Origin of the sequence: Stenotrophomonas sp. JAI102 (genome assembly GCF_013409105.1) — a bacterium.
In the GTDB taxonomy this organism is placed as follows: domain Bacteria; phylum Pseudomonadota; class Gammaproteobacteria; order Xanthomonadales; family Xanthomonadaceae; genus Stenotrophomonas; species Stenotrophomonas maltophilia_AA.
The window spans coordinates 396,613-622,111 of record NZ_JACCCI010000002.1 but is presented as its reverse complement, the minus strand read 5'-3'; the positions used below and the strand labels follow the sequence as shown (position 1 = coordinate 622,111).

Below are 225,499 nucleotides of genomic sequence, written 5' to 3'. Positions count from 1 at the left end.
CAACTCCAGCTGGCCGGCCGGCTCCAGGGTCACCGAGGCGTTGTCGCGCAGCAGCGCGATGGTGCGTCCGTCTTCCTGCACCGGAGCCCAGCCGAAGCGGGTCAGGCCGTTGAGCAGCGCTTCGATGCCGCGGTCGCCGTCGAAGGTGGGCGGGCGCAGGTCATCCAGGCGGAAGCCGAACTTCTCGTGCTCGGTGCCGATGCGCCACTGCGCCTGGGGCTTTTCGCCGGAGGCCAACGTGGCGACCAGTTCATTACGGTCGGTGATCGGCGTCTCGGCGACGTGGCTGGGGCTCGACAAGGGGAGGCTCGCAGAATTCTGGTCAGGGCGGGGATGTGGGGTTCGCGCCCCTGCATCGCAAGGGCGCACTATATCGTGGCGTCCCCTGCCGTCGCGTCACCGTGACGGTTTTCAGCATCCTACTGGCATGGGCTTGACGCTGCCCTGGCCCTAAACTGAGCCCATGAGCAGATTCCGACATCCGGACGTCCACCGCTCCGACCGTGTCGGCTGGCTGCGTGCCGGCGTGCTCGGCGCCAATGACGGCATCGACTCGGTGGCCGGCCGGGTGGTCGGCATCGCCGCCAGTGGCGCCTCGGCGGCGGCGATTCTGGCCACCGGCATCGCCGGGACCGTGGCCGGCGCGGTGTCGATGGCGGCGGCCGCCTTGGTCGGCCAACTGTTCAACGTGGCAGGCTGAGCGATGTCCGTGCCGATCGATACCACCACCTCCCTGCTGGCGACCCTGGCCAGCCTGGTGGACTGCCAGCGCGCGGACGGCTACGCCTGCATCACCGCGCGCCGCGAGCACGGTGCCTCGTCGGTGGAGATTCCACAGCCGCAGTTCGCGATCCTGCTGCAGGGACGCAAACAGGTGCGCACCGCGCAGCAGTCCCTGGAATTCGCGCCGGGCGATCTGTTCCTGATCAGCCGCCGTTGCCGCATCGATGTGGTCAATATTCCCGATCCGCACAGCGGCCTGTACCTCAGTGCGATCGTGCCGATGTGCGCCGAAGCGCTGACGGCCGCGCGGGCACTGTGGAACGAGCCATTGCCCGAGGCCGGCGATGCGCTGGCCAGGCTGCCGCTCGCCGAGCATGGCGCGACCCTGCTGCAGTGGCGGCAGGCGCTGGAACACGGCCAGTACACCGAAGCACGGCTGGCCCTGGCGTCGCTTGCCGTGGCGTTCTGCCGGCGCGGGCACGGCAGCCTGCTGGTTCCCCCCGAGCCCAGCCTGGGTGAGCGCATCCGCGATCTGATCGCCGCCCAGCCCGAGCGCGACTGGTAGTCGCGCGATTTCGAAGCGCAGCTCGGCCTCAGCGGTGCGACGCTGCGCCGGCGGCTGGCCAGCGAGCAGTCCAGCGTGCGCGAACTGATCACCGATGCACGGCTGGCACATGCCATGGGCCTGCTCTACACCACCCGCCTGCCGTTGAAGACGGTGGCCGCGCGCGTCGGCTACCGCTCGCTGGGCAGCTTCAGCAAGCGCTTCGTCGAGCGCTACGGGTTGGAGCCGGCGGCGATCGGCAACAGCTGAGCGCGAGCGGATCGCGCGGCATTCTGAGCGGAACGCAGTCCGCAGGACGCGCAGCATGGGGACACCGCGGCGCTGCCGCCCTGTACGGAATCCGCCATGTCCTTCCCCCGCGTCCGCACGCTCGCCACCGCCCTGCTGCTGGCCGCTGTCGCCGGCCCCGCACTGGCCACCACCCCGCACGCCCCGCGCGAGCAGGTGCCTGGCGTGTATCACCAGCAGATCGGCACACTGCAGGTCACGGCGTTGTTCGATGGCACCGTCGCCCTGGGCCGGCAGGCGCTGGTCGGGATCGCGCCCAGCGCGGTCACCCGGCTGCTCGATCACCGCTACGTGCCCGAAGATGGCAAGGGCCTGCAGACCGCCGTCAACGCCTACCTGGTGCAGCAGGGGGATCACCTGACCCTGGTCGATGCCGGCACCGCGCGATGCTTCGGGCCCGGGCTGGGCCAGGTGCTGGGCAACCTGCGCAAGGCCGGCTACGACCCGGCCGAGGTGGATGATGTCGTCCTGACCCACGCCCATCCCGACCACCTGTGTGGCCTGCTCGATGCGCAGGACAGGCTCGCCTACCCGAATGCCACGGTGTGGCTCTCGGCCGCCGATGCCGCGTATTGGCTCGACCCGGCCAGCGAAGCGACCGCGCCGCAGGGCGTGCGCTTTGCCTTCGCGTTGGCGCGCAAGGCAGTGGCGCCGTATGCGGCGAGCGGCAGACTGAAGCGTTTTGCGCCTGGCGACCGCTTGCCGGCCGGCATCACCGCAGTGGACAGCCATGGGCATACGGTCGGCCACGTGTCCTATCGCATCGATGGCGGCGCCGGCCAGCAACTGCTGGTCTGGGGCGACCTCGTGCATTTCCACGCGGTGCAGTTCGCGCAGCCGCAGGCGTCGTTTGAAGCGGACAGCGACCGCGTGGCCGCGATCGCCAGCCGGCGCCGGATGATGGCGCAGGCGGCGGATCAGGGCTGGTGGGTGGCGGGCGCGCACCTGCCGTTCCCGGGGCTGGGGCACGTGCGTCGCGAAGGTGAGGCGTTTGCGTGGGTGCCGGGCGAATTCGCGCCGTTGCCGGCGGACTGAGGGGACACGACCGCGTCGTACAACGGGCGGCAGGCGCAGTCCGGTAGTGCCGGCCGCTGGCCGGCTCCCGATACATCTGATGGAAAGAGCAGCCGGCCAGCGGCCGGCACTACCGGCGCGGTGCGGCCCATTGGACCGCAGCAACGCCCGGGGTCAGGTGGCTTCCGGCGCCGGCTTGTTCAGGCCCAGCCAGCCGCCGATGATCCCGCGGGCCTCATCCACGCCCTGGCGGGCGGGACCGGAGAAGGTCTGCACGCTGACGGTATCGCCGAAGGAGGACTGCAGTTCCTTGCGCACCTTCTGCAGGGCGATGCCCTGCTGGCCACGGCCGAGCTTGTCGGCCTTGGTCAGCAGCGCGTGCGCCGGCAGGCCGCGCTGCACCGCATAGGCGAGCATCTGGCGGTCGTAGTCCCTCAGCGGGTGACGGATGTCCATCACCACCACCAGGCCACGCAGGGCCTCACGGGTACGGAAGTACTGGTCGATGAAGGCCTGCCAGTGCGCCTGCAGGTCCAGCGGGACCTTGGCGTAGCCGTACCCGGGCAGATCGACCAGCTTGGCCTCCGGGGTGACCTCGAAGAACACCAGCTGCTGGGTGCGGCCGGGGGTCTTGGAGACCCGGGCCAGGCTGTTCTGGCGGGTCAGGGCGTTGAGGGCACTGGACTTGCCGGCGTTTGAGCGACCGGCAAAGGCGACTTCCGCGCCCACGTCATCCGGCAATTGCCGGGTGTTGTGGGCCGAAAGCAGGTATTGGGCGCGTTCGAGGAGCAATGACATGGGTATAGGATCGCATGTCCGGGCCCGATCCGCGCTGCCCGCGCTCGCTTTTGCTGCACCCTGCGTTGACCGTGGCGTGAAACGGCGTTGATAATCGGGCGATCCCCGTGGTTGCGGTCCCGCAACCGCCAGGCCGGTCCACACGGAGCTTCCGCATGCGCCATGCTCGCGTTCTTGCCGTTTCCGCACTTGCTGTCTCGCTGCTCGCCGCCGTTGCCGTTGCCCAGACCTCGATCACCCCGTTGCCGGACAACGGGCCGATCAAGACCGCCTCGCTGGAGGTCGATTTCAGCAAAACCACCTGGGGCGACCCCAAGGCCGGGCAGACCAAGGCCGCGGCCTGCGCGGCCTGCCATTCGGCCGATGGCAACTCCACCGTGGAGATGTACCCGAGCATCGCCGGCCAGAGCGAGCGCTACAGCGCCCAGCAGATGGCCCTGATCGCCAATGGCCAGCGCACCTCCGGGGCCTCGGCGGCGATGGTGCCGTTCGTGCAGGACCTCACCCCGCAGGACATGCGCGACATCGGCGCCTACTTCGCCACGCAGAAGGCCACCGCCGGCATCGCCGACGATGGCGCCGTGACCGAAGGCCCGTACGCCGGCAAGAAGTTCTTCGAGATCGGCCAGCAGCTGTACCGCGGCGGCGATGCCGAGCGCGGCATCCCGGCCTGCATGGCCTGTCACGGCCCGACCGGCGCCGGCAATCCCGGCCCGGCCTACCCGCACATCAGCGGCCAGCACTCGGCCTACGTTGCCCGTCGGCTGCAGGAGTACCAGGCCGGGACCACCCAGGAAACCGACAAGGCCCACTTCCAGATCATGGCCACGATCGCCAAGTCGCTGACCGAGCAGGAGATCCAGGCGCTGGCCAGCTATCTGCAGGGCCTGCACAACCGGGCCGATGATGTCGCCGCTGCGGCCACCGTTGCCGGGGGCACGCAGGCACCGTAACCACCGCCCGCACCGCAGCGCATCCCCTTGGTCGGATGACAGATGCGACCGCCGTGGCTGGCGGGGTATGTTCACTGCCACGCCGGCGACTGGGCCGGCGTCGTTTTTTCTGTATGGAGATGGATGTAGATGACGTTGATGCCCCGCCTGATGTTGTTGCTGCTGGCCCTGAGCCCGTTGAGCACCCTCGCCGCCACCCCGACGCCACTGGTGGAGGGCAAGGATTACGAACGCATCGCCGATGCCGGTCCGTTCGCGCCGCTGGCCGGCAAGGTCGAAGTCGTGGAGATGTTCGGCTACACCTGCCCGCACTGCGCGCACTTCGAGCCGCAGCTGGAAGCCTGGGCCGCCAAGCTGCCCAAGGACGTCCGCTTCACCCCGGTGCCGGCCGCTTTCGGGGGCGTATGGGATTCGTTTGCCCGCGCCTACTACGCGGCGGACCAGCTGGGCGTCGCCAAGCGCAGCCACCGCGCCATGTTCGATGCCCTGCATGAGAAGGGCTCGCTGCCGATGCAGAACGTCTCGCCGGATGAACTGGCTGCCTTCTACCAGGGCTTCGGCGTGGCGCCGCCGCAGTACATCGCCGCGCTCAAGAGCGATGCGGTGGACGCCAAGGTCAAGGCGGCCCGTGCCTTCGCCCTGCGCACCAAGGTGCCGGGCACGCCGACGCTGATCATCAATGGCGTGTACCTGGTCAAGGGCGACTCGTTCGAGTCCATGCTGCGCAACGCAGATGCCCTGATCGCCCGTGCGCGCAGCGGCAAGGCGCTCTGACAGCGCTCGCTGAACCATCACGCACCGTGCACGCGGGACGCTCGTTTCCGCGTGTCATCATGCTTCCCTGGCCGGTGCTCCCAGCATCGGCCCCACCATGCTCATCCGCTGGAGATGCTTCGATGAAGACCCGTTTCGCCATTACGCTCATGGCCCTGCTGCCGATCCTGGCCGCCTGCAAGGCCCAGGACGGTACCGCCAACACCACCGCCCCGGCCGAACCGGCCGCGCCGAGCAGCACCCCGGCCACCGAAACGGCCACCCCGACCGGGCAGGCCCCGGCCGCCAGCGGTGAAACCGCCGCCGCCGAGACCGCCGCTGCCGAAGCCACCACCCCGGCGCCGGCCCCGGCCTCTTCGCGCCCGACCGGCCCGGAGCCGGTTGCCGGCACCGACTATGTGGTGATCGAAAACGGCCAGCCGTTCCAGCCGGCCACCGGCAAGATCGAAGTCGCCGAGATCTTCGGTTACGTGTGCCCGGCCTGCGCCGCGTTCCAGCCGCTGATCGGGCCGTGGAAGGCCGGCCTGCCGAGCGACGTCAACTTCGTCTACGTGCCGGCCATGTTCGGCGGCACCTGGGATGACTACGGCCGTGCGTTCTACGCCGCGCAGGCGATGGGCCTGCAGGAAAAGACCCACGAAGCCATGTACGCCGCGATCCACGCCGAGCAGAGCCTGAAGGGCGAGCGCGGCCGTGATTCGGTCGAAGACATCGCCAACTTCTACGGCAAGCACGGCGCCGACCCGAAGCAGTTCGCCGCGATGATGGGCAGCTTCGCCGTCAACGCAAAGACCAACTCGGCCAAGCAGTTCGCCCAGCGCAGCAAGATCTCCGGCACCCCGTCGGTGATCGTCAACGGCAAGTACCTGGTCAAGGGCAAGGGCTTCCCGGACATGCTGCGCATCGCCGATCACCTGATCGCGCGCGAACGCGCCGGCAAGGCCAACTGATCCAGCGCCAGCGAACCGTCGTGAATTCCCCCCACACGCGGACCCTGCGCCTGCTGACGGCCAACATCCAGGCCGGTTCGAGCACCCGCCGCTACAGTGACTATGTGACCCGCAGCTGGTCGCATGCACTGCCGGCCGGGCGCAAGCGGACCAGCCTGGATGCCATCGCGCAGATGGCCCGTGAGCACGACATCGTCGGCCTGCAGGAGGCCGACCCCGGCAGCCTGCGCTCGGGCTTCACCAACCAGACCCACTATCTGGCCGAGCGCGCCGGCTTCAATTACTGGAGCCACCAGCCCAACCGCCGCATGGGCGGGGTGGCCTCCAGCGCCAACGGCCTGCTCAGCAAGCTCGAGCCGGTCGAGGTCCAGGACCACGCCCTGCCCGGCCGGATCGGCGGGCGCGGCGTGCTGCTGGCCAAGTTCGGTGAAGGCAGCCAGGGCCTGGCCGTCGCGGTGGCACATCTGTCGCTGGGGACCAATTCGCGCATGTCGCAGTTGGCCTTCATCGCCGATCTGCTCTCCGACCATCCCAACGCGGTGCTGATGGGCGATTTCAACTGCCTGGCCGAACGTCCGGAAATGCAGGTGCTGTACCAGAAGACGACGCTGCAGCCGCCGGGCTGCGTGGTGCCGACCTTCCCCAGCTGGCGCCCGGACCGGGCGATCGACCACATCCTGCTCAGCAACGGCCTGCAGCAACGCAGTGCCGAAGCGGTGCCGGCCGCGTTCTCCGATCACCTCGCCCTGGCGATGTCGATCGACGTGCCGAGCAGCGCGCTGCGCTGACCCCTGTGCACCCGCCGCCCTTGCGCGGCGGGCCTCGTGGCGGCGTAAACAGGCTGTCCACAGCGCCTGTGCGATACATCCCGCCGTCTGCCGCTCCGGCACCGGGAGTATCCCCCACCCCATGAGTACCGTGGAGCCGCCCCTGTCCGAGGTGCGCACGCTTCGACCCGTGTTCCTGCTTGCCGCCACGATCGTGGCGGCATTCGCCATTCTGGTCACCGTGTTTCCGATCGATGCCGGCGTGATGCTGCTCGATGCCCAGACCTGGGCCTCGCGCAATGTCGGCTGGTATTACCTGCTGGCGATGACCGTGTACCTGGTGTTCGTGGTCGGCGTGGCGCTGTCCGGCTATGGCAACGTCAAGCTGGGCGCGGACCATGACGAACCGGAGTTCAGCTATCTGTCCTGGGCCGGCATGCTGTTCGCCGCGGGCATCAGCATCACGCTGTTCTTCTTCTGCGTCTCCGAGCCGCTGACCCACTACCTGCTGCCGCCGCAGGGCGGCACCGGCAGCGGCGAGGCCAGCGCGCGCCAGGCGATGCAGCTGCTGTTCCTGCACTGGGGCCTGCATGGCTGGGGCGTGTTCGCGCTGGCGGCGATGGCGCTGGCCTACTTCGCGTACCGCCACAACCTGCCGCTGGCGCTGCGCTCGGCGCTGTATCCGCTGATCGGCAAACGCATCAACGGGCCGATCGGCTACACCGTGGATGCGCTGGGCATCGTGGCCACCGTGTTCGGCCTCGGCGCGGACATGGGCTTTGGCGTGCTGCATCTCAACGCCGGCCTGAACACCCTGTTCCCGGTGCCGCACGCGGCCTGGGTGCAGGTCGGGCTGATCGTGCTGATGATGGGTGCGGCGATCACCGTGGCCGTCTCCGGCGTCGAGAAGGGCGTGCGCTGGATGTCCAACATCAACATGCTGCTGGCGATCTCGCTGCTGCTGTTCATGCTGTTCGCCGGGCCCACCCAGTACCTGCTCAATGCCTTCATGCAGAACATGGGCGACTACCTGGGCAACGTGGTCGGCAAGAGTTTCGATGTGTACGCCTACGGCGGGCGCCCGGACTGGCTGGGCAACTGGACGGTGTTCTACTGGGCCTGGTGGATCGGCTGGGCGCCGTTCGTGGGCCTGTTCATCGCGCGCATCTCACGCGGCCGCACCATCCGCGAGTTCGTGCTCGGCGTGCTGCTGATTCCGCTGGGTTTCACCCTGGCGTGGCTGTCGATCTTCGGCAACAGCGCGCTGGACCAGATCCTGCACCACGACCAGGTCCACCTGGCGCAGATGGCGGTGGAGAACCCGCCGACCGTGCTGTACGCGCTGCTGGAAAGCTACCCGTGGAGCCGCACCGTCATCGCGGTCACGGTGATCGTCAGCTTCATCTTCTTCGTCACCTCGGCCGACTCGGGCACGGTGGTGCTGTCCACGCTGTCCTCGCAGGGCGGCAACCCGGAAGACGACGGCCCGCGCTGGCTGCGCGTGTTCTGGGGCGTGATGACCGGCCTGGTCACCGCCGGGCTGCTGCTGGCCGGCAGCATGGACGCGCTCAAATCCGCCGTGGTGCTCGCCTCGTTGCCGTTCTCGGTGGTGCTGCTGCTGATGCTGTGGGGGCTGACCCGTGCGCTGGGCGAAGAGTCGCAGCGCAAGAAGGCCTCGCAGTACTCGCCGATCCCGTTGATCGGGCAATCGCGGCATCAGCGCGGCTGGCGCCAGCGCATCACCCAGGCGGTGCATTTCCCGGTACGCGACGAGGTGTACCGGTTCATGGACACCGATGTGAAGCCGGCGATCGAAGCCGTCGCCGCGCAGCTGCTCGAACAGGGACTGGACGTGCAGACGAAGTTCGAGCCGGGTCACATGGAGCTGCTGGTGGACCATGGCGAACAACAGGTCTTCACCTACCAGGTGATCATGCGCGGCTACCTCACGCCTTCGTTCGCCGCGCAGCGCTTCCGCAACCAGCGTTACTACCGCGCCGAAGTGCACCTCTATGAAGGTGGACAGGACTACGAGCTGTTCGGCTACAGCCGCCAGCAGATCATCAACGACATCATCGATCAGTACGAGCGTCACCTGCAGTTCCTGCATCTCACGCGTTGACGCACTGATCTCCCGCTGCAAAGGAGTCATCGACATGCCTACCCTCCCCGACCAGCTGCTGTACATCGGCGGCCGCTACGTTCCTTCCCAGGGCGGAAAGACCTTCGAGGTCATCAACCCGGCCAACGGCGAGCTGCTCGCCAACGTCCACAGCGCCAACAGCGACGATCTCGACGCTGCGGTGGAGAGCGCCCAGGCCGGCCAGAAAGTGTGGGCCGCGCTGACCACGGTGGAGCGCTCGCGCATCCTGCTGCGCGCGGTCGAACTGCTGCGCGAGCGCAACGACGCGCTGGCCGAACTGGAGTCGCGCAACACCGGCAAGGCGTTGAGTGAAACGCTGAGCGTCGACGTAGTCACCGGCGCGGACGTGCTGGAGTACTACGCCGGTGTCATGCATGGGCTGGAAGGCAGCCAGGTGCCGCTGCGCGAGAACAGCTTCTTCTACACCCGGCAGGAACCGCTGGGCGTGGTCGGCGCGATCGGCGCGTGGAACTACCCGATCCAGATCGCGCTGTGGAAGGCTGCCCCGGCGCTGGCCGCCGGCAACGCGATGATCTTCAAGCCCAGCGAGGTCACCCCGCTGACCGCGCTGAAGCTGGCGGAAATCTTCACCGAGGCGGGCCTGCCTGATGGCGTGTTCAACGTGCTGCCCGGCGATGGCGCCGGCGTCGGCTCGGCGCTGACCGAGCACCCGCTGATCGAGAAGATCTCCTTCACCGGCGGCACCGCCACCGGCCGCAAGGTGATGGCCAGCGCCTCCAGCTCCACGCTCAAGGACGTCACCATGGAGCTGGGTGGCAAGTCGCCGCTGATCATCTGCGACGACGCCGATCTGGACCTGGCCGCCGACGTGGCGATGATGGCCAACTTCTACAGCTCCGGCCAGGTCTGCACCAACGGCACCCGCGTGTTCGTGCCGCGCGGCAGGCTGGCAGCGTTCGAAGCCAAACTGCTTGAGCGGGTCAAGCGCATCCGCATCGGCGATCCGCTGGCCAAGGACACCAACTTCGGCCCACTGGTCAGCGCCGCGCACATGCAGCGCGTGCTCGAGCACATCGCCAGCGGCAAGGCCGACGGCGCGCGCCTGGTCTGCGGTGGCGAACGGCTGACCGAGGGTGCGCTGGGCAAGGGCTGCTATGTGGCACCGACCATCTTCAGCGATTGCCGCGATGACATGCGCATCGTGCGCGAGGAAATCTTCGGGCCGGTGATGAGCCTGCTGGCCTATGACGACGAAGACGAGGCGGTGCGCCGCGCCAACGACACCGATTACGGCCTGGCCGCCGGTGTGGTGACGCCGGATCTGGCCCGCGCGCATCGGGTGATCCACCAGCTCGAGGCCGGCATCTGCTGGGTCAACAGCTGGGGCGAGTCGCCGGCACAGATGCCGGTGGGTGGCTACAAGCAGTCCGGCGTCGGCCGCGAAAACGGGCTGGCCACGCTGCGCGCCTACACCCGCACCAAATCCATCCAGATCGAGCTGGACCGCTACGCGTCGGTGTTCTGAACCGGCCTTACCCAGGAGACACCGCGATGAAGCGCGAATACGACTACATCATCATCGGCGCCGGTTCGGCCGGCAACACGCTGGCCGCGCGACTCACCGAAGACGCCGGCGTCAGCGTACTGCTGCTGGAAGCCGGCGGCCCGGACTACCGGCTGGACTTCCGCACCCAGATGCCGGCCGCGCTGGCCTATCCGCTGCAGGGCCGCCGCTACAACTGGGCGTATGAGACCGAACCGGAACCGTACATGGACAACCGGCGCATGGAGTGCGGCCGCGGCAAGGGCCTGGGGGGGTCTTCGCTGATCAACGGCATGTGCTACATCCGCGGCAACGCGATGGACTTCGACCAGTGGGCCAGCTTCGACGGCCTGGAAGACTGGAGCTACCACGACGTGCTGCCCTACTTCCGCAAGGCGGAAACCCGCGACATCGGTGCCAACGATTACCACGGTGGCGACGGCCCGGTCAGCGTGGCCACGCCGAAGAACGGCAACAACGTGCTGTTCCACGCGATGGTCGAGGCCGGCGTGCAGGCGGGCTACCCGCGCACCGACGACCTCAACGGCTACCAACAGGAAGGCTTCGGCCCGATGGACCGTACCGTGACCCCGCGCGGGCGACGCTCCAGCACCGCGCGCGGTTACCTGGACATGGCCAAGGACCGCGAGGGGCTGGAGATCGTGGTGCATGCCACCACCGACCGCATCCTGTTCGCCGGCAAGCGCGCCGTGGGCGTGCGCTACCTGGCCGGCAACAGCGCCGAGCCGATCGATGCCACCGCGCGCCGCGAAGTGCTGCTGTGCGCCGGTGCGATCGCCTCGCCGCAGATCCTGCAGCGCTCCGGCGTGGGCGCGCCGGCGCTGCTGGCCGCACTCGGCGTCCCGCTGGTGCACGACCTGCCCGGCGTCGGCGAGAACCTGCAGGATCACCTGGAGGTGTACATGCAGTACGCCTGCAAGAAGCCGGTATCGCTGTACCCGGCGCTGCAGTGGTGGAACCAGCCGGCGATCGGCGCGGAGTGGCTGTTCAACGGGACCGGCATCGGTGCCAGCAACCAGTTCGAAGCCGGTGGTTTCATCCGTACCCGCGAGGAGTTCGACTGGCCGAACATCCAGTATCACTTCCTGCCGGTGGCGATCAATTACAACGGCACCAACGCGGTCAAGGAACACGGTTTCCAGGCACACGTCGGCTCGATGCGCACGCCGAGCCGCGGCCGCGTGCACGCGAAGTCGCTGGACCCGCGCGAGCATCCTTCCATCCTGTTCAATTACCAGTCCACCGACCAGGACTGGCAGGAATTCCGCGATGCGATCCGCATCACCCGCGAGATCATCGCCCAGCCCGCGCTGGACGCGTACCGCGGGCGCGAGATCAGCCCGAGTGCCGAGTGCCAGACCGATGCGGAACTGGATGCGTTCGTGCGCGCGCATGCCGAGACGGCGTATCACCCGTCGTGCTCGTGCGCGATGGGCACCGATGCGATGAGCGTGGTCGACGGCCAGGGCCGCGTGCATGGCATGGAAAGTCTGCGCGTGGTCGATGCCTCGATCATGCCGCGGATCATCACCGGCAACCTCAACGCCACCACGATCATGATCGCCGAGAAGATCGCCGACCGGATCCGCGGGCGTGCGCCGCTGCCGCGCAGCACCGCGGCGTACTACGTGGCCGGGGACGCCCCGGCACGGCGCTGAGGGCGCAGCGAGCCACGGGTAGGTGCCGACCGTTGGTCGGCGCGCGAATCCGGGTACTGCCGGCCGCTGGCCGGCATCGCGCATCCCGGTAGTGCCGGCCGCTGGCCGGCATCGCGCATCCCGGTAGTGCCGGCCGCTGGCCGGCTCCTCATGATCCACCGGTACTGCGGAGCCGGCCAGCGGCCGGCACTACCGATACCAACGCGCGCGATTACGCCGGCGCACCCGGCAACGGCACCACAGCCCGTTTCGCGGTCACCGTACTGCCGACCGAGGCCACCACCGTGCAGCCGATCGCCGCCCACTGCAGCGGGGTCAGGTGTTCGGCCAGCAACCCCATCGCCAGCAGCGCCGCGACCGCCGGCTCCATGCTGATCAGGATGCCGAAGGTCTCTTTCGGCAACCGCTTGAGGGCCATCATCTCCAGTGACATCGGGATCGCGCTGGACACGATCGCCACGCCGAGGCCGAACAACAGGATCTTCGGATCCAGCAGCGCCATGCCCGCGTGCGCCACGCCCACCGGCACCACCACCAATGCCGCCGCGCACAGACCCAGCGACACGGTATGCCCGGCCGGCAGATGTCCGGCGCGCTTGCCGAAGATGATGTACATCGCCCAGCACACGGCCGCGCCGAGGGCGAACATCACCCCGGCCGGATCCAGCGGCTCGCCATGGCCCAACGGCAGCAGCAGCAACAGCCCGACCAGCGCACAGCCGACCCACACAAAGTCGACCGGCCGCCGCGAGGACCACATCGCCACCGCCAACGGCCCGCAGAATTCGATCGCCACCGCGATGCCGAACGGGATCGTGCGCAGGGCCATGTAGAACAGCAGGTTCATCACCCCGAGCGTGATGCCGTAGCGGATGATCGCCCCGGCATCGGCACGCGAGGTGGTCCAGCGCCACGGCCGGAACACCATCAGCAACACAAGCGCCGAGAACCCCACGCGCAGTGCGCTGGTGCCCTGCGCGCCGATCAACGGGAACAGCTGCTTGGCATACGAGGTGCCCACGGCCAGCGAGGTGACCGAGCCGAGCACGGCCAGGGCGGGGAAGAAGGAGGAGAGGCGGGAGGTCGACATCGGCACAGGATATGGCGGATCGCCGGCCGACGCTGCTCTCCCGCTGATCCTGAGGGCTGCCTGGACGGGGCACGCCCCCGCGTCAGCGCGTCGCCGACAACGCCGCGTCGAACAAGGCCGTCGCTTCCGTGATCGCGGCCGCGTGCGTGGCCTGCCTGTCGGCCGCGACCTGGCAGAGCGCGCCGACGCGTGTCTGGCCCAAGGCGGTACAGCTGGACAGAAAGTCGTAGTGCCCGACGGCTGGCAAGGTGGTCAGCGTCGCCTTCGGGAGTGCCGCGGCCGCGATGTCGCTGTTGGTCGCAGGCGACGCCACCGCATCGGCCGCACCGACGACGATCGACACCGGCTGCGTTACCTTCTCCAGTTCTTCAGGCGCGAAGGCCTGCACCATCGCCGGCGCGATGAGGAACACGGCGCCCACGCCTGCGATGGCGTGATCGTCCCCGGCCCGGGCAACCCACGGCGCCAGTTCCGGCGTCGCTGCGGCGGTCAACCGGCGCGCCAGCGTCAGCGTCGGGTTCTCCGCCTGGGGCGCGCAGACCCCGTCGGCGGGATGTGCGCGGCAGAACGCCAGCAGCCGCTGCACGTCCGGGCGTGCACCTGCGGCGACCAGAGCGGTGAAGCCGCCGGCCGAATAGCCCGCGATGCCCAGCCGCGTGCTGTCGATGTCCGTCGCCAGCGCAGGGTCGGCCTGCACGGCGGCCAGTGCGGCAGCAAGATCATCCACGCGGTTCCACATCAGGATGCTGCCCGCTTCGGTCATCGGGTCCACGCCGTTGTTGCCGGGATGATCCACCGCGATCACCACATACCCTGCGCGCGCCATCGCGGTGCCAAACCAGCCCATCATCCGTGCGCTGCCGCCATTGCCGTGCGAGAGCAGCAGGACCGGCCAGCGTCCTTTTGCCATGGCGGCATCGGCGGCGGCCGTGCCCACCTCGAACAGCGGCTCACCCGGCGGGCCGATCGTCAGCGCGGTTTCCTGCGCACCGGACCGGGCCGGGTACCACACGGTATAGCGCACGCTGTCGCGGTGGTCGGCATCGCGCACGGCCGCACTCGGCGTATGCGTGATGCCGTGGCGCTCTCCGACCGGCGGCGCGGCGGCCACGGCCAACATGGGCAGGCAGAGCCACAACAGCGCGGCGCAGCAACGGGCGGTCATTCGCATGGGTCGATCTCCTTGGGGGGCAGCGTGTCGGCCAGGGGCAGCCAGATCTCCACCCCGCCGTGGCCGCTGCGGTCATCGAAGCGCGCGTCATAGCGCTCCAGGTCCGGTGCATCGGCGAGGGTCAGGCCGGAGCCCGGCAGATAGTCGTTCAACAACCAGAACCAGGTGGAACGGATCGCCGAGATGTGCCCGGCGTGCCAGGCGATGAGGTACTCGCGGGGCGCGATCGAGATCGCCTGCCAGCCTGCGGGCACGGGCGCGGCGGCACCGATCTCCACCCCGGCGATGTAGTCGAAGCCGCCATCGGCATCATTGTTGCCGCACACCCCATAGGCGATCTCCGCGCCCAGGCCATGCGCTTGTTCCAGGCGCTGCCACTGCGAGGGAATCGATGCGACGGTCGCGGACGTATGGCGTGCACCGATACCGGCGACGCGCAGGGCACCGCGGTACGCGCGATGCGGCTCGATCATGCAGGGGGTGGCGGCGTCGTCCAGCTTCAAGGCCTCCACCAGCGTCAGACCCCGCAGCCCCTGCTCGCGGACCTGCTCGGGCGAGCGCCCGAACTGCTCGGAGAACGCGCGGGTGAATGCCGCATGCGAGCCGTACCCGGCGGCCATCGCGACACCGAGGATGTCACCGGCGCCGGCCGCCAGCTGGCGTGCGGCCTCGGTCAGTCGGCGCCCACGCAGATAGCGCACCACCGAGGTGCCGGTGCCGAGCTGGAACAGGCGTGAGAGATGGAACGGGGACAGCCCGACCACGCCGGCGATATCGGCCAGCGACGGGTTTTCAGCGAAGTGGCTTTCGATGTACCACAGGGCCCTGCGTGCCGCACCCATGCCGCCAGATCCATGCCGATGAACGGGTCCGCAGCGTAACCCAGCGCGCGGCGTGTCATTTGATCGTTCTTGCTGTCCGCTGCCGCTCGCCGCGCAGGCCGCCTCAGCCCTTCACTGCCGCCTCGATGGCCGCCACGTCGATCCTGCGCATCGTCATCATCGCCTCGAACGCGCGCCGGGCCACGGCGGGGTCCTTGCTGGTCACCGCATCGGACAGTACCCGCGGAGTGATCTGCCAGGACAGGCCCCACTTGTCGCGGCACCAGCCGCAGGCGCTTTCCTCGCCGCCGTTGCCGACGATCGCGTTCCAGAGCCGGTCGGTCTCGGCCTGGTCATCGGTCGCGATCTGGAAGGAGAAGGCTTCGCTGTGCTTGAACGCCGGTCCGCCGTTGAGCCCGAGGCAGGGAATGCCGGCGACGGTGAAATCGACGGTGAGTACGTCCCCCTGCTTGCCGGAGGGGAAGTCGCCCGGTGCGTGATGCACTGCGTGCACCGCACTGTCCGGGAAGGTGGCGGCGTAGAACGTGGCGGCCTCCAGAGCGGTGCCGTCGAACCAGAGGCAGATCGTGTTCTTGCTGACCATGGGCATCTCCTGCAGCGTAGGAAGGCGGCCTGGCATGCGCGGGGCCGCCGGATCGCGGAGGCTCAGGTTGTGCACCCAGCGCAGGCCCAGGGTAGCGGCGCAGCTGTTAACCCAGCGCGCGGGTAGCTCCGGCGACCCACGAGGCGCGCCTGCGCCGCGGAGGCTCGGCAGCGGGAAGTATGAATACGAGTGCGCTTGGAGTCGCCGGCCCTGCGCTGCGGTGCCGAGGCCCGATGCGGTTGATGATGCGAATCATTGCTATTACCATAGTGTGATCCGGGTCGCGTAAGGGATGCGCGCCTGCGAACAGTTATCGAGCCCGCGTCGGGTCCACGCCCCCCGCCAGCCGCTGCCTGCCCCCACTCCGCTCCGCCGCAGGCCACCCAGGACGCCGGCCATGCGCGTTGCCGACTTTCTGGAAACGCCGATGACCCGCTCCGCCCACGTGCTGTCCCGCCCGTCGATGCACCGCCGCCCGCTGCCGCAGGCCTTGATGGTGGCCCTGTGCACCCTCGCCATTGCGCCTGCGTTCGCGCAGGACGCTGCCGCCGATGCCACCACCCTGGACGGGATCGTGGTCAAGGGCGAGCGCGCCGAGGGCTATTCGGTCCGCAGGACCTCGGCCGGCACCCGCTTCGATCTGGCCCCGCGCGAGATCCCGCAGTCGGTCAGCATCATCAGCCACCAGCGCATCGAGGACCAGAACCTCGATGACATCATCGACGTGCTGGCCAACACCACCGGCGTCAGCAGCACCCAGTCCGATACCGAGCGCACCGAGTTCTACGCGCGCGGCTTCTACATCGACAGCTACCAGTTCGACGGCCTGCCGACGCAGATGGTGCAGAACTGGAGCTACGGCGATTCCGGCCTGGACCTGGCCCTGTACGACCGCGTGGAAGTGGTGCGTGGCGCCACCGGCCTGCTGTCCGGCGCCGGCAACCCGTCCGCCTCGGTGAACCTGATCCGCAAGCATGCCGACAGCGCCGAGCTGACCGGCAATGTGTCGGTCAACGTCGGCAGCTGGGGCCGCACCCGCAGCACGGTGGACGTGACCACCCCGCTGAATGCCAGCGGCTCGGTGCGCGCGCGCGTGATCGGCAGCTACCTGGACACCGAATCGCAGATGGACCGCTACGACCAGCACAAGACGCTGGGCTATGCGGTCATCGACGCCGACCTGACCCCGGACACCCAGCTGAGCGTGGGCTACGACTACCAGCAGAAGCGGGCCAACGGCGCGACCTGGGGTGGCTTCCCGATGTGGTACTCCGACGGCACGCCCACGCCGTACGACGAGTCCTTCAGCGCCAACCCGGGCTGGACCTACTGGGACACCACCAGCAAGCGCCTGTTCGCCACGCTGGAACACGCCTTCGCCAATGACTGGAAGATCAAGGTCGGCGCGACCCACGACAAGACCAACGCCAACGACAAGCTGTTCTACCCTTCGTACACCGCGTTCGACAAAGTGACCGGCAGCGGCATCACGCCGATGGCCGGTTTGTACAACACCGAGCGCAAAGTCGACAGCGTGGACGGCTTCGTGGAAGGTCCGTTCCAGCTGTTCGGCCGCGAGCACCAGTTCATGGCTGGCCTGAGCTACAACAAGCGCGAGTACGCCAACTACGGTGACTTCCAGATCGGCGGCGCCGGCTCCGCGTGGGGCCCGATCGACAACTATCTCAACTGGACCGGCAACTTCCCGGAACCGAACTGGAATCCGCTGAGCCTGGCCAGCCAGGGCACCATCACCCAGAAGGCCGGCTACGCGGCGACCCGCCTCTCGCTGGCCGATCCGTTGAAGCTGATCCTTGGTGCCCGTTACACCGACTGGAAGAGCGAAGGCGAAGGCGCCGACCGTTCGCACAAGGTCACCACCCCGTATGCGGGTCTGGTCTACGACCTCAACGGCACATACTCCACCTACGCCAGCTACACTGAGATCTTCCAGCCGCAGACGCTGCGCACCAAGTCGGGCAGCTACCTGGATCCGGTCGATGGCAAGAGCTATGAAGTGGGCGTCAAGGGGGCGTGGTTCGATAACCGCCTTAACGCATCGCTAGCTGTGTTCCGCATCGAGCAGGACAATGTGGGCCAGCCCACGATGGACAAGGTAGACGGCAATGAACTCGAAACGGCCTACATCGCCGCGCGCGGCACCGTAAGCCGAGGCGTTGAGTTCGAACTCAACGGCGAGCTCGCTCCGGGCTGGAACGCCACCTTCGGTGCGTCACGGTACGTGGCGAAGGACATAGACGGCGCGGACATCAACACGAACCTGCCGCAGACCACGATCAAGCTTTTCACCAGCTACACCCCGCAGTCGCTCACCGCACTGACGGTCGGTGGCGGCGCCAACTGGCAGAATCGGATCTACTATCCGATCCCAGACCTTGGCCGCTTCGAACAGGAAGGCTACGCGCTGGTGAGTGCCTTCGTGCGCTACCGCATCTCCCCGGAGTTCAGCGTGCAGGCCAACCTCAACAACCTGCTCGACAAGAAGTACCTCTCGCAGATCACCGGCTATGGCGCCTACGGCGATGGCCGGAACGGGTCGATCACATTCAACTGGTCGTTCTGACGTTCGGAACAGCCATGAAATGAGAAACAAAAGGCCGGGAGTTTCCCGGCCTTTTGCATTTTCATCGTTCATCCGCGCGTCCCGCAGCCTCCTCCACTCACGCGGCCCGCGTGCGTAGATGGAGACCTAGGGCCATCAGCAGGATCGCGGTCATGGCTGCACACGGCATCGCCACGCCGTTCCAGATATCCATGCACCCGTAGACTGTTTGCCCCAGCGCTGCGGCCTGCAGCGATGCAGAGAGAGTCTTCTTCATTGCGTCCTCCTAAAGGTTTGCCGAGTTGGCAATCAGAAGACTAGATGCGCCGGAGTGCAGCGATGCCTCGAAATGAAGGTTGTTTTCTGCGTTGATGCCGCCCACTAGCGCGCCATTGACGTCTCTGCTGTCCGGGCTGTCACATCAGCCCGACTACGGCCGCGCGCGCAGCAGCGCCAATCCAAACCCGATGAAGATCGTGCCGACCACGCGGTCGAACACCTTGCGCAGCCCCGGCTTGGCCAGATGACCGGCCAGGCCGCGACCGCCGGCGGCGTACACCGCGTACCAGAACATCTCCATCACCGCGAAGGTGCCCACCAGGATCACGAACTGCGGCAGCTGCGGCTGGGTGAGATCGACGAACTGCGGCAGGAACGCGGAAGCGAACAGCAGCAGCTTCGGGTTGCTGATGCCGATGATGAAGCCGTCGCGGAACAGCACGGTGCGCGAACTGGGCACCAGCGCCGTGGTGCTGCCCACGTCGATCGGCGCATCACCGCCACGCCAGGCCTTGATGCCCAGGTAGACCAGATACGCCACGCCGGCATAGCGCAGCACGTCGAACACCATCGGCGACGCCTTGAGTACCGCGCCCAGCCCGGCGGCGGAGATCGCCAAGGCCAGCACCAGCGCGGTCAGGCAGCCGGCCATCGCAGCGATGCTGCGGCGGAAGCCGACCCGCACGCTGCGGGTCATCACGTGCAGCATGTTCGGGCCGGGCGTGCCGCACAGGACGAACACGGTGACGGCGAAGATCCACCAGGTATGCAGGTTCATGGCAATGCAGTTCAGGAGAGGGGTAATGCCGGCCGCTGGCCGGCTCCCCATGATGCCTGACGCAGAATGCGCCAGCATGCCAAGCACGCGCGATGGCCGGCGTGCGCAACGCATTTGTCCGGCGCTGCACCCAGCCGGGCATGACCGGCGCTGCAGCAGGCCGCCACCGGGGCGCCGTGATGGCGACCCGGTGTGTCACCTCCGCATCAGCCCGCGATCAGAACCGCAGGTCCGCGCGCACGTACCAGTAACGTCCGCGCGGGATGTCGTAGGTCGAGGCGTCGTAGCCGTTGAGCGAGCATGACAGGCAGATCGGCGGATCCTTGTCGAACACGTTGTTCAGGCCGGCGCTGAGCTGCAGCCCCTTCATCCAGTCGACCTTGTAGCCCACCTGCATATCGTGGAAGGTGGTCGCCGCCAGCTCATTGGTGCCTTCGGCCTGGTTGCCGCAGATCGGGAAGGCGGCCACATCGCCGCACTCCTCGGTCAGCTTGGAGATATGGCGCACCGTCCAGGAGGCGTTCCAGTTGGACAGGTTCCAGCTCAGCGTGGCATTGCTGGTCCACTCCGGAATCGAGCTGTCGGCCACTTCCACGCCCGGCTCCTGCGGCTGCTTCTGTCCCGCCGCCCCCAGGGCCTCGTAACGCCCGACGAAGGTGTTCTGCCAGCCCAGCTTGAACTGGCCGATCTCCGTCTGCGGCAGGGTCCAGAACAGGTCCACATCCCAGCCATCGGTCTTGATCGAGCCCAGGTTGGTCAGCCGGTTGTTGAAGCTGCTGACCGCGCCGGTGGAGGCCCGCGTGATGCCGGCGCAGTACAGCGGGTCCAGCGTATCCACGCACAGGTCGAGCTGGGTCTGGGCGTTGATCGCCTGGATCGCGCCTTCGATGTGGTGGCGGTAGAACGTCACCTCGACATCGAAGCGCTCCGACCAGGACGCATTGCTGCCGAACCACGGGCTCCACACAAAGCCGGCACTGAAGCTGCGCGAGCGCTCCGGATCCAGCTCGGCGTTGCCGCCGGTGGTGACCGAAATCTGCGAGTTGGCCTGCTGGAAGCCGCCGGGCACGCCAAGGGCGGCGCAGTTGGCCGCGTTGCCGCGGGGCGGCGTGCCGCCGAGCCCGACGGAGCAGGGATCGAACAGCTGCAGGTCGGCACGCGCGGCCGAGCCGTACAGTTCGCCGATCGACGGCGCACGGAACCCTTCGGCATAGCTGGTGCGCAGCACGAAGTCGTTGGTCACCTGCCAGCGCAGGCCGTACTTCGGCGTGAACTCGCCACCGAATGTCGAGTAGTCCGAGTAGCGCCCTGCCAGGCTCAGGTCGAGCTTCTCGCCGAGCGCGCTCTTGGCGAAGATCGGCACGCTCAACTCCAGGTAGGCCTCGTTGACATCGTAGGAGCCCGAGGTGGGCAGCGAGGGCACGCCGTTGTAGTGGCCGATCACGGTCAGCGGATCCGGATCGTAGCGGCCCTCGTACTTGCGGTACTCGTAGCCGGTGGCGAACGAGACCGGGCCGGCCGGCAGGGTGAACAGTTCGCTGCTGAGGTTGGCGGTGAACAGGCTCAACTCATTCTGGCTGCGGTCGCGCACTACCGGCTGGATCCAGCGCAGCATGTCCGGCGTGATCGAGCCGGCGCCGCCGAAGATGTTCAGCGGCACGCAGCCGGGCGTGGCCGCACACACCGCCGGATCGCCCAGCGCCATGTTGACCTTGTAGATATCGTAGCTGCCGTAGTTGGTCTGCTCGGCCTTGTTCTTGCTGTACATCCCGTTGAGGTCCCAGAACCAGCTGCGGTCCGCCGCCTGGAACTGGCCGACCAGACCGGTGGCGAAGTACTGGGTATTGACCTCCTGCTCGAACACGCGCGCGCCACCTTCCACCGGGCGGCGGCCGATAAGGCTCATGTTGCCCGAGGCGACCAGATCGAAGCCGAACGGGTTGTACGGGTTCAGCCCGGAGACCACGATGTTGTCCGCCAGCGGATTGCCGGTGGCGCCATCGGGACCGAAGAACAGCGGCTCGGGTGCGGCCTGGTTGGTGGATTCGCGGCGGTTGCCCAGGGCCTTGATGTACCACTGGATGTCATCGGTGAGGTCGAAGCGGAACTGGCCGAAGATGCCCTTCCGCTCGGACGGGGTGAGCACCATGTTGTACTCGGCGAAGTTGAAGCGGTCGGCCGAGGTGAAGCAGTGGTAATCATCGCTGCGGGTGCAGCCGGCACTGCCGTCGTAACGTGGGTTGCTCACCCCGGTATTGGGCACGATGTCCTGGTCGGCACCGGTGTTGGGATCCACGAAGGAGAAGCGTCCCTGCGGAATGCCGCCACTGCCGAACGCCAGTCCGGTGCCCGGGATGGGGAGGCGCGACTGCTCGCGGTCGCGCGCATACACCGGGTCCTGCTTGGTCCAGCTGGCGCCCAGGAACAGGCTGTAGCGGTCGCCACGGGTGCCCCACGCCAGGTCCACGCCCTTCTGGGTGCCGTCGCCCTTGCTGTACTCGCCGTAGTTCATCGTCACCTGCGCACCGTCGAATTCGCGGCGGGTGATGATGTTCACCACACCGGCGATGGCATCGGAGCCGTACAGCGAAGAGGCACCGTCTTCGAGCACTTCGATGCGCTCGACGATGGCCAGCGGAATGGTGTTCAGATCAGTCGCTGCGCCCACGCCGGATGCGGAAGACTCATTGACCCACCGGATGCCGTCGACCAGCACCAGCACGCGCTTCGCGCCCAGGTGCCGCAGATCGACCTGGGCCGAGCCCGCACCCACGCCGCTGCCATCCGGCGGGAAGCCGAAGTTGCCCGAGGAATTGAACTTCGCATTGAGCGCCGAACCGGAGCCGGTCAGCTGCTGCAGTACATCGCCGATCGAGGTCAGGCCGGTGCGCTCGATCTCGGTGCGGGTCAGGGTCTGGATCGGTACCTGCCCTTCCACCTCGGCCCGCTTGATGCGGCTGCCGGTCACTTCCACCCGGTCCAGGTCGGTAGTACTGCGTGGCGCGTCCTGCGCGCTGGCCAGGGCCGGCGCAGCCAGCAGCAGGCACAGCGATACGGCAACCGCCAGCGGGCGGTGATGCAGGTTGTTCATTCGCTCTCTCTCCAAAGGAATGGTGGGCGGGACTGCCGCGCCCCCCCTGCATGGCGGCAGTGTGTCCTTTGTAAACAACCTGTAAATGTGAAGGAGTGACGTATTCCACTCTTTCACGCGGAATCGACAAAGCCGACTGCGTGCGCGCGTCGCTTCCTGCATTTCCCTGGACGGAACCACGCAATGAAGAACGCCCTTGTTTCCAAGGGCGTTCGAGGTCAAGCAAGCAGGCCGACGGGCCGCTACTGGACGAACGCGATCCGATCCGTCCCGGCGTTGTTGGCGCCGCCAGAACCTTGGCCATCACGTCATAGTGCGCGTCGGGATCAGCCGCAATGCGCAGCGTCGGCAGGTTGCCTGCGTGGTCATGCGCCTGTTCCTCCAGCCGCGACTCGAGCGTCTCCACGGCGATCGGCCTGGCAGAGATTCGTTCATCCTCGAGTCGGCTTGCCCTCACCGCCTTTCACCCGCCCCCGTTATGCTTTCGGCATGACACGACTTCCCCTGTATTTCTTCAGCGCGACCGTCCTGCTGGCCTGCACCGGCGTCAGCCCGGTCGCCGATGCCCAGAACCTGGATGCGCAGCGCGCGCAGCTCAAGGCCGTCATCGACAACGCCGAGCGCGGCCAGTTCGACCCTGCCCAGGCGGCCGCATTGAGCCGGCACCCGCTGTATGGCTGGGTGGAGTTCGCCAACCTGCGTCGCAACATCGATACCGTCAGCAACGCGCAGGCCCAGGATTTCCTCAAGCGCTACCGCGGCCAGGCCGTGGCGACCAGCTTCCGCAACGTGTGGCTGCCGGCCGTGGCCCGCCGCCAGGACTGGCCGACGCTGCTGGCCAACTGGACCGACACCTCCAATGTCGGCCTGCGCTGCGCCCAGCTCAAGGCGCGCCAGGCCACCGGCAAGGCCGATGCACAGTGGGTCAGCGAGGCCCAGGCGATCTGGCGCAGTACCGGTAAATCGCTGCCCGATGCGTGCGACCCGGTGTTCGCGGTCCTGGATGCCAAGGGCGGCCTGAACGCCGAACTGCGCTGGGCACGTATCGACGCAGCGGCCGATGAGCAGCAGCCTGCGGTGATGCGCAGCGCCGCACGTGGCCTGCCGGCCGCCGATCTGGCGCTGGCCAACACCTACGCCGCGTTCGTCGACAAACCCAACGCCAGCGCACTGAACTGGCCGCGCAACGAACGCAGCCGGCGCATCGCCACCGATGGCCTGGCCAAGCTGGCCAAGGCCGACCCGGGCCGTACCGAACAGCAGTTGCCGCAGTACGCCGATGCGCTGCAGCTGAGCGCCGCGCAGCGCGCGCAGGTGCTGTACCAGATCGCGCTGTGGACGGTGGCCTCGTACGGTCCCGAATCCTCCCGCCGCCTCAACGCCGTGCCCGAATCGGCCTATGACGAGCGCCTGCACGAATGGCGCGCACGCGAAGCACTGTCGCGCGGCGACTGGCCGGCAGCGCTGACGGCGATCCGCAAGATGGGCCCCACCCAGCGCGCCGACTCGCGGTGGCGCTATTTCGAAGCGCGCATGCTGGACAAGACCGGCAAGCGCAGTGAAGCGCAGGCCGCCTTCCGTGAGGCGGCCCGTGCGGCCACCTTCCATGGCTTCCTCGCCGCCGACCAGCTCGGCCAGAACTACACGCTGTGCCCGTGGGAACCCAACGACAGCGCCCAGGCGCAGGCGGCGGTCGCACGTGACCCGGCGATCGTGCGGGCGATGGAACTGTTCAAGATCGAACGGGCAGGCTGGGCCGTGGCCGAGTGGAACGACGCCCTCAGCCGCTACGACACCACCCAGCGTCGCCTCGCCGTGGAAGTCGCCCGCGACAACGGCTGGTTCGATCGTGCGGTGTTCTCGCTGGGCAAGACCCCGGACGAGCAGCGCCTGTATTCTCTGCGCTTCCCGCTGCACCACGACGACAGCATCCGCCGCGAGTCCGCGCGCAACGCCATCGACCCGGCCTGGGTCGCCGCGGAAATCCGCGCCGAGAGCATCTTCAATCCGAAGGCACGCTCGCCGGCCAATGCCATGGGCCTGATGCAGGTCCTGCCGGCCACCGGTGCCGCCGTGGCCAAGTCGATCGGCCTGACCAACTACGGGGGTGCCGCCAGCCTGTACGACGCGGACACCAACATCGCGATCGGCACGGCCTACCTGCGTCAGCTGATGAACAAGTACGACGGCCTGCCCTACGTCACCATCGCCGCCTACAACGCCGGCCCAACCCCGACCGCCCGCTGGCAGTCGCAGCGCCCGGGCTTCGATCCGGACATCTGGATCGAGACCATCAGCTACAAGGAAACCCGCGAGTACGTCGCGCGCATCCTCGCCTTCAGCGTGATCTACGACTGGCGCTTGAACGGCGACGCGCTGCCGGTGACCGACCGCATGAACGGCCGCCTGCAGGTCAAGCGCAAGACCTTCGCCTGCGCGGCCAACGCCGACAAGGGCGGTGACTGACCGGTCTCGGTAGTGCCGGCCGCTGGCCGGCTCTTGGGGATCTCCGGGCATTGCGGGGAGTGCCGGCCGCTGGCCGGCTCCTGGGGATCTCCGGGCATTGCGGGGAGCCGGCCAGCGGCCGGCACTACCGGTTGGCGTCGCGTTGGCCCACTGCGGCATCATGAGCGCATGAAGATCTATCTTGTCGGCGGCGCCGTGCGCGACCGCCTGATGCAGCAGACCCCCGGTGACCGCGACTGGGTCGTCGTCGGGGCCACCCAGAGGCAGATGGAAGCGCAGGGGTACAAGGCCGTGGGCCGGGATTTCCCGGTGTTCCTGCACCCCGATACCGGTGAGGAATATGCGCTGGCCCGCACCGAGCGCAAGTCCGGCCGCGGTTATCGCGGCTTCGTGGTCGATGCCGATCCCTCGGTGACGCTGGAAGAAGACCTGCAGCGCCGCGATTTCACCCTCAACGCGATCGCCTGCGATGAAGCCACCGGTGCCCTGGTGGATACCTATGGCGGCGTGCGCGATATCGAACAGCGCGTGCTGCGTCATGTCGGCCCGGCCTTCGTCGAGGATCCGCTGCGCGTGCTGCGTGCGGCCCGCTTCATGGCGCGCTTCGCCCCGCTCGGCTTCACCGTGGCCGCCGAGACGATGGCCCTGATGCGCGAGATCGCCGCCAGCGGCGAACTCGAGGCGCTGGTGCCCGAGCGCGTCTGGCAGGAACTGCGCCGCGCGCTAGCCTCCGCCCGGCCGTCCGCCTTCCTGCGCACCCTGCACGATGCGCATGCGCTGGGCGCGATCCTGCCCGAGCTGGAGGCGCTGTACGGCGTGCCGCAGCGCGCGGAGTTCCATCCGGAAGTCGATACCGGCGTGCACCAGGAAATGGTCAGCGACATGGCCGCGCAGCTGGCGCCCGGTGACGATCTGATCGGCTTCGCCGCGCTGACCCATGACCTCGGCAAGGGCCTCACGCCGCCCGACGAGTGGCCGCGCCACATCATGCACGAGCAGCGCGGTGTCGCCCCGCTGCGCGCGCTGGCCGAACGCCTGAAGGTACCGGTCGATCACCGCCAGCTGGCCGAAGCGGTCTGCCGCGATCATCTCAACGTGCACCGCATCGACGAACTGCGCGACGCCACCGTGCTCGAGCTGCTGGCCCGGTGCGACGGTTTCCGCCGCCCCGAGCGGATCGCGCAGATCGCGCTGTGCTGCGAAGCCGACAAGCGCGGCCGGCTGGGCTTCGAGGACAGCGACTACCCGCAGGGTGAAACGCTGAAACGCCTGCACCTGGCCGCGCTGGCAGTGCAGGCGCGCGATCTGGATCTGGGCGGATTGAAGGGCCCGGCAGTAGGTGAAGCGCTGGCCAAAGCGCGGGTAACAGCGATCAGCGCGGTGCGTACGCGCTGATCGATCCCTGCGCGGCAGGCTTCGGCCCCGCCTGATCCCGGCGGACCGGACGCCGTCTCAGCTGGCGCTGGCCGCGCACGCGGGCTGTGCCAGCAGCCAATCGCGCGCCGCTGCCGCCGCGTCCTCGCCTTCACCGACGACCACATCCGGGGCGATCCTGCCGCCATCGCCCTGGCCGTTGCGGTCGACCATGACGTTGCCGGTGACCAGCAGTGCGCTTCCGTCGGGCAGACGCTCGGTACGGTTGCCGGTCGAGAAGCCCGCCGTGGGCTGGCCGAAACTCCGGGTATTGGCACGCCCACGGAAGGCCAGCGCCGTCGCCTCCCCTGAGCTGGCGGTGCGCGGACCGAACAGCACTGCCACCGGTGCGCCCGGCTGCCGGAGGCGATACACCGCCGCGCCACCGTCGAGCAGTTTCTTCTGCTCCAGCCAGACGGCACCATCGTGCGACGACCATGACCGCTCCGCATCGGCCGTGGCGAACGCACCGATCCGCGGCGCATCGCCATCGACCTCTTCCAGCAGCGGCGCCAGGCCCAGCAGCATCGGCCACATGTTGCCGCCGCTGTTGCCCCGCAAATCCACGACCCAGCCGCATCGTTCCGTCCGGTCCTTGCCGCGGATCGCGTTCTGCAGCCTGCCGGCAAACGCCAGGCTCGCCTGCTGCCAGGCCGGACTGTCACCCGCGCCGCTGGCGTTGAAGGCACCCACCGTCATCCATCCAATGCGGCGGCCCACTGTATCCATATCGCGCTGCAGATCCGTGCGTTGCGGCGTGGCGCTGATCTCGTCTGTCTGCCGGCTTGCCGGCGCACGCTGGGCTGCCGCCGCCGTGCCGCGAGCCGAAGGCGACTGCAGCGACGGATGCGTCGCCGGCATCCACCGCCCATGCCCGCCGCTGCTCACGGCAATGGCGTCGCGCAGCAGCGCCCAGGTCTGCGCCGGATCGGTATCAGGGGCCTGCAGGCGGGACCGCAGTGCCTGCCAGTCAACCTTGTCGCGATACAGCGCCTCGCGTTCCAGCACCTCGACGATCCGTGCCTGCACCGCCGGCGTCGGCATGTCCTGTCCGTTCGCCATCGGTGCAAACAGCAGACCGGCCAGCAGCCCAAGAAGCGAAGAACGAAATCCTCTGGACGTCACCATCGCGCTACATCCGTGTAGTTGAGTGGGCCGCAGCATAGCGCTGCATGTGGCCCAGGAACAGCAGGTACTCCGCAATTCCAGCGACACGTCAGCCCGAAATGAAGAGCACCTCATTCCGGGCAGCATGCCGGCAATCAACCCGTGCCCACAACAGGCTCACCAATCGAACCGCAACCCGATGTTGCCTTCGATGCTCTTACGCTCCTTCTGCTCGCTGCTTTCCAGGTCGCGGGTGTAGTCGGCCACCGCAAACGCACTGACGTTGGCGTTGAAGCGCGCGACCACGCCGACGCCTACTTCCACTGCGCGCGAACCCTGCTGGTTGGTCAACTGATTGGTGCCGAAGGTGATGCGATCCTCGCCATCGAAGGTCTGCCAGTAGTTCACTTTGAAGTAGGGCTGCCAGCCATTGCCCGCGAGGGTGTAGTCGGCCGCCAGACGCAGGCCGACGCGGCCGGTCCATGCGTTGTCGTTGTCGTAGCCCACGGTGGAAATGCGGTCGGCGCTGTCATCCAGTGCAGTGCGCTGCCAGATCACCTGCGCCTGCGGTTCCAGCCACCAGGCGGACTGCCCGAGCTGCAGCAGCGGCTTGCCGACTTCCAGCGAGACCGTCGTCCCGTCACCGCGCAGATCGATGCCGAGCCCGCGTGCGGACCACGCATTGCCGTCGTAGCGGCTCTGCATCACCACCGCGTCCAGGTAGCCCCCGGCGCTGCCCACGCGGGTCCAGTACAGGCCGACGTGCTTGTCGTCCAGGCGGGTGCGGCCGACGGCCACGTTGTCCCAACCGATCGCGAAGCCGTTGACGTTGCCCTGCGCACGGGTGCGCCCGACAAACACACCGAACTGGTCGCGGTGGCGGTCATCGGCGGTGGCGAACAGATCCACGCCGGCCTGGATGCCCTGGATGTCACCGTCGAAGCTGGGTCTGGCGTCGCCTTCCCAGTGCTGCTCATGGCTCTGGCCGATCATCCGCGCCCACGCCGCGCGGAAGCCACCCTGCCCGGCCAGCAGGCGTTGTTCGCCCTGGCGCTCGTGGAACGTGCCCAGGCTCAGCAGGCTGGTCTCACGCAGCAGCGGCGGCACCACGGCATACGTGGCCGCCTCCACCCGGTACAGCGGAATGATGTCGCCGTCGGCGGGCACCGCGCCGGGCGTCGGCGGCACCGCCAATGGACCGGGTACTGCGGCGGGGGTCGTCGGTACCGGCGGCGGGGTATCGGCCTGCGGGGGCGCCACCGGTGCCGGTTCGGGCGGCGGCGGTGGCGATGCCGGTTCGGGGGCGAGCGGGTCCGGGTTCTCCGGCAGATCCGGCGACGGCGGCGGGGTCAGTGGCGGCGGTGGGGTGCCTGCATCCTCCGGCGGCGGCGGTGGCGGGGTGACCGTGGACACACCCGGCGGCGCGGGCGCCGGGGCCGCCAGGACACCCGTGACCAGCGTCGATCGCAGATACCAGTTCTCGCTGCTGCCGGCACTGACGCCGCCCTTGAACAGGAAGTACTCGAACGCACCGGCCGCGACCGGGTTGTACAGCGCGAATGCGTTCGGCGCGGTGCTCGCGCCGTTGATCGACTGCACCACCAGGATGCCGTCGGCCAGCGTCGCCGCGCCGCTCCCGCCGGCGTTGAGGATGCCCAGGCCGGTGCTGCCGCTGGCCACGCCATTGGAGATCACCAGGCGGTCCGAGGGCGCGCCGTCACCGGCCAGCACCGATTGCAGGTACACACCGCCGTTGTTGCCGACGTAGTTGCCCGCGATGGTGAACGCATCCCCCGGACCATTGCTGCCGTTGCTCAGGTCGATGCGACCGGCATTGATGACGTTGACCTGCTGGCCTGCGGTAAAGCTGCGCACGCTGGCGTTGAGGCCGCCGGCGAACACCGTGCTGGTGCGGTCGATATCCAGGGTGCCACCGGCGGTGGTGGCGTCGGCCAGCACCAGATCGGCATCGACGGTCAGCTGGCTGTCCTGGCGCAGGTTGATCTGCTCCCAAGCGGTGAAACGCGCCACGCCATTGGTCTTGACGTTGTTCAGGGTCAGCAGGTCGGTACCCGCGCCACCGGTGAACAGCGGTAACGCGCCGAGATGGCTGTTGTTGAGGTTGCTGAGCGTGCTGACGTCATCGCCCTCGCCCATGTCCACTGCGCCGTAGACCACGCCCCCACCGGACCAGGTAAGCCGGTCCGTGCCGGTGCTGGCACGGATTTCGCCACGCACGGTGCCACCGGTGATGGTGATCGCATCGTCGCCACCGCTGACGCTGATGTTGCCGCCGATATAGCCGTCGGACAGGAGGATGGTGTCATTGCCGAAGCCGGTGACGAGGTTGCCGTCGATGGTGCCGCCGGACATGTCGAAGGTGTTGTTTTCCAGTTTCATGTTGACCCGGCCGATGCGGCCGCCGGTCATCTCGGCGTAGTCACCGTCGTCGAAGCCGCCGATGATCTGCCCGCCGGTCATGCGGAAGCGATCGGTGCCGTCGCCCTGCAGCAGCGCGCCGACGGTGCCACCGGTCATCAGGAAGACGTCCTGGCCACTGCCCTGCTGCACCGTGCCGGTGATGGTGCCGCCGCTGACCTCCAGCGTATCCACCCCATCACCCTGGTCAACGCTGTCGATGACCCCATCGCGCATCAGCAGCGTATCGTTGCCTGCGCCTTGCACCACGCCGCCGCGGATGCTGCCGGCCAGCATTTCCAGCCGATCATTGCCGGCACCAGAGAAGACACCGCCGGTGCTGCCGCTGATCACCCCGCGATTGATCACGGTGGAAGCGGCATCCAGCTGCAGGCCACGCCCGGCGCCGGCAAGGATGCTTCCGTCATTGATGATCAGGTGCCCACCGCCACCGGCCTGCAGCGTGATGGCGTTGCCGGTGGCAGGCGCGAGTTGGGCGTTGCCCAGCACATTGACGGTGATGGTGCTGCTGCCTGCCGCGCCGGTGACCGGGACAGTGTCCGGATTGGGCAGTTGGCTGGAGCAGGTCACGGTCTGACCGGTGGTGGGCGCAGGGTTGTCGCAGCCCGCCCAGGCCGGGAATGCCCCGGCCATCAGTGCGGTGCCGAGGGCGCCATAACGGCCAACATGCAGTAGACGGGATATCTGGACGGACAGCAGCGGCCGAGCCGCCCGAGCAAGCATCTGGTGCATGTACCTTTCCTGTTCAGCAGAAGGGGGACAGCAACGGCCCAGTGCTTTTACGGATGACCGGCGTAGGTACTTTTACTGCGCAAACGTGATGCGAAGGTAAAGAATCCGGACGGATGCCGGCGCCGACGGCATGTGCGCCCGCATGCCCTCGCATTCAGATTTTCAGGTAGACGCGCCGGCGATCCAGCACCCACACCACGCCCCACCAGATCGCCACGAAACCCACGGCGCAGGCGAGCGAGGCCAGCTTCGGCGCCTCCGGCAATGCCCGCTCCAGCGCATGGAACATCCAGTCCCATGCACCGGTGGCCCCCAGCACGAGGGCCATCGCCGAGGAACCGAGATAGGCCGCTATCGCGTTCACGCCGAAGCGCCGGCCCAGCGCGGGCGCGCCCCAGCGATCGATCAGCAGATGTGCCAGCAGCAGCGCCGCCACGGAGAGACCGCCCGTCCACAGCACGAAGCTCGGCGTCCACAGCTGCTTGTTCAGCGGCAGCCACAGGGTGGCCAGGCCGCCGATGGCCAGACACACCGGAGCGAGCATCGCCAGCTGCGCCGCTCGGCCGGCCCGCAGCCACGCACCGGCGCGCAGGCCGAGCAGCGTACTGGCGATCGCGCCCAGGCTGCTCAGCAGCCCTTCCGGGTCATGCCCCAGGCCGGTGAGCGCGGAATACTTGTACAGGAAGGGGGCGAACAGCGCGGTATCCAGCCGGCTGGCCGGATTCACCCAGGGCTCCAGCGAATCGGCAGACAGCAGGATCGCGGCATAGGCCACCAGCAGGCCCACGATCACCGCCCATTGCGTCCGCGCCTGCGTGTAGACCGCCAGCACGCCGACCACCGCCACGCACAACGCGATACGCTGCAGCACACCCCACAGGCGATACGCCGGCAGCTCGAACAGCCACCACGCCAGCAGGTGCAGCAGTGCGCCGGCGACCAGGATGCGCAGCGCGCGTTGCAGGACCCCACGCACCAGCGCCGAACGCGTGGCCGGGTCGCCCGCGCGCGGGGCCAGACTGAAGGCCATCGAGACGCCGGCGATGAACAGGAACAACGGGAAGATCAGGTCGGTCGGGGTGAAGCCGTGCCAGTCCGCGTGCAGCAGCGGCGCGTAGACATGGCTCCAGTCGCCCGGGTTGTTGACCAGCAGCATCGCCGCGACGGTCAGGCCGCGCAGCGCGTCGATCGAGCCCATCCGTCCTGACGGCGTGGCGCTCATACGTCTTCGCGCTGCCCGGCGATCCAGGTGCTGCGCACCTGCAGGGCGTCGTCGAGCAGCACCAGATCGGCGTGATGCCCTTCGGCGATATGCCCGTAGCGGTCATCCAGATTCAGGAACTGCGCGGGATAGGTCGAGGCCATCCGCGCCGCCTCGGCCAGCGATACCCCGAGCAGCTGCACGCTGTTGCGCACCGCGGTGGCCATGTCCAGCGCCGAGCCGGCCAGTGAGCCGGCCGCATTGCGCACCACGCCGTCCACCGCGGTGATGACCTCGCCGTACAGCTCGTAGCTGGGGTCTTCCGCACCGACCGGCGGCATCGCATCGGTCACCAGCATGACCTTGCCACGCGGCTTGGTCGCCAGCGCCACGCGCAGGCTGGCCGGGTGCACGTGCACGCCGTCGGCGATGATGCCGACCCAGCTGTCGCGGTCTTCCAGCGCCGCCCCGACCGCGCCCGGCTCGCGCCCGGTCAGCGGCGACATCGCGTTGTACAGATGGGTGAAGCCACGGATGCCCGCCTCCAGGCCGGCACGCGCCTCTTCATAGCTGGCGGCGGTGTGACCGGCCGCCACCACCACGCCCCGTTCGACCAGCGCGCGGATGCTCTCCAGCGGCACCCGTTCGGGGGCCAGCGTGAGCAGGGTGACGCCGTTGTCCAGCGAGGCCGCCAGGGCGATCTCGGCGGCATCGGGGACGCGGAACTTGTTGGCGTCGTGGGTGCCCTTGCGCGCCGGCGCGATGTACGGGCCTTCCAGATGGATGCCCAGCACGCCGGGCACGCCTTCGCTGATCGCCTGGCGGGTCGCGGCGATGGCCGCGCGCATCACCTGCACGTCGTCGCTGATCAGGGTCGGCAGCAGCCCGGTCGTGCCGAAGCGGCGGTGCGCCTGCGCCAGCGTGCGCAGCGTGGCGACATCCGGACTGTTGTTGAACAGCACCCCGCCGCCGCCGTTGACCTGCGCATCGATGAAGCCCGGCAGCAGCCAGCCGCCGCCCAGGTCCACCTGCTCATCGGCCTGGCCGAGCATCGGCGCGGCATCGGAGACCAGCGCGGTGATCCGCCCGCTTTCGATCACCACCGCCACGTCATCGCGGAAGTCGTCGCCGGCCAGGATGCGGGCGTTGCGCAGGACAGTTTTCATCAGACCGTTTCCGTCACCTTGTTCAGATGCGGCGGCAGATCGGGGTTGTGGCCGCGACGCAGCGCCAGCGCGTTGATCGCGCGGTAGAAGCTCTGGATGGTCAGCAGCGGCGCGCAGGCCGGGTGCGGTGCGACCGGCAGCGGCAGGTCGCCATCGACATCGGCCAGCCAGACCTGGGCATCGCGCGCGGCGAACTCGGCCAGCACCGCGCGGGTGCCGGCGCCGGTTTCATCCGGCTGGGCGAACGCCAGCACCGGGAAGCCGGGGCCGACCAGCGCCATCGGGCCGTGCTTGACCTCGGCCGAGCTGTAGGCCTCGGCGTGCAGGCCGCAGGTTTCCTTGAATTTCAGCGCCGCTTCCTGCGCGGCGGCCAGGCCGAGGCCACGGCCAAGCACGAACAGGTTGTGCGCCGGCACCAGGCCTTCGGTCAGCGACGACCAGTCGCTGTACCAGGCTTCGCGCAGGGCATCGGGCAGCGCGCGCAGCGAAGCGATCAACCCGACGTCCTGCGTCCAGTACGCCACCAGCTGCAGGATCGCCGACAGCGAGGCCAGGTAGCTTTTGGTCGCCGCGACGCTGCGCTCGGCGCCCGCGCCCAGCGGGATCACCGTTTCGGCCAGCTGCGCCAGCGGCGAATCCTCGACATTGACCAGCGCCACCACGCGCGCGCCGGCCGCACGGGCAGCCTCGGCGTTGCGCAGCAGGTCGGGGCTCTTGCCCGACTGCGAGATCACGATGTACAGCGCGCCACGCAGCTTCAGCGGCGCTTCGTAGACCGAGCCCACCGACGGCGAGGCCGAGGCGGTCACCAGCCCCAGCCGCGTTTCCAGCAGGTACTTGGCGTAGGTGGCGGCATGATCGGAACTGCCCCGCGCGCAGGTCACCACGAACGGCGGCGGCGCCGCGCGCAGGCTGGCCGCCAGCGTCTCCACGGCCACCTGGTTGCGCGCGAACTGCGCGGCGATCACATCGGCGGCCTCGGCGGCTTCGCGGTACATCAGGGTGTCGTGGGGAGCAGGCAGGGACATGGGGACTCAGGTCGTTTCAGGAGAAGGAAGCCGTGCACCCTGCGGGCGCATCGGCGCGGTGGAACCACGCACCACCAGCTGCGGCACGAAGCCCTGGTTCTGCAGCTGCAGCGGTGCGTCGTCGTAGGCATCGCTGCGCAGCTGCGCGATCAGCAGGCGTGCGGCATGCCGGGCGATGTCCTCGGTGGCCTGCTTGGCCGTGGTCAACGGCGGCCAGGACTGCCGCGAGAACGGGCTGTCCTCGAAGCCGGCGATCGACAGGTCGTAGGGCACGTTCATGCCCGTGGACTTGGCCGCCGCCAGGACGCCGGCGGCGATCTCATCGTTGGAGCCGAAGATCGCGGTGGGCGGTTCGCGCAGCGCCAGCAGGCGGCGCGCACCACGGAAGCCGTCATCGAAGGTGTAATCGCCCTGCACCACCAGGTGCTTGTCGATGGTCATGCCGTAATCGCGCAGCGCGGCTTCGTAGCCGGCATAGCGCTCGCCGCTGGAACGGTGCGAGCTGCCGCCCCAGAGAAAACCGATGCGCTGATGGCCGAGCTGGATCAGGTGCTCGGTGATTTCATAGGCGGCCTCGCGGTCGTCGACGAACACGCAGGCGCCATCCTGCGGATCGGCGGTGGCGGCGATGATGCGCACCAGTTTGATCCCGCGTGCGGTGAGCGCGGCCACCAGGTCCTTGCGCTCGGACATCGGCGCGGTCAACACCAGCCCGGCCAGGCGCGAACGCTGCACCCAGTCGGCGAGTTCCTCGGCCAGCATCGGCGAGCTGGAATCGCAGGGATGGATCTGCAGGCCGAAACCGGTCTCCCGGCACGCGGCGAGCACGCCGTTCTGCACGCCGATGATGTGGTACGGGTTCGGGTTGTCATAGACCAGCCCGACCACCAGGGTAGTGCCGGTGCGCAGATTGCGCGCCGCCGGATCCGGCTCGTAGTCCAGCTCGGCGATCGCACGCAGCACGCGCGCGCGGGTGGCCTGCATCACCGAAGGCTCGTTGTTGATGACCCGCGAGACCGTCTTCAGCGATACCTTGGCCCGTTCGGCGACATCCTTGATGGTCGCTCTGCGCATCGTTTTTCCCTGGCTGACCGGTTGAGCGTCCATGATCGCCGATCACTGCCCGTCGCGGGACAGCCCGACGCGGTGGCCGCGCATCGAATAGAACAGGATGTACAGGTAGCAGGGCACCATCAGGCCGGCGAACACCCACTGGAAGTCGAAGTGCTGCTTGAGCACGGCAAACAGCTGGGGAATGATCGCGCCACCGGCGATGGCCATCACCAACAGGGCCGAACCGGTCTCGGTGAAACGGCCCAGGCCGCGGATCGCCAGCGGGAAGATCGCCGGCCACATCATCGCGTTGGCAAAGCCCAGCGCGGCCACGAAGCCCACCGAGACATAGCCGTGGGTCAGCAGCGCGCCGATGCAGAACAGCACGCCCAGCACGGCGGAAATGCTCAGGTAGCGCGACTGCGAGACCAGGTGCGGGATCAGCGCCAGACCGGCGAGATAGCCGATCAGCATTGCCCCCAGGGTGATCGACGTGAACATCTTGGTCTGGTCCAGCGGCAGGTTGAAGCTATGCCCGTAGGTACCGATCGCATCACCAGCCATCACTTCCACGCCGACATAGACGAACAGGCACAGCACGCCCAGCCACAGGTGCGGGAACTGGAAGATGCTGGTGCGCTCGGCCACCCCCGGCGCGCGGGCCGGCGTGGCGTTGGCCTCGGAGGTCTTCAATTCGGGCAGCGGCGAGAACAGCACGCCCACCGCCAGCACCACCAACAGCCCGGCCATGGCCATGTAGGGCAGCTGGATCTTGGCCGCGAAATCGTTGAGCAGCACCGTTTTGGCGGCGGCGTCGGCGACCTTCACCTGCGCATCCAGATCGCCGATGCCGTGCAGCACCAGGGTGCCGATCAGCACCGGGGCGAGCATCCCGGCGATCTTGTTGCAGATGCCCATCAGCGCGATGCGCCGGGCGGCGGTCTCGATCGGGCCGAGGATGCTGATGTACGGGTTGACCGCCGTCTGCAGCAGGGCCAGCCCGCTGCCGATGATGAACAGGCCGCTGAGCGCACCCGGGTACCAGCGCTGCTGGGCGAAGTGGGCGAACACCACCGCGCCGGCCGCCATCACCAGCAGGCTCAGGCTCAGGCCTTTCTTCATGCCGGTGCGCTTGAGGATCCACGAGGCCGGCAGCGCCAGGAAGAAATACGACAGGTAGAAGACCATCAGCACCAGGAAGGCACCGACCTCGTCCAGCTCGAAGGCGAGCTTGACGAAGGTGATCAACGGGCCGTTGAGCCAGGTGAAGAAGCCGATCAGGAAGAACAGCACGCCGATGATCAGGATCGAGGTGAGCACGCTCGAACGCGCGGAGGCAGCAGGCACGGCAGACATCAGGGAGGCTCCTGCATCGACGGCGCCGGAGCGGCGTCGGAAGAGTGGCTGGGAACAACGTTGTCACATTTATTCGTTGCGGCCGCCGGGTTTGTCAACAACTGGTTCACGCCGCCCCCGCGCATTTTCCTTTGCTGCACCTGCGCAATCTGGCGGCAACGCTCGCGGCGGGCGGGGCGGAGCCCGTATTCACGGCAGTTTGCAAAAACATGACGGCGCCGTGATGAAAACGTTTTCGCGCGCAAACCCACGTTGCGACGCAACATCGAAAGTCTGAGGTTATCGTTGACATCGTTGTCAGAACGATTACAGACTCCGCCTCAATCGCCGGGTCCGCCCTGGCCACGCCCAACCGATGGAGTCCGTGTGACCAACGCCGCCCACGCTGTTCCGGCCCATGCCCCGCCCGCCGCGATGCCGCCGTTCCTGGCCGCCGACGTGGGTGGTACGCATGTCCGGGTTGGCCGGGTCCAGGCCAGTGCCGATCCGGCCCATCCGGTCGAACTGCTGGACTACCGCAAGTTCCGCAATGCGGATTACGCCGGCCTCAGCGCGATCCTCTCCGACTTCCTGGCCGATGGCCCGCGCCCGACGCATTGCGTGGTCGCCACCGCCGGCTATGCCCGCGACGACGGCACGGTGATCACCGCCAACCTGCCCTGGCCGCTGTCGGCGCGGCAGATCGAGCGGGAGGTCGGCCTGGACCAGGTCTACATCGTCAATGACTTCGAGGCCGTGGCCTATGCCGCCGCCCAGGTCGATGCCAGCGGCGTGCTCCAGCTGACCGGCCCGGCCACCGCCCCGCGCGGCCCGACCCTGGTGGTCGGCCCGGGCACCGGGCTCGGCGCGGCCGTGTGGATCCCGACCGCACATGGCGCGGTGGTCCTGGCTACCGAAGCCGGCCAGCCCACCCTGGCCACCACCACCGAACTGGAGATGGCGATCGTCCGGCAGATGCTGCGCGAGCGCTCGCATGTCTCGGTCGAGCAGGCGCTGTCCGGCCCCGGCCTGATGAATCTGTATCGCGCCCTGTGCGCGTTGAACGGCCAGGCGCCGACGCTGACCACCCCCGATGCGGTCACCGCCGCCGCGATGGCCGGCCACGACCCGCTCGCGCGGCAGAGCCTGGACGTGTTCTGCGGCCTGCTCGGCAGCACTATCGGCGACATGGCACTGCAGTACGGGGTCACCGGCGGGGTCTACCTGGCCGGCGGCATCCTGCCGCAGATCCGCGACTTCCTGTTGAACAGCACGTTCGTCGAGCGGTACCTCAACAAGGGACCGATGCGCGAGGCGCTGGAACGCATTCCCGTGAAGGTGGTCGAGCACGGGCAGCTGGGCGTCATCGGCGCCGCCAGCTGGTACCTCGGCCGCTCGGACACCTGATCTGCCGCGGCGCCGGGATCGGCGCTGCGGACAACGCACCACGCAGTACGTAGCACCCAAGGCGCACCGGACAACAGGCGCGCGGCACAGTCGTACCAGACACAAGCAAACAGACGCCGTCGCCGGCGACCATCGAGTGATGAGGAGAGACATCATGAACACCCGCAAGACCCTGCTTTCCGCAGCCATCGTCAGCTGCCTGGCCTTCAGCGCCCACGCGCAGCAAGCCCCCGCCTCCACGCCGGCCGCAACCGACCTGGACACCATCCAGGTCACCGGCATCCGCGGTTCGATGGAGAAGTCGCTCGATACCAAGCGCGAAGCGAATGCGCGCCTGGAAGTGGTCACCGCCGAAGACGTGGGCAAGCTGCCCGCGCACAACGTCGCCGATACCCTGCAGCGCGTGCCCGGCGTGAACATCAGCTCGTCCAGCGCCGATGAAGGCGGCTTCGACGAAGCCGACCGTGTCAGCCTGCGCGGCACCAGCCCGAGCCTGACCCAGACCCTCATCAACGGGCACAGCGTCGGCTCGGCCGACTGGTTCGTGCTCAGCCAGGGCAACAACGTCGGCCGCAGCGTCAGCTATTCGCTGCTGCCGTCCGAGCTGGTCAGCTCGGTGGAAGTGAACAAGTCCTCGCAGGCCAAGCTGCAGGACGGCGGCACCACCGGTACCGTCAACATCATCACCCGTACCCCGCTGCAGTTCGCCAAGCAGTTCACGGCCGAAGCATCGATCGGCGCCGTGCGCTCGGACCAGGCCGACTCGACCGATCCGCAGTACTCGGCCCTGTTCAACTACAAGAATGACGCCAACACCTTCGGCGTGCTGGTGCAGGGCTTCTACCAGGAGCGCGAACTGCGCCGTGAAGCGCAGGAAATCCCGGGCGGCTTCTTCGCGCTCAAGGCGACCGATCCGGTCGTGGCAGGCATCCCCGATCCGGCCAATCCGGGCCAGTTCCTGCAGGCGCCGCGTCCGGACCTGGAAGGCCTGTCCATTCCCGGCCTGCTGGGTTCGACCCTGTTCGAGCAGACCCGCAAGCGCAAGGGTGGCATGGTCACCGTGCAGTGGAAGCCGATCGACACGCTGACCCTGGGTCTGAGCGGCTTCACCTCCGAACTGGAAGCGAACAACTACAACCGCAACTTCATGATGTTCGGCAGCGGCTTCGGCCGCACCCAGGCCCCGGACCCGGGTTACACCGTGGTGGATGGCGTGATCACCAACGCGACGTACACCGGCGTGCCCGGTACGAACTACGGCGTGTACGACATGATCTACCGCGAGGCCACCGCCAAGAGCAGCTACGTCACCTTCGACGCGGACTGGCAGATCAACGACAACCTCAACGCGAAGTTCCAGGCCGGCACCACCAAGGGCACCGGCGAAACCCCGCGTCAGTTCATCGCCGAAGTCACCGTCGGCCAGGGTGGCGGCGCGTCTTACGCCAGCCACGGCGCCGGCTCCCCGGTCGACTGGAACATCGGTGGCGACATCAGCGAAGCAGGCGTCAGCAGCTTCGGCACCTGGGGCAACCAGCTGGTCAAGGCAGAGGACAAGGAAGACTGGGCGTCGCTGGATTTCAACCAGTACTTCAGCAACGGTGGCACGCTGAGCTCGATCGACTTCGGCCTGCGCTTCGCCGACCACGAACGTGAAGCCCTGTCGCCGGAAGGCGCCAGCCCGGGCGACATCTGGTCCGCACTGCGCGGCAGCGCCACCGGGCAGTACCCGGGCAACTTCGCCAGCAGCGTGGGCGGCACCTTCCCGCGCAACATCTGGTACTACACCCCGGATGCGCTGCAGAACGCCATCGTCAACAACTCGACCTGGCTGGCGGGCAACGACGGTCCCGACGGCCGCCACAACTACGGTGCCGAGTGGAAGGTGAAGGAAAAGAACTTCGCCGGTTACGTGCAGGCCAACTTCACCGGTGACTGGTGGAGCGGCAACATCGGCCTGCGCTACGTCAACATCAAGCAGGACATCGACACCTACCTGGCCGTCAGCGATCCGGCCCGCGCCGACGTGCGCAGCCTGTTCGGCATGTGGCAGCGCCAGGCCTTCGAGAACAAGCACGACCGCGTGCTGCCGAGCGCCAACATCAAGTTCGACCTGGACGATGACCTGGTGCTGCGCGTGGCCGCGTCGCAGACCCAGACGCTGCCGGACTACTCGGCACTGGGTGCGTCCTCGTGGGGTTCGGATCTGAACAAGACCGGCGGCGGCGGCAACCCCGATCTGAAGCCGACCCTGTCCAGCAACCTGGATGCCAACCTGGAGTGGTACTTCATGCCGCGCGGCCTGTTGTCGCTGGGCGCCTACCATATGCGCCTGAAGGACTACATCGCCTTCGACGTGGTCCAGCGCCAGCTCTTCAGCGAACTGACCAACCAGCTTGAAACCTACGACATCTCCACCCCGATCAATGCCGATGGGCAGGTCACCGGCGTGGAAGTGGCCTACGAGCAGCCGATCGGCGAGTACTTCGGCGTCAATGCCAACTACACCTACGCCAATGGCAAGACCAACCACACCTGGGCCGACGGCACCAACAACCTGCTGGGCACCTCGAAGAACACCTACAACGTGGGTGCCTACTTCGAGAACGAACGCTTCGGCGCACGCGTCAGCTACACGCGCCGTTCCTCGTTCCTGATCAGCCTGTCCGGCACCAACCCGTACTACCAGGACGACTTCGGCACCCTGTCGGCGTCGCTGAGCTACAAGGCGACCGACTGGCTGAGCATCAGCCTGGATGGCCTGAACCTCAACAACCCGACCTACAAGTACTACCAGAGCGCGTTGATCCCGACCTCGTTCTACTCCAACGGCCGCCAGTACTATCTGAACTTCCGCTTCAAGTACTGATCGCCGCGGTAACACGCTGCACACCTCAAACGGGCCCGGATCTCCGGGCCCGTTTCACAGGTGGAACCCGATTCGCTACAAAGGAATGACCCGATGCACACCCGCACCCGTCGTACCTCGCTGTCGCTGCTGTCCTTCGCACTGGCACTCTCCCTCGCACCGCTGGCCCAGGCCGCCGACGCACAGGCAACGGATGGCCCGAAGGCTCTGGCCGGTTCGCTGATGCTGATCCCCGCACCGGCGAAGGCCGAACGCCTCGCCGGCGCCGGCTACGCGGTGACGGCGGCCACGCCGGTCCGTGCACAGGCTCAGGCCGCGCAGCGCGTCGCCACGCAGTTCGCCACCCTGCTGCGCGACAGCGGTGGCCCGGCGGTAACGGTGGGCGAAGGACGCGGCAAGGACGGCATCCGCTTCGTGCTGGACGCCACGCTCAAGACCGGTGCCGAAGGCTACCAGCTGCGATCGGACGCGCGCGGCGCGACCGTGCAGGCCGCCACCGAGGCCGGCCTGTTCTACGGTGCGGCCACGCTCTCGCAGCTGCTTACCGGCGGCAGCGATGGGATGCTTCCGGCGCTGCGCATCGATGATGCCCCCCGTTTCAGCTGGCGCGGCCTGATGCTCGATTCGGCCCGCCACTTCCAGAGCCTCGACGAGATCAAGCAGGTCCTCGATGCGATGGCCGAGCAGAAGCTCAACACCTTCCATTGGCATCTCACCGATGACCAGGGCTGGCGCATGGAGATCAAGCGCTACCCGAAACTGACCGGCGTCGGCAGCTGCCGCATTCCGGCCGGCGACGGTGGCCGCGATCCGGTCACCGGCGCCGAGCGTCCCTACTGCGGGTTCTACACCCAGGAACAGATCCGCGAGGTGATCGCGTATGCGGCCGCGCGCCATATCCAGGTCATTCCCGAGATCGACGTGCCCGGCCATGCCACCGCAGCGATCGCGGCCTACCCGGAGCTCGGCACGATCGACACCCCGCTCAAGCCGCTGAGCGAATGGGGCGTGTTCCCCAACCTGTTCAACACCGACGACAGCACCCTCGAATTCCTTGAGAACGTGTTGGAAGAAGTCATCGCGTTGTTCCCGGCCAGGTACGTGCACGTGGGGGGCGACGAAGCAGTCAAGGACCAGTGGGAGGCGTCCGCGCGGGTGCAGGCACGCATGCGCGAGGTGGGCGCCGGCGATGAGATGGAAATGCAGAGCCACATCATCAAGCGCCTGGAAACCTTCCTGGAAAAGCACGACCGACGCCTGATCGGCTGGGATGAAATCCTCGAAGGCGGGTTGCCGCCGGAAGCCACGGTGATGTCCTGGCGCGGCACGGAAGGCGGCCTGAAGGCGGCCAGCGAAGGTCACGACGTGGTGATGTCGCCGGTGACCGACATGTACATGGATTACCTGCAGACCAATTCGGAGAACGAGCCGCCGGGCCGCCCGGCGACGATTCCGCTGGCGCGCGTATACGGCTTCGAGCCGGTGCCGGACGCGCTGGCCAAGGACAAGCAGCACCACATCCTCGGCCTGCAGGCCAACATGTTCACCGAGCACACGCGCAGCTACACACGCCTGCAGCACAACCTGTTCCCGCGCCTGGCTGCCGTGGCCGAGACCGGCTGGTCGCCGCGCGAGCGTCGTGATTACGCCGATTTCCTGGCACGCCTGCCGGCGCAGCTGCAGCGCTACCAGGCGATGGGCATCGCGTATGCAAAGACCCCGTTCCAGGTGGAACTGGACAGCCATGACGATCGCGCTGCCGGCACCGCGACGCTCGCACTGCGCAATCCGCTCGGCTACGACATCCACTACAGCGTGGATGGTAGTGCCGTCACCGCCCGGTCGCCGCGCTACACCGCCCCGCTGCAGCAGCCGCTGCCGGTGGCGTTGCAGGCCGCGACGTTCTTCAACGGCCAGGCATTGGCCAAGGCCGCCAGCCGCTTCGATATCACCGCCACCTCGCTGCTGTCGCGGACCGACGAGCATCTGGCGCAGTGCCCGGGCGAAGGCCAGCTGCTGCTGCGCCTGGAAGATGATGGCCCGGCCGACGGCGAGCGTGCGATCTTCAACGTCGACATCTTCAACCCGTGCTGGCTGTGGAAGGATGCCGATGTGGACGGCATTGCCAGCGTCCGCATCCGCGCCGGACAGATCCCGTATTACTTCCAGTTGGCCCACGACGAGCCCAGCCGTCGCTTCGCACCCAAGCGCAGCGCACACGGGGAAATGGACATCCTCGGCGGCCAGTGCGATGGCAGGCCGCTGGCCAGCGTGACGCTGCCGGCCGCGCCGGGTGCCGATGGGTTCATCACACTGGAGGCGGCGCTGCCGCGTTCGCTCAAGGGCACGCAGAATCTGTGCGTGCGCTTCACCGGCGACACCCGGCCGACGATGTGGGTGCTGGATGAGATGACGCTGCAGCCGCGGTAACGCCGCAGCCACAAACGAAACGAAGGAGGTAGTGCCGGCCGCTGGCCGGCACCTCATGAATCCGACATCGCCAGGTTGCCGGCCAGCGGCCGGCACTACCTGTCATGCATCGTCCGGGCGGCAGTACCCGTCATGCGTCGTCCGGGCAGCAGTACCCGTCATGCATCACCTGCGTCGCAGACGTCACCCGCGCAGGCGAAGCAGCAGGTCGCGCAGCGGCGTGAACACGATCGCCATGCCGGCGAGCACGCCGACGCTGTTGGCCAGCGCATCCATTGGATCGGCCAAGCGGTTGACGGTCAAAGCGCCCTGCGCGAACTCGATGCCGATGCCCAGCGCGACCAGGCCGACCGCGGCCCAGACCAGGGCCGCGCGGCGCCGGTAGATCTGCACGGCCGATGCGGCCAGCAGGAAATACGCGAGGAAGTGCTCGACCTTGTCGCTGTTCTCCGGCAACGGAATCGACGGCGGCGGGATCAGGCAGACCACGAGGGTGCCCAGTACCGCCAGCCACCACAGCGCCAGCCAGAATCGCGGCCAGCGCAATGGCTTCAACAGCGTTGTCGCCGTCACCTTACAGACGCCAGGTCAGATCGCCGAGCCCGAACGCCGCTTCGAAATCGACATCACGCTGGAAGCCCATCACCTGGAAACGCTCGCCCATCTCGGTCGGCAGCGTCAGCTTTTTCACCTGGTCGCGCAGCCGCACGCGACCGATCTCGTCGGTACGCGCGTCGGCCTTTTCCAGCAGCGCATCGAGCCCGTTGCCGAGCAGGAAACTGGCCTGGGTGCAGTACCCGGCCAGCTCGAAACCGGCGCCGGTGCCCGACTCGGCCAACGCGGTGAAATCCACCGACGCGGTCAGGTCCTGCAGGCCCGGCCAACGGTACAGGTCGTTGTGCACGTGGTGGCGATAGAACGCACGCACGGTGCCCTCGTCGCGGTCGTCCTGGTAGTACTCGTTGCGCGGGTAGCCGTAGTCGACGAACAGCATCGCACCGCGCTGCAGGCCGCCGGCGATCGCCTGGATCCAGTACGGCAGCTGCGGCAGCAGTTCGGAGCGGTAACCATCGGCGAAGGGCTTCTCGCGGTAATGCTCGACGTGGCGGACCGCCGCCGTGAGCATCGCATCGGCCGGCTGCGCGCCGCGCACGAAGGCACCGTCGGCATCCAGCTCCACGGTTTCTTCATAGACCATGCCGTCGCGGGCGAGGAAGCGCGGCGTCGGCAGCGCGTCGATCACTTCGTTGGCGAAGACCATGCCGTCCCAGTCGTCATCGAACGGGCGGTCCAGCCATTCCACCAGGGCGAACACCGGCGGGATCAGCGCCTTCTCCAGGCGCTCGCGCTGGCGCTCGCGCAGGTCCGCGCTGGGCTCCAGGATCGCGTAGCGCTCAGGCAGCGCGTCCAGTTCCAGCATGCGCTTGAGCAGCACTTCGGCGAAGGCGCCGCTGCCGCCACCGACTTCCATGAACCGCGCTTCGGGGCCGAGCTGCTGCATCACCGGGGCGATCGCGTTGGCCAGGGTCGCGGCGAACAGCGCACCGATTTCCGGCGAGGTGGTGAAGTCGCCGGCCGCGCCGAACTTGCTGGCACCGGCGCTGTAGTAGCCCCAGCCGGGCGCGTACAGGCTCAGCTCCATGAAGCGGGAGAACGGCATCGCGCCGCCGTTGGCGAGGATTTCAGCGCGCAGCGCCGCAGCCAGCTCGTCGCTGTGGGCCAGGGCGTCGGATTCGGGGAGGGGCAGTGGGGAATGCATGGCGCGGGCGATTGCGGTGACAATGCACAGCATAGCCTGAGCAGGGAGTACCCCCGATGACCGATACCGCGCCCGTGGCGCTGATCACCGGCAGTGCGCGCCGGATCGGCGCGGCCATCGCCCGCCAGTTCCACGCCTGTGGCTGGTCGGTGGTGCTGCACGCCCACACCTCGACCACCGAGCTGCAGCAGATGGCCTTCGACATGGACATGCTGCGCCCGGGCAGCGTGCTGGCCCTGCAGGCCGATCTGCGCGACGCCGAGGCCCTGCCCGACCTGGTCGACCAGACCGTGGCCCAGTTCGGCCGGCTGGACACCCTGGTCAACAACGCCTCGAACTTCTACCCGACCCTGCTCGGCCAGATCACCGCCGCGCAGTGGGACGACCTGTTCGCGGTCAACGCACGCGCGCCCCTGCTGCTGGCCCAGGCCGCGGCGCCGCACCTGCGCCGCCAGCAGGGCAGCATCGTCAACCTGACCGACCTGCACGGCACCCAGCCGATGCGCGACCACCCGGTGTACGCCGCGGCCAAGGCCGCGCTGGAGATGGTCACCCGCTCGCTGGCGCTGGAGCTGGCGCCCAAGGTACGGGTCAATGCGGTCGCGCCGGGGGCGATCCTGTGGCCCGAACAGGGCAAGGATGACTTCGCGCAGCAGGCGCTGCTGGCACGCACGCCGCTGGCACGCACCGGCACGGTGGAGGAGATCGCCGAGGCGGTGTACTGGCTGGCCACCGATGCCGCGTTCGTCACCGGGCACACCCTGCGCGTGGATGGTGGGCGGACGTTGTCGTAAACGCCGGTTGGACCGCACGCCGGGTAGTGCCGGCCGCTGGCCGGCTCTCCATGAACCGGGCAGTGTCGGAGTGCCGGCCAGCGGCCGGCACCACCCGTGCATTGATCAGCCGGGCAGCAGGTCCATCGTGTCGAACGGCTCGCCGAACTGCCGATGCGCGCGCCACAGCGCATCCAGGGTCAGCCCGCTGACCGGATCGCGGAAGTCCGGCGCGATGTCGGCCAGCGGCTTGAGCACGAAAGCGTGCTTGAGCTCCGGGCGCGGGATGCGCAGGTGGCCGGGGCCTTCCACGATCAGATCGCCGTAGAACACCACGTCGATGTCCAGGGTGCGGTCGCTGAAGCGCGGGCCGCTGCGGTCGCGGCCATGGGCATCCTCCAGCGCATGCAGCCAGTCATCCAGCGTCTGCAGCGGCAGATCGGTCTGGATCGCCACCGCGTTGTTGAGGAAATCCGGGCCATCAAAGCCCACCGCGGCGGTGCGGTAGGCCGGCGAGACGGCGATCGCGCCGAAGCGCGCGCGCAGGGCCTCCACCGCGGCGTGAAGATGCTGTTGCGGCTGCAGGTTGCTGCCCAGGCTCAGGAGCGCAGTGATCATGGTATTCAGCGTACGTGGGGCGACTCCACACGGGGGCAACGGGGCCAGCGCATAGAATCGGGGTGCACATCATAGGACACCGACATGACCTATTGCGTCGGCATCGAGGTGGACGAAGGCCTGGTCTTCGCCGCCGACACCCGTACCAACGCGTCGCTGGACGACGTGCGCGTGCACCGCAAGCTGCACGAGTTCGAGTTTCCCGGTGAAGCGGCCTTCGTCATCATGGCCGCCGGCAACCTGGCGACGACCCAGCTGCTGATCTCGCGGCTGCGGCGCGACGTGGAGGAGCAGCGGCCCGAGAACCTGCGCGCTTACCGCCATCTGTTCGAAGTGGCCGAATACGTGGGCCGCGTGCTGCTCGACAGCCAGGTCAAATCCAGCACGCATGAGGCCGGGCAGGATGGCATCGTGACCCAGGCCACGCTGATCCTGGGCGGCCAGATCAGCGGCGAGCACCCCGGCCTGTATATGATCTACCCGCTCGGCAATGCCATCGCGGCATCGCCGGAAACCCCCTTCCTGCAGATCGGCGAGTCCAAGTATGGCAAGCCCATCCTGGACCGGATCCTGCGCCCGCAGACCCGGCTGGAAGACGCTGCGCGCACGGCGATCGTGTCGTTGGACTCGACCATCCGCTCCAATCTGTCGGTCGGGCTGCCGGTCGACCTGGTGCTGATCCGCAGGGATGACCTGCGCATCACCCAGCGCATGCGCCTGGCCGGCGACAGTCCGCTGTACGCGGAGATCCACGGCAATTGGTCTTTCAGGCTCGAACAGGCCGTGGCCAGCCTCCCACGGTTTCCGTGGGAGACCTGATCAGGCGGTTTCCAGCGCCTCGGCGACCGAACGGAACACCTGCTGCATTTCCAGTGGTTTGCGCAGCACGTGCACGTTGATGCCCGGCGGGAACACCGCCAGCGGCACGGTGACGTCGGCTTCTTCCAGCACCAGCGCCGGGCCGTGATAGCCCAGCGAGGCCATTTCGCCGAGCAGGTGGCTGGCCGAGAGCAGCTTGGAGCCCGCATCGGCGATCACCAGCGCGGGCATGCTCTCCTGCTGCATCCAGCGCAGCGCGGCAGCGCCATCGGAGGCCAGCTGCAGGTGATAGCCCTGGCTGGACAGCGCATTGCCCAGCAACGACAGCCGCGTGGCCTCGCCATCGACCACCAGGATCGACTGCCCCGTACCGGCGGTGATCGGCCCATCGACCGCTTCGGCCGCATCGACGATCACCTGCATCGGCAGCAGGACATCGAAGCGCGTCCCGACGCCCGGGGTGCTGTCGACCTGGATGGTCCCGTGCGCGCCTTCGATGATGCGCTTGCAGGAAATCAGGCCGAGCCCGGTGCCGGTCGCCTTGGTGGTGAAGAACGGATTGAACAGGTTCGACAGCGTCTGCGCGTCCATGCCGATGCCTTCGTCGGACACCGTGATGCGCAGCCAGTCATCGCCATGGGTATCGGCGGCCGCCGCAGCGCGCAGGGTCAGCCGGCCACCGTCGGGCATCGCCTGGATGGCATTCAGGGACAGATTGAGCAGCACCTGCTGCAGCTCGGTGTAATTGGCATCCACCGCCAGCCCGTCGGCCACCTCCAGGTGCAGGGTGACCTTGGCCGGCAGGTTGCTGCGCAGGAGCAGCTCCACGCCTTCGAACAGGTGGGCCAGGCAGATGTGCTCGCTCGGCTTGCGCGAACCGCGCACGAAGGACAGCATCGACTCGGCCATCTCGTGGCCGCGGCGGCCGCACTCGGCGATGATGTCGGCCAGATGGTGCAGCTGCGGGTCGTCGGTGCGCGCCTTGAGCAGGTCCGGCATGATCAGCAGCGGCTGCAGGATGTTGCGCAGGTCATGGCTCAGCCCGGCCGCCAGCAGCGACAGGCTTTCCAGCCGTTGCGCGCGCATCAGCTCGGCTTCCACCCGCTGGCGGTCGATCGCGCTGCGCGCTTCGCGTACCGCGCGCGCCACCGCCGAGGGCAGGCGCGCCGGCTGGTGCTTGATGATGTAGTCGTTGGCACCCTGGTGCAGGGCGGCCACGGCGTTTTCCTCACCCATCGTGCCGGACACGAAGATGAAGGGCACGTCCGGCAAGGCGGCGCGTACGATCTGCAGCGCTTCATTGCCGGAAAAGCCGGGCATGCTCAGGTCCGACAGCACGATGTCCGGCGCGGCGCGCTCCAGCGCTTCGCGCAGTTCCTGCGCGCTCTCGACCCGCTCGAAACTGGCCTCCAGGCCAGCGTCGAGCATCTGCTCGCACATCAGTTCGGCGTCTTCCGGCGAATCCTCGATCAGCAGGATCCGCAGGGCACCCAACGCAGGGCCGGTGAGCGGCATGGGCTTACTCGACCTCCGGTGCCTGGTTGATCAGACCCCAGAACTTGCCCAGGGTCTGCACCGCACCAAAGAACTGGTCCACGTCCACCGGCTTGACCACGTAGGCGTTCACGCCCATGTCCCAGCTGCGCGCCAGGTCGCTTTCTTCGCGCGAGGAAGACAGGATCACCACCGGCAGCCGCTTGAGCTCTTCGGTGTTGCGGATTTCCTTGAGCACTTCCAGGCCATCCATGCGCGGCATCTTGATGTCCAGCAGCAGCACCGCCGGCAGGCCTTCCTCGCGGTTGGCGAAGGCGCCACGGCGCAGCAGGTAGTCCATCGCTTCCACGCCGTCTTCGACGTGCACGATCGGATTGGCCAGGCGGGCTTCCTTCAAGGCGTCGATGGCCATCTCGGCATCGGCGGGGCTGTCCTCGGCGAGGAGGATGGTGCGGAGAGCGGTCATGCGGCGGAGCCCTTGTTGATTGCGTCGAGCGCGGGTGGAAGAACGAAGTGGAACGTGGCGCCCTGATCGACCGCCGACTCGGCCCAGATGCGGCCGCCGTGCCGGGTCAACACCCGGCGGACGCTGGCCAGGCCGATGCCCGTACCCGGGTAGTCGCTGGCCTTGTGCAGGCGTTGGAACACCCCGAACAGCTTGCCGGCGTAGGCCATGTCGAACCCGGCGCCGTTGTCGCGCACGGTGAACAGATGGCTGCCGTCAGGCTGGAGTTTGTAGTCGACCTCGATCCGGGCCGGCTCGCGGTTGGAAGAATACTTGATCGCATTGCCGAGCAGATTCAGCCAGACCTGCCGCATCATGTTTTCATCGGAAACGATGATCGGCAGCGGTGCGATCTTCCAGTCGACATGGTGCGCTACGCCGGTACTTTCGGACTCGCTCTGCTGGTTGGCATCGAGCATCGCGCGGGTGTCGGCGACCAGCGACTGCATGTCCACGGCCTGCAGGCGCATCGCCGCCCGGCCCAGGCGCGAATAGACCAGCAGATCGTCGATCAGGGCGGCCATGCGCTTGGCCGAATTGGAGATCACGCCCAGGTAGTGCAGCGATTTTTCATCCGCGCCCTCGCCCAGGTGGCGGGTCAGCTTGTCCGAGAAACCGGCCACGTGGCGCAGCGGCGCGCGCAGATCATGCGATACCGAATAACTGAACGCTTCCAGCTCGCGGTTGACCTCGGAGACCTGCTCGACCTTGCCTTCCAGCTGACGATTCAGTTCTTCCACGCGCAGCTGCACGGCGCGCTGGACGGTGACATCGCTGACGGTCATCAGCACCACTTCGTCATCCTTGTCCGGCAGCGGCATGCGCCGCGCGTTGATCAGCATGATCCGCACCACGTCATCGGCGGTGCGCTGCTCGTGCTCGTAATCCCACAGCTCGCGGCCGCGCAGCAGCACGTCGGTCAGGCGCTGGCGGACCACCGCATCGGCCCAGGCACCGTCGCCGATGCTGTCCAGCGGCAGCCCTTCGGCCGGGGCCTCTTCGTCCAGGCCGTACAGCTCGCCGAAGGCCGGGTTGTGCATCTGCACGCGCAGCGCGCGGTCGAGCAGCACGATCGGTTCGCGCACCGTGTGCAGCACCGAGGCCGCACGCTCGGCCGCACGCAGCGAGGCACGTTCCGCGCTGAGGCGGTGGCGGATCTGCCGCTGCAGCAGCCACAGCACCAGGCCAAGCAGCAGCAGCTGCACGATCAGTGCCGACCAGGAGACGAGCTCGCCCTGGCGCTGCTGCGCGGCGAACAGCTCCGAGCGCTTGGCGAGCAGTTGCTCTTCGGTAGCCTGCAGTTCCTCGACCAGGCGGCGGATCGGATAGCGGGTGGTCAGGTCGGCCACCAGCTGCCGCTGATCGGCGTCGGGCGCGGAACGGGCCAGCTGCTTGGCCAGTTCCATGCGGCGTTCAAGCATCGACTGGATGCGACCGATCCGGATCAGCTGATCGGGATTGTCGCGGGTCAGTTCGGCCAGCCGGGCCAACCGCCCGGGAATATCATCGGCCTGCGCCAGCCGCTCGCGCAGACCCGGCGCGTCGATGCCCTTGGACATCGTCAACGCAGCGGATTCAACATCGCGTACGTCGGCCTGCAGCTGATAGACGGCCACACCGACATCCTGGGTGTGGGTGACCCAGTTCATCGCGTCGAGGTTGTCGTTGGCCAGTTTGCGCAGGGTGAGCCACGGCACCACGATGATGGCGACCGCCGCCAATGCCAGGGCCGGCAGACGCCAGCGGTCCCAGATTTGATCACTGAACACCAGCGCCATAGTCCCTCTTCAGCTCGATGCCAAGACCGGCCGTGCCCAGCACCGGAATGTCCGGGCCGCGCACCGCGCCGACGATGGCGAAGCGCTGAATATACTCCACCCCTTTGTGAATACGCAGGCAATCACCTGTCTGAACGCGCCTCGCCCGTCAGACGCAGGCCTAGCCAAATGGTCCGCGGCGGCCGTATCGCGGGGTTCGCGCTGGCCAGACGGAGGGAGAAGAAACAAAAAAAAGCGCGCCCGAAGGCGCGCCCTGTTCAACGTTACGGCTGGGCTCAGCGCTTGGCGGCGGCTGCGGCAACCTTCAGGCCAGCGGCGTCGACGCGCTTGACGCCCTTGATCTGCTGGGTCACGCGGACGGCCTTGTCATGCTCGGCCTGGCTGGCCACGGTGCCGGTGAGGGTGACCACGCCATTGACGGTCTCCACCTTCACTTCGGTACCCGGGACGTTCTTGCTGGTCAGCAGGTCGGTCTTGACCTTGGTGGTGATCCAGCTGTCGGTGACCGGCTCGGCCGAATCGTGCGTATCGGCATGGGTCATCGCGGCATGATCGGTGCTCTTCGGCGGATCCTTGGCCATCGCGGACGAGGTGCCCAGCACCATGCCCAGGGCCAGCGAAGCAGCAAGCAGATTACGGGTCGTGTTGGTCATGTTCGAATTCCTTTGCGGATGTGGGACCCAGTGTCCGTGCAGGGCCGTGGAGGGGACGTGCGCACCACATAACGTCGCCGTGAACCGCTCAGCTTGCTGCCGAACCGTTCAGATTTCCGCCCCGCGCGCGCAGCCGTTACGCTGTCCTGCCCCGTTATGTTGGAGCGCACCATGGCCGCCGTACTTCAGGTGGGACTGATCGGCTACGGCCTGGCGGGCAGCGTGTTCCATGCGCCATTGATCCTGCACACGCCGGGCCTGGCCCTGCACAGCATCGCCAGTTCGCAGCGTGATCGGTTGCTGCGCAGCTTCACCGATGTGCGTCTGTGCGACGACCCGCAGCAGCTGTTCGATGATCCCGCGGTCGACGCCGTCGTCATCGCCACGCCCAACGATGCGCACGCACCGCTGGCGCGCGCCGCGCTGGCCGCGGGCAAACACGTGCTGGTGGACAAGCCGTTCGCGCTCTCGGTGGCGGAAGCCGAGGCAGTGGTGCAGGCCGCGCGGGAGGCCGACCGTGTCGTCACCGTCTTCCAGAACCGTCGCCACGATGCCGACTTCCTCACCCTGAAGCAGGTGCTCGCCGAAGGCCGCGTCGGCCGCGTCGCCGAATGCCATTCCCACTTCGACCGGTTCCGCCCACAGGTGCGTGACCGCTGGCGCGAGAGCGACGCCCCCGGCAGCGGCCTGTGGATGGATCTCGGCCCCCATCTGCTCGACCAGATGCTGCAGCTGTTCGGCTGGCCCGACGCGATCAGCGCCGACCTGATGGCGCAGCGCGAGCACGCGCTCGGCAACGACTACTTCCACGCGGTGCTGCACTACCCGCGCCACCGGGCGATCCTGCATGCCGGTTCGCTGGTCGCCGCCTCCAGCCCACGCTTCATCGTGCATGGCGATGCCGGCAGCTACCTCAAGGACGGGCTGGACGTGCAGGAAGATCAACTGCGCCGCGGTGTCGCGCCGGGTGCGCCGGGCTGGGGGCTGGACCCGCAGCATGGCCACCTGGTGCGGGTCGATGCGGACGGACACAGCCAGCGCAGCACCGTGGACAACGTGCCCGGCGATTACCGCGCGTTCTACGCGGCCTTCCGCGACGCGATGCTGGGTACGGGCGAAGCGCCGGTCAGCACCGCGCAGGCGCTGCAGCTGATGCGCCTGCTGGAAGCGGGCGCGGAGAGCGCACGCAGCGGGCGGCGGGTGACGCTGTGAGTCGGTCCCGCCCGCCCAGGTAGATCCACGCCCTGCGTGGATGCGGGCCGGACGATCACGTTCCGTCGGCCCGCATCGGCCCGCATCGGTCGGCCTCAGGTCGACTTGATCGCGTGGCCGCCGAACTCGTTGCGCATCGCCGCCAGCAGGCGATCGCTGAAGGAGTTCTTCTCGCGCGAGCGCAGCCGCTCAAGCAGGGACAGGGTGATCACCGGGGCCGACACGTCCAGGTCGATCGCTTCAGCGACGGTCCAGCGGCCTTCGCCGGAGTCATCGACATGGGGCGCGATGCCGTCCAGTTGCGGGTTGCGGCCCAGCGCATCGGCGCTGAGATCGAGCAGCCACGAACGCACCACGCTGCCGTGCTGCCAGGCCTTGGCCACCTGCGCCAGATCGAGGTTGAACCCGGTCTTGTGCTGCATCAGCGCGAACCCTTCCGCGTAGGCCTGCATCATCCCGTACTCGATGCCGTTGTGGACCATCTTGCAGAAGTGCCCTGCCCCGCTCGGGCCGACATGCGCCCAGCCGCGGTCTTCACCCGGTGCCAGCGTGCGGAAGATCGCACCGATCCGTTCGACCGCGGCCTTGTCACCGCCGATCATCAGGCTGTAGCCCTCCTGCAGGCCCCACACGCCGCCGCTGGTGCCGCAGTCGATATAGGTCACGTCTTCGCCCTGCAGCTGTTCGCTGCGGCGCATGGAGTCTTTGTAGTACGAGTTGCCGCCGTCGATCACCACGTCGCCTTCGGACAGATGCGGCGAGAGCGAGGCCAGCGTCTGGTCGACCACGCCGGCCGGCACCATCAACCACACCACGCGCGGCACCGGCAGCGCGGCAAGCGTATCGGCGATCGAGGCGCTGACCTCGAAACCACGCGCGGCCGCCGCGGTGCGTGCGGCCTCACCGGGATCGACCCCGATCACGCGATGACCGCCGCGATGCAGGCGCTCGGCCATGTTGGCGCCCATGCGGCCCAGTCCAATCATTGCAATATCCATAACTCACCTTTGCTCAGCTTGCGAATACGGTTGTGTAACGGGAGAGACCGGCGCGGCCGCGCACTGCTGCAGTTGTGCGTCGATCCAGCGCCGGTACAACGTGGTGTGCAGGTTGTGCAGCCCCAGCTCGATCGCGAACGGCGTACGCGGATTGCGGTCGAGCAGGCGCGCGATGTGATATCCGATAGGACGTATACCGCGTGGATGCACGTAAATCAGGAACCCCTGGTAGAACGGATCGTCCAGCAATGCGTCCAGTTCCTTCAGCAGCGGTTGCTGCGCGGCCGGCACTTCACGCCGCCAGATCGGATCACGCTCGATCAGCAGGCGCTCGAATCGGCGCGGGCCCGGGCCCGGCATGCGCTGGGCCAATGACCAGATGCGCCGGTTGATCCGGTCGTAGTACGCGAAGCCGTCGTGCTCGCGCAGCGCGCGCGCCGCCGCATCACTGACATCGACCACCACGAAGTTCTCGGCCTGGTTGTTGATGTCGTCCAGGTAAGCGCGGTCGAACACGTGCTCGATGAAGCCGGGGGCCCCGACGAACGCCTGCCGCCCGCGTTGGGCGGTCTTCGTTGCCTTCCCATCGGCGAGGAACGCACCGGCGTGCCGGCCGAGCAGGACGCTGTCGGTCTCGTGCAGGGTCAGGAAGGTGCCGATGGACAGCTCTTCAGCCGAGAACGCGCGATCGAACGCGGCATCGCCGTACAGCTCGCGCTGGGTCGCCAGCTGCGCGACCTGGCGGCCGACCCCGCACTCCGCGCGCACGCGGCCGTCGTAGAAGGTCTGCAGTGCCGCACTGTTGGCCTCGGCCGGCTGATAGCCGCGGCCGAAGCTGCGGAAGCGCGCCCAGCCCTTGGCCTGCGCACCGCCGGCGCCGAAGCCGATCCAGCCCAGCTGCAGCGCCGAGAAGCGGAACCCCTCGTTGTCCTGCAACGCCGTGGTGGCGCGGCGGGTGGCAGCGCCGAGCTTGAACGCATAGGCGCAGACCGTGGCCGGATCTTCGAACAAGGTGGGCAGCCAGGCCTGCCGCTGCGCCTCCGACCATTGACGCGGCAGCTGCACGCGCAGGTCGCCGTCCGCCTGCGCCTGGCGCAGGTCGGCGCGCTCGCAGACCGGTCCGCCCTGCACCATCGGTGCCTCGATATCAGCGGCGCTGATCCGCCAGCCCAGCTCTTCCAGCACGTGCTGCGCGCAGGACGCCGCACTCCACGCGCTGGCCGCGGGGATCAGTCCCAGCAGCGCGCCGAGCACACAGCGGTGCCAGCGCCGCGATCCTGCTGCCATGGCCTGCCGCACCCCCGCCCGCTCAGCGCAGCGATGCCGGGGTATCGCTCACCACCGTGATGGGCGGCGTCTCCACCGCTGCAGCGGGCGCCGCGGGCGGCGCGGCGGCCGGCGGCGGCTCGGGCACGGCGGCGGCCGGCAGGTACTGCTGCAGACGCTCGAAGAAGCGGCGGTAGAAGGTGGCGTCCTGCACAGTGCTGCTGGCCACTTTCACCAGCGAGTCGTCGTTGCTGCCGAACGGCAGCGAGACCGAGCCCAGCGCACCCACGCCGACACTGGCCGAGGTCGGGCTCTTCTTCAATGCGTAGCGGTCCTGCACGGCGCTGACGAAGACCAGCGCCTGGTCGCCGCGCGGCGCACAGGAAATCCGCAGCACCAGCTGCTCGTGCTCCTCATCCTTGGGCTGGAAGTTCTTGTTGCCCTCCACCGCGTCATCGCCGGCGCGGGCGATCGCATAGCCCTGGCTGAGCAGGGTGCGTCGGGCGGCTTCGCAGGCCTGGGCCGGCGGGCCGGGGACGGTGCGCGAGTAGGTGTCGCCGGAGTCGAAGGACTCCCGGATCAGGGTACTGTCGGCGGCGCGGCCGCCACAGGCGGTCAACGCGGCGAACACCGCCAGCAGCGGGATCGAACGTACACGACGAAAGCGCATGGCCGCTCCTGCGGAAATCCAGCCTCCAAGGATAGACCTGTGCGCGTTGGCAGGAGGTGGATACGCACAGGCCGCCCCGGAGGGCGGCCTGTGGAGTTGTCACCTGTTCAGCTGGCGGCCGCGGAAGCGGTCAGTCCGCCCAGCGGCCGACGGCGGTCGACTGCGGCAGGACCTGCGCCGACAGCGGACGGTCGGCCTCCAGCAGGTTGACCGCATCGGCGAGGATCGCGGCCGACTCGCGCAGCAGCGGATCCGGGCGCTTCTCGGCCGCCTTCTCGCGGGCGGCATCCTTGACGATGTCGCGCTCGTTGCCGGTCAGGCCGTCGTCATTGCTGTCATCGGCCAGTGGATCCAGATCCAGGCCCAGCTGCTTGCGGATGGCCTGGCGATCGGTGCGCTGCTTGTCCTGCTTCTCACGCTCGGCGCGGCGCTCGGCCTCGTTGAGCGAGATGTACTTCTTGGCCTTCTCGGCGCGGAACTGCTCGACATCCTCGTTCCACCACTGGAACTCCTTGTCGGCGGCGATGCGCGTGTCGTGGCGGCTTTCCAGCTTGGGCAGCAGCGGGCCGAAGTTGCCGTACTGGGTGTGCGGCACGGCAGCGATGCGGGTCCACGGCAGGGCGTTGTCGTAGGTGCTTTCGCCGTACTCGCTGGCGTCCACACTGGCCGGGAAGGCCAGATCGGGGACCACGCCTTTGTGCTGGGTGCTGCTGCCGCTGACGCGGAAGAACTGGGCGATGGTCAGCTTGACCTGGCCGAAGCGCTGGGTCTCGCCACTCGGCCAACGGTCGAGGTCGACGATGTTCTGCACGGTGCCCTTGCCGAAGGTGGTCTCACCGATCACCAGGCCACGGCCGTAATCCTGGATGGCGCCGGCGAAGATCTCCGACGCCGAGGCCGAGCCGCGGTTGATCAGCACGGCCAGCGGACCGTCCCACGCCACCACTTCACTGCGGTCGCTGTTGACGGTGACGCGGCCACCGGACTCGCGCACCTGGACCACCGGGCCCTGTTCGATGAACAGACCGGTCAGTTCGATCGCTTCATCCAGCGAACCACCGCCGTTGTTGCGCAGGTCCAGCACCACGCCGTCGAGCTTGTCGGCCTTGAAGCCGGCCAGCAGCTTGGCCACGTCGCGCGTCGCCGACGCGTAGTCCGCGGCATTGCGGCGGCGGCCTTCGAAGTCCTGGTAGAACGTCGGCAGCTTGATCACGCCGACCTTGCGCGCCGGCTCCCCCTCCTTGGCCGGGATGGTCAGGGTTTCGCCCTTGGCGGCCTGTTCGGCCAGGCGCACCTTCTGGCGGGTCAGCACCAGGGTGTGGTGCTTGCCGTCGACGCCTTCCTCGGCCGGAATGAACTCCAGGCGGACCTGGGTATCACTCTTGCCGCGGATCTTGGCCACCACGTCATCGATACGCCAGCCGATGACGTCCTCGATCGGACCGGACTTGCCCTGGCCCACGCCGACGATGCGGTCGCCGGGCTTGAGCGTGCCATTGACCGCAACGGGGCCACCGGCAATGACCTCGCGGATCACCACCATGTCGTCCTGGCGCTGCAGCTGCGCGCCGATGCCTTCCAGCGACAGCGACATCGCCTGATTGAAGTTCTCGGCGGTGCGCGGGGTGAAGTAATCGGTATGCGGGTCGACGGCGCTGGTGTAGGCGTTGAGGAAGAACTGGAACACGTCCTCGCCCTTGAGCTCATTGACCGACTTTTCCAGCGTCGCGTAACGCTTGTCCAGCGTCTTGCGGATCTCGGCCGGCTGCTTGCCGGCCAGCTTCAGGCGCAGCCAATCGTTCTTGACCGACTTGCGCCACAGATCGTCCAGTTCGGCGCTGCCCGCGGCCCATGGCACGTCCTTGCGGTCGTACTCGAACTTTTCGTCGGTGCTGAAATCGAAGTCCTGCTTGAGCAGCTTGCGCGCATAGCCGACGCGCTCGCCCACGCGCTGCTTGTAGACCGCGAACACCTGGAACGCCGGCTCCAGCTCACCTCCGCGGATGGCGGTGGCGATGTTGGCCTCGAACGGCGCGAAGCGGGTGATGTCGGCCTGGGTGAAGAACTGCTTGCTGCTGTCGAGCGACTCCAGGTAGCGCTTGAAGACGTCCTTGGAGGTCGCCGCATCGAGTGCGCGCGGCCGGTAGGCGTATCGGCTGTCCGAGAGCAGTCCGTAGACCAGCTTGGAGGTGGTCACCTGGTCGGCCGTGGCAGCCGAGGGCAGCGCGGGCGAATCGGCGTAGGCGGCCAGTGCCATCGGCGCGGTGAGCGCCAGGGCCATCAGGAATGCGGGGGCTTTGAATTTCATGGACTAGCTCGTGGCACCTTGCCAAGGGAGAGACTGCGTGCAGTACAGACACCACGACAGTGCCGAAAGTTGCCGCGTTTGTCACCGGGGCCTTCAGCCTACCGAGGCCGTTGGAGAAATTTGTGAATACCGGCGGGATCGGCAGGCAGGCACAGGCCTGCGGCCATCCGCGGTTCAGGGCCGCGGCCGGGGGAAGACAGGGGGAATGACGAAACGGGCCCCGAAGGGCCCGTTGGATCAACCGGCGACGCCGGCGTCGGCCGCCTGGCGGTCGGCATGGTAGGACGAGCGCACCATCGGACCGGAGGCGACGTGGCTGAAGCCCAGCGCGTTGCCGTACTCCTCCAGCGCCTTGTATTCCTCGGGCGTCCAGTAACGCAGCACCGGGTGGTGGTGGGCGGTCGGCTGCAGGTACTGGCCGATCGTGATCATGTCCACGTCGTGCTCGCGCAGGTCGCGCAGCGTGGCCTGGACCTGCTCCAGGGTCTCACCGAGGCCGAGCATGATGCCGGACTTGGTGGCGATCTCCGGATGCTGGGCCTTGAACTTCTTGAGCAGGGTCAGCGACCACTGGTAGTCCGCGCCCGGGCGCACGTTGCGGTACAGGTCCGGCACGGTTTCGATGTTGTGGTTGAACACATCCGGCGGATTGGTCGCCAGGATCTCCAGCGCGCGCTCCATGCGGCCCTTGCCACGGAAGTCCGGGGTCAGCACTTCGATCTTGGTGTTCGGCGACTTGGCACGGATGGCACCGATGCAGTCGGCGAAGTGCTGGGCACCGCCGTCGCGCAGGTCGTCGCGGTCCACGCTGGTCACCACGACGTACTTCAGGCCCATGTCGGCCACGGTCTGGGACAGGCTGGCCGGTTCATTGGCGTCCGGCGGCTTGGGCCGGCCGTGGGCGACGTCGCAGAACGAGCAACGGCGGGTGCAGACCTCGCCGAGGATCATGAAGGTCGCGGTGCCGTGGCTGAAGCACTCGTGGATGTTGGGGCAGCTGGCTTCCTCGCAGACCGTGACCAGGCGGTTCTCGCGCAGCTTGGCCTTGAGGTTCTGCACGGCGTTGCCGGACGGAATCCGCACGCGGATCCACGACGGCTTGCGCAGCACCGGCGCGTCGGCGAACTGCACCGGCGAGCGGCCGATCTTGTCACCGCCGATCTGTTTGACGCCCGTCTGCAACGGGGCGGCGGACGGCGTGTCGCCCTGCACAACCTGCAGGGGAATGAGGCGAGCGGTGGTTTCAGTCATGGCCTTGGTCGGCGGCGTTCACGCCGCGTCAGTCAAATCGGGTAATTCAGCGGCCGGCTCGAGGGCCAGGCCGAACTGGCGGGCCAGATGGCCCAGCAGCACCGGCGTGACGGCCGCCATGCCGGACGGTCCCCCCAAGTCTACCACCGAGGTCACCTGCAGCCCTTGATAGCCACAGGGGTTGATCCGGCGGAACGGTTCCAGGTCCATGGACACATTGAAGGCCAGGCCGTGGAAGGTGCAGCCGCGGCGCACGCGGATGCCGAGGGCGGCGACCTTGGCCCCGCCCACGTAGACGCCGGGGGCGCCGTCGAGGCGCTCGGCACCGATGTTCCATTCGTCCAGGGTGTCGATGATGGCCTGCTCGATCCGGCACACGTAGTCGCGCACCCCGATCCCCAGCCGCCGCAGCTGCAGCAGCGGGTAGATCACCAGCTGGCCGGGGCCGTGGTAGGTCACCTGGCCGCCACGGTCGACATGCAGAACGGGAATATCGCCGGGGGCGAGCACGTGTTCGTCCTTGCCGGCCTGGCCCAGGGTGAACACCGGGTCGTGCTCGACCACCCACAGCTCGTCGCGGGTGGCATCGGTGCGGGCATCGGTGAAACGCTGCATGGCGTGCCAGACCGGAGCATAGGGCTGGCGGCCGAGGTCACGCACGAGGGCCGGTTGCGGCGCCCGGTCGCCCGGTGCCGCGGCGGTGGCGCAGCTGGCTACAGCGTCCACTTCACTTCCGGGTGGTCGCGCAGCGCGTTGTGGGCGGCATCGTACTGTTCGCGGTTGTCGGCCTTGAACACCAGTCGCACGGACACGTACTTGCCGTTGGACGAGTGTTTCCAGCTGACCCGTTCGGTCAGTACTTCCAGGCCGGCGAGCTCGAGCAGGCGCGGCAGTTCGCGTTCCAGGTCGTTGCCGGCCGCGCCCATGGCGCTGAGTTCGAACTGGCCGGGGAACTGGAAGCCGTGGTCGGGGTTGTCAGACTTGATCTCCATGTCCGGGATTATGGGGATGCCCGCGCCCGAACCCAAGCGTTGCTTGATCGTGCGCACAGCGGTACCGAACGGCATGTGAAAACGCCTGTATCGCCACTGATACGCAGCAGTGCGTGCGCAGTGCTGTTCACAGGATCACGCTCTGACTACGCTGTACCAGCTTAAGAAAGAATAAATCCCTGTCTGGTATCCCATGTCCTTGAAGCCCTTCGCGCTGCCGGCCGCGCTTGCCGGTGTCCTCGCCCTGGCGGCGCCTGCCGCCCAGGCTGCCTCCCAATGCGGGCCCGATGCGATGCGCGAGCATCCGCCGCAGGTCAACTTCCGCGTCGACAACGATCTGTTCGGCGGCAAGGACCAGGATCAGGGCTATACCAACGGTGCGCAGATCACCTTCGTGTCCCCGAACCTGGTCGACTACACCGACGATCCGTGCCTGCCGCGCCTGGCGCGCTGGGTCAACAGCCACCTGGAGCGGCTGCACCCGGGCGAGTTCGAACAGCAGAACATGATCTTCAGCCTGGCCCAGGGGATTTTCACCCCGACCGATTTCACCCGGAAGGACCTGATCGAAGATGACCGCCCGTATGCGGGCGTGCTGATCGGCAGCTTCGGGTACAACGCGCGCCGCGGCGACCGGCTGCAGACAACGCAGCTGGCGCTGGGCGTGGTCGGGCCCTGGGCACAGGGCGAAGAAGTGCAGAACGCGGTGCACGAGCTGCTGGGCGATGAGAAGTTCCAGGGCTGGGACAACCAGCTGCACAACGAGCCGGTGTTCATGCTGACCCACGAGCGGATGCGCCGGTGGCCGGCCGATGCCACGGAGAACCTGGGCGGCTGGGGCTGGGATGCGATCAGCCATTACGGCGGCGCGGTGGGCAACCTGGCCACGCACCTCAATGCCGGTGGCGAAGTGCGCTTCGGCTGGAAGCTGCCGGACGATTTCGGCAGTACCCCCCTGCGCCCGGCCGGTGAGAACACGGCGCCGACGCGCGGTGGCAAGCCGAGCGGGTGGTCGTGGCATCTGTTCGCGACGACCGATGCGGCGTGGGTGATCCGCGATATCACGCTGGATGGCAACACGTTCCGCACCAGCCACAGTGTCGACAAGCGCCATGTGGTCGGCCAGGCCGGGTACGGGCTGGCGGTGATGCGCGGGCGCTGGAAGTTCGCGCTGGCGCGCTACCACAGCACGCGCGAGTTCGATGGGCAGCGCGAGGCGCCGGTGTTCGGCAGCTTCACGATCAGCCGGTCGCTGTAACGCCGCCACTACGAGACGCCGGCCAGCGGCCGGCACTACCGGGCAGCCAAAAAGGGACGCGCAAAAAAAGACCGGCTTTCGCCGGTCTTTTTTTTACTGCGGTCGAACCGGATTACTCCGATTCCCACCACATCCAGAAGCTGTCCCACAGGCGCTTGAAGAAGCCGGCTTCTTCGACGGCGGCCACGGCGACCAGCGGCGCCTGGGCGACGACCTGGTTGTCCAGCATCACCTTCAGCGTGCCGACCTGCTGGCCAGCGGTGAACGGAGCTTCGAGGGTCTTGGGAACATCGATGCTCGGCTTGAGATCGTTGTAGCGGCCGCGCGGGACGCTGACCAGCATCGGCTGGGCGACGCCCAGCTGCAGCGTGGCGGTCTTGCCCTTCCACACCTTGTGCTCGGCCACGACCTTGCCCGGCTCGTACATGCGGTGGGTTTCGAAGAAGCGGAAGCCCCAGTTGAGCAGGGCCAGGCTGTCATCGGCGCGCTGCTTTTCCGAACCGCCCCCGAGGATCACCGCGACCAGGCGCTGGTCGCCGCGCTGGGCCGAGCTCATCAGGCAGTAGCCGGCTTCGGAGGTATGGCCGGTCTTGATGCCGTCCACGCTCTGGTCGCGCCACAGCAGCAGGTTGCGGTTCGGCTGGGTGATGTTGCCGACGGTGAATTCCTTCACCTTGTTGTAGGCGTAGGTTTCCGGGTAGTCACGCACCATCGCGCGGCCCAGCAGGGCCAGGTCGTAGGCGGTGGTGTGGTGGCCCGGGGCACTGAGGCCGTGCGCGTTGACGAAGTGCGAGTCCTTCATGCCGATCTTGGCGGCGTAGCTGTTCATCAGCGAGGCGAAGGCTTCTTCGCTGCCGGCGACGTGCTCGGCCAGGGCGATCGCGGCATCGTTGCCGGACTGGATCGCCATGCCCTTTTCCATGTCTTCCAGGCGTGCGGTCTGGTTGACCGGGAAGCCGCTGTAGCTGCCGTCGGTGCCGGCACCGCCCTCGCGCCAGGCGCGCTCGCTCATCATCACCTGGTCGTCGGTACGGACCTTGCCGTTCTTGACCTCGGCGGCGACGACGTACGAGGTCATCACCTTGGTGATGCTGGCCGGGGCCAGCTGTTCGTGCACGTTTTCACCGGCCAGGACCTGCCCGGTGGCGAAATCCATCAGGATCCAGGCCTTGGAGATGCTGGGCGCGGGTGCCGGCGGGGTGGCCACGGTGGCCGGAGCGGCGGCGGCGGGAGCAGGCGCCGGTGCCGGGGTCGGCAGGGGGGTCTGGGCGGAGACCATGCCCACGAACAGGGTCGTGGCCATGGCAGCGGCGGCAAAGCGGAATTTCATCGGACAGCAAGCTCCTGGAGGGCGCCAAGGGGGGGATGAGGGATAACGGCCATTGTAGGGCCAAGGAGCGGCGGCACGCGCTGGCGTGCCGCGGGCAGTGGAAGGCTCAGTCCTTCACGATCTGCGGCGCCCCGAAGCCCAGACCGGCAATCCGGCCGGCAAGTTCCGAGGCACTGGCATGGTCGGGGGCCGGCACGCGCAGGCGCCACAGGGTGCGCCCGCCACTGACGATGTCGCTGATGCTGGCCCCGGCGATGCCGGCCGAGGACAGCTGGCCGAGCGCGCGGGTCGCATTGTCGCGGCTGGCGAAACTGGCGACCTGCAGCAGCACGCTGCCGAGCACCTGCTGGGACAGGCTGGCGCTGGGGGCCGGGGCCGGGCGCGCGGCGGGCGCGGCGGCGGGCAGTGCGGCGACCGCCACCGGGGCGCTGTTCACGCTGGCGGCCTGGGTGGTGGCCGGCTTGCCGGTGGCCACGCGTACCCCGTTGTCGCGCATCCAATGATCGAAGTTGTCGGCGTTGCCCGGCTTGGCCGAGTCGGCCACGCGGTAGCGGTACTGCTCGCCGGCCGGTTTGGCCGCGGTGGCCGTGGCCGTGGCGGCCGGCAGCTTGCCGACCAGGGCATCCATGTCGCTGGCGCGGCGTGCCGCGGTGGCGCTGGCCGTCGTCGCGGCAGCCGCAGCGGCGGCGACCTCGCGGCGTTCGCGGCGGCTGGGCTTGTCGACCATGAGGTTGTCATCGCCCGGGGCCAGTGCGCGGACTTCCACGTTGCCGGTGCCGCGCTGGGTGATGCCCAGGCGCACGGCGGCCGCGTAACTGAGATCGACCACGCGGCCGTCATGGAACGGGCCACGATCATTGACCCGCACGATCACCGATTCGCCGTTGTCCAGGTTGGTGACCCGGGCGAAGCTCGGCAGTGGCAGCGTCTTGTGCGCGGCGGTGAAGGCGTACATGTCGTACACCTCGCGGTTGGAGGTCAGCCGGCCATGGAACTTGGCGCCGTAATACGAGGCCGTGCCCTTCTCGGCATAGCCGCGGGTCTTGTCCATCACCTGGTACTGCTTGCCCAGCACCACGTAGGGCGATTTGTTGCCGACCGGCGAACGCGGCAGATCCACCACCTCCGGCTCGGGGATGCAGGCCACGTTAGGGATGTAGGTGGGGGTGCTGTCATTCACGCCCGGCTTGTACAGCCCGCCGGCGCGATAGTCGCCGCGCGTACTCGGGTCTTCAGAGGCGGCTTTGTACGGCGAGCCATCAGGACAATGCGCCGGACGCCCGCCCTTGCCCTGCACCACCGCTCCGGACGGCTTGCTGCTGCCGGACGCGGTGCCGCCCCCGGGCTTCTTCGGCGCACTGCTGCAGGCGGCCAGTGCCAGTATCAACAGACCCGGGATCAGCCATCTGGAGCGTGCGATCGTGTTCATGCCGGCGGCAACTCCTGTCCGGCGATGGCCTGGGACAACTGGTACACGGCCATCGCATACATTTTCGAGAGGTTGTAGCGGGTAATGGCGTAGTAGTTCTGGAAGCCCAGCCAGTACTGCTTGCCGGTGCTGCCTTCCAGCGTGATCGGGGTGGCGGTCAGGCCGGCCGCGACCGGAACGCTGGGCTGGTAACCGCGCTGGGCCAGCTCGGACAGGCTCCAGGTCGGTGCCCATTCGGTCGGATTGAACGGTTCGCGACCCGCCTGCAGCGTGGCCGGCACGGCGACCGGCCCACCGCGGACCCAACCGCCCTTCTTGACGAAGTAGTTGGCGATCGAGGAGAAGACGTCGTCATAGCTGTTGAACAGATCGCGACGACCATCGCCGTTGCCGTCCACGGCGTAATCGAGATAGCTGGAGGGCATGAACTGGCCCATGCCCATCGCGCCGGCGTAGCTGCCCTTGATGGCGGTGATGTCGAGCTTCTCATCGCGGGTCAGCGCGAACAGGCGCGCCAGTTCGTCGCGGAAGAACAGCTCGCGGCGCACTTCGCGTTCGAGCTTGGCCGGATCGCCACTGCGCGGGTACTTGAAGGCCAGCGTGTACAGCGCATCCAGCACGCGGTAGTTGCCGGTGTTGCCGCCGTAACTGGTTTCCACGCCGATGATCGCCACGATCACCTCGGCCGGAACCCCGGTGCGCTGCTGCACGCGCATCAGCTCATCGCGATGCTGGGCGAGGAACTTCCTGCCGCCTTCGATCCGCGCCTGGCTGATGAACATCGGCCGGTATTCGTTCCACGGTTTGACCCGCTCGGCCGGGCGCGACATCGCCGCGATGATCGGGTCGCGGATCTGCGCCTGGGCCAGGGTCGCCTCGATGTGCGCGGCGGGAATGCCGTAGCGGGCCGCGGTATCGCGCACGAAGTTGGCGCGCGCCACCTCGAACGGGACCGGGGTCAGATCGACCGGGGCCGCGTTGGCACCCGCTGCCTCGGGGGCGGCTTCGGCCGGCCCTTTGTTCCCCGCAGCGGGTTTGTTCCCCGCAGCGGGAGTGACGGGAACCCCCGAGGCCTGCGGCGACGGTGAAGGAGTCTGCGGCTGGGTCGCACAAGCGACCAAACCGAGCGTGAGCATGCAGGCCAAGGAGCGTCGGATCATCGCGGCAGGTTAGCAGGTCATGGATGAATTAAAACCCCTAAGACCATGAATCTCAACGGATTGCCTGAGTTTCAGCGATGCTGTTAAGGCCACGTGTAAGGAGGCGCAGGGTCACTTCCCCATTCATGTTAATCCCGACCCGCGACTGTGTGGCGGCCAGCAGGAATCTGCGTGGAGCGTCCGGCCGGTCGGCCTGGGCCAATCGGCGATCTGGCAGCCGGCGACGCACGTCTCACTTTATGGGCCGGCAACAACGCGCGAAGAGGTCCGCCGGCTGCGTCCCCATCCCCGCGGACGCAACCGGCCAAACCGGACCCGATCGGCAGCGGCGCGGCGCGCATCTCCCCAGCGCGCGCCTCGCCCTCTCTACCTGTGAGGTCAACTGCTCCCCGCCAGACTCCCCATCCGCGATGCTTGGCTCAGCGCGTCGTTGTTGGCGGGCCGCCATTGTGCAGGCCGTTTGCGACAAGTCCATTGATCGAGATCAAGTCACTTCATATCTGTGCGCCACTTCTCACTTTTGCTCCTGCAGCTTGACGATGCGTGCACGTGGAAGCGTTTCCGTCTGGCCGCGTGCGCAATGCGTTGCGATTCCCACCTCATGTCGCATGCACCGGCTGATGCTGCCGGGCGGCCATCACCAGCCCGAAACTGGCCAGCAGCGATACCGCCGACGTGCCGCCATAGCTGATCAAGGGCATGGGCACACCCACCACCGGCAGCAGCCCGGAGATCATGCCGCCGTTGACCAGCACGTAGACGAAGAACACCAGGCCGGTGGTGCCGACCAGCAGCCGCGAGTATCCACAGCGCGACTGGCTGGCGATCCACAGGCAGCGCGCGGTGACGAACAGGAACAGGCTGAGCACCACCGCCACCCCGACCCAGCCGAACTCCTCGGCCAGCACGGAGAAGGCGAAGTCGGTGGTGTACTCGGGCAGGAAATCCAGCGTGGCCTGGGTGCCCTGCCCCCAGCCTTTGCCGTGCATGCCGCCCGAGCCGATCGCGATCTTGGACTGGATGATGTTCCAGCCGGTGCCCAGCGGATCGTTCTCCGGATACAGGAAGGTCAGCACGCGATCCTTCTGGTACTGCCGCAGCAATCCGAACCACGCCAGCGGCGCTGCCACCGACAAGCCCCCCAGCGCAACCGCCATCCACCACCAGCGCAGCCCGGCCAGCAGCAGCGCGAACACGCCGCTGGCGGTCACCAGCGTCGCGGTGCCCAGGTTGGGCTGCAGCAGGATCAGCACCGCCGGGCCACCGATCAGCAAGGCGGCGGTCAGCACCGCGCGCGGTCGCGGCGGCAAGGGCTGTTTGTGCAGGTACCACGCCATCATCATCGGCAGGCTGAGCTTGAGCAGCTCGGAAGGCTGCAGATAGAACACGCCCAGGTTCAACCAGCGCTGGCCGTACTTGCCGGTGCCGACCACATATACCGCCAGCAGCGGCAGCAGGGAGAGCGTGTAGATCCACGGCGACCACACGCGCAGCTCCACCACCGGCAGCCGCGACAGCCCCCACAGCGCGGCAAGGCCGGCTCCGTAGCGCATCGCCTGCGCATGCACCGGACCGTCCACGCTGTGAAGCACGGCCAGGCCGGCCACCATCAGCAGGCACAACGCGCCCAGCAGCGGCAGGTCCAGCGTGCGGAAAAAGAAATGGAACACGGCGCGTGCGCGCTGCAGTAGTTCGACCATGCGGACGACTCCTGTGGATGACGCGACGCACAGCAGGAGGCGACACGGCGAACAGAAAGCGGGCCCGACAGGCGGGCCGGCGCGAGCGCAGGACCGTAACACGCGTGGGCAGCGCAAACCTTAGCCGACACGTACCGCCGATCACGGCGTACGCATCGTGCACGCTCAGCCGTAGCCGCCGTGCACCGGGTTGTGGCGACGTACCGCCATCACCAGGCCGAAGCCGGCCAGCAGCGATACCGCCGAGGTACCGCCGTAACTGATCAGGGGCATCGGCACCCCGACCACCGGCAGCAGGCCGGAAATCATGCCGCCGTTGACCAGCACGTAGACGAAGAACGCCAGCCCGGTCGCGCCCGCCAGCAGGCGCGAATAGGTATCGCGCGACTGCGAGGCGACCCACAGGCAGCGCCCGATCACCACCAGGTACAGTGCCAGCACGATGGCCACGCCGATCCAGCCGAACTCCTCGCTGAGCACGGAGAAGGCGAAGTCGGTGGTCTGCTCGGGAATGAAGTTCAGGTGCGACTGCGAGCCCTGTCCCCAGCCCTTGCCGTCGAAGCCCCCCGAGCCGATCGCGATCTTGGACTGGATGATGTTCCAGCCCGCGCCGAGCGCATCGCTCTCCGGGTCCATGAACATCATGATGCGGTCCTTCTGGTACGGCCGCAGCAACCAGAACCAGGCCACCGGCGCGGCCGCGGCGACGCCGCCGACCGCCACGCCGACCCACCACCACGGCAGGCCGGCCAGCAGCAGCACGAACGCACCGCTGGCGGCGATCAGCACGCCGGTGCCGAAGTCCGGCTGCAGCATCACCAGCCCGGTCGGTACGCCGATGATCACCGCGCTGGTCAGCACCGTGGAGAAACGCGGCGGCAGCGGCATGCGATGCAGGTACCAGGCCACCATCATCGGCAGGCTGACCTTGAGCAGTTCGGCCGGCTGCAGGTAGAACAGCTTCAGATCCAGCCACTGCCGGCCGTACTTGCCGGTGCCGAGCACGAACACGGCCAGCAGCGGAATCATCGAGACCGCGTAGATCAACGGCGTGGCCGAGCGGATGCGCAGGATCGACACGCGCGAGATCGCCCACATCGCGGCCAGGCCGACCGCGAAGCGCGCGCCCTGCGCGAACACCAGGCCGTCGCCGCCGGCGCTCTTGAGCACCGCCAGGCCGATCAGCATCAGCGCGGCCAGAGCCAGGCACAGGACCCAGTCCAGCGAGCTGCTGAAGCGGACGGCCATATCGACCGCCCAACGCAGGAAGACCTTCATCGTGTCCGCTCCGGTGCGGTCGGCGGCGCGGTGGCACTCGGCACGGGGGCGCCGGGCAGCGGCGCGGGGGCGGGCTCGGGCGCGGCAGGCACACCGACCATGACCGGCAGCAGCTCCAGCGCGGCCACGGCGGCATCGCCCGCTTCGCGTGCCGCACCATCGCCCCCATCGAACGCCGTGATGCCGATCGCGGTGGTGCCGCGCTCACTGTCCAGCGGTTCCAGGCCGTCCGGCATCTTGCCGAGCAGCCAGGCGTCGAAGATCTTGCGGGCGATCGGTGCTGCCGCCGAGCCACCGTAACCACCGCCCTCCACCGCGATCGCCACCGCGATCACCGGGTGGTCGGCCGGTGCGAAGCCCACGAACAGCGCGCGGTGGCGCAGATGCAGCGGCAGGCTGCGCGGGTTGACCGCCGCGGTGCCGCGGCGGCTGATCACCTGCGCGGTGCCGGTCTTGCCGGCCATGACATACGGGGCTCCGGCGGCAGCACGCGCACCGCTGCCGCCCGGCTGCATGGTGCCCATCATGCCTTCGCGCACGGCCTGCAGATTGCCCGGCGTCGGGCTGATCGGCTTGCTTTCGCCCGGCGCCGTGGCGGTCCAGTCCGCATCGAAACCGGCGCGCTGCTGCATCACCAGGTGCGGCTGCCGCAGCTGGCCATCGGCGATGCCGGCCACCCCATGCACCAGCTGCAGCGGCGTGACCTTCCAGTCACCCTGGCCGATGCTGACATTGACGGTGTCGCCGGGATACCAGCGCTCCTTGCGCGCCTTGAACTTGGCCGCCGGCGACGGCAGGATGCCGCCGATCTCGCCGGTCAGGTCGATGCCGGTCGGCGCACCGAACCCGTAGTAGCCCATGTAGTGGTCGAAGCGGTCGATGCCCAGATCCAGCGCCAGCTTGTAGTAATACGTATTGACCGACTGGGTGATCGACTTGCGCAGATCGGTCCAGCCATGGCCGCCACGGTTGGCATCGCCCCAGCCGCGCGAGGTACCGGGCAGGTAGAACATGCCGGTGGAGAGGATCTTGTCTTCCGGCCTGCGCACGCCGCTGTCCAGGCCAGCCAGCCCGATCAGTGGCTTGATGGTGGAACCGGGCGCGACACCGCCAAGCACCAGGCGGTTGAACTGCGGCCGCGAGGGGTTGTCGTTGAGCGCCTTGAAGTCAGCGTGCGAGATGCCGTTGACGAACAGGTTGGGGTCGTAGGACGGCAGGCTGACCATCGCCAGCACTTCGCCGGTGCGCGGGTCCATCGCCACCGCCGCGCCCTCGAACTCGCCGAAGGCGGCGACCATCGCGCGCTGCAGGTCGGCATCGATCGACAGCCGCAGGTCGCTGCCCGACTGCGCCGCGACCCGGCCGATGGTGCGGATCGCCCGGCCCTGTACGTTGGTCTCGACCTGCTCGTAACCGACCTTGCCCCGCAGCTGCTGCTCGTAATAGCGCTCCAGCCCGGACTTGCCGATGTGCGTCAGCGCGGCATTGCCCTCGCCCAGCATCTCCAGGTCCTTGTCATCGACCCGGCCGACGTAGCCGATGATGTGCGCGAACAGATCGCCATACGGATAGCGACGGGTCAGGTACGGCTCCAGCTCCACGCCGGGGAAGCGCCAGCGGTCCACCGCGAAGCGCGCCATCTCCTCATCGGTGACGCGCAGCTTGAGCGTGACCGGCAGGAAACTGCGGCGTGCCTTGCGCGACCGGTTGAAGGTCTCGATGTCTTCCGGGCTGAGGGCGAGGATCTTCGACAGGCCCGCCAGCGTGGCGTCCATGTCCTTGACCTTGTCCGGGGTGATGTCCAGGCGGAATGCCGGCACGTTCTCGGCCAGCAGCCGGCCGTTGCGGTCGTAGATCATCCCGCGCCCCGGCACCACCGGCCGCGGCTTGATCCGGTTGGCCTCCGAGCGCGTCGCGTAGATGTCGTGGTCCATCACCTGCAGCTTGAAGTACCAGCCGCCCAGGCCGAGCAGGCACACCAGCACGCCGAGGAAGCCCAGCGCGGCGCGGCGCCGGAACTGTTCTGCCTCGGCATGCGGATTCTTGGCCTGGCGGCGCATGTACATGTCAGCGCCCGCGTCGCCCGAAGCGCAGGGCGTCCAGCAGCACGAACGCCAGCGGCCACAGCGCCATGCCCAGCAGCGGCGCCCACCAGTACGACCACGGCAGGGTCGGCTCGCCGACCACGATGTGCACCACCGCGCTGACGATGCGATCGTTGAACAGCAGGCCGCCGATCGCGAGTATCTGCTGCGACATCGGGAAGAAGCGGATGCGCGCGCGGAAGCGCTGCAGGATGAAGGTCAGGATCACCAGCCGCAGCGCCTGCTCGCCGAGCACGCCGCCATAGAGCAGATCGGCGATCACGCCGCTGGCGAAGGCGATGCCCAGGCCGACCCGGTCCGGTGTTTCGATCACCCAGTAGGCCAGCACCAGCGCCAGCCAGTACGGGCGCAGCGGCTGCAGCAGGGCCGGCAGTGGCAGCAGGCCGAGCAGCAGGGCGACCACCAGGCTGACCGGCAGCACCCAGGGTTTGTCGCGCAGGCGGCTCATGGTTGCGGTACCTGCGATTGGCTTGGCTGCGGCTGCCGGCCAGCGGCCGGCACTACCGGTGTCCCGGCTGGAGGAGAGCCCCCTTGTTGTTCAAGGGGGCGCGCCGAAGGCGCGGGGATAAGGTGAGATGCCCCCCCGGCAGCCGGATTCGTCGCAGACGCATCTGGCTGAGTCCGTTCGTGCGCCGCAGGCTCACGAACGGCCGGTCCACCGGCTTCGCCGGCTTCACCCGCGTCGCGACGCAGGTTCGGCGGGATGCGGATCGCCTCGCCCGGGCGCAGCAGCAGCACATCGCGGCCGCGGTCGAGCTGGGCGGCCGGCTTCAGCTCGCCGACCAGGAAGGCATGGGTGTCATCCGGGCGCAGCGCGGTGATGCTGCCGACCGGGAACCCGGCCGGGAAGCGCCCGCCCAGGCCGGAGGTGACGATCTCGTCGCCCACTTCCACCCCGGCGCTGAGCGGAATGTCGCGCAGTTCGAGCGTGTCGCCACGGCCGTAGACGATCAGGCGCACGCCGTTGCGGGCCACGGTGACCGGCACCGCGTGGTCGGGGTCGGTGAGCAGCAGCACGGTCGCGCTGTTGCCGGTGGTGGCGATCACCTGGCCCATCAGGCCACCGGCATCGATCACCGCCTGGCCGACATGCACGCCATCGCGGGTGCCGGCGGCCAGCACCAGGCGCTGGCGAACCGGGTCCAGGTCGATATCCAGGATCGGGGCGAGCTGCACGTCCAGGCCACTGCGCTCGGCCACGTTGAGCAGCTCGCGCAGCTGGGCATTGTCCAGCGCGGCGGTCTGCAGGCGGGTCAGGCGCGCATTGGCGATCAGCAGCTGGTTGCGCAGTTCGCGGTTCTCGCTGACGAGCTGGCCGTGGCTGGCCGCGTTGTCCTTGACCTGGGTGCCCAGGCGACCCGGCAGGCCGGCCAGCGCCCACACCGGCTGCACCAGCACGTTGGCCTGCGCGCGCAGGCGCGACAGCCAGCCGGCCTGGTCATCGAGCACGATCAGGGTGATGGCCAACGCCAGGTATGCGAGCAGGCGCAGCGGACTGGCGGCATCGCCCTGGCGGGAGGCTACGGGAGGACCGGCGTAAGGCGGCACAGGCGTCGACTGGGAAAAGTGTGGATGAAGCGCGCGGAACGAGAGCGCAGCGGGAACAGCATGCGACAACGCCCCGGCGAGGTGACGCCCGGTGAGCGGGGCTCACCGGAGGCATCACGCCGCAGAGGCGTGTCTACGATACACGGCCGGTACGGCTCACTCCGGCGCAAAGAACTCGTTGCCGTGCATGTCCACCAGCTCCAGCGCACGACCACCACCGCGGGCCACGCAGGTCAGCGGGTCATCGGCCACCTGCACGTGCAGGCCGGTTTCCTCGGAGATCAGGCGATCCATGTCGCGCAGCAGGGCGCCACCACCGGTCAGCACGATGCCGCGCTCGGCGACGTCGGCACACAGTTCCGGCGGGGTCTGCTCCAGCGCCAGCTTGACCGCGCTGACGATGCCCGACAGCGGCTCGTGCAGGGCTTCAAGCACCTCGTTGGAGTTGATCTTGATCATCTTCGGCACGCCCTCGGCGAGGTTTCGACCGGAGATTTCCATCTCGATCACTTCCGCCTGCGGGTAGGCGCAGCCGAGCTCGACCTTGATCCGCTCGGCGGTGGCTTCACCGATCAGCATGCCGTGGTTGCGGCGCACGTAGTTGGTGATCGATTCGTCGAAGCGGTCGCCACCGATGCGCACGGAGGCCGAGTAGACGATGCCGTTCAGCGAGATCACCGCCACTTCGGTGGTGCCGCCGCCGATGTCGATGACCATCGAGCCGCGCGCTTCAGTCACCGGCATGCCGGCGCCGATCGCAGCGGCCATGGGCTCTTCGATCAGGAACACGTCGCGCGCACCGGCCTCCTCGGCCGATTCCTTGATCGCGCGGCGCTCGACCTGGGTCGAGCCGGCCGGCACGCAGACCAGCACGCGCGGGCTCGGGCGCAGGAAGCGCGACTTGTGGACCTTCTTGATGAAGTGCTTGAGCATCGCCTCGGTGTAGGTGAAGTCGGCAATGACGCCATCCTTCATCGGGCGGATGGTGGTGATATGCCCCGGGGTACGGCCGAGCATCTGCTTGGCCTCGGCGCCCACGGCAGCCACGGAACGGGTACCACCGATGGCACGGTCCTGGCGCACGGCCACGACCGACGGCTCGTTCAGCACGATCCCCTGCCCACGCACGTAGATGAGGGTGTTGGCCGTGCCCAGGTCGATGGACAGGTCATTGGAGAACATGCCACGCAGTTTCTTGAACATCTGGGAGTTGATCCTGAGGGGTGTCGCGCCCAACGCGGGATGGCGAAAAAATGGGCAGAATTCGAGGTCGACAAGCCTAGCAATCCCCCTGTGCGCGAGCAAGGACAAATCTGGCCGAAAGCCAGCCTTCACGGCCATTCAGGCCAATCCGGACAGCCCGGGTTCTGGCCCAAAGCCGCCTCACCCGTTAACCTTTGCGCCGCAGGGCGCCGCGAGGCGCCGTTTCGTTGCCCGCCCGACGGGCCTCAAACTCCCTTCCGCATAGGCCTTACTCGATGTCCGCTTTGATCTGTGGTTCTCTTGCCTTCGACACCATCATGGTGTTTCCGGACCAGTTCAAGAATCACATCCTGCCGGACAAGGTGCACATCCTGAATGTGTCGTTCCTGGTGCCGCGCATGCGTCGTGAATTCGGCGGTTGCGCCGGCAACATCGCCTACAACCTGTACCTGCTGGGCGGCGAGCCGATCCCGATGGGCACCGTGGGCTCGGACTTCGGCCCGTACCGCGAGTACTTCCAGGGCCTGGGCATCGACCTGAGCCGGGTCAAGGTGATCGACGAGCTGTTCACCCCGCAGGCGTTCATCACCACCGACCACGACAACAACCAGATCACCGCCTTCCACCCGGGCGCGATGATGCGGTCCTACGAGAACCACGTGAAGGACGTGCCGGGCGTGACCCTGGGCCTGGTCGGCCCGGACGGGCGCGAGGGCATGATCCAGAACTCGCAGGAATTCTTCGAGGGCGGCGTGCCGTTCATCTTCGACCCGGGCCAGGCCATGCCGCTGTTCAACGGCCCGGAACTGCGCACCTTCATCGAACAGGCCGACTACGTGGTGGTCAACGACTACGAGTCCAACCTGCTGCAGGAGCGCACCGGCTGGGATGAAAAGGCGATCGTGAGCCGGGTCAAGGCCTACATCACGACCCGTGGCCCGAAAGGCGCGGTCATCCACACCCCGGAAAAGACCTATGACATCCCGCCGGCGCACGAGCGCCGCGTGGTCGACCCGACCGGTTGTGGCGACGCCTTCCGCGCCGGCCTGATCTACGGCATCGAGAAGGGCTACGACTGGCTGACCATCGGCCGCATGGGCAACCTGATGGGCGCGCTGAAGGTCGAGCACCCGGGCACCCAGAACCAGCGCTTCACGTTTGATGAGTTCAATGAGCAGTTCAAGCAGCAGTTTGGTTACGCGTTGAACGCGTAACCAAACTGCCCGCGCATTCCACCTTATCCCCCCGCCTTCGGCGCGCCCCCTTGAGCCGACTGCGCCTGTGGCGCAACCGGCCCGCGCATCCCACCTTATCCCCCCGCCGTTGGCGCGCCCCCTTGAACATCAAGGGGGCTCTCCACCAGGGGGGACTCGAGGGGGTGATGGGGGTAGAGCCAGGCCATGCCTGGCTACTGTTCGGGTCCACCGTCAGCAGAGCATGCGGCAGGCCTTGTTCGGTGCGATCAGGCCGAAACCCGCTTTCCTTCCCACGCCGCCAGCACCTCGCCGCAGTCGGCCAGATGCCAGCACGCCAGGCCCGGCCACGGGTTGTCCGGCGTGTTGACCAGCAGGGTGCGGGTACCGGCGGCACGACCGCATTCGAGGTCGAAACGGTGATCACCGACCATCACCATCCCGGCGGGAGCTGCCTGCCAGCGCTCAACGAAGTACTGCAGCCCGGCCGGTGACGGCTTGGGCTGGGCTTCGTCGCGGCCGATGATGTCGTCGGTGGCGAACATGTCCCCTATACCGATCGCATGCAGCGTCAGTTCGGCCAGTTCGCGCGCGTTGCGGGTCAGGATGCCCAGCCGGCAGCCCGCACCGTGCAGCGCGCGTACCAGGGCCACGGCACCGGGAGCGGCCTGCGCGTGCTCCGCCAGCGCGCGTTCGTGTGCGAGCAGCCAGTCATGCTTCTCCGCCGCCACCTCGGCCGGCAGCGCGGCGAGGTGGGTCAGGATGTCGTCTTCCTGCGGGATCGCGAGCTCGTGTTTGATGCGCTGGAAATCATGCACCGCCACGGTCAGCGTACCGTCCATGTCGAACACCCAGTGACGGAGGGCCGGTAGGCCGCTCACTGCCACCACTGCGGCATCTGGCTGGCGTCCACGCCGCCGGTCTCGAATACGGCCGTGCGCGTGCCGCCGGCCTTGACCGGGAATTCGATGCTGATCACCTTGGCCTTGCGCGCCAGATTCCACAGCGCCTTCTGGTCGGTGATGAACATCGCGATCGCCTCATCGGTATCCGGGCGCCAGGCCGCCATCGCGACCGGCTTGCCGTCGTCGACGGTCACCTTGACCTGGCACTTCGGGCAGCGGAAATCGCCGGCCTGCAGCACAAGGTAGGCGTGGCGCTTCCACTCGGGATGGTCGCGGAAGACCAGCTGCACCGGCTTGGCACCGCTGCCGTCCACATCCACCCGCTCCTTGCTGTAGATCTGCGCGGAGGCCTGGATGCCCTTGGTCCCGACCGGAATCTTGTTGTACTGCCACAGCGCCTGCAGGCGGCGCGTCTCGCGCGCGGCTTCAGCCTTGGCCTTGACCTCGGCGTAGCCCGGTTCGATCCGGGCAGCCACGTCGGTGTCCTTGTACTGATCGAGCAGCGAGCCGCCGTGGATGCGCGCGCGTTCCCAATCCTGCGCCGCGACGGCCATGTCGTACTGCTTGGCCACGCCTTCGGCCTTCTCTTCCTGCTGCGCCTTGGCGGCGGCTGCGGCGGCCTGCTGCGCCTGGCGCTCGGCCTCGGGGTTGCTGCAGGCGGTCAGCGCGAAGGCGCAGGCCGCTACCAGGATCAGTCGCTTCATTGGGTGCTCCGTGTTGGACGATGGCGCGCCAAGCGCCTGCGCCTACTTTATCGCCAAGCGCGTCATGCCGGCACGACGCCGTTCGGCGCCACCATCACGGCGTGGCCGGCTGCCCTTCGCGCCACCACTGGGTGGACGGTGCCGGTGCGCGGATATCCAGGCGCTCGCCCATGTGCGGCGCGGTCAGCGCCACGCCCTGCTCCTGCGCCAGCGTGGTGATGCGTTCGAACGGCTCGGTCCACGGGTGCAGCGCGAGATCGAAGGTGCCGTTGTGGATCGGCATCATCACCCTGCCGCGCACGTCCAGGTGCGCCTGCAGGCTCTGTTCGGGCTGCATGTGCACGTCCGGCCACTGCGCGTCGTAGGCGCCGGTCTCGATCATGGTCAGGTCGAACGGGCCGTAGCGCTCGCCGATGCGGGCAAAGCCGTCGAAGTAGCCGGTGTCACCGCTGAAGAAGAGGCGGGTATGCCCGGTGTCGATCACCCACGAGGCCCACAGCGTGCGGTTGCCGTCGGCCAGGGTACGCCCGGAAAAATGCTGGGCCGGCGTCGCGACGATCTTCAGGCCCTCCACGCGGGTGTCCTGCCACCAGTCCAGCTGCACCACCTTCGCCGCCGGCACGCCCCACCCGATCAAACGGTCACCCACGCCGAGCGCGGTGACGAAGTGCTGCACCTTCGGCGCGAGCGCGAGGATGGCCGCGTGGTCGAGGTGATCGTAATGGTCGTGGGAGATGATCACGCCGGTGATGGGCGGCAGTTCGTCGATGCTCAACGGCGGGGCGTGGAACCGCTTGGGCCCCATGAAGGACATCGGCGAGGCGCGCTCGGCGAACACCGGGTCGGTCAGCCAGAAATGGCCGTCCAGCTTCATCAGCATCGTCGAGTGCCCCAACCGCCAGAGGCTGTCATCGGGCGCGTCGAGCAGGGCCTGGCGGGTCAGCGCCTGCACCGGGATCGGCGCCAGCGGGCTGGCATCGGCCGGCTTATCGAACAGGAACTTCCACATCACGCCCAGCGTGCCGACGAAGCCGAGCGCGCTCTTGCCGACCGGATTGTGGAAGCGCCCGTCGCCGAACTGCGGCGACTGGTCATAGGCGGCAGCCGGGCGGGCACCGCAGGTCAACAGGCCAATGGACATGGCGATCAACACCGTCAGAAGGAGGAGGAATCGAGGCAGGCGACGCGTCATCGGGGCTTGCCCTGGAAAGTACACCGGCGAGTGTACTTACCTTTTCCGAAAAGTAAACTGAACGGTGTAAAGTGGCGGCATGAGCCCCTCCGACCGCCCTACCCGCCTGACCGACCGCAAGCGCGCGGCCATCCTTGAGGCGGCGGTAGCCGAGTTCCGCACGTTCGGCTTCGCCGGCACCAGCATGGACCGCATCGCGGCCACGGCCGAGGTGTCCAAGCGCACCGTCTACAACCACTTCGCCAGCAAGGACGAACTGTTCACCGCGATCCTGTGGCAGCTGTTCGAGGCGAGCCAGGCGCTGGATGTCGTGCCGTACGATCCGGCACGGCCGCTGCGCGATCAGTTGCTGGTGTTCGCGGCGCGGAAGATGCGCCTGCTCGACGACCCCGGCTTCATCGATCTGTCCCGGGTGGCGATGGCCGAGCTGGTGCACACGCCCGAACGGGCGCGCGCGATGATGGACAAGCTGGCCGAGAAGGAAGAAGGCCTGACCGGCTGGATCCGCGCCGCCCAGGCCGATGGCCGGCTGCGCGCGGAGATGCCGCCCGCCGAGGCGGCCCACCAGTTGCAGGCGATGCTCAAGGCGTTTGCGTTCTGGCCGCAGATCACCTTCGGCCAGCCACCGCTGGCACCGGCGCAGCAGCAGCAGGTGATGCACGACTGCGTGGACATGTTCCTGGCCGTGCGCGCGGTCTGAGCGCTGGCGCCCAGGCATGAAAAAACGGCGGGTTTCCCCGCCGTTTTTCGTTCAACCGATACGTCTGGCGGTTACGGCTTGGCCGTGCCCGCCTCGGCCTTGTCCAGCATGTCCTGGACCGAGCCGGTGGTGATCGGGTGATACCCCGGCTTCGCCTTGGCGAAGGCCGCCTTGGCGAAGGCCAGACCTTCCGGCGTCTTCACCAGTTCGGCGTAGATCGGCAGGATCAGCTTGCGGCGGCCAACGCGCTCGATGAACGCACCGGCGGCCTCGTTCGCGTCGCTGTAGCCACTGCGGATCGTCAGCGGGTACCAGCGCATCGCGATCTCGCCGTTGGCCGTACCGGTGAAGTGGTACGCCTTGTCCAGCGCAGCCAGCTTCTCGACCGGCAGGGTCTTGCCCAGGCCGTCGATGAAGTGCACCCATTCCTGGGTGCCCCACTCGCCGGTGATCTGCGCATTCGGCAGCGTGTTGCTGCCCTGCCACGCGATGCGTGCGGTATCCACGATGGAGAAGTTGCGCGAGCGGGCCTTGGTCGCGAACGACGGAATGCCCGGCTCGTCCAGCCATGCCTTCAGCTCGGCATCGGTGACGGCGCCGGGCTTCTTGGACAGCAGGTTCTTCTTCAGGTATTCGACGAACTGGTCGGTGTTGGCGCTCTGGAAGGCGTGGTCATCGAACCAGCTGCGCAGGAACGGATCGAAGGTCTCGCGGCCGAAACGCTGTTCCAGGAACTGCAGGAACCACGCGCCCTTGACGTAGGCGACCTGGCTCAATGCCTCGTCCGGGTCACGCTCGCTCAGCGGCGGCAGGGCGAGGGCCTGGTCGGCCGGGCTCATGTCCTTCACTTCGGCGAGCAGATCGTTCTGGTCGATCTCGCGCTCCATCTCGGCCATTTCCTGGCCGTACAGCGCCTCGGTGATGCGGCCCTGCACGTAGGTGGTGAAGCCTTCGTTGAGCCAGATGTCCTTCCAGCTGGCGTTGGTCACCAGGTTGCCCGACCAGCTGTGCGCCAGTTCGTGGGCGACCAGCGAGACCAGCGACTTGTCGCCGACGATCACGGTCGGGGTGGCGAAGGTCAGGCGCGGGTTTTCCATGCCACCGAACGGGAACGACGGCGGCAGCACCAGCATGTCGTAGCGGCCCCAACGGTACTCACCGTAGAGCTTCTCGGCGGCGCCGATCATCTTCTCGGTGTCTTCGAACTCCTTGGCGGCCTTGCCGACCATGGTCGGTTCGGCCCACACGCCGGAGCGGCCGGAGATCGGCTCGAACACCAGGTCGCCGGCGGCGATGGCCAGCAGGTAGGACGGGATCGGCTGCGGCATCTTGAAGGTGTAATCACCATCACGCGCGGCCTTGGGATCGTTGTCGGCGCTCATCAGCACCATCACGTCCGGGCGCGAGACCACATGCGCGCTGTAGGTGAAGCGCACGCTCGGGGTGTCCTGCAACGGCACCCAGGAACGGGCGTGGATCGCCTGCGACTGGCTGAACATGAAGGGCAGCTTCTTGCCCTCCGTCATCGACGGCTCCAGCCACTGCAGGCCCGAGGCGGTCGGTGCGGTGTGATACGTAATCACGACCTTGGCCGGCTGGTCCGGGGTCTCGATGCTCAGCTTGCTGCCGAACACCTTGTCGGCCGGCGCCAGCACGAAGGCCAGCGGCGCGGTCTTGCCGTCGGCGGCGATCGCCTCGACCTTCTCCACGCTCAGCTCGCGGGTGTCCAGCACCAGCTGCTTGGCGGCCTTGTCCTTCCACTCCAGGGTGTAGGTCGCGGTGCCACCGATCTGCTTGCTGTCGAAATCCAGCTTCAGATCCAGCGCGAGGTCCTTGACGACCACCTTGTCCGGCTCGGCGTACGAGCTTTCATCGTGGCTGCGGCTGTCCGCTTTCATGGCAGTGCCCGCCGGCGCGTTGGCAGTGGGATCGACGGTCGGAGCCGCCGGTTCTTTGGAGCAGCCGGACGCCAGGGCGACGGCCAGGGGAATCAACAGGAACGGAGATCGCATGAACGGGACCGATCGGGGTGAAACGACCAGTTTACCCCTGTCCCGGCACCGCGCGCAGGCCGTACGTGGCGGTCTGCGCATTCAGTTGGCTGCGCGACGCGTCAGAGCTTGTAGCCGGAGTGGATCGAGACGATCCCGCCGGTCAGGTTCTTGTAATGGCACCGCTCGAAACCGGCCTCGGCCATCATCGCCTTGAGCTGCTCCTGCGGCGGATGCTTGCGGATGCTCTCGGCGAGGTACTGGTAGCTGTCGCCATCGCGCGCGAACAGCTGGCCCAGCTTCGGCAGGATCTTGAACGAGTGGAAATCGTAGATCGGCTTGAACCAGTCCGCGGTGACTTCGGAGAATTCCAGCACGCGTGCCTGGCCGCCCACCTTGAGGACGCGGTGCATCTCGCGCAGGCCGGCTTCCTTGTCGGTGACGTTGCGCAGGCCGAAGGCGATCGTGACCAGATCGAAGCTCGCGTCCGGGAACGGCAGTGCTTCGGCGTTGCACTGGACGTAGTTCAGGCCCGCGACCAGGCCGCGGTTGGTCAGCCGGTCGCGGCCCACCGAGAGCATGCCGGCGTTGATGTCGCCCAGCACCACTTCACCCTCGTCCCCGACCCGCTCCTTGATCAGCGCGGCGATGTCACCGGTGCCGCCGGCCAGGTCGAGCACGCGGTCACCCGGCTTCACCTGCGCGGTGGCTACGTAGTAGCGCTTCCACGCCCGGTGGATGCCCAGGCTCATCAGATCGTTCATCAGGTCGTAGCTGCGCGCGACCGAGGTGAACACTTCGCCCACCAGCTTCTGCTTGTCCTTCGCAGCGACATCGCGGAAGCCGAAATGGGTGGTGCCAGTCTTGTAGGGGGATTCGCTCATGGGACGATTATCGCACCGCCGGCGCCGTTGCGGCAGGCCGCCCACTATGATGAAGGCCTTCACGTCCCTGGATTGCGCATGATCACCACCCCCGACTACGCCGCCCTGCTCGAGACCGCCATCGCCGAAGCCCGCCAGGGCCTGGCCGAAGGCGGCATCCCGATCGGCGCCGCGCTGTACCACAACGATGGCCGCCTGCTCGGCTGCGGCCACAACCGCCGCGTGCAGGAAGGCGACCCGTCCGTGCACGGCGAGACCGATGCGTTCCGCAAGGCGGGCCGCCAACGCCGGTACCAGGACACGATCATGGTCACCACCCTGGCCCCGTGCTGGTACTGCAGCGGGCTGGTGCGCCAGTTCAACATCGGTACCGTGGTGGTCGGCGAATCGGTCACCTTCCAGGGCGGCATCGACTGGCTGCGCGAGAACGGCGTCACCGTGATCGACATGCAGAGCCAGGCCTGCATCGACCTGCTCGGCGGCTTCATCAACGCCCATCCCGAGGTCTGGAACGAAGACATCGGCGAGTAAGTACGCCCCCTTCCGCGCGGATCCGCGCGGAAGAGCCCCGCGCGCTCCCTTGCGGCGCGCGCGGGCGCTGCAGCGTTCTGAATGCTTCAGTGAGACGGCCGGCGCGCAGGCCCCTGTGCCGTGGGTGTCTGCGCGTGGCGCCATCACGCGCCGTCGACCGCTGCCGGACACGGCGAACACGCGCTCCTAACAACGCGACTGCATGAACGTCTTAAGGTGGTTGCACAGGGGGCACCATCGTCGAGGAGACGTCATGCATGCCCAAACCCGCCGCACCTCCTCCGGCGAACCTGCGTTGATGGACGCGTGGGAAAGACTGCAGGTGCATTACGCACGCCACCACAACGCCGCACCTTTCTGGGATGCCTACCAGGCGATCCAGGATGAGTTGACGCGGCGCCATCCCCATCACCGCGTCGCGGTCTGCAACCGGCTGGCCACCCTGGCCGAACGCCTGGGCGTGGTCCACCACGCGCATCTGCTGGGCGAACACCGCAGCCAACGCCGCCACACAGGCTCCACATCGCCATGACATCGCTTGCACCGCGCTCTACGCCATCATCCAGATTCCCTTCTTCCCAGACTGAAGTGACCATGTCTTCCGCCCAGATCTCCATCCCTGCCGTCATCGATGTCGACGCCGAAGTCAGCCACTGGCGCCAGCGTCATGCCGACGGCAACCTCGGGACGGGCTCGTTCGGCCATTACGTGCCGTGGATCAAATTCGCCTGCGATTCGCTGATCACGCAGCCGCGTGCCAGCGATGAGCAGCGCGATGAAATGTTCCAGACCCATTACGCGCTGCAGATCATGCCGCGCCTGTCCGAAGAACAGGCACGCCAGTTCGTCGACGAGTGCTGGGAACACGTCTACCATGCCGGCCGCCAGGACCAGGCATCGCGCCCGCGGCTGCACGCCCGCGTCTGACCGCCACGATCCAGATCAAGCGCGATGCGCTGATCCGCGGCAGCAGCCGCCAGGGTGCGACCGCGTGGCCGCACCCGTGATACCTCAGCCGCGCTCGTGCCAACCGCCGCCGAGCACCTTGTACAACGCCACCTGATTGGACTGCTGCGCCAGCTGCGTGCTGACCAGCGACTGGCGTGCGGCGTACGCGGTACGCCGCGCATCCAGCAAGGTCAGGAAGCTGTCGAGGCCGGCGTCATAGCGGGCCTGCGACAACTGCTGCGCCTGCTCGGCCGCGGCCACCAGCGCCTGCTGCGAAGACAGCTGCGCATCCAGGCTCTCGTTCAGTGCCAGCGCATCGGCGGCCTCGCGGAAGCCGGACTGGATCGCCTTTTCGTACTGCGCCAGCGCGATGTCGCGGTCGGCGGTCGCCATGCCCAGGTTCGCGCGCAGCTTGCCGCCCTGGAAGATCGGCAGGGTGAGCTTCGGAATGAAGCTCCACACCCGGGTGCCGCTGTCGAACAGACCCGACAGCTCCGACGAGGCCGAACCGATGTTGCCGGTCAGGCTGATCGACGGGAAGAACGCCGCGCGCGCCGCGCCGATGTTGGCGTTGGCCGACAGCAGCACGTGCTCGGCGGCCATCACGTCCGGTCGCCGCAGCAGCACGTCGCCCGGCACGCCGGCCGGCAGCGGACGCACGCTGGCCACGTCGGTCACCTCGGCCTGCGGCAGCAGGGACGCATCGATCGGTCCACCGGCGAGCAGGACCAGCGCATTGCGGTCCTGCGCGACCTGCCCGGCGAAGCGCGCCACATCCGTGCGCGCGGTTTCCACCAGCGTACGGGTCTGGCTCAGTTCCAGCGCCGAGGCGCCGCCGAGCTGACGACGGGCCTCGGTCAGGCGCAGCGAGTCCTCATAGGTCGCCAGCGTCGCCTGGGCGATCCGCAGCTGTTCGCTGTCGGCGCCCAGGGTCAGCCATGCGTTGGCCACCTCGGCGACCAGCGACAGCTGCGCACTGCGGCGGTTGGCCGCTTCGGCGAAGTACTGCTGCAGCGCGGCCTGGCTCAGATTGCGCACGCGCCCGAACAGGTCCAGTTCGAACTCGACTACGCCGAGGTTCGCACTGAACTGCTCGGTCACCGGGGCATCGCCGCCACTGCGGGTCATCTGCCCCTGCACGCCGATGGCCGGCACGCGATCGGCGCGCTGGATCCGGTACTGCGCCCGGGCGCGCTCGACATTGAGCACGGCCACGCGCAGGTCGCGGTTGTTGTCCAGCGACTGGGTGATCACCGCCTGCAGGCGCGGATCGACGAAGAAGTCGCGCCAGCCGATGTCGGCCACATCAGCCGTTGCGGTCTGTTCTCCCGCGGTGGCCGTGGCAGGCCACTGCGAGGGAATCGCCGGGGCGACTTCGGTGCTGCGCGGCTCCAGGGTCGAGCAGCCGGACAGCACCAGGCTCACGGCCAGCGCCAGGCTGGCCATCAAGGGCTTACGCATCGGAACCTCCTGCGTTCTTGCCATATTTCTTCCGATTGAACACGCGCTGCACCACCACGAAGAACAGCGGGATGAAGAACACACCCAGCACCGTGCCGACCAGCATGCCGCCGAGCACACCGGTACCGATGGCCTGCTGTGCGCCGGAACCGGCACCCGAGGCGATCGCCAGCGGCAGCACGCCCAGGCCGAAGGCCAGCGAGGTCATGATGATCGGGCGCAGACGGTCGCGCACGGCGTGCATCGTCGCCTCGATCAGGCCGGCGCCCTTCTCCAGGTTTTCCTTGGCGAACTCCACGATCAGGATCGCGTTCTTGCTGGTCAGGCCGACCGTGGTCAGCATCGCCACCTGGAAGTAGATGTCGCGCTCCATGCCGCGCATGGTGTTGGCCAGCACCGCGCCGAGGATGCCCAGCGGGGCCACCAGCAGCACCGAGGTCGGCACGCTCCAGCTTTCGTACAGTGCGGCCAGGCACAGGAACACGATCAGCAGCGACAGCGTGTACAGCAGCGGCGTCTGCGAACCGGCCTGGCGTTCCTGGTAGGACAGCGCGGTCCACTCGATGTCGAAACCGGCCGGCAGCTGCTTGGCGAGCTTCTCCACTTCGTTCATCGCATCGCCCGAGGCCACGCCCGGGGCCGGCTCGCCCTGGATCTCCATCGCGGATACGCCGTTGTAGCGCTCCAGGCGCGGCGAACCGTAGTCCCAGCGCTGGCTGGCGAAGGCCGAGAACGGCACCATCTCACCGGCGGTGTTCTTGACCGACCACAGCTTGAAGTCCTCCGGGTTCATGCGGAACGGCGCATCGGACTGCACATACACGCGCTTGACCCGACCACGGTCGATGAAGTCATCGATGTAGCTGCTGCCCCAGGCTGCCGCCAGCGTCGTGTTGACCGCCTCCAGCGACAGCCCCAGCGCGCTCGCCTTGCCGACGTCGATGTCGATGCGCAGCTGCGGGGTGTCTTCCTGGCCGTTCGGGCGCACGTTGGCCAGCAGCTTGCTCTGCCCGGCCATGCCGAGGAGCTGGTTGCGTGCGTCCAGCAGTGCCTGGTGACCGGCACCGCTGGTGTCCTTCAGGAAGAAGGTGTAGCCCGAGCCGATGCCCAGTTCCGGCATCGCCGGCGGCGGGAAGGCGAAGATGAAGGCGTCCTTGATCCCGCCCAGCGCGGCCATCGCACGGCCGGTCACCGGCATCGCGCCTTGATCGGCATCGCGGTCCTTCCAGTCCTTGAGCTTGACGAAGGCCATGCCCGCGTTCTGGCCCATGCCGGCGAAGCTGAAGCCCTGCACCGAGAAGATCGACTCGATCGCGTCGGCCTCGTTCTCCATGAAGTGCTTTTCGAGCTTGTCGATCGATTCCAGCGTGCGTTCCTGGGTGGCACCGACCGGGGTCTGCACCAGCGCCATCAGGATGCCCTGGTCTTCATTGGGCAGGAACGAGCTGGGCAGGCGCATGAACAGCAGGCCCATCACCAGCGCCAGGGCGGCGAACACGCCCATGAAGCGCCACGGACGGCCGAGAATGCCGCGCACGCCGCGCTGATACTTCGCGCTGGAGCTGTCGAAGCCGCGGTTGAACGCATTGAAGAAGCGGCCCGACCAGCCCTTGTGGGCCACGTGGTGTTCGCCCTTCTTGAGCGGCTTGAGCATGGTCGCGCACAGCGCCGGGGTCAGCACGATCGCGACCAGCACCGACAGCGCCATCGCGGAGACGATCGTGGCCGAGAACTGGCGGTAGATGACGCCGGTGGCACCGCTCATGAAGGCCATCGGCACGAACACCGCCGACAGCACCAGGCCGATGCCGACCAGCGCGCCGGTGATCTGGCTCATGGATTTGCGCGTGGCTTCCAGCGGCGACAGTCCTTCCTCGGACATGATCCGCTCGACGTTCTCCACCACCACGATCGCGTCATCGACCAGCAGGCCGATCGCCAGCACCATCGCGAACATGGTCAGCATGTTCACCGAGAAGCCCAGCGCGGCCAGGATGCCGAACGTGCCCAGCAGCACCACCGGCACCGCGATCGTCGGGATCAGGGTCGCGCGGAAGTTCTGCAGGAACAGGTACATCACCAGGAACACCAGCACGATGGCTTCGATCAGGGTCTTGATGACGCCCTTGATCGAGACCTGCACGAACGGCGTGGTGTCATACGGCACCACCGCCTTCAGGCCGGCCGGGAAGTTCGGCTGCATCTCATCCAGCGCGGCGCGCACGCCGGTGGCGGTCGCCAGTGCGTTGGCGCCGGTGGCCAGGGTGATCGCGATGCCCGAGGACGGCTTGCCGTTGTAACGGGTCACGAAGTCGTACGATTCCGCGCCGAGCTCCACGCGGGCGACGTCGGCCAGGCGCAGTTCGGCACCGTCCTGCGCGCTGCGCACGATGATGTTGCGGAACTGCTCCGGGGTCTGCAGGCGGTCCTGCGCATTGATGGTCGCGTTGAGCTGCTGACCTTTGATCGACGGCGCGCCGCCGAGCTGGCCGATGGCGACCTGCGCGTTCTGCGCGGTGATCGCGGCGATCACTTCGGCGGTGGACAGCTTGTAGGTGTGCAGCTTGTTGGGGTCCAGCCAGATGCGCATGGCGTACTTGCCACCGAACACCTGGATGTTGCCCACGCCCGGCACCCGGCTCAGCGGATCGACGATGTTGGAGCCGACGTAATCGGAGATGTCGTTGGCATCCATGCTGCCGTCTTCGGACACGAAGCCGAGCACCTGCAGGAAGCCGCTGCTCGACTTGGCCACGTTGATGCCCTGGCGCTGCACTTCCTGCGGCAGCAGCGGCATCGCCAGCTGCAGCTTGTTCTGCACCTGCACCTGGGCGATGTCCGGGTCGGTGCCGCTCTGGAAGGTCAGCGTGATCGTGGCCTGGCCATTGGAGGAGCTGTTGGAGGAGAAGTAGATCAGGCCATCCAGGCCCTTCATGTTCTGCTCGATGATCTGCGTCACCGAGTCCTCGACCACCTTGGCCGATGCACCCGGATAGCTGGCGCTGATCTCGACGGCCGGCGGTGCCACTTCCGGGTACATCGACACCGGCAGCTTGAGCACCGCCAGGCCACCGGCGAGCATGATGATGATCGCAATCACCCACGCGAAGATGGGGCGATCAATGAAAAAACGTGCCATGGAATTCTCCGGTTACTGCTGGGCGGCGGCAGCCGCCGGCGCGGCGGCCGGCTTGGCCGGGGCCGGGGCCGCGCCCATTTCGGTGGCCTGCACGGGCATGCCCGGCTGGATCTTCTGCAGGCCTTCGACGATGACCTTGTCACCGGCCTTGAGCCCGTCTTCCACCAGCCACTTGTCGCCGAGCGAACGGCTGACCTTGACCTGCCGCACTTCGACCTTGTCGTCCTTGCCGACCACCATGGCGCTGGTATCGCCCTTGGGATCGCGAGCGATGCCCTGCATCGGCACCAGGATCGCGTTCTCGCGCACGCCGCTGCCGACCTGGGCACGCACGTACATGCCCGGCATCAGCACCTGGTCCGGGTTCTCGACCTTGACCCGCAGCGCGTAGCTGCCGGTGGTCGGGTCGACGCTGACTTCGGAGAATTCCAGCGTGCCCTTGTGGTCGAACTCGGTGCCGTCGTCGAGCAGGATCGTCACCGGCAGGGTCTGGTTGTCCTGGAGGCGGCCGCTGGCCAGCTCGCGGCGCAGCTGCAGCAGCTCGCTGGCGGACTGGGTCAGGTCGACATAGATCGGGTTCAACTGCTGCACGGTGGCCAGCGCTTCAGCCTGCCCGGCGCTGACCAGCGCGCCCTGGGTGACCGAGGACTTGCCGATCCGGCCGCTGATCGGCGCGGTGATGCGGGCATAGCCCAGCGTCACGTTGGCGGCGTCCAGCGAGGCACGCGCGGCACCGACATCGGCCTCGGCCTGCTTCAGCGCGGCGATCGCGTTCTCGTTGTCCTGGGTGCTGACCGCCTCGACCTTGGCCAGCTCACCGATGCGCCTGGCGCTCAGGCGTGCGGCATTCGCGGTCGCTTCGGCGCGGGCCAGCTGGGCACGCGCGCTGTTGGCCTGGGCGCGATAGCTCGCGTCATCGAGCTGATACAGCGGCTGCCCCGCAGTGACCAGGCCGCCTTCGGTGAACAGCCGCTTGGCCACGATGCCGTTGACCTGCGGGCGCACTTCAGCGACCAGGAAGGCATTGGTGCGGCCCGGCAGCTCACGGGTCAGGCCGACCTGCTCGGCCTTCAGAGTGGCCACGGTGACCTGGCCGGGGCCGCCCTGCGGACCCTCCTGCTCACCACCGCCACAGGCGGACACGGTCAGGGCGATCGCGAAGGACAGCGCGAGAAGACGGTACGGGGTTCTGGACATGGCGGTAGGGGGCTCGCAGACGGAAAAGGGCGCGCCTGCAGCCGACTTCCGATAAAAGCGAAGAATGACGACAAACAGGCAGCAAATGACGGCAAATATCCGAAACGAGACCCGCCGGCATGCGCAGGCAGTCCTCGCTGAGGATCAGTGGGGCGCAAATATACATACATGCATGTTTGTTTGTAAAGCGGTACAATTCAGGCCGGTTTCATCCAGCAACTGCACAGCGCAATGGCCAGAAAAACCAAAGAAGAGGCCCAGGCCACCCGCGAGGGCATCCTCGACGCGGCCCAGGTCTGTTTCCATGAATACGGGGTCGCCGGCACCAGCCTGGCGATGATCGGCGCGCGCGCCGGATTTACCCGCGGCGCGGTGTACTGGCACTTCAAGAACAAAGCCGAAGTGCTGACCGCGATGATCGACCGCGAGCGCGTGCCCTTCATCGAGCGGATGCGCCGCACCACCTCGGCCAAGCGCAGCACGCCGATCCTGGACCTGCGTTCGGCGCTGCTGGTGTCCTTCCGCGAGCTGGCCGAGGACGAGCGGCTGCGCAACATGATGGAAATCATGCTGCGCAACGATCTGTCGGTGGAAAGCCAGGCGATGCAGGAACTGCAGCGCGAGGCATCCCGCGAGGAGCTGGCGATCATCGCCGCCGCGCTCGAGCGCGCACGCGAGCTGGGCCAGCTGCGCGATCACGTGGATGCCGAAACGGTGGCGCGGATCGTCAGCACCAGCCTGACCGGCGTGCTGTACAGCGCCATGCTGGAGCCTGAGCTGTTCGAGATCCAGCGCGACGGCATGCAGACGCTGGATGCGATCTTCAGTGCCTTCGTCAAACCGGGTGTGTTCACCCCGGGCGCCCCGCCGACGGCGCTGCCGACCGACGACGAGGTCTGAGGCAAAAAAACGGCGACACCCAAGTGCCGCCGTTCTTCCTACCACCCGATCGTTGCGTGCCGTTACAGGATGTAGCGGCTCAGGTCCGGATCCTGCACCAGCTCACCCAGATGCGCATCGACATATGCCTGGTCGATGCTGATGGTCTCGCCATCGCGGTCCGGGGCCTCATAGCTCAGCGTATCCAGCAGGCGCTCCAGCACGGTGTGCAGGCGACGCGCGCCGATGTTTTCCTGGCGCTCGTTGACCTGGAAGGCGATCTCGGCCAGACGGTCCACCGCATCGACGGTGAACTTCATCGAGACACCTTCCGTCTGCAGCAGCGCTTCGTACTGCTTGGTCAGCGCGGCCTTCGGCTCGGTCAGGATGCGCACGAAGTCCTGCTTGCTCAGTGCGCCCAGCTCCACGCGGATCGGGAAACGACCCTGCAGTTCCGGGATCAGATCGCTGGGCTTGGCCAGGTGGAACGCACCGGAGGCAATGAACAGGATGTGGTCGGTCTTGATCGTGCCGTACTTGGTGGACACGTTGGAGCCTTCCACCAGCGGCAGCAGATCGCGCTGCACGCCTTCGCGCGAGACATCGCCACCGCCCACGTTGTCGCCGCGCTTGGCGACCTTGTCGATCTCATCGATGAACACGATGCCATGCTGCTCGCAGGCCTCGATCGCCGCACTGCGGATGTCGTCTTCGTTGACCAGCTTGCCGGCCTCTTCCTCGATCAGCAACGGACGCGCGGCCTTGATCGACAGCGTGCGCTTCTGCGCCTTCGCGCCGCCCATGCTGGAGAACATCTGGCGCAGCTGCTGGCCCATTTCCTCCATGCCCGGCGGGGTCATGATGTCCATGCTGACGTTGGCCGACACTTCCAGTTCGATCTCGCGATCGTCCAGCTCACCGTTGCGCAGCATGCGGCGGAACTTGATGCGGGTCTCGTTGTCCTGCGCGGACGGCTCATTGCGTGCCGCTTCGGCATCGAAGCCGATACCGGTGCTGCGGCGCGGCAGCAGCGCATCGAGGATGCGGTCTTCGGCGCGCTCTTCGGCCTGGGTGCGCACACGCACCTTGGCCTGCTCGCGATACAGCTTGACTGCGGTATCGGCGAGGTCGCGGATGATCTGCTCCACGTCCTTGCCAACGTAGCCGACCTCGGTGAAACGGGTGGCCTCGACCTTGACGAACGGCGCATTGGCCAGCGTGGCCAGGCGACGCGCGATCTCGGTCTTGCCGACGCCGGTCGGGCCGATCATCAGGATGTTCTTGGGCATGACTTCGTTGCGCAGCTCGGCCGGCAGCTGCATGCGGCGCCAGCGGTTGCGCAGCGCGATGGCGACCGCGCGCTTGGCGTCGTGCTGGCCAACGATGTGCCGGTCCAGCTCCTGCACGATCTCGCGCGGGGTCATGGTGGCGGAAGAAACTTCAATCTTGTGCGGCATGGGTGTGCTCACGAATGAATGTGGTTTTTCGAGGTTGCCGGCCAGCGGCCGGCACTACGCTTACAGCTCCTCGACCACCACGTTGCGATTGGTGTAGATGCAGATGTCGCCGGCGATGTTGATCGACTCGGTGGCGATCGTGCGGGCGTCCAGTTCGGTATGCGCCATCAGCGCGCGGGCGGCCGACAGGGCATAGGAGCCGCCGGAACCGATCGCGATGATGCCGTCTTCCGGTTCGATCACATCACCGGTGCCACTGATGATCAGCGAGGTGTCCTTGTCGGCGACGGCGAGCAGCGCTTCGAGCTTGCCCAGGCGGCGCTCGGTGCGCCAGTCCTTGGCCAGCTCCACCGCGGCGCGCTGCAGCTGGCCATGCTTTTCCAGCTTGGCCTCGAACAGCTCGAACAGGGTGAAGGCATCGGCGGCGGCACCGGCGAAACCGGCCAGCACCTGGCCCTCGCGACCCAGACGGCGCACCTTGCGGGCGTTGCCCTTCATCACCGTGTGGCCGAGCGTGACCTGGCCATCGCCGGCGACGGCGACATGTCCATTACGCCGCACCGAGATGATGGTGGTGGCATGAAATACGTTGGGGTTCTGACTGGGGTCCATGGAGCCTCCGGGGTGACAAAGACTGAGGTGGGGTCTCTGCCCGACGCTTCAACCCGCCCCGCCCTGCGCCAGGATGCCGCAGCGGATCGATTCAGCTTTCGTTGTCGCTCTTGCGGCGCTTGGCACGCGGGTGCGCGGCGTCGTAGACCTTGGCCAGGTGCTGGAAGTCCAGATGGGTATAGATCTGCGTGGTGGCGATGTCGGCATGGCCGAGCAGCTCCTGCACGCCGCGCAGGTCACCGGAGGATTCCAGGATGTGGCTGGCGAAACTGTGCCGCAGCATGTGCGGGTGCACGTGCTTGAACAGGCCCTGGCGCTGGGCCAGTTGGCGGATGCGGATCTGCACGGCGCGCTGGGTGATGGGGCCTCCCTTGCGCCCGGGGAACACCGGTGCGGTCGCCGCGCCGCCGCTCTCGGCCCGCCAGCCCTGCAGCGCGCTGCGCGCGTGCGAGCCGAACGGCACGCGGCGCTCGCGGTTGCCTTTGCCCAGCACGTTGACCAGGCCGGTATCGAAATCCAGGTCGCGCCAGATCAGCGCGCACAGTTCGCTCAGGCGCAGCCCGGAGGAATAGAACAGCTCCAGCAGCGCGCGATCACGCAGGCCGAGCGGTGCGTCGGTCGGCAGTTCGACCAGCTGCACGGCTTCATCGGCATCGAGCACCTGCGGCAGTTTGCGCGGTGCTTTGGGCGCTTTCAGGCCCGTGGCCGGATTGGCGGCGATGCGGTGGTGCTTGAGCAGCCACGCATAGAAACTGCGGCACGCCGAAAGCCGACGCTGCAGCGAGGTGGGCGACAATCCACGGCGGTGTTCGGCGGCGATGAACTGGCGCAGCTGCGCGCTGTCCAGCGTGTCGATGACGGTCCCCTGCCCGTCCGACCACGCCGCGAGCGCGTCCAGGTCGCGGCGGTAGGCATCCAGCGTGTGCGCCGACATGCGGCGTTCCACCTGCAGATGCGACAGGAAGTCCTGCGCGGTACTCACGACGACGCCGCTCGACGGGCGATCAGGGCGACGGGAAACGCTGCAGGGCAACGACCAGCGACTCGCCCATCATGCGCAGGAACAGCGTGCCCATGCCGGGATAGAACCGATTGCCGTCATGACTGCCGACCGCGATCAGGCCGACACCCGGCAGCGGCAGCAACGCACTGGACTGCACTTCTTCGGCGCGCCCGGCATACAGCACGGTGTTCTTTTCCGGCTGCAGGCGGCCGCAGATCGGTTCGCCGTCTTTCAGGCAGTCGCGGAACACGCCCAGCAACGGGCTGCTCTCCTCGATCACCTGCAGCCATGGCGCCTGTTCCAGCCCGGCGATCGGATGCAGCACGATCAGCCGGACCAGATCACCGGCGAAATCCTCTTCCAGCGAGGCGGCCATTGCCCGCAGGGTGTCCGCCGCCGAGTCCTGCTTCATCAGTGCCAGGGTCAGCTGGTGCGTGCGCACGGCCAAGCGCTCGTTGATCTGCGCGTTGGAAGCCAGATCGGCCAACCTTCGCGACAGCTCACGGTTCTTGTCGCGCAGCACTTCCAGCTGGTAACTGGCCAGCGACGCGGTGGGGCCGTCATCGCGCGGCACCACCAGGGTCAGGGCCAGGTCCGGGAACTGTTTCAGGAAGGTCGGATGCCGACGCAGCCAGGCGGCTACTTCATGCGATCCGATTTTCTCGGCGGTCTCGCTCATGCGTTCCACTCCCCATCAAAGACGAAGGCTGCGGGTCCGGACATCACGATCTGTGCATCATCGGCCGGCCAGCGGATGCGCAGGTCGCCGCCGGGCAGCGACATCGTGGCATCGCGCTGCAGGCGACCGCGCTGCATCATCACCACGGCCGCTGCGCAGGCGCCACTGCCGCAGGCCAGGGTTTCGCCGGCACCACGCTCGTACACACGCAGGCGCGCGTGCTGCGGGCCGAGCACCTGCACGAAACCGACGTTGACCGATTTCGGAAACGAGGCGTGCTGCTGCAGCAACGGGCCCAGGCGCTCGACCGGGGCGGCATCGACCAGGCCCACTTCGATCACGGCGTGCGGGTTGCCCATCGACACCGCACCGAAGCGCACCGTGTCGCCCTGCAACGGCAACAGGTATTCCTCGCGGGCGCGGGCGAAACCGATCAGCGGCACCTTCTCCGGCTCGAAGCGCGGCACGCCCATGGCCACCGCGTACTGGTCTTCGCCCAGGCGTTCGACCGCATGCGTGGTGACCGGGCTGTCGATCGCGAAGGTGCTGCCGGTCGCTGCCCCATCACGCACCAACCAGGCCGCCACGCAGCGCGCGCCGTTGCCACACTGCTCGGAACTGCTGCCATCGGCATTCCAGATCCGATAGGAGGCGACCGAGCCCTCTGCCTTGGGCGGCTCGATGGTCAGGATCTGGTCGCAGCCCACGCCGGTGTGGCGATCGGCCAGACGCGCGGCCAGCGCAGCATCCGGCGGCGCGCTGCCATCGCGCAGGTCCAACACCACGAAATCATTGCCGGCCCCATGCATCTTGGTGAAGCGCAGCGCCGCGGAGGTGTTCGACTTACTCATTCCCGTCATTGGCCTTCAACGCCGGGGCGTCAACGGGATCGGGAACCACCGGAGAATCGGTATCGGTATCGGCATCGGCGGCCGGCGGCGCGGCGTCGTCGGCAGCCGGTTCGACCAGCTGTTCTTCGACCGGGACAGGCTTCTGCGGCATAACCAGCGGGCCCTTGTTGCCACAGGCCGACAGCACCAGCAGCGCCGAGGCGGCCAGCGTCAGGGAGATGAGGGTACGGGGGGATGTCTTCATCCTCCGAGTATAGCCGCGGTGTTTGAGCGCTTGGGTGCTGGCTGGATGAACGGGCAGCGCGGACATCACACCCTGGGAGGCACCCCGGTAGTGCCGGCCGCTGGCCGGCTCCCCGCACATCCTGACGGGCTCGTGGGTGCCGGCCAGCGGCCGCCACTACCGGGGTCGGTGCGTGTCTCCTGGCGGCAGCGGCCGGGTCCACAGCCACAGCGCCACGCAGGCCATGCTGCCGATGGAGATCCCTTTCACCCAGGCGACCGGCACGCACCACAGCATGATGCCCGCGCACACGGCCATGGTCAGGCTCGCCATCCATTTGCCACGGCGGCTGACCGCGCCATGCGCCTGCCAGTTGCGGATCGCCGGGCCGAACTGCGGGTGCGCCAGCAGGCGGTTGTGCAGGCGCTCGGAACCGCGCGAGGCGGCCCAGGCCGAGATCAGGATGAACACCGTGGTGGGCAGGCCCGGCACGAAGATGCCGACGATGCCGGTGCCCAGGCTGACGTAGGCCAGCAGCCACCACGCCCAGCGGAAACGCACCCGTCCCCGCTCAGCCGGCACGTCGGAAACCACGGGGTGTTCGGGCCGGGACATGCCCCCAGCATAGCGACCCGGCCGGGCCGCCGCGATGGGCACCCGCCTGCGGCAGCCGACGACACGGGGTCGTCGGCGTACAGCGTGCAGCAGCCGGCGTTACGGGGTCTGGGTGACGCCGAGCTGGTCGAGCACGAATGCGTACGACTCGGCCAGCTCGTGGTAACGCTGGAAGCGACCGGACTTGCCGCCGTGGCCGGCTTCCATGTTGGTGCGGAACACGATCGGGAAGTGCCCGGTGTTGTCATCGCGCAGTTTGGCCACCCACTTGGCTGGCTCCCAGTACTGGACCTGCGAATCCCACAGGCCGGTGCCGACGAACAGGGCCGGATACGGCTGCTTGCTGACGTTGTCGTACGGCGAGTACGTGAGCATGTAGTCGTAGTACTCGCGCTGCTCCGGATTGCCCCACTCGTCGTACTCGTTGGTGGTCAGCGGGATGCTGGCGTCGAGCATGGTGGTGACCACATCGACGAACGGCACCTGGGCGACCATCACGCGATAGTCCTGCGGGGCCTGGTTGGCCACCGCGCCCATCAGCAGGCCACCGGCGCTGCCACCGGAGGCGGCGACGCGATCCTTGGCGGCATAGCCCTGGCGGACCAGCTCGCGGGTGACATCGACGAAATCGTTGAACGTGTTCTGCTTCTTGAGCAGCTTGCCGTCCTCATACCACGCACGGCCCATTTCCTGGCCGCCGCGGATGTGGGCGATGGCATACACCACGCCGCGATCGAGCAGGCTGACCACGGTCTGGTTGAAGCCCGGGTCCATCGACATGCCGTAACTGCCGTAGGCGTACTGGTACAGCGCGCCGGTGCCGTCCTTCTTGAAGCCGTTGCGGTAGACCAGCGACACCGGCACCTTGACGCCGTCGCGGGCGGTGACCCACACGCGTTCGGTCGTGTACTTCGACGGGTCGTAACCGATCACCGGCTGCTGCTTGAGCTGGCGGCGTTCACCGGTGACGGTGTTGAGCTCATAGGTGGTGGTCGGCGTGGTCAGCGAGGTGTAGGCGTAACGCAGCCACGGGGTGTCGTGCTCGCTGTTGGCGGCCAGCCCCATCGAGTAGGCCGGCTCGTCTGCCTTGACGTAGTCCTGGCGACCGTCCGGGAACAGCAGACGTACGCGCTCCAGGCCGTTGGAGCGCTCGGCGATCGCGGTGAAGCCGTCGAACAGTTCGAAGCCCTCGATCAGCACGGCGTCATCGTGCGCGACCCAGTCCTTCCACTGGCTGCGCGCGGTGGCATCGCTGGGCGCGGTGACGAGCTTGAAGTTCTTCGCGTCCGCATCGTTGGTGCGGATCACCCAGCGGCCATTGAAGTGGTCGGCATCGTATTCGACGTCGCGCGCACGCGGGGCCAGCACCGTGAACGCCTGCGGATCGGCGGCCGGGGCGTAGCGCGTTTCCGAGCTGACCGTGCTGTGCAGCTCGATGGTCAGGAAGCGGTCATCGCGGGTGCGGCCGACGCCCATGTAGAAGCTGTCGTCCTTCTCTTCATACACGAGCAGGTCGCTGCTGGCCGGGGTGCCCAGTACGTGCTTCTTGACGCGCACGGTGAGCAGCGTTTCCGGATCGTTCTCGACATAGAACAGGGTGCGGTTGTCGTCGGCCCAGACCACATTGGGCGAGACGTTCTCGATGCGGTCCGGCAGCACTTCGCCGGTGCGCAGGTCCTTGAAGCGGATCACGTACTGGCGGCGGCCGACATCGTCCTCGGCCCAGGCCAGCAGGTGGTTGTCCTGGCTGACATCGGCATCGCCCACGTTGAAGTAGCCCTTGCCTTCGGCCATCGTATTGATGTCGAGCAGGATTTCCTCCGGCGCCTCCATGCTGCCCTTGCGGCGCGCCTGGATCGGGTAATCCTTGCCGGTTTCGAAGCGGGTGTAATACCAGTAGCCGCGGTCACGCGAGGGCACGCTGGCATCGTCCTGCTTGATGCGGGCGACGATCTCCTTGTACAGGGTGTCTTCGAGCGGCTTGAGCGGGGCGACGACCTGATCGGTGTAGGCGTTTTCCGCGTTCAGGTAGGCCAGCATCTTGGTGTTTTCGCGCTTGTCGTCGCGCAGCCAGTAGTAATCATCGCTGCGGGTCGCGCCAAAGGGAGCCTTCACCGTGTGCGGGTGCTTCTCGGCGTCGGGCGGGGTCAGCGCGGGGGCGGCGTGCACGTTGGAGGTCATGAGGCTGGCAACCAGTAAACAAAGGGCGGGTTTCACGAGATAGGGCTCCTGGCGGGGGAATGCAATGGCGTCCGTGTTCCTGCAGTCTGTGCCGGCGGGTGGGCCAGCAGCAAGCCTGTCGTTGGTCACTGCGCCTATCATCAGGCCATGGACACTTCCCGCACGCCCCCCACCGGCACCGGCTACAGCCGCCGCAGCCAGGAAATCGAACCCTTCCACGTGATGTCGCTGCTGGCCCGCGCGCAGGCGCTGGAGCAGGCCGGCCACGACGTGATCCATCTGGAGATCGGCGAGCCGGACTTCACCACCGCCGCCCCGATCGTACGCGCCGGCCAGGCAGCGCTGGCGGCCGGCCATACCCGCTACACGGCAGCCCGCGGCCTGCCCGCGCTGCGCGAGGCGATCGCCGGGTTCTACCGGGATCGCTACCAGGTGCAGATCGATCCGGAGCGCATCCTGGTGACCCCGGGTGGGTCAGGCGCCCTGTTGCTGGCCAGCAGCCTGCTGGTGGATCCGGGCAAGCACTGGTTGCTGGCCGATCCGGGTTATCCGTGCAACCGGCACTTCCTGCGGCTGGTGGAGGGCGCCGCGCAGCTGGTGCCGGTCGGCCCGGAGACGGCCTACCAGCTGACGCCGGACCTGGTGGCACGGCAGTGGAACGCCGACAGTGTCGGTGCCTTGGTCGCCTCCCCGGCCAACCCCACCGGCACCGTGCTCTCCGCGGCACAGCTGGCAGCGCTGTCGCAGTCGTTGAAGGCGCGCGGCGGGCATCTGGTGGTGGATGAGATCTACCACGGCCTCACCTACGGCATGGACGCGGCAAGCGTGCTGCAGGTGGATGACGAAGCCTTCGTGCTCAACAGCTTCTCGAAGTACTACGGGATGACCGGTTGGCGCCTGGGCTGGCTGGTCGCGCCACCGCAGGCGGTGCGGGAGCTGGAGAAGCTGGCGCAGAATCTGTACATCAGCGCCTCGAGCATCGCCCAGCATGCGGCGCTGGCCTGTTTCGAGCCGGACTCGATCGCGATCTTCGAGCAGCGTCGTGCGGCGTTCCGCGAGCGTCGCGATTACCTGCTGCCGGCGCTGCGCGCGCTCGGCTTCCGTATCGAAGTGGAACCGGAAGGCGCGTTCTATCTGTACGCCGACGTGAGTGCATTCACCGATGATGCGCAGGCGTTCTGCGCGCATTTCCTGGAGACCGAGCATGTGGCGTTCACGCCGGGTCTGGACTTCGGGCACCACCGTGCGAACGAGCATGTGCGCCTTGCGTACACACAGGAAGTTCCGCGGCTGGAAGAAGCCGTGCGGCGGATCGCCCATGGGCTGGAAACGTGGGTGCGGTGATCGGCCAAAAAAAACGCCGCGCATTGCTGCGCGGCGCATAAATGGGGTGAGGCCAACTCGACGCCCCACCACCCGGAGGCGTCGTTACTTGCTCAGCTGCTCCCACAGGAAGCTGTAGGCCAGCGCCTGCATGTGCGCGGCCTGCGCGTTGTTCGCCGCGCCGCCATGACCGCCTTCGATGTTCTCGTAGTAGGTCACGTCCTTGCCGGCGTCGATCATCTTCGCGGCCATCTTGCGCGCATGCGCCGGATGCACGCGGTCATCGCGCGTGGAGGTGGTGAACAGCACCGGCGGGTAGGTCTTGCTCGCGTCGAACAGGTGGTACGGCGAGAAGGTCTTGATGAACTCCCAGTCGGCCGTGTCCGGATTGCCGTATTCGGCCATCCACGAGGCGCCGGCCAGCAGGTGGCTGTAGCGCTTCATGTCCAGCAGCGGGACCTGCACCACGACCGCACCGAACAGCTCCGGGTACTGGGTCAGCATGTTGCCGGTGAGCAGGCCACCGTTGCTGCCGCCCTGCACGCCCAGGTGCTTGGCCGAGGTGATCTTGCGGCTGACCAGGTCACGGGCGACCGCGGCCATGTCTTCATAGGCCTTGTGACGGTTCTGCTTCAGCGCCGCCTGGTGCCAGCGCGGACCGTACTCGCCACCCCCACGGATGTTGGCGACCACGTACACGCCGCCCTTTTCCAGCCATGCGCGGCCCATGCCACCGGAGTAGGACGGGGTCAGCGAGATTTCGAAGCCGCCGTAACCATACAGCAGGGTCGGGTTGGAGCCATCCAGCTTCATGTCCTTGCCGTGCACCACGAAGTACGGCACGCGGGTGCCATCCTTGCTGGTGGCGAAGTGCTGCTCGATCACCTTGCCGTCGGCGTTGAAGAACGTCGGCATGGTCTTGAGCACTTCAGGCTGCTTGCCGATCTCGGCAATGGCCAGGGTGGTCGGGGTCAGGTAGTCGGTGACGGTCATCCACACCGCATCGCTGTCATCGGCATCGACCGCACTGACGGCCACGGTGCCGAACGACGGCGCGCCGGTGAAGGCACTCGTCTTCCAGCCGCTGTCGGCCGGGGTCAGCACGCTCAGGCGGCTCTTGACGTCGTCCAGCACGTTCAGGACCAGGTGGTTCCGGGTCCAGCTGGTGCCTGCCAGCGAGGTGGTGTCGGTCGGGGCGAACAGCACGTCGAAGTCACGCTTGCCGGCGAGGTAGTCGTCCAGCTTGGTGGCCAGCAGCGAGCCGGCGGCGTAGGTCTTGCCGCCCACGGTCCACGGTTCGCGCAGTTCCAGGGTCAGCCACTGCTTGCGCAGCCCCTTCTCCGCCGAGTTCGGCGCATCGATCTTCGTCAGCGTGCCGTCGTCGGCGCGCAGGTAGAGCTCGTTGTTGTAGAAGGCCAGCGTGCGGCTGACCAGGTTGCGCTCGTAGCCGGGGGTATCGTCGTGCATGGCCGCGATGTACATGTCATCGGGCTTGCCTTCGTAGACCACCGAGGCCGAGGCCATCGGGGTGCCGCGCTTCCACAGCTTGGCCACGCGCGGATAACCGGAGGTGGTCATCGTGCCGGTGCCGAAATCGGTGTAGACGAATACGGTGTCGCGGTCGATCCAGTTCAGGCCACCCTTGGATTCCGGGCGGAAGAAACCGTCCTTGATCCAGGTCTTGTTGGCCAGGTCGAACTCGCGGGTGACGTCGGCATCGGCGCCGCCGCGCGACAGCGCGATCAGGCAGCGCGAATAATCCGGACGCAGGCAGTCGGCGCCGTGCCAGACCCAGTTCTCGCCTTCGGCCTTGTTCAGCGCATCCAGATCCAGCACGGTTTCCCACTGCGGCGAGGCCTTGCGGTACTCGGCCAGCGTGGTGCGGCGCCACAGGCCGCGCTCGTGCTGCTTGTCCTTCCAGAAGTTGTAGTAGTAGTCGCCGATCTTCTGCACGCCGGGAATCTTGGCGTCGGAGTCGAGCACCTCGCGGATGCTGGTCTCCATCTGCTTGAACGCCGGGGTCGTGGCCAGGCGGCCTTCGGACTTGGCGTTCTGTTCCTTGACCCACGCCAGCGGCTTGTCGCCGGTGACGTCTTCAAGCCAGGCGTACTTGTCCGCCGGGGCGTCAGCAGCCATGGCGGTTCCCGCCGCACCGGCGGAGATCAGACCTGCCATCAGGCAGGCGGAAGCGAATCGTGACATTGCAGCTCCAGGCAGTCATAGCCTTGGGACGCTATCACACCGGCTGGCCGCGGCTCACGTGTCGAAGGTCAGGCCGGGCCGGACGCGCCAGCGGGCGGCTGCGACGTCGTGCCTGCGGCCCCCGGCGACGGCGCGCGCTCCGGGCGAGCAGGCCGGCCAGCGGCAGGCGGAAGCGATGCAGGCTCCACCAGGCCATCAGGGGCATGCCGGCCAGCCACAGCGGCAGCCAGCCGATCCACTCGCTGTGGCCCCGTGCGGCCGGCCACACCAGGACCAGGGCCAGCCCGGCCAGCGCCCCCTGCCTGACGCAACGCAGCACGCGGGGATCGGGACGGTCGGACGAACGTGGGGAAGACGACAGGGTCATGACACAGCTCCGTGCGAAAGTGATGCGTCACCTTGCCGCGCTGCCATCTCAAGGGCTGCGACCTCGTCGGGGACGTGGCAGGAAGGACGCCCGCCATCGTGATTGGATGAATCGGTCACCCAACCGCTGCGCCGCCATTGACGTTCTCCGCCGTCCCACCCACCATGCCCCTGCCAGCCACTGGAGCCTTCCGCCGCATGTCTTCGAACCGCCCGCTTCGCGCTGTCCTGTTGGTCTCCTCGCTGGCGTTGCTGTCAGCCTGTGCGTTCCGCCATGAGACCAAACCGGAACCCGCGCCGACGCCGGTCGCGGTCGACAGCGCCGGTGCGCCGATCGACCTGCAGCGCTTCATGGGCACCTGGTATGTGATCGGCCGCGTGCCGAACCCGATCGAGCGTGGCCACGTCGCCAGCGTCAACGAGTTCCAGCTGCGCGGCGACCAGAAGGTGTCGATCAGATACCGCTACCGCGATGGATTCTCCGAGCCGCAGCAGGAGCTGACCGTCCGCGCCTCGGTGGACGAGAAGAGTGGCAACCACAACTGGCGCACCTGGTTCTACAAGATCGTGCCGACCCACACCCGCGTGCTGGAAGTCGCGCCGGATTATTCGTGGGCGATGCTGGGCTACCCGGGCCGCGAGATGGCTTGGATCTTCGCGCGCCAGCCGGACATGGACAAAGAGCTCTACAAGGAGCTCGCGACCCGCCTGCGTGACGATTACGGGGTCAACACCGACAAGCTCAAGCGCGTGCCGCAGCATCCCGAACAGGTGGACCGGCTGGGCTTTGAAGTGCCGAACGTCCGCTAAGGGCGGCGGTCAGGCCGCAACACAGGGCGGCGCACCGACCCACGGTCGGTACCGGCCGGTTACTTCCGGCTGTAGTGTTCCACCAGACGGTCGCCGATCATCTGCAGGATCTGCACCAGCACCAGCAGCAGCACCACGGTGACCAGGGCCACGTCGGTGTGCGAACGCTGGTAGCCATCGCGGAAGGCCAGATCGCCCAGCCCCCCCGAGCCGATCGCGCCGCCCATCGCGGTGAAACCGATCAGGGCGATCACGGTGACGGTGGCGCCGGCGATCAGGCCCGGCCGCGCCTCGGGCAGCAGCACGCGGGTGACCAGCTGCCAGGTGGTGGCGCCCATCGCCTGGGTCGCTTCGATCACGCCACGGTCCACCTCACGCAACGCGGTCTCGACCAGGCGGGCGTAGAACGGCGCGGCGCCGATCACCAGCGGCACGATCGCGCCGCGTACGCCCAGCGAAGTGCCCATCATCCACAGCGTCAGCGGGATCAGCACGATCATCAGGATGATGAACGGCACCGAGCGCAGCAGGTTCACCAGCAATGCGAGCGAGCCGTACAGGACCGGCTTGCGGTGCAGCTGCGGCGAGCCGGTCAGGAACAGCAGCACGCCCAGCGGCAGGCCGATGAGCAGCGTCAGCGGCAGCGAACCGCCGAGCATCAGCAGGGTGTCCAGCGTGGCCTGGCCGATATCGGCCCATTTGCCGGCGTCGAGATGGCGGAAGAACCCGCCTGCGGTAGCCAGGATCATCGGCGCAGCTCCTCAAGGTGGACACCGGCGGCGACGAAGCCCGCCTGCGCGGCCTGTACGTCGCCTCCGACCAGCGACACGGTCAGCTGGCCATACGGCGTGTCCTTGATCCGGTCGATACGGCCGGACAGGATGTTGTAGTCCACGCCGGTCTCGCGCGCGATGCGCCCCAGCAGCGGTTCGTAGGTGTCCGCGCCGAGGAAGGTCAAGCGCACGATACGCCCGGCCACGGCCTCGAAATCCTTGTGCAGCTCGCCTTCGTCGACCTGTTCGGACTCGTTGACGAAGCGGCGGGTGGTCGGGTGCTGCGGGTGCAGGAACACCTCGGTGACCGGGCCGGTTTCGACCAGGTGGCCCGCATCGAGCACGGCGACGCGGTCGCAGACACGCCGGATCACATCCATCTCGTGGGTGATCAGCACGATGGTCAGGCCCAGCTCGCGGTTGATCCTGCCGAGCAGCTTGAGCACCGAGGCGGTGGTCTGCGGGTCCAGCGCGCTGGTGGCCTCATCGCACAGCAGGATCTGCGGGCGGGTGGCCAGGGCGCGGGCGATGCCGACGCGCTGCTTCTGGCCACCGGACAGCTGCGCCGGGTATTTGCTGGCGTGCGCTTCCAGGCCGACGGTATGCAGCAGTTCGTCCACGCGCGCATCGATCTCCGCGCGCGGCGTACCGGCCAGCTCCAGCGGGAAAGCGACGTTGGCCGCGACGGTGCGCGAGGACAGCAGATTGAAGTGCTGGAAGATCATGCCGATCTTCCGGCGCAGCACGCGCAGGCCCTCGGCATCGAGCGCGGTGACATCCTCGCCGTTGATCAGCAGGCGGCCGCCGGTCGGTTCCTCCAGCCGGTTGATCAGCCGGATCAGGGTCGACTTGCCCGCGCCGGAATGGCCGATGATGCCGAAGACTTCGCCGGCCTCGATGGTCAGGTCGAGCGGCTGCAGCGCGGCAATCGCGCGGCCGCCGACGGCATAGGATTTGTGCAGGCGCTGGAACTCGATCACTTCGCGGTCAACCGGGGCATCGACGGGAGGGGGCGTGCAGCCTACCAGCGCGGGGCGGCCCTGGCCCGTGCGGTTGCGCGGAATGATATTCCGTTTGGTTCTAAGGGAACGTGATCCGGCCGGCCCGGGTCATCGGCCGGGCTCAGGGATGGTCCAGCGGCCTGGGCGGCTGGACCCGGCGGATCCGCTCACGGTGCAGCAGGTACAGGCCCGACGCGACGATGATCGCCGCGCCCAGCCAGGTCACCTGGTCGGGCAGGACGCCCCAGAACAGCAGGTCCCAGCCGATCACCCAGACCAGCCCGGTGTACTCCAGCGGCGCGATCATCGACGCTTCGCCCAGCTGGAAGGCGCGGGTCAGGGCGACCTGGCCCCCTGCCCCGGCCAGGCCCATGCCGGCGATCAGCGCCGCGTGGCCGAGCTGCAGCGGCTGCCAGTCCGGGATCGCGAGCAGGCCGGCGCCGACCGCCATGATCACCAGGAACCAGACCACCATCGACTGCGGGGTGTCGGTCCGGGTCAGCATGCTGACCGTGATCGCGGCCAGGGCGTAGGCGGTGGCGGCGAGCAGCACCATCAGGCCGGGGAAGGAGATGATGCCGCCGACGCCCGGGCGCAGCACGACCAGTACGCCGATCAGGCCGATCCCGATGGCGATCCAGCGGCGTGGGCCGACGTGCTCGCCGAGCAGGGGCACCGAGAGCGCGGCGATCAGCAGCGGGGCGACGAAGTAGATGGTGTAGGCGGTGGAGAGCGGCAGGCTGCGCAGGGCGTAGACGAAGCAGCCGATCATCACCATGCCCAGCACGCCGCGCAGCAGGTGCAGGACCCAGCGTTTGGGCACCAGCGAGCGCGGGCCCGCGGTGGCCAGCACCCAGACCAGCACGAACGGCAGCGAGGCGGCGCCGCGCAGGAAGGTGACCTGCAGGGTCGGATAGCTGGCCGACAGCTGCTTCATGCCGGCATCCATCAGCGAGAAGCAGGCGACGGCGATCAACATCCAGGCGACAGCGCGGGTGGGGGATTTCTGCGTGTTCATGGCCCATTATCGCCGGCTTGGCCGGCCCGTCCATGGTGGCTTGGTAGAATGGGGGCATTCACCCGTTGGAGTTTGCCCATGCCCTCTTTTGACGTTGTTTCCGAAGTCGACATCCACGAGTTGACCAACGCGGTCGACCAGGCCAACCGCGAGCTGTCCACGCGCTTCGATTTCAAGGGGGTGGACGCGAAGTTCGTGCTGGAAGACAGCGTGATCAGCCAGTCCGCGCCGAGCGATTTCCAGCTGCAGCAGATGACGGACATCCTGCGCCAACGGCTGATCGCACGGAAGATCGATGCGGCGTGCCTGGAGTTCGGCGATATCGAGACCAATCTGGCCGGTGCGCGGCAGAAGATCACGGTCAAGCAGGGCATCGAGCAGAAGGTGGCCAAGAAGATCGCGGCGAAGATCAAGGAGGCCAAGTTGAAGGTGGACAGCCAGATCAATGGCGACAAGCTGCGGGTGACGGGCAAGAAGCGCGATGATCTGCAGGATGCGATGGCGCTGCTGAGGAAGGAGACGTTCGAGGTTCCGCTGCAGTTCGACAATTTCCGCGATTGATTGATCTCGGCCGAACGGCTGTGGCGAAGAGCGCCGCTGTTTGTTGCTGATGGGCTGTTATTGGCTTTGGTGCTGGCAGTTGATCGCAAGAGGCTCACGATTCACTTTCGAGGGCTGCGTCGGGTAGGGCCAGGCCTTGCCCGGACCCGCCGTGAACCCATCCATGGGGGCTCATGTCGCGGCATCCATGCCGCTCATGGTCCGGGCAAGGCCTGGCCCTACCCGACGCCCCGACGCTTCCTCGGCGGATGGGCGAGCAAAGCGGTAGTGCCGGCCGCTGGCCGGCAACCTCATTGCCCAGATCGAAAAGATGCGGCTTCCGGCGTGTTTACCACCGGGCGTTGGTCGTTACGCGCGAATCAGCTTGTACAGGGTGGTGCGTGAGATTCCGAGTTGACGTGCGGCGGCGCTGATGTTGCCTTGATGAGCGGCCACGGCATCACGCACGTGCTGTGTGGTGTGCGTGCGCAGCGATGCACTTGCGGTGTTGGTGCGGGCCGCGTCGATCTTCAGGCTCGCATGCGGTGCGAGCGGTCCCCGCAGGTACTGCACGTGCACGGCGGTGTCGTCGTCCAGGCGGACGCGGTGGGCGGGGCCGGCCTGCAGCAGGCGGCGGCGCTGGTGGGTGCTGGCGCCGGCAAACAGGCCGTCCAGGGTGAGGACGGGCAAGGGGCCGCGACGCGGCAGTCCGAACAGGCGCCGGGCCACACGGTTGGCGGCGCGTACGTGTCCGTCTTCTTCGATGGCCAACAGGCCCTGCAGCGGTGAGTGCAGCCAGCGCGCGTCGTGCTGGACGGCCAGCAGATGGCAGGGGCGATGATCCTGCATGAGGCGGTTCTCGGCCGACAGGGCCGCTTGCCGGAAGTAACCGCGCAGCAGCTCTGCGTCGCGTTCGCCGGTGCCGGTGATGTCCAGTGCGCCCAGTACTTCGCCGTCCAGGCCGTGCAGTGGCACGCTCAGGCAGAACACGGTGGCGAAGCGGTCGAGATAGTGTTCATTGCCGCGCACCAGGGCGGGCGCGTCTTCGGCCAGGCTGCAGGCCGGTGCGGTGGTGCCGATGTCGATCTCGCGCAGGCGGCGACCGATCTGGATCGGGCGCAGCACCGGTACGTCGGCCAGGCCATGTTCGCGCTGGGCGATGACCAGGCCCTCGGCGTTGACGCAGAACAGGGTCCACTGGCGACCCCCGAAGGCGGCCCACAGATGGTCCATGTCCTCGCGCACGCAGCGTGCGAGGCGGCGGTCGCCAGGGTCATCCAGGCGCGTGGCCGCCGGAGCAAGGGGCGCGTAATACGGCTCCTGCCGGGGCTGCACGCCAGCCTGGCGCGAGCGCTCCCAGGAGCGCAGTACCGGCGGGCTGACCACGCTGTCCATCAGCGCGCCGCCCTCGGCGAAACGCTGACGGGCGGCGGCCAGTACCTGCTGCTGTTCCAGAACCATCGTGGCCATCGGTCGATCTCCACCTCGGACCGACAGCCTACTCCCGCAAAGCTGACTGATACGTCGTCGCAGGCACGCATGCCCGCGACGGTCCGTTTCACCCGCCGATGGTCAGGATCGGCTTGAGGGTGACACCGCGGGTGCTGTCCTCGGCGGCCTGGTTGATCTGGTCCAGCGGGTAGAACCTGACCAGCTTGTCGAACGGGAAGCGGCCCTGCTGGTACAGCTGCACCAGCTGCGGGATGAACACCTTGGGCACGCTGTCGCCTTCCACGATGCCGCGGATGCTGCGTCCGCCGAGCAGCAGGTTGTTGACGTCGAACTCGGCCTTGGTCCCCAGCTTCGGGGCGCCGACCACGCCGATCACACCCAGCCCGCCAAGCGCTTCGATGCCCTGTGCCAACACCTCCGGGCGACCGGTGGATTCCAGTGCGAAGTTGGCGCCGCCGCCGGTGATCCCGCGCACCGCGTCGACCACATCGACCTCGCGGCTGTTGATCACATGCGTGGCCCCCAGTTCCTTGGCCAGTTCCAGGCGCGAAGGCACCACGTCGATGGCGATGATGGTGGTCGCACCGGCCACGCGCGCGGCCATCACGGCACTGAGCCCGACCGCGCCCGCACCGAAGCTGGCGAAGCTGCTGCCGGCGGTCACTTTGAGCGAGTTGATCACCGCCCCGGCGCCGGTCTGGATGCCGCAGCCAAGCGGGCCAAGCAGTTCGATCGGCGCATCGTCGGGCACCTTGATCGCATTGTTCTCGCGGCTCAGTGCGTAAGTGGCGAACGAGGACTGCGCGAAGAAGTGATCGTGCAGCGGGTTGCCGTCCGGATCCTGGATCGCGGTGGAGCCGTCCAGCGCACCGCCACCGAAGTTGAGCCCGAAGAAGTCCTTGCAGTACGCGCCGTGGCCGCCGCTGCACGGATTGCAGTGGCCGCAGGCGCCGTAGGTCAGCACGACGTGGTCGCCCACCTTGAGGTCTTTCACGCCCGGGCCGAGCGCTTCCACGATACCCGCGCCCTCGTGGCCGAGCACCGCCGGCAGCGGCACGGGGTAGTATTGGTCCCGCACGATCAGATCGGTATGGCACAGGCCGGTGGCGACCACGCGGACCAGGACTTCATCGTCCTGCGGGCCACGGATGCGCGCCTTCTCGATCGTGAAGGGCTGTTCTTTTTCGCGCACCACGGCCACGGTGATGTCGCGCAGTTCTGCTGTTGCGGTCATGAGGGTCTCCTGGTTCAGATCGGATACGCGGGCGCTTCGCCCTTGACGGTCATCCACTGCCACTGGGTGAACTCGTCGATGTTGGACGGGCCACCGATGCTGGTGCCGTTGCCGGAGGCGCCGACGCCACCGAACGGATTGATCACCTCATCGTTCACGGTCTGGTCGTTGATGTGCAGCAGGCCGGTGCGCAGTCGTTCGCCGAGCTTCAGTGCGCGGCCGACATTGCTGGACACGATCGCCATCGACAGGCCGTACTCGCTGTCGTTGGCCAGCTCGACCGCCTCGTCATCGGTATCGAACGGCACCACCACCGCGACCGGCGCGAAAATTTCTTCGTGGAAGGCCGGGTTGTCGCGGCTCACATCGCTGAGCACGGTCGGCTCGAAGAACAGGTCCTTGTAGCCACCCCCGGTCGCGAGCGTGGCACCGGCGGCCTGCGCCTCGGCGATGATGCGCGCGGCGTGGTCGCGCTGCTGGGCGTTGATCAGCGGCCCGATCGCCACCTCGCCATCGGCCGGATTGCCGACCTTGAGCGACTTCGCCTTGGCCACCAGCTTCTCCAGGAAGCGGGCATGGATGCTGCGCTGGACCAATACTCGGCCGGTCGCCATGCAGATCTGGCCCTGGTGCAGGTAGACGCCCCACGCCGTGTTGGCGATGGCCAGCTCCATGTCCGCTTCGTCGAGCACGATCAGCGAGTTCTTGCCGCCCAGTTCCAGCGACACTTTCTTGAGATGCTTGCCGGCCGCTTCGCCGACCTTGCGCCCGGCGCCGGTGGAGCCGGTGAACTGGATCATCGCGATGTTCGGGTCGCTGGTCAGCGCCGCACCGGCCGCGCCATCACCGGGCAACACATGCAGCAGGCCGGCCGGCAACCCGGCCAGTTCGAACAGGCGCGCGATCACGAAGCCACCGCACACGGCGGTACGCGGATCGGGCTTGAGCACCACCGCGTTGCCCAGCGCCAGCGCCGGGGCGACCGCACGCATGGCCAGGTACAGCGGGAAGTTGAAGGGCGCGATCACCCCGACCACGCCGAGCGGGCGGCGACGCGCCAGATTCAACCGGCCCGGTTCGGACGGCAGCACTTCGCCGATGCTGCGCGAGGGCAGTGCCGCCGCTTCATGCAGCGCCTTGGTATTCACCTTGGCCTCGAAGCCCGCCTTGAGCTGGGTCGAGCCACTTTCGCGGACCAGCCACTGCACGATCTCATCGTTGTGTTCTTCGGCCAACTGCGCGGCGCGGCGCAGGATCTGCGCGCGGGTGTCGTACGGGGCGCTGGCCCAGTCGCGCTGCGCCTTGGCGGCGGTGGCGGCGGCGCGCGCGATCTGCGCCGGGTCGGCCATCGCGATCTCGCCCAGGCGTTCGCCGGTGGCCGGTTCGACCACGTCCTGGGTGCCTGCACCCGAGGTCCACTGGCCATCGAAGAGCTTGCCGGACCAGGTGGCCGTCGGCAGGAATGCTTGTGTTGCCATCGCGGATAACTCCTTGCGTCGTGTACCCGGCCATTGGATACCTGCGGCGGGCCACTGCCTATTGGCCAGTGGCTCGCGTGCTGCAAGTACTTGCCGGATAAGGATTTATCAGCATGACGGGTGTCCAGTTAATGGACAGTGGAAGCATGCGTACACCGGTGCCCACACGCCGCGCCGTACAATCAACAGCCCAGCCAGCGACACCGCCCGCCATGAACGATGCGTCCCTCACCGCCACTCACGACCCGATCGCCGAGACCCGGAAATGGCTGGAGCAGATCGTCATCGGCCTGAACCTGTGCCCGTTCGCCAAAGCGGTGTACGTGAAGGACCAGGTGCGGTTCGTGCTCAGCGATGCCACCACCCCCGAAGCACTGGTCGAAGAACTGGCCGAAGAGCTGATCCTGCTGCGCGATACCCCGGCCGAGCAGATCGACACCACGCTGATCGTGCACCCGGACGTGCTGACCGATTTCCTGGACTACAACGATTTCCTCGACAACGCCGATGCGGCGATCGAAGCACTGGATCTGCAGGGCATCCTGCAGGTGGCCAGCTTCCATCCGCAGTACCAGTTCGCCGGCGCGGCGCCGGATGACGTGAGCAACTACACCAACCGCGCGCCCTACCCGACCCTGCACCTGCTGCGCGAAGACAGCGTCGAGCGTGCGGTGGCCGCGTTCCCGGATCCGGACGTGATCGTGGAACGCAACATCGAAACGCTGGACAAGCTCGGCATCGAAGGCTGGACGCGCCTGCTGGGCCGCAACGACATGCCGCCGTGTCACTGACGCCGCCGATCCTTGACTGGCCGGCCCAGCCGCTGCGCGACCGCGTGGTGATGATCACCGGCGGTGCACAGGGCGTCGGCCGCGGCATCGCGCAGTCCGTGCTCGGCGCCGGCGGCAGCGTGATGATCGCCGATCTGGATGCCGATGCCGGCAAGGCCTGCCTGAAGGAATGGGCGCTGCCCGAACGCGCGGCGTTCCAGCGCGCGGACGTGGCCAGCGAGCGCAGCGTGCAGGCGTTGGTGAAGGCCACGCTCAAGCGCTTTGGCCGCATCGACGGCCTGGTCAACAATGCCGGCATCGCCAGCGCACATGGCACGCCGTTGGCGGACATGCCGGTGGCTGAGTGGCAACGCCGCCTCTCCAGCCTGCAGGGTGCCTTCCTGTGCAGCAAGCATGCGCTGCCGGCCCTGCGCGAACATACGGGCGCGATCGTCAACATCGCCTCGACGCGCGCGTGGCAGTCCGAACCGGACAGTGAAGCCTATGCCGCGGCCAAGGGCGGGCTGGTCGCCTTCACCCATGCGCTCGCGTTGAGCGAAGGGCCGGCGGTGCGGGTCAACAGCATCAGCCCCGGCTGGATCACCACCGATGCCTGGCAGGCACCGTCACGCCGGCGCACGCCCAAGCTCTCGCGCCGCGATCATGCGCAGCATCCGGTCGGCCGGGTCGGCCAGCCGCCGGACATCGGCGCGCTGGCCGTCTTCCTGCTCTCGGACCTGGCCGGCTTCATCACCGGCCAGGACCATATCGTCGACGGCGGCATGACCCGGAAGATGATCTACGCGGAGTGATCGACGTACCGTCCGATCACGCTACGGGGTAGTGCCGGCCGCTGGCCGGCGCCTCAGGTTGCATGACACCCCGTTCCTGGCGGCATGGTGCCGAGCCGGCCAGCGGCCGGCACTACTGCAACTGGGGATCACGCCATCCCGTTATGGCGCAGCAGCGCATCCACGGTCGGCGCGCGACCGCGGAACGCAGCGAAGTTTTCCGCCGCACTACGGCTGCCGCCCCGCGCCAGCACTTCATCGCGGAAGCGCTGGCCGGTTTCGGCCACCTTGTCCGGGGCTTCCTCGAACGCGGCATAGGCATCGGCGCTGAGCACTTCAGCCCATTTGTAGCTGTAATAGCCGGCCGCATAGCCACCGGCAAAAATGTGGCTGAACTGATTGGGGAAGCGATTCCAGGCGGGGGGGCGGTTGACCGCCACTTCATCGCGCACGCGTTCCAGCAACGCCTGCACGCTGTCCTGGGTCGGATCGAAATCGCTGTGCAGCTGCATGTCGAACAGGGCGAATTCCAGCTGGCGCACGGTGAACATGCCGCTCTGGAAATTGCGCGCGGCCAGCATGCGGTCGAACAGCGCGCGAGGCAGCGGCTCGCCGGTGACCACGTGGGCGGTCATCGCCTGCACGCGCTCCCATTCCCAGCAGAAGTTCTCCATGAACTGGCTCGGCAGCTCTACCGCATCCCACTCCACGCCGTTGATGCCGGCCACGCCGAGTTCGCCGATGCGGGTCAGCAACTGGTGCAGGCCATGGCCCATTTCATGGAACAGCGTGGTCACGTCACTGTGGCTGAAGGTCGCCGGTTGGCCCGCGGCGCCCTTGCCGAAATTGCAGACCAGGTACACCAGCGGCGTCTGCACACCGGCGGCGGTCTCGCGGCGGTTGCGGCAATCGTCCATCCACGCGCCGCCACGCTTGCCTTCGCGTGCGTACAGATCCAGATAGAACTGGCCGACGAGCGCCCCCTGTGCGTCGACCAGGCGGAAGAAGCGCACATCCGGGTGCCAGACCGGCGCGTTGTCCGGCTGGACCTCCAGTCCATACAGACTGCGGATCACACTGAACAGGCCGTCCAGCACCTTCGGCTCGGTGAAGTACTGCTTCACCTCCTGCTCGGAATAGCTGTAACGCGCCTGCTTCAGTTTCTCCGCGGCGAACGCCAGGTCCCAGGCCTCCAGCGCGGGCATGCCCAGTTCGTCGCGGGCAAACGCGTCCAGCTCGGCGCGGTCGCGCTGTGCGTACGGCTTGGCACGCGCGGCCAGATCGCGCAGGAAACCCAGCACCTGCGGTGCATCCTCGGCCATCTTGGTCGCGATCGAATACTCGGCGTAGTTGGCGAAGCCCAGCAGCGTGGCCAGCTCCGCACGCAGCGCCAGCACGCGATCGATGTTGCCGCTGTTGTCCAGGGCGGTATCGCCGAACTCGGAGGCACGGATCGCGTTGGCGCGGTACAGCGCTTCACGCAACGGGCGATGCTCGGCATACGTCTGCACCGGCAGGTAGCACGGCATCTGCAGGGTCAGCTTCCAGCCAGGCAGGTCGTCCTTCTCCGCCGCGGCACGGGCGGCAGCGATCACGTCGTCCGGCAGGCCGGCCAGCTCGGCCGGGTCTTCCACGTGCAGCGACCAGGCATCGGTGGCGTCCAGCACATTCTGCGAGAACGTCGCCGACAGCGCGGACAGTTCTTCGCGGATCGCGCTGTAGCGCGCCTTGCCGGCGTCATCGAGTTCAGCACCGCCCAGGCGGAAATCGCGCAGCGCGTTCTCCAGCACCTTGCGGCGTGCCGGATCGTACTGCGCCGCTTCCGGCGTTGCGGCCAGGGCACGGTACTGCTGGTAGAGCGCCAGGTTCTGGCCCAGTGCGCTGCCGAAGCGGGTCACCTTGGGCAGGTTGGCGTTGTACGCCTCGCGCAGCGCCGGGGTGTTCACCACGGCCTGCAGGTGGCCGACCTGGCCCCACGCGCGCCACAGGCGCTCGGTGGCATCGTCGAGCGGGTCGGCGAAGCTCGCCCAGGTCACCGGGGTGACGGTCTCGGCGGTCTTCACCGCCGCCTCGGCCTCGGCGAGCAGCGTGTCGATCGCCGGGGCGATGTGCTCGGGCCGGATCGCATCGAAGCGCGGCAGGCCGGAAAAATCGAGCAGGGGGTTGGTGGGGGTCACAGGCATCTCCAGACAACGGGGCCGCCGCAGCGGCATCACCCCACGATATGGCATTGCCCCCCACCCCGCACAAGGCCCTGGCGTGCGCCGATGGGCCAGGTTCACGCCAGATCCGGCGCCCTGCTCAGTACAACGCTTCCAGCGAGACGCAGGGCAGCACCGGCAGCCCCTGCCCGGCCACGGCAGCGGCGAGCAGCGCATCGGCGCCCTCCACGTCGATGCCCTGCTTCGGGTACCACTCGGGGTTGTAATAGCTGTGCGCGTAGCGCTCGCCGCTGTCGCACAGGATGGTCACGATCGAGCCACTGCGGCCGGCATCGCGCATCAGCTGCGCGGCCTGCAGCACGCCGATGAAATTGGTCCCGGTGGAGCCGCCCACGCGGCGGCCCAGCTGGCGGCTGACGTGGCGCATCGCCGCCAGGCTCAGCGCATCGGGCACCTTGACCATCGCATCGACGCTGGTCGGGATGAAACTGGACTCCACCCGCGGCCGGCCGATCCCTTCCACCCGCGAGCCGCCACTGCAGGTCAGCTCGCGCCAGGGCTGCCCGGCCAGCGCAGCGCAGTAGCCGTCATAGAACACCGAGACCTCCGGGTCCGCGCACAGGATGCGGGTGTCATGCCGGCGGTAGCTCACGTAGCGGCCGAGCGTCGCCGCGGTGCCGCCGGTGCCCGGGCTGCACACGATCCACTCGGGCACCGGATGCGGCTCCTCGGCCATCTGCTTGAAGATCGATTCCGCGATGTTGTTGTTCGCGCGCCAGTCGGTCGCACGCTCGGCATAGGTGAACTGGTCCATGAAGTGGCCGCCGGTTTCGCGGGCCAGCGTTTCCGAATCGCAGTTCAGGTCGCAGGCACGCTCGACCAGATGGCAACGGCCGCCATGGAACTCGATCGCCGCGATCTTCTCCGGCGAGGTCGTTGCCGGCATCACCGCGATGAACGGCAGGCCCAGCAGCCGCGCGAAATACGCCTCGGACACGGCGGTGGAGCCGCTGGAGGCTTCGATCACCGGACGTCCTTCGCGCAGCCAGCCGTTGGTCAGTGCGTACAGGAACAGCGAGCGCGCCAGGCGATGCTTCAGGCTGCCGGTGGGGTGGCTGGACTCGTCCTTGAAGTACAGGTCAATGCCCTCGAACCCCGGCAGGTCCATCGGAATCAGGTGGGTATCGGCCGAACGATTGAAGTCGGCTTCGATCTTGCGGATGGCGGCGGCCACCCATTCACGCTGGGACATGGTGAACGCTGCTCAGGGAGACACACCATTCTACCCGCCACCCCGCCCAGCCGGGACCGCTAAAATGGTCTGTCCGCCGCGCCGATGCGGCCCCGCCCCAGGATCCCCCATGAGCCTTGCCGCCTTCCAGAACCAGCCGGGTGTCGCCGCCCAGGTGCCCGCCGAAACCACCGGTTTCGTGTTCAACCACACCATGCTGCGCGTCAAGGACGCCGCCGCATCGCTGGACTTCTACACCCGCGTGCTCGGCTTCCGCCTGATCGACCAGCGCGACTTCGCCGAGGCGCAGTTCAGCCTGTACTTCCTGGCCCTGCTGCCGGCCGGCACGCAGATTCCCGAGGGCGACGACGCGCGCCGCGTCTGGATGGCCGGCATCCCCGGCGTGCTCGAGCTGACCCACAACCATGGCACCGAGAACCAGGACGGCCCGGTCTACCACGACGGCAATACCGACCCGCGCGGCTTCGGCCACATCTGTGTCTCCGTGCCGGACATCCAGGCCGCCTGCAAGCGCTTCGATGACCTGCAGGTGCCCTACCAGAAGCGCCTGGAAGACGGCCGCATGAAGCACCTGGCCTTCATCAAGGATCCGGACGGCTACTGGGTGGAGATCATCTCCAATACCCCGATCGCCTGATCCCGCCTCGCCACGACGCGCCGGCCCCGCCGGCGCGTTGTCGAGGCTAGGGCTGGACCTGGAACTCGAAGGCCGCATGGAAAGGCGCCTTCGGCGGCACGAACAACGTTTTCCCGACGAACCCCGCATCAACGCAGCGCGCGACCGCCTCCTCGCCTTCGCGCCATGTCCGCACCACCTTGCCCTGCGCATCCAGCTGCAGCACCACGGTGAAGGGCGCCAGCGCCTGCGGCGCGGGCGTGGGCATGCAGCGCGTGAAGCTGGCCCCGCCGACCCGGCTCATGCTGTCCAGCATCTCCGCATACGCCGCCGGTGCCAGGCTGGCCTCATCGCGCTGCGCCAGCGCCCGCACCTGTTCATAGCCCGCGTCGCCTGCGACCGCCTGGGCCATCATCACCATCCACAGCATCGTGCCTCCTCCGCCTGCGCGTTCATGACGCCAGCGCGCAGCGTAGGTCAGCGTGCGGGCCGGCGGAAGGGCCGTGGCCGACAGACCGCTGCGCTCAGTCAGCAAGGTCGACATCGCCGCGATGCGTCGCGCTGCGTCCGGTGGTATATCTGCGCCCCGTCCCACCACCCAACGGAGCCGGTATGGAAACGATGGAACTGCACCGCGGCCGCCTGATCGATCACCTGCAGCTGGTGGTCCGGGATCTCGCCGCCAGCCGCCGCTTTTACCAGGCCGTGTTCGACACGATCGGCATTCCGATCGCCGGCGAAGGCGACACCTACTTCTGGGCCGACGAACTGTTCATCTCCACGCCGGACAGCGACGCGGCGCTGGGCCAGCTCACCGGTCGCCACCACCTCGCCTTCCAGGCGCGCGACCGCGCCACCGTCGAGGCTTTCCACCAGGCGGCGCTGGCCAACGGTGGCAAGGACAACGGCGCCCCGGGCGAGCGTCCTTACCACCCGGGCTATTACGCGGCGTTCGCGCTGGATCCGGATGGCAACAACATCGAAGTGGTGTTCCATGGGCCGGCCGCCTACAGCGCGGACTCGGTGAAAGTGACCTTCGAAGGCTGAGTCGGAACCTGAATTCTTCAGGGACTATCTGATGCGTCTCACTGGATGAGATCGTGCCTCGGTACGGTCTTTCCATGGAGACGATCCGCAAACTGGCCATCCTTGCCGATGCCGCGAAGTACGACGCGTCCTGCGCCTCCAGTGGCGCGGGCAAGCGCGATTCGCGTGCATCCGGCGGCATCGGCAGTACCGAGGGGATGGGAATCTGCCACAGCTACACGCCCGATGGCCGGTGCGTGTCGCTGCTCAAGATCCTGCTGACCAACTTCTGCATCTACGACTGCGCGTACTGCGTCAACCGCGTATCGAGCAACGTGCAGCGGGCGCGTTTCAGCGTGGAGGAAGTGGTCGCGTTGACGATGGACTTCTACAAGCGCAACTACATCGAGGGGCTGTTTCTCTCCAGCGGGATCATCCGCAATGCCGACTACACCATGGAGCAGATGGTGGAGATCGCGCGCGTGCTGCGCGAAGAACGTCGGTTCAGCGGCTACATCCACCTCAAGACCATTCCGGAAGCCTCTCCGGAACTGCTTGCGCTTGCCGGTCGCCATGCCGATCGGTTGTCGATCAACATCGAGCTGCCGACCGAGGCCGGGCTGGCCAGTTTCGCGCCGGAGAAATCCCTGCCATCGATCCGCGGCGCGATGGGCGAGCTGCGCTGGCGCATCGAGGAAGCCAAGGAAGCGCGCACGTCCCACCCGGACCCTGACGCGCCATCTTCCTCGGCAGCCGCCGCAGCGCCCCCCGCGCCGGCCCTGCGCGGCCGCCGTGCGCGCGCGCCCCGCTTCGCGCCGGCCGGGCAGAGCACCCAGATGATCGTCGGCGCCGACGGTGCCAGCGACAACCAGATCCTCAGCGCGGCCGACAATCTGTACGGCAACTATCGGATGCGCCGCGTCTACTACTCCGCCTTCAGCCCCATTCCCGATGCCAGCAAGGCGCTGCCCCTGCAGGCACCGCCACTGGCACGCGAGCACCGCCTCTACCAGGCGGACTGGTTGCTGCGCTTTTACGGGTACGGCGTGGAGGAAATCACCGATACCACCCAGGGCGGCATGCTGGACCTGGACATCGACCCGAAGATGGCCTGGGCGATCCGCCACCCCGAGCGCTTCCCGGTCGATCTCAACATCGCGCCCAAGGAGCTGCTGCTGCGCGTGCCCGGGCTCGGCGTACGCAACGTCAAGCGCGTACTGATGGCGCGGCGGCATGGACGCCTGCGCGTGGCCGATGTGGCCCGCCTGCGTGCACCGATGAGCAAGCTGCTGCCGTTCGTGCAGCTGGCCGACCATCATCCGCGGCGTGCACTGGATGATCCGGCGGCGCTGCGGGCCCGACTGGCACCACCGCCGCGACAGGGTGCGTTGTTCCCCGACGCGGCCGCGAGCTGACATGGCGCGCTGGAGTGTGCGGGTCGACCCGGCGTGGTCTCTGGAAGCGTGGCGCACCGCCGCGCGCCTGGCCCTGCGCCACGCGGTCGCGCCGGATCAGCTGGACTGGTTGCCTGGCAGCGAGACGTCGCTGCTGGATGCGCCATCGCTGACCTCTGTGGAGGACAGCGCGCCACCGGCCGAGCCGCAGGTCCATGTCCCCAAGAGCTTTGTCGAGCTGGCTGCCATCTGCCTGTGCCATCGCGATCCGCAGCGGATGTCACTGCTCTATCGCATGCTGTGGCGCATCACCCATGGCGAACGCAGCCTGCTGTCCAATCCCGCCGATGCCGACGTGCTTCGCGCCATGGCCTTGAGCCAGGCGATACGCCGCGACACGCACAAGATGAAGGCCTTCGTGCGCTTCCGGGAGGTGCCCGGCGAACAGGACGCGTTCATTGCCTGGTTCGAACCGGATCACCAGATCGTCGACCGCGTCGCACCGTTTTTCGCGCGACGATTCGCCGGCATGCGCTGGGCGATCCTGACGCCGTACCGCAGCGTGCACTGGGATGGGCAGCAGCTGTCGTTCGGTCCGGGCGGCCACCAGAGCGATGCGCCGTTGGAAGACGCACGCGAAGAATTGTGGCGCACCTACTACGCCAACATCTTCAATCCGGCCCGGCTCAACACCCGGATGATGCAGCAGGAGATGCCCGCCAGATACTGGAAGCACCTGCCCGAAGCCTCGTTGCTGCCACAGCTGGTGCGTGATGCCGGTGACCGGGTGCAGGAGATGCACGACCGTGAGGCGCAGGCCCCGCGGCGGCGCATTCCCCAGGCCATCGCGGCACCGGAGCTTGCCACAGAGACGACGCCTGCCACGCTCGACGCACTGCGCGATGCCGCCGCGGCGTGCCGCCGCTGTCCGCTGTGGGAACCGGCCACGCAGACGGTGTTCGGCGAAGGTCCACCGAATGCATCGATCATGCTGGTCGGCGAACAACCCGGGGACAGCGAGGACCTCAGCGGGCATCCGTTCGTCGGCCCCGCCGGGCAGCTGCTGGATCGTGCGCTGCGCGAACTCGGCATCGAGCGCAGCGCGCTCTACCTGACCAATGCGGTCAAGCACTTCCGTTTCGAGCGGCGCGGCAAGCGGCGCATCCACAGTAAACCGCAGATGACCCACATCAACGCGTGCCGGCCGTGGCTGATGGGCGAGATCGAGAACGTGCGACCGCAGGTGATCGTGTGCCTGGGGGCGACGGCAGCATCGGCAGTGTTCGGCGCGGGGTTCAACCTGATGGAGAACCATGGCCGCTGGCACTCGCTGGAGGATGGCACCCGGGCCCTGGCCACGGTGCATCCGGCGTGGGTGCTGCGGCAACCGCCGGGCGCGGCGCGCGACGATGCATACCGGCTGCTGGTGGAGGATCTGGCCAAGCTCACCCGCGGCGCAAACGATAACAGCCCGGCAACCTGAGCCGCCGCCGGCACCGGTTCCATCCCTATTTGCTACCCTTCCACCATCGGCTGCACCGTGCAGCTGCCGCGCGCCATCGTTCGCTCCCTCGAACCGGCCCGTGCATTTCCCTGTGAGGCAATGGCTCGAATGAATCACCCCTTGCCCCGCCGCATCCCGTTGCGCATCCTCGCAACCGGTCAATACGTGCCTTCGCGTCGTGTCGACTCGATCGCATTCGACCAGCGTTGGGGCAAGCCGGACGGCTGGACCCGGCGCCATGCAGGCATCGACTACCGGCATTTCGCCGGCCCGGACGAACCGGCCTCGATGATGGCCGCACACGCCGCACAGGATGCGCTGCAGCGCGCAGGGCTGCGCGCCGACCAGGTCGATGTGGTCATCAGTGTCGGCGGGGTCATGGAACAGGCGATCCCGTGCACGGCCGCGCTGGTGCAGCGGCGGCTGGGGCTGGCCGGCACTGGCATTCCGGCCTTTGACGTCAATGCCACCTGCCTGGGCTTCCTGGTCGCACTGGACCTGGTAGCGTCGGCACTGGTCACGCGCCGCTTCCGGCGCGCGCTGCTGGTCGCTGGCGAAGTCGCCTCGGCCGGCCTCGACTGGGACGACACCGACACCGCCCCGCTGTTCGGCGATGGCGGCGCGGCAGTGATCGTGGAAGCGGTCGAGGACGGCAGTGCGTCCTGCCTGCTCGCTTCGCACATGGAAACTTTCAGCGAGGGCGCCGAGTTCTGCCAGGTGCGCGCCGGTGGTACGCGCGTGCGCCTGGCCGACGGCACCGCGGCGTTTGCCGATGCGTCGCACTTTGAGATGTCCGGTCGGTCCACCTACCGCCTGGCCGCGCAGAAACTGCCCGGCTTCATGCAGATGCTGTTCAAGCGCGCCGGCGTGTCCGTCGACGAGCTCGCCTTGCTGATGCCGCACCAAGCCAGTGCGAAGGCACTGGACCACCTGCAGCGCGCGCTGCGGCTGCCACCGGATTCGCTGGTGCGGATCCTGCAGACCCACGGCAACCAGATGGCCGCCTCCATCCCGTTGGCGCTGCACCATGCCATCGAAGGCGGCAACCTGCGCCGCGGCGAGTTGTTTGCGATGGTTGGTTCCGGTGCAGGACTGTCTTTTGCCGGCGCGGTGCTGAGGTACTGAGCATGGCACGCATCCTGGTCACCGGCGCCTCCGGGTTCATCGGCCACCATGTCGCGCGACGCCTGGCCGAGGCTGGCCACCGTGTCACCGCCACCGGCCGCGATGCGGCGCGGCTTCGTGCCGGCAACGACGCGCTGCATGCCGTGCCCGCCGATCTTGCCAGCGACGCACTCGATCCATTGGTTGCCGGCTGCGAGGTCATCGTGCATTGCGCCGCGCTGTCCTCGCCCTGGGGACGGGCCGAGGATTTCCAGCGCGCGAACGTGACGGCGACGGAGCGGTTGCTCGCTGCCGCGCGACGCCATCAGGTGCGTCGCTTCATCCACCTCGGTTCGCCCAGCATCTACTTCCGCTTCCGCGACCAGTACGACCTCGGCGAGACGTTCGTGCCACCAACGCGCTGGATCACCGCATACGCGCGCAGCAAGTGGGAATCCGAATGCCGGGTCCGCCAGGCCGCCGAGCACGGCATGCAGACGCTGAGCCTGCGGCCGCGCGCGGTCTACGGCGAGGGCGACCGCGCCATTCTGCCGCGCCTGCTGGCGGTCGCCGCGCGCGGCTGGTTCCCACTGGTCAACGGCGGGCGCGCCCTGATCGATGTCACCCACATCGACAACCTCGTCGCGCTGATCGCGCACTGCGTGGACGCCGATCTGCCTGGCGATGGGCGCGCCTACAACGTGAGCAACGGCGTCCCTGTACAGGTCCGCACGCTGCTTGAAACGCTGTTCGTCGCACTTGGCCGGGAGGTACGGCTGATACCGCTACCCCGCGTGCCGGCCCTGGCGCTGGCCACGCTCGCCGAACACCTGGCGCGGCTCCGCCCCGGGCAGCCGGAACCCCGCCTGAGCCGCTACGGGATCGGCGTGCTCGGCTATTCGCAGACGCTGGACATCGGTCGCGCGCGCGACGAGCTGGGCTACCGGCCGCAGGCGGACCTGACCGCGAGCCTGGCCCGCTATGCACGCTGGTGGAGCACGCATGGTCAAGCTTGAATGGCGACTCTATGAAGCCGGGTATTGCACGCATCCGGAGCGCGCCACGCGCCAGGGCGCGCCGATGCGCGCCTGCGTGTTTCCTGCGCTGGTGGCGCTGCTGAAGCACCCCACGCACGGCTGGATCCTGTTCGACACCGGCTACTCGGAGCACTTCCTGCAGGCAACCGCTGCCTTTCCCGAGCGGCTGTACCGTATGGTGACGCCCGTCCACCTGTCGCCACAGGCATCGTTGGCCGCCCAGTTGCGCCGCGACGGCATTGCCGCTGAGGACATTGCCTGGATCGTGGTTTCGCACCTGCATGGCGATCATGTCGGTGGCTTGGCCGATTTCCCGAAGGCCCGCGTGGCCGTTTCGCGTGCCGCCTGGGACGATCTGCAGGCGCGCTCGCGGCTGGGCGCACTGCGTATCGGCCTGCTGCCGACCCTGATGGAGCAGTGGAAGACCGCCGTGCCGCACTGGTTTGAAGACCGGCCGGCCGTCGAGCTGCCGCCGCCCTTCCACGCCTTCGACGGCGGCCTGGATCTGTTCGGCGACGGCAGCCTGCTGATGGTGCCGCTTCCCGGCCATGCAGCCGGTCACGTCGGCGCGCTGTTCGACGACGGACAGGGCCCCGTGTTTCTGGTGGCCGATGCCAGCTGGTCCTCGCAGGCGATCCGCGACAACACACCCCCGCCGGCGCTGGTCACGGGGTGGCTGGGCAGTACCACCATCTATCGCGACACCCTGGCACGCCTGCATGACCTGCAGCGCACCGCGCCCCAGGTACGCCTGGTGCCTTCACACTGCCCCGAATGGCGCCCGCACGCCGGGCGGCGGACGTGACGCGCCGGGTGCTGATCCTCGGCGGGCGCGCGCCGGTGGCACTGGACCATGCGCGCCGGTTCCACCGCCTCGGCTGGCAGGTGCAGGTCGCCGACAGCATTCCGTGCCGGCTGTCGGGCTGGTCGTCGGCGGTGAGCGCGACCCATGCGCTGCGCCCACCGCGCCTGGACGCGCGTGGTTTCGTCACCGACCTCAACCGCATCGTCAGCGACCAGCGCATCGACCTGCTGCTGCCGACCTGCGAGGAAGCGCTGCATCTTTCAAGGCACCGCGCAGCCCTGCCCGCGTCGCTGCAAGTGGCAGTGGACGACTTCGACACCCTGGCCACCCTGCACAGCAAATGGGATTTCCAGCGCGTTGCCCGGCAACACGGCATGCCGGTGCCCGACAGCGGTCGCGTGCGCACGCTGGCGCAGGCCCGGGAATGGGCGCACGGGCGGGCGGTGGTGTTGAAGCCGGAGTTCTCGCGCTTTGGCGTGCATGTGCGCCTGTACCCGGAGGGCATTCCCGCCGATGCGGCCGACCTTGCCCCACTGGGGACCTGGGTGGTGCAAGACTACCTCGCTGGCGACGAGCTGTGCAGTTACGCGATCGCCCACCGTGGCCGGCTGCTGGCCCATGCGATCTACCGGCCCACGCACCGGCTTCGGCGCAGCTCCAGCTACTACTTCCAACCGGTTCAACGCCCCGCACTCCGCGATGCGGTGGCCGCGCTCGTCCGCGGTACCCACTACAGCGGCCAGGTGTCCTTTGACTGGATCGAGGGCGCCGACGGCATTGCACGCGCGCTGGAATGCAATCCACGCGCGACCAGCGGCCTGCACCTTTTTCCCGCAGATGCCGATCTGCCGTCAGCCCTGCTGGGGAACAGCGAGGTGCAGGAGCCGACATCGTCCAGGGCCCGGATGATCGCCGTACTGATGGCCACGGCCGGGGTGCAGGACGCCATCAGGCGCCGCCAGCCAACGGCATGGCTGGGCGACTGGCGGCGCGCGGATGACGTCATCTCGGTCCCTGGCGACCGCCTGACGCCGGCGGGCAGCCTCGTTGACCTGGCGTCCTACGCCAAACTGGCGTTGCGACAAGGCTGCAACCTGCGCGAAGCGGCCACCCGCGACATCGAGTGGGATGGCGAGCCGATGCAGGCGGTGGACCGATGAACGCGCCGGCCATCGAGGAAGCGCGCTTCGCAGCAAGTGCACGCGCCTTCGCAGCCCTCCACGCCGGGCGCGACGTGGCCACGCTGGTGCCCAACCTGCACGCGCGTATCGAGACCCTGGGCAGCACGGCCGGCGAGCTGCCCGTCACCGTGCATGACGGTCGTGCCGGCGATGCCTGGGTCTGTTCCCCGCGCACCACCTACGCCGACTACGCCGCCGAGGAAAGCGCACGCTACCTGCCCGGCTGGGCCGCGCCACCGTCACTGCGCATGATCGCCTCGCTCGGTCATCTGCTGCAGTGGAGCGGCATCGACCGGGCCGTGTCGATCAACAACTGGCTGCTGTCCACCAACCTGTATCCCGCCCTCGGCCTGGTCGATCCCACCTCGCTGGTGCAGGACGCCGTCGCCCGCTGGCCCGGGCACACGCTGTGGTTCCGCTCTCTCAACGCACACGACAATGCCGATTGGCTGGCTGCCCTGCAGGCCGCCGGCTGCCAGTTGGTCACCAGCCGCCAGGTGTACCTGTACGACGACGTCGACACCCTGATCGGCCGGCACGGCAACCTCAAGGCGGATCTGGCGCTGCTGCGGAAAACACCTTTGCGGCACTGCGGCGACCAGGACATCGCCGAGGCCGACTACGCGCGTATCGCCGAGCTCTACGCCCTGCTCTACATCGGCAAGCATTCGCGCTTCAATCCCATATACGGTGCGGAATTCCTGCGCCTCTGGCACCGCGCCGGGCTGCTTACCTTCGAAGGCTTCCGCGCCGATGACGACCGCCTTGCCTGCGTGGTGGGCCTGTTCCGGCAGGGCCGCACCGCCACCGCGCCCATTGTTGGCTACGACACCGCACGGCCGCAGAAGACCGGGCTGTATCGGCTGGCCACGGCATGCGCATATCGCGCCTGCCTGGAGCACGGCTGGCGCTTGAACTTCAGCGCCGGTGCCGCCGGGTTCAAGCGGCTGCGCGGTGGGGTGGCCACCATCGAATACAGCGCCGTCTACGCGCGCCACCTGCCCCGGCGCACGCGCATGGCGGTCGCTGCGCTCTCGACCCTCTCGTGCCGGCTCGGCACCCCCCTGCTGCGCAGATTCCGCCTATGACCGACTGGCACCCCCTGTTGCTCACCCATTGGTACGCCGCGGCCCGGTCGGACGAGGTCCGCTCGACGCCGGTAGCCGTCACCTTGCTGGACACGCACGTGGCGTTGGCGCGCACCGGCACCGGCACGCTGATTGCACTCGAAGACCGCTGTCCGCACCGCCACGCGCCGCTGTCGGCCGGCTGCGTCAACGGCGAGCGTCTGGCGTGCCCGTACCACGGCTGGTCATTCGATGCCGACGGACGGCTGTGCGAGGTGCCCGGCCTGCCGAGCGACGCAGCGCTGCCCAACATCCGGGTGCGCCGCTTTGCCACCTGCGAGCTGGACGGTTTCATCTGGCTGCGACCCGGCGCTACCGGCGCCGAGCGACCCCACGCAATGATCCGCGCCACCGACCCTAACACCCGTCGCTTCCTGTGGCGCACGCGCTGGTCGGCGAACGTGGTCGATGCAATGGAGAACTTCCTGGATCCGCTGCATACGCACTTCATCCACGCAGGACTGGTGCGGCGCGATGCGGCGCGCGTAGCGGCCACGGCGTGCTTCAGGCCCAGCGGGGAAGGCTTCAGCGTGGACTACCAAGGCATGCCCTCACAGTCCGGACTGTTGTACCGGTTGTTCGAATCCGAACGCACGGCCGAACGCGCCCACTTCGCCGCCCCCGGCAGTGCCCGGCTGGAGTACGCCTACGCCAACGGCAGCCGCGTGCTGATCGACCTTCACTTCACGCCACGCACGGCCGAGGAGACCGATGTCTCCATCACCTTGCACGTGGAAGGCCGCTGGGCGCCCGCCTGGGCCGTACGCCTGCTGGCCTGGCCCTTGCTGAAGCGGGTGAACGACCAGGACATGGCCATGCTCCGGCTACAGGCACGGAACCGGCGCAGATTCGGGGAAAGAAAAGGTGCCTCGACCACGCTCGACATCGTACGCGGCACGTTGGAGCACTTCTGGACACACGGGGTGCTGCCGCCGGCTGCGACGGCGCGGGACATACCGATGATGCTGTAGTCAGGGGCGTGCCGGGCGCGGTGCCGGCACGTCACGCTGACCGAGGACAGCTGCGCGTCAATGCGCCGCCATGTAGATGTCCTGCAGCACCGCCTTTTCCAGCTCCAGCTCGCTGAGCAGATTCTTCACGATATCGCCCAGGCTCAGGATGCCGACCAGCGTGGCGCCCTCGGTCACCATCAGATGACGATGGCGGGAGTACGTCATCAGCGCCATCGCCTGCTTGAGGCTCGCGTCGGGACCGATGCCTTCCAGCCCTGCGGACGGCAGCGTGGAAATGACCCGCCTGCCCGCCTGGGGACCGTCTTCCGCAAGGCTGCGCACGATGTCCTTCTCGGACACGATCCGCACCGGCGCATCGTCTTTCATCACCACGAGAGCGGCGATCTTGTGCGCGCTCATCTTGTGGGCTGCGGCACCGATGGTGTCTTCCACATCGATGGTGACGATGGCTTCTTTCTTGGATTGCAGGAGTTCGCGGACGTTCATTCTTGTTTCCTGTTACAGGTTACTGAAGTCGAGAGATGCGCCTGGTTGCAGCGAGGTCGGTGGCATTGCCACCCGGTCCTCGGTCATTCGATTCTACGTCCGCACCCTGGCCCAGGAGTTTGCAAATCTGGGACGGTTCGTCGTGGAAGCGGGGGACGACCCTGAGAATGGCACCGCCGGTAAAACCGTCGCTGAATGCCGCCGCAGGGCACGACTAAAGTTCCAGTGCCGACGGCCGCCTAGAGCCACCCCATGGGTGGCTCTACAACCGGGTGATCGCACAAAAAAAGGGTGGCCCCGCAGGACCACCCTCGATATGCGTCAGCACCGCCTCGGCGGCGGACACATCACTCCACCGTCACGCTCTTGGCCAGGTTGCGCGGCTTGTCCACGTCTGTGCCACGGGCCAGCGCGGTGTGATAGGCCAACAGCTGCACCGGAATCGTATGCACGATCGGGCTCAGCACGCCTGCATGGCGCGGCGTGCGGATCACATGCACGCCTTCGGACTCGACGAAGTTGCTGTCCTGGTCGGCGAACACGAACAGCTCACCGCCGCGGGCACGCACTTCCTGCATGTTGGATTTGACCTTCTCCAGCAGGCTGTCGTTCGGAGCGATCACCACCACCGGCATCTGTTCATCCACCAACGCCAGCGGGCCATGCTTGAGTTCGCCGGCCGGATAGGCCTCGGCGTGGATGTACGAGATTTCCTTGAGCTTGAGTGCGCCTTCCAGCGCGATCGGGTAATGCAGCCCACGGCCCAGGAACAACGCGCTGTTCCTGCGCGCGAAGCGCTCGGCCCATGCGGCGATCTGCGGCTCCATGTTCAGCGCATGCTGCACGCTGCCCGGCAGGAAGCGCAGCTGCTCGAGATAGTCCGCTTCCTGCGCGGCATCGATGCGGCCGTGCAGCTTCCCCAGCACCACGGTGAGCTGGAATAGCGCGGCCAGCTGGGTGGTGAAGGCCTTGGTCGACGCGACGCCGATCTCGGCACCGGCGCGGGTGTAGCAGACCAGTTCGCTGGCGCGCGGGATCGCGCTCTCGGGCACGTTGCAGATCGAGAGCGTATGCAGATGGCCGAGCGACTTGGCGTACTTGAGCGCCTCCATCGTATCCAGCGTTTCGCCGGACTGGGAGATGGTGACGATCAGGTGCTTGGGATTCGCGTAGGCCGCGCGATAGCGGTATTCGCTGGCGATCTCGACGCTGCACGGCAGCCCGGCGATCGCTTCGATCCAGTAGCGCGCGGTCAGCCCGGCGTAGTAGCTGGTACCGCAGGCAAGAATCTGCACGCCTTCGATATCGGACAGCACGGCTTCGGCATTCTTGCCGAACAGCGTGGCCGGGAAACCGCCGGCATCGATCGCCGCTTCGATGGTGTCGCCCAGCGCGCGCGGCTGCTCGTGGATTTCCTTCTGCATGAAGTGGCGGTACGGGCCCAGCTCCAGCGAGGCCAGCGATACGTCGGACAGATGCACGTCGCGCACGATCGGCTGATTGTGTTCGTCGTACACCTGCACGCCATCGCGGCGGATATCGGCCGTGTCGCCCTCTTCCAGGAAGATCACCGTGCGGGTGGCCTGGAGGATCGCCGAGACGTCGGAGGCGACGAAGTTCTCGCCCTCGCCCACGCCGATCAGCAGCGGGCAGCCCATGCGCGCGCACACGAAGTGATCCGGCTCGGCACGGCTCATCACCGCCAGCGCGTAGGCACCGGTCAGTTCCTTGACCGTGCGCTGCAGCGCCGACAGCAGGCTGTCGCCTGCCTTCAGATGATGGTGCATCAGGTGCGCGATCACTTCGGTGTCGGTCTGCGACTCGAAGACGTAGCCCAGCGCGCGCAGCTTCTCGCGCTGTTCTTCATGGTTCTCGATGATGCCGTTGTGGACCAGCGCCACGCCGTGGCTGATGTGCGGGTGCGCATTGGCCTCGGTCACGCCACCGTGGGTCGCCCAGCGGGTGTGGCCGATGCCCAGCAGCGACTGGAAGCCTTCGCTCGCGGCGGCCTTCTCCATCTCGGCCACGCGACCGGTGCGGCGCACGCGGCGGACATCGGGTGCGGCGGCAGAGGCGTCGATCACAGCGATGCCGGAGGAGTCATACCCCCGATACTCCAGTCGCTTCAATCCCTCGATGAGGACCGGTACCACGTCGCGATGCGCGATCGCTCCCACAATGCCGCACATAGATTCAGATCCCTGCTGGTAAGCCTCGCATTCTAGCGCGGCGGCCGCGGACGCTTGGGCGCTGTCCGCTTAACGAAAGTGTCCGGCCCGGTGTCCGCGGACACACGGACACGCGACGGAATTTGCAAGCCCTTGTTTTCAAAGGGTGAAAACTTGGCACGGCGTCTGCTTGGTACTTCGCAACCCAACCGCGAACGAGCCCGATGATCCGCGACACTTCCGCCCAGGACCAGACCCTTTCCTCGCATGCCGCGCCCGCCCCGTGGAAGCGCTGGCTGTGGCCGGCGGTCGCCGCGCTGGTCGTGCTGGTGGCGATCGGCTTCGCCGCCCGTGCCTGGCTCGGGGCCAGCCGCTCCTACGACAGCGCCCGCGTCCGCATCGCCGAGGTCACCCGCGGCGACATGGTCCGCGACATCGCCGCGGACGGTCGCGTGATCGCGGCCAACAACCCGGTGCTGTATGCGATCTCCGCCGGCAACGTGAACCTGAAGGTGGTGGCCGGTGACGTGGTCAAGCAGGGCCAGGAACTGGCCGTGATCGACAGTCCCGAACTGCGCAGCAAGCTGGCCCAGGAACAGGCCACCCTGGCCGGCCTGCAGGCCGAGGCCAGCCGCGCCACCCTGGATGCGACCCTGGCCCGCGCCACGGCACAGAAGGATACCGACCAGGCGGTGATCGAACGCCAGGCGGCCGTGCGCGATCTGGAGCGCTACAAGCGTGGCTTCGATGGGGGCGCGGTGCCGCAGGTCGATGTCGCCAAGGCCGAAGACACGGTCAAGAAGAGCGACATCCAGCTCGAGCATGCCCGCAAGGACGCCATGCTCAAGGCCCAGGGCGCCGACCTCGATGCGCGCAACAAGCGCCTGCTCGCCGACCGTCAACGTTCGGTGGTGACCGAGGTCGAGCGCCAGGTCGACGCGCTCACCCTGCGTGCGCCGTTCGATGGCCAGGTCGGCCAGGTGCAGGCGACGCAGCACACCAACGTGGTCGCCAATGCGCCGATCCTGGGCGTGGTCGACCTGTCGCGCTTCGAGATCGAGATCAAGGTGCCGGAGAGCTTCGCCCGCGAGCTGACGATCGGCATGCCTGCGCAGCTGACCGGCGGCAGCGGCCAGTTCGCCGGCGAGATTTCCGCCGTCTCCCCGGAAGTGGTCGCCGGCGAGGTCAATGCCCGCATCCGTTTCGCCGACAAGCAGCCGCAGGGCCTGCGCCAGAGCCAGCGGATGCAGGCCCGGGTGCTGCTCGATACCCGCCGCAACGCACTCAAGATCGAGCGCGGCCCGTTCGTCGAACAGGGCAACGGCTACGCCTACGTCATGGACGGCAGCAGTGCGGTCCGTCGTCCGGTCAAGCTCGGTGTGAGCAGCCTGGGCGAGGTGGAAATCCTCTCTGGCCTGCAGCCCGGCGACCGCGTCGTGGTGTCCGGCAGCGATCTGTTCGGCGATGCCGAGCGCGTCTCCATCAACTGATTCAGTCCCTTTCGATCCTCTCGACTTTCAAAGGAAAACAGCCATGCTTGAAATGCGCTCGGTCGCCAAAGTCTTCCGCACCGAACAGGTGGAAACCCATGCCCTGCGGTCGCTGGACCTGCACGTCCGCGAAGGCGAGTTCGTGGCCGTGACCGGTCCGTCCGGTTCGGGCAAGACCACCTTCCTCAACATCGCCGGCCTGCTGGAGACCTTCACCAGCGGCACCTACCTGCTCGATGGCCAAGACGTCAGCAAGCTGGGCGATGACGCGCGCAGCCGCCTGCGCAACCAGAAGATCGGCTTCATCTTCCAGGGCTTCAATCTGATCTCCGATCTGAACCTGTTCGACAACGTCGATGTGCCGCTGCGCTACCGCGGCATGCCCGCTGCCGAGCGCAAGCAGCGCATCGAAAAGGCGCTGGGCCAGGTGGGCCTGGGCTCGCGCATGAAGCACTACCCGGCCGAACTCTCCGGTGGACAGCAGCAGCGCGCCGCGATCGCGCGGGCGCTGGCGGGCAGCCCGCGCCTGCTGCTGGCCGATGAACCGACCGGCAACCTGGACAGCCAGATGGCGCGCGGCGTCATGGAGCTGCTGGAGGAAATCAACGCCGCCGGCACCACCATCGTCATGGTGACCCATGATCCCGAACTGGCCGCGCGCGCCCAGCGCAACGTGCACATCGTCGACGGCCAGGCCACCGACCTGGTGCGCGAACCGGTGCTGGCCACCCCGCGCCCCGCCATCGTCACCGTCAACGACTGAGGCCTGCCATGTTCGCCTACTACTTCCGACTGGCCCTGCGCAGCTTCCGGCGCAACAAGGTGCTGACCGCGCTGATGGTGATCGCCATCGCGCTGGGCATCGGTGCGTCGATGACCACCCTCACCGTGTTCCACGTGCTGTCCGGTGATCCGATTCCGCAGAAGAGCGATCGCCTGTTCGCCGTGCAGGTCGATCCGCGACCGATGCTGGGCTACCAGGCCGGCGAAGAACCGGAAGACCAGATGACCCGCTTCGATGCCGAGGCCCTGCTGCGCGAAAAGCACGCACAGCGCCAGGCGGTGATGACCGGTGGCGGCGTGACTGTCGAATCGGACAAGGCCTCGTTGCGGCCCTTCGATACGGACGCACGCTACACCTCCACCGACTTCTTCCCGATGTTCGACACCCCGTTCCTGTACGGCCGCGCCTGGCCGACCAGCGATGACGAGGGACGTGCGCGGGTGGTGGTGATTTCGCGCACGCTCAACCAGAAACTGTTCGACGGTGTCGACAGCGTCGGCAAGCCGCTGCGCATGGACGGCCACGTGTTCACCGTCGTGGGCGTGCTCGACGAATGGAGCCCGAACCCGCACTTCTACGATCTGGAAACCGGCCGCTACGGGGGCAGCGAAGACGTCTACCTGCCGTTCGCCACGGCCATGGACCTCAAGCTGGGCCGCAATGGCAACATGAACTGCTGGGGCAACAGCAATGGCGACGAGATCGCCGTCAACGCCCCCTGCGCCTGGTTGCAGTACTGGGTGGAACTGCCCTCGCCCGCCGATGCGGCTACCTACCGCGCCTACCTGGACAACTACTCGGCCCAGCAGAAGGCGGCCGGTCGTTTCCAGCGCCCGGCCAACGTGCGGCTGCGCAACGTGATGGAGTGGCTGGACTACAAGCAGGTGGTGCCCAGCGATGTGCGCCTGCAGCTGTGGCTGGCCATGGGCTTCCTGCTGGTCTGCCTGATCAACACCGTGGGCCTGCTGCTGGCCAAGTTCCTGCGCCGCAGCGGCGAGATCGGCGTGCGCCGTGCATTGGGCGCCAGCCGCGGGCAGATCTTCCTGCAGTCGTTGGTTGAAGCCGGCACCGTCGGCCTGGCCGGTGGCGTGCTGGGGCTCGGCCTGGCCTTGGTCGGCCTGTATGCGGTCCGCCAGCAGCCGGTGGAGTACGCCAAGCTGGCCACGCTGGACGGGCAGATGCTGTTGCTCACCTTCGGCCTGACCCTGGTGGCCAGCCTGCTGGCCGGATTCCTGCCCGCGCTGCGCGCGATGCAGGTTGCACCCGCCATCCAACTCAAATCGCAGTAAGGCACCGGAGCACATCATGGATATCCGTCCCATCCTGTCCACCCTGCGCCGGCACAAGACCGCCGCAGCGTTGATCGTGCTGGAGATAGCGCTCACCTGCGCCATCGTCTGCAACGCGCTGTTCCTGATCGGTCAGCGCATCGACACCATCAGCCAGCCCAGCGGTATCGCCGAGAAGGAACTGGTGGAAGTGCGTCTGGGCGGCATCGGCAAGCAGGTCAACGCTGAAGCCCGTACCCGCGAAGACCTGGCCGCGCTGCGCGGGCTTCCCGGGGTGAAGAGCGCGGTGGCGCTCAACCAGTTGCCGTTCCGCCGCAACTCCTGGAACACCAGCCTGTCGCGCGTTCCCGACCAGGAGCGCCCCACCTTGAACGCGGCACAGTACTTCGCCCGCGAGGGCACGCTGGATACGCTGGGACTCGAGCTGATTGCCGGCAGCGACTTCCAGCCCGGTGAGTACCGCGAGTACGACGAGGTCGCCAGCGACCCCGAATCTGAAACCAAGGGCAGCTCGGTGATCCTGACCAAATCCGCCGCCGACAAGCTCTTTCCCGACGGCGATGCGCTGGGCAAGACGGTGTACAGCGGCCGCATGCCGCTGCGCGTGACCGGCGTGGTCAAGGTGCTGGGGCGCCCCAACCGGTCCGAGGGCAATACGCAGCACTCGATGCTGCTGCCGATCCGCATGTCCTACGACATGGGCTTCTACCTGATCCGGGTCACCGACCCGTCGCGCCGCGATGAAGTGCTCAAGGCCGCCGTGGCCGCGCTCGAACGGGTGGATTCCAGCCGCTTGGTGCGGGCCAAGGTCACCTACGAGGAAACCCGCAACAAGTACTTCGCCAATGACCGCGCGATGGTCGGCCTGCTGATCACCGTGTGCGTGGCCCTGCTGGTGGTCACCGCGCTGGGCATCGTCGGCCTGGCCAGCTTCTGGGTGCAGCAGCGCACCAAGCAGATCGGCATCCGCCGTGCACTGGGCGCCACGCGGGGGCAGATCCTGCGCTACTTCCAGACCGAGAACTTCCTGCTGGCCACGGTGGGCATCGTGCTGGGCATGTTGATGGCCTACACCATCAACCTGTGGCTGATGAACACCTACGAGCTGCCGCGCATGCCCATCAGCTACCTGCCGATCGGCGCGGTACTGCTGTGGCTGCTGGGCCAGATCGCGGTGTTCGGCCCGGCCCGCCGCGCCGCGGCCGTTCCCCCCGCCGTTGCCACCCGGAGTGCCTGACGGCCTGTTCCGAAGGCGGTCCCCGCAAGGGCGGGGGCCGCAGTCCGGCAGCGGCCAGCAAGTCCCTGCCCTGCACCCGGGCCCACGGCTCCGGTACTCTCTGCCTACTTCCTGATCCTTCGTTGCCGCATGCCCTCGATCCTGATCATTGATGACAACGCCAGCGTCGGCACCGCACTGGAGGTGCTGTTCTCGCTGCACGATATCGACGCGCTGCACGCGCTGTCGCCCGAAGCCGGGCTGGCGCTGCTGGAACAACAGCCGGTGGACCTGGTGATCCAGGACATGAACTTCACCGAAGACACCACCTCCGGCGAGGAAGGCGAAGCGCTGTTCCAGCAGATCCGCGCACGCCACCCCGACCTGCCGGTGATCCTGCTGACCGCCTGGACCCACCTCAGCAGCGCGGTGGACCTGGTGCGTGCCGGCGCGGCCGACTACCTGGCCAAACCATGGGACGACCGCAAACTGCTGGTCACGGTGAACAACCTGCTGGAGCTGTCCGAAACGCGCCGCGAGCTGGACCGTCGGCGCGACCGCGAGCAGCGCGACCGCACGGCGCTGGAAACACGCTATGACCTGCGCGGCGCGGTGGTCGCCGATCCGGCCAGCGAGCGGGTGGTGAACCTGGCCTGCCAGGTCGCACGTTCAGCGCTGCCGGTGTTGATCACCGGTCCCAACGGCGCCGGCAAGGAAAAGATCGCCGAGATCATCCAGGCCAACTCGCTGGTGGCCAAGGGCCCGTTCGTGGCGCTCAACTGTGGCGCCATTCCGGCCGAGCTGATCGAAGCCGAACTGTTCGGCAGCGAAGCCGGTGCCTACACCGGCGCCAACAAGGCCCGCGAGGGCAAATTCGAGGCTGCCGATGGCGGCACGCTGTTCCTCGACGAAATCGGCAACCTGTCACTGGGCGGGCAGATGAAACTGCTCCGTGTGCTGGAAACCGGGCGTTTCGAGCGGCTGGGCTCCAACCGCGAACGCCAGGTCAAGGTGCGCGTGGTCAGTGCCACCAACGCCGACCTGCCCGCGATGATCCGCGACGGCAGCTTCCGCGAAGACCTTTACTACCGACTCAATACCGTTGAACTGGCGCTGCCACCGCTGGCCGAGCGCCCGGGCGACATCCTGCCGCTGGCCGAACGCTTCCTCAGTGGCAGCAAGGCGTTGTCCAGTGCGGCCGCCACGGCACTGCAGCGCCACCCCTGGCCGGGCAACGTGCGCGAGCTGCGCAACGTCATCCAGCGCGCCGAACTGCTGGCCCAGGGCGCGCGCATCGAAGTGGTCGACCTCAACCTGCCGCGTGCGCCGGCAGCGGCGCGGCCCACCGCACCGAGCGCCGATCCGGATCGCAGCCGCATCGAAGCGGCGCTGGCCCACAACCACGGCATCATCGCCCAGGCGGCCGCCGAGCTGGGCCTGAGCCGCCAGGCGCTGTACCGGCGCATGGACCGCCACGGCATCCCGCGCGAATGACACGGCGCTCCTTCACCTTCCGGCTGTTTCTGCGCCTGCTGCCGGTGCTGGCGCTGGCCGCTGCGTTTCCCTGGTACCTAGCGTTCTGGCTGGACCATGGATGGGCGGTCACCGTGGTGTCGATCATCGTGCTGCTGTCGGTGATGTGGTTCAGCCTGCGCCGCGCCACCGCGCCGGTGCGTTCGCTGCTGCGGGCGTTGTCGGGCACCACCAGCAGCTACCGCGACGGCGAATACAACTTTTCGGTGTACTGGCCGGGCAACGACGAACTCGGCGACCTGGTGCAGGCGCACCGCGAGCTCGGCGGCGTGCTGCGCGAACAGCGCCAGGGGCTGGTGCAGCGGGAACTGCTGCTGGACACCATGGTGCAGAACACGCCGGTGTCGATGCTGCTGCTGGCCAACGGCGGCGACGGCATCCAGCGCGTGGTGTTCTCCAACCTGGCCGCGCGCAAGTTGCTGCACAACGGCTGGAAGCTGGAAGGCCAGCGCATGCAGGACGTGCTGGAGACCATGCCGGTGGAACTGCGCGATGCGATCGTGCGTGGCGGCGACAGCCTGTTCGCCGTGCGCGGCGAAGACCAGGACAGCGACGATGAGCACGATGAAGACGATGAGCAGATCTACCATCTGTCACGCCGCAACTTCCATCTCAATGGGCGCCCGCACGACCTGCTGCTGATCCGCCTGCTGACCGCCGAACTGCGCCGCCAGGAAGTGCAGACCTGGAAGAAGGTGATCCGGGTGATCAGCCACGAGTTGAACAACTCGCTGGCGCCGATCGCCTCGCTGGCGCATTCCGGTGGCGAGCTGGTCCGGCGCGGCAAGACCGAACGGCTGGAAGAAGTGTTCACCACCATCGAAGAGCGCGCCCGCCACCTGGAAGGATTCATCCGCGGCTATGCGCGCTTCGCCAAGCTGCCGCAGCCGCAGTTGCAGACGGTGCAGTGGGACCGGTTCCTGGGCGGGCTGCAGCACCAGATTCCGTTCCGGATGGCGGAGATACCCGACGATCTGCAGAGCCGCGTGGACATCGCCCAGCTCGGGCAGGCGCTGCTGAACCTGCTCAAGAATGCCCATGAAGCGTGTGGCGAGGCCGAGCCGCCGAATGACGACGTCGAGGTCCGCCTGACCCGCCTGCCCCAGTGGCTGCGGCTGGAAGTACTGGATCGTGGCAAGGGCATGAACGAGGCGGTGCTGCAGAACGCGCTGATGCCGTTCTACTCGACCAAGCGCAACGGCACCGGGCTCGGCCTGGCGCTGACCCGTGAGATCGTCGAAGCGCATGGTGGCCGCATCTCGCTGCAGAACCGCCGCGAGGGCGGTCTGTGCGTGGCGGTGTTCCTGCCGGCCGACGCCCGGTAGTGCCGGCCGCTGGCCGGCACCGTGATGCCCTCGGGACTGCCTGGTTGCCGGCCAGCGGCCGGCGCTACTTCTTGGTGGGGCGCTTCCAGCCGTCGATCGTTTCCTGGCGGGCACGGGCGACGGTCAGCTTGTCCGCCGGCGCGCCGCGGGTGATCACTGATCCTGCCGCGACGGTAGCGCCTTCCCCAATCACCACCGGCGCGACCAGCGAGCTGTTGGACCCGATGAAGGCGCGGTCGCCGATGGTGGTCTGCGACTTGTTCACGCCATCGTAGTTGCAGGTGATGGTGCCCGCGCCGATGTTGACCTTGCTGCCGATCACCGCATCGCCCAGATAGGTGAGATGGTTGGCCTTGCTGCCCGCCCCCAGCACCACCTTCTTGGTCTCCACGAAGTTGCCCACGTGCGACCCTTCGGCCAGCACGGTGCCGGGGCGCAGCCGGGCGAACGGACCGATGTCCGCCGCGCCTTCGCTGACCACGCCGTCCAGATCGCAGTGCGGCTTGACCACGGTACCGGCAGCCAGGGTGACATCCTTGAGCCGGGTGAACGCGCCGATGCTGACGCCGTCGCCCAGTACCACGCGCCCTTCCAGGATCACGTTGACGTCGATCTGTACGTCGCTGCCGACGGTGACCGTGCCGCGGATGTCCAGCCGTGCCGGATCGAGCACACGTGCGCCCTGCGCGCACAGCGCACGCACTTCACGCAGCTGCCAGGCACGCTCCAGCTGGGCCAGCTGCCAGGGATCGTTGGCGCCCTCGGCGTCCTGCGGCTCCTGCACGAAGGCCATCTCGGCCGGGGTGTAGTCGCTCGCCGCCGCCGCAAAGATGTCGGTCAGGTAGTACTCGCCCTGCGCATTGGCATTGGAGAGCTGCGACAGCCAACGACGCAGTGCGGTCGATTCGGCAGTGATGATCCCGGTATTGATGGTACGGATGCTGCGCTGTTCGTCGCTGGCATCCTTCTGCTCGACGATCGCGCCGACCTTGCCCTCCGCATTGCGCACGATGCGGCCGTAACCGGTCGGGTCGGCAACCTCGGCCACCAGCACGGCCAACCGGCCCGGCTGCGACAACAGGTGGCGCAGCGTCTCGGCGCGGATCAGCGGCACGTCGCCGTAGAGCACCAGCACGGTCGCCGCATCGGGCACCTCCGGCATCGCCTGCAGTACGGCATGGCCGGTACCCAGCTGCTGGCCCTGCTCGGCCCAGCGCAGGTCGGGCTGGTCGGCGAACGCCTGCCGGACCGCTTCGCCGCCATGGCCGTACACCACGTGGATCGCTTCCGGCTGCAGCTGGCGCGCGGTGTCAATGACGTGGGCAAGCATCGGGCGGCCGGCGATGGGCTGCAGCACCTTGGGCAGGGCCGACTTCATGCGCTTGCCGGCACCGGCGGCCAGGATGATCACGTGCAGGGGTTGGGTCATGGGTAGATCACGTTCCGGGAATCGTTGAGGGGAATTCTAGTGCGACGCTCGTTAACATGTGGGATTGTCCGCCGCCGGATTTCCCGTGAGTCTTCTCCGCCAAGGTAGCAGCTACCTCGTCGTCGGCCTGGTCCAACTGGTCGTGGACTGGGCGGTGTTCGTGGCCGCCACCGCACTCGGCATGCCGGCCGCCCCGGGCAACCTGCTCGGGCGCGTGAGCGGGATGCTGCTCGGCTTCTGGCTCAACGGCCGCTACACGTTCGCCCGCGATGGCGAGCACCGCCTGGGCTGGCCCCGGTTCGTGCGCTTCCTGCTGCTCTGGGCGGTATTGACCGCGATCAGCACGCTGCTGGTGACGCTGGCGGCCGAGCACCTGGGACTGCGCTATGCGTGGCTGGCCAAGCCGCTGGTCGAAGGCGCACTGGCCGGTCTGTCGTTCCTGCTGATGCGGAGCCTGATCTTCCGCTGATCCGGCGTACCGGGAGGCAGGCAAAAAAAAACGCCGGCAAGCCGGCGTTTTCCCCTTCGCGGATGGCGCCGTCGCGCCGCGCCGCTTAGTGCTTGAGGTTCTTGCGCAGGCGCTCCAGCGCCTGCAGCTGGGCGGACACTTCCGCCAGGCGCTGCTGCGCTTCGGCCACTTCCATTGCTTCACCACGGTTGGCCAGGATGCGCTCGGCTTCTTCCTTGGCCTTGCGGACCGAGGCTTCGTCGATGTCCTGCGCACGGATCGCGGTGTCGGCCAGCACGGTCACGACCTGCGGCTGCACTTCGAGAATGCCGCCGGAGATGGCGAAGTCGATCTGCTCGCCGCTCGGCGTGGTCACCACCACCTTGCCCGGCTTCAGCCGGGTGATCAGCGGGGCGTGCTTGGGCGCGATGCCCAGCTCACCCAGCTCACCGGTGGCCACGACCAGGGTCGCCTCACCACGGAAGATTTCCTGCTCGGCGCTGACGATGTCGCAACGGATGGTGCTCATGAAACTCTTCTCGCTTTAGGGCGGGCGTGGGCCCACCGCAGGATGTCCTCAGCGGTGGGCGTGCGCCCACCCCGTGTGACGGGTCGGGACGGGCATCTCGCCCGTCCCCGCCGCATCAGGCCTTCTCAGCCATCTTCTTGGCCTTCTCGACCGCTTCTTCGATGCTGCCGACCATGTAGAACGCCTGTTCCGGCAGGTGGTCGTATTCGCCATCGACGATGGCCTTGAAGCCACGGATGGTGTCCTTCAGCGACACGTACTTGCCCGGCGAGCCGGTGAACACTTCGGCCACGTGGAACGGCTGGCTGAAGAAACGCTCGATCTTGCGGGCGCGGGTCACGGCCTGCTTGTCTTCTTCGGACAGTTCGTCCATGCCCAGGATCGCGATGATGTCCTTCAGTTCCTTGTACTTCTGCAAGGTCTGCTGGACGCGCTGGGCGGTGTCGTAATGCTCGTGGCCGATGACCAGCGGATCCATCTGGCGGCTGGTCGAGTCGAGCGGATCCACGGCCGGGTAGATACCCAGCGAGGCGATCGAACGCGACAGGGTCACGGTCGAATCCAGGTGGGCGAACGTGGTGGCCGGCGACGGATCGGTCAAGTCATCGGCGGGCACGTAGACGGCCTGGATCGAGGTGATCGAGCCATTCTTGGTCGAGGTGATGCGCTCCTGCAGGACGCCCATTTCCTCGGCCAGGGTCGGCTGGTAACCCACGGCCGACGGCATGCGGCCCAGCAGCGCCGACACTTCGGTACCGGCCAGGGTGTAGCGGTAGATGTTGTCGACGAACAGCAGCACGTCCTTGCCCTTGCCGTTTTCGTCCTTCTCATCGCGGAAGTACTCGGCCATGGTCAGGCCGGTCAGCGCAACGCGCAGACGGTTGCCCGGCGGCTCGTTCATCTGGCCGTAGACCATCGCGACCTTGTCCAGGACGTTGGAGTCCTTCATCTCGTGGTAGAAGTCGTTGCCCTCACGGGTACGCTCACCCACGCCGGCGAACACGGACAGACCGCTGTGCGCCTTGGCGATGTTGTTGATCAGTTCCATCATGTTGACGGTCTTGCCGACGCCGGCGCCGCCGAACAGGCCGACCTTGCCGCCCTTGGCGAACGGGCACATCAGGTCGATGACCTTGATGCCGGTTTCCAGCAGCTCGGTGGCCGGGGACTGGTCTTCGTACGACGGGGCCGAACGATGGATTTCCCAGGTGTCGCTGGCGGCGACCGGACCGGCTTCGTCGATCGGGCGACCCAGCACGTCCATGATGCGGCCCAGCGTGCCCGCGCCGACCGGCACCGAGATGGCGCGTTCGGTGTTGGTGGCGACCAGGTTGCGCTTCAGGCCGTCGGTGGAGCCCAGCGCGATGCAACGGACCACGCCGTCGCCGAGCTGCTGCTGCACTTCCAGCGTGATTTCGGTGTTGTCCACCTTCAGCGCGTGGTACACCTTCGGCACCGACTCGCGGGGGAATTCGACGTCGACGACGGCGCCGATGATCTGAACGATCTTGCCCTGACTCATTGCTGCAATCCTCTAATGTGTGCTTTGACTGTGCGCGTCAGACTGCTGCCGCGCCGCCGACGATTTCGGAGATTTCCTGGGTGATCGCTGCCTGGCGCGCCTTGTTGTAGACGAGCTGCAGGGTGCCGATCAGCTTGTTCGCGTTGTCACTGGCCGACTTCATCGCGACCATGCGGGCTGCATGCTCGGACGCGACGTTTTCCAGAACCGCCTGGTACACCAGCGACTCGACGTAACGCGTCATCACGTGCTCGAGCACGGTCGCGGCGTCGGGTTCGTACAGGTAGTCCCAGTCGTGATGCGCGACCTGCTTCTCAGCGGCCGGCAACGGCAGCAGCTGATCGAAGCTGGCCTTCTGCGTCATCGTGTTGATGAAGCGGTTGTAGACCAGGTAGACGCGGTCGACCTTGCCGTCGGTGAAGGCATCGAGCATGACCTTGATCACGCCGATCAGCTGTTCCAGGTGCGGCACATCGCCCATGTGGGTGACGGTGCCGACCATGTTGACCTTGACGCGACGGAAGAAGGTCGAGGCCTTCTGGCCGACGGTGACCACGTCGATGTCGGCGCCCTTGTCCTGCCACTGGCGCATTTCGCCCAGCATCTTGCGGAACAGGTTGTTGTTCAGGCCGCCCGCCAGACCGCGGTCGGAAGAGACCACGATGTAACCGACGCGCTTGACCTCGTCACGCTGGACCAGGAACGGATGCTGGTAGTCGGTGCTGGCCTGGGCCAGGTGACCGATCACCTGCTTCATCGCCTGCGCATACGGACGCGACGTCTTCATCCGCTCCTGCGCCTTGCGGATTTTGGAGGCCGAGACCATTTCGAGCGCACGCGTCACCTTGCGGGTGTTCTGCACGCTCTTGATCTTGGTTTTGATTTCGCGTCCGCTTGCCATCTCTTCTTCCCGTAGAGCGGGGCTCTGCCCCGCTGCCATTCAACGGTGAAGCGAGGCCGTCAGGCCCCGCCACACATGCGGCTTACCAGCTGCCGGTGGTCTTGAACTCGGAGATGCCCTTCTTGAAGGCAGCTTCGATGTCGTTGTCCCAGCCGCCGGTCGCGTTGATCTTGCTGATCAGCTCGCCCTGGGTGTTGGCGAAGTGGGCATGCAGACCTTCTTCGAGCGCCAGCAGCTTGTTGACCGGCACGTCGTCGAGGTAACCCTCGTTGACGGCGTAGATCGACAGCGCCTGGTTGGCGATGGACATCGGGGCGTACTGCTTCTGCTTCATCAGCTCGGTGACGCGCTGACCGCGCTCGAGCTGCTTGCGGGTGGCTTCGTCCAGGTCCGAGGCGAACTGTGCGAACGCCGCCAGCTCACGGTACTGGGCCAGCGAGATACGGATGCCGCCGGACAGCTTCTTGATGATCTTGGTCTGGGCCGCACCACCGACGCGCGACACCGAGATACCGGCGTTCACGGCCGGGCGGATGCCGGAGTTGAACAGATCGGTTTCCAGGAAGATCTGGCCGTCGGTGATCGAGATCACGTTGGTCGGCACGAAGGCCGAGACGTCACCGGCCTGGGTTTCGATGATCGGCAGCGCGGTCAGCGAGCCGGTCTTGCCCTTGACGGCGCCGTTGGTGAACTTCTCCACATACTCTTCCGACACGCGGGCAGCGCGCTCGAGCAGGCGGGAGTGCAGGTAGAACACGTCACCCGGGTAGGCTTCACGGCCCGGCGGACGCTTCAGCAGCAGCGAGATCTGGCGGTAGGCAACGGCCTGCTTGGACAGATCGTCGTACACGATCAGCGCGTCTTCGCCGCGGTCCATGAAGTACTCACCCATGGTGCAGCCCGAGTAGGCGCTGATGTACTGCATCGCGGCCGATTCGGACGCGGTCGCAGCGACCACCACGGTGTGCGCCAGGGCGCCGTTCTCTTCCAGCTTGCGCACGATGTTGGCCACGGTCGAGGCCTTCTGGCCGATCGCGACGTACACGCACTTGATGCCGGTTTCTTTCTGGTTGATCACCGCATCGATGGCCAGGGCGGTCTTGCCGGTCTGGCGGTCACCGATGACCAGCTCGCGCTGGCCGCGGCCGATCGGGATCATCGAGTCGACGGACTTGTAACCGGTCTGCACCGGCTGGTCGACCGACTTGCGCCAGATCACGCCCGGGGCAACGCGCTCCACCGGCGCGGTGGCCTTGGCCGCGATCGGGCCCTTGCCGTCGATCGGCTCGCCGAGCGCGTTCACGACGCGGCCCAGCATTTCCGGACCGACCGGCACTTCCAGGATGCGACCGGTGGTCTTGGCAACGTCGCCTTCGCGGAGGTTCTGGTAATCACCCAGCACCACGGCGCCGACCGAGTCGCGCTCCAGGTTCAGGGCCAGAGCGAAGGTGTTGTTCGGCAGTTCGATCATTTCGCCCTGCATCACGTCGGCCAGACCGAAGATGCGCACGATGCCGTCGGACACGCTGGTCACGGTGCCTTCGTTGCGCGATTCCGCGGCCAGCTTGACCTTCTCGATGCGGTTCTTGATCAGTTCGCTGATTTCGGAGGGGTTGAGCGTGGTTGCCATCGTCAAGTCCTAGTGCCGGCGATCACGCCGGACGTTAAATGAATTCAGTTAGCGAGCGCGGTCTGCAGGCGCGACAGCTTGCCCTTGAGCGAGCCATCGATGACCACATCGCCGGCGTCGATCACGGCACCGCCGATCAGCGACGCATCGACTGCGGTCGTCACATCCACCTCGGCGCCGAAGCGCTTGCGCAGCGCGGCCTTGATGGCGTCCAGTTCGGCGCCGGACAATTCGGTGGCCGAGGTCACCGTGGCCTTGACCACGTGTTCGGCTTCAGCGCGCAGCTGGTCGTACATGCCGGCGATTTCCGGCAGCAGCGGCAGACGGTGCGCATCGGCCAGGATGGCCAGGAAGCGACCGAAGGTCTCGCTGGACGATTCCGGCACCAGCAGCGCGACGGCATCGCCGCGATCCAGTTCCGGGTTCGACAGCAAGGCCGCCACGCGCGGGTCGGCAGCTACGTGGGCGGAGAACGCAAGCGCGTCCGACCACGGCGCGAACGTGCCTTCGTCGCGCGCGGTCGCGAACGCGGCGCGGGCATACGGGCGTGCAAGCGTGAGGGCCTGGCTCATCGATCAGATCTCCGAGGCCAGCTCGTCGAGCAGCGCCTTGTGGGCGTTGGCGTCGATTTCGCGCTTGAGCAGCTTTTCGGCACCGCTTACGGCCAGCGCGGACACCTGCTTGCGCAGATCTTCACGGGCACGGTTGGCGGCAGCTTCGATCTCGGCGTGGGCCAGGTCTTTCTGGCGGTTGGCTTCGACGATGGCTTCATTCTTGGCGGCATCAACGATCTGGTTGGCGCGTGCATGGGCCTGATCGATGATCTCGTTGGCCTTGGTGCGCGCATCCTTCAGTGCATCGTTGACCTTTTCCTGCGCCTGGGCCAGATCTTTCTGGCTGCGGTCGGCAGCGGCGAGGCCTTCAGCGATCTTCTGCTGACGCTCTTCGATGGCGTTCATCAACGGCGGCCAGATCTTGGTCGCGATGATCCAGATCAAACCGGCAAACGCCAGTGCCTGGGCAACGAGGGTAAAACCGATATCCATGGGGTTCGCTCAATCTGGGGTGATGGGGTGGTTGCGCCGCCCGAAGCGGCGCAGCCGTCCTTCATCCGCGATCAGGCGCACAAGGCGCCTGATCGTTTCGCTTTCGCTGGATCAGCCCGCAACGGCCGGCAGGCGTGCAACGAACTCGCCGATGGTCGGGTTGGCGAAGGCCAGCAGCAGGCCGACGGCGACCGAGATGATGAACGCGGCATCGATCAGGCCGGCGGTGATGAACATGCGGACCTGCAGCACCGGAATCAGTTCCGGCTGGCGCGCGGCCGATTCCAGGAACTTACCGGACATGATGGCCAGACCGAGACCGGCACCCAGCGCGGCCAGGCCGATCATGATGCCGACGGCGAGGACGGTGGAGCTCTGGACTTGGGCGAGGTTGGTCAGGACGGCGAAGTACATGGTTTTCTCCTGGAACTTTGGATAACTAAGGGTTTAGAAACAAACGGATGAAGGGTGAAGCGAAACTCAGTGAGCGTCTTCCGACAGGCTCAGGTACACGATGGACAACATCATGAAGATGAACGCCTGCAGCGGAATCACCAGCAGGTGGAACAGCATCCAGCCGAGACCGAATGCACCGCCTGCGATGGCACCGGCGATACCCGCACCGCCCAGCACCCAGATCAGCAGGAAGACGATCTCACCGCCGAACATGTTGCCGAACAGTCGCATCGCCAGCGAAATCGGCTTGCTCAGCCACTCGACGATGTTGAGGATCAGGTTGAACGGGAGCATCCACTTGCCGAACGGCGCGGTCAGGAATTCCTTGGTGAAGCCACCCAGGCCCTTGGAGCGCAGCGCGAAGAACAGCATCAGGAAGAACACGCTGATCGACATGCCGAGGGTGGCATTGACGTCGGCGGTCGGGACCGGCTTCCAGTACGGCACGCCCATCAGCTCAAGCGGCTTGGCGATGAAGTCGGCCGGGATCATCTTGATGAGATTCATCATGAGGATCCAGAAGAACAGGGTGATCGCGATCGGGGTCACCAGCTTGCTGGTGCCGTGGTAGGTGTCCTTGGCCTGGCGGTCAACGAACTCCAGGCAGATCTCGACGAACGCCTGCCACTTGCCCGGGACGCCGGCAGTCGCCTTGCGGGTTGCCATCCAGAAGCCAAACACCATCAACAAACCCATCAGGACCGAAGTCACAATGGTGTCGACGTGAATTGCCCAGAAACCACCTTCCTGCATATGGAACGTCAGGTTGTGCAGGTGATGTTGGATGTAGGAGGTGGGTGTCAGCGCCTCGCCTGCCATGTGTCCGGAACCTTGAGTTAAATAAATTGGATCAGCGCCTGGCCAGAGCCAGGACCTGGAACATCAATCCGACGGCGATACCGGCCAGCAGCGCCAGTGCAGGCAGCTTGAAGACCAGGAACCCCACCATCAGGACGCCGAATACGAGCACCCACTTTGCCACCACCGCCAGGATCAGGCGGGTCATCGCCGAGCCTGCCGCCTGCACCCCGCCGCCCAGCGCCATCCGCGCGGCGACCCAGCCGGCTGCGGAAACCGCCACACCGGAGAGCAGCGCCCCCAGAGCGGCCTTCGGGCCTCCCCACATCAGCAGGGCAAGAGCCAGGACAGCCACTGCAGCGAGCGGGTAAACCGCTGCGCGCAGCATCAGTCGCCGACCCGCGTCAACGGAGTTCAGCACGTGAATGTCCTGCATGGTTGTGGGTAGAAAGGCCGAGGCCGCAAGCAAACGCCTCGTCGAGCCGCCAAATTATAGCAATGGGACAATTTGAGAGACAACCGCTGCCTGTTCATCCCGGATGTAAGCCCGCCGTTGGGGCCTCCCGCGCACTTGTGCCACCTGCGGTTCACCCGGTTTGCGCGGGAGCGGCGCGATGCGGCAGTGCAGCATGTTGAACTTTGGCCCGCTGCCCCGGTCAGTTCCATGAGCCTGCCGTTGAATCCTCGTCGGCGTCCCGCGAGCGGGCTGGTACAGGGTGGCCCCGAAGCCCTCTCCGGGGCCACCCTCTTTTTCGGGCCGCGCGGCGTCGCGGCCGAGCAGGGTCGCCCGAGGCAGGAACGGCATCCCACCCCGAAAACGGCCACCGCGCGGACCTGCGGCACGGCCGCACGCATGAACGGTACACACAGCGTCCACCATACCTTCACGAATGGTGGACGTCGCAGTGGGCAATGTGACGGCACATCACTAGAACCACCGCAAGGACCCCCGATGCGCCCGATGCTTTCCCTGCTTGCCGTGCCAGTCGCTCTGGCCGCACTTTCCTACGCCGCTCCGTCCCATGCTGCCGAAGGCGACGACCGCTTCGCGCTGCGCCTGGGTGCGATGCAGATCGATTCGGACAACACGATCCGCGGCAACACCAACATCGCTGGCCAGGATGTGGGCTTCTCCGAAGATTTCGGCCTGGGTGGCAAGGAATGGGAGCCGCGCGTGGACGGCATGTTCCGCATCAGCAACCGCCAGCGCCTGCTGTTCAACTACTTCAAGTACGACAAGGATCGCCGCGAGACCCTCGACGAGGGCGTGAGCTTCGGCGACACCAACGTGCCGGCCGGCAGCTTCATCAAGGGTGAGCTGAAGTACCAGGTCGCCAGCCTGGTGTACGACTACTCGGTGGTGGACACCGACACGTTCGACCTCGGCCTGCAGCTGGGTGCCGAGTACGCGAAGGTCAGCACCAAGGCCTACGCCGACGTCGGTGATCTGTACCAGGGCGAGTTCCTGGACGAGAAGGCTGACGGTGTCGCGCCGGTGGTCGGTGCTCGCCTGAGCTTCACCCCGTCCGAGAAGTGGATGATCACGTTCCAGGGCCAGTACCTGAACACCAAGTGGGGCAACTTCGACGATTACGACGGTGATCTGAGCCGTGCCAATGCGATCGTCGATTACCGCTTCACCAAGAACTTCGGCGTGTTCGCCGGCTACGACTGGTTCAAGCTGGACGTCGACCAGACCGGCAGCGATGGCACGATCGGTCTGAAGCAGGAGTTCAAGGGTCCGGTGGCAGGCGTCAGCTTCGTCTTCTAAGCCTTTCGCGACACTGCTCTCCAAGCGCGGCCCCCGGGAAATCGGGGGCCGCGTTTTTTTGCGCTTTGTTTTGGTAGGGCAACAAAAAACCCCGGCGTTCGCCGGGGTTTTTGCATCAGTGTCACCACCAACGATGGTGACCTACTTCTTCTTCGGCATGTACAGATCGGTGATCGTGCCGTCGTAGATTTCCGCGGCCATCGCCACCGATTCGCTCAGCGTCGGATGCGCGTGGATGGTGTGGCCGATGTCTTCGGCCTCCGCACCCATCTCGATCGCCAGGCCGATCTCGGCCAGCAGGTCGCCGGCGTGCACGCCCACGATCGCGCCACCGATGATGCGGTGGGTTTCTTCGTCGAAGATCAGCTTGGTGAAGCCCTCGGTGCGACCGATGCCGATCGCACGGCCGCTGGCGGCCCACGGGAACTTGGCCACGCCGACCTTCAGGCCCTTGGCCTTGGCTTCGGTTTCGGTCACGCCGACCCACGCGATTTCCGGATTGGTGTAGGCCACCGACGGAATCACGCGCGCCACCCATTCCTTCCTCTCGCCGGACGCCACTTCCGCGGCCAGCTTGCCCTCGTGCGTGGCCTTGTGGGCCAGCATCGGGTTGCCGACGATGTCGCCGATCGCAAAGATGTGCGGCACGTTGGTGCGCATCTGGCGGTCGGCCGGGATGAACCCACGGTCGGTGACCTGCACGCCGGCCTTCTCGGCATCGATCTTCTTGCCGTTCGGCGAGCGGCCCACCGCGACCAGCACGCGGTCGAAGGTGCTGGCGTCCAGACCCGGCTTTTCGCCCTCCACCGCGGCTTCGAAGGACACGGTGATGCCGGCCTTGTCCGCCTTGACGTCGGTCGCCTTGGTCTTCAGGTGGACCTCCACGCCCTGCTTCTTGAGGCGATCGGCCAGCGGCTTGACCAGGTCCTTGTCGGCGCCCGGCATCAGCTGGTCCATGAACTCGACCACCGTCACCTTGCTGCCCAGCGCCGCATACACCGTCGCCATTTCCAGGCCGATGATGCCGCCACCGACCACCAGCAGCGAACCCGGCACTTCGGCCAGCTCCAGCGCATCGGTGGAGTCCATGACGCGCTCGTCGTCCCACGGGAAGTTCGGCAGCTTCACTGCCTGCGAACCGGCGGCGATGATGCACTGCTCGAAACGCAGCAGCTGGGTCTTGCCGTCGTCGCCGACGATCTCCAGCTCGTTGGCCGAGACGAACTTCGCCAGGCCCTGCACGGTGCGCACCTTGCGCTGCTTGGCCATGCCGGCCAAGCCCTTGGTCAGCTGGGTGACCACCTTTTCCTTGTAGCTGCGCAGCTTGTCCAGGGTGATGGTCGGCTTGCCGAATTCGACGCCGAAATCACCGGCGTGGGCGACTTCGTCGATCACCGCGGCAGCGTGCAGCAGCGCCTTGGACGGGATGCAGCCCACGTTGAGGCAGACGCCGCCGAGGCTGGCGTAACGCTCGACCAGCACGGTGTCCACGCCCAGGTCGGCCGAACGGAAGGCGGCGGTGTAACCGCCCGGGCCTGCGCCCAGCACCACCATTTTGCATTCGATGTCGGCCGGCTTGCCCGAGGACAGCGCCGGCTGCGGCGCGGCCGGTTCGGCCGGGGCGCGGTGTGACGGGGTCACCGGCGGCTTGCTGGCCGGAGCGGCCTCGGCCTTCGGCGCTTCCGCCTTGGCCGGCGCGGCAGGCGCGGCGGCCTCGCCTTCGGCGTCCAGCACCAGCACGACGTCGCCTTCGGAGAGGTTGTCGCCGAGCTTGACCTTGATTTCCTTGACCACACCGGCGGCCGACGACGGCACTTCCAGCGTTGCCTTGTCCGATTCCAGCGTGACCAGACCCTGGTCCTTCTTCACCGTGTCACCCACGGCGACCAGCAGTTCGATCACCGGGACACCGCTGTAATCGCCGATGTCGGGAACCTTGATTTCAATTGCGGCCATTCGTGTTCTCCTGGTGCTCAGCCGGCCTTGCCGCCGAGCAGTTGCTGCAGTTCGTCGAGCGACTCGTCCAGATCTTTCCAGCGACGGTCGAGCTTCTTTTCCTTGGTGTCGCTGGCTTCGATCAGCAGCGCCACCTGTTTCATCATCAGCCGGCCCGCACCGCACTCCGGCCGGGTGCCGCTGTAACGCTGGCCATCCACGGTGAAGGACAGCACGTCACCGTCCAGCACCGGTGCCTTGCGGTCGCCCGGCACCTGCGCGGCCAGCGCGGCCTGCCAGCTGTGCAGCAGCCGCTGCGCCAACGGCGCCGGGATGCTGACCTGGTACTGGTCCGGCTGCTGGTCCACATGCAGCTCCACGCCGCCCTGGCGGGTGCCGCTGTTCCAACTGTAGACGCGCTTGTCGGCCCGGCTGTAACGCAGGGTCCATGCCTGGTCCCGGGGACCGGGCAGCAGCGCCACGCCGGTCTCCACGCCACGCTTGGGCAGGCTGACCAGCGACAACGCCGGCTGCGCGTTGCCGTCGAACAGGGTTTCCACTGCCTGGCCGTAGTTGCCGACCGCCGGTGGCCAGCCATGGCCCAGGTCGGACGCGCATTCGCGTGCACCCGCCTGCGCCATCGGCAGCGCCATCAGCAGCCCGGCCAGGACCAGGCCCTGCTTCACAGCAGGACGCGCCGCATGTCGGCCAGCACCTGCGAGAGGTAGGTGGTGAAGCGGGCCGCCAGTGCACCGTCGATGACGCGATGGTCATAGCTCAGCGACAGCGGCAGCATCAGCTTCGGGGCGAATTCCTTGCCGTTCCAGACCGGCTGGATCGATGACTTGGACACACCCAGGATCGCCACTTCCGGTGCATTGACGATCGGAGTGAACGCGGTACCACCGATGCCGCCCAGCGAGCTGATCGAGAAGCAGCCACCGCTCATGTCGGCCGGGCCGAGCTTGCCGTCACGGGCCTTCTTGGCCAGTTCGCCGGATTCCTGCGCGATCTGCACCACACCCTTCTTGTCGACGTCGCGGATCACCGGCACGACCAGGCCGCTCGGCGTATCGGCCGCGAACCCGATGTTGAAGTACTTCTTCAGGGTCAGGTTCTCGCCGCTGGCATCCAGCGAAGCGTTGAACTCCGGGAACTTCTTCAGCGCCGCGGCGCTGGCCTTGACCAGGAAGGCGAGCATGGTCAGCTTGATGCCGGCCTTCTCGTTTTCCTTGTTCAGCGCAACGCGCAGCGCTTCCAGCTCGGTGATGTCAGCCTGTTCGAACTGGGTGACATGCGGAATCATCGCCCAGTTGCGGGCCAGGTTCGCGCCGGAGATCTTCTTGATCCGGGACAGCGGCTGGACCTCGACCTCACCGAACTTGCTGAAGTCGACCTTCGGCCAGGGCAGCAGGTTGAGACCGCCACCGGCCGCCACGGTACCGCCGGTGGCAGCACCGCCGCCGGCCAGGGCCGACTTGACGAACTTCTGCACGTCGGACTTGGTGATGCGGCCCCCCTTTTCGGTGCCGCTCAGCTGGTTCAGGTCCACGCCAAGCTCGCGGGCGAACACGCGCACGGCCGGCGACGCGTAGGGCACCTTCTGCGGCAGCACGCTGTCGGCGTTGAAGGCGACCGGCGGGCTGGTCGGCGAGCCACCCGACGGGGCAGCGGCGGCCGGGGCCGGCTGGGTCGGCTTGGCGGCCGACTGCTCGATATCACGGGCGGCCAGCTTGTCCGGCTCAGCCTGGGTGGCGACCGGCTCGACCTTGGTCGCGGTCTCGGCGGCTTCCGCCTTGGCGGCCGGGGCCGGCGCAGCAGCGGCGGCCGGCGCGGCGGCCTCTTCGCTGACTTCGATCAGGGCCACGAGCTTGCCCTCGGAGAGGTTGTCGCCGATCTTGACCTTGATTTCCTTGACGATACCCGCCACCGAGGACGGCACTTCCATCGTGGCCTTGTCCGATTCCAGCGTCACCAGACCCTGGTCTTTCTTGACGGTATCTCCAACGGCGACCAGCACCTCGATTACCGGGATATCGCTGTAGTCACCGATATCGGGGACAAGTGCTTCCTTGATTTCGGCCATGGGGAAAACTCCGGCAATCTGGTGTAGGGAATCGCCTATTGTGGGGGCTTCGCGCGCCAGCGCCAACCGGCTTGGCGAATTTTCAGCGCCGCTGTCCCGGGACAGGCTGTTGCAGGCATCTGCTTTGGCCGGATTCGGCTTCGCGCAGCGCAAAGCGGAACTTTCCAGTCGGTACCGTATTGTCCGCGGCTGTCCCCGCCTCAGCGCCGCACGGCGTCGGCCAGCGGTTGCCATGCCTCCGTCAGCCGGGGCAACGGCCAGGCCGCGTTGGCCGGGCTGGTGGAGGGCAGCGACCAGACCGGCAGCGCCTGCGCCGGGCCGATCAGCGCCGGGGCAATGAAACGTTGGAACGCGCGGTACGCGGTTCCCCCATTGCAGGCGATCGCACGCAGTGCGGGCAACGCCGCAATTAGTGCACCCAACGCATTGGGCACTTCACTGCCCCGCGCGATCGACGCATCCAGGCTGCCGCGCCGCTCACACTGCCCGATCACATCCCACACGCCCACGCCGGCCGCGTTCAGTGCGCGCACGCGCTCCGGATAAGGAAGTGTCGCGTCGATCCCGCACACCACGCCCATCAGCGGCCAGAACCGATTGCGCGGATGTGCGTAGTACTGCGCGGCCTGCAGCGATGCCACGCCCGGCATCGAACCGAGGACCAGCACGCGGCAGTCGGTGTTCAGCTGCGCAGGGAAGCCGACGCACGTTGTTGTTTCCATCACACCGTCACCAGATGCATGAATGCCAAGCGTTGCATGATCCCCCGTAAACACAGCGGTTTTGCACTGATCGCTGAATGGAAACAACTAAATTTTAACGTGCGTCGGATGCGATTCATATTGCGGGGACTACGGTTGCCTCGCCCCACAACACCGGGGCCCAGAACAAAAACATCCTGAGGAGATTCCCCCATGCGCTCCATCCGTACCCTGACCCTGGCTACCCTGACTGCTCTTGCTTTTGCGCCGGCTGCTTTCGCGCAGGACAGCACTGTTGATACCGCATCCGGCAAGCACTTCGCCGTGGTCGGCGGCGTCTCGCTGCTGCAGCCGAAGAACGATCCGCTTGATGGCGTGCGCAAGGTGGACGGCGGCCCGGCCCCGACCCTGAGCTTCAGCTACTACATCAACGACAACTGGGCCGTGGAACTGTGGGGCGCAGCCGACAAGTTCGACCACCGCGTGCGCGGCACCGATGGCGCCCGCCTCGGCACCGTTGAGCAGCAGCCGATCGCGCTGAGCGGCCAGTACCACTTCGGCCAGGCCGACAACGTGTTCCGTCCGTTCGTGGGCGCCGGTTACTACGAGTCCAACTTCAGCAATGAAGACCTCGCCAGCGACATCGGCCACATCGGCGTCAAGACCGCCAAGGGCGCGATCGGCACCGTCGGCGTGGACATGAACATCAACAGCACCTGGTTCGCCCGCGCCGATGCCCGCTACATGCATTCGCGCCCGGAGCTGACCGTCAACGGCGAAGGCACCGGCGACAAGGCCAAGCTGGATCCGTGGACCGTGGGCTTCGGCATCGGCGCGCGCTTCTAAGCACGCCGTTCCGCACCACGCAGTACGCACAACGGGCCCCTCGCGGGCCCGTTGTCGTTGTGGGGCCGCGACCTTCATCGGGCGTTGCCGGCCGCTGGCCGAGACTGGACCCCACGACGGACCCCGCCGGTCCGTCCCGGGGAGCCGATGCGCGAATCCTTCGACATGCTGGTGGTGGGCGGCGGCATCAACGGCGCCGGCATCGCGCGGGATGCCGCCGGGCGCGGCCTCTCGGTGTGCCTGTGCGAGCAGGATGACTTGGCCGCCCACACCTCCAGCGCCAGCACCAAGCTGATCCATGGCGGCCTGCGTTATCTGCAGCAGGGCGAGTTCGCCCTGGTGCGCAAGGCGCTCAACGAGCGCGAGACACTGCGCCGGCTGGCACCCCATCTCATCGCGCCCACCGCGTTCGTCCTGCCGCACGCGCGCCATCTGCGACCGGCGTGGATGCTGCGTGCCGGGCTGTGGCTGTATGACCATCTCGGGCAGGCCAATCCCCACTTCCCGCCGTCGCAGCGCATCGACCTGCAGCGCGACCCGCGTGGTGCGGCGCTGAAGGCGAGCTACCGGACCGGTTTCACCTATGCCGATGCGCGCGTCAACGATGCGCGGCTGGTGCTGCTCAACGCCCTCGATGCACATGAGCGCGGCGCCGATATCCGCACACGCACCCGCTGCGAACAACTGATCCGCCACCGCGACCATTGGTGGGCCGTGCTGCGCCGTACCCACGGCGATGTGCAGCGGATCCGTGCCCGCTGCGTGGTCAACGCGAGTGGCCCGTGGGCCGGCACGGTGCTGGAACGTGCAGGGCTGGATGCGCCGCTCGGGCTGCGCCTCGTGCAGGGCAGCCACCTGGTGGTGCCGCGGCTGTTCGCACACGACAGCGCCTACCTGTTCCAGCAACCCGACCAGCGCGTGGTGTTCGCGATCCCCTTCGAACAGGACTTCACGCTGATCGGCACTACCGATACCGATTTCGACGGCGACCCGGCGCAGGTGCGGCCGCGTGCGGACGAGGAAACGTATCTGCTCGATGCGGTGAACCGCTTCGTCCGCCGCCCGGTGCGCGCCGAGGACATCGTCTGGCGCTACAGCGGGGTGCGCCCGCTGCTGGCCGATCATCACCGGGATGCGTCGCGGGTCACCCGCGACTACCGGCTGGAACTGGACATCGCCGGCGCGCCGCTGCTGAGCGTACTCGGCGGCAAGCTCACCACCTACCGCGCATTGGCCGAGGAAGCACTTGGGCGCCTCTCGCCTTCGCTGCCGGAGATGGGGTCGGCATGGACGGCCGGTGGACCGCCGCTGCCGGGTGGCGATGGCGGTGAGGCCGCCCAGGTGGCGGGCACGTTGCAGCACGACCACCCTCGCCTGCCGCCTGCCCTGCTGCAGCGCCTGGCCAGCAGCTATGGCACCCGTGCGCGTGAGTTCCTGGCGGGGGCGCAGACGCTCGAGGCGCTGGGCCAGGACCACGGCGGCGGCCTCCACGACCGCGAACTGGACTACCTCATCGCGCACGAATGGGCCTGCACCGCCGACGACGTGCTGTGGCGCCGCAGCCATCTCGGCCTGCGCCTGGATGCCGGCCAGCACGCGGCATTGGCGGCCACCCTGCAGGCGCGTGTTTCTATGCCGTAGGCTGTACGTCTGTCACGCCTCACGGCATGGATTTCCACGGAGCAGACCATGGACAAGCACTACGTGCTCGCCATCGACCAGGGCACGACCAGCTCGCGCGCCATCCTGTTCGACCGCGCCGGGCGCATTGCCGGCAGCGCGCAACGCGAGTTCACCCAGATTTTCCCGCAGCCGGGCTGGGTCGAACATGACCCGCGCGAGATCCTGACCAGCGTCTACACCACGATCACCGAGCTGTTGAACCGGCACCAGGTCGACCCGCGCACGATCGCCGGCATCGGCATCACCAACCAGCGCGAGACCACCGTGGTCTGGGACAAGGCGACCGGGCAGCCCATCCACAACGCGGTGGTGTGGCAGTCACGGCAGAGCCACGCGATCTGCGAGCAGCTCAAGGCCGCCGGCCACGAGCCGCTGATCCGGCGCAGGACCGGGCTGTTGATCGATGCGTATTTCTCGGCAACCAAGATCCGCTGGATCCTCGATCACGTCGAGGGCGCGCAGTCGCGGGCCGAACGCGGCGAACTGCTGTTCGGCACCATCGACAGCTGGTTGATCTGGAACCTCAGCGGTGGCCAGGCGCACGTCACCGACGTCACCAATGCCGCGCGCACGCTGCTGTTCGACATCCATGCACTGCAGTGGGACGACGAGCTGCTGGCGCTGTTCAACATTCCGCGCGCTATGCTGCCGCAGGTGCGCAGCTCCAGCGAGGTGTACGCCACCACCCAGGCGCAGTTCTTCTTCGATCAGCATCTGCCGATCGCCGGCATCGCCGGCGACCAGCAGGCCGCGCTGTTCGGCCAGGCCTGTTTCGAGCCGGGCATGGCCAAGAACACCTATGGCACCGGCTGTTTCATGCTGATGAACACCGGGGACAAGGCCGTTACTTCCGAGAATGGCCTGCTCACCACCATCGCGTGGGGTATCGATGGACGCGTGGAGTACGCGCTGGAAGGCTCGATCTTCGTCGCCGGCTCGGTCGTGCAGTGGCTGCGCGACGGGCTGCGCATGTTCGGCAAATCCAGCGACTGCCAGGCCTATGCCGAGCGCGCTGCCGACAACGGCGGCGTGTACCTGGTGCCCGCCTTCGTCGGGCTGGGTGCCCCGTACTGGCGCAGCGATGTGCGCGGCGCGATGTTCGGCCTGACCCGCGGCACCACCAAGGAGCATTTCATCCGCGCCGCGGTGGAATCGATGGCGTACCAGACCCGCGACGTGCTGGCGGCGATGCAGGCCGACGCCGGGATCGAACTGAAGGAACTGCGCGCCGACGGCGGTGCGATCGCCAATGACTTCATGGCGCAGTTCCAGAGCGACATCCTCGGCGTGCCGGTGCTGCGCCCGCAGGTGGCCGAGACCACCGCGCTGGGCGCAGCGTACCTGGCCGGCCTGGCCACCGGGTTCTGGAGCAGCCGGGCGGAGATCGCCGAACAATGGGCGGTGGACCGACGTTTCACCCCGCAGATGCCGGCGGACCAGCGCGAGGCGCTGTACGCCGGCTGGCAGCAGGCGGTAGAGGCGACGATGGGGTTCCGCGTGGGGTGACGCCCGGGGCCGAGCGTAGGTCGGCGGTCATGCCCCGGTAGGAGCCGACCGTTGGTCGGCGGTCATGCCCATCGGTAGGAGCCGACCGTTGGTCGGCTCGCGCGGGCGCCGGTCAGAATGCCGGGAGGACCGCACCCTTGTACTTCTCGGCGATGAAGGCCTTCACTTCCGGACCGGTCAGGGCCTTGGCCAGCTGCTGCACGCGGGCATCGTCCTTGTTGTCAGGACGCGCGACCAGGAAGTTCACGTACGGCGAATCCTTGCTTTCGATCGCCAGCGCGTCCTCGGTCGGGTTGAGTCCGGCATCGAGCGCGTAATTGGTATTGATCAGGGCCAGGTCGACCTGGTCCAGCACGCGCGGCAGCATCGCCGAGTCCAGCTCGCGGAACGTGAGCTGCTTCGGGTTGGCGATGATGTCGCGCTGGGTGGCCAGTGCGTTGGTCGGATCCTTCAGCGTGATCACACCCGCCTTGTGCAGCAGGATCAGCGCGCGGCTGTTGTTGCTCGGGTCGTTGGGGATCACCACATCGGCACCGTTGGGCAGCGCATCCAGTGATTTGAAACGGCGCGAGTACGCACCGAAGGGCTCGATGTGCACGCCGATCACCTTGACCAGGTCGGTCTTGCGGTCGCGGTTGTACGCGTCCAGGTAGGGCTCGGTCTGGAAGTAGTTCACGTCGACCTGCTTCTGCACCAGCTGGTCGTTGGGCTGCACGTAGTCGTTGAACACGCGCACCTCCAGGGTCAGGCCTTCCTTCTCCAGGATCGGCTTGACCACGGCGAGGATCTCGGCGTGCGGCACGGCGGTCGCGGCCACCACCAGCTTCTTGGAGTCATTGGCCGGCTTGCCGCAGGCGGCCAGGGCCAGCGAGGCGGCGAGCAACGGGAGCAGCAGGTACTTTTTCATGGGGGCAGCGGAATCCGTCAGGGCAGCAACGCCCCACGATACCGCACGCCCCGGCCCTTGCGGAATCCGGGGCATATGACCCCACGGCATGAGCCGATGCCGGCCCGGCCGGCTTACTCGTAGCTGGTCAGCGCCAGCGCCAGCAGCGCCTTGGCCTGTTCGCGCAGCATCACCGGCTCGACGATTTCCGCGTCCGAGCCATAGTGCAGGACATCCATCAACAGCTCGCGCGAGACGCTGTAGGGCAGTTTGAGTTCGTACCGGCCATCGGGCAGGAAGCGGCCCTGCTGCTTGGAATGCCAATGCTCATCGGCCACCCAGCGCGCGGCCTTGGCACTGAACACGATCGTGGCCCAGCCCTTGGGCGGACCGGAGAAGATGCCGTAGCTGGCACCGAGCTGCTCGTCCAGCTCGGTCTCGTCCACGTCGCGCGCGGTGGTATCGATCACGCGCGCCTTGTAGATGCGATCCACCGCGAAGCTGCGCAGGCCCTCGCGGCCGTGATCCCAGGCATCCAGGTACCAGTTGTCGCGGTAATGCGTCATGCGCTGCGGCGACACGGTGCGCTGGGTCGCCTCGTCGGTGGAGCGGGCCCGGTACTCGAACGCCAGCTGCTTGCGCTCCAGCACCGCCGAGGCTACCGCGCGGAAGCTGGCTTCATCGAACTTGCGGCCGCGGTGCGGGATGACCCGGACCCGGTCGACCGGCCAGGTCGAAACACCGGCCTGCGCCGCCAGCAGGCCTTCGATGCGCTGCTGCAGCGGGGCCAGCACCGAAGACAGCACGCCCCCGCCGGTGCGCGAGAGCAGGTGCTGGGAGGCGAGCAGCGCGTGCAGTTCTTCCGAGCTGAGCCACAGGCCCGGCAGCTCGAAGCGGTCGCTTTCGTCGGCCTGGTAGCGGAATCCCGCCTCGCCATCGCCTTCCACCGGGGCCATCAGCGCATCGCGCAGGAAGGCCAGGTCGCGGTAGACAGTCGCGCGGGAACACTCCAGTTTTTCCTGCAGGGCCGCCACCGTTACCGGATAACGAGCGGACTTGAGCAGGCGATGCAGGGCGTTGATGCGTTCATATCGGTCCATGACCCGATTATGTCCGAGTCGCCGTCGTTGTGGCGGCTTCGGCGGCATCTTCGGCTATCGTGGGGCCCCCATTGCCTGCTGCTGCCCGTCATGCGCCTGTTGCCCGCCCTTGCCCTGTCCGCCGCCGCCCTGCTGTCGGGGGGCTGTGAGCGCACTGAAACGCCCGCGGCCACCGTACCTGCCGCGACGGCACCGGCCGCCGACCCGGTCGGCACCGTGCTGGCCGCCAGCCAGCGCTTCGGCCAGCTGCGCAGCTTCCACGCGGTGATGAAGATGCAGGGCCCGCGCGCCCTGGAAGCGCAGATGGACTACGTGGCCCCGGACCGCTACCGGCTGATCACCGACGATGGCCCGCAGACGATCATTGGTGGCACCTTCTTCCTCCAGCGCGCCGGCGAAGTGCGCCAGGTCCCGGTGCCCGAAGGGATGCTGGCCCAGTGGCGCAATCCGCTGCCGGCCGATCTGGAGCCGGCGCAGCTGCAGGTGCGCGACCTCGGCGAAGAACGCGCCGGCGGCCAGCGCGCCCACAAATACGAGGTGCGCCACGCGACCGCCGCGCCCGATGGCCTGCTCTACTGGGTCAATGCACAGGGCCTGCCGGTGCAGATCGAACGCAAGGGCGAGACCAACGGGCAGCCGTTCCGGATCACCGTGACCTACTCGCGCTTCGACGACGCCTCGCTGCGGATCGACGTTCCCTGAACAGGGATCAAGGCCGAACGGGCCCTAAAGCCGGGGCCCGTCGCCGAATGTGACGCAGAACGCATCAAGTATCATCCCCCCCTTGTTGTCCCCCCCTTGTCCGATCACGGAGAACCGTTGATGTCCCTGCGCGTTTCGTTGCTTGTTCCCCTGCTGCTCTGCGCCCCGGCGGTTTATGCACAGGACGTTGCCGAACTGGCGGCGATGACCTCCCCCTGGAGCGGCAGTGGCGGTGAACTGGGCTTTGCCTCGGCCCGCGGCAACAGCAATACCGAGAGCTTCAACGGTCGCCTGCGCCTGCGCTACACCGACGATGACTGGGTGCACAGCATGGACCTGTTCGGCCTGCGCTCGCGCTCGGAGTACACCGATACCAACGACGACGGCACCACCATCCGCCGCCGCAACACCACCGCCAACCGCTACACCGGCAGTGCCGGCAGCGCGCTGCAGCTGGGCGAACACCGCCAGATCACCGCGACGGTGCGTTACGAGCGCGACGATTTCGCCACCTATGACCGCCAGAGTTCGTTCGGCCTGGGTTACGGCACCCGGATCATCGAGAGCGAACGCTTCTACATGGACGCGCAGATCGGCCCCGGTGTGCGCCGCACCCACAACACCGAAGACGATGCCACCCGCACCGGCCTGATCGGTCGCGGCCTGTTCGATCTCAAGTACACGCTGACCCCGAACACCGACCTGGTCAACACGCTGCTGGTCGAATCGGGTTCGTACAACACCTTCGCGCAGAACGATTTCGGCGTGTCGGTGAGCATGAACGAGCACCTGGCGCTGAAGGCCGGCTGGCAGGCGCGTCACAACAGCGACGTCGCCGAAGACAAGCGCAAGACCGACACGCTGACCACCATGAACGTGGTCTACAAGTTCAAGTGAGGTGGGTGTAGTGCCGGCCAGCGGCCGGCACTACACCGCGAGCAGTTCGCCGGCACCGGCATCGAGCAGGCCGCGCGCCACGCGCTGGCCCAGGCCTTCCGGATCACTTGCCGGCCCGCGCGCTTCCGCGCGCACCAGGCGACCATCGGCGACACCGCCGACCAGCCCCTGCAGGAACAGATCCTCGCCTTCCCACTGCGCGAACCCGGCCACCGGCACATGGCAACTGCCGTGCAGCGCGCGGTTCATGGCGCGCTCAGCCTCCACGCAGGCACGCGTATCGGCATCGTCCAGTGCAGCGAACAGCGCCATCACCTGCGCATCCTCGCCATTGCATTCGACCGTCACCGCGCCCTGCGCCGGCGCCGGCAGCCAGGCCGGCGCGGCCAGCCGCGCCACGATGCGGTTACCCAGGCCCAGCCGCTCCAGCCCTGCCACCGCCAGCACGATCGCGTCGTAGCCGCCGTTGTCGAGCTTGGCCAGGCGCGTGTTGACGTTGCCGCGCAGGTCCGACAGCTCCAGATCAGGACGCAGCGCGCGCAGCTGGGCCTGCCGGCGCAGCGATGACGTGCCCACGCGCGCGCCGATCGGCAGTGCCTCCAGCGAGGCGTACAGATTGGAGATGAACCCGTCGGCCGCGTCGTGGCGGGTCAGCATCGCCGGCAGCGCGAACGGCGCATCCAGTTCCATCGGCACATCCTTGAGCGAGTGCACCGCGCAGTCCGCCTCGCCACGCAGCATCGCCAGCTCCAGTTCCTTGAGGAACAGGCCCTTGCCGCCGATCGCGGCCAGCGAGCGGTCCAGCACCTCGTCGCCGCGCGTGCTCATCGGCACCAGCACCACCTCCAGCCCGGGATGGGCCTGGCGCAGGCGGTCGGCGACGTATTCGCTCTGCCAGAGGGCAAGCGGGCTCTTTCGGGTGGCGATGCGCAGGGTCTTCATGGCGCCATTATCGACGCACAGGGGCGTATCGACCAATGGCGTGCGACCGCCGGGTTACAGGTGCTTGAGGTCCTGCTTCAGGCTGGCCACGCAGCGGCGGCTGACTTCCAGCGGCGCGTGCCCGTGCCGCAGCACGGCCTGGACCTGGCCTGCGCCATTTCGTCGCAGCTCGACCAGCTCGTGGCGGGCGACCAGGCAATTGCGGTGGATGCGCACGAAGCGGTTGCCGAATTCCTCTTCCAGCGACTTCAGCGATTCTTCCAGCAGGTCTTCGCCGCGGGCGTGGTGCACCACCACGTACTTCTCCTCGGCCTGCAGGTAGTGGATGTCCTCGACCGGAATCAGCCGCAGGCTGCCGCGCAGGCGCGCGCACAGCAGCGTGCGGGCCTGCTGGCTGGCGGCCGCCGCCGGTCCGCTGCGGCCGGCGAGGAAAGTCCGCGCACGCTCCAGTGCCGCGGCCAGGCGCTCGGGGCGTACCGGCTTCATCAGGTAGTCGATGGCGGCGGCCTCGAACGCGGAGAGCGCATGCGCGTCGTAGGCGGTGCAGAACACCACCGCCGGGCGCGGCTCGAAGGTCGCCAGGTGACGCGCGGCCTCCAGCCCATCCAGGCCGGGCATGGCGATATCAAGCAGCACCAGGTCCGGTTGCAGTTCGGCACAGGCATGCAGCGCCTGTTCGCCGTTCTCGGCCTCGGCCACGACCTCGATCCCGGCCTGGTCGGCGAGCAGGGAGCGCAGGCGCTCGCGGGCCAGCGGTTCGTCGTCGGCGATCACCACCTTCAAGACAGTTTCCTCACTGGACCGGGACCGTGATTTCGCAAGCATAGTAGCCGTCGGCCCACGCCCCCGTCATCCGCGCGGCCGGGCCGAAGCGCCAGGCCAGGCGATGGGCGATGTTGCGCTGTGCGTGGCCCGCACCCTGCAGCAGCGGCAGCCCGCGCGTGGCCGGGTCCGGCGCCGGGTTGCGCACGCGGATGCGCAGGCTGGTGCCGTCGCTCGACAACGCCAGCACGATGGTGCCGCCGGCCGGTACCCGCGAGATGCCGTGCAGCACCGCATTCTCGACCAGCGGCTGCAGCACCAGCCGCGGCATCGGCAACGACCACGGCAACGGTTCGTCGCGCAGCCAGATTACCTTCAGGCGTTCGCCCAGGCGCAGCGATTCGATCGAGAGGTAGCGTTCGGCCAGTTCGCACTCGGCCTGCAGGGTGGAATCGCCCTCGCCCGCGCCCAGCGCCGCGCGGAACAGATCGGACAGGTCGAGCACCGCGCGCTCGGCCACGTCCGGATCGCGACGCAGCAGGCTGGCGATCAGGTTCATGCTGTTGAACAGAAAGTGCGGGCGGATGCGCGCCTGCAGTGCATCGGCCTGCGCCTGTGCGTTGGCCAGCATCTGCGCGCTGCCGCGATCGCTGACGTAGAAATAGCGCAGCGCCAGCGCGGAAATCAGCGCGGTCATCGCCGCGCTGCCGAGCGTGAACCGCCAGAAGCCGACGGTCTGGGCGAAGCTGCTGCCACCGAGCACACCGTACAGCGCGTGCACGATCGCCGCACAGCCAGCGGCGATCAGGCCGGTCATCAGCACCACCAGCACCATGCCCGGCACTTCGGGCAGGCGCGAGAGCATCGCACGCACGCTGCACAGGCAGACCGTGACCGCCAGCGCCAGCCACAGCGCGAAACCGCTGGCCGAGAGGAAATCCGTCGGGGTCCAATGGCGGCTGCCATCCGGTGCGAGCGCGATCACCACCACGACCAGCTCGGCCAGCCCGAGCATCGCCGCCAAGCGCGGCAGGCGGCACAGCTCGGGCAACCAGGACTGCTGGCGCGGGTCGCTCATGGGATCAGGCGGCGAAGCGCGCCTCGAGCCATTCGCCCAGCGCGTGCAGCTCCTCGGCGCAGACCTGGTGGGCCATCGTATAGGTGTGCCACTCCACCGGCAGGCCGAGCGCGCCCAGGGTCTGCGCGGTGTGCTCGGCGATCGCCACCGGAATCACCGGATCCTGGGTGCCGTGCGCCATGAACACCGGCACGCTGATCGCATCGGCCACGCGCGCGGTGGCCGCCTTGGCCGGATCCGGCAGGTAGGTCGACAGCGCGATCAGCCCGGCCAGCGGGCGCGTGCGACGCAGCAGCGCGCTGAGGATCACCGCCCCGCCCTGCGAGAAACCGGCCAGCAGGATGCGCTCGGCCGGGATGCCGCGCGCGATCTCGCGCTCGATCAGCAGTTCCAGCGCGACGATCGAGGCCTCCACGCCGGCGCTGTCCGCGCGCGAGCGGAAGTCCATGCTGACGATGTCGTACCAGGCACGCATCGGCACGCCGTTGTTGATCGTGATCGGCTGCACCGGCGCATGCGGGAACACGAAGCGGATCGCCGGCCAGTGCGGGCGCACCAGTTCGGGCACGATCGGGGCGAAGTCATGGCCATCGGCACCCAGGCCATGCAGCCACAGCACCGACCACTGCGGGTCGGCGCCGGTTTCGTTTTCCACGGTATCCAGCATCAGGCGGCTCCAGTACGTTCAAGCCGCATTATGACCGCGCCCCGAGCCAATGGGGCGTCGGTCGCGGCGACATACCGCTCAGCCGTGCGGATGCGCCTCGGCGGCCGCGCGGCGCAGCTCGGCCGCGCGCACCAGGACCTTCGGCGGGGCCGATTCTTCGGGGATTTCCATCAGGCCCAGCCGGTGCATCCAGACACCCGCGGTGCGCGAGGAGGTGAAGCCCACCACCGGAATCGCCAGCACCATGCCGATCACCACCGGCGCCATCCACGCGGCCAGCGAGGGCGAGACCGCGTAGGCCAGCGCGCCCATGAACAGACCGAACACGCTCAGCCCGCCATAGCCGCGTGCCAGCGCCAGCCAGGACACGCCGCCATCGTCACGCTGCTGCGCGTCCCAGCCCGAGTCCTTGCCGGCCAGCACTTCGGCCACGCCGCGCGACTGCACATACATCACCACCGGCGCCATCAACGCAGCGAGGATGGTCTCCAGCAGCATCGAGATGAAGGCGCGGATCGTGCCGCCACAGCCGCGACGTTCGACCGGCTCCAGCAGCATCGCCAGATAGCCCAGCACCTTGGGCGAGAGCAGCACCACCATGGTGATCGCGAACATGCGGATCACCTGGGTCTCGTCCTGGTGGCGCCAGTACACGCCGGGCGAGAGATGCAGCACTTCGTTGAGGTCGATGCCGCCCTGGAACAGCGGGATCGCGATGCCGATCAGCATCAGCATCGCCCACATCGGCGCGGTGAAGTAATGGCCGATGCCGACCAGCATGTGCATGCGGCTGACCCAGTGCAGGCCCTTGGAGCCCACCACCTTGGCGTGCTGCAGGTTGCCCTGGCACCAGCGGCGGTCGCGCACCAGCAGATCGGTCAGGGTCGGCGGACCTTCCTCATAGCTGCCTTTGAGGTACGGCACCATGTGGGTGGCCCAGCCGCCACGGCGCATCAGCGCCGCCTCGACGAAATCGTGGCTGAGCACATGCCCACCAAACGGTTCCTTGCCCGGCAGCAACGGCAGGCCGGCCTGTTCGGCGAAGGCCTGGGTGCGGATGATCGCGTTGTGGCCCCAGTAGTTGCTCTCCGCGCCATGCCACCAGGCCACGCCGCGGCCGATCACCGGGCCGTACACGCGCCCGCCGAACTGCTGCATGCGGGCGAAGAGCGTACGGCCGCCGACCACGGCCGGCAGGGTCTGGATCAGGCCGACGTCCGGGTTGTGCTCCATGCCGGCCACCAGGCGCACGATGGTGTCGCCGGTCATCAGGCTGTCGGCGTCCAGGATCAGCATCTGCGGGTAGGCGCCGCCGAACCGGCGGACCCAATCGGCGATGTTGCCGGCCTTGCGGCCGCTGTTGTCGCCGCGGCGACGGTAGAAAATGCGGTCATGGCCGCCGACCGCATCGCACAGCGCGTGGAAGGCTTCTTCCTCGGCCTGCCCGACGTCATCGCGGCGGGTATCGCTGAGTACGTAGAAATCGAAGTTCGCCAGCTGCCCGGTCTCGGCGACCGACTCATAGATGGCCTGCAGACCGGCCAGCAGGCGCCGCGGATCTTCGTTGTAGGTGGGCATCAGCAGCGCGGTGCGCGTGTGCACGGTCGGCAGCGGCGCGTCCGGATCGATGCCCAGCTTGTAACCGCGGTCGAACACCGCGGTCAGGAAGCCGGCCACGGCGCCGGCGAAGGACAGTGCGATCCACGCGAACAGGCCGACGAACAGCACCAGCAGGCAGGCCTCGAGCACGCTGATGCCATTGACGGCCAGCACCTTCCACATCATCCGGCTGGCAGCGATGGTCATCGCCGCGGTGCCGCCCAGGATATAGAAGCGGCGCAGCCCGATCATCCGCGGCGAGGTGCGCTGGCGCGGGACCTGCAGCTGCCCGTCGCGCAGCGACTGCTCGGGCATCGGCAACGGCGACTCGGCCGGCAACGTCGCCCGGCCGGCATCCAGCGGGGCGTTCAGGGTCTGGGTACTCATGCGCGGTGTCCCTGTGCAGGGCGTGCCAGGCCGGGGGTGCCAAGTGTGGAAAGGGGCGTCCTGCGCCCGGCGTGCGCGATGGCACGCATTCGTCCTGTCGGCGCGGGCCGGAGACCGGCACGCAGTTGTTGTCTGTGACTACCGGAACCCACGAACTCTCCAAACCGACTTGAGACGAAAAATGCGGCTCAGTCTATGGCGCGAATTGTAAGGTGCGCGCGAAGGGACGCGCGCCGATTTCTCCGCATTCAGCTTTTAGATCGAGACAACTGGAAGTCCCTGTGCCGCAATGGGGCCGCAGGCCCTGTGCCATGGGCATCTCCCCATTCAGCTTGCCACCCGGGAGGGGGGCGCGAAACCGCCACGCCAGCGCTTCGAAGGGGCTCCGCCGGAACAGGGAGAGCGCCACTGCTGCGCAGTTTTCGACCGGCGAAGCGTTCCAGCGACGGGGCTTCGTTGACGATGGCGACAGGCGCCGGGTCAGCTCAGGCGACGGTGGCGGCAACGGCCAGGTCAGTGTCGACCGGCGGGCGCGCGAGCGCGCGCGCACTCACCTGCGAGAACTGCAGTTGGGCGAGCAGGTGCTGCGCCTGGGTGGCGACCGGACACGGGGTGATCTGCGGTCCTGCTTCACGGCGCTCGGGGGACATCACATCAATGGACATTGGCCTGGCATCTCGTTGACTTCTCATGACCCGCGGGGCTTCCGGCCGCGCGGATTGCGCACCCTAGCGGAAAACCGGGACGAATGTGTGACGGTGCCCGCAGTCCTTGCCGAGGGTCTTGGGACGCGTCGAAATATTGGCGCTTATCAATAGCTTGTAGGTATCATGTAACCGTTTTCAACACATGATTCGGATATGGATTCCAACACTGCATCGCCCTACAGCCCCAAGTGGCAGTTCCGCTTCAACTTCTTCGAACAGCACGGCGCCCCCAACTCGCCGACGTTCAAGGCCGCGTACAAGACGCTGCCGTTCGGCCAGAAGATCAAGGTCAACTTCAACCTCTACGCCCTGTTCTTCAGCTGGATCTACCTGCTGATCCTGGGCATGTGGCGCAAGGCGCTGACCATCCTGGGCATCACCGTGGTGCTGATGGTCGTTCTCGCCTTCCTGCCGGACGTCGTCGGCCGCGCGGTCGGCGTGGCCTGGTCGATACTGATCGCGCTGACCACCAACTATTCGTACTACCTGGAAAAAGTGAAGGGCGACACCAGCTGGAACCCCTTCGCCGGCATGCGCTGGTAAGCAACGCGCAGACGCAAAAAAGAAGCCCGGTCACTGACCGGGCTTTTTCGTGGGACGGCGGCGCTGAGGCCGCGTGTGTTGCCTCAGCGCGATGCGGCACGCCGGTCCGGATCAGAAGGTCTGCCAGTCGTCCCCGGCCACGGCCACTGCCGGCATCCGCGCGGTGCTGCGCGCCGGTGCGGTGCGGCGTGCCGGTGCGCTGGCCGGGCCCGCACCGGACTGCAGGCGGAAGATCGCCACGGCAGTGCCCAGCTGTTGCGCCTGTTCTTCCATCGCGCGCGCCGCAGCCGTGGCTTCCTCGACCAGTGCCGCATTCTGCTGCGTGGTCTCGTCCATCTGGGTGATGGTCTGGTTGACCTGCTCGATGCCGGCGGACTGTTCCTTCGAGGCCGCCGAGATCTCGGCCATGATGTCGTTGACCCGGCGCACGCCGGTGACGATCTCTTCCATGGTGCGGCCGGCGGTGTGCACCAGCGCCGAGCCCGCGCTGACCTGGGTGACCGAGTCGTCGATCAGGGTCTTGATCTCCTTGGCCGCTCCCGCCGAGCGCTGCGCCAGCGCGCGCACTTCCGTGGCCACCACCGCGAAGCCGCGGCCCTGCTCGCCGGCGCGCGCCGCTTCGACGGCGGCATTCAACGCCAGGATGTTGGTCTGGAACGCAATGCCGTCGATCACCGAGATGATCTCGGCGATGCGCTTGGACGAGGCCTCGATGCCGGCCATCGTGGTCACGACCTGGCCGACCACCACACCGCCCTGCGAAGCGACGTCGGCCGCGCCGGCAGCGAGCTGGTTCGCCTGCACCGCGTGGTCCGCATTCTGGCGCACGGTGGAGGTGAGCTCCTCCATCGACGCGGCGGTCTCTTCCAGGCTGGCTGCCTGCTGTTCGGTACGGCGCGACAGATCGCTGTTGCCCGCGGCGATCTCACCGGCGGCCAGATTGATGCTGCCGGTGGCCTGCTGGATGCGGCCGACGATGTCGGTCAGCTGCGCCACGGTGGTGTTGGCATCGTCCCGCATCCGCGCGAACACGCCATGGAAATCGCCCTGCATGCGCGCGGTGAGGTCGCCCGCCGCGATCGCGCGCAGCAGCGCGGAGATCTGCTGCAGATTGTCATCGCTGACCTGCATCATCGTGTTGAGGTTCTCGACCATCGCGCGGAAGTCGTGGTCGAAACGCACCACGTCGCCACGCTGGCTGAAATCGCCCACCGCCGCCGCGCCGGCCAGTTCCCCGATCTGGGTGTTGATCGCACGCAGGTTGGCCTTGGTGGTATCCATCGCGGCGGTGAAGGCCGCCTGTTCGCCGGGCAGGCGATCCATGTCCGGGCTCAGGTCACCGACCGCATAGCGCTGCATCACCTCGACCAGGCGGCGGGTCACCGCGATGTTGGCCCCGACCAGCTGGTTGGTGTCTTCCACCATCTTGCCGTACTCGCCCGGGAAGGCCTGCGCGTCCATGCGGTAGCTCAGCTCGCCCGCCTCGTGGCGCTGGGCCATCTCGCCCTGTGCGGCCATCACCGCGCGCAGCTGGCCGCGCATGCGCTGCATCGATTCCAGCAGGCGACCCACCTCATCGTTGCGCGCCGGCGGCAACGGCGTATCCAGACGGCCCTCGGCCACGTCGGCCGAGAGACGGACGGCGTCAGCCAGCGGGCGGATCGCCTGCCGGCGCAGCAACACGTACACGCTGCCACTGAGCACCAGGGCGGCGCCCAGGCCAACGGCCAGGATGATCCACAGCAGCGCGCGCGCCTGCGCGGTAATCAGCGCGTGCGGCACGATCACGCCGAGTGCGAAGTGCTCTTCGCTGCCGCCGATGCGCAGCGGCACATAGGTCTTCACGTTGCCCGCGGCATCCGGCTCGAAGGCGTCGAAGGTCTTGTCGGCCTTCACTGCTGCCAGCACCTGGGTGGTCAGCGCATCCTCGCGACGCTTGCCGATCTCGTTCGGATCCTTCGCGGCCAGCACGATGCCGCCGGGCGAGATCAGTTCAACGTGGCCTTCGCCCATCGGGCGCAATGCGGCCAGGTGCTTCTGCAGGGCGGCCAGCGCGAAGTCCACCGTCACCACGCCGAGGAACGTGCCGTCGTCGACCACCGGGGTGGACAGCGTGGTCATCAGTACCTTCTGCCCGGCGATCTCGTAGGTGTAGGGTTCGGCCACCGTCTGCCGCTTGAGCGCCTTCGGCTTGAGGTACCAGTCGCCATCGCCGGGCACGTCGTACCCCTTCAGCGCATCCTGCATCGGGGCCCCCTCGTGCCAGGCCCAGTAGCTCATGAACCGGCCGGTGTCGTCGTGCGCCTCGGCACCGACGAACTCGGCGTCCTTGCCATCGAAAGCCTCCGGCTCCCACAACGTGCCGAAGCCCACCCATTCCGGGTGCACCTGCACCTGCTGGCGGATGACCGCGGCCACCGTCGCCCGGGAGAGCGTGCCCGTGGCGCGCTGGACCAGCAGGTTCTGCGCGAGCGCCTGGCTGGTGGCGAAGGCGCTGGACAGGTCACCGCTCACCCGCAGCGCTTCGGCCTGGGCCTCGCTCTGCATGGTGTGGCGTGAAGCGTCGACCAGCGAGGCACTGGCTTCGCGGTAGCTGATGGCGGCGGTGACACCGAAGCAGAGCATGGCGATCAACGCGGTACCCAGCATCAGTCGGTTGGCGATGCTGCCGGGGCGCTTGGACGCGGTGGGGCGGGACACGGGCATGGGGGCGGTTCCGGAAAAAGGGCATACCGGCGGACGCAGTCACGCGCCGCCACGGAAACACGCAGTCCATTGCGGGCCGGCACGCGCGCGGTGTCATCACGGCGCGGCCAGCAGGGTTCGATGCAACGTCGGATCGGCACAGGCAGCCCGCCGCCACTCCCGGCTGCGCTGGTCCTGTGCTGGGGGGCACCGCGTCGTACGCCACGGTGCCACCGCCCTGCCCTGTGGAGATGCCGCCTGCCCGCACCGTGACGGCGCCGGCCCAGAGAAGGGACTCAGCTGGATAACGGCGCAATGCGCGCGATGTTTAGCGCGGCTTCCTGACCGTGTTCAGTGAACGCCCGCGCCGCGCTCGCCACGCCCCAGCCGCTCCACCAGCGTCTGGCTGGCCGCATTGAGTCCGATCACCTCCACGTGGGCCCCGCGCGCGCGCAGCTTGCCGGTCACCCGCTCCAGCGCACCGACCGCACTGAGATCCCAGAAGTGCGCATGGGTCAGATCGATCTCCACGCGCTCGGGCACGTGCAGCAGATCGAAGGCCGCGGCGAACTGCCCGGCCGAGGCGAAGAACACCTGGCCACTCACCGTGTAGACACGCGTGCCCTCGGCGGTCACGGCATCCTGGATGTCCAGCATCCGGCCCACCTTGCGGGCGAAGAACAGGGCCGACAGCAGCACCCCGGTGAGCACGCCCTTGGCCAGGTCATGCGTGGCGACGGTGACGATCACCGTACCCAGCATCACCACCGAGGAGCTTTTCGGGTGCAGCCGGAACTCGGCGAACGAGCGCCAGTGGAAGGTGCCGATGCTGACCATGACCATCACCGCGACCAGCGCGGCCATCGGGATCTGCCGGACCCAGTCCGCGCCGTACACCACCAGCAGCAGCAACAGCACGCCGGCCACCAGGCACGACAGCCGCCCGCGACCGCCGGAAGACACGTTGATCACCGACTGCCCGATCATCGCGCAGCCGCCCATGCCACCGAACAGCCCGGCGGTGATGTTGGCCAGGCCCTGCCCGGCGCACTCGCGGTTGCGCTGGCTGGGCGTGTCGGTCATGTCTTCCACGATCTGCGCGGTCATCATCGACTCCAGCAGCCCCACCACCGCCAGCGTCGCCGAGACCGGCAGCAGGATGCGCAGGGTATCCCAGGTGAGCGGCACGTCCGGCAGCAGGAAGGTGGGCAGGCTGTCGGGCAGCGCGCCCATGTCACCGACGGTGCGGATGTCCAGCCCGAGCCAGATAGAGAGCGCGGTCAGCACCACGATCGCGACCAGCGGCGAGGGCACCGCCCGGGTCAGCAGCGGCAGCAGGTAGATGATCGCCAGGCCCGCCGCGCACACGGCATACACCGTCCAGGGCATCCCGATCAATTCGGGCAACTGCGCCAGGAAGATCAGGATCGCCAACGCGTTGACAAAGCCGGTGATCACCGAGCGCGAGACGAAGCGCATCAGGGCGCCGAGTTTCAGCGCGCCCGCGACGATCTGCAGCAGCCCGGCCAGGATCGTGGCGGCCAGCAGGTACTGCAGGCCGTGATCGCGGACCAGGTCGACCATCACCAGCGCCATCGCGCCGGTGGCCGCGGAAATCATGCCCGGCCGTCCACCGGCGATGGCGGTGACCACCGCGATGCAGAACGACGCGTACAGGCCGACCTTGGGGTCGACCCCGGCGATGATGGAAAAGGCGATCGCCTCGGGAATCAGCGCGAGGGCCACGACGGCGCCGGACAGCAGATCACCGCGGATATTGCCGAGCCATTGCTGGCGCAGCGGATAGGAAACAGACATGGACAGACTCCACGCACCTGCGATGCGCACGGCGCGTTGTGTGATGAGGACAAGGCACTCCCTGAGCCAGCGCAATGGCCGGCGCGTCGTCAACGCGGTATCAGGGTGGCGTCATCACAAGGGTCCTGCCGGGGCAGCGGAAGCGGCACGCAGGATAGCGTAGTCACCGGACGGCCTCAAACCGGCCCGGGTGCTTGACCCTTCACGTGGCGTGCGCCCACGATGCGTGCCTGTCCTCTTTCCAGGTGGCTTCATGTACGGTTTGATCGGCAAGATGTTGACCGCGCCCGGCCAGCGCGATGCGGTCATCGCGATCCTGCTGGAGGCAACCAGCGCAATGCCGGGCTGCCGCAGCTACGTGGTGGCGCGCGATCCCACCGCGGCGGATGCAATCTGGGTGACCGAGGTGTGGGACAGCCAGGAACTGCACCGCGCCTCGCTGGCACTGCCGTCCGTCCAGGCGGCCATCGCCAAAGCGCGGCCGATGATCACGGGGTTCGGCGAGCGGTTCGAGACCGAGCCTGTGGGTGGCCTGGGCACCGAAGCGGTGCCGCGCTGATCACCGCGTGGGGTTGCCTGCCCAGCGCGACGGTGCCTGCCCGGTCACCCGCCGGAACGCTGCGGCGAACTTGCCGGGGTTCGCATAGCCCATCGCCAGGGCGACCTCGGTGACGCTGCGGCCGGCCAGCAGCATCGGCTTGGCCGCCTCCATCCGGCGCCACGTGAGATACGCGTAAGGCGTCATGCCGGTCGCGATCCGGAAGCCGCGGCTGAATCCGCTGGCCTCCTGCCCGACTTCCTGCGCCATGCGGGCAACGCCCAGATCGTCGCCGAGATGGGCATCGATCAGTTCCTGCACGCGCTTGAGGTGCGTCGGTGACAGCCCGCGTCGCATAGCGGGCGCCGCAACCGGCAGCCCCGCCAACCGCTTCAGCACCAGATCGACACCGTGCTCGAAGAACGCGGCAGAACCGGCATGTGCCTCGGCACAGTGCCACAACGCCCCCATCACCGAGGCGATCACCGGGTCGTCATGCAGCGCCGATGCCGCGCGATGCAGTTGCTCCAAGCGCACGCCGCGACCCTGCAGATGCCGCGCGTCGATCGCCAGCCCCAGCAGCGCCAGCGCTGGGCTGCGGAATTCGCCCGGGCAGTCCGGCAACACCACATTGAACGCGCCTGCCCGCCAGGGCTGCGCGATACGCCCAAGCGCCGTGCGCTGATACAGCGCACCGCCGCCCGCGGTGAGCAGCCCGATGCGCAGCGCGCTGCCCTCGCCCAGCGTGCCCTGCGCCGCGGCGAACGTGTGGCGGAGCATCAGCACCGAGCCGTCGGCATTGCCGACGCAGGCATCCAGCGGACCGCCGCTTTCGGCCGCCACGCGTGCAGCCACGGCAGTCGCTGGTGAGGCAGAGGCGCAGGTCATCGGATGTCCCGTTCTGGAGCGGCCGCTCCGGAAATGGAGCAGCGACACCTGATTGTTACACAATAACATTCACGATTCCTCCCCATCACCGTGGTGCGCGCCACCACCCCAGAGGCTCCTCGTGAAACACGCTGTACTTGCCGGCGCCGTGCTCGCCGCGCTTCATCTGCTGCCCAGCGCGCCCGCGCGCGCGCAGTCCACGCCACCGGCCAAGGCCACCGAGCTGGACGGCATCGTGGTCACCGGCAGCAAACGCGATACCCCGTACCTCAAGAGCGACATGTCGGTCACCGTGCTCGACCGCGAAGCGCTCAAGGAAGCGCACGTCACCGAGTTCCGCGACCTGGACAAGCTGGCGCCGAACGTGAAGTTCAACGTGATGGGCCAGCTCAGTGACATGTTCATCTCCATCCGCGGGATCGAGTCGAACCCGTTCCTGGTCAATCGCGCGTCGGTCTACATCGACGGTATCCCGTTCCGCGAACTGAGCAACGCCGTGTTGAACCATGTCGAGTCGGTGGAGATCCTGCGCGGCCCGCAGGGGACGCTGTACGGGGCCAACAGCGAATCCGGCCTGGTGCTGGTGCGCACGCGTGCACCGTCGGCAACCACCGAGGGCGAGGTGAATGTCGGGCTGACCTCCTTCGGCAACGGCCATGGCAGCAGCGTGGATGGCTTCCTCGGCGGCGCACTGGGCAACAGCGACCGGCTTTTCGGCTCGGTGGCCTTCATGGCCTCGGACGAAGACAGCCACCTCAAGAACCTCACGCCGTTCAATGGGGTCAAAGGCAAGGTCAAGGAGACCTACCTGCAGGGCAAGCTGCGCTGGGAGCCGACCGATACGCTGGCCATCAACGCGATCGCCTACCACCTGGGCACGCGTGCGCCCGGGATGTTCGAGTATGAGTACCTGCCGTTGGATGTGGGGCTGTACAACCGCACCTATGGCGATCTCTACAACGGCGGCCGCCGTGCGGGTGACTTCACCTACATCAACGATGCACCCAAGCGCACCACCAGGAATGAAACCGTCGCCGGTACCAGCGCGCAGTGGCAGCTCTCCGGCGGCACCCTGGATGCCGCGCTGTCCTACCGGCAGGAGGAAGACACCTCCGCCGGCTACGACTTCGACATGACCGCCACACCCGCGCTGGCCGGCCGCATCTACGACAAGCAGCACAGCTGGAACGGCGAGCTGCGCTTCAGCTCCCCCAGCGATCAGGCGCTGACCTACATCGCCGGTGTCTCCACCTACCGGCATCACAAGGACTCCATCCTGGGCACGCTGGTCGGCCCGCCGTTGCGCGGCCTGGGCAGCTATGACCTCGCCCCGCTGCAGGGCTCGGATGGCCAGGACTACAGCGTGTTCGGCACGGCCAGCTACACGCCCCCCTCGCTGCCGAAACTGACCGCCAGCCTTGGCCTGCGCCATGAGCAGGCCAAGCGTTCCACCCGCCAGCGCGAAGGCACACTCGATCTGGGCCCGGGCGGCCTGGTGTTCTATCGCGACGCCGAACTCGCGCACACCTTCACCGCCACCCTGCCCCGTGTCTCCCTGCGCTATGACGCCAGCGACACGCTCTCGTTCTACGCCGCATCGGCCAAGGGCTATATCCCCGGCGGCTTCAACCTGGCCGCCGCCCAGAGCGACGTGGTCAACGACAAGGTGCTGCGCTACGAATCGGAAATGATGTGGAGCCACGAGCTCGGCTTCAAGATGAACGTGCTCAATGGACGCGGGCATGTCGGTGGCGCGGTGTTCCACATCACCTCCGACAACTGGCAGGAAATCCAGTTGGCCACCGATGCCAACGGACGGCCCATCTCTTCGGACTACGTCGGCTCGGATGCCTCGATCCGCTCGCGTGGCGTCGAACTGGAGGGTGCGCTGGAGGTCCTGCCCGGCCTGACGCTGATGGCAAATGCGGGTTACGTCGACGCCGAGTACCGCAAGCTGTTCGTCGGCGCCAATGAAAGCTTGGTCGGCAACGACGTCAAACTCACTCCGCAGTACACGGCGTATCTTGCCGCACGCTACCAGCACCGCTCTGGGCTGTTCGCGCGCGTGGAGTCCTCGTTCAACGGGCGGATGGCGCTGGACGAACGCAATCGCGCCTACCAACCTGCAGTGACGATCATCGGCGCGCAGGTCGGCTATGAGACCGGGCCGTGGAGCACGCGCGTGTACGTCGACAACCTGACCAACAAGCGGCGCATCAACGGGTTGATCTTCGACAATCTGGCGTTCGGCCGTGACGGTAACTACTACGGCCCCATCGACCGGCCGCGGATCGTCGGTGCGGAAGTCGGCTATCGGTTCTGAGGCAGCGTGGAGGGTGCGGAGAGCGGTGCCCTCCTACTCCTTGAGAACGTCCTGTGCATCCACGATATCCACGCCCGAGACCTGCCCCAGCCAGCCATCGAACCAGGGCTTGTGCGACGCGCCGACGATGGAGAGGACGCGGGAGCCCGGGTGGTCACGCACGACCTCGAGAATGTTGGCGACCATGCGCAGATTGCGGATTCCCCAGCCCTGCACCCAGATCTGCGGATAGTGCTGCACGGATACGGCCGCCAGCGTCGGGCGGACGTTGGACTCGGCGAGCACCTGCAGCGCCTCGGGATCGGTGTCGTGCTCGCTCAGGTGGACGCTGCCCAACACGAGGACCTCGGTGCGTGGACCGACCATATCCTTGTCCAGGTTCGCCAGGTCGATCTGCGCCTGGGCGCAGACCGGCATCAGGGCCATCAGGCAGGCCGACAACACGCGTTGCTTCATGCATCACCACCAGAAAAGTCCGTGGCAACCTTTCTAACAGGCAGATGCTGGGCTGGCCACGTGCCGGATGGCACGGGGGTCCAACCGGCTGATCACGACACCCGATGCTGTCCAGACGGTGGCAGAATTGCGCGCCCGGTGTGTGCTGCGGGGATACCTCAAGGAAGCCAGGCATGTCGGACGAAAACAGCAAAAGCGCGTGGATCAGGTGGGTGATGCTGCTCGTCTTCCTGGCCATGCTGTTCGGCATCCCCCACAACTCACCGTGGTTCGGGCTGGTGTTCGTGTACTTGCTGGCCGGCCTGCTGTTCGTGGTGGGCAACATGGTGTGGATTGCCCTGCGCAGCGAAAGGGCGGCGGAGGCATTGCGCCGCACGCCACCCACGCGCGCCCTGCACACCCGCGAGGTGAACGCGCTGGTGTGGTTTGGCCAACCCGAACGGATCAGCTGGCGCATGCCACGCGGGAACGTGATCGACCTGGTCAGGGCGGCTCAGGCCGCGGGCACCCGCCCGGTAGTGCGCACGGTACGTGGGCCGTATCGCGTGATGGTGCGCGCCCAGTATCACGATCGGCACGACTTCATCGGCGAGGTGGAGGTGCTCATGCTGCCGGGCGCTGACCGCCATATACGCGACAACAACGAAGCCGAGGTACTGCTGTGCGGGAAGTTCGCGGTGGTACTGGCGTTGAATGACGCATGGCGGATCGACCAGGCGCCGTCACTGCTGAGGTAAGCCATGCGCCCGTTGTAGTCCGGGTGCACCTGCCTGACCGGGGTGCTTGGCAACACTACGGCGATCCCGCACAGTTCCCCCATGCCCCCCGATCCGACTGCACCATGACACGCCTGCTCATCATCGAGGACAACCCCGAGTTGGTGGCCAACCTGTACGCATTCCTGGAGCCGCTGGGCTACGTGCTCGACGACGCACGCGATGGCGCTGCGGGCCTGCGCCTGGCAACCGGAAATGACTACGACGCGATCCTGCTGGATCTGATGCTGCCGCGGCTGGACGGCATGACGCTCTGCCACAAGCTCCGCCAGGAATTCCAGAATCCCGTCCCGGTGATCATGCTGACCGCGCGCGATCCGGTGGACGACCGCGTGCAGGGCTTTGCACTGGGCGCGGACGACTATCTGGTCAAGCCCTTCTCATTGGTAGAACTCGATGCCCGCATCCAGGCGCTGGTGCGCCGTGCCCAGGGCCGCAGCGTCCAAGGCACGCTGACCTGGCAGGACCTGCGGGTGGACACCCGTGCACCGCAGGCGTGGCGGCAGGGGCAGACCATTACGCTGACGCCCAGCACCCACAAGCTGTTGCTGTGCCTGATGCGGGCCGCGCCCGGCGTGGTCAGGAAGCAGGAAATGGAATACCTGCTATGGGGCGACCATCCGCCGGAAAGCGGTGCGTTGCGGACGCATATCCACGAGCTTCGGCAGCATGCGGACAAGAGCTTCACGTATCCGCTCATCGAGACGGTGCACGGCATCGGATGGCGCCTGAGTGCGCCAACGACGTCTGTCCCGGAATGACGACCCGAGGAGGTCAGTTGCCGTCATGAACGCGATCTACCGCCAGATGACGCTCAGAACACGTATCACCGTGTCGTTCGTGCTGCTGATGGTGGCCGTCATGGGCTTCGTGGTCGCCGCCGAGCAGTTGGATTATGACGAGCTCCGGGCCTACGTCATTTCGAGAAGCCTGCACGACGAGATGGACCGCCTGCAGGCCGATCTTGCCGATGGCGCGCCACCGACGCTGTCTGCGGGTAGTGAGCTCTTTGACGCGCGAAACGTGCCCGATGCCCTGCGCCCGTATACACCGGGCTATTACAGCGCCGACCCGCCCGACGTCTGGCATCTGCTGGTGTTCGACCTCGGCGGGCAACGCTATTACCTCCGCCAGGATGCCGCGCGATACCAGTATCTGGAGCACGTGATCGATGGCTATGCGCTCGTGGTCATGCTGTTGTGCATTCTCTGCGCGTTCTGGATCGGACGATTGACGGCAGCGCGCGTCATCGCCCCCATTACCCGGCTGGCCGATGCGGTGCAGCGCGGGCAGACGCCGTTCCCCTTCCAGGACGCGCGCGATGAGATCGGGGTGCTGGCGCGCGCCTTCGCACAGCACAGCGACGAGGCGGAGCAGTACCTGCAGCGTGAACGATGCTTCGTGGGGGATGCCAGTCATGAACTGCGCACGCCCCTGGCCATCATTTCCGGCGCGGCCGAGACCATCGTTCACCAGCTGCCCGAGGACAGCCACCTGCGAGCGAGCGGCGAACGGATCGTCCGCACCACGCAGGAAATGCAGCGCCAGCTGTCCTGCCTGTTGCTGCTCTCGCGTGACCCACAGCGCCTTGCCAAGGAAGACGTCCCGCTGCGCCCGTTGATCGAGGAATGCATGTCGCGCTGCCAGCCCTGGCTGGCGGGCAAGCCGGTCGTCCTGCTGCTGGATGCGCCGCAGGACCCCAGCATCCACACCAACGCCGAGCTGGCGCGCAGCGTGGTCTGGAACCTGCTGCGCAATGCCTGCCAGTACACCGACAAGGGCGAAATCCGCATCACCGTGCGGGACGCCACGCTGTCCATTATCGACACCGGTCCAGGCCTGCCACCCAGCATGGATCCCCAGCAGTTCCAGCGCTTCGCGCCGAGCCTGCGCGAGAGCGGGGAAGGGCTTGGCCTGTCGATCGTGCAACGGATCGTGGACCACCTGGGCTGGCGCATGGCCGTGGAGAGTTCGGAGAACGGTTGCCGCTTTACACTGGACATGTCCGGCACGCATGACCAGCAACCCTAGGCGCGCCCTGGCTTCGGCAACCAGGCCTTTTCGCGCCCGCTCCTGACAGCTTCCTGACGCCGCCCCTCCGATCCTGTGCACCCATCAATCCACGCAGGAGATGCAGATGCACTGGTCAGACCCGGAGGGAGCCGACAAGTATCGCCACGGCAGGACCGGATTCAACCGGATTGTCCACACGGTGATCCACTCGCGGGACGGCTTCATCGCGACCGTGCGGGGCGAAGCCGCTTTTCGACAGCTGCTGGTCCTGCATGGCGTTCTGATGGGAGGCACGTTTGTGCTCGACGTCAGCCCGGTGGAGCGGGCGCTGATGTTGGCCGTCAGCTTCATCAGCCTGATCGTGGAACTGCTCAACTCCGCCATCGAAGCCGTTGTTGATCGCATCTCGCTCGAGCTTCACCCGCTGTCAAAGAATGCGAAGGACATGGGCAGCACCGCTCAAGCCACGGCGCTGTTGATGGTGGGCGCCGTATGGGCGGTCATCCTGCTCGGATAGAGCGCGGGGAAGCACCAGGCAGTGCACCTGACAACTTCCTGATAAACACATTCTGATACTGCGCGCACTTTTCATTCATTGGAAGAATGCGCGTGTTTCAGCGTCTTGTGTTCGTGCGACTCAACCCGGTGCAGCTGACATGGATGGTCGCACTGTTCTTCACCACCGTCGGCAACGTTGCCCTGTGGCAGGCGCTGTGGAGGCACGCCGAGTTCGACAGCGTGCGCGGCGTGCTGTTCTTCCTGAGCCTGCCGGTCTTCTTCTTCTGCCTGTTCAACCTGCTGCTCATGCCGGTGCTTGCGCTGCCCTACCTGCGCAAGCCATTGCTGGCGCTGCTGGTGATCATCAGCGCCGCCAGCACCTACTTCATGCTGCACTACAACGTCCTGATCGACCGCAGCATGGTGCAGAACGTCTTCGAGACCAACCAGGCCGAGCTGGGGTCTTATTTCTCCGTTCCCCTGCTGCTCACCATCGTAACGCTGGGCGTGCTGCCAGCCGCCGCGATGATGTCGCTGCGCATCCGCAGCGGGTGCGTGCTGCAGACCGCCTCCTGGATGCTGATCAACCTGCTCGCGACCCTGGCGATCCTGGCCGTGATATCCATGGTGTTCTACAAGGACTATGCCTCCCTGCTGCGCAACAACCGCGAGCTCAGGGACCAGGTTCTGCCGGTCAACTTCGTGCGCCATGCCAACGGCTATCTCAAGCGGAAGTACATCGCAGTATCACGACCGCTGCAGCCCGTCGCCGAGGATGCCACCCGCCCGCCGTCGATCCAGGGCAGGCGTCCCAGGCTGGTGATTGCCGTGGTGGGCGAAACCGCGCGTGCGCAGAACTTCCAGCTCAACGGCTACCCGCGCGCCACCAATCCCGTGCTCTCACAGCGGAGCGACATCATCGCCTTCAAGAATGTCTCGTCGTGCGGCACTGCCACCGCCATTTCGCTGCCCTGCATGTTCTCCAGAATGACACGCACCCAGTACGATGACGTACGTGCGGCGACGGAAGAGAATCTCCTGGATATCCTGAAGCGCACCGGTGTGAACATCCTCTGGCGCAACAACAACAATGGCGGCTGCAAAGGCGTGTGCGCGCGCGTGCCCACCGACGACATGCCGGCCTTCAAGGTGGCCGGGCAGTGTGTCAACAAGGACGGCACCTGCTACGACGAAGTGCTGCTGCATCAGCTGGACGCGCGCATCGACGCCATGCAGGGGGACGGCCTGATCGTGCTCCACCAGCTGGGCAGCCACGGCCCAACCTACTTCGAGCGTTACCCTGCTGACGGCAACGTCTTCACGCCGACCTGCGACAGCAACCAGATCCAGAAGTGCACCAACGCCGCGCTGACCAATACGTACGACAACACGCTGGTCTACACCGACCGGATGCTGGGCAAAACCATTGACCTGCTGCAGGGCTATTCGGAGCATCGGGACGTGGCGATGATCTACGTCTCCGATCATGGCGAGTCGCTCGGCGAGCGCGGCATGTACCTGCACGGCACGCCCTATCTCATTGCGCCTCAGGAGCAGACCCGCGTCCCGCTGGTGATGTGGTTCTCGCCCGCGTTTGCGCACCATGCAAACCTGAATCTGTCCTGCCTGCGCAACCGTGCCGAGGGCGCGGCGTACAGTCACGACAACGTTTACCACTCCCTGCTGGGGCTGTTCGATATCCGCAGCCAGGTCTACCAGCGTGATCTGGACCTGTTTGCCGCGTGCCGCGCTTGAATCCACGGACCCGCGACCTCATTGACTGCTGGCGCCCGCGGTTGGGCGCTCTCAGGAGAAATGCATGCCGCACCATGAAAAAGTCGCCCTCGCCGGCGTCATCGAGCACGTGTTCGCTCATCGCTTTACCCTGATCTGCAACGATCAGGCCTACCTGGCGGACCTGGGCCCGAAGGGCGCAGAGGCGTTCCCGCTCAGCCCGGGGCTGGCCGTCAGGCTGGAGGGTGAGCAGCGACCGTCGGAGATCAAGGTCGCACGTATCGCCAGAAAGGGCGGCGCGTTCGTAGATGTGGAACACAAGAAGCCGCATCACGGCCCCAAACACCACCATCCCGATGCGCCGGCCGATCCGCGGGTCGTGCTGGCAGCGGTGAAGAACGCCGGCTGGACAGTCGTCGGCCAGCCCAAACCCAAGCCCAGGCATTTTGAACTGCTGGCCCAGCGCGGGGCGGGCGAATGGACCGAACTCCACGTGGATTTCGCCGGGGTCATCTACAAGGAAAAGCGCGCCGACGCGGACAAGTGGCGGCTGCCAGGTTGATGACGCGGTAGCACGCACGTACACGAGCCCTGGGTCAGCCAGGGCTCCTCCAACGAAGGGCTCCGCGGCGCGACGCGGCCGTCACGAGCGCACGCGCATAACGTGCCAACGCCACGCACCGGGGCGGATCATCCCGTCCCTCGAGCCAGCGCCAGTGACTCCCTCGCCTCCTTTGCCGCCGTCATCGCAGTCGTCTGACCGTGCGCTGGACGGGGTGAACTTCTTCCTGGCCGATGTCCGGGATGGACTGGGGCCTTACCTGGCGATCTACCTGCTGGCCGTGCATCACTGGGAGCCGGCCAGTATCGGACTGGTCATGACCGTTGCAGGCCTCGCCGCCCTGCTCGCCCAGACCCCGGCCGGGGCGTTGATGGACAGGATCACGGCCAAGCGGGCAGTGGTCGTCGCGGCCGCGGTCCTGGTCACGGCCAGCTGCCTGGCGCTGCCTTGGATCACCTCCTTCACCGTCGTTGCGGTGACCCAGGCGATCGGCGCGGTGGCCGGGACCGTTTTCGCGCCCGCCATCGCGGCGATATCGCTGGGGATCTGTGGCCCACGGGCGTTCGCACGGCGCATGGGCCGCAACGAAACGTTCAACCACGCAGGCAACGCCGTGGCGGCATTGCTGGCGGGCGGGTTGGCCTATCTGGGCGGGCCGGTGGTGGTGTTCTACCTGATGGCGGCGATGACCCTGGCCAGCATCGGGGCAGTCCTGATGATTCCCGCCGGTGCGATCGACCACGCGCAGGCGCGCGGATTGCGCTCCGACGACCAGGAGGCCCACGCCCCGGCCTCGGCCCGCCTGTTGCTGCACAACCGGACGCTGATGATGCTGGCGGCGTGCTGTGCGCTGTTCCACCTGGCCAATGCGGCGATGCTTCCCCTGGTCGGACAGAAGCTCTCCCAGACCAGTCCTGCCTTGGCGACGACCCTGACCGCGGCCTGCATTGTCGCGGCCCAGCTGGTCATGGTGCCGGCCGCCATGCTGGTCGGTGCCCGCGCCGACGCCTGGGGGCGCAAGCCACTGCTGCTGGCGGCCTTCCTCATCCTGCCGATCCGGGGCGTGCTCTACCCGCTGTCCGACGCGCCCGCGTGGCTGCTTGGCGTGCAGCTGCTGGATGGCGTCGGCGCGGGAATCTTCGGTGCACTGCTTCCCGTCATCATCAGCGACCTGACCCAGGGCACCGGCCGCTTCAATGTGACGCTGGGTGCGGTGTCCGCGGTGTTCGGGCTGGGCGCTGCGTTCAGCCCGGGCCTGGCCGGGGTCATCGTCCAGTTCGCTGGTTATGATGCGGCCTTCCTGACCCTGGCAGGCATAGCAGCCATCGCTTTCCTGGTGGTGATGGCCGTGCCGGAGACCCACCATCCCCATCCGCCTCGCACCGTGGCCGCTCGTTCAACGACAATGCCCTCCGACGCTGGCCCTTGAGCACCCGCTGAGCAATCGATGCAGATTTCCACCACGTCCATGATCATCTGGATGGCGACCGCCGTTGCCACCTGCGGCATCCTCTTTCGCCCCTGGCGGGTGCCGGAGTATGCGTGGGCACTGGGCACGGCCGCGCTGCTGACGGTCGCCGGCCTGGTGCCGTTCGGCACCGCCATCGCCGCGGTGGCTGAGGGAACCGATGTCTACCTGTTCCTGATCGGCATGATGGTCCTGGCCGAACTGGCGCGGCAGGAAGGACTGTTCGACTGGCTGGCCGCGTATGCGGTGGGTCACGCCAAGGGCTCGGGGCGCCGCCTGTTCGACCTGGTGTTCCTGGTCGGCACGGTGGTGACGATCTTCCTCTCCAATGACGCCACGGCGGTCGTGCTGACGCCGGCGGTGTATGCCGCCTGCAAGGCAGCCCGCGCCGATCCGCTGCCCTACCTGTTCGTCTGCGCGTTCGTCGCCAATGCCGCCAGCTTCGTGCTGCCCATTTCCAATCCGGCCAACCTGGTCGTCTTCGGCAGCCACATGCCCTCCCTGCCGGAATGGCTGCGGCAGTTCACGCTGCCCTCGCTGGCCGCGATCGGCATGACGTACCTGGTGCTGCACCTGGCCCATCGGCGCCAGATCGCCCGACCGCTGGCCGCACTGGCGGCGCAGCCGGCCTTGTCCGAGGGCGGACGCCTGTGCGCGATCGGGGTCGGCGTTACCGGCAGCGTCCTGCTCGTCACCTCGGCCATGAAGGGACCGCTTGGGCTCACCACGTTCTGCGCCGGCGCGGCCACGCTGGCCCTCATCTGCCTGCGTCAGCGCCGCAGCCCGCTGCCGATGCTGCGGCACGTGTCCTGGGGTGTGCTGCCGCTGGTCGCTGGACTGTTCGTCCTGGTGGAAGCCGTGGCACAGACGGGCGTGATCCAGATGGCCGCCCAGGCACTCGAGGATCTGGCGCGGCGATCGCCCACCGAGGCGGGCTGGGCGGCGGGCGTTGCGGCGGCGGTGCTGAGCAACCTGGCCAACAACCTGCCGATCGGCCTGGTGGCCGGCTCGGTGGGCCAGATGGCGGACGTGCCGGCCCAGGTCAGAGCCGCGCTGTTGATTGGTGTCGACCTGGGCCCGAACCTGTCGGTGACCGGGTCGCTCGCGACCATGCTCTGGCTGGTCGCCCTTCGACGCGAAGGCGAGCACGTCAGTCCGCTGAGCTTCCTGCGCCTCGGCATCCTGGTGATGCCGCCCGCCCTGATCGCCGCGCTGCTGTTGCTGTAAGCGCACGCCGCGCCTGCAGGGGAGAAGCGCTGGAACGTTTTACAGGGCCTTGGACAAGGCCAGCAGGTCGGCGGCAAACGTTGCGTAGTCGTCCACGGCGAAATCGTGGCCCTCCTTGCGCGCGATCTGGCGGATGCCGACCAGGGAGGTCTCTGGCACCACGACCAGGTACTGGCCCATGTAACCCATCGCAGCGTAAGCGGCGACCGGTCCGCGCACCTGATCGAACAGGTCCGTGAGCTTGATGCCTCGGCTGGTGATCTCGCGGCCGTACGCGTCAGCCCACCTGGGCCCGAGGCTTTCCCCGAAAAACGCGAACAGCTCGCCCTTGCCGGCAAACCCGCGACTGCCCGCCTTCAACAGTCCGGCCGTCACGCCCGCATCGACGCCGTTGCGCGACAGAACCGATGCCGCGTCCGGCTTCAGCGTAAACCGCTCCCAGGCAGGAATTCTCCACCACAGCAGCCCCACCTCCTTCGAGCGGGCGCTTTCGGCGACGAGTTCAGCGACGAACGCTTCTCCCAGCAGCCGACGCCCATCCGGCGCGACTCCCTTGTCCAGGATCAATCGGCCCAGCTTGGCCAGGTCGGCGGCGGACAATGCCAGGCCGGCCATGCCGATCGGTGTGCCTGCATCATCCTTGCGCCACGTGTAGTCCGTGATGCCCAGTGGCTGGAACAGGCCCCTCTCGACGACGCGATCCATCGGCTTCCCCGAGACGCGCTCGACGATGCCGGCGAGGAGGTTGGTCGCCTTGTTGTTGTAGGAGAACGTCGACCCGGGATCCGTTGAGAGTTCCGCCGCCAATGCCAGCTTGACCAGATCCGGCGCACCTTCCAGTTCGATGCCTGCGTTGGGAACATTCTGCAGGCCGGAGGTGTGGTTGAGCAGCATCCGCACCGTGATGTCGCGCTTGCGCCCCTGTGCCCACTCTGGATAGATCGCGCTCACCGGTTGATCCAGCGATTCCAGCGCGCCACTGTGCAGCAACAACCCGATGGACAGTGCCACCACCGACTTGGTCGCCGACATCAGTTCGATCGGCTGCGCTGCAGCCGTGCTGCGGGTCTCGAGCAGCGTCTTTCCATCGCGCTGTATCAGCATTGCGTCGGAACGGGACGTTTCCGCCTTGGCCTTCAGATTGGCCAGGGCATCCTCCATCCCACCGCTGGCAGCAAACGCGTTGCAGCACACCAGGCAGCTCAGTGCCATCCACCACGATTTCAAGCGCATGCGCATTCCTCCGGAAACGGAGACAGCGTAACTACAGCTGTAGTCAGGCTGGAGTGGCAGAAGTCATGGGATGGGAGGTACCCACGCGATTCACACTATCTAGCTATTCCCTTGGCGATTTGCATGAGCATCTGCTCGCCTTCCTCTATGTGTCCGCCGTCGTCACTGAGCAACGTCAACAAATAAGCTCTATTCGACGTAATCCATCGCAGCTCCGCCTTGCCTTTGCCGTCCTTGGATCGGGCCGCGTAAGACCTGGCCGGGACACCGTTGACCTGGGTATTCAGGGTTTCCCGAATCAGGGTGTGCTTCGTCCTTGAGGCCAGGTAATCGTCCTCGGACAGGATGACCAAGCCAACGTTGGGGATCCGATAAACACGCGACACGCCCGTGGAGCGATCGCCACTCACCGTTCCATTCGGCTCGGTGCTGAGCAACTCTGCCGCGCCAATGGGGGTCCGCGAGATATCTGCGGGCGCATAGGACAGGCGGCGCTTGAGCTCCGAGTCGCTTCTTCGCACAGGACTCAGGCCTGCAATCACCTCAGACGTTGAAGGGATCGTGCCAGCCGCAACATCCAACGTTCCACGACTTCTTTTCTTGATCCCTTCAGCCATGTTTTCTTTGATGGACGCCGGGGCGTCCAACTCAGCCAAAGAAATGATCTCCACGTGACCTTGAATGGCTGGTGCTCGATTGGCAGCGGCTGTTCTGCTCTCGGTAGCGTGCTGTTCGGCCAGTGAGTGAGTCCAAGCTGCCAAGTCACGTTGTAGCGCTTCAGCGGGCTGCGGCTGCACGACCGTTTGTGCAACTACCGGTGCAGCAATGCACGCAAGGGCCAATGCGGCCACTCTGCTTTTCATGTCGGTCACCCTTCTGTGAGGCTGCAATCGACTGTGGGGGTTTCGCGGGTCCCGTAAGCGATGAGGTTGACGTTATCATCCAGGAGGGGATTCGAGCGCGCACCAAACGGGCATCAAGTACTGATCGCTGCTCCATCACCACCAATACAATCGAGGTAAATACTTGACTGTATTGGTGGGCCCACCAGGATTCGAACCTGGAACCAAAGGATTATGAGGCCTCTACAGGACTTCCATGACCTTCCATGACCGGCCCCGCTTTAAGCTAGGTGGTTGATTTTCTAAGGCTATGAGACCACTTGCGCCCATCATCGTCCATCACTTTCCACGGACAAACGGTCACCGAGCGGTAACCAATGGGCGCAATGAAGGGGATGCTTACAGCGAAGGGGCTCGCCGCTCTGCCGGCGGGCGAATGCGCCTCCGATCCGGCCCCGCGCGGCGCGGGCTGCCTGGACGTTCGCAAGCTGGCGGGCGGGTAGCTGCGGTTCTACTACCGATACAGCAAGGCGAACGGCCAGCGGGACCGCCTGCTGATCGGCACCGGCCTGGCACTGACCGCGGCTCGCGAGTCAGCGGCCGCACTGTCCCGCCGATATCAAGCCGGCGAACGGGATCTGAGCGACGCGATCGCGGCCGAGGCAGCTGCAGCGGAACGAGCGAAGGCCAACGCCTTGGCCGAATCGACGCGCCGCTCCGGAGCAACCCTGGGCGCACTGATGATGGCTTACGCCCAGAGCTTGGAGCATGCCGGCAAGGTCTCCGCCGCAGCAAATCGCGCTGCCATCAGGCGCCACATCGAAGAACCGTGGCCGGCCCTGTGGGCGCGCCCAGCTTCTGAGCTCGAGTTGGATGATCTGCTCCCAATCCTGTCCCGCATGGTGCGCGGCAAGAAGCTACGCGAGGGTAGCAAGATCCGTTCGTACCTGCGCGCGGCCTATGCGGCGGCGATCGCGGCAAAGCAGGATGCCGCCGCCCCTGACGCACTGCGCGCGCTCAACGTGTCCAGGAATCCTGCGCGCGACCTTGCGACCTTGGACAGCGGGCAGCCGCGCGACCGGGTGCTTTCGGTGGCGGAGCTTCGCGCGTACTGGCGCAGGATCGAGACCATACCCGGACGGCAGGGCGCCCTCCTGCGCTTCCACCTGCTGACCGGCGGCCAGCGCATCGCGCAGTTGATCCGGTTGCAGTGGTCAGATCACGCTCACGACGCCGACACCGGTACCGCGTCCGTGCGCCTGCTCGACATCAAAGGCCGGCGCCGGCTCCCTCGCGTGCATCTGGTGCCCTTGCTCCCACGGATGGCCATGGATTTCGCCACCCTGCGCGGCGATGGTGACGGGCCACACCTGTTCTCGCTCACAGCCGGGAAGACGCCCGCCACCTATGACGAGCTGCGAGGAATCATGGGCCCGGTCGTGGCAAACATGGTGGCCGCAGGTGAGCTGGCATCGCCGTGCACGCCGGGTGACCTACGCCGGACGGTAGAGACGCGGCTCGCCGCGCTAGGAATGTCCGAGGAAATACGTGGCCACCTGCAATCCCACGGCCTGAGCGGCGTCCAGAAGCGGCATTACAAGTTCTTCGAGTACGACGCCGAGAAGCGCGCCGCCGTGGAGGCGCTGTTCGAACTGCTCACCGGTGCAGGTGCAACAGTGGTGCCGATGCGCAACGGAATGAGCCGCTAGAACGGCAGGTCGTCCAGCGCATTCAACGCCGCCAACCAATGCGCGGCACGCCGATGGCTTCTGGCCATCCCCCAGAGCCGTTGCGCACTCTGCCGGCGGCGAGCCCGGCGCGACACTTGCCTGTCACGCCCCGCTCCAGACGGGTCGTTGCTACAGCTGAGTTGCAGCCTCGGCCTCGAGCAGGGATTGGCTCTTCAATCACCCATCCATTTCTCAAATGCCTGGCTGCCGTCGCAGGACCAAAGTTTGTCGCGTCATCGGCGTAGCCACGGCAGTCCGGGACTGGATAAGTACGCGAGCACCCTAGCCGCGCGCCACGCCTTCCAATTGCCTTGAAAAATGCATCGACAGCTTCGTCACAAGCGTCCACTGCCCAGCCTGCGAAAGCACCGCATAGCGCGCATCATGGTGACCGGGAAGCAGGCCAATCGGAATCGACTGAATCTTATCGAGCAAGACGAATGATTCCTCCAAATCTCCTGCCGCCGGCAAGTAAACAATACTAGTGAGCCGCTGCAACCTAGCGGCCTTGGCTTTTTCTTCAATTTGCGAAGCTTTGATGCCTCGTTCGCGAAGTGAATCCATCCACCTGGATACCCGCATAATGGGAGCAACGCTCACCATCACTTCATCGTGACGTACATTGCCCGCGGACATGTCACAGGTGTTGGACAACAGCATCACCCTTGCCTTCGTTCCTCGAACGGAGCCGTCCGGCAGAAACGCGTAGTGATTGACGCCAGTCAGCAGGTCGCCCTGCAGTAGAAAGTCGAACTCAATTTCGGAGTAAAAAGGAAAGTTCTGGTCCAACCTAGACAACTGTGCATACAGAGTTGCCAGGCCTCGCTCAGACAGACCATCAGGCAAATACCGAACAGCCTCATCCAATGAGCTGACCATGTTTTAATCGAGATAGTCCAAATATTCAGCTGAACCCAAACGCATCTCAGGAGGCAACTCCTCTTGGGCCATGGACAGATCAAGCGCCAGTCGCTGGAAGTGCTCCACTGTCGGCACCCACAGATGCTCCGACAGCGATCCTGTCGGGGTGGTGCCCATAAATTTCGCACCGGCAACGTATATCGGCGGGCGCACCGCTGCAGCCTCAGCAATCCCGTACATCCCGGTCGATGCAGCAGTACTGCAAGCACCAAAGACACTAGCCATGGCAAGGGATGCCACGACCGGATTGATCGTACTTTCGGTTACCGTCATTGCCTTACGCATAAATTGGCCCCATAGCGTTCCGTGCTTCAGCAGAAAGCAACTCGAAGAAAACCTTCTTCTCGTGTGCATGAACCGCATCGACCTGCACCATCAGCGCTTCAATGTCACGCGTCAGGCTTACATTCCTTATGCAATCGATATCCAGCAACAAGCCCTGCCCGTCTTCGGACCGACCTTCTACATTCACCGGATTTATGATCTGGATGATGGAAATGTCATCCCCGTCTTTGAAATCCGTCCTAAGTTGACATCCTTCAGAGCGAATCCGGCGCCCTCCAAGCTCTAGCGTTCCGTTGAGAACATTTTCCACATCAACCGGTGTGCCGGGGAAGAAGTTTGTGTACTTGACCGAGCAGCGCGAGACCTTCGAGATTAGACTCGATGAGAGAACAGCCGAAAACACTTCTTTGATGCGAGGCCGCAACTCGTCCCATCCCCGATAAGGCCCAGCAACACCAACCCCTACATATCTTTCAGACACGTTTACGTTCATGCCATCTGGAAAAATGAGCTGGGTCATGCTGCCACCCAACGCCAGTTCCAGCCCTGGCGGCATGGGGAACGGCAAGTCAGGTGTACTGGGTGCAGCCGGAGCAATCAGCGCAGGGAAAGCTTCCGCAAGTGACTTCGCAAGGATGTCGCGCAATCGAGGGACGGAAGACTCAAAACGCACTTCACACACGAAGTCAATGATTGGAGCTTCTGTGAGCCTCACAATTTCATTCATTTGCTCGGTCACGGCAAGGATCCGTTCCTTGAAAAGACGATAGTCAACGTACTCAGGGGCCTCACAATCTTATCCGATGAGACTGGTCAACGGGGTGTGGAGTTCCACAGTTTTGCGGCCCGGCCGCATGATGCCCGGTAAGCCCTTGATTCTTATGCATCCATAGCGACTTCGAACGGACTACTGGCATGCGGGTGATGCAGCGCTATAAGCGCGAGACGAGGCTCGGGATCCAGCCCAGCAAGGTCTTGGGCCGGCGATTTCGTTAGTAATTTTACTAACATGCGCGCTGTCTTGAATTGTGAGACATGCCGCTCGCAGAGTACGCCCATGCAGTCCCTTCCCTACCCACATACCCTAGCCCTGCCCGTGGGCCGGGCCGTGATAGACGGCCCAGCCCAGTTCGTTCCTCTGGCTTCAGCGCACGCCCGACTCGGCTTCCCATCGCCGGCTGACGACTTCATGGACGAGGCCATCGACCTGCACCGCCTGCTGGCGCGCAATCCTGCCGCCACCTTTCTCTACCGCGCCGACGGCTGGTCCATGAGCGGCGCCGGCGTCAGCGATGGGGACATCCTGGTGGTGGACCAGCCTGTCGCGCCGCTGGCCGGCGACCTGGTCATTGCCATCTGGGATGGCAACCAGCCCACCTGCAAGGTGCTGCAGCTGTTCGAGAGCCACATGGAGCTGCACTCGGCCAACCCAGACTTCCCGCCCATCGTGCTGGAACAGGCCACCGAGGTTGAGGTGTTCGCTGTGGTTGGGGTCGTCCGACAGATCAAACGCCGGGGCGGCCATGTTCGGGCTCGTTGACGGGAACAACTTCTACGCCAGCTGCGAGCGCGTGTTTCAGCCGACGCTGCGCCGCGTGCCGCTGGTGGTGCTGAGCAACAACGATGGCTGCGCGATCGCGCGATCGGCTGAGGCCAAGGCCCTGGGCATCAAGATGGGCCAGCCAGCCCACGAGCTGAAACAACTGGTACGGCGCCACGGGCTGCAGATGCGCTCGGCCAACTTCGGCCTGTACGGCGACCTGAGCGCCCGCGTCGTGACCATCTTGCGAGAAGCCGCGCCGCGGGTGGAGGTCTACAGCATCGATGAGAGCTTCATCGATCTGGAGGGTGTGCGGGACCGCGAGCGGTTCGCCCGGGACCTGCGGCAGCGTGTGCACCGATGGACCGGCATTCCCAACTGCATCGGCATCGGACCCACGAAGACGCTGGCTAAGCTGGCCAACAAGGTGGCCAAGAGCGCCGAGGGCGTGATCGACCTCGGGGACGCGGTCTATCGGGACTCTGTGCTACGGACCTTCCCCGTGGGGGATCTGTGGGGTGTGGGCCGCCGTCTAGCGCTGCGGCTGGAAGCCATGAGCATCGCCACCGCTGCTGCTCTGCGCGACGCGCCGGCAGAAGACATCCTGGCCACCTTCGGTGTGACGCTCGCGCGCACCCAGAGGGAGCTGCAGGGACACCCCTGTATGGAGCTGGAAGAAGGGGAGCCGGACCGCCAGCAGATCATGGTCAGCCGATCGTTCGCGAAGCGGGTCGAGGATCACGAAGCCGTTGCCCAGGCGCTGGCTACCTTTGCTGTGCGCGCCTGCGAGAAGCTGCGTGGTCGGGGCCTGGTCACCGCCGGTGTGTGGGTGTTCGCCTATTCCGACGTGTTCCGGCCCGAGCTGGGGCAGCACAACGCCAGTAGGACCATTGGCCTGCCCGAGTCGACCGCCGACACCACAGTGGTACTGGGCGTCGTACGCAAGCTGCTACGCGGCCTGCTCCGGGACGGGATCGGGTACAAGAAGGCAGGCGTGGCGCTGTTCGACCTGGCCCGGCCGGATGAGCTGCAGGCGGACCTGTTCGGGCCGACGGTGGTCGGCAACGAGAGGCTGATGGTCACCATGGACCGGATCAACCAGAAGTTCGGGCGAGGAACCGCCGGCCTTGGCGCATCGGGTTTGCAGGCGCGGCCAGCGTGGGACATGCGGCAGCACATGCTCTCGCCGAACTACACGACTTCCGTGCACGAGATTCCGCCGGCGCGGTGCTGATGCAGGAGCTGTTGACCACGTCTGTAGCCTGCGGCCGCCAGATGGCGGCCGCAGGGGTCAACATCAGGTAGGGTCGTCCAGCTGCGCCAGTACGCTTTCCTTCCACTTCAGCTGGTGCACGTCCGTGCCAGCGAGCTGCTTCTTGTGAACCTGCAACAGCACGCTGAAGGCCTTGCCGGTGTCAGTCGGACACCACTGGCCGTCGCGCTTCTCCTGAAGGCCATGTTCCACCAGCAGGCGGTTGAATGCCTGAGCCGAGATGCCGAGCCGCCGACCGAGCTCAGTCGGGGTGAAGAACCGGACCCCGTCCGCGACGATAGCGATCGGTGCTGCCAGGAGCCACGCTTTCGGCAGATCATGAGACGCCGAATTGCCAACGATGGTTGCGATCCCGACAGGTGCCTGGAACGCGGAATCGATAGCGTGAAGACCGCCAACCTTGATGGGGTGTAATGCCGTGAAAACGGCTTTTTTATCGGTAAATTCGCTCATTTCGAAAAAACTCGGTTGAGCAGAATATGAACTACAGCAGGTTGACGTTCGCCAGCAAAGCGCTATGATCGCCGACAGCAATTAGCTATCCCCTTATTGGTAATAACTGATTGCTTCCCATGAATCGTTTGCGTCGAGTCATGGGACTGCCCAAGTCCACAGACTGGGATTGATGTAGTAGACGGCTCGAGGGTTTCTTTGCACGGAACCTCGAGCCTTTTTTTGCCCCCCCCCATCTTGCAATTTTTTCTATATGCATGACTGGAAGCGACGGCCACAAGATAGGGGGGTGACCAAGTGTCGTCAACGCCAAATGTAGTGAATTTCCCTAATCCCTTGCGGCGCAAGGACCGGGCCGGAAAGGCGTCCGACGAACGGTCTGGACCTGTCGAAAGCGAGTGCGCAGTCAAGGCCGAAACGCGAATTTTCGGTGCACTTAGTTAGTACGCCAAAATGCCCCTTCGTATATCTATGCCGCTAAGTGGTGCTCGTAGAACGGGTGCCGCTTATCGTCGAAGATCGCGTAGAGCGCGCGCAGGTCGGCCGGGTCCGGATTTAGCCAGGCGTCCACGTGCTCAGGCTTGATGTTGATGATCGTCCGATCGTGGCCTGCCGCGGCGACCTCGGGCTCGGGGTCATCGGTGATGGCGGCGAAGGACAGTAGATCGGGCTCCTTGCCGGGCGGATCCACCCAGTGCGACCACAGGCAGGCCACCATCATCGGATCGCCCGTGTGGGGTGTGAATTGCACCACCTGGTTGTCGCCGTCCGGCCCCTCCACGTTCTCGTAGAAGGTGTCCACCACCATGAGCGCGTGAGTGTGCCCGAACGCCGGCCGCCAGCCGCCAGAAGCCCTCCAAGCTGTCACGCCTCGCGTTGTAGGTGCCGGGGTAGCGCTGGTCATAGCTGACGGGCTTCCAGGCGAGCCGGCACTGGTAACGCATCGGCTTCACGACTCGCTTGCCACCCTCGGACACGATCACGGTGCCGTACACACCGGGGAAGATGCGCGAGTCTCGTGCCACGTGCTCAGTGCGCCGGAGGTCAGGCGACCGGTGTGACAGGTGGCGAGGTCGTGGCGCAGCCGGACAGTGCCAGCACGCAGCTCAGCAACAACAGCAGCAGGGACGGCCTCGGCCGCCGCTCGGTCTTTCTCATGCTTCGCTCCGATGGTGGCCATGGTGTCGGCAGCAGCCGTCAGCGGTGGCATGGTTGACCGGCCGTCCGACGGCTCGCGGAAGCTCCCGCCGACCAGCATGCGGGCGATCAGCTCGAGCGGATCTCGCTCAAGGGTCGGCTCTGGCACCGGCACTCGATTTTGCACAACCCTTACCGCTGTTGGCACCGGCATGTAGACCGGTCGGTGCGTCCACGCCCTGCAAGCGCGCTCTTCTGCATCTGCACCAACGTGCAGCTCACCACGCGCGCTGCAGCGCGCGCATACCACCTGCGCAGTGCGCCGGCTGCCGGAACTGCCGCGCGCGCGCATGCGCACTTCATCGCTGCCACAGTTGCCGCAAGGCGGCAGGGCCACTGCGGGCGCTTCCACTGCCGACATCAGACCACCTCGCAGTTGATTACCCAACGGGACCGGCCGTCCTGCCAAACCTCCCACACGCTGCAGTCAACCTGGCACCTGATGGGGCCCTCCTTACCTTTCAGATACAGGTGGTCTGTTGCCTCATCCAGGCTGAGGAATTTGGGAATCATCGGGAGGTCTCCATGCTTGTAACGTTGGTTGATTGCAGGGCTACGCCCTGCCGTTGAGGGAACTGCTGGGCCAGCGAGCGCAGCTTGCTCTCGCCTACGTCCAGGCGCTCCACCAAGTGTTCCCCCGGGCTACGCACGCCCTCAATCTGCTCGCGCTTCACCCCGAGTACGTCTGACACGATCGGATCGCGGCCGCTGTCGGAGAGAAGGAAGTAAGCCATGACCGGCTCAGCTTGACCGTCGCGGTGCACGCGGCCAATGCACTGCTCATGGACACCCGGGGACCAGTCCAACTCGCCGGACACCGCGGTACTGCAAACGTACTGCAGGCCATCGATGCCTGTTCCGGAGCGGAGGTGAAGTGTCCAACAGGGCTTTCGGACGGCCAGCCTGTAATATCTGCAAAGCGCCAGTGGCTCGGGGAGGGACAAAGCGATGGAGAGGATTTTCAACGGGATTTTCTTGGCGTTCGCGATGACAATCGGCGTCGCGGCAGGACTGCTGATCGTCGCTCCTTGGCCTCCAGGTATCGCACCTGACCAAACAATCACCATCACGGCCGCGGTCATTGCTGCGCTCGGCACTTGGGCGGTAGGTCTCGGCGCTATGCATTTTGCAGACGCTGCCCACCAGCTTCGTGTAAACGAACTGCAACAGGCGGCTAAAAGTGAGTTCATTCTTCTCCGATCGCATCTTGTTAGCTGCCAGTTGACGATCAGCCTGCATGACAAGATGGTTGCCAAGGCAGGGCCTGGACCCTTGTATATGGATGTTCGCCACACCATCCTTCGAACGATGGTGAGCCTTCTTCCGTCCGTACCCATCGGCGCATCTCTTGCTCTCCACGAGAAGTATCGGGCGAAGAGTCAGGCGATCGATGTAGCCGTCGCGATGATCAAAGTTGGCGTAAATGAATTCATGGAGTCCTATCCAAGAGAACAGCCAGTAATGAACATTCCATTGATGGAGGAGAATTTCGGACATGTAATTGAGCAGTTTCAAGGGCTGGCTAAACTGTCCCTTGAGCTGGGGCAGGCTGAAGATGAGTTGCGCGGGATCAAGCGGTCTATAGCTCCCCAAACCACAGCTGCAAAGCCCGAACCCGCCGGGTAGATCGCTCCTCGTTGAAGCCTTGGTATGTACTCTCATTACACCACCTCCGCTGCCAGCTTGAGTCCAGTTGCCGCTTCGGCCTTCGCCCCCGTCATCTGCCCCCGATCGATTCTCTCGGCCAAGCGCGACAGGCCGTTCGCGGTTACCAGCCTGCTCATGTACGCGCAACTGGTCGCCTTCTCCCCCGCTGCACTCTGGCTTTGTGCACCAGTAAACCCTGCTGCAGACGGGTCTGGTAGGCCAGCCAGTTCCTGCTGCCGGCGCGCCGGTAGATCCAGCCGTGCTCGGACAGCCAGGCGAACAGCTGGCGGGGCTGCACCTGCAGCATCTTGGCCGCGCTGCTGATGTTGAACGCGCCATCAGCCTGGGTCAGGCGCAGCAGCGCGCGAACCTGTGGTTCCTGGTACTGCACGCGGGCCACGAGGATCTCGGCTTTCTCGCTGTAGGGCAGCAGCAGCGCACGCAGCGTCGCCGGATCGGTCAACCGATCTCCGCTGGCCCACCAGCACCGCACTGCGATCGCGGTTGCAGCAGCGCTTAAAACCGCTATGACCAGTTCGGAGCAGTCCGCCGGCGGCAGCTGGTCGCTGACATTCACGTTGGTCGGAGAACCGCAGCTGCAGGCCGCCCGCGATGCCTGGCGCGCTTACGCCGTCGCCACGATCGAGACACCGGCTCCGCTGGCGGCAACGGCGAGCCAGAGGCTGACTGCCCAGATCGGTCTGGCCCTCTTCAACGATCCAACCTTGGACCTGATGCAGATCGCAAACCAGTTGGCACGCGCACGTACCGGATCCCAGGGCGCGCTGCTGCCGGAATTCACATCTGAAGCAATGGAGGCTCGTCATGGGCGCAGCTGAGAACATCCCCGAGATCCTGCTGAAGCTCGAGCAGGTTGAAGCCCAAACCGGGATGAAGAAGAGCTACATCTATCGCGAGATGGAAAAAGGTACGGTTCCACCCAGGCACAAAGTCGGTGGCGGAACGCGCTGGTATCAGAGCGATGTTCAGCGGTGGATTCACGCTCGCCGGCGTGCCCCGATCTAGACACCGGAGAACGCGGTACAGCTGGCGGCCAACTGCGACGGCAGCGGATCATAAACGCTCACCGATCGGTCACCGGACGGCGCTGGCTTGACGACGAGGGCACTGCGGTTGATCCTAAGTGCCTGATTCGATGGTGGGCCCAGAAGGATTCGAACCTTCAACCAAAGGATTATGAGTCCTCTGCTCTAACCGTTGAGCTATAGGCCCTTGCGGCCGCACAGTGTAGTGGACGCCCGCAGGCGCTTTCCACTGCAACCCTAACATCAGCCGAAACGCTGCCCCATCGCCTGCACCCGACGCGCATTCTCCGCAGCCAGGTCACGCAGCACGCCCGAGCGCAGCAGCACCGAACCCGCCACACGTTGCCAGTAGTCCACCGCCAGCGGCGCTGCCCAGTGCAGATGCGCGAGCTGGCCGCTGCGCTCCGGCGCGATGGGAGCGAGCGGCGTAGCCGCACGCAGCACCCCTGTGCGCGAGGGGGCCAGTGACATCGGCAACATGTCATACGCGGGCGCCAACGGCAGCGGGCCGCGATCGACCAGGTGGAAACCCAGATTGCCCTGATGCATGTCGCTGTTGCCGATCAGTCGGCCGAACGCGTGCAGCCTGCCCAGGGCGGCCTGCGCGTCGCGATCGACCCAGCCCTGCGTCAGCAGCGCGTCGGCAGCCGTCCCCCAGTCCACGGTCACGTCACCGACGAAGGCCGAGGACAGCGCCAGCAGCGAGACGAAGCCACGCCGGCCGAGCACGTCGACGGTGCGGTCGAAGCGCTGCACCTCCAGGAACGTATGCGTGTCCGCCTGGAGGATCTCGGACGCCGCTGCCGGCACGCCCGCGTCGCGCAGGCACTGCAGGGCGAGGTGCTCGCAGACCAGCAGGTCCGCCCAGCGTTCGGCGGCCTCGCCTGCGGTGGGCTGCGCGAACTTCACCAGCGCCGCATAGCGCCCTCCCTCATGCTCCACCGTGGCAGTGAACTTCGGTTGCTCGCCACCGGGCGACGATCCGACGTCTTCGCCTTCCAGTGCCGCTGCGGCGCGCCCGCCGGCAGGCTGTCGAACAGCGTCTGGAGCTGGACGGTACGGGGACGGGCCATGGTCTGGATGTCGAGCCGAATTATGTTACGAATCTATACGCCAATTTTCGCCGACCGGCAACCTCATTCCGTCTATAACCCATTGATTGAAATAACATCACTCCGGATAACACCCAAAACAGATCCGTAATTAAGTTACGAAATGAGCAACGAAATCACCAAATCAACCTAGCGTTCCCCCAACCCCTCGAACAACCTCTCCATCCGCTGCGCCGCCGCCCGGCTCGAGTACACACCCCCCGGGCTGGCGCCGCCGATCGCGCACTGCCCGTTGTCGGTGAGCACCAGCTTCGCCCCCTGCAGCGAGGCCCGCACTGAGCACGGCTCCTCGCCCAGGAACAGCTCATCGCCCACCGGCTCGGCGCTGCCGATCAGCGTGCCCTCGCCTTTCCCACCCGATGGCAGCATGCGCAGATGCAGCGTGTCGCCCTCGGCCTGGATCTCCAGCACGCGCCCGGCACTGCCGTCCCACTGCCCCAGCCAGCTGCTGAAGTCGGTGTCGGCCATGTGACCGGTCTTCATGACGCGCTGTTCCGGCGCCCAGCCCACCACCTCCTTGCCGGGTGGCAGGACCTGCACGCAGTAGTAGTCGTTCCAGCGGCTGCCGATCACCAGGCTGCTGCCCGGTTCGACCTCATCGCCGGTGTGGCAGCTGTCCTGCGGATTGTCCAGGCAGCCGGGGCGCTCACCCACCAGCGCCACATTGCCGGCATCCACGACCCGGCCGATTGCGAGGTCGGGCTGGGTCTGGAAGAAATCAGCTGCGTTGCAGGCAGGCTGCTGAGGCTCGGCGGCCAGCGCGGCGAAGGGGCACAGGGCAAGGACAAGCAAGCCTTTTTTCATCGTCATTCCATCGATCCACAGGTGTAAAGCGACGCGCATCCTACCGCATCCGCATTGCTGCCCGCTGCACACGCGGCTGCCTCTGCCGCTCCAAAAAACAAACCCCGCTTGCGCGGGGTCTGTCGGGTTTCAACGCGATGCGCCGGTATCGATCAATCGATATCCAGGAAGCTGCGCAGCTGCTCGGACCGGCTCGGGTGACGCAGCTTGCGCAGCGCCTTCGCTTCGATCTGGCGGATGCGCTCGCGGGTGACATCGAACTGCTTGCCGACTTCCTCGAGGGTGTGGTCGGTGTTCATGTCGATGCCGAAGCGCATGCGCAGCACCTTGGCTTCCCTCGGGGTGAGGCCGGCCAGCACGTCACGCACGGTTTCAGACAAGTTGATGTTGGTGGTGTTCTCGATCGGGGACTCCACGTTGGTGTCCTCGATGAAGTCGCCCAGATGGGAATCCTCGTCGTCGCCGATCGGGGTTTCCATCGAGATCGGCTCCTTGGCGATCTTCATCACCTTGCGGATCTTGTCTTCCGGCATGTCCATTTCCTTGGCCAGCTCCTCCGGCGTAGCCTCGCGGCCGTACTGCTGGAGCATCTGGCGGGAAATGCGGTTCAACTTGTTGATCGTTTCGATCATGTGCACCGGGATACGGATGGTGCGCGCCTGATCGGCGATCGAACGCGTGATGGCCTGGCGGATCCACCAGGTCGCATACGTGGAGAACTTGTAACCACGGCGGTACTCGAACTTGTCCACGGCCTTCATCAGGCCGATGTTGCCTTCCTGGATCAGATCGAGGAACTGCAGGCCGCGGTTGGTGTACTTCTTGGCGATCGAGATGACCAGGCGCAGGTTGGCTTCGACCATTTCCTTCTTGGCCTTGCGCGCACGCGCTTCACCGTAGGCCATGGCGCGGCTGATTTCCTTCAGCTCGTCCAGTTCCAGCCAGGTGGTCTTCTCGATGTCGATCGTCGCCTGCTGTTCGGAGATGATCTGGTCCTTCACGTCACGCAGGGCCGAGGACCACTTCTGCTTGCGCTTCAGCGCGTCTTCCACCCACTCCAGGTTGGTCTGGTTGCCTTCCCACGAGCGGATGAAGTCCTTGCGCGGCATGCGCGCGGTCACGGTCGCCAGGTTCAGCACGCGGCGTTCGTGGGACTTGATCGAGGCCATGACGTCGCGCAGCTGCTTGACCAGCACATCGGTCAGCGGCAATGGCAGCTTCAGGGTCACGAACACGGCGGCCATGTCGTCGCGCAGCTTGGCCAGCGGTTTGCGGTCGCCCTTGGCAGCGGCCTTCTTGAACGCGGTGTACGCGTCGCTCAGGGCCTGCATGCGGCGTGCGACTTCTTCCGGATCCGGACCGGTCGGGCCGGCTTCTTCCTCGACGTCGTCGCCGTCTTCTTCCTCGTCGGCGTCGTCCTCGGCATCGTCGCTGGTGTCTTCAGCCACGACCGGGGCCGGCACTTCTTCGACCAGGTCGTTGAAGCCGACGATCACTTCGGCCAGGCGCTTCTTGCCTTCCTTGTGCGCGTCGTAGTCGGCCAGCAGCGATTCCACCGATACCGGGAAGGTACCGAGTGCGGCCTGGACCTGGCCCAGACCTTCTTCGATGCGCTTGGCGATGGCGATTTCGCCTTCGCGGGTCAGCAGCTCGACCGTACCCATTTCGCGCATGTACATGCGCACCGGGTCGGTGGTGCGGCCACCTTCGGTGTCGAGCGCGCTCAGCGCGGCGGCGGCTTCTTCGGCCGCGGTGTCATCGACTTCGCGGTTGCCGGTGTTGCCATCGTTGAGCAACAGGGTTTCTGCATCGGGCGCAACTTCATGGACATCAATGCCCATGCCGTTGATCATGCCGATGATATCTTCGATCTGCTCCGGGTCGACGATGTCGTCGGGCAGATGGTCATTGACTTCGGCGTAGGTCAGGTAGCCCTGTTCCAGGCCCTTGCTGATCAGAAGCTTGATGTCGTTTTGCTGGGCAGGACGTTCGTTGGCCATGTAGTGCTCGCGCCACCGGCTGGGAGAGGGAATAGAACCTAGCATTATACCAGCCCGGCGCCCCGCGTTCCCGGGCGGTGGTCCCGGGGGCTAGGGTCTGAGCAGGAAGGTCACGGGACCATCGTTGACCAGGCTGACAACCATATGGGCACCAAACTGGCCGGTTTCCACCCCCGGGGCATGTTTTTGTCTGCAGATGTCGACCAGCCGGTTGAATCCGCGTTCAGCCTCCGCCGGCGGCGCGGCCGTACTGAAGCCCGGCCGCATCCCGCTGGATGTATCGGCCGCCAGGGTGAATTGGCTGACCAGCAGCAGTCCACCGCCGGTATCGCGCAGGGACCGGTTCATTTTTCCGGTCTCATCGCCAAAGACACGATAACCAAGCAGCCGATCGGCCATCCGGGCGATCTGGGCTTCGGTATCGCCCGGCTCCATGCCGACCAGTGCCAGCAGGCCGGGCCCGATCTGGCCGATGACGGCCCCCTCGACACGGACACTGGCTTCGTTCACGCGCTGGATCAGGACAAGCATGACGGGGCTCCGCAACTGAAGGCGGACTACCTTAACGCCCCTGCGCGCCGACAGGCTGGCCGCCAGCGGCTAGACTTTGCGGTGATGAAACCGCACACCACTGCCCGCCTGGCCTACCGCGCCGCTGCCCTGTTCACCCGCCTGCCCTGGTTCTGGCTGCGTGCCTTCGCCTCCCTGCTGGCCTGGCTGTGGATCCGTCTCAATGCCCGCGAGAGCCGCGTCACCCGCCGCAACCTCGAACTGGCCTACCCCGGGATGGGCGAGGCCGAGCGCGCCGTCCTGCACCGCAACGTGCTGCGCTCGACCGCGCTGCAGGCGATCGAGACCCTGCGCCTGTGGACCCAGCCCCGCGACCGCAACCTCGCCCGGCTGACCGAGCGCCACGGCGAGGCGCTGTACGACGCGGCCCTGGCCGCCGGCAAGGGTGTGATCGTGGCCGCCCCGCATTACGGCAACTGGGAGCTGCTCAACCAGTGGCTGGCCTCGCGCGGGCCGATCGCGATCGTCTACAAGGCCCCGGATGAGGCCGTGGGCGATGCCTTCCTGCAGCTGGTCCGCGGCGGCGACAACGTGCAGCAGGTGCGCGCCGAGGGCCCGGCGGTGCGCCAGTTGTTCAAGGTGCTCAAGGACGGCGGCGCCACCGGCATCCTGCCCGACCAGCAGCCCAAGGCCGGCGACGGGGTGTTCGCGCCGTTCTTCGGCGTGGAGGCGCTGACCATGACCCTGGTCAACCGGCTGGCCGAGCGCACCGGCGCGACCGTGCTGTACGGCTGGTGCGAGCGGGTCGGGCCGGACATGGAGTTCGCCCTGCACATCGAACCCACCCTGCCCGCCGTGGCCGATCCGGACCCGCGCACCGCCGCCAGCGCCCTCAATGCCGGGATCGAGCGCATCGCCCGGCGCGATCCGGCGCAGTATCAGTGGACCTACAAGCGCTATACGCTGCGCCCACCGGAGAGCGGCGAGGACGATCCCTATGCCACCGAGGACCATCCGCACTGACTGCGACGCAGCGTCGCGCCCCTGGCGCGATTGAATCGGCGCGATCCGTCCCCACTGTGGAACCCACGATGTCCCCCACGGCCCCTGCCATGTCCTCTGCTGTTTCCTCCCCGTTCGGCGATCCGGCCGCGATCCGCTGCGAGCGCGCGGTGGCCGAGCTGCGTGCCGGTCGCCCGGTGGTGATCGACGATGGCCACGGCCAGCGCCTGGCCTTCATCGCGCTGGACAGCAGCACCCGCACCAGCTTCACCGCCTTCGCCACGGCCGCGGAAGACCGCCATTACCTGTTCCTCACCGCGACCCGTGCCCGCGTGCTCGGGGTCAGCGCCGAGCGGGGCGCCCGCGTGCCGCTGGCCGGGATCGACTTCGATGCCCTGCCCTCGCTCAGCTACCTGCGCGATCCCGGTGCGATGCCGCCGGGCTGGACCGGCGGTGAAGCGCTAGACGATGGCGCGGTGGAGATCGCCCGCCTCGGCCTGCTGCTGCCGGCGATGGTCGGCGTGCTGTTGAACCCCGATGACCGCCGCTTCGACGCCTGCGCGCAGGTCTCGCTGTGCGACCTGAGCCAGGGCGCCGAACAGGCCGCGCACGCCTATGAGCTGGTGGCCCGCTCGCCGGTGCCGCTGCGCGAGGTCGGCATGACCGAATTCGCGGTGTTCCGCGGCGGCGTGGCCCAGCGCGACCAGGTCGCGATCATCGTCGGCAACCCGGACCTGTCCGCCGTGGTGCCGGTACGCGTGCATTCCTCCTGCCTGACCGGCGATCTGTTCGGTTCGCTCAAGTGCGACTGCGGCGACCAGCTGCGGCGTGGCCTGCGCAAGCTCAAGGAGCTCGGTGGCGGCGTGCTGCTGTACCTGGACCAGGAAGGCCGCGGCACCGGCATCGCTGCGAAGATGCGTGCCTACGGGTATCAGCACGATGGCCTGGACACGATCGACGCCGATGCCCAGCTCGGCTTCGGCGCGGATGAGCGCCGCTACGGCAGCGCCGTGGCGATGCTGCAGGGCCTGGGCGTGACCCGCGTGCAGCTGCTCAGCAACAATCCGACCAAGGCCCAGCGCCTGCGCAATGCCGGCATCGACGTGGTGGACTGCGTGCCGGTCACCGGCGACATCACCGCCGAGAACGAGCAGTACCTGCGCACCAAGGCCGAACGCGCCGGCCATCTGCTCGATGTCGACGCGCTGATCCAGGCCGCGCAATAGCCCACGGCAACCTGCTACCGTCTGCGCCACGGGCGGTTGCACCTGCACGCAAGCGCCCGGCCTGTTTCCCTGCCGAGCGCCTGCCTTGTCCGATCTCCTCGACACTCCCGTGCCGCCGCCCCTGCCCGCTGCTCCCGCGGCGCCGGACTGGCAGCCATTGCCACTGCGCTCGGCCTGGCTGGCCGCGGTCAGCGGCGCGATCAGCGGTGCGCTGCTGTTCGGCATCGTGCCTGGCGCGCTGTGGGTGCTGTTCGAGCTGCCGGCGCGCTGGTGGAGCGTGGCTGCGCTGGTGGTGGTAGGCACGCTGGCCGGCGCGATGATCGGCTTCCGCCGGCAGCGCCGCACCCGCTGGCGGCTGGACGCGCACGGCCTGGGCCTGCGCCGTGACCTGCTGTGGCAGCACGAAACGCGCGTCCCTCTCTCGCGTGTGCAGCACCTGGACCTGCGCCGCGGCCCGATCGAGCGCAACGCGCGGCTCAGCACGCTGGTGGTGCATACCGCCGGCAGCCGCTTCAGCGCGGTGACCATCGGCGGCCTGGACAGCGACGACGCCGAGCGCCTGCGCGACACCCTGGCCTACCAGCTGGACCAGGACGACGACGCGCTGTGAGTACCGTGGCGCCGGCCGACGATGCCCCGCAACAGCGGTTGCATGCCTGGTCATGGCTGTTCGTGCTGCTGATGCAGCTGCGCCAGTTCCTGGTGCCGCTGATCGCGCTGGTGGTGTTCGGACAGCGCGGTGACCGCGATGAGATGTGGTCCTACGTCGGCGCGGTGATCGTGATCGCGGTGCTGGTGGCGGTGTCGATCCTGCAGTACCTCACCTACCACTACCAGATCGGCACGGCCGCGATCACCGTGCGCAGTGGCGTGCTCTCGCGCAACCGGCGCGAGATTCCGTTCGCGCGCATCCACAACGTGGTGGTCCACCAGAACCCGCTGCACCGCCTGTTCGGCGTGGCCGAGCTCAAGCTCGAATCGGCCGGCGGCCACCGCCCCGAGGCCGAAATGCGCGTGCTCAAGCTGGAGCAGGCCCTGGCACTGGAACAGCTGGTGCGCCAGCGCGGTACCGTGCAGGCCGCCGACACCGCGGGCAGCGCGGACACCGCCGCCCCGGCCGAACCGGCCGAGGACGTGCTGCTGGCGCTGGGTACCGCCGACGTGGTGCGCATCGGCCTGCTCTCCAACCGCGGCTGGGTGGTGGTGCTGGCCGCGCTCGGCGCGGTGCTGCAGATATTTCCGCGCGCACGCATGTCCGACGCGATCGAAGCCGGTGGCCGCCAGCTGTTCGGCTACGCCAGCGACCTGCATGTGAGCACGCTGGGCTGGGCGCTGGCCGCGCTGCTGATGGTTGTGGTGTTCTGGCTGCTGCTGCGGGTGTTGTCGGTGGTGCTGGCGCTGCTGCGCTACCACGGCTTTACCCTGAGCGAGCGCGAGCGCCGGCTGACCGTGGCCACCGGCCTGTTCACGCGCATGCGTACCAGCGTGGCACGGCGTCGCATCCAGGCCTGGACCCTGCGCGAAAGCACATTGCAGCGCTGGGTCGGCCGCCGCCACCTGCGCATCGATATCGCCGCCGGCAACCCCGGCGAGAACGAACGCCGCGACCTGCGCGAACTGGCGCCGCTGGCGACCGTGCCCGCCTGCGACGCGCTGATCCAGCACCTGCTGCCCGCCGTGGCCTGGCCGCCGACCGAGTGGGAGCCGGTGCAGCAGCGCCAGTGGTGGCGGCTGTGCCTGCCGGCGCTGCTGATCGTGCCGCTGCTGGCCGCCGCTGCGGTAGCGGAACTCGGCCCGTGGGGCGCTCTAGTGCTCGCGTGGCTGCCGTGGTCGGCGTTCCGCGCGCACCGGCAGATGGCGCGTATCGGCTATTACCTGGATGAGCGCTATGTGGCCATCCGTGGCGGCTGGTGGCAGCGCTGGTGGCGTTTTGCCGAGCTGGACAAGCTGCAGGCGCTGCGATTGACCCGATCGCCCCTGGACCGCCGGCTGGGCACCGCCAGCGTGTGGCTGGATACCGCCGGCGCGGGGCTGGGCACGCCGCTGGTGCTGCAGTTCCTGCCGGAAGCGGAGGCGCGTGCGGTGTATGAGCAGTTGGGCCGCGCGTTGGCCAGGCGCCGCCTGCGCTGGTAGGAGAGCATCCACGCATGGCGTGGATCTACCGGGTGACGCAAACGCTGCCTTACCGCTTCGCCGGACCCCAATACCCGAGATCCCTGCGAATCTGCAGGCCGCGCGTCCACGCGCCGAAGGGCTTGCGCTTGAGCGTGCCGAGTTCGCCGGACAGGAAATCCTCGGTCGCCGCGATCACCCGCTCGGAGGAATACCCATCGCGGAACGGATGGATGGTGTCGGCATAGCGACGGATCTCGGCCATCAATGCCGGGGCGGGATGCAACGCCTGGGCCAGCATCACCGGCAGCTGCGTGGCATCGTCGAAATCGAGCATGTGCGGCTGCGGAACCCGGTTGCGGAAGGTCACCACCGGTTTGTGCTGCACGATGAACTCGGACACGATCGAGGAGGTGTCCGAGACCAGCACATCGGCCGCACGCTGCGCGGCCATCACCTGCTCCGGCTCGATGAAGCGCGCATGCGCGCCGGCCAGCGCGCGGTAGCGCTCGAACAGCTCGGGGGCGCACTTGGGGTGCAGGGTCAGCAGCCAGTAGTGGTCGCCGCGGGCGATGTCGGCGGCGATCGCGTCATACAGATGCGGCGCCGCGCTCAGCCGCTCGGTGAAGGTCGAGCCGAACAGGATCACCGGGCGGCCCTGTGCAGGCACGCGCATTCCTGCGCTCAGGCCGCCGTCGTCGCGGAACAGCGGATCCAGCTTGGGCCAGCCGGTTTCGGCCACGGCGAAGTGACCCTCGCGCGCGGCCAGCTCGCGGAACGGGGTGGTCGTGGCCGGGCCCTGGGTGCAGTACAGATCGAACAGGCCGCGCACCCGGAAGTGGCCACGGGCGCTGTCGCGCTTCTGCACGTTGAAGCCATGGAACACCTGCACCTTGGCCCCGGCGATGAACGGCGGCACCCAGTTGGCCGCGCTGAACACCGCGCGCGGGCGCAGGGCCAGGGCCTCTTTCAGCCCGACATTGGGCACGCCGGGCAGCGACGCGCCAGCGGCGCCATCGGCGAACCAGGCCGACACCGATTGACCGGATGCGTGCAACGCCTGCGCCAGAGGGGCGAGAATGGGCAGCGCATAACGCTCCGTCGCAAACAGCAGGTACTCGGCCATCATGTCCTCCTCGACCGCTCCCACTGAACGGCCTCGCATTTCGGCCTGCATTATCGCGTTCAATGAAGCCGACCGCATCGGCGACTGCCTGGCCTCGCTGGCCTTCTGCGACGAGATCCTCGTCGTGGACTCGCAGTCCACCGATGCCACGGTGGCGATCGCGACGGCCGCCGGGGCGCGGGTGCTGCAGCGGCCGTTCGATGGCTTCCGCAGCCAGAAGGCGTTCTGCGTCGAGCAGGCCTCGCATGACTGGGTGCTGTGCCTGGACGCCGACGAGCGCATCAGCGACGCCCTGCGCGAGGCGATCCTGGCCGCCCAGGCCAGCGGGTTCGCCGGCCACCACGGCTACCGGTTCGCACGGCTCTCCGAGTACTTCGGCAAATTCCTGAAGCACGGCAATGCCTACCCGGACCGGGTCCTGCGCCTGTTCGACCGCCACCACGGCGGCTGGCGTGGCAAGCGTGAAATCCATGAGGCGGCCAGTGTCGATGGCGCGGTGGGCACCCTGCGCGGCGACCTGATCCACTACCCCTACCGCTCGCTGGAGCAGCAGCTGCTCAAGACCCAGCGCTATGCGCGGATGATGGCCGAGCACGAGTTCGCGCGCGGCAAGCGCGCCACCCTGCCCAAGCTGATCCTGGCCCCGGCGTGGCGGTTCTGGCGCGGGCTGCTGCTGCGTGGCGGCTTCCGCGATGGCTGGCACGGGCTGGTCTACGCCTACGTGCGCGCCAACTACGTGCGCCAGAAGACCATCATGTTGTGGATGCTGCAGAACGGGCAGCCGGTCACCGACCCGCCGCGGGATCAGCCCGGGGCCTGAGCCCGGGCCAGCGCCAGGCGGCGCGTGTGGCCCTGGACGATCGACAGGCCGGCCAGCAGGCCGACGATGGTGACGTAGAAGCTGGCCGTGATCTGGTGCGCGAACATCGACTGGGTGATCCCGCACAGCACGTAGGTCACCACCACCATGATCCCGGCCGCGGCCGGACCACGGAAGGTCTGCTCGCCGCTGCGCCGGTGCAGGCCGGTGAACACCCACAGCGGCACGCCATAGATGGCCAGCAGCAGCAGCAGGCCGGGGGCGCCCTGGGTCGCGGCCCACTCGGCCAGATCGTTGTGCGCGTGGCCCAGGTGGCAGCGCTGCTCGCCCGGATCGTCCCGGCACACCGGCAGGCGCTGCATGGCACTGTCGAAATGGCCGATGCCCACCCCGGTCAGCGGATGGTCGAGGAAGGTCTCATAGGCCACCTGCAGGCGCTCCACGCGCGCGCCGGCGGAGGAATCACTGTCACCGCGCTCCATCCGCACCACGTCGTGCTTGAGCTCGGTCAGCCGGACCTGTTCGCGCAGGCTTGGAATGGTCAGGGTCAGGGTGCCGGCGATCGCCACCAGTGCCAGCAGCACGCCCAGGCGCGCGCGGCCGGTGCGCCAGCGCAGGCTCATCGCCATCACCACCAGCAGCGCCAGCAGGGCCAGCCAGACTCCGCGGCTGCCGCTCAGCACGATGGTCACGCAGCCGGCGACCATGCCCACGATCACCCAGGTCCAGCGCTGATGCGGCCGGCAGAACACCAGCAGCACCATCAGCACCAGCACGATATCGGCCAGCACGATGGCATTGGTGCTCAGGTCGGCACGCGGGGCGCCGCCGGCCACCTGCAGGATCGACAGCACCATCGTGCCAAGCAGGCCGGCCAGGGCGCCCGCCCACAACCAGCGGATGTCCGGACGCAGGGCGCAGACCCATAGCGCGATCCACGGAATCACCACGAACCGCGAGCGGTTGTCGATATCGCGCAGGCCCTGCTCGAACAGATAGATCGAGAGCAGCGCGAAGGCGATCGCGGCCACCACCAGCCAGGCCAGTACCTTCACCGGCCGCCCGGCCAGGCCACGCGCGCGCCAAAGATAATCCGGCGCCAGCAGCGTGCTCAGCAGCAACAGGATGCCGTAGGGCAGCAGGTTCTGCGGCAGGGTCAGTACCAGGGCGGGCATGCAGAACAGGCCGACCGTGGCGATCCAATGGGCCACGCCGGCACGCCCCTGCAGGGGTGGCAGGGACGCAGGCATGGCCGGCTCGGATGCAGGAGAGAACGTCATTGCCAACCTCGATTGCCACACCCGGGCAGGCACGCCCGTGATTGCATGGGGCGCGACCGGCGCCCTCGGACCTGCGGTACCCGCCCGAGGAGGCGGCCCGCAGTGCAGAAGTCACTCATCGCCGTCGATCCGGTGCAGTGCGCGTTCGCGTGCCTGCTCTTCGGCGCTGGCCACGCAGGGTCCATGGATGTCGCCCGGCCTCACCAACCACCAACGGCGACGGTTGGCGACCCCGGCCAGTTCGGCGCTGGTGCGGTCCACGCAGGCCAGCAGCGCGTCTTCCTGCACCAGCAGCCAGCGCTGCTGCGGCTGGGCCGCCTGCCAGGCGACACCATCGACCAGCTGCCGGTCCCAGCGCCGATTGAACCCGAAGGTCGCGGCATCGCGGTCGGCCATCAGCAGGTTCTGCTCCTTCCACGCGACCAGGCCGAGTTCCGCCTCCGGGCCGATGCGCTGGCCGACCTGCTGCATCAGGCCACGTGCCGAGCTGGAGTCGTTGAACAGCGGATAGCCGATCAGGCCGAATGCCACCCAGGCCATGGTGAGGGTCGCCACCACCGCCAGATGGAAGCGGCGGACGCCGGCGATGCACAGGGTGAGCACGGCCCAGCAGCCCAGCGCCACCGCCACCCAGCCCAGGCCGGAGGTCACCGCGGTGTCGATGCCGCGGTCGAGGATCAGCTTGCGCTCGAAGCCCGGCTGACCGAGCAGCATCGAGATGCCGATGCCGAGCAGGCCCGCGGCCAGCAGGGCCACGAAGCCGCCGAGCAACCACTGGAAGGCGCGCTTGCGCAGCAGCCCGGGCAGCAGCGGTGCCAGCGCCAGGCAGAACATGGGCAGCGCCGGCAGGATGTAGACGTCGCGCTTGCCGTTGGGGATCGAGAAGAACAGCACGATCAGCAGCCACCACACCAGCGGCAGCAGGTAGCGCGCATCGCGGCGCTGCAGGCGTCGGCGCCAGGCGGGGATGGCCCAGGGAATCGCCAGGAAGGCCGGGATCCACATCGACGGCATCGTGCCCAGGAAATACCACCACGGCTGGTGGTGATCCCAGGACTGCGCGTAGCGCTTGGCGGTCTGCCGGAACAGGATGTCGTCCAGATAGGCGCGGTACTCGGCCGAACCGCTGCCCAGCGCGGTCACTACCATCGGCACCAGCCACAGCGCGATCGCCAGCACGAAGGCCAGCGGCCCGACCCAGAAGCGCCAGTCGCGGATATGCAGTTTGACCCGCGGCCAGCCCAGCACGGAGGCCACCGCCGCGGGCAGGATCATCAGCAGCGCGATCACGCCGACGCCCTTGGTGATCACGCCCAGCCCGGCGGCGAACCAGCCCAGCCACCACCAGCGCCAGGCCGGCCCAAGCAGCAGGTGACGCAGCAGCCCGTAGTTGGCCAGGGTGATGAAGAACACCACCAGTGGATCGATCTGCGCTTTCTTGGACTGGAACGTAAAGTGCAGCGCGAAGAGCAGCGCCCAGGCGGCATACAGCCCGACCCGCCGCGTCCACAGGCGCCGGCCCAGGTCATGGACGCAGGCCAGCGTGCCCAGCGCGGCGAGCAGCGAAGGCAGCAGGAAGGCCACGCGCCAGTCGCCGATCAGCGAGTACAGCGCGGCCTGCGACCACATCAGCATCGGCGGCTTGTCCGAGTACAGCTCGGTGCCGCGATGCGGGAACAGCCAGTCGCCGCTCTCCACCATCTGCTTGGCGACCAGCGCGAAGCGGGGCTCGTCGGACGGCCACGGGTCACGCATGCCCAGGCCGGCCCCCAGAACGAGCAGGGCCATCAGGGCAAGCAGCCAGAACTCTCGGGATGCGCGGGTTTTAAGCATGGGGCGGGATTCTAGCCGGGTTCGGTTCAACCCTTCTTTAGCAGACGCGCATAGAAGAAGCCGTCAGCACCGTCCTCACCGGGCAGGCGCTGGCGCCCGGCCCAGGAATCGTGGCCATACGCCTCTCCCAGCGGCAGGAAGCCCGCGTCCCGGGTGCGCTGCAGGAAGGCTTCGACCTGGAACTGGTTTTCATCGCGCAGGATCGAGCATGTCGCATACAGCAGGGTTCCGCCCGGGGTAAGCATCGTCCAGCAGGCATCCAGCAGACGGGCCTGCAAGGCCATCAGCGCCTCGATGTCGGTCGCACGGCGATGCGCCAGCACATCCGGCTGCCGGCGGATGATGCCGGTGGCCGAACAGGGCGCATCGAGCAGGATGGTGTCGAACAACTGCCCGTCCCACCAGCTGGCCGGATCCGTCGCGTCACCCGCGAGCACCTTCGCGTTCTGGCCGACGCCGGTACGCACGAACGTTTCGCTGATGCGCTTGAGCCGGCGCGCATCGATATCCAACGCCAGCAGCTGCAAGGTCGGATCGCGCTCCAGCAGATGTGCGGCCTTGCCGCCCGGTGCGGCGCAGGCATCCAGCACCCGCGAGCCCGGGCGCGGCGCCAGCGCATCGGCGACCTGCTGGGCGGACAGATCCTGCACCGACAGCGCGCCATCGGCGAAGCCGGGCAGCGCGGACACGGCGACCGGCACCGGCAGACGGATCGCGTCGGCTCCCACGCTCGAGGGCTCGGCCGCGATACCTGCCGCCTCCAGCTGCTGCAGCATCGCCTCGCGGCTGCTGTGCTGGCGGTTGACCCGCAGCCACAGCGGCGCGGCCTGCAGGCTGGCGCTGAACACCGCCTCGGCCTCCTCCGGCCAATCCTGTTCGATCTTCTCGGCCATCCACAGCGGGAACGCATCGCGCGCGGGCAGCGGCGGAATGCCTTCGCGCTGGGCGCGGCGCAGCAGGGCATTGACCATGCCGGCCTGGCGATCACGGCCCATCGCACGCGCGGCGTCGACCGTGGCCGACAGCGCGGCGTGCGCCGGCAGCTCCAGCGCATCCAGCTGCGCGAAGCCGACCAGCAGCAGCGCGCGCAGTTCGTCCTCACGCACGCCCAGCGGCCGCGGCATCCACTGCGCCAGCGCGGCGTCATAGGCGGCGCGACGACGCAGTACCGCAAAGCACAGCGCCTCGAGCAGCGCGCGGTCGCGGCTGTCGTCCAGGGTCGGCAGGGCGGTGGCCAGTTCGGCCTTGAGCGAACGGCCGCGGCCGATCACCTGGGCCAGCACGCGCGCGGCCAGCACGCGGGTGGGCACGCCGGGGGCGGTATGGGCGGTGTAGGGGCCTGCAGGCTTGCCGGAGCGCACGTTGGTCATCTCAGGCACCCACGCCGAGGTCGCGACGGGCATTGAGGTAGTCGGCGGCCGTGATCGCCTTGCCGCCCTCGCGCTGCAGCACGCGCAGGCGCAGCGCGCCCTGGCCGCAGGCGATGTCGATGCCGTCGCGCGACGCGCCCAGCAGCGTGCCCGGGGCCTTGCCCTGGTTGTCATCCAGCGCGATCGCGCCGTGGATGCGCACGCGTTCGCCGGCCAGCATCGCCTCGGCGATCGGCCAGGGATTGAAGGCACGCACGGTCCGCGCCAGCGCGTGGGCGTCCTGCGCCCAGTCCAGGCGGGCTTCGGCCTTGTCCAGCTTGTGTGCATAGGTGACGCCGGCCTCGGGCTGCGGCTGCGCGATCGGCTTGATGCCGGCACGCAGCAGGCCCAGGCCATCGGACAGCACCTGCTCGCCCAGCGCGGCCAGACGGTCGTGCAGCTGGCCGCCGGTATCGTTGGGGCCGATCGCGATGTGCTGCTTCAGCAGTACCGGGCCGGTATCCAGCCCCGCTTCCATCTGCATCAGGCACACGCCGGTCTCGGCGTCGCCGGCCTGGATCGCCCGCTGGATCGGCGCGGCACCGCGCCAGCGCGGCAGCAACGAGGCATGCACGTTCCAGCAGCCGTGGGTCGGGATGGTCAGTACGGCCTTGGGCAGGATCAGGCCATAGGCCACCACCACCATCAGGTCCGGTGCCAGATCGCGCAGCTGCTGCTGGGCTTCGGGGGTCTTCAGGCTGTCCGGCTGGAACACCGGGATGCCGCGTGCGATCGCCTCCAGCTTGACCGGCGACGGCGCCAGGCCTCGGCCACGGCCCGCAGGACGATCAGGCTGCGTATACACCGCGACCACTTCATGGTGGCGGGCTGCGGCACGCAGCGAGGACACGGCGAACGCCGGCGTACCGGCAAAGACAATCTTCATGGCGACCCCACTAACAGAACGTAAAACGGCGCCGATGTCCGGCGCCGCGCGACAGGCCCCGTCGCGCGGTCAACCCGCGCGGCGGCCCCTGCAAACACCTCAGGCAACGTGCTTGCGCTGCTTGGCCAGCTTCTTGCGCACCATCTCGCGCTTGAGCGGCGAGAGGTAATCAATGAACAGCTTGCCGTCCAGGTGGTCCATCTCGTGCTGCACGCACACGGCGAGCACGCCATCGGTGGTCAGCTCCTGGGCCACGCCGTGGCGGTCCAGGTAGCGCACGGTGATCTGGTTGGCGCGGGTGACGTCGGCAAAGATGCCGGGAACCGACAGGCAGCCTTCCTGGTAGACCTGGCCGCCTTCGTTGGCGACGATCTCCGGGTTGATGAACACCATCGGGGTGTCCTTCTCCTCACTGACGTCGATCACCATGAAACGCTTGTGCACGTCGACCTGGCTGGCGGCCAGGCCGATGCCCGGGGCGTCGTACATGGTGTGGAACATGTCATCGATCAGGGTCTGGAACGCCGGCGTGGTCACGTCGGCAGCATCCATCAACGCGGCCTTGGTACGCAGGCGCGGATCGGGAAATTCGAGAATGGGCAGGAGAGCCATGGCAAATACCGGTAGGGGGCGCCGGTCGAAGCGGCGTACAGGGCGATTCTATCGCCAACGCTTGCCCCGCGCCCCGGTTTCTGGACTATAGTGCGCGAACCTGTTGGGGAATCAGGCACCACATCTATGTTTGAACGAACTCGTACGGTCGTCGCCGTGGCGATGCTGACCGTCGCTACCTATGCTACCGCCGTGGAAATGAATGGCGGGCACCCGGATACCTATGTCGTGCGCAAAGGGGACACGCTGTGGGACATCTCGGCGCGTTTCCTGCAGAAGCCTTGGCTGTGGCCGGAGATCTGGCAGGCCAACCCGCAGGTCAAGAATCCACACCTGATCTACCCGGGTGACGTGCTGAGCCTGGCCTATCTGGACCGCGTCGTGGCCCAGCCCGGCCCGCGCCAGGAGGCCCCGATCAACGGCGTCCCGCTGGAGCAGGTCGAGCCCTTCCTGAAGCAGCTGAGCGTGGTCGACGAGGTCAAGTCGCTGCCCTACGTGGTCAATCTGGAAGACAACCGCCTGCGCGCCACCACTGGCCAGACCGCCTATGTGCGGGGCCTGGAGAATGCCCAGGTCGGCCAGCGCTACGCCGTGGTCCGGCCGACCGTGCAGTACGCCCTGCCCAAGCCGACCGAAGACCTGAACGCCCGCGGCGATACCACGCCCGGCAGCGGCAACGTCTGGAAGGCCTTCATCGTGCCGAGCAAGCGCCACCAGACGCTCGGCTACGAACTGGCCCAGATCAATGTCGGTACGGTGAGCCGTGTGCAGAGCGGCAACGTCGAGGTGACCTCGCTGGTGCTGCAGGGCCAGGTCGACGGCCGTGAAGTCCGCGCCGGCGACCGCCTGGTCCCGGTCGAGGCCCGCCCCTACGACCTGCAGTTCGTGCCGCACGTGCCCGCCCCGCAGACCGCCGATCTGGATGTCCGCGTGCTGGCGGTGGCCGACACCTTCACTGCAGGCGGCCCGCGCGATGTGATCGCGATCTCCGCCGGCAGCGCCAACGGGGTCGACAACGGCACGGTGTTCTCGCTGTGGCGCCAGGGCCGCCATGTGGCCCACCGCATGGACTACCCGAACTCGTCGCGGATGGACGATTCGCTGACCAGCGGCGCCGGCCGGGTCACCCTGCCGGACGAGTACGCCGCCCACGCGATGGTGTTCCGCACCTTCGAGAACATCAGCTACGCGCTGGTGATGGAAGGGATCAAGCCGGTCAAGGTCGGCTATTCGGCACTGCATCCCGATAAGCAGTAAGCGCGGCAGAGTCCTACGCTTCCATTCGACGGCGCCCTAGGGCGCCGTCGTCGTCTGCGCCGCACGCTGCAGGGATGCCTATTCCCTGCCTGGCCTCGTCCACCGCCCTGATCACCCTGGTCCTGGCCGGCGGTGCGCTGCCGCCCCGCCTGCGCCTGCTGCGCCGGTTTCCGGATGCCGCAGCGGCGCTGCGGGCCGGCCCGACCGCCTGGCGGGCCGCCGGCTGCACGCCCGCGCAACGCGCCCGGCTGGCCCTGCCGGACGCGCGCTATCTGGCGCATGCCCTGGCCTGGCTGGTCGATGACCGCCATCACCTGCTCGCACTGACCGATCCGGACTACCCGGCCCTGCTGGCCCAGATCGAGGAGCCGCCGGTGGCCCTGTTCGTCGACGGCGACCCGGCGCGGCTCTGGCATCCGGCCGTGGCGGTGGTCGGCAGCCGTTCGCCCTCCCCCGGCGGTCGCGAGCACGCGCATGACTTCGCCACCGCGCTGGCCGCGGACGGCTGGTCGGTCATCAGCGGGCTGGCGACCGGGGTCGACGCCCAGGCCCATGACGGCGCGCTGCAGGTGACCGGCGGCATGACCGTGGCCGTCGTCGCCACCGGCCTGGACCAGACCTATCCGCCCCGGCATGCCGCCCTGCATGAACGGATCGCCGCTATCGGGGCCGTGGTCAGCGAATACGCACCGGGCATGCCGGCGACCCAGGCGCATTTTCCCGCGCGCAACCGGATCATCGCCGGGCTCAGCCTCGGCACCGTGGTGATCGAGGCCGCGCAGCGCTCGGGCGCGCTGATCACCGCCCGCTGCGCCGCGGAGGCGGGCCGCGAGGTGTTCGCCCTGCCCGGCTCGATCCGCAACCCACGGGCCCGCGGCTGCCACCGGCTGATCCGGCAGGGCGCGGCCCTGGTCGAGGAACCGGCCGAGGTGACTGCCGGCCTGGCCGCCCTGGCCCAGACCCTGGCCGGGGCCTTGCGAACCCGGTTGGACGCCCCCACTGAACAGGCACGACCGGCGCCCGAGCGCGCCCCTTCCTACACCGACCCGGACTACCAGTGCTTGTGGAAAGCCCTGGATCACGACCCAACGGGTATGGATTCATTGATCCAGCGCAGCGGATTGACGGCGGCCCAGCTGTCGGCCATGCTGCTGGTCATGGAACTGGATGGAAAGGTAATGGCCGCCCATGGTCGCTACTGTCGAAAACCCTAGTTTCTTCACCTCCACAGCGTCGTTGACGCAGGCCGAGGGGCAATGAAAGAGAGCATTCTGGATGTCCTGCTGTACCTGTTCGAACACTATTTCAGCGAAGACGCGGACCTCATCCGCGACCGCGACTCCCTCCAGAACGGCCTGATCCAGGCTGGCTTCAGCCCCACCGAGATCAACAAAGCCTTCGATTGGCTGGACGCGCTCGCCGAGCAGCGGCCCGCCGTCGTGCTGGGCCGCGTCAATGGCCCGGTGCGGATTTTCCATGGCCCCGAGCTGGACAAGCTCGACGTGGAAGGCCGCGGCTTCCTGATGTTCCTGGAGCAGCACGGCATCCTCGACGCCAGCCAGCGCGAGCTGGTGCTGGACCGGGCGATGGCGCTGGACCAGGACGAACTGGACCTGGACGACCTCAAGTGGGTCGTGCTGATGGTGCTGTTCAACCAGCCCGGGGCCGAGGCCGCGTACGCCTGGATGGAAACCCAGATGTTCGTGGACGAGCCGGAACCGCTTCACTGACCGTACACTGAGCGCCTTGCGCATTCAGGAGCGGGCCCGTGGACCAGTGGTTCTTTGCAGAAGGAAACAGTCAGCAGCGCGGTCCGCTGCCTGCTGACGAACTGATCGCGCTCTACCGTTCCAGCCGCATCGCGCTGGATACGCTGGTCTGGCGCGACGGCATGGCCCAGTGGCAGCCGCTGGAAACAGTGGCGGCCGAGATCGGCCTGGACATCCCCCCTGTCGCTGACACCGTGGAAACCCCGGAGCCCGGCCCCGCCGTGCCGCCGGCGCTTCCCGCCACACCGGCCGTTCCCGTCACTCCCGTCCCTCCCGTCGCCGTTCCGCCGCCCCGCAAGGGACTGAGCGGCTGCGCGATCGTGGGCATCATCGCGGGCGTAATCGGGGTGCTGGTGGTCATTGTCGGCGCCGTGCTCGCGGCGATCGCCCTGCCGGTCTATCAGGAGTACGTCGCGCGGTCCAAGACCAGCGAGGCGCTGGTGACGCTGGCTCCGATCAAGCTTGCGGTGGCTGGATTCCACGACGAGTACGGCCGCTGCCCGGTCAACGATGACGAAGGCTTCCAGCCGGCCGAAAGCTACGCCGACGGTGCCATCGGTGCGGTGCGCATCGGTCGCTTCGACAACGGCCACTGCGGCGTGGAAGCCGAGCTGACCGTCCCGGGCAGCACCCCGCTGGACGGCAAGCTGCTGTGGCTGGACTACAACGGCGCCGGGCACTGGGAATGCAGCGGCGAACCCGATGACAAGTACCTGCCGCTGGAATGCCGCGGCTGATAACGGACGCATGTCCATGGATGCACCCAACAGGGGATTGAAGCAATGACTGAGTGGTATTTCGCCGATGGCCAGGAACGTCAGGGACCGCTGAGCGCAGAGGACATGCGCCAGCGCTTCCAGCGGGGTGACATCACCCTGGCTACGCTGGTGTGGCGCGAGGGGTTCGCGCAGTGGGCGCCGCTGTCCGAGGCCGTCGATGAGCTGCAGCTGCAGAACCTGGCCTCGGCCGCCAGCAACCTCGGCAACGGCATCGATCTGCGCGGGGATTACACCGCGATCGACAACGGCACCGCGCCGCTGCCGGGCACCGGTGGCGGCACCTACTCGCCGTATACCGCGCCTGCCGCGGCCACCGGTTATGCCGGTTCGGCCGTGGTCGACGGCCAGGACGTGGTCTATGCCGGTTTCTGGAAGCGCTACGCCGCCTACTTCATCGATTACATCCTGCTCACCGTGGTCACCCTGCCGCTGAGCATGATCATCAACGTGATGGGCGCCAGCTCGGGCAACGAAGGCGTGCAGGTCGCGCTGACGCTGGTGGTGATGCTGCTCAGCCTGGTCATCAGCATCGGCTACTACGCCGGCTTCCACGCCTCGCGCGGCGGGGCCACGCTGGGCAAGATGGCGGTCGGCATCAAGGTGGTGCGCGGCAATGGCGAGCGGATCAGCTTCCTGCGGGCTTTCTGCCGCTACCTGGCGACCATCGTCAGCAGCCTGATCCTGATGATCGGTTTCATCATGGCCGCCTTCACCGAGCGCAAGCAGGCGCTGCACGACATGATGTGCGACACCCTGGTGGTGGACAAATGGGCCTTCACCGAGCATCCCGAGCTGCAGCAGCGCGGCCTGGGCACGGTCACCATCGTGATCCTGGTGATCGCCGCACTGGCCGTGGTGGCCCTGTTCGGCGTGATGATCGCCATGATCGGCGTGATCGCCTCGATGTCGTGATCTGAGCAATCCTCACATCGGGCCGCTTGACATGAGCGGTCCCGACGTGATTCCACTAATAGGCAGAAAGCTGAACGCCCGGCCCACCCCCGGGCGTTCGGTTTATGTATATCGCCCGCGCCGCTTCACTAATGCGGCCATTTGCTCCACCCTAGCGGCCCTCCCCGGGGCCCTGCCCATAGAATCCTGACGCCATGCCCAAGCACCTGCTCATCGTCGAATCGCCCGCCAAGGCCAAGACGATCAACAAATACCTCGGCAAGGACTTCACTGTCCTGGCCTCGTATGGGCATGTGCGTGACCTGGTGCCCAAGGAAGGTGCGGTCGATCCCGACAACAACTTCGCGATGCGCTACGACCTCATCGAGAAGAACGAAAAGCACGTCGATGCCATCGTCAAGGCCGCCAAAAGCGCCGACGACATCTTCCTGGCGACCGATCCGGATCGCGAGGGTGAAGCGATCAGCTGGCACATCGCCGAAATCCTGAGGGAACGCGGGCTGGTCAAGGACAAGCCGATGCAGCGCGTGGTCTTCACCGAGATCACCCCGCGCGCCATCAAGGAAGCGATGGGCCACCCGCGCGAGATCGCCGGCGATCTGGTCGATGCCCAGCAGGCGCGCCGCGCGCTGGACTACCTGGTCGGTTTCAACCTGTCCCCGGTGCTGTGGCGCAAGGTGCAGCGCGGCCTGTCCGCCGGCCGCGTGCAGAGCCCGGCGCTGCGCATGATCGTCGAGCGCGAAGAAGAGATCGAAGCCTTCATCGCCCGCGAGTACTGGAGCATCGATGCGCTGTGCGCGCATCCCTCGCAGCACTTCAATGCGCGCCTGATCAAGCTGGACGGCCAGAAGTTCGAACAGTTCACCGTGACCGACGGCGACACCGCCGAGGCCGCGCGCATGCGCATCCAGCAGGCCGCCCAGGGCGCCCTGCATGTCACCGACGTGGTCAGCAAGGAGCGCAAGCGCCGCCCGGCCCCGCCGTTCACCACCTCCACGCTGCAGCAGGAAGCCTCGCGCAAGCTCGGCTTCACCACGCGCAAGACCATGCAGGTCGCGCAGAAGCTGTACGAAGGCATGGCGATCGGTGAGGAAGAAGGCACCGTCGGCCTGATCTCGTACATGCGTACCGACTCGGTGAACCTCTCGCAGGACGCGCTGGCCGAGATCCGCGACGTGATCGCGCGCGACTACGGCATCGGCTCGCTGCCAGACCAGCCGAACACCTACCAGACCAAATCCAAGAACGCCCAGGAAGCCCACGAAGCCGTGCGCCCGACCTCGGCGCTGCGCACGCCTGCCCAGGTGGCGCGCTTCCTCACCGATGACGAGCGCAAGCTGTACGAGCTGATCTGGAAGCGCGCCGTCGCCTGCCAGATGATCCCGGCCACGCTCAACACCGTCAGCGTGGACCTCTCGGCCGGCAGCGAGCACGTGTTCCGCGCCAGCGGCACCACCGTGGTCGTGCCCGGCTTCCTCGCCGTGTACGAGGAAGGCAAGGACAACAAGAGCGCCGAGGACGACGATGAAGGCCGCAAGCTGCCGGCGATGAAGCCCGGCGACCGCGTGCCGCTCGAGCGCATCCTGGCCGAACAGCACTTCACCCAGCCGCCGCCGCGCTTCACCGAAGCGGCGCTGGTCAAGGCGCTCGAGGAGTACGGCATCGGCCGTCCCTCGACCTACGCCTCGATCATCCAGACCCTGCTGTTCCGCAAATACGTGGAAATGGAAGGCCGCAGCTTCCGCCCGTCCGACGTGGGCCGTGCGGTGTCCAAATTCCTGTCCAGCCACTTCACCCAGTACGTGGATTACGACTTCACCGCCAAGCTCGAAGACGAGCTCGATGCGGTGTCGCGGGGCGAGGAAGACTGGATCCCGCTGATGGCACGGTTCTGGGAACCGTTCCACAAGCTGGTCGGCGAAAAGAACGAATCGGTCGACCGCGCCGAAGCCAGTGGCGCGCGCGAGCTCGGTACCGACCCCAAGACCGGCAAGCCGGTCAGCGTGCGCCTGGGCCGTTTCGGGCCGTACGCGGCGATCGGCAGCACCGCCGAGGACGCCGAGGACAAGCCCAAGTTCGCCTCGCTGCGCCCGGGCCAGTCGATGCACACCATCTCCCTGGAAGACGCGCTGGAGCTGTTCCTGATGCCGCGCGCGCTCGGCCAGGACAAAGATGAGGATGTCAGCGTCGGCATCGGTCGCTTCGGTCCGTTCGCCAAGCGCGGCAGCACCTATGCCTCGCTGAAGAAGGAAGACGACCCGTACACCATCGACCTGGCCCGCGCCGTGTTCCTGATCGAAGAGAAGGAAGAGATCGCGCGCAACCGGATCATCAAGGAATTCGAGGGCAGCGAGATCCAGGTCCTCAACGGCCGCTTCGGCCCGTACATCAGCGACGGCAAGATGAACGGCAAGATCCCGAAGGATCGCGAACCCGCGTCGCTGACCCTGGCCGAAGTGCAGAAGCTGATGGAAGACACCGGCAAGCCGGTGCGCAAGGGCTTCGGCAAGAAGGCCGCGAAGAAGATCGTGGCCAAGAAGGCACCGGCCAGGAAAGCCGCCGCGGGCGAAGCGACCAAGAAGACCGCCACCAAGAAGGCCGCGGTGAAGAAGGTCGCGAAGAAGGCCACCAAGAAAGTGGCCAAGAAGGCCGTGAAGAAGGCCGTCAAGAAGGTTGCGGCTCCCTGAGCCTGGTTGACCCCTCCCGCCACGGCGGGAGGATAATGCGGGCCATGCATCCGGCCTGCCTGTCATGAACGAACTCACTGTGGACACCGCCCTGCCTGCGCTGCGCGCCGGCGGGGTGATCGCCTATCCCACCGAAGCGGTCTGGGGCCTGGGCTGCGATCCGGCGCACGAGGCGGCGGTGATGAAGCTGCTGCAGCTCAAACAGCGCCCGGTCGAGAAGGGCATGATCCTGGTCGCCGCCGATCCGGCCCAGCTGGATGGCTGGGTGCGCATGGATGCCCTGCCGCCGGACCGCCAGGGCGTGGTGCTGGCCAGCTGGCCCGGCGCCAACACCTGGATCCTGCCGGCCGGCAAACGTGCGCCACGCTGGATCACCGGCGAGCACAGCGGCATCGCGGTGCGGATCAGCGCACACCCGCTGGTTGCCGCGCTGTGCCGGGCCTGGGGCGGACCATTGGTCTCCACCAGCGCCAACCTCGCCGGCGAGCCACCGGCCCGCACCCGTGACGAACTGGACCCGCGCCTGCTGGCCTTGCTGGATGGCCTGATCGATGGCCAGACCGGTGGCCTGGCGCAACCCACGCCGATCCGCGATGCGCTCAGCGGCCAGGTGCTGCGCAGCTGAGCCGGCTTTTGCGCCGCGGCGGCCAAACCCGCACACTGCGCGCATGACCCTGCGCCCTGCCTTGTGGTTGTCCCTGTTCGCCGTGCTCGGCCCCCTCACGCCTGCGATGGCCCAGAGCGACAATGTGCGTGTCTATCGCTGCGTCGGCAGCAACGGCGCCGTCTCGCTGCAGGATGCACCGTGCCGCGAAGGTCGCCAGGAAGTGCGCGACATGCAGCGCCCGCGCGACCCCGCCCCGCGCGTGGTACGCAGCGACCGCGCGCCCGACCCGACACCTGCAGCGCGAGCACCCGACCGCGAGATCCGCTACGTGCACGTGCAGCCGCCGCAGCCGATGTACGAATGCACCACCAGCGAGGGCGACACCTACGTCAGCGACAGCAGCGAGGGCAATCCGCGCTGGGTGCCGATCTGGACGAATGCCTATCTGCCCTATCGGCCCGGCCCGCGGCCACCGCCGGGTGGCTACCCGCCCTCACGGCCGTTGCCACCGATCATGCCGATGGGCAGCGGCGCGGTGCGCAGCAGTGGCGGCTCGCTCTCCGTCAGTGGCGGCGGCTCACGGGTCGGCGGCAGCATCAACATCGGGGGTGGCAGCTCGCAGTGGCAAGGCGGTGGCTATCCGTACCCGGGTGTGGAGAACAACGTGGTGGTGCCGGCCGGCAACGTACTGGTCCGCGACGAATGCCATGCGCTGCCCGCACAGGAAGTCTGCTCGCGGCTGAAAGACCGGCGCTGGAATCTGATCCGCCGCTACAACAGCGCGCTGCAGGGCGAGCGCGACGCGCTGACCCGCGAGCAGCGCGGGATCGATGCGCGCCTGGACCAGGACTGCGGCGGCCACTGAGCGCGCTGCGCTCTACACTGATGCGATGAAACGACGGTTCCTGCTGCTCCTGTTGCTCGTGCCCCTGCCGGCGGCCGCCGACGATGCGGTGTTCTTCCGCTGCACCGATGCGGGCGGCAACCTGACCATCCAGAGCGTGGCCTGCCCGGCCGGCAGCGAGCAGCGCATCCAGCGGATCAGCGCACCGGTCCGCGCGCCGGCCGACCTGCCGTCCACGCCGGTCGCACCCACCTCCCGTCACACCATGCCGCCGTTGCCGCAGGAAGGTGACGAGGACAGCGGCCTACTCGACAGCGCGGCGCTGCGCCCGGAAGCGCCGACGGCCGGACCCGACGACGACGCGCCGGCCAGGCCGCCGCTGCCGGAGATCTATCAGTGCGTCTCCGCCGAGGGCAGCCGCTATCTGCACGAACGCGAACCGGCGCCGTCGCGCTGCGAGTCGCTGGCCATCACCGGCCTCGGCGGCAGCAGCCCGCCCAGCAATGCGGCCAGCTGCGAAGTCGTGCGCGATGTCTGCGAGCCCGTGGCGGAAGCCCAGCGCTGCAGCAGCTGGCAACAGCGCTTCCGCGATGCGCGCGGCCGCGAGCGTTTCGCCGCGCCGGAAAATCAGGCGGCCGCGACCGCCGAGCGCGCGCGCCTGGAAGCGGTGTTGGCGGAGAGCGATTGCCCCGTGCCATGACTGGACTCACCGTGTGCCATGACCGCGTTCTGCCGCGCACCCTGTGACCGGTAGTGCCGGCCGCTGGCCGGCTCAGAACCCGTAGCGCAGGAACCCGCCATCCACCGCGATGCACTCGCCGGTGACGTAGCTGGACGCGGGCAGGCACAGGAAGCCCACGGCCGCAGCCACCTCTTCCGGCTCGCCGATGCGGCGCATGGGGGTGCGATCGATCACCTGCTCGTAGTAATCCGGATCGGACAACGGCCCGGAGGTGCGCCGGGTGCGGATGTACCACGGCGCCACGGCGTTCACGCGGATGCCGTCCTCGGCCCATTCCACGGCCAGGTTGCGGGTCATCTGGTGCATCGCGGCCTTGGTCATGCCGTACACCGCACCACTGCGTACATGGGTCAGGCCGGAGACGCTGCCCACATTGACGATCGCCGAGGCCGCGTGCCGGGCCAGCAGCGGGTGCGCGTAGCGTGACAGCTCGAACGCCGAGAACAGATTGGTCTCGAAGATCCCGCGCCACTCGTCTTCGGTGTATTCGGTGGCCGGCTTGCTGATGTTGCCCCCGGCGTTGTTGACCAGGATGTGCAGGCCATCGCTGTGGTCTTCCACCCAGTCCAGGATCTCGCGACGATCCTCGTCGTCGGAGACGTCGGCGGCCAGGCCGTGGATCTCCCGGTCAGGGAAGGCATCGGCCAGTTCGTCGCGGGCCATTTCCAGGGCGTCGGCATCGCGGCCGACGATCAGCAGGTCCGCACCGAAGCCCAGCAGTTCGCGCGCGATCGCCAAGCCGATGCCGGCACTGGCGCCGGTGATCAATGCGGTCTGTCCATCCAGTCGCCAACGTTGCGCGCTCACGCCCTTCTCCTGCAGTGATCCATGGAATGCGGCACCCACGGTGCTGCCCGGATAGGATAACGCGCGATGGCCCGCGCACCGGAGGCCATCACGCGCGATGCGCGAGGCGGTGGGACACTGGTCCTCCGCTACCGGCTCAACGAGGGAGGTTGCCATGACGATCCGTATTGCCCTGCCGCTGCTCGCGATGATCGCGCTGAGCGCCTGCAACCGCCCGGTGCCGCCGGCACCGGATACACCGCCGGAACCGCAGGCCACCGAACTGCGCGATGCAATCCAGAAACCGATCGACCGCGCCAGGTCGGTCGGCGACACCCTGCAGCACTCCGCTGATGCACAGGCGGCCGAGGTGGATCGTGCCACCGGCGATACGCCACCGCCCGACCCCAGCCCCTGACCCCACCGGCCGGAGAGCAGAACGCCCGGCACAGGCCGGGCGTTCGGGTGTCATACGGTGCCGCTGAGGCCGCTTACAGACCGCAGAAGCAGTACACCAGCGTCTTGACCGGCGCGGCGTTGTTGCGCGGGTCGCGTGCGGCGTCTTCGACGAAGCGCAGCTGGGTGTCCAGCTCCGGCATCGAACGGGCCAGCATCAGACGCGCCATGCCCGACTCGCCCAGCATCCAGGCACCGGCATGGCTGCCGGCGAAGCCGCTGAGGAACTGCGCGAACGGCGTGGCCGCCTTCTCGATGTAACGCACGCGGAACTTGCCGGCCTCACCGAGCTTGGCGCGGCTGGCGGCATCGGCGACGGCGGTCTTCAGGCCACCGAACTCATCGACCAGGCCGCGTTCCTTGGCCTGCGCACCGCTCCACACACGGCCACGAGCGACTTCATCGACGGCTTCCACCGGCTTGTTGCGCGCGGCGGCGACCTTGCCGGTGAAATCGGCGTAGCCCTTGTTGATCACCGACTGGATGACCTGGCCCACGGCCGGGTCCATCGGGCGGGTGATGTCGAACGCACCGGCGAAGCGGGTGGTGCCCACGCCATCGGTATGCACGCCGATCTTGTCCAGCGAGCGGGCCACGTTCGGGATCATGCCGAAGATGCCGATCGAACCGGTGATCGTGGACGGGTCGGCATAGATGCGATCGGCATTCATGCTGATCCAGTAACCGCCCGAAGCAGCCAGATCGCCCATCGAGACCACCACCGGCTTGCCGGCTTCCTTCAGCGCGACCACTTCGCGGCGGATCTGCTCGGAGGCGAACACTTCACCGCCCGGCGAGCTGACGCGCAGCACCACGGCCTTCACGTCCTTGTCGTCGCGCGCCTCGCGCAGCAGCGCCGAGGTCGATTCGCCACCGATGCGGCCGGCCGGCAGATCGCCGCCGGAGATTTCACCGGAGGCCACGATCACCGCCACCTGCGGACGCGAGTCCACCGGCGAGCGACGGCTGTCGAGCACGCTCAGGTACGCATCGAGGTTGACGTTGCGGTAGCCACCGTCGGCGTCATCGTCGGCGATGCCGCGTTCGGTCAGCAGGGTGTCCACTTCCTCGCGCGTCTTCAGGCCGTCGACCAGCTTCTGCTGCAGGGCGAACTTGGCCAGGTCGCCACCGGCGGCAGCGATGCCTTCGGGCATGGTGTCGATGCCGGCGGCCAGCTGTGCCGGGTCGAGCTTGCGCGCCTTGGCGATGTCGGCCAGGTAGCGCTGCCACACATCGTTCATCCAGAACAGGTCGGCTTCCTTGGCCTGCGGCGAAGCGGCATCCAGCACGTACGGTTCGGCAGCCGACTTGTACTCGCCCACCTTGAACAGGTGCACGTCCACGCCGAGCTTGTCCTGCAGGCCGGTGCGGAAGTACTGGCGGTAGCGACCCAGGCCCTCGAGCACCACGCCGCCCATCGGATCCAGGTAGACCTCATTGGCCTGCGAGGCCAGCAGGTACTGCGACTGGCTCATGTTCTCGCTGAAGGCCACCACCTGCTTGCCGGCGGCACGCAGTTCCTGCAGCGCGACGGTCACTTCGCGCATCGAGGCGAAACCGCTCGGCTGCAGCTTGTCCAGCTCGAGCACCACGCGCTCGATCTTCTTGTCGGTCTTGGCGGCCTCCAGCGCGCGGATCAGATCGCGCAGCTGGATTTCTTCGGCGCCCTTGTCACCGACCGCCTTGCCCAGCGCGCGGCTGACCGGATCGGCACTGAACTGCTCGACCAGACGGCCTTCGGGTGCGATCACCAGGGTCGTGCGGTCCTGCAGCGATGCCGTCGAGGTCGCGCTCTTGCCCATCGCGACGATGAACAGGATCAGGATCAGGAACAGCAGGCCGAAGAACACCAGGTTGAGGATGAGCCGGCGGGTAAAGTTCATCACATCCCACAGCCCGATGAAGAAGCTGGCGACGGGATTGCGACGCGCGGGTTGGTTCATGGGGGTAACTCCAGAGTGGCTTCTTGCCGTGGTGCCAGAATAGCCGGTGCCGGGCGCGCCGGCATCGGACACAAGTCAGGGTGTCAAAGGGAGCCCGGCGCGGGCGCTGCTCACGCGCAGGCGCCAGGCCATCAGGATGGCGGCGGCGGTCAGGCCCAGGATCAGGCCCAGCCACATCCCCTGCGGGCCCATGCCCAGGCCCAGTCCCAGCCCGGCGCCGAGCGGCATGCCCAGGCCCCAGTACGAGAACATCGCGATGAACATCGGCACGCGGGTGTCCTTCAGCCCGCGCAGCGCGCCGGCCGAGAGCACCTGGATGCCATCCGGGAACTGGAACGCCGCCGCATACAGCAGCAGGGTCGAGGCCAGCGCGGCCACGCCCAGATCGTTCGTATAGACGCCGACGATGGCGTCATGGCCGAACAGCAGCACCAGCGCCGAGAGCGTCTGGGTGCCCAGGATGATCAGCAGCCCGGCGATCGCCGCGCGGCGCACGCCCAGCCCGTTGCCGCTGCCGACCGCATGACCGACCCGCACCGTAGTGGCCTCGGCCACGCCCATCGGGATCATGAAGCACAGCTGGGCGACGTTGATCGCGATCTGGTGCGAGGCCGCTTCGGTGGCACCGAGGCGGCCGATCAGCAGTGCGGTGACGATGAACAGTCCGCCTTCCATCAGCACGGTGATGCCGATCGGCAGGCCGGTCCGCAGCAGGTCCCAGATCGCGCTCCAGCGCGGTGCCTCGACATGCGAGAAGAGCTGCAGGTGGGCGAAGCGCTTGGTTTTCCAGAGGTAGCCGGCGAAGCACAGCGCCTGCAGCCACATCATGATCGCCGAGGCCATGCCCAGGCCTTCGGCGCCCATCTCGGGGAAGCCAAGTTTGCCGTAGCAGAGCACGTAGCCCAACGGCGCCAGGACCAACAGGCCGCCGAAGCCAAGCAGCATCGTCGGCAGCGTCCAGTGCATGCCCTCGCTCAGGTAGCGCATGCAGAAGTACAGCGTCAGCGCCGGGCCGCCCCAGCGCACCGCATGCAGGAACGCGGTCGCGCCGGGCACGATGTCCGGCGCGATGCCGAATGCCGGCAGCAGCGGCGGCACCACCGTGAGGAAGGTGAACATGATCAGGCCCAGGCCCAGCGCCAGCCACAGCGCCTGCCGGAACAGCGGGCCGATCTCGCGCTCGCGGCCCGCGCCGTGCAGCTGCGAGACCGAGGCGGTCAGCGAGATCAGGGTACCGATCGGGATCAGCATCGGCAGCCACAGCAGCGCCGTGCCGATGGTGACGGCCGCGAGCGTGTGGGTGCCGTGGTGACCGGCGATCACGTTGTCGACGAAGGAAATCAGGCCGGTGGAAACATGGCCCAGAACCAGCGGCAGCGCGAGCAGACCGGTGGCGCGCACTTCCCGGGAGAGGCGCGGCGTGGAGGAAGCGGTAGACATGGACGTCACAGACGGCAACTGCGGTCGCGCGCGGAGGGCACAGGCACCGGGTTGCGGCCCGACATCTTACGCGCGCGGCCGGGGAAAAGCCGCGCTTTCAGTTAAACGTGGCGATGCCGTCAGTGCCCGACGTGCTCGCGCAGCCAGGTATCACGCGCGCCCGGGGCCACGGCCAGGAACTCGGCGCGGACGCGGTCGCGGTCCTGCGGCGGGGTGCGCTGGGCGACCAGGGTCAACTGGGTGAGCTGGGACGGCGTGAGCTGGCGCAGCACCGCCAACGCGGTCGGGCGCTGCTCGGCCGGCAGATAGCCGAACAGGCCCTGCAGCTTGGTGAACTCGTGGCCGAGCTGCGGGCCGAGCAGCCAGCCGTCGCGGAAGCGCTGGTCCTGCTCGGCGAAGCGCTGGCGCAGCGCCTGCTGCTGGGCCGGAGGCAGCGCCGCAACCCGCGCCGCGGCGGCACGGACGCGGGCACGCTCGCTTTCGCCCATGGCCTGCCAGGCGGCATAGCGGCTGCGCAGCTCGCGCAGCTGGGCCGGGTCCAGCGCTGCCGGGGTCGCCGGGATGGCCGGCGCGGTGGCACGGGTCGGTGCGGGCACGGCGAGAGGAACCTCGACCCGGTTGGGGGCAGCGCTGGCGGCGCTCGACAGCCCCAGGGCGATCAGCAGGAAGGCAGGCTTACTCATCGGCGGCAGCCGTCTCCAGGCCGGCGGTAGCGGGTTCGGGGCGGCTGGGCTGGGCCTGCGATTCGTCGACCGGGACGGGGCCGCCGGCGGCGAACCACGCGTACAGATCGGCATCGCGGGCGGTCGGCAGGTCCGGATCGGCCAGCATTGCCGCATCGCTGGCAGCGTACGGCGACGCGCTCGGGGCCACGGTCGGCAGGTCGTCGGCAGGCAACGCTTCCACGGTGACCGGCCCCGCATCGGCGACCGCGCCTTCGGGGGCCGTCAC

201 protein-coding genes, 2 tRNA genes and 4 pseudogenes (2 of these 207 running past the window's edge) are annotated in these 225,499 nt (G+C 67.2%); 86 read left to right on the top strand and 121 right to left on the bottom strand.

The window, feature by feature from the left end; genetic code table 11:
• Positions 1 to 300, bottom strand: partial view of a glutamate--cysteine ligase gene (locus tag HDC96_RS11415; RefSeq protein WP_179460074.1) — the beginning only. It extends 1,065 nt beyond the left edge of the window; only the first 300 of its 1,365 coding nucleotides appear in the window; the start codon lies at positions 298 to 300; its stop codon lies beyond the left edge, outside the window.
• A gap of 163 nt (positions 301 to 463) precedes the next feature.
• Between HDC96_RS11415 and HDC96_RS11410 the strand changes: the two are divergent.
• The 3 genes and pseudogenes from HDC96_RS11410 to HDC96_RS11400 all read left to right on the top strand — a co-directional run.
• Positions 464 to 661, top strand: a pseudogene (locus tag HDC96_RS11410) (VIT1/CCC1 transporter family protein); the annotation flags it as partial.
• A 42-nt stretch (positions 662 to 703) separates the two neighbouring features.
• Positions 704 to 1,537: pseudogene (locus HDC96_RS11405) on the top strand (helix-turn-helix domain-containing protein).
• A gap of 96 nt (positions 1,538 to 1,633) precedes the next feature.
• Positions 1,634 to 2,611 carry an MBL fold metallo-hydrolase gene (locus HDC96_RS11400; protein WP_179460073.1) on the top strand — a complete coding sequence of 326 codons (978 nt, stop codon included), beginning with the start codon at positions 1,634 to 1,636 and terminating at the stop codon, positions 2,609 to 2,611.
• A 153-nt stretch (positions 2,612 to 2,764) separates the two neighbouring features.
• On the opposite strand, the gene yihA is transcribed toward HDC96_RS11400, so the two are convergent.
• A complete protein-coding gene (gene yihA, locus HDC96_RS11395; protein ID WP_179460072.1) occupies positions 2,765 to 3,388 on the bottom strand; it encodes a ribosome biogenesis GTP-binding protein YihA/YsxC in 624 nt (207 codons plus the stop codon).
• A gap of 155 nt (positions 3,389 to 3,543) precedes the next feature.
• On the opposite strand from yihA, the gene HDC96_RS11390 reads away from it, so the two are divergent.
• The 7 genes from HDC96_RS11390 (at position 3,544) to betA (ending at position 12,158) form a co-directional block, all read left to right on the top strand.
• Positions 3,544 to 4,341 carry a c-type cytochrome gene (locus HDC96_RS11390; RefSeq protein WP_176988211.1) on the top strand — a complete coding sequence of 266 codons (798 nt, stop codon included), beginning with the start codon at positions 3,544 to 3,546 and terminating at the stop codon, positions 4,339 to 4,341.
• Positions 4,342 to 4,470: 129 nt separating this feature from the next.
• Positions 4,471 to 5,115, top strand: a complete 645-nt coding sequence (locus HDC96_RS11385) for a thiol:disulfide interchange protein DsbA/DsbL (protein ID WP_179460071.1) — start codon at positions 4,471 to 4,473, stop codon at positions 5,113 to 5,115.
• Positions 5,116 to 5,237: 122 nt separating this feature from the next.
• Complete coding sequence (locus HDC96_RS11380; protein ID WP_179460070.1) at positions 5,238 to 6,065, top strand: thiol:disulfide interchange protein DsbA/DsbL; 828 nt, start codon at positions 5,238 to 5,240, stop codon at positions 6,063 to 6,065.
• Positions 6,066 to 6,115: 50 nt separating this feature from the next.
• On the top strand, positions 6,116 to 6,853 hold the full coding sequence (locus HDC96_RS11375; RefSeq protein WP_179460400.1) for an endonuclease/exonuclease/phosphatase family protein: 738 nt from the start codon (positions 6,116 to 6,118) through the stop codon (positions 6,851 to 6,853).
• A gap of 121 nt (positions 6,854 to 6,974) precedes the next feature.
• Positions 6,975 to 8,954, top strand: coding sequence for a choline BCCT transporter BetT (gene betT, locus HDC96_RS11370; RefSeq protein ID WP_179460069.1), 1,980 nt, complete (start codon positions 6,975 to 6,977; stop codon positions 8,952 to 8,954).
• A gap of 34 nt (positions 8,955 to 8,988) precedes the next feature.
• The gene (gene betB / locus HDC96_RS11365) at positions 8,989 to 10,461 is read left to right on the top strand and encodes a betaine-aldehyde dehydrogenase (RefSeq protein ID WP_179460068.1); all 1,473 of its coding nucleotides are present in this window, start codon (positions 8,989 to 8,991) and stop codon (positions 10,459 to 10,461) included.
• Positions 10,462 to 10,487: 26 nt separating this feature from the next.
• On the top strand, positions 10,488 to 12,158 hold the full coding sequence (betA, locus tag HDC96_RS11360; protein ID WP_179460067.1) for a choline dehydrogenase: 1,671 nt from the start codon (positions 10,488 to 10,490) through the stop codon (positions 12,156 to 12,158).
• A gap of 211 nt (positions 12,159 to 12,369) precedes the next feature.
• Here betA and HDC96_RS11355 read toward each other — a convergent pair whose 3' ends face one another.
• From HDC96_RS11355 to HDC96_RS11340, 4 genes are all read right to left on the bottom strand, one after another.
• Positions 12,370 to 13,248, bottom strand: a complete 879-nt coding sequence (locus tag HDC96_RS11355) for an EamA family transporter (RefSeq protein WP_179460066.1) — start codon at positions 13,246 to 13,248, stop codon at positions 12,370 to 12,372.
• 82 nt (positions 13,249 to 13,330) lie between these two features.
• Complete coding sequence (locus tag HDC96_RS11350; protein WP_257018739.1) at positions 13,331 to 14,368, bottom strand: alpha/beta hydrolase; 1,038 nt, start codon at positions 14,366 to 14,368, stop codon at positions 13,331 to 13,333.
• Between the two features lie 41 nt (positions 14,369 to 14,409).
• Entirely contained in the window at positions 14,410 to 15,261 is an 852-nt protein-coding gene (locus HDC96_RS11345) for an AraC family transcriptional regulator (RefSeq protein WP_179460065.1), read from the bottom strand.
• A 103-nt stretch (positions 15,262 to 15,364) separates the two neighbouring features.
• Entirely contained in the window at positions 15,365 to 15,844 is a 480-nt protein-coding gene (locus HDC96_RS11340; RefSeq protein ID WP_179460064.1) for a VOC family protein, read from the bottom strand.
• Between the two features lie 427 nt (positions 15,845 to 16,271).
• Between HDC96_RS11340 and fhuE the strand changes: the two genes are divergently transcribed.
• On the top strand, positions 16,272 to 18,428 hold the full coding sequence (gene fhuE, locus HDC96_RS11335) for a ferric-rhodotorulic acid/ferric-coprogen receptor FhuE (protein WP_179460063.1): 2,157 nt from the start codon (positions 16,272 to 16,274) through the stop codon (positions 18,426 to 18,428).
• A gap of 97 nt (positions 18,429 to 18,525) precedes the next feature.
• Here the strand turns inward: fhuE and HDC96_RS11330 are convergent, their stop codons facing one another.
• The 3 genes from HDC96_RS11330 to HDC96_RS11320 form a co-directional block, all read right to left on the bottom strand.
• A complete protein-coding gene (locus HDC96_RS11330; RefSeq protein ID WP_176988200.1) occupies positions 18,526 to 18,684 on the bottom strand; it encodes a hypothetical protein in 159 nt (52 codons plus the stop codon).
• Positions 18,685 to 18,837: 153 nt separating this feature from the next.
• Positions 18,838 to 19,464 carry a LysE family translocator gene (locus HDC96_RS11325; RefSeq protein WP_179460062.1) on the bottom strand — a complete coding sequence of 209 codons (627 nt, stop codon included), beginning with the start codon at positions 19,462 to 19,464 and terminating at the stop codon, positions 18,838 to 18,840.
• 217 nt (positions 19,465 to 19,681) lie between these two features.
• Positions 19,682 to 22,555 carry a TonB-dependent receptor gene (locus tag HDC96_RS11320; protein ID WP_179460061.1) on the bottom strand — a complete coding sequence of 958 codons (2,874 nt, stop codon included), beginning with the start codon at positions 22,553 to 22,555 and terminating at the stop codon, positions 19,682 to 19,684.
• 489 nt (positions 22,556 to 23,044) lie between these two features.
• Between HDC96_RS11320 and HDC96_RS11315 the strand changes: the two genes are divergently transcribed.
• Together HDC96_RS11315 and HDC96_RS11310 are read left to right on the top strand one after the other, a co-directional pair.
• Positions 23,045 to 25,021 (top strand): transglycosylase SLT domain-containing protein, encoded by a 1,977-nt coding sequence (locus HDC96_RS11315; RefSeq protein ID WP_257018696.1) that lies wholly within the window; start codon positions 23,045 to 23,047, stop codon positions 25,019 to 25,021.
• A gap of 168 nt (positions 25,022 to 25,189) precedes the next feature.
• Entirely contained in the window at positions 25,190 to 26,416 is a 1,227-nt protein-coding gene (locus HDC96_RS11310; protein WP_179460060.1) for a multifunctional CCA addition/repair protein, read from the top strand.
• A gap of 57 nt (positions 26,417 to 26,473) precedes the next feature.
• Here the strand turns inward: HDC96_RS11310 and HDC96_RS11305 are convergent, their stop codons facing one another.
• From HDC96_RS11305 to HDC96_RS11275, 7 genes are all read right to left on the bottom strand, one after another.
• Positions 26,474 to 27,649 carry a S41 family peptidase gene (locus tag HDC96_RS11305; protein ID WP_343203012.1) on the bottom strand — a complete coding sequence of 392 codons (1,176 nt, stop codon included), beginning with the start codon at positions 27,647 to 27,649 and terminating at the stop codon, positions 26,474 to 26,476.
• A gap of 69 nt (positions 27,650 to 27,718) precedes the next feature.
• A complete protein-coding gene (locus HDC96_RS11300; RefSeq protein WP_179460059.1) occupies positions 27,719 to 30,712 on the bottom strand; it encodes an autotransporter domain-containing protein in 2,994 nt (997 codons plus the stop codon).
• Positions 30,713 to 30,866: 154 nt separating this feature from the next.
• Positions 30,867 to 31,934, bottom strand: coding sequence for a heparan-alpha-glucosaminide N-acetyltransferase domain-containing protein (locus tag HDC96_RS11295; RefSeq protein ID WP_179460058.1), 1,068 nt, complete (start codon positions 31,932 to 31,934; stop codon positions 30,867 to 30,869).
• Positions 31,931 to 33,079 carry an N-acetylglucosamine-6-phosphate deacetylase gene (gene nagA, locus HDC96_RS11290; RefSeq protein WP_179460057.1) on the bottom strand — a complete coding sequence of 383 codons (1,149 nt, stop codon included), beginning with the start codon at positions 33,077 to 33,079 and terminating at the stop codon, positions 31,931 to 31,933. The genes HDC96_RS11295 and nagA overlap by 4 nt, the downstream gene beginning before the upstream one ends.
• On the bottom strand, positions 33,079 to 34,107 hold the full coding sequence (locus tag HDC96_RS11285; RefSeq protein ID WP_179460056.1) for an SIS domain-containing protein: 1,029 nt from the start codon (positions 34,105 to 34,107) through the stop codon (positions 33,079 to 33,081). The genes nagA and HDC96_RS11285 overlap by 1 nt, the downstream gene beginning before the upstream one ends.
• A gap of 6 nt (positions 34,108 to 34,113) precedes the next feature.
• A complete protein-coding gene (locus HDC96_RS11280) occupies positions 34,114 to 35,181 on the bottom strand; it encodes a LacI family DNA-binding transcriptional regulator (RefSeq protein WP_179460055.1) in 1,068 nt (355 codons plus the stop codon).
• Positions 35,182 to 35,223: 42 nt separating this feature from the next.
• Positions 35,224 to 36,516 (bottom strand): sugar MFS transporter, encoded by a 1,293-nt coding sequence (locus HDC96_RS11275; protein WP_179460054.1) that lies wholly within the window; start codon positions 36,514 to 36,516, stop codon positions 35,224 to 35,226.
• A 414-nt stretch (positions 36,517 to 36,930) separates the two neighbouring features.
• On the opposite strand from HDC96_RS11275, the gene HDC96_RS11270 reads away from it, so the two are divergent.
• The 3 genes from HDC96_RS11270 (at position 36,931) to HDC96_RS11260 (ending at position 43,201) form a co-directional block, all read left to right on the top strand.
• Positions 36,931 to 37,902: a glucokinase family protein gene (locus HDC96_RS11270; RefSeq protein WP_176988483.1), complete on the top strand. Its 972-nt coding sequence runs from the start codon at positions 36,931 to 36,933 to the stop codon at positions 37,900 to 37,902.
• 154 nt (positions 37,903 to 38,056) lie between these two features.
• Positions 38,057 to 40,771 (top strand): TonB-dependent receptor, encoded by a 2,715-nt coding sequence (locus HDC96_RS11265; RefSeq protein ID WP_179460053.1) that lies wholly within the window; start codon positions 38,057 to 38,059, stop codon positions 40,769 to 40,771.
• A 93-nt stretch (positions 40,772 to 40,864) separates the two neighbouring features.
• Positions 40,865 to 43,201, top strand: coding sequence for a family 20 glycosylhydrolase (locus HDC96_RS11260; RefSeq protein WP_179460052.1), 2,337 nt, complete (start codon positions 40,865 to 40,867; stop codon positions 43,199 to 43,201).
• 183 nt (positions 43,202 to 43,384) lie between these two features.
• Here the strand turns inward: HDC96_RS11260 and HDC96_RS11255 are convergent, their stop codons facing one another.
• The gene (locus tag HDC96_RS11255; RefSeq protein WP_218842196.1) at positions 43,385 to 43,759 is read right to left on the bottom strand and encodes a VanZ family protein; all 375 of its coding nucleotides are present in this window, start codon (positions 43,757 to 43,759) and stop codon (positions 43,385 to 43,387) included.
• 16 nt (positions 43,760 to 43,775) lie between these two features.
• Positions 43,776 to 44,960: a class I SAM-dependent methyltransferase gene (locus HDC96_RS11250; protein WP_257018695.1), complete on the bottom strand. Its 1,185-nt coding sequence runs from the start codon at positions 44,958 to 44,960 to the stop codon at positions 43,776 to 43,778.
• A 56-nt stretch (positions 44,961 to 45,016) separates the two neighbouring features.
• On the opposite strand from HDC96_RS11250, the gene HDC96_RS11245 reads away from it, so the two are divergent.
• Positions 45,017 to 45,754 carry a pteridine reductase gene (locus HDC96_RS11245; RefSeq protein ID WP_179460049.1) on the top strand — a complete coding sequence of 246 codons (738 nt, stop codon included), beginning with the start codon at positions 45,017 to 45,019 and terminating at the stop codon, positions 45,752 to 45,754.
• 105 nt (positions 45,755 to 45,859) lie between these two features.
• On the opposite strand, the gene folK is transcribed toward HDC96_RS11245, so the two are convergent.
• A complete protein-coding gene (folK, locus tag HDC96_RS11240) occupies positions 45,860 to 46,351 on the bottom strand; it encodes a 2-amino-4-hydroxy-6-hydroxymethyldihydropteridine diphosphokinase (RefSeq protein ID WP_176988185.1) in 492 nt (163 codons plus the stop codon).
• Positions 46,352 to 46,435: 84 nt separating this feature from the next.
• Between folK and HDC96_RS11235 the strand changes: the two genes are divergently transcribed.
• On the top strand, positions 46,436 to 47,170 hold the full coding sequence (locus tag HDC96_RS11235; RefSeq protein ID WP_179460048.1) for a 20S proteasome subunit A/B: 735 nt from the start codon (positions 46,436 to 46,438) through the stop codon (positions 47,168 to 47,170).
• On the opposite strand, the gene HDC96_RS11230 is transcribed toward HDC96_RS11235, so the two are convergent.
• The 4 genes from HDC96_RS11230 to HDC96_RS11215 all read right to left on the bottom strand — a co-directional run bounded on the left by HDC96_RS11230 (position 47,171) and on the right by HDC96_RS11215 (position 51,600).
• Positions 47,171 to 48,685 carry an ATP-binding protein gene (locus HDC96_RS11230; RefSeq protein ID WP_179460047.1) on the bottom strand — a complete coding sequence of 505 codons (1,515 nt, stop codon included), beginning with the start codon at positions 48,683 to 48,685 and terminating at the stop codon, positions 47,171 to 47,173.
• 4 nt (positions 48,686 to 48,689) lie between these two features.
• Positions 48,690 to 49,130, bottom strand: a complete 441-nt coding sequence (locus HDC96_RS11225) for a response regulator (protein WP_176988183.1) — start codon at positions 49,128 to 49,130, stop codon at positions 48,690 to 48,692.
• Entirely contained in the window at positions 49,127 to 50,947 is a 1,821-nt protein-coding gene (locus HDC96_RS11220) for an ATP-binding protein (protein WP_179460046.1), read from the bottom strand. Before HDC96_RS11220 ends, HDC96_RS11225 begins: the two co-directional genes overlap by 4 nt.
• Positions 50,948 to 51,222: 275 nt before the next feature.
• Complete coding sequence (locus tag HDC96_RS11215; protein WP_179460045.1) at positions 51,223 to 51,600, bottom strand: BON domain-containing protein; 378 nt, start codon at positions 51,598 to 51,600, stop codon at positions 51,223 to 51,225.
• 171 nt (positions 51,601 to 51,771) lie between these two features.
• Here HDC96_RS11215 and HDC96_RS11210 point away from each other — a divergent pair, with 171 nt between their 5' ends.
• On the top strand, positions 51,772 to 52,812 hold the full coding sequence (locus HDC96_RS11210; protein WP_179460044.1) for an oxidoreductase: 1,041 nt from the start codon (positions 51,772 to 51,774) through the stop codon (positions 52,810 to 52,812).
• Between the two features lie 95 nt (positions 52,813 to 52,907).
• Here HDC96_RS11210 and gnd read toward each other — a convergent pair whose 3' ends face one another.
• From gnd to HDC96_RS11175, 7 genes are all read right to left on the bottom strand, one after another.
• Entirely contained in the window at positions 52,908 to 53,810 is a 903-nt protein-coding gene (gene gnd / locus HDC96_RS11205; protein ID WP_179460043.1) for a phosphogluconate dehydrogenase (NAD(+)-dependent, decarboxylating), read from the bottom strand.
• Positions 53,811 to 53,813: 3 nt separating this feature from the next.
• Entirely contained in the window at positions 53,814 to 55,097 is a 1,284-nt protein-coding gene (locus tag HDC96_RS11200; protein WP_179460042.1) for a hypothetical protein, read from the bottom strand.
• A gap of 22 nt (positions 55,098 to 55,119) precedes the next feature.
• Positions 55,120 to 55,746, bottom strand: a complete 627-nt coding sequence (locus tag HDC96_RS11195) for a DUF2242 domain-containing protein (RefSeq protein ID WP_179460041.1) — start codon at positions 55,744 to 55,746, stop codon at positions 55,120 to 55,122.
• Positions 55,747 to 55,876: 130 nt separating this feature from the next.
• Positions 55,877 to 58,054, bottom strand: a complete 2,178-nt coding sequence (locus HDC96_RS11190; protein WP_179460040.1) for a carboxy terminal-processing peptidase — start codon at positions 58,052 to 58,054, stop codon at positions 55,877 to 55,879.
• 237 nt (positions 58,055 to 58,291) lie between these two features.
• Entirely contained in the window at positions 58,292 to 59,305 is a 1,014-nt protein-coding gene (gene lipA / locus HDC96_RS11185; protein WP_176988175.1) for a lipoyl synthase, read from the bottom strand.
• 18 nt (positions 59,306 to 59,323) lie between these two features.
• Positions 59,324 to 60,031 (bottom strand): lipoyl(octanoyl) transferase LipB, encoded by a 708-nt coding sequence (gene lipB, locus HDC96_RS11180; protein WP_176988174.1) that lies wholly within the window; start codon positions 60,029 to 60,031, stop codon positions 59,324 to 59,326.
• Entirely contained in the window at positions 60,019 to 60,297 is a 279-nt protein-coding gene (locus HDC96_RS11175) for a DUF493 family protein (RefSeq protein ID WP_121041243.1), read from the bottom strand. Before HDC96_RS11175 ends, lipB begins: the two co-directional genes overlap by 13 nt.
• A 193-nt stretch (positions 60,298 to 60,490) precedes the next feature.
• On the opposite strand from HDC96_RS11175, the gene HDC96_RS11170 reads away from it, so the two are divergent.
• Positions 60,491 to 61,555: a lipid A deacylase LpxR family protein gene (locus HDC96_RS11170; RefSeq protein ID WP_179460039.1), complete on the top strand. Its 1,065-nt coding sequence runs from the start codon at positions 60,491 to 60,493 to the stop codon at positions 61,553 to 61,555.
• Between the two features lie 112 nt (positions 61,556 to 61,667).
• On the opposite strand, the gene HDC96_RS11165 is transcribed toward HDC96_RS11170, so the two are convergent.
• From HDC96_RS11165 to HDC96_RS11125, 9 genes are all read right to left on the bottom strand, one after another.
• Positions 61,668 to 62,885, bottom strand: coding sequence for a D-alanyl-D-alanine carboxypeptidase family protein (locus tag HDC96_RS11165; protein WP_179460038.1), 1,218 nt, complete (start codon positions 62,883 to 62,885; stop codon positions 61,668 to 61,670).
• Between the two features lie 106 nt (positions 62,886 to 62,991).
• Positions 62,992 to 64,314 (bottom strand): septal ring lytic transglycosylase RlpA family protein, encoded by a 1,323-nt coding sequence (locus HDC96_RS11160; protein WP_179460037.1) that lies wholly within the window; start codon positions 64,312 to 64,314, stop codon positions 62,992 to 62,994.
• Positions 64,311 to 65,474: a lytic murein transglycosylase B gene (gene mltB / locus HDC96_RS11155; RefSeq protein WP_179460036.1), complete on the bottom strand. Its 1,164-nt coding sequence runs from the start codon at positions 65,472 to 65,474 to the stop codon at positions 64,311 to 64,313. Before mltB ends, HDC96_RS11160 begins: the two co-directional genes overlap by 4 nt.
• Positions 65,475 to 66,073: 599 nt before the next feature.
• A complete protein-coding gene (rodA, locus tag HDC96_RS11150) occupies positions 66,074 to 67,174 on the bottom strand; it encodes a rod shape-determining protein RodA (protein ID WP_179460035.1) in 1,101 nt (366 codons plus the stop codon).
• A gap of 165 nt (positions 67,175 to 67,339) precedes the next feature.
• Positions 67,340 to 68,452, bottom strand: coding sequence for a rod shape-determining protein RodA (rodA, locus tag HDC96_RS11145; RefSeq protein WP_179460034.1), 1,113 nt, complete (start codon positions 68,450 to 68,452; stop codon positions 67,340 to 67,342).
• A complete protein-coding gene (gene mrdA, locus HDC96_RS11140) occupies positions 68,449 to 70,518 on the bottom strand; it encodes a penicillin-binding protein 2 (protein ID WP_179460033.1) in 2,070 nt (689 codons plus the stop codon). The genes rodA (HDC96_RS11145) and mrdA overlap by 4 nt, the downstream gene beginning before the upstream one ends.
• Position 70,519: 1 nt before the next feature.
• Complete coding sequence (mreD, locus tag HDC96_RS11135; RefSeq protein ID WP_179460032.1) at positions 70,520 to 71,005, bottom strand: rod shape-determining protein MreD; 486 nt, start codon at positions 71,003 to 71,005, stop codon at positions 70,520 to 70,522.
• On the bottom strand, positions 71,002 to 72,105 hold the full coding sequence (gene mreC / locus HDC96_RS11130) for a rod shape-determining protein MreC (protein ID WP_179460031.1): 1,104 nt from the start codon (positions 72,103 to 72,105) through the stop codon (positions 71,002 to 71,004). The genes mreD and mreC overlap by 4 nt, the downstream gene beginning before the upstream one ends.
• A gap of 156 nt (positions 72,106 to 72,261) precedes the next feature.
• Positions 72,262 to 73,308, bottom strand: coding sequence for a rod shape-determining protein (locus tag HDC96_RS11125; RefSeq protein WP_019186044.1), 1,047 nt, complete (start codon positions 73,306 to 73,308; stop codon positions 72,262 to 72,264).
• A gap of 275 nt (positions 73,309 to 73,583) precedes the next feature.
• On the opposite strand from HDC96_RS11125, the gene HDC96_RS11120 reads away from it, so the two are divergent.
• Entirely contained in the window at positions 73,584 to 74,522 is a 939-nt protein-coding gene (locus HDC96_RS11120; RefSeq protein ID WP_179460030.1) for a carbohydrate kinase family protein, read from the top strand.
• 248 nt (positions 74,523 to 74,770) lie between these two features.
• Here the strand turns inward: HDC96_RS11120 and HDC96_RS11115 are convergent, their stop codons facing one another.
• The 3 genes from HDC96_RS11115 to HDC96_RS11105 all read right to left on the bottom strand — a co-directional run bounded on the left by HDC96_RS11115 (position 74,771) and on the right by HDC96_RS11105 (position 77,251).
• Positions 74,771 to 75,343 (bottom strand): HAD family hydrolase, encoded by a 573-nt coding sequence (locus HDC96_RS11115; RefSeq protein WP_179460396.1) that lies wholly within the window; start codon positions 75,341 to 75,343, stop codon positions 74,771 to 74,773.
• A 35-nt stretch (positions 75,344 to 75,378) separates the two neighbouring features.
• Positions 75,379 to 76,110 carry a hypothetical protein gene (locus tag HDC96_RS11110; RefSeq protein ID WP_179460029.1) on the bottom strand — a complete coding sequence of 244 codons (732 nt, stop codon included), beginning with the start codon at positions 76,108 to 76,110 and terminating at the stop codon, positions 75,379 to 75,381.
• 94 nt (positions 76,111 to 76,204) lie between these two features.
• The gene (locus HDC96_RS11105; RefSeq protein ID WP_179460028.1) at positions 76,205 to 77,251 is read right to left on the bottom strand and encodes an MBL fold metallo-hydrolase; all 1,047 of its coding nucleotides are present in this window, start codon (positions 77,249 to 77,251) and stop codon (positions 76,205 to 76,207) included.
• 130 nt (positions 77,252 to 77,381) lie between these two features.
• Between HDC96_RS11105 and HDC96_RS11100 the strand changes: the two genes are divergently transcribed.
• The gene (locus HDC96_RS11100) at positions 77,382 to 78,002 is read left to right on the top strand and encodes a TetR/AcrR family transcriptional regulator (protein WP_179460027.1); all 621 of its coding nucleotides are present in this window, start codon (positions 77,382 to 77,384) and stop codon (positions 78,000 to 78,002) included.
• A 71-nt stretch (positions 78,003 to 78,073) separates the two neighbouring features.
• Here HDC96_RS11100 and HDC96_RS11095 read toward each other — a convergent pair whose 3' ends face one another.
• Together HDC96_RS11095 and ubiE are read right to left on the bottom strand one after the other, a co-directional pair.
• Positions 78,074 to 80,014 carry a M1 family metallopeptidase gene (locus tag HDC96_RS11095; protein WP_179460026.1) on the bottom strand — a complete coding sequence of 647 codons (1,941 nt, stop codon included), beginning with the start codon at positions 80,012 to 80,014 and terminating at the stop codon, positions 78,074 to 78,076.
• A gap of 101 nt (positions 80,015 to 80,115) precedes the next feature.
• Entirely contained in the window at positions 80,116 to 80,877 is a 762-nt protein-coding gene (gene ubiE, locus HDC96_RS11090) for a bifunctional demethylmenaquinone methyltransferase/2-methoxy-6-polyprenyl-1,4-benzoquinol methylase UbiE (RefSeq protein ID WP_019186052.1), read from the bottom strand.
• 78 nt (positions 80,878 to 80,955) lie between these two features.
• Between ubiE and HDC96_RS11085 the strand changes: the two genes are divergently transcribed.
• The 3 genes from HDC96_RS11085 (at position 80,956) to HDC96_RS11075 (ending at position 82,335) form a co-directional block, all read left to right on the top strand.
• Positions 80,956 to 81,408, top strand: a complete 453-nt coding sequence (locus HDC96_RS11085) for a nucleoside deaminase (RefSeq protein WP_176988159.1) — start codon at positions 80,956 to 80,958, stop codon at positions 81,406 to 81,408.
• A gap of 253 nt (positions 81,409 to 81,661) precedes the next feature.
• Positions 81,662 to 81,940: a hypothetical protein gene (locus HDC96_RS11080; protein WP_179460025.1), complete on the top strand. Its 279-nt coding sequence runs from the start codon at positions 81,662 to 81,664 to the stop codon at positions 81,938 to 81,940.
• 62 nt (positions 81,941 to 82,002) lie between these two features.
• Positions 82,003 to 82,335 (top strand): hypothetical protein, encoded by a 333-nt coding sequence (locus HDC96_RS11075; RefSeq protein ID WP_179460024.1) that lies wholly within the window; start codon positions 82,003 to 82,005, stop codon positions 82,333 to 82,335.
• 84 nt (positions 82,336 to 82,419) lie between these two features.
• Here the strand turns inward: HDC96_RS11075 and HDC96_RS11070 are convergent, their stop codons facing one another.
• The 3 genes from HDC96_RS11070 to smeD are packed head-to-tail and all read right to left on the bottom strand — an operon-like array spanning position 82,420 to position 88,153.
• Positions 82,420 to 83,817: an efflux transporter outer membrane subunit gene (locus HDC96_RS11070; RefSeq protein ID WP_179460023.1), complete on the bottom strand. Its 1,398-nt coding sequence runs from the start codon at positions 83,815 to 83,817 to the stop codon at positions 82,420 to 82,422.
• Positions 83,810 to 86,956 (bottom strand): multidrug efflux RND transporter permease subunit SmeE, encoded by a 3,147-nt coding sequence (gene smeE / locus HDC96_RS11065; RefSeq protein ID WP_179460022.1) that lies wholly within the window; start codon positions 86,954 to 86,956, stop codon positions 83,810 to 83,812. The genes HDC96_RS11070 and smeE overlap by 8 nt, the downstream gene beginning before the upstream one ends.
• A 12-nt stretch (positions 86,957 to 86,968) precedes the next feature.
• Positions 86,969 to 88,153: a multidrug efflux RND transporter periplasmic adaptor subunit SmeD gene (smeD, locus tag HDC96_RS11060; RefSeq protein ID WP_179460021.1), complete on the bottom strand. Its 1,185-nt coding sequence runs from the start codon at positions 88,151 to 88,153 to the stop codon at positions 86,969 to 86,971.
• Between the two features lie 231 nt (positions 88,154 to 88,384).
• Here smeD and HDC96_RS11055 point away from each other — a divergent pair, with 231 nt between their 5' ends.
• Positions 88,385 to 89,053 (top strand): TetR family transcriptional regulator, encoded by a 669-nt coding sequence (locus HDC96_RS11055; protein WP_176988154.1) that lies wholly within the window; start codon positions 88,385 to 88,387, stop codon positions 89,051 to 89,053.
• Between the two features lie 62 nt (positions 89,054 to 89,115).
• Here HDC96_RS11055 and hslU read toward each other — a convergent pair whose 3' ends face one another.
• The 8 genes from hslU to HDC96_RS11015 all read right to left on the bottom strand — a co-directional run bounded on the left by hslU (position 89,116) and on the right by HDC96_RS11015 (position 96,689).
• Positions 89,116 to 90,489, bottom strand: a complete 1,374-nt coding sequence (gene hslU / locus HDC96_RS11050; protein WP_179460020.1) for an ATP-dependent protease ATPase subunit HslU — start codon at positions 90,487 to 90,489, stop codon at positions 89,116 to 89,118.
• Between the two features lie 60 nt (positions 90,490 to 90,549).
• A complete protein-coding gene (gene hslV, locus HDC96_RS11045) occupies positions 90,550 to 91,101 on the bottom strand; it encodes an ATP-dependent protease subunit HslV (RefSeq protein ID WP_019183676.1) in 552 nt (183 codons plus the stop codon).
• 91 nt (positions 91,102 to 91,192) lie between these two features.
• Positions 91,193 to 92,083, bottom strand: coding sequence for a tyrosine recombinase XerC (gene xerC / locus HDC96_RS11040; protein ID WP_179460019.1), 891 nt, complete (start codon positions 92,081 to 92,083; stop codon positions 91,193 to 91,195).
• A 22-nt stretch (positions 92,084 to 92,105) separates the two neighbouring features.
• Positions 92,106 to 92,783 (bottom strand): DUF484 family protein, encoded by a 678-nt coding sequence (locus HDC96_RS11035; protein ID WP_179460018.1) that lies wholly within the window; start codon positions 92,781 to 92,783, stop codon positions 92,106 to 92,108.
• A complete protein-coding gene (gene dapF / locus HDC96_RS11030) occupies positions 92,780 to 93,634 on the bottom strand; it encodes a diaminopimelate epimerase (RefSeq protein WP_179460017.1) in 855 nt (284 codons plus the stop codon). Before dapF ends, HDC96_RS11035 begins: the two co-directional genes overlap by 4 nt.
• Positions 93,627 to 93,878 carry a lipoprotein gene (locus HDC96_RS11025; RefSeq protein ID WP_179460016.1) on the bottom strand — a complete coding sequence of 84 codons (252 nt, stop codon included), beginning with the start codon at positions 93,876 to 93,878 and terminating at the stop codon, positions 93,627 to 93,629. Before HDC96_RS11025 ends, dapF begins: the two co-directional genes overlap by 8 nt.
• Positions 93,879 to 94,034: 156 nt before the next feature.
• Positions 94,035 to 94,472: a YbaN family protein gene (locus HDC96_RS11020; protein WP_179460015.1), complete on the bottom strand. Its 438-nt coding sequence runs from the start codon at positions 94,470 to 94,472 to the stop codon at positions 94,035 to 94,037.
• Positions 94,473 to 94,571: 99 nt separating this feature from the next.
• On the bottom strand, positions 94,572 to 96,689 hold the full coding sequence (locus HDC96_RS11015) for a S9 family peptidase (protein ID WP_179460014.1): 2,118 nt from the start codon (positions 96,687 to 96,689) through the stop codon (positions 94,572 to 94,574).
• Positions 96,690 to 96,800: 111 nt separating this feature from the next.
• Between HDC96_RS11015 and HDC96_RS11010 the strand changes: the two genes are divergently transcribed.
• Entirely contained in the window at positions 96,801 to 97,997 is a 1,197-nt protein-coding gene (locus HDC96_RS11010; protein ID WP_179460013.1) for a pyridoxal phosphate-dependent aminotransferase, read from the top strand.
• A gap of 84 nt (positions 97,998 to 98,081) precedes the next feature.
• Here the strand turns inward: HDC96_RS11010 and HDC96_RS11005 are convergent, their stop codons facing one another.
• Positions 98,082 to 100,178: a prolyl oligopeptidase family serine peptidase gene (locus tag HDC96_RS11005; RefSeq protein WP_179460012.1), complete on the bottom strand. Its 2,097-nt coding sequence runs from the start codon at positions 100,176 to 100,178 to the stop codon at positions 98,082 to 98,084.
• A gap of 34 nt (positions 100,179 to 100,212) precedes the next feature.
• On the bottom strand, positions 100,213 to 100,539 hold the full coding sequence (locus HDC96_RS11000; RefSeq protein ID WP_241696400.1) for a hypothetical protein: 327 nt from the start codon (positions 100,537 to 100,539) through the stop codon (positions 100,213 to 100,215).
• Positions 100,540 to 100,742: 203 nt separating this feature from the next.
• Here HDC96_RS11000 and HDC96_RS10995 point away from each other — a divergent pair, with 203 nt between their 5' ends.
• Positions 100,743 to 101,354, top strand: a complete 612-nt coding sequence (locus HDC96_RS10995; protein ID WP_176988144.1) for a lipocalin family protein — start codon at positions 100,743 to 100,745, stop codon at positions 101,352 to 101,354.
• Positions 101,355 to 101,413: 59 nt separating this feature from the next.
• On the opposite strand, the gene HDC96_RS10990 is transcribed toward HDC96_RS10995, so the two are convergent.
• The 3 genes from HDC96_RS10990 to HDC96_RS10980 form a co-directional block, all read right to left on the bottom strand.
• Positions 101,414 to 102,103 carry a methionine ABC transporter permease gene (locus HDC96_RS10990; RefSeq protein WP_179460011.1) on the bottom strand — a complete coding sequence of 230 codons (690 nt, stop codon included), beginning with the start codon at positions 102,101 to 102,103 and terminating at the stop codon, positions 101,414 to 101,416.
• Positions 102,100 to 103,107 (bottom strand): methionine ABC transporter ATP-binding protein, encoded by a 1,008-nt coding sequence (locus HDC96_RS10985; RefSeq protein ID WP_179460010.1) that lies wholly within the window; start codon positions 103,105 to 103,107, stop codon positions 102,100 to 102,102. Before HDC96_RS10985 ends, HDC96_RS10990 begins: the two co-directional genes overlap by 4 nt.
• Before the next feature lie 142 nt (positions 103,108 to 103,249).
• On the bottom strand, positions 103,250 to 104,146 hold the full coding sequence (locus HDC96_RS10980) for a DMT family transporter (RefSeq protein ID WP_176988140.1): 897 nt from the start codon (positions 104,144 to 104,146) through the stop codon (positions 103,250 to 103,252).
• Between the two features lie 78 nt (positions 104,147 to 104,224).
• Here HDC96_RS10980 and HDC96_RS10975 point away from each other — a divergent pair, with 78 nt between their 5' ends.
• The gene (locus HDC96_RS10975) at positions 104,225 to 104,707 is read left to right on the top strand and encodes a YajQ family cyclic di-GMP-binding protein (RefSeq protein ID WP_176988139.1); all 483 of its coding nucleotides are present in this window, start codon (positions 104,225 to 104,227) and stop codon (positions 104,705 to 104,707) included.
• A gap of 348 nt (positions 104,708 to 105,055) precedes the next feature.
• On the opposite strand, the gene HDC96_RS10970 is transcribed toward HDC96_RS10975, so the two are convergent.
• The 3 genes from HDC96_RS10970 to HDC96_RS10960 all read right to left on the bottom strand — a co-directional run bounded on the left by HDC96_RS10970 (position 105,056) and on the right by HDC96_RS10960 (position 108,850).
• Positions 105,056 to 106,156: a helix-turn-helix domain-containing protein gene (locus HDC96_RS10970; RefSeq protein ID WP_179460009.1), complete on the bottom strand. Its 1,101-nt coding sequence runs from the start codon at positions 106,154 to 106,156 to the stop codon at positions 105,056 to 105,058.
• Positions 106,157 to 106,244: 88 nt separating this feature from the next.
• Positions 106,245 to 107,372 carry an NAD(P)-dependent alcohol dehydrogenase gene (locus tag HDC96_RS10965; protein ID WP_179460008.1) on the bottom strand — a complete coding sequence of 376 codons (1,128 nt, stop codon included), beginning with the start codon at positions 107,370 to 107,372 and terminating at the stop codon, positions 106,245 to 106,247.
• 14 nt (positions 107,373 to 107,386) lie between these two features.
• Positions 107,387 to 108,850 carry a benzaldehyde dehydrogenase gene (locus tag HDC96_RS10960; protein WP_179460007.1) on the bottom strand — a complete coding sequence of 488 codons (1,464 nt, stop codon included), beginning with the start codon at positions 108,848 to 108,850 and terminating at the stop codon, positions 107,387 to 107,389.
• A 212-nt stretch (positions 108,851 to 109,062) separates the two neighbouring features.
• Here HDC96_RS10960 and HDC96_RS10955 point away from each other — a divergent pair, with 212 nt between their 5' ends.
• Both HDC96_RS10955 and HDC96_RS10950 read left to right on the top strand, forming a co-directional pair.
• Positions 109,063 to 109,641: a DUF1415 domain-containing protein gene (locus HDC96_RS10955; protein WP_123730129.1), complete on the top strand. Its 579-nt coding sequence runs from the start codon at positions 109,063 to 109,065 to the stop codon at positions 109,639 to 109,641.
• Complete coding sequence (locus tag HDC96_RS10950) at positions 109,632 to 110,432, top strand: SDR family oxidoreductase (protein WP_179460006.1); 801 nt, start codon at positions 109,632 to 109,634, stop codon at positions 110,430 to 110,432. The genes HDC96_RS10955 and HDC96_RS10950 overlap by 10 nt, the downstream gene beginning before the upstream one ends.
• 128 nt (positions 110,433 to 110,560) lie before the next feature.
• Here the strand turns inward: HDC96_RS10950 and HDC96_RS10945 are convergent, their stop codons facing one another.
• Together HDC96_RS10945 and HDC96_RS10940 are read right to left on the bottom strand one after the other, a co-directional pair.
• Complete coding sequence (locus tag HDC96_RS10945; RefSeq protein ID WP_179460005.1) at positions 110,561 to 112,594, bottom strand: M3 family metallopeptidase; 2,034 nt, start codon at positions 112,592 to 112,594, stop codon at positions 110,561 to 110,563.
• Positions 112,595 to 112,712: 118 nt separating this feature from the next.
• A complete protein-coding gene (locus HDC96_RS10940) occupies positions 112,713 to 113,825 on the bottom strand; it encodes a PLP-dependent cysteine synthase family protein (RefSeq protein ID WP_176988132.1) in 1,113 nt (370 codons plus the stop codon).
• Between the two features lie 109 nt (positions 113,826 to 113,934).
• Here HDC96_RS10940 and gloA point away from each other — a divergent pair, with 109 nt between their 5' ends.
• Entirely contained in the window at positions 113,935 to 114,462 is a 528-nt protein-coding gene (gene gloA, locus HDC96_RS10935; RefSeq protein WP_179460004.1) for a lactoylglutathione lyase, read from the top strand.
• Positions 114,463 to 114,508: 46 nt separating this feature from the next.
• On the opposite strand, the gene HDC96_RS10930 is transcribed toward gloA, so the two are convergent.
• On the bottom strand, positions 114,509 to 114,985 hold the full coding sequence (locus tag HDC96_RS10930) for a hypothetical protein (protein WP_179460003.1): 477 nt from the start codon (positions 114,983 to 114,985) through the stop codon (positions 114,509 to 114,511).
• A gap of 68 nt (positions 114,986 to 115,053) precedes the next feature.
• On the opposite strand from HDC96_RS10930, the gene HDC96_RS10925 reads away from it, so the two are divergent.
• The 9 genes from HDC96_RS10925 to HDC96_RS10885 all read left to right on the top strand — a co-directional run bounded on the left by HDC96_RS10925 (position 115,054) and on the right by HDC96_RS10885 (position 124,590).
• Entirely contained in the window at positions 115,054 to 115,488 is a 435-nt protein-coding gene (locus HDC96_RS10925) for a VOC family protein (RefSeq protein WP_179460002.1), read from the top strand.
• 74 nt (positions 115,489 to 115,562) lie between these two features.
• Positions 115,563 to 116,882, top strand: a complete 1,320-nt coding sequence (locus HDC96_RS10920; protein ID WP_179460001.1) for a putative DNA modification/repair radical SAM protein — start codon at positions 115,563 to 115,565, stop codon at positions 116,880 to 116,882.
• A 1-nt stretch (position 116,883) separates the two neighbouring features.
• Positions 116,884 to 118,344 (top strand): UdgX family uracil-DNA binding protein, encoded by a 1,461-nt coding sequence (locus HDC96_RS10915; RefSeq protein ID WP_179460000.1) that lies wholly within the window; start codon positions 116,884 to 116,886, stop codon positions 118,342 to 118,344.
• 141 nt (positions 118,345 to 118,485) lie between these two features.
• Positions 118,486 to 119,490 (top strand): beta-ketoacyl-ACP synthase 3, encoded by a 1,005-nt coding sequence (locus tag HDC96_RS10910; RefSeq protein WP_257018692.1) that lies wholly within the window; start codon positions 118,486 to 118,488, stop codon positions 119,488 to 119,490.
• Between the two features lie 2 nt (positions 119,491 to 119,492).
• Positions 119,493 to 120,485 (top strand): NAD(P)-dependent oxidoreductase, encoded by a 993-nt coding sequence (locus HDC96_RS10905; RefSeq protein WP_179459998.1) that lies wholly within the window; start codon positions 119,493 to 119,495, stop codon positions 120,483 to 120,485.
• Complete coding sequence (locus HDC96_RS10900) at positions 120,472 to 121,311, top strand: MBL fold metallo-hydrolase (RefSeq protein WP_179459997.1); 840 nt, start codon at positions 120,472 to 120,474, stop codon at positions 121,309 to 121,311. Before HDC96_RS10905 ends, HDC96_RS10900 begins: the two co-directional genes overlap by 14 nt.
• Positions 121,308 to 122,471 (top strand): ATP-grasp domain-containing protein, encoded by a 1,164-nt coding sequence (locus HDC96_RS10895; RefSeq protein ID WP_343203011.1) that lies wholly within the window; start codon positions 121,308 to 121,310, stop codon positions 122,469 to 122,471. Before HDC96_RS10900 ends, HDC96_RS10895 begins: the two co-directional genes overlap by 4 nt.
• A complete protein-coding gene (locus HDC96_RS10890; RefSeq protein ID WP_179459995.1) occupies positions 122,468 to 123,580 on the top strand; it encodes a GNAT family N-acetyltransferase in 1,113 nt (370 codons plus the stop codon). Before HDC96_RS10895 ends, HDC96_RS10890 begins: the two co-directional genes overlap by 4 nt.
• Positions 123,577 to 124,590, top strand: coding sequence for an aromatic ring-hydroxylating dioxygenase subunit alpha (locus tag HDC96_RS10885; protein WP_179459994.1), 1,014 nt, complete (start codon positions 123,577 to 123,579; stop codon positions 124,588 to 124,590). Before HDC96_RS10890 ends, HDC96_RS10885 begins: the two co-directional genes overlap by 4 nt.
• Before the next feature lie 57 nt (positions 124,591 to 124,647).
• On the opposite strand, the gene HDC96_RS10880 is transcribed toward HDC96_RS10885, so the two are convergent.
• Complete coding sequence (locus HDC96_RS10880) at positions 124,648 to 125,079, bottom strand: CBS domain-containing protein (RefSeq protein ID WP_176988126.1); 432 nt, start codon at positions 125,077 to 125,079, stop codon at positions 124,648 to 124,650.
• Between the two features lie 347 nt (positions 125,080 to 125,426).
• Entirely contained in the window at positions 125,427 to 127,268 is a 1,842-nt protein-coding gene (glmS, locus tag HDC96_RS10875) for a glutamine--fructose-6-phosphate transaminase (isomerizing) (RefSeq protein ID WP_179459993.1), read from the bottom strand.
• Positions 127,269 to 127,471: 203 nt separating this feature from the next.
• Here glmS and HDC96_RS10870 point away from each other — a divergent pair, with 203 nt between their 5' ends.
• The 6 genes and pseudogenes from HDC96_RS10870 to HDC96_RS10845 form a co-directional block, all read left to right on the top strand.
• Positions 127,472 to 128,737: an efflux RND transporter periplasmic adaptor subunit gene (locus HDC96_RS10870; protein ID WP_179459992.1), complete on the top strand. Its 1,266-nt coding sequence runs from the start codon at positions 127,472 to 127,474 to the stop codon at positions 128,735 to 128,737.
• Between the two features lie 43 nt (positions 128,738 to 128,780).
• Complete coding sequence (locus HDC96_RS10865; protein ID WP_038686113.1) at positions 128,781 to 129,500, top strand: ABC transporter ATP-binding protein; 720 nt, start codon at positions 128,781 to 128,783, stop codon at positions 129,498 to 129,500.
• An 8-nt stretch (positions 129,501 to 129,508) separates the two neighbouring features.
• On the top strand, positions 129,509 to 130,810 hold the full coding sequence (locus HDC96_RS10860; RefSeq protein ID WP_179459991.1) for an ABC transporter permease: 1,302 nt from the start codon (positions 129,509 to 129,511) through the stop codon (positions 130,808 to 130,810).
• 16 nt (positions 130,811 to 130,826) lie between these two features.
• On the top strand, positions 130,827 to 132,047 hold the full coding sequence (locus tag HDC96_RS10855; protein ID WP_179459990.1) for an FtsX-like permease family protein: 1,221 nt from the start codon (positions 130,827 to 130,829) through the stop codon (positions 132,045 to 132,047).
• Between the two features lie 129 nt (positions 132,048 to 132,176).
• Positions 132,177 to 133,520 (top strand): sigma-54 dependent transcriptional regulator, encoded by a 1,344-nt coding sequence (locus tag HDC96_RS10850; protein ID WP_179459989.1) that lies wholly within the window; start codon positions 132,177 to 132,179, stop codon positions 133,518 to 133,520.
• Positions 133,445 to 134,884: pseudogene (locus tag HDC96_RS10845) on the top strand (HAMP domain-containing sensor histidine kinase); the annotation flags it as partial. The gene HDC96_RS10850 and the pseudogene HDC96_RS10845, both read left to right, overlap by 76 nt.
• Positions 134,885 to 134,948: 64 nt before the next feature.
• Here HDC96_RS10845 and glmU read toward each other — a convergent pair.
• The gene (gene glmU, locus HDC96_RS10840) at positions 134,949 to 136,313 is read right to left on the bottom strand and encodes a bifunctional UDP-N-acetylglucosamine diphosphorylase/glucosamine-1-phosphate N-acetyltransferase GlmU (protein WP_176988118.1); all 1,365 of its coding nucleotides are present in this window, start codon (positions 136,311 to 136,313) and stop codon (positions 134,949 to 134,951) included.
• Positions 136,314 to 136,398: 85 nt separating this feature from the next.
• On the opposite strand from glmU, the gene HDC96_RS10835 reads away from it, so the two are divergent.
• The gene (locus HDC96_RS10835; RefSeq protein WP_179459987.1) at positions 136,399 to 136,782 is read left to right on the top strand and encodes a GtrA family protein; all 384 of its coding nucleotides are present in this window, start codon (positions 136,399 to 136,401) and stop codon (positions 136,780 to 136,782) included.
• An 85-nt stretch (positions 136,783 to 136,867) separates the two neighbouring features.
• On the opposite strand, the gene HDC96_RS10830 is transcribed toward HDC96_RS10835, so the two are convergent.
• The 9 genes from HDC96_RS10830 to HDC96_RS10790 all read right to left on the bottom strand — a co-directional run bounded on the left by HDC96_RS10830 (position 136,868) and on the right by HDC96_RS10790 (position 144,064).
• The gene (locus tag HDC96_RS10830) at positions 136,868 to 137,290 is read right to left on the bottom strand and encodes a F0F1 ATP synthase subunit epsilon (protein WP_019183637.1); all 423 of its coding nucleotides are present in this window, start codon (positions 137,288 to 137,290) and stop codon (positions 136,868 to 136,870) included.
• A 115-nt stretch (positions 137,291 to 137,405) separates the two neighbouring features.
• A complete protein-coding gene (gene atpD / locus HDC96_RS10825; RefSeq protein ID WP_088433766.1) occupies positions 137,406 to 138,812 on the bottom strand; it encodes a F0F1 ATP synthase subunit beta in 1,407 nt (468 codons plus the stop codon).
• Between the two features lie 37 nt (positions 138,813 to 138,849).
• Positions 138,850 to 139,713 (bottom strand): F0F1 ATP synthase subunit gamma, encoded by an 864-nt coding sequence (gene atpG / locus HDC96_RS10820; RefSeq protein ID WP_176988116.1) that lies wholly within the window; start codon positions 139,711 to 139,713, stop codon positions 138,850 to 138,852.
• Positions 139,714 to 139,795: 82 nt separating this feature from the next.
• Positions 139,796 to 141,343: a F0F1 ATP synthase subunit alpha gene (gene atpA, locus HDC96_RS10815; protein WP_179459986.1), complete on the bottom strand. Its 1,548-nt coding sequence runs from the start codon at positions 141,341 to 141,343 to the stop codon at positions 139,796 to 139,798.
• A gap of 44 nt (positions 141,344 to 141,387) precedes the next feature.
• Positions 141,388 to 141,915 carry a F0F1 ATP synthase subunit delta gene (locus HDC96_RS10810; protein WP_179459985.1) on the bottom strand — a complete coding sequence of 176 codons (528 nt, stop codon included), beginning with the start codon at positions 141,913 to 141,915 and terminating at the stop codon, positions 141,388 to 141,390.
• A 3-nt stretch (positions 141,916 to 141,918) separates the two neighbouring features.
• A complete protein-coding gene (locus HDC96_RS10805; protein WP_176988113.1) occupies positions 141,919 to 142,389 on the bottom strand; it encodes a F0F1 ATP synthase subunit B in 471 nt (156 codons plus the stop codon).
• A gap of 111 nt (positions 142,390 to 142,500) precedes the next feature.
• Positions 142,501 to 142,803 carry a F0F1 ATP synthase subunit C gene (atpE, locus tag HDC96_RS10800; RefSeq protein ID WP_088433762.1) on the bottom strand — a complete coding sequence of 101 codons (303 nt, stop codon included), beginning with the start codon at positions 142,801 to 142,803 and terminating at the stop codon, positions 142,501 to 142,503.
• 66 nt (positions 142,804 to 142,869) lie between these two features.
• Positions 142,870 to 143,664 carry a F0F1 ATP synthase subunit A gene (atpB, locus tag HDC96_RS10795; RefSeq protein ID WP_179459984.1) on the bottom strand — a complete coding sequence of 265 codons (795 nt, stop codon included), beginning with the start codon at positions 143,662 to 143,664 and terminating at the stop codon, positions 142,870 to 142,872.
• A 31-nt stretch (positions 143,665 to 143,695) separates the two neighbouring features.
• Positions 143,696 to 144,064, bottom strand: coding sequence for a hypothetical protein (locus HDC96_RS10790; protein ID WP_179459983.1), 369 nt, complete (start codon positions 144,062 to 144,064; stop codon positions 143,696 to 143,698).
• Positions 144,065 to 144,595: 531 nt separating this feature from the next.
• On the opposite strand from HDC96_RS10790, the gene HDC96_RS10785 reads away from it, so the two are divergent.
• Positions 144,596 to 145,414 (top strand): hypothetical protein, encoded by an 819-nt coding sequence (locus tag HDC96_RS10785; RefSeq protein ID WP_179459982.1) that lies wholly within the window; start codon positions 144,596 to 144,598, stop codon positions 145,412 to 145,414.
• A 141-nt stretch (positions 145,415 to 145,555) separates the two neighbouring features.
• Here the strand turns inward: HDC96_RS10785 and lpdA are convergent, their stop codons facing one another.
• From lpdA to HDC96_RS10765, 4 genes are all read right to left on the bottom strand, one after another.
• A complete protein-coding gene (gene lpdA, locus HDC96_RS10780; RefSeq protein ID WP_179459981.1) occupies positions 145,556 to 147,370 on the bottom strand; it encodes a dihydrolipoyl dehydrogenase in 1,815 nt (604 codons plus the stop codon).
• Between the two features lie 17 nt (positions 147,371 to 147,387).
• Complete coding sequence (locus HDC96_RS10775; RefSeq protein WP_179460395.1) at positions 147,388 to 148,002, bottom strand: hypothetical protein; 615 nt, start codon at positions 148,000 to 148,002, stop codon at positions 147,388 to 147,390.
• Positions 148,003 to 148,031: 29 nt separating this feature from the next.
• The gene (aceF, locus tag HDC96_RS10770) at positions 148,032 to 149,435 is read right to left on the bottom strand and encodes a dihydrolipoyllysine-residue acetyltransferase (RefSeq protein ID WP_176988109.1); all 1,404 of its coding nucleotides are present in this window, start codon (positions 149,433 to 149,435) and stop codon (positions 148,032 to 148,034) included.
• Positions 149,436 to 149,635: 200 nt separating this feature from the next.
• Positions 149,636 to 150,157, bottom strand: coding sequence for a DNA-deoxyinosine glycosylase (locus HDC96_RS10765; RefSeq protein WP_179459980.1), 522 nt, complete (start codon positions 150,155 to 150,157; stop codon positions 149,636 to 149,638).
• A 192-nt stretch (positions 150,158 to 150,349) separates the two neighbouring features.
• Between HDC96_RS10765 and HDC96_RS10760 the strand changes: the two genes are divergently transcribed.
• The 3 genes from HDC96_RS10760 (at position 150,350) to glpK (ending at position 154,171) form a co-directional block, all read left to right on the top strand.
• Positions 150,350 to 150,982: an OmpW family outer membrane protein gene (locus HDC96_RS10760; protein ID WP_019183623.1), complete on the top strand. Its 633-nt coding sequence runs from the start codon at positions 150,350 to 150,352 to the stop codon at positions 150,980 to 150,982.
• A 147-nt stretch (positions 150,983 to 151,129) separates the two neighbouring features.
• Positions 151,130 to 152,623 (top strand): glycerol-3-phosphate dehydrogenase, encoded by a 1,494-nt coding sequence (gene glpD, locus HDC96_RS10755; protein ID WP_179459979.1) that lies wholly within the window; start codon positions 151,130 to 151,132, stop codon positions 152,621 to 152,623.
• Between the two features lie 48 nt (positions 152,624 to 152,671).
• Entirely contained in the window at positions 152,672 to 154,171 is a 1,500-nt protein-coding gene (gene glpK, locus HDC96_RS10750) for a glycerol kinase GlpK (protein ID WP_179459978.1), read from the top strand.
• 112 nt (positions 154,172 to 154,283) lie between these two features.
• On the opposite strand, the gene HDC96_RS10745 is transcribed toward glpK, so the two are convergent.
• Complete coding sequence (locus HDC96_RS10745) at positions 154,284 to 155,078, bottom strand: MetQ/NlpA family ABC transporter substrate-binding protein (protein ID WP_179459977.1); 795 nt, start codon at positions 155,076 to 155,078, stop codon at positions 154,284 to 154,286.
• Between the two features lie 113 nt (positions 155,079 to 155,191).
• A complete protein-coding gene (locus HDC96_RS10740) occupies positions 155,192 to 156,157 on the bottom strand; it encodes a YafY family protein (RefSeq protein ID WP_121040104.1) in 966 nt (321 codons plus the stop codon).
• Between the two features lie 90 nt (positions 156,158 to 156,247).
• On the opposite strand from HDC96_RS10740, the gene HDC96_RS10735 reads away from it, so the two are divergent.
• Together HDC96_RS10735 and HDC96_RS10730 are read left to right on the top strand one after the other, a co-directional pair.
• Positions 156,248 to 156,859, top strand: a complete 612-nt coding sequence (locus tag HDC96_RS10735) for a hypothetical protein (RefSeq protein ID WP_179459976.1) — start codon at positions 156,248 to 156,250, stop codon at positions 156,857 to 156,859.
• Positions 156,860 to 156,979: 120 nt separating this feature from the next.
• Positions 156,980 to 157,756, top strand: coding sequence for a DUF481 domain-containing protein (locus HDC96_RS10730; protein ID WP_179459975.1), 777 nt, complete (start codon positions 156,980 to 156,982; stop codon positions 157,754 to 157,756).
• 30 nt (positions 157,757 to 157,786) lie between these two features.
• Here HDC96_RS10730 and hemC read toward each other — a convergent pair whose 3' ends face one another.
• The 6 genes from hemC to HDC96_RS10700 form a co-directional block, all read right to left on the bottom strand.
• The gene (gene hemC / locus HDC96_RS10725; RefSeq protein ID WP_179459974.1) at positions 157,787 to 158,698 is read right to left on the bottom strand and encodes a hydroxymethylbilane synthase; all 912 of its coding nucleotides are present in this window, start codon (positions 158,696 to 158,698) and stop codon (positions 157,787 to 157,789) included.
• Between the two features lie 54 nt (positions 158,699 to 158,752).
• Positions 158,753 to 159,481, bottom strand: coding sequence for a LytTR family DNA-binding domain-containing protein (locus HDC96_RS10720; RefSeq protein ID WP_179459973.1), 729 nt, complete (start codon positions 159,479 to 159,481; stop codon positions 158,753 to 158,755).
• Between the two features lie 10 nt (positions 159,482 to 159,491).
• Positions 159,492 to 160,538: a histidine kinase gene (locus tag HDC96_RS10715; protein WP_179459972.1), complete on the bottom strand. Its 1,047-nt coding sequence runs from the start codon at positions 160,536 to 160,538 to the stop codon at positions 159,492 to 159,494.
• A 4-nt stretch (positions 160,539 to 160,542) separates the two neighbouring features.
• Positions 160,543 to 161,208, bottom strand: a complete 666-nt coding sequence (locus tag HDC96_RS10710; RefSeq protein WP_179460394.1) for a carboxylesterase — start codon at positions 161,206 to 161,208, stop codon at positions 160,543 to 160,545.
• Positions 161,209 to 161,283: 75 nt separating this feature from the next.
• Positions 161,284 to 163,191: a glucans biosynthesis glucosyltransferase MdoH gene (mdoH, locus tag HDC96_RS10705; protein ID WP_179459971.1), complete on the bottom strand. Its 1,908-nt coding sequence runs from the start codon at positions 163,189 to 163,191 to the stop codon at positions 161,284 to 161,286.
• A 485-nt stretch (positions 163,192 to 163,676) separates the two neighbouring features.
• Positions 163,677 to 163,856 (bottom strand): hypothetical protein, encoded by a 180-nt coding sequence (locus HDC96_RS10700; protein WP_179459970.1) that lies wholly within the window; start codon positions 163,854 to 163,856, stop codon positions 163,677 to 163,679.
• 195 nt (positions 163,857 to 164,051) lie between these two features.
• On the opposite strand from HDC96_RS10700, the gene HDC96_RS10695 reads away from it, so the two are divergent.
• Positions 164,052 to 164,441, top strand: a complete 390-nt coding sequence (locus HDC96_RS10695) for a DUF2628 domain-containing protein (protein ID WP_179459969.1) — start codon at positions 164,052 to 164,054, stop codon at positions 164,439 to 164,441.
• Positions 164,442 to 164,552: 111 nt separating this feature from the next.
• On the opposite strand, the gene HDC96_RS10690 is transcribed toward HDC96_RS10695, so the two are convergent.
• Both HDC96_RS10690 and HDC96_RS10685 read right to left on the bottom strand, forming a co-directional pair.
• A complete protein-coding gene (locus HDC96_RS10690; RefSeq protein ID WP_179459968.1) occupies positions 164,553 to 167,147 on the bottom strand; it encodes a methyl-accepting chemotaxis protein in 2,595 nt (864 codons plus the stop codon).
• A 330-nt stretch (positions 167,148 to 167,477) separates the two neighbouring features.
• Positions 167,478 to 168,944, bottom strand: a complete 1,467-nt coding sequence (locus HDC96_RS10685) for a SulP family inorganic anion transporter (protein ID WP_218842146.1) — start codon at positions 168,942 to 168,944, stop codon at positions 167,478 to 167,480.
• A 253-nt stretch (positions 168,945 to 169,197) separates the two neighbouring features.
• Between HDC96_RS10685 and HDC96_RS10680 the strand changes: the two genes are divergently transcribed.
• A complete protein-coding gene (locus tag HDC96_RS10680; protein WP_179459967.1) occupies positions 169,198 to 169,503 on the top strand; it encodes a putative quinol monooxygenase in 306 nt (101 codons plus the stop codon).
• Here HDC96_RS10680 and HDC96_RS10675 read toward each other — a convergent pair whose 3' ends face one another.
• Entirely contained in the window at positions 169,504 to 170,370 is an 867-nt protein-coding gene (locus tag HDC96_RS10675) for an AraC family transcriptional regulator (protein ID WP_179459966.1), read from the bottom strand.
• Positions 170,371 to 170,491: 121 nt separating this feature from the next.
• Between HDC96_RS10675 and HDC96_RS10670 the strand changes: the two genes are divergently transcribed.
• A complete protein-coding gene (locus tag HDC96_RS10670; RefSeq protein WP_179459965.1) occupies positions 170,492 to 172,693 on the top strand; it encodes a TonB-dependent receptor in 2,202 nt (733 codons plus the stop codon).
• A gap of 33 nt (positions 172,694 to 172,726) precedes the next feature.
• On the opposite strand, the gene HDC96_RS10665 is transcribed toward HDC96_RS10670, so the two are convergent.
• Entirely contained in the window at positions 172,727 to 173,149 is a 423-nt protein-coding gene (locus tag HDC96_RS10665; protein WP_179459964.1) for a DUF5694 domain-containing protein, read from the bottom strand.
• Positions 173,150 to 173,322: 173 nt separating this feature from the next.
• Here HDC96_RS10665 and HDC96_RS10660 point away from each other — a divergent pair, with 173 nt between their 5' ends.
• From HDC96_RS10660 to HDC96_RS10625, 8 genes are all read left to right on the top strand, one after another.
• The gene (locus HDC96_RS10660) at positions 173,323 to 173,886 is read left to right on the top strand and encodes a hypothetical protein (RefSeq protein ID WP_179459963.1); all 564 of its coding nucleotides are present in this window, start codon (positions 173,323 to 173,325) and stop codon (positions 173,884 to 173,886) included.
• A 104-nt stretch (positions 173,887 to 173,990) separates the two neighbouring features.
• Entirely contained in the window at positions 173,991 to 174,686 is a 696-nt protein-coding gene (locus HDC96_RS10655) for a response regulator transcription factor (protein WP_179460392.1), read from the top strand.
• A 25-nt stretch (positions 174,687 to 174,711) separates the two neighbouring features.
• Positions 174,712 to 175,956 carry a sensor histidine kinase gene (locus HDC96_RS10650; RefSeq protein ID WP_179459962.1) on the top strand — a complete coding sequence of 415 codons (1,245 nt, stop codon included), beginning with the start codon at positions 174,712 to 174,714 and terminating at the stop codon, positions 175,954 to 175,956.
• Positions 175,957 to 176,062: 106 nt separating this feature from the next.
• A complete protein-coding gene (locus HDC96_RS10645) occupies positions 176,063 to 176,455 on the top strand; it encodes a diacylglycerol kinase (protein WP_179459961.1) in 393 nt (130 codons plus the stop codon).
• An 86-nt stretch (positions 176,456 to 176,541) separates the two neighbouring features.
• Positions 176,542 to 178,191, top strand: a complete 1,650-nt coding sequence (locus tag HDC96_RS10640; protein WP_218842145.1) for a phosphoethanolamine--lipid A transferase — start codon at positions 176,542 to 176,544, stop codon at positions 178,189 to 178,191.
• A 64-nt stretch (positions 178,192 to 178,255) separates the two neighbouring features.
• A complete protein-coding gene (locus HDC96_RS10635; RefSeq protein WP_179459959.1) occupies positions 178,256 to 178,732 on the top strand; it encodes a hypothetical protein in 477 nt (158 codons plus the stop codon).
• 214 nt (positions 178,733 to 178,946) lie between these two features.
• Complete coding sequence (locus HDC96_RS10630) at positions 178,947 to 180,161, top strand: MFS transporter (protein ID WP_218842144.1); 1,215 nt, start codon at positions 178,947 to 178,949, stop codon at positions 180,159 to 180,161.
• 18 nt (positions 180,162 to 180,179) lie between these two features.
• Complete coding sequence (locus HDC96_RS10625) at positions 180,180 to 181,427, top strand: arsenic transporter (RefSeq protein ID WP_179459958.1); 1,248 nt, start codon at positions 180,180 to 180,182, stop codon at positions 181,425 to 181,427.
• Between the two features lie 39 nt (positions 181,428 to 181,466).
• Here HDC96_RS10625 and HDC96_RS10620 read toward each other — a convergent pair whose 3' ends face one another.
• The 3 genes from HDC96_RS10620 to HDC96_RS10610 all read right to left on the bottom strand — a co-directional run bounded on the left by HDC96_RS10620 (position 181,467) and on the right by HDC96_RS10610 (position 183,779).
• On the bottom strand, positions 181,467 to 182,660 hold the full coding sequence (locus HDC96_RS10620) for a serine hydrolase domain-containing protein (protein WP_179459957.1): 1,194 nt from the start codon (positions 182,658 to 182,660) through the stop codon (positions 181,467 to 181,469).
• 95 nt (positions 182,661 to 182,755) lie between these two features.
• Positions 182,756 to 183,523: a hypothetical protein gene (locus HDC96_RS10615; protein ID WP_179459956.1), complete on the bottom strand. Its 768-nt coding sequence runs from the start codon at positions 183,521 to 183,523 to the stop codon at positions 182,756 to 182,758.
• 173 nt (positions 183,524 to 183,696) lie between these two features.
• Positions 183,697 to 183,779 (bottom strand) — tRNA-Ile (locus tag HDC96_RS10610).
• A gap of 418 nt (positions 183,780 to 184,197) precedes the next feature.
• Here HDC96_RS10610 and HDC96_RS10605 point away from each other — a divergent pair.
• Positions 184,198 to 185,211 carry an integrase gene (locus HDC96_RS10605; RefSeq protein WP_179459955.1) on the top strand — a complete coding sequence of 338 codons (1,014 nt, stop codon included), beginning with the start codon at positions 184,198 to 184,200 and terminating at the stop codon, positions 185,209 to 185,211.
• 303 nt (positions 185,212 to 185,514) lie between these two features.
• On the opposite strand, the gene HDC96_RS10600 is transcribed toward HDC96_RS10605, so the two are convergent.
• The 3 genes from HDC96_RS10600 to HDC96_RS10590 are packed head-to-tail and all read right to left on the bottom strand — an operon-like array spanning position 185,515 to position 187,177.
• Positions 185,515 to 186,111 carry a hypothetical protein gene (locus HDC96_RS10600; protein WP_179459954.1) on the bottom strand — a complete coding sequence of 199 codons (597 nt, stop codon included), beginning with the start codon at positions 186,109 to 186,111 and terminating at the stop codon, positions 185,515 to 185,517.
• Between the two features lie 3 nt (positions 186,112 to 186,114).
• Complete coding sequence (locus HDC96_RS10595) at positions 186,115 to 186,426, bottom strand: hypothetical protein (RefSeq protein ID WP_179459953.1); 312 nt, start codon at positions 186,424 to 186,426, stop codon at positions 186,115 to 186,117.
• A 4-nt stretch (positions 186,427 to 186,430) separates the two neighbouring features.
• Positions 186,431 to 187,177, bottom strand: a complete 747-nt coding sequence (locus HDC96_RS10590; RefSeq protein WP_179459952.1) for a TIGR04255 family protein — start codon at positions 187,175 to 187,177, stop codon at positions 186,431 to 186,433.
• 270 nt (positions 187,178 to 187,447) lie between these two features.
• Between HDC96_RS10590 and umuD the strand changes: the two genes are divergently transcribed.
• Both umuD and HDC96_RS10580 read left to right on the top strand, forming a co-directional pair.
• A complete protein-coding gene (gene umuD / locus HDC96_RS10585) occupies positions 187,448 to 187,978 on the top strand; it encodes a translesion error-prone DNA polymerase V autoproteolytic subunit (RefSeq protein WP_306455629.1) in 531 nt (176 codons plus the stop codon).
• The gene (locus tag HDC96_RS10580; RefSeq protein WP_179459950.1) at positions 187,962 to 189,212 is read left to right on the top strand and encodes a Y-family DNA polymerase; all 1,251 of its coding nucleotides are present in this window, start codon (positions 187,962 to 187,964) and stop codon (positions 189,210 to 189,212) included. Before umuD ends, HDC96_RS10580 begins: the two co-directional genes overlap by 17 nt.
• 63 nt (positions 189,213 to 189,275) lie before the next feature.
• Here HDC96_RS10580 and HDC96_RS10575 read toward each other — a convergent pair whose 3' ends face one another.
• The 4 genes and pseudogenes from HDC96_RS10575 to HDC96_RS18265 form a co-directional block, all read right to left on the bottom strand.
• A complete protein-coding gene (locus HDC96_RS10575; RefSeq protein ID WP_179459949.1) occupies positions 189,276 to 189,704 on the bottom strand; it encodes a helix-turn-helix domain-containing protein in 429 nt (142 codons plus the stop codon).
• 469 nt (positions 189,705 to 190,173) lie between these two features.
• Positions 190,174 to 190,750 (bottom strand): annotated as a pseudogene (locus HDC96_RS10570) (SOS response-associated peptidase family protein); the annotation flags it as partial.
• A complete protein-coding gene (locus tag HDC96_RS10565) occupies positions 190,684 to 191,262 on the bottom strand; it encodes a hypothetical protein (protein WP_179459948.1) in 579 nt (192 codons plus the stop codon). The pseudogene HDC96_RS10570 and the gene HDC96_RS10565, both read right to left, overlap by 67 nt.
• Before the next feature lie 148 nt (positions 191,263 to 191,410).
• Positions 191,411 to 191,635: a hypothetical protein gene (locus tag HDC96_RS18265; protein WP_218842143.1), complete on the bottom strand. Its 225-nt coding sequence runs from the start codon at positions 191,633 to 191,635 to the stop codon at positions 191,411 to 191,413.
• Between the two features lie 214 nt (positions 191,636 to 191,849).
• On the opposite strand from HDC96_RS18265, the gene HDC96_RS10555 reads away from it, so the two are divergent.
• Positions 191,850 to 192,527 (top strand): hypothetical protein, encoded by a 678-nt coding sequence (locus HDC96_RS10555; RefSeq protein ID WP_179459947.1) that lies wholly within the window; start codon positions 191,850 to 191,852, stop codon positions 192,525 to 192,527.
• A 154-nt stretch (positions 192,528 to 192,681) separates the two neighbouring features.
• On the opposite strand, the gene HDC96_RS10550 is transcribed toward HDC96_RS10555, so the two are convergent.
• On the bottom strand, positions 192,682 to 193,011 hold the full coding sequence (locus tag HDC96_RS10550; RefSeq protein WP_257018689.1) for a phage antirepressor KilAC domain-containing protein: 330 nt from the start codon (positions 193,009 to 193,011) through the stop codon (positions 192,682 to 192,684).
• Positions 193,012 to 193,075: 64 nt separating this feature from the next.
• Here HDC96_RS10550 and HDC96_RS10545 point away from each other — a divergent pair, with 64 nt between their 5' ends.
• Together HDC96_RS10545 and HDC96_RS10540 are read left to right on the top strand one after the other, a co-directional pair.
• A complete protein-coding gene (locus tag HDC96_RS10545) occupies positions 193,076 to 193,387 on the top strand; it encodes a hypothetical protein (protein ID WP_179459946.1) in 312 nt (103 codons plus the stop codon).
• On the top strand, positions 193,374 to 193,574 hold the full coding sequence (locus tag HDC96_RS10540; protein WP_179459945.1) for an AlpA family phage regulatory protein: 201 nt from the start codon (positions 193,374 to 193,376) through the stop codon (positions 193,572 to 193,574). Before HDC96_RS10545 ends, HDC96_RS10540 begins: the two co-directional genes overlap by 14 nt.
• 131 nt (positions 193,575 to 193,705) lie before the next feature.
• Here the strand turns inward: HDC96_RS10540 and HDC96_RS10535 are convergent.
• From HDC96_RS10535 to dtd, 5 genes are all read right to left on the bottom strand, one after another.
• A tRNA-Ile gene (locus HDC96_RS10535) sits at positions 193,706 to 193,781 on the bottom strand.
• A 56-nt stretch (positions 193,782 to 193,837) separates the two neighbouring features.
• Positions 193,838 to 194,596, bottom strand: coding sequence for a HipA domain-containing protein (locus tag HDC96_RS10530; RefSeq protein WP_257018732.1), 759 nt, complete (start codon positions 194,594 to 194,596; stop codon positions 193,838 to 193,840).
• A 239-nt stretch (positions 194,597 to 194,835) separates the two neighbouring features.
• Positions 194,836 to 195,510, bottom strand: a complete 675-nt coding sequence (locus HDC96_RS10525) for a hypothetical protein (RefSeq protein WP_179459944.1) — start codon at positions 195,508 to 195,510, stop codon at positions 194,836 to 194,838.
• Between the two features lie 152 nt (positions 195,511 to 195,662).
• Positions 195,663 to 197,510 carry an RNA polymerase sigma factor RpoD gene (rpoD, locus tag HDC96_RS10520; RefSeq protein WP_176988080.1) on the bottom strand — a complete coding sequence of 616 codons (1,848 nt, stop codon included), beginning with the start codon at positions 197,508 to 197,510 and terminating at the stop codon, positions 195,663 to 195,665.
• A 90-nt stretch (positions 197,511 to 197,600) separates the two neighbouring features.
• Complete coding sequence (gene dtd, locus HDC96_RS10515) at positions 197,601 to 198,041, bottom strand: D-aminoacyl-tRNA deacylase (protein WP_179459943.1); 441 nt, start codon at positions 198,039 to 198,041, stop codon at positions 197,601 to 197,603.
• 84 nt (positions 198,042 to 198,125) lie between these two features.
• Between dtd and HDC96_RS10510 the strand changes: the two genes are divergently transcribed.
• The 4 genes from HDC96_RS10510 to HDC96_RS10495 all read left to right on the top strand — a co-directional run bounded on the left by HDC96_RS10510 (position 198,126) and on the right by HDC96_RS10495 (position 202,381).
• A complete protein-coding gene (locus tag HDC96_RS10510; protein ID WP_179459942.1) occupies positions 198,126 to 199,043 on the top strand; it encodes a lauroyl acyltransferase in 918 nt (305 codons plus the stop codon).
• Positions 199,044 to 199,132: 89 nt separating this feature from the next.
• Entirely contained in the window at positions 199,133 to 200,248 is a 1,116-nt protein-coding gene (ribA, locus tag HDC96_RS10505; protein WP_179459941.1) for a GTP cyclohydrolase II RibA, read from the top strand.
• 109 nt (positions 200,249 to 200,357) lie between these two features.
• Entirely contained in the window at positions 200,358 to 200,858 is a 501-nt protein-coding gene (locus HDC96_RS10500; protein WP_319211052.1) for a PH domain-containing protein, read from the top strand.
• Positions 200,855 to 202,381 (top strand): PH domain-containing protein, encoded by a 1,527-nt coding sequence (locus HDC96_RS10495; RefSeq protein WP_343203010.1) that lies wholly within the window; start codon positions 200,855 to 200,857, stop codon positions 202,379 to 202,381. Before HDC96_RS10500 ends, HDC96_RS10495 begins: the two co-directional genes overlap by 4 nt.
• A 49-nt stretch (positions 202,382 to 202,430) precedes the next feature.
• Here the strand turns inward: HDC96_RS10495 and HDC96_RS10490 are convergent, their stop codons facing one another.
• On the bottom strand, positions 202,431 to 203,489 hold the full coding sequence (locus HDC96_RS10490; protein WP_179460389.1) for a CDP-glycerol glycerophosphotransferase family protein: 1,059 nt from the start codon (positions 203,487 to 203,489) through the stop codon (positions 202,431 to 202,433).
• Between HDC96_RS10490 and HDC96_RS10485 the strand changes: the two genes are divergently transcribed.
• Positions 203,488 to 204,306: a glycosyltransferase family 2 protein gene (locus tag HDC96_RS10485; RefSeq protein ID WP_179459939.1), complete on the top strand. Its 819-nt coding sequence runs from the start codon at positions 203,488 to 203,490 to the stop codon at positions 204,304 to 204,306. The two genes, HDC96_RS10490 and HDC96_RS10485, sit on opposite strands and share 2 nt — an antisense overlap.
• Here the strand turns inward: HDC96_RS10485 and HDC96_RS10480 are convergent.
• The 5 genes from HDC96_RS10480 to def form a co-directional block, all read right to left on the bottom strand.
• Positions 204,291 to 205,556: an O-antigen ligase gene (locus HDC96_RS10480; RefSeq protein WP_179459938.1), complete on the bottom strand. Its 1,266-nt coding sequence runs from the start codon at positions 205,554 to 205,556 to the stop codon at positions 204,291 to 204,293. The genes HDC96_RS10485 and HDC96_RS10480 overlap by 16 nt on opposite strands.
• 141 nt (positions 205,557 to 205,697) lie before the next feature.
• Positions 205,698 to 207,419 carry a glycosyltransferase family 39 protein gene (locus tag HDC96_RS10475; RefSeq protein WP_179459937.1) on the bottom strand — a complete coding sequence of 574 codons (1,722 nt, stop codon included), beginning with the start codon at positions 207,417 to 207,419 and terminating at the stop codon, positions 205,698 to 205,700.
• 26 nt (positions 207,420 to 207,445) lie between these two features.
• Entirely contained in the window at positions 207,446 to 208,789 is a 1,344-nt protein-coding gene (rsmB, locus tag HDC96_RS10470) for a 16S rRNA (cytosine(967)-C(5))-methyltransferase RsmB (RefSeq protein WP_179459936.1), read from the bottom strand.
• A 1-nt stretch (position 208,790) separates the two neighbouring features.
• Positions 208,791 to 209,714 carry a methionyl-tRNA formyltransferase gene (gene fmt / locus HDC96_RS10465; protein WP_179459935.1) on the bottom strand — a complete coding sequence of 308 codons (924 nt, stop codon included), beginning with the start codon at positions 209,712 to 209,714 and terminating at the stop codon, positions 208,791 to 208,793.
• Between the two features lie 99 nt (positions 209,715 to 209,813).
• Positions 209,814 to 210,326: a peptide deformylase gene (gene def, locus HDC96_RS10460; protein WP_176988070.1), complete on the bottom strand. Its 513-nt coding sequence runs from the start codon at positions 210,324 to 210,326 to the stop codon at positions 209,814 to 209,816.
• 126 nt (positions 210,327 to 210,452) lie between these two features.
• Here def and HDC96_RS10455 point away from each other — a divergent pair, with 126 nt between their 5' ends.
• From HDC96_RS10455 to HDC96_RS10415, 9 genes are all read left to right on the top strand, one after another.
• The gene (locus HDC96_RS10455) at positions 210,453 to 211,583 is read left to right on the top strand and encodes a LysM peptidoglycan-binding domain-containing protein (RefSeq protein WP_179459934.1); all 1,131 of its coding nucleotides are present in this window, start codon (positions 210,453 to 210,455) and stop codon (positions 211,581 to 211,583) included.
• A 74-nt stretch (positions 211,584 to 211,657) separates the two neighbouring features.
• On the top strand, positions 211,658 to 212,797 hold the full coding sequence (dprA, locus tag HDC96_RS10450; RefSeq protein ID WP_179459933.1) for a DNA-processing protein DprA: 1,140 nt from the start codon (positions 211,658 to 211,660) through the stop codon (positions 212,795 to 212,797).
• A gap of 42 nt (positions 212,798 to 212,839) precedes the next feature.
• Positions 212,840 to 213,313, top strand: a complete 474-nt coding sequence (locus HDC96_RS10445) for a DUF494 family protein (RefSeq protein WP_088433666.1) — start codon at positions 212,840 to 212,842, stop codon at positions 213,311 to 213,313.
• Between the two features lie 38 nt (positions 213,314 to 213,351).
• A complete protein-coding gene (locus tag HDC96_RS10440) occupies positions 213,352 to 214,089 on the top strand; it encodes a GYF domain-containing protein (protein ID WP_179459932.1) in 738 nt (245 codons plus the stop codon).
• Between the two features lie 45 nt (positions 214,090 to 214,134).
• The gene (locus tag HDC96_RS10435; protein ID WP_176988066.1) at positions 214,135 to 215,043 is read left to right on the top strand and encodes an RDD family protein; all 909 of its coding nucleotides are present in this window, start codon (positions 214,135 to 214,137) and stop codon (positions 215,041 to 215,043) included.
• Between the two features lie 194 nt (positions 215,044 to 215,237).
• Positions 215,238 to 217,730, top strand: coding sequence for a DNA topoisomerase I (locus tag HDC96_RS10430; RefSeq protein WP_179459931.1), 2,493 nt, complete (start codon positions 215,238 to 215,240; stop codon positions 217,728 to 217,730).
• 64 nt (positions 217,731 to 217,794) lie between these two features.
• Positions 217,795 to 218,355 (top strand): Sua5/YciO/YrdC/YwlC family protein, encoded by a 561-nt coding sequence (locus tag HDC96_RS10425; protein ID WP_179459930.1) that lies wholly within the window; start codon positions 217,795 to 217,797, stop codon positions 218,353 to 218,355.
• 106 nt (positions 218,356 to 218,461) lie between these two features.
• Complete coding sequence (locus HDC96_RS10420) at positions 218,462 to 219,202, top strand: DUF4124 domain-containing protein (protein WP_257018729.1); 741 nt, start codon at positions 218,462 to 218,464, stop codon at positions 219,200 to 219,202.
• A 25-nt stretch (positions 219,203 to 219,227) separates the two neighbouring features.
• A complete protein-coding gene (locus tag HDC96_RS10415) occupies positions 219,228 to 219,881 on the top strand; it encodes a DUF4124 domain-containing protein (protein WP_179459928.1) in 654 nt (217 codons plus the stop codon).
• A 72-nt stretch (positions 219,882 to 219,953) separates the two neighbouring features.
• On the opposite strand, the gene HDC96_RS10410 is transcribed toward HDC96_RS10415, so the two are convergent.
• Positions 219,954 to 220,730 carry an SDR family oxidoreductase gene (locus HDC96_RS10410; RefSeq protein WP_019183576.1) on the bottom strand — a complete coding sequence of 259 codons (777 nt, stop codon included), beginning with the start codon at positions 220,728 to 220,730 and terminating at the stop codon, positions 219,954 to 219,956.
• A 154-nt stretch (positions 220,731 to 220,884) separates the two neighbouring features.
• Here HDC96_RS10410 and HDC96_RS10405 point away from each other — a divergent pair, with 154 nt between their 5' ends.
• Entirely contained in the window at positions 220,885 to 221,127 is a 243-nt protein-coding gene (locus HDC96_RS10405; RefSeq protein WP_218842142.1) for a hypothetical protein, read from the top strand.
• 73 nt (positions 221,128 to 221,200) lie between these two features.
• Here HDC96_RS10405 and sppA read toward each other — a convergent pair whose 3' ends face one another.
• The 4 genes from sppA to HDC96_RS10385 form a co-directional block, all read right to left on the bottom strand.
• Positions 221,201 to 223,108 carry a signal peptide peptidase SppA gene (sppA, locus tag HDC96_RS10400; RefSeq protein WP_179459927.1) on the bottom strand — a complete coding sequence of 636 codons (1,908 nt, stop codon included), beginning with the start codon at positions 223,106 to 223,108 and terminating at the stop codon, positions 221,201 to 221,203.
• Positions 223,109 to 223,183: 75 nt separating this feature from the next.
• The gene (locus HDC96_RS10395; RefSeq protein WP_179459926.1) at positions 223,184 to 224,548 is read right to left on the bottom strand and encodes an MATE family efflux transporter; all 1,365 of its coding nucleotides are present in this window, start codon (positions 224,546 to 224,548) and stop codon (positions 223,184 to 223,186) included.
• A gap of 119 nt (positions 224,549 to 224,667) precedes the next feature.
• The gene (locus HDC96_RS10390) at positions 224,668 to 225,231 is read right to left on the bottom strand and encodes a DUF3106 domain-containing protein (RefSeq protein ID WP_179459925.1); all 564 of its coding nucleotides are present in this window, start codon (positions 225,229 to 225,231) and stop codon (positions 224,668 to 224,670) included.
• Positions 225,224 to 225,499: the 3' portion of a hypothetical protein gene (locus HDC96_RS10385; RefSeq protein WP_179459924.1), read on the bottom strand. Its footprint extends 729 nt past the window's final position; the window shows 276 of its 1,005 coding nt (coding positions 730-1,005); the start codon falls outside the window, past its right edge; the stop codon is at positions 225,224 to 225,226. Before HDC96_RS10385 ends, HDC96_RS10390 begins: the two co-directional genes overlap by 8 nt.

What these genes read in the sequence shown, in the direction of transcription:
- HDC96_RS11400 (WP_179460073.1), top strand. Translation starts at nt 1,634, where the DNA reads ATGTCCTTCCCCCGCGTCCGCACGCTCGCCACCGCCCTGCTGCTGGCC.
- yihA (WP_179460072.1), bottom strand. Translation starts at nt 3,388, where the DNA reads ATGTCATTGCTCCTCGAACGCGCCCAATACCTGCTTTCGGCCCACAAC.
- HDC96_RS11390 (WP_176988211.1), top strand. Translation starts at nt 3,544, where the DNA reads ATGCGCCATGCTCGCGTTCTTGCCGTTTCCGCACTTGCTGTCTCGCTG.
- HDC96_RS11385 (WP_179460071.1), top strand. Translation starts at nt 4,471, where the DNA reads ATGACGTTGATGCCCCGCCTGATGTTGTTGCTGCTGGCCCTGAGCCCG.
- HDC96_RS11380 (WP_179460070.1), top strand. Translation starts at nt 5,238, where the DNA reads ATGAAGACCCGTTTCGCCATTACGCTCATGGCCCTGCTGCCGATCCTG.
- betT (WP_179460069.1), top strand. Translation starts at nt 6,975, where the DNA reads ATGAGTACCGTGGAGCCGCCCCTGTCCGAGGTGCGCACGCTTCGACCC.
- betB (WP_179460068.1), top strand. Translation starts at nt 8,989, where the DNA reads ATGCCTACCCTCCCCGACCAGCTGCTGTACATCGGCGGCCGCTACGTT.
- betA (WP_179460067.1), top strand. Translation starts at nt 10,488, where the DNA reads ATGAAGCGCGAATACGACTACATCATCATCGGCGCCGGTTCGGCCGGC.
- HDC96_RS11355 (WP_179460066.1), bottom strand. Translation starts at nt 13,248, where the DNA reads ATGTCGACCTCCCGCCTCTCCTCCTTCTTCCCCGCCCTGGCCGTGCTC.
- HDC96_RS11350 (WP_257018739.1), bottom strand. Translation starts at nt 14,368, where the DNA reads ATGTTGGCCGTGGCCGCCGCGCCGCCGGTCGGAGAGCGCCACGGCATC.
- HDC96_RS11345 (WP_179460065.1), bottom strand. Translation starts at nt 15,261, where the DNA reads ATGGGTGCGGCACGCAGGGCCCTGTGGTACATCGAAAGCCACTTCGCT.
- HDC96_RS11340 (WP_179460064.1), bottom strand. Translation starts at nt 15,844, where the DNA reads ATGGTCAGCAAGAACACGATCTGCCTCTGGTTCGACGGCACCGCTCTG.
- fhuE (WP_179460063.1), top strand. Translation starts at nt 16,272, where the DNA reads ATGACCCGCTCCGCCCACGTGCTGTCCCGCCCGTCGATGCACCGCCGC.
- HDC96_RS11330 (WP_176988200.1), bottom strand. Translation starts at nt 18,684, where the DNA reads ATGAAGAAGACTCTCTCTGCATCGCTGCAGGCCGCAGCGCTGGGGCAA.
- HDC96_RS11325 (WP_179460062.1), bottom strand. Translation starts at nt 19,464, where the DNA reads ATGAACCTGCATACCTGGTGGATCTTCGCCGTCACCGTGTTCGTCCTG.
- HDC96_RS11320 (WP_179460061.1), bottom strand. Translation starts at nt 22,555, where the DNA reads ATGAACAACCTGCATCACCGCCCGCTGGCGGTTGCCGTATCGCTGTGC.
- HDC96_RS11315 (WP_257018696.1), top strand. Translation starts at nt 23,045, where the DNA reads ATGACACGACTTCCCCTGTATTTCTTCAGCGCGACCGTCCTGCTGGCC.
- HDC96_RS11310 (WP_179460060.1), top strand. Translation starts at nt 25,190, where the DNA reads ATGAAGATCTATCTTGTCGGCGGCGCCGTGCGCGACCGCCTGATGCAG.
- HDC96_RS11300 (WP_179460059.1), bottom strand. Translation starts at nt 30,712, where the DNA reads ATGCACCAGATGCTTGCTCGGGCGGCTCGGCCGCTGCTGTCCGTCCAG.
- HDC96_RS11295 (WP_179460058.1), bottom strand. Translation starts at nt 31,934, where the DNA reads ATGAGCGCCACGCCGTCAGGACGGATGGGCTCGATCGACGCGCTGCGC.
- nagA (WP_179460057.1), bottom strand. Translation starts at nt 33,079, where the DNA reads ATGAAAACTGTCCTGCGCAACGCCCGCATCCTGGCCGGCGACGACTTC.
- HDC96_RS11285 (WP_179460056.1), bottom strand. Translation starts at nt 34,107, where the DNA reads ATGTCCCTGCCTGCTCCCCACGACACCCTGATGTACCGCGAAGCCGCC.
- HDC96_RS11280 (WP_179460055.1), bottom strand. Translation starts at nt 35,181, where the DNA reads ATGCGCAGAGCGACCATCAAGGATGTCGCCGAACGGGCCAAGGTATCG.
- HDC96_RS11275 (WP_179460054.1), bottom strand. Translation starts at nt 36,516, where the DNA reads ATGTCTGCCGTGCCTGCTGCCTCCGCGCGTTCGAGCGTGCTCACCTCG.
- HDC96_RS11270 (WP_176988483.1), top strand. Translation starts at nt 36,931, where the DNA reads ATGCCGCCGTTCCTGGCCGCCGACGTGGGTGGTACGCATGTCCGGGTT.
- HDC96_RS11265 (WP_179460053.1), top strand. Translation starts at nt 38,057, where the DNA reads ATGAACACCCGCAAGACCCTGCTTTCCGCAGCCATCGTCAGCTGCCTG.
- HDC96_RS11260 (WP_179460052.1), top strand. Translation starts at nt 40,865, where the DNA reads ATGCACACCCGCACCCGTCGTACCTCGCTGTCGCTGCTGTCCTTCGCA.
- HDC96_RS11250 (WP_257018695.1), bottom strand. Translation starts at nt 44,960, where the DNA reads ATGCATTCCCCACTGCCCCTCCCCGAATCCGACGCCCTGGCCCACAGC.
- HDC96_RS11245 (WP_179460049.1), top strand. Translation starts at nt 45,017, where the DNA reads ATGACCGATACCGCGCCCGTGGCGCTGATCACCGGCAGTGCGCGCCGG.
- folK (WP_176988185.1), bottom strand. Translation starts at nt 46,351, where the DNA reads ATGATCACTGCGCTCCTGAGCCTGGGCAGCAACCTGCAGCCGCAACAG.
- HDC96_RS11235 (WP_179460048.1), top strand. Translation starts at nt 46,436, where the DNA reads ATGACCTATTGCGTCGGCATCGAGGTGGACGAAGGCCTGGTCTTCGCC.
- HDC96_RS11230 (WP_179460047.1), bottom strand. Translation starts at nt 48,685, where the DNA reads ATGCCGCTCACCGGCCCTGCGTTGGGTGCCCTGCGGATCCTGCTGATC.
- HDC96_RS11225 (WP_176988183.1), bottom strand. Translation starts at nt 49,130, where the DNA reads ATGACCGCTCTCCGCACCATCCTCCTCGCCGAGGACAGCCCCGCCGAT.
- HDC96_RS11220 (WP_179460046.1), bottom strand. Translation starts at nt 50,947, where the DNA reads ATGGCGCTGGTGTTCAGTGATCAAATCTGGGACCGCTGGCGTCTGCCG.
- HDC96_RS11215 (WP_179460045.1), bottom strand. Translation starts at nt 51,600, where the DNA reads ATGACCAACACGACCCGTAATCTGCTTGCTGCTTCGCTGGCCCTGGGC.
- HDC96_RS11210 (WP_179460044.1), top strand. Translation starts at nt 51,772, where the DNA reads ATGGCCGCCGTACTTCAGGTGGGACTGATCGGCTACGGCCTGGCGGGC.
- gnd (WP_179460043.1), bottom strand. Translation starts at nt 53,810, where the DNA reads ATGGATATTGCAATGATTGGACTGGGCCGCATGGGCGCCAACATGGCC.
- HDC96_RS11200 (WP_179460042.1), bottom strand. Translation starts at nt 55,097, where the DNA reads ATGGCAGCAGGATCGCGGCGCTGGCACCGCTGTGTGCTCGGCGCGCTG.
- HDC96_RS11195 (WP_179460041.1), bottom strand. Translation starts at nt 55,746, where the DNA reads ATGCGCTTTCGTCGTGTACGTTCGATCCCGCTGCTGGCGGTGTTCGCC.
- HDC96_RS11190 (WP_179460040.1), bottom strand. Translation starts at nt 58,054, where the DNA reads ATGAAATTCAAAGCCCCCGCATTCCTGATGGCCCTGGCGCTCACCGCG.
- lipA (WP_176988175.1), bottom strand. Translation starts at nt 59,305, where the DNA reads ATGACTGAAACCACCGCTCGCCTCATTCCCCTGCAGGTTGTGCAGGGC.
- HDC96_RS11175 (WP_121041243.1), bottom strand. Translation starts at nt 60,297, where the DNA reads ATGGAGATCAAGTCTGACAACCCCGACCACGGCTTCCAGTTCCCCGGC.
- HDC96_RS11170 (WP_179460039.1), top strand. Translation starts at nt 60,491, where the DNA reads ATGTCCTTGAAGCCCTTCGCGCTGCCGGCCGCGCTTGCCGGTGTCCTC.
- HDC96_RS11165 (WP_179460038.1), bottom strand. Translation starts at nt 62,885, where the DNA reads ATGAAATTCCGCTTTGCCGCCGCTGCCATGGCCACGACCCTGTTCGTG.
- HDC96_RS11160 (WP_179460037.1), bottom strand. Translation starts at nt 64,314, where the DNA reads ATGAACACGATCGCACGCTCCAGATGGCTGATCCCGGGTCTGTTGATA.
- mltB (WP_179460036.1), bottom strand. Translation starts at nt 65,474, where the DNA reads ATGATCCGACGCTCCTTGGCCTGCATGCTCACGCTCGGTTTGGTCGCT.
- rodA (WP_179460035.1), bottom strand. Translation starts at nt 67,174, where the DNA reads ATGGTCGAACTACTGCAGCGCGCACGCGCCGTGTTCCATTTCTTTTTC.
- rodA (WP_179460034.1), bottom strand. Translation starts at nt 68,452, where the DNA reads ATGAAGGTCTTCCTGCGTTGGGCGGTCGATATGGCCGTCCGCTTCAGC.
- mrdA (WP_179460033.1), bottom strand. Translation starts at nt 70,518, where the DNA reads ATGTACATGCGCCGCCAGGCCAAGAATCCGCATGCCGAGGCAGAACAG.
- mreD (WP_179460032.1), bottom strand. Translation starts at nt 71,005, where the DNA reads ATGAGCCGCCTGCGCGACAAACCCTGGGTGCTGCCGGTCAGCCTGGTG.
- HDC96_RS11125 (WP_019186044.1), bottom strand. Translation starts at nt 73,308, where the DNA reads ATGTTCAAGAAACTGCGTGGCATGTTCTCCAATGACCTGTCCATCGAC.
- HDC96_RS11120 (WP_179460030.1), top strand. Translation starts at nt 73,584, where the DNA reads ATGTCCGCTTTGATCTGTGGTTCTCTTGCCTTCGACACCATCATGGTG.
- HDC96_RS11115 (WP_179460396.1), bottom strand. Translation starts at nt 75,343, where the DNA reads ATGGACGGTACGCTGACCGTGGCGGTGCATGATTTCCAGCGCATCAAA.
- HDC96_RS11110 (WP_179460029.1), bottom strand. Translation starts at nt 76,110, where the DNA reads ATGAAGCGACTGATCCTGGTAGCGGCCTGCGCCTTCGCGCTGACCGCC.
- HDC96_RS11105 (WP_179460028.1), bottom strand. Translation starts at nt 77,251, where the DNA reads ATGTCCATTGGCCTGTTGACCTGCGGTGCCCGCCCGGCTGCCGCCTAT.
- HDC96_RS11100 (WP_179460027.1), top strand. Translation starts at nt 77,382, where the DNA reads ATGAGCCCCTCCGACCGCCCTACCCGCCTGACCGACCGCAAGCGCGCG.
- HDC96_RS11095 (WP_179460026.1), bottom strand. Translation starts at nt 80,014, where the DNA reads ATGCGATCTCCGTTCCTGTTGATTCCCCTGGCCGTCGCCCTGGCGTCC.
- ubiE (WP_019186052.1), bottom strand. Translation starts at nt 80,877, where the DNA reads ATGAGCGAATCCCCCTACAAGACTGGCACCACCCATTTCGGCTTCCGC.
- HDC96_RS11085 (WP_176988159.1), top strand. Translation starts at nt 80,956, where the DNA reads ATGATCACCACCCCCGACTACGCCGCCCTGCTCGAGACCGCCATCGCC.
- HDC96_RS11080 (WP_179460025.1), top strand. Translation starts at nt 81,662, where the DNA reads ATGCATGCCCAAACCCGCCGCACCTCCTCCGGCGAACCTGCGTTGATG.
- HDC96_RS11075 (WP_179460024.1), top strand. Translation starts at nt 82,003, where the DNA reads ATGTCTTCCGCCCAGATCTCCATCCCTGCCGTCATCGATGTCGACGCC.
- HDC96_RS11070 (WP_179460023.1), bottom strand. Translation starts at nt 83,817, where the DNA reads ATGCGTAAGCCCTTGATGGCCAGCCTGGCGCTGGCCGTGAGCCTGGTG.
- smeE (WP_179460022.1), bottom strand. Translation starts at nt 86,956, where the DNA reads ATGGCACGTTTTTTCATTGATCGCCCCATCTTCGCGTGGGTGATTGCG.
- smeD (WP_179460021.1), bottom strand. Translation starts at nt 88,153, where the DNA reads ATGTCCAGAACCCCGTACCGTCTTCTCGCGCTGTCCTTCGCGATCGCC.
- HDC96_RS11055 (WP_176988154.1), top strand. Translation starts at nt 88,385, where the DNA reads ATGGCCAGAAAAACCAAAGAAGAGGCCCAGGCCACCCGCGAGGGCATC.
- hslU (WP_179460020.1), bottom strand. Translation starts at nt 90,489, where the DNA reads ATGCCGCACAAGATTGAAGTTTCTTCCGCCACCATGACCCCGCGCGAG.
- hslV (WP_019183676.1), bottom strand. Translation starts at nt 91,101, where the DNA reads ATGGACCCCAGTCAGAACCCCAACGTATTTCATGCCACCACCATCATC.
- HDC96_RS11035 (WP_179460018.1), bottom strand. Translation starts at nt 92,783, where the DNA reads ATGAGCGAGACCGCCGAGAAAATCGGATCGCATGAAGTAGCCGCCTGG.
- dapF (WP_179460017.1), bottom strand. Translation starts at nt 93,634, where the DNA reads ATGAGTAAGTCGAACACCTCCGCGGCGCTGCGCTTCACCAAGATGCAT.
- HDC96_RS11025 (WP_179460016.1), bottom strand. Translation starts at nt 93,878, where the DNA reads ATGAAGACATCCCCCCGTACCCTCATCTCCCTGACGCTGGCCGCCTCG.
- HDC96_RS11020 (WP_179460015.1), bottom strand. Translation starts at nt 94,472, where the DNA reads ATGTCCCGGCCCGAACACCCCGTGGTTTCCGACGTGCCGGCTGAGCGG.
- HDC96_RS11010 (WP_179460013.1), top strand. Translation starts at nt 96,801, where the DNA reads ATGGACACTTCCCGCACGCCCCCCACCGGCACCGGCTACAGCCGCCGC.
- HDC96_RS11005 (WP_179460012.1), bottom strand. Translation starts at nt 100,178, where the DNA reads ATGTCACGATTCGCTTCCGCCTGCCTGATGGCAGGTCTGATCTCCGCC.
- HDC96_RS10995 (WP_176988144.1), top strand. Translation starts at nt 100,743, where the DNA reads ATGTCTTCGAACCGCCCGCTTCGCGCTGTCCTGTTGGTCTCCTCGCTG.
- HDC96_RS10990 (WP_179460011.1), bottom strand. Translation starts at nt 102,103, where the DNA reads ATGATCCTGGCTACCGCAGGCGGGTTCTTCCGCCATCTCGACGCCGGC.
- HDC96_RS10980 (WP_176988140.1), bottom strand. Translation starts at nt 104,146, where the DNA reads ATGAACACGCAGAAATCCCCCACCCGCGCTGTCGCCTGGATGTTGATC.
- HDC96_RS10975 (WP_176988139.1), top strand. Translation starts at nt 104,225, where the DNA reads ATGCCCTCTTTTGACGTTGTTTCCGAAGTCGACATCCACGAGTTGACC.
- HDC96_RS10970 (WP_179460009.1), bottom strand. Translation starts at nt 106,156, where the DNA reads ATGGCCACGATGGTTCTGGAACAGCAGCAGGTACTGGCCGCCGCCCGT.
- HDC96_RS10965 (WP_179460008.1), bottom strand. Translation starts at nt 107,372, where the DNA reads ATGACCGCAACAGCAGAACTGCGCGACATCACCGTGGCCGTGGTGCGC.
- HDC96_RS10960 (WP_179460007.1), bottom strand. Translation starts at nt 108,850, where the DNA reads ATGGCAACACAAGCATTCCTGCCGACGGCCACCTGGTCCGGCAAGCTC.
- HDC96_RS10955 (WP_123730129.1), top strand. Translation starts at nt 109,063, where the DNA reads ATGAACGATGCGTCCCTCACCGCCACTCACGACCCGATCGCCGAGACC.
- HDC96_RS10945 (WP_179460005.1), bottom strand. Translation starts at nt 112,594, where the DNA reads ATGCCTGTGACCCCCACCAACCCCCTGCTCGATTTTTCCGGCCTGCCG.
- HDC96_RS10940 (WP_176988132.1), bottom strand. Translation starts at nt 113,825, where the DNA reads ATGTCCCAGCGTGAATGGGTGGCCGCCGCCATCCGCAAGATCGAAGCC.
- gloA (WP_179460004.1), top strand. Translation starts at nt 113,935, where the DNA reads ATGAGCCTTGCCGCCTTCCAGAACCAGCCGGGTGTCGCCGCCCAGGTG.
- HDC96_RS10930 (WP_179460003.1), bottom strand. Translation starts at nt 114,985, where the DNA reads ATGTCGACCTTGCTGACTGAGCGCAGCGGTCTGTCGGCCACGGCCCTT.
- HDC96_RS10925 (WP_179460002.1), top strand. Translation starts at nt 115,054, where the DNA reads ATGGAAACGATGGAACTGCACCGCGGCCGCCTGATCGATCACCTGCAG.
- HDC96_RS10920 (WP_179460001.1), top strand. Translation starts at nt 115,563, where the DNA reads ATGGAGACGATCCGCAAACTGGCCATCCTTGCCGATGCCGCGAAGTAC.
- HDC96_RS10915 (WP_179460000.1), top strand. Translation starts at nt 116,884, where the DNA reads ATGGCGCGCTGGAGTGTGCGGGTCGACCCGGCGTGGTCTCTGGAAGCG.
- HDC96_RS10905 (WP_179459998.1), top strand. Translation starts at nt 119,493, where the DNA reads ATGGCACGCATCCTGGTCACCGGCGCCTCCGGGTTCATCGGCCACCAT.
- HDC96_RS10900 (WP_179459997.1), top strand. Translation starts at nt 120,472, where the DNA reads ATGGTCAAGCTTGAATGGCGACTCTATGAAGCCGGGTATTGCACGCAT.
- HDC96_RS10890 (WP_179459995.1), top strand. Translation starts at nt 122,468, where the DNA reads ATGAACGCGCCGGCCATCGAGGAAGCGCGCTTCGCAGCAAGTGCACGC.
- HDC96_RS10885 (WP_179459994.1), top strand. Translation starts at nt 123,577, where the DNA reads ATGACCGACTGGCACCCCCTGTTGCTCACCCATTGGTACGCCGCGGCC.
- HDC96_RS10880 (WP_176988126.1), bottom strand. Translation starts at nt 125,079, where the DNA reads ATGAACGTCCGCGAACTCCTGCAATCCAAGAAAGAAGCCATCGTCACC.
- glmS (WP_179459993.1), bottom strand. Translation starts at nt 127,268, where the DNA reads ATGTGCGGCATTGTGGGAGCGATCGCGCATCGCGACGTGGTACCGGTC.
- HDC96_RS10870 (WP_179459992.1), top strand. Translation starts at nt 127,472, where the DNA reads ATGATCCGCGACACTTCCGCCCAGGACCAGACCCTTTCCTCGCATGCC.
- HDC96_RS10865 (WP_038686113.1), top strand. Translation starts at nt 128,781, where the DNA reads ATGCTTGAAATGCGCTCGGTCGCCAAAGTCTTCCGCACCGAACAGGTG.
- HDC96_RS10860 (WP_179459991.1), top strand. Translation starts at nt 129,509, where the DNA reads ATGTTCGCCTACTACTTCCGACTGGCCCTGCGCAGCTTCCGGCGCAAC.
- HDC96_RS10855 (WP_179459990.1), top strand. Translation starts at nt 130,827, where the DNA reads ATGGATATCCGTCCCATCCTGTCCACCCTGCGCCGGCACAAGACCGCC.
- HDC96_RS10850 (WP_179459989.1), top strand. Translation starts at nt 132,177, where the DNA reads ATGCCCTCGATCCTGATCATTGATGACAACGCCAGCGTCGGCACCGCA.
- glmU (WP_176988118.1), bottom strand. Translation starts at nt 136,313, where the DNA reads ATGACCCAACCCCTGCACGTGATCATCCTGGCCGCCGGTGCCGGCAAG.
- HDC96_RS10830 (WP_019183637.1), bottom strand. Translation starts at nt 137,290, where the DNA reads ATGAGCACCATCCGTTGCGACATCGTCAGCGCCGAGCAGGAAATCTTC.
- atpD (WP_088433766.1), bottom strand. Translation starts at nt 138,812, where the DNA reads ATGAGTCAGGGCAAGATCGTTCAGATCATCGGCGCCGTCGTCGACGTC.
- atpG (WP_176988116.1), bottom strand. Translation starts at nt 139,713, where the DNA reads ATGGCAAGCGGACGCGAAATCAAAACCAAGATCAAGAGCGTGCAGAAC.
- atpA (WP_179459986.1), bottom strand. Translation starts at nt 141,343, where the DNA reads ATGGCAACCACGCTCAACCCCTCCGAAATCAGCGAACTGATCAAGAAC.
- HDC96_RS10810 (WP_179459985.1), bottom strand. Translation starts at nt 141,915, where the DNA reads ATGAGCCAGGCCCTCACGCTTGCACGCCCGTATGCCCGCGCCGCGTTC.
- HDC96_RS10805 (WP_176988113.1), bottom strand. Translation starts at nt 142,389, where the DNA reads ATGGATATCGGTTTTACCCTCGTTGCCCAGGCACTGGCGTTTGCCGGT.
- atpE (WP_088433762.1), bottom strand. Translation starts at nt 142,803, where the DNA reads ATGTACTTCGCCGTCCTGACCAACCTCGCCCAAGTCCAGAGCTCCACC.
- atpB (WP_179459984.1), bottom strand. Translation starts at nt 143,664, where the DNA reads ATGGCAGGCGAGGCGCTGACACCCACCTCCTACATCCAACATCACCTG.
- HDC96_RS10785 (WP_179459982.1), top strand. Translation starts at nt 144,596, where the DNA reads ATGCGCCCGATGCTTTCCCTGCTTGCCGTGCCAGTCGCTCTGGCCGCA.
- lpdA (WP_179459981.1), bottom strand. Translation starts at nt 147,370, where the DNA reads ATGGCCGCAATTGAAATCAAGGTTCCCGACATCGGCGATTACAGCGGT.
- HDC96_RS10775 (WP_179460395.1), bottom strand. Translation starts at nt 148,002, where the DNA reads ATGGCGCTGCCGATGGCGCAGGCGGGTGCACGCGAATGCGCGTCCGAC.
- aceF (WP_176988109.1), bottom strand. Translation starts at nt 149,435, where the DNA reads ATGGCCGAAATCAAGGAAGCACTTGTCCCCGATATCGGTGACTACAGC.
- HDC96_RS10765 (WP_179459980.1), bottom strand. Translation starts at nt 150,157, where the DNA reads ATGGAAACAACAACGTGCGTCGGCTTCCCTGCGCAGCTGAACACCGAC.
- HDC96_RS10760 (WP_019183623.1), top strand. Translation starts at nt 150,350, where the DNA reads ATGCGCTCCATCCGTACCCTGACCCTGGCTACCCTGACTGCTCTTGCT.
- glpD (WP_179459979.1), top strand. Translation starts at nt 151,130, where the DNA reads ATGCGCGAATCCTTCGACATGCTGGTGGTGGGCGGCGGCATCAACGGC.
- glpK (WP_179459978.1), top strand. Translation starts at nt 152,672, where the DNA reads ATGGACAAGCACTACGTGCTCGCCATCGACCAGGGCACGACCAGCTCG.
- HDC96_RS10745 (WP_179459977.1), bottom strand. Translation starts at nt 155,078, where the DNA reads ATGAAAAAGTACCTGCTGCTCCCGTTGCTCGCCGCCTCGCTGGCCCTG.
- HDC96_RS10740 (WP_121040104.1), bottom strand. Translation starts at nt 156,157, where the DNA reads ATGGACCGATATGAACGCATCAACGCCCTGCATCGCCTGCTCAAGTCC.
- HDC96_RS10735 (WP_179459976.1), top strand. Translation starts at nt 156,248, where the DNA reads ATGCGCCTGTTGCCCGCCCTTGCCCTGTCCGCCGCCGCCCTGCTGTCG.
- HDC96_RS10730 (WP_179459975.1), top strand. Translation starts at nt 156,980, where the DNA reads ATGTCCCTGCGCGTTTCGTTGCTTGTTCCCCTGCTGCTCTGCGCCCCG.
- hemC (WP_179459974.1), bottom strand. Translation starts at nt 158,698, where the DNA reads ATGAAGACCCTGCGCATCGCCACCCGAAAGAGCCCGCTTGCCCTCTGG.
- HDC96_RS10715 (WP_179459972.1), bottom strand. Translation starts at nt 160,538, where the DNA reads ATGAGCGACCCGCGCCAGCAGTCCTGGTTGCCCGAGCTGTGCCGCCTG.
- mdoH (WP_179459971.1), bottom strand. Translation starts at nt 163,191, where the DNA reads ATGAGTACCCAGACCCTGAACGCCCCGCTGGATGCCGGCCGGGCGACG.
- HDC96_RS10700 (WP_179459970.1), bottom strand. Translation starts at nt 163,856, where the DNA reads ATGTCCATTGATGTGATGTCCCCCGAGCGCCGTGAAGCAGGACCGCAG.
- HDC96_RS10695 (WP_179459969.1), top strand. Translation starts at nt 164,052, where the DNA reads ATGGATTCCAACACTGCATCGCCCTACAGCCCCAAGTGGCAGTTCCGC.
- HDC96_RS10690 (WP_179459968.1), bottom strand. Translation starts at nt 167,147, where the DNA reads ATGCCCGTGTCCCGCCCCACCGCGTCCAAGCGCCCCGGCAGCATCGCC.
- HDC96_RS10685 (WP_218842146.1), bottom strand. Translation starts at nt 168,944, where the DNA reads ATGTCTGTTTCCTATCCGCTGCGCCAGCAATGGCTCGGCAATATCCGC.
- HDC96_RS10680 (WP_179459967.1), top strand. Translation starts at nt 169,198, where the DNA reads ATGTACGGTTTGATCGGCAAGATGTTGACCGCGCCCGGCCAGCGCGAT.
- HDC96_RS10675 (WP_179459966.1), bottom strand. Translation starts at nt 170,370, where the DNA reads ATGACCTGCGCCTCTGCCTCACCAGCGACTGCCGTGGCTGCACGCGTG.
- HDC96_RS10665 (WP_179459964.1), bottom strand. Translation starts at nt 173,149, where the DNA reads ATGAAGCAACGCGTGTTGTCGGCCTGCCTGATGGCCCTGATGCCGGTC.
- HDC96_RS10660 (WP_179459963.1), top strand. Translation starts at nt 173,323, where the DNA reads ATGTCGGACGAAAACAGCAAAAGCGCGTGGATCAGGTGGGTGATGCTG.
- HDC96_RS10655 (WP_179460392.1), top strand. Translation starts at nt 173,991, where the DNA reads ATGACACGCCTGCTCATCATCGAGGACAACCCCGAGTTGGTGGCCAAC.
- HDC96_RS10650 (WP_179459962.1), top strand. Translation starts at nt 174,712, where the DNA reads ATGAACGCGATCTACCGCCAGATGACGCTCAGAACACGTATCACCGTG.
- HDC96_RS10645 (WP_179459961.1), top strand. Translation starts at nt 176,063, where the DNA reads ATGCACTGGTCAGACCCGGAGGGAGCCGACAAGTATCGCCACGGCAGG.
- HDC96_RS10640 (WP_218842145.1), top strand. Translation starts at nt 176,542, where the DNA reads ATGCGCGTGTTTCAGCGTCTTGTGTTCGTGCGACTCAACCCGGTGCAG.
- HDC96_RS10635 (WP_179459959.1), top strand. Translation starts at nt 178,256, where the DNA reads ATGCCGCACCATGAAAAAGTCGCCCTCGCCGGCGTCATCGAGCACGTG.
- HDC96_RS10625 (WP_179459958.1), top strand. Translation starts at nt 180,180, where the DNA reads ATGCAGATTTCCACCACGTCCATGATCATCTGGATGGCGACCGCCGTT.
- HDC96_RS10620 (WP_179459957.1), bottom strand. Translation starts at nt 182,660, where the DNA reads ATGCGCTTGAAATCGTGGTGGATGGCACTGAGCTGCCTGGTGTGCTGC.
- HDC96_RS10615 (WP_179459956.1), bottom strand. Translation starts at nt 183,523, where the DNA reads ATGAAAAGCAGAGTGGCCGCATTGGCCCTTGCGTGCATTGCTGCACCG.
- HDC96_RS10600 (WP_179459954.1), bottom strand. Translation starts at nt 186,111, where the DNA reads ATGGTCAGCTCATTGGATGAGGCTGTTCGGTATTTGCCTGATGGTCTG.
- HDC96_RS10595 (WP_179459953.1), bottom strand. Translation starts at nt 186,426, where the DNA reads ATGACGGTAACCGAAAGTACGATCAATCCGGTCGTGGCATCCCTTGCC.
- umuD (WP_306455629.1), top strand. Translation starts at nt 187,448, where the DNA reads ATGCGCGCTGTCTTGAATTGTGAGACATGCCGCTCGCAGAGTACGCCC.
- HDC96_RS10580 (WP_179459950.1), top strand. Translation starts at nt 187,962, where the DNA reads ATGTTCGGGCTCGTTGACGGGAACAACTTCTACGCCAGCTGCGAGCGC.
- HDC96_RS10575 (WP_179459949.1), bottom strand. Translation starts at nt 189,704, where the DNA reads ATGAGCGAATTTACCGATAAAAAAGCCGTTTTCACGGCATTACACCCC.
- HDC96_RS10565 (WP_179459948.1), bottom strand. Translation starts at nt 191,262, where the DNA reads ATGTCGGCAGTGGAAGCGCCCGCAGTGGCCCTGCCGCCTTGCGGCAAC.
- HDC96_RS18265 (WP_218842143.1), bottom strand. Translation starts at nt 191,635, where the DNA reads ATGGCTTACTTCCTTCTCTCCGACAGCGGCCGCGATCCGATCGTGTCA.
- HDC96_RS10555 (WP_179459947.1), top strand. Translation starts at nt 191,850, where the DNA reads ATGGAGAGGATTTTCAACGGGATTTTCTTGGCGTTCGCGATGACAATC.
- HDC96_RS10545 (WP_179459946.1), top strand. Translation starts at nt 193,076, where the DNA reads ATGACCAGTTCGGAGCAGTCCGCCGGCGGCAGCTGGTCGCTGACATTC.
- HDC96_RS10540 (WP_179459945.1), top strand. Translation starts at nt 193,374, where the DNA reads ATGGGCGCAGCTGAGAACATCCCCGAGATCCTGCTGAAGCTCGAGCAG.
- HDC96_RS10525 (WP_179459944.1), bottom strand. Translation starts at nt 195,510, where the DNA reads ATGAAAAAAGGCTTGCTTGTCCTTGCCCTGTGCCCCTTCGCCGCGCTG.
- rpoD (WP_176988080.1), bottom strand. Translation starts at nt 197,510, where the DNA reads ATGGCCAACGAACGTCCTGCCCAGCAAAACGACATCAAGCTTCTGATC.
- dtd (WP_179459943.1), bottom strand. Translation starts at nt 198,041, where the DNA reads ATGCTTGTCCTGATCCAGCGCGTGAACGAAGCCAGTGTCCGTGTCGAG.
- HDC96_RS10510 (WP_179459942.1), top strand. Translation starts at nt 198,126, where the DNA reads ATGAAACCGCACACCACTGCCCGCCTGGCCTACCGCGCCGCTGCCCTG.
- ribA (WP_179459941.1), top strand. Translation starts at nt 199,133, where the DNA reads ATGTCCTCTGCTGTTTCCTCCCCGTTCGGCGATCCGGCCGCGATCCGC.
- HDC96_RS10485 (WP_179459939.1), top strand. Translation starts at nt 203,488, where the DNA reads ATGTCCTCCTCGACCGCTCCCACTGAACGGCCTCGCATTTCGGCCTGC.
- HDC96_RS10490 (WP_179460389.1), bottom strand. Translation starts at nt 203,489, where the DNA reads ATGATGGCCGAGTACCTGCTGTTTGCGACGGAGCGTTATGCGCTGCCC.
- HDC96_RS10480 (WP_179459938.1), bottom strand. Translation starts at nt 205,556, where the DNA reads ATGCCTGCGTCCCTGCCACCCCTGCAGGGGCGTGCCGGCGTGGCCCAT.
- HDC96_RS10475 (WP_179459937.1), bottom strand. Translation starts at nt 207,419, where the DNA reads ATGCTTAAAACCCGCGCATCCCGAGAGTTCTGGCTGCTTGCCCTGATG.
- rsmB (WP_179459936.1), bottom strand. Translation starts at nt 208,789, where the DNA reads ATGACCAACGTGCGCTCCGGCAAGCCTGCAGGCCCCTACACCGCCCAT.
- fmt (WP_179459935.1), bottom strand. Translation starts at nt 209,714, where the DNA reads ATGAAGATTGTCTTTGCCGGTACGCCGGCGTTCGCCGTGTCCTCGCTG.
- def (WP_176988070.1), bottom strand. Translation starts at nt 210,326, where the DNA reads ATGGCTCTCCTGCCCATTCTCGAATTTCCCGATCCGCGCCTGCGTACC.
- HDC96_RS10455 (WP_179459934.1), top strand. Translation starts at nt 210,453, where the DNA reads ATGTTTGAACGAACTCGTACGGTCGTCGCCGTGGCGATGCTGACCGTC.
- dprA (WP_179459933.1), top strand. Translation starts at nt 211,658, where the DNA reads ATGCCTATTCCCTGCCTGGCCTCGTCCACCGCCCTGATCACCCTGGTC.
- HDC96_RS10445 (WP_088433666.1), top strand. Translation starts at nt 212,840, where the DNA reads ATGAAAGAGAGCATTCTGGATGTCCTGCTGTACCTGTTCGAACACTAT.
- HDC96_RS10435 (WP_176988066.1), top strand. Translation starts at nt 214,135, where the DNA reads ATGACTGAGTGGTATTTCGCCGATGGCCAGGAACGTCAGGGACCGCTG.
- HDC96_RS10430 (WP_179459931.1), top strand. Translation starts at nt 215,238, where the DNA reads ATGCCCAAGCACCTGCTCATCGTCGAATCGCCCGCCAAGGCCAAGACG.
- HDC96_RS10425 (WP_179459930.1), top strand. Translation starts at nt 217,795, where the DNA reads ATGAACGAACTCACTGTGGACACCGCCCTGCCTGCGCTGCGCGCCGGC.
- HDC96_RS10420 (WP_257018729.1), top strand. Translation starts at nt 218,462, where the DNA reads ATGGCCCAGAGCGACAATGTGCGTGTCTATCGCTGCGTCGGCAGCAAC.
- HDC96_RS10415 (WP_179459928.1), top strand. Translation starts at nt 219,228, where the DNA reads ATGAAACGACGGTTCCTGCTGCTCCTGTTGCTCGTGCCCCTGCCGGCG.
- HDC96_RS10405 (WP_218842142.1), top strand. Translation starts at nt 220,885, where the DNA reads ATGACGATCCGTATTGCCCTGCCGCTGCTCGCGATGATCGCGCTGAGC.
- sppA (WP_179459927.1), bottom strand. Translation starts at nt 223,108, where the DNA reads ATGAACCAACCCGCGCGTCGCAATCCCGTCGCCAGCTTCTTCATCGGG.
- HDC96_RS10395 (WP_179459926.1), bottom strand. Translation starts at nt 224,548, where the DNA reads ATGTCTACCGCTTCCTCCACGCCGCGCCTCTCCCGGGAAGTGCGCGCC.
- HDC96_RS10390 (WP_179459925.1), bottom strand. Translation starts at nt 225,231, where the DNA reads ATGAGTAAGCCTGCCTTCCTGCTGATCGCCCTGGGGCTGTCGAGCGCC.